Raw genomic sequence first — 230,686 nt, forward strand, 5'->3', positions numbered from 1 at the left:
TCAAGTTCGGTAAAGGTCTCATCAATCGTTGCCGACATTCTGTTAAGTGAATGAGACAGCTGACTGAGCTCATCGTGAGAGGTGTCGATGATCTGGGTTTTATAATCGCCCCTTGATATCTGCTCGGCAAGCGTCACCATTTTTATGATACGCTTCGTGATGATCTGCGTCATGTAGTAGGCCCAACCCAGGCCAAGTATAACGGATAGCATCGTAAGTAAAGTAGAAACATGGCGAGTAGTGTCTATACTTTGATTCAGGCGCTGCCTTCGGTCTTCACGCACTTTGTATTCGTAAGCATTAAACTCCCGGAAAGCTGTCCGTATCGAGTCAATCACAATTTTTTCACCAATTACCAGCTTGTCCACTTTACCGCCAATGTAAACATCATCTGTTATTGTATCGCTCCGAACCATCATGATAAGCGGTTCGGCATACTTCTCCTGAAAGATTTGCTGTAGACGCATGATCTCATCTATGTTCTTTACCTGGTCCGGGGAGTTGGCTACGAAGCTTTTAGTTTCTTTGAACAAATTGCCTAATTGGTCTTTGGCCAGAAGATAAGGTTGCAGAAATGTTTCGTTACCATTTAGCAGATATCCGCGCAAGCCGGTTTCCATGTCAATGATATTACGCTGCAGGGCGGCAGAATTACGCACCACTATCTGAGAACGCGAAACCCATTGTGAGTTCTGGATCACATCCTCCGAGAGCTGGAAGTTTACGATAGCAACGGCAGTAAAAAGCACCGAGATCAGAACGAACCCGACAAATAATTTAACTGATAATTTCATGAATGCATTATACCTATCACATCAGACAATAAACTACTACACAGCAGGTAGCAGCCGAGACAGCAAATGTAGGGCTTATATACTTCCATATCAGTAGAAACAGAAGCAGGGAAAGCTACTACAGTAAGGCAAAACAGTAAAAGCTGCTCAGGCTAAATGGGAGGTATAAGTACAGGTAAATGGAGAGATTTATACGATGGCATGGTAAGTTTGGCTAAATAATCACTACTAACATACGCTGGTAATTGCACAAAGGTTATATACATATTCTTGAATGTTTATGCATTATTAAATGAATATTCCACTTTTCAGGCATTTGGGTTTAAAAGTGGAAAAAGGCAGGATAGGTGTGATTATAAAATTTCTAAAGCGGGTTTATTTTACTTATTTTTGCCCCTCAACCACTTGAACAGCTTACTAAAATGGAACTTAAGAAAATTGCTTTGAATGACGTGCATGTGGCACTTGGCGCTAAAATGGTACCTTTTGCCGGCTATAACATGCCTGTGCGCTATTCATCTGATATAGAAGAACACAACACAGTACGTAATGCAGTTGGTATTTTTGATGTGTCGCATATGGGTGAGTTCATGCTGCGCGGCCCAGGAGCACTGGACCTGATCCAGCGCATCACGTCTAACGATGCCTCAAAGCTAACAGATGGCAAGGTGCAATATTCTTGTTTTCCGAATGAAGAAGGTGGTATTGTAGATGACCTGCTTGTATACCGCTTCAGCGAAGAAGAATATATGTTGGTTGTAAATGCCTCTAACATAGAGAAAGACTGGGCCTGGGTGAACAAGTATAACACCAATGGCGTGGAGTTGGAGAATATTTCTGATGAAATGTCTTTGTTTGCAGTGCAGGGCCCTAAAGCTGTGGAGGCGTTACAGTCGCTTACAAAAATTGACCTGGCCAGCATGGTTTACTATACCTTTGAAAAAGGTGAGTTTGCCGGAGCACAGGATGTTATTGTTTCAGCTACTGGCTACACAGGTGCTGGCGGTTTTGAGATCTATGTGAAGAATGAGGATGCTGTTAAAGTGTTTGAAGCGATCATGGAGGCAGGCAAGGAGTATGGCATCAAGCCAATTGGCTTGGGTGCCCGTGATACACTTCGCCTGGAAATGGGCTTCTGCCTTTACGGGAATGACATTAACGATACGACCTCTCCGCTGGAAGCCGGCCTGGGCTGGATCACGAAGTTTGATAAGGATTTTACGAACGCAGATAACCTGAAAGCACAGAAAGAGGCTGGTGTTACGCGCAAGCTGGTAGGCTTTGAAATGATGGAGAAAGCGATTCCAAGAGCGCATTACGAACTAGTGAACGCAGAAGGTGAGCAGATAGGAGAAGTAACCTCCGGCACCATGTCGCCATCAATGGGCAAGGGTATTGGCCTGGGCTATGTTACAAAAGACTATAGCAAAACAGGCACAGAGATATTTGTCCGTGTGCGTAACAAGGATATGAAAGCGCAGATTGTAAAGCTGCCAATTTATAAGAAGTAAACCTAAGGATATAAGACACAGGACATGAACTGTTTTATATTTTGTTTTCTGTGTCTCTGATCTTAAGTCTTAATTATGCCAAGTATAGATGTATGCTTCAGCCCGGAGCTGTTGCATTTGTATGATTTGAAGGGAAAGGCTGTTGTAGCAGTAGATATTCTGCGTGCCACATCAACAATGGTAACTGCTTTTGCACATGGAGCAGCAGATATTTTTCCGGTGATGCAACTGGAGGAATGCCGCGCTTATGCAGAAAAAGGTTGTCTTACGGCTGCTGAGCGTGATGGTGTAAAAGCGGAGGGCTTTGACCTGGGTAATTCTCCTTTTGGCTATATGTCTGGGAAGGTTAAAGACAGGTCTGTGGCTATCACAACCACCAATGGTACACGGGCAATCCGCATGTCTGAAGCAGCCGATGAGGTTGTGGTTGGCTCGTTCCTGAACCTGCAAGCTGTAGCAGACCATTTAGAAAGTTTACAGCTGGATGTTCTGGTAGTTTGTGCCGGATGGAAAGGCAAATTTAACCTGGAGGACACGCTGTATGCTGGTGCTTTAGTGGAACGCTTACAGGACACGTTTACTTCTGAGAACGATGCGACGCTTGCCTCTCTGTACTTATACCAGGCAGCCAGGCATGATCTGACTGCTTTTTTAAGGCAGTCATCGCATGTGCGCCGCCTTGAAAATCTGGAGATCAATAAAGACATTGAATTTTGTCTGCAGCACGATACATTTAAAGTGCTTCCGGTGTGGCGGCAGGACAGGCTAATTGACCTGAATGCAAAGCGCGAATTGGTTTAGCGCTGTTTCCACCTAAAAAATAAGGGCCGCTCACAGGAGAGCGGCCCTTATTTTTTAGGTGGAAACTTACTGCAGCTTCTCGTTTTGCTTGTGCCGCTCACTGTCTCGATTTGTCTTTTTGTCAAGGTTCTGTTTCAGAGCTTCCGTCAAGTCAATACCTGTCTGGTTTGCCAGGCAGATCAGAACGAAAAGAACATCAGCCAGTTCATCGGAAAGCTGCTTGCCTTCGTCGCTTTTCTTAAACGACTGCTCCCCGTACTGCCGGGAAATGATGCGGGCCACTTCACCAACTTCTTCGGTAAGTATGGCCATGTTGGTGAGTTCATTAAAATAACGCACCCCGTTTTCCTTGATCCATTTATCAACTAGGGCTTGAGCTTCGGTTATGGTCATGTCAGAAAAGGTCTTTATTTTTTGTATCCATCACAATTGTTACCGGTCCATCGTTCAGCAGCGAAACTTTCATATCTGCACCGAACTCGCCGGTTTGTATCTGCTTACCCAGGGCATCCTGTATCAGGCCGATAAAACGCTCATACAGCGGAATAGCTATAGCAGGCGGGGCAGCATTAATGTAGGAAGGGCGATTTCCTTTTTTGGTATTAGCATAGAGCGTAAACTGGCTGATCAGCAATACATCCCCCTGCACATCCAGAACGCTCAGGTTCATTTTGCCCTGGTCGTCATTAAAAATGCGAAGCTGTGCGACTTTACCGGCCATCCATTTCAGGTCTTCTTCGGTATCATCGGGCGTAAAGCCGGCTAAAAGGAGTAGCCCATTTCCGATCTGGCCTTTAATCTGGTTGTCAATTTCTACAGATGCCTGCGTTACCCGCTGAATCACAATACGCATGTGTTGCTATACTTTGGTCCGGGGCAAAGATAGGGAATTGTTTAATCTACGTACCCTTCGTAACGGATACGGTTTACTTTGCCGCTTTTAAGGTAGAAGTGAAGCGAAATGGGAGCGCCATCGCGGTTATATGCTACTATTTCAGTAGGAGTCTGGTTTATAACAACTTCATGGCCCAGGCTTTTCAGTTTGCCCATAAGTTCAGCCTGCGTCATGCCTACCCGCATGTTGTGGCGTAGCACTACATCGTTGCTCTGTATATCGGCTACCTGCAGCAGTAGCTCTCCTGACTGCGTAGGGGCATAAAACTCGATCATCGATTTACCGAAACGAATGGTATATACCGTATCCGTTACCTGTGACTTATGGCGGTTTTCGATGGGGTCAGCGTCCAGGGTAAAGTCAGCATTAATTCTATCGAAATAGGATTCCAGGTGATTGCTTTTGCTGCGGTTTTCTACAAAGGGGTTGCTGAGCACACTAAAGGTAGCAGACGCAATCGAGTTGCGGCGCGTGGAGGTCGTATCAGGCTCAAGTGCAGTCTCATGCTCTTCAGGAACATCATTCTGTTCCTCGGAGGCAGAATCAGAAGTACAGGCAGCAGCAAAGGAATTTACAAGTAACAACAACACCAGCAAACGTACAGCCAGGCTATACCTGCAGCGGTGAATGATGTGACGCGGAATGGGCATGCTAAACGTTTAAGTAAAAGGGGGATTGAATTATACCATACATACGAGAGCTGCCCGCTTAAAAGTTTTAACTAAAAGTATTTTGATAACTGGTTTCTACGTCAGTAAAAGTATAATATTGCGGCAAATATGGTACAATTATGAATATCCAACAAGTAGCACTTATAACTTATCAGAATACAGGCAGTTTTAGCGGAATTTCGGATGAGGAGAATGATAATTTATTCCGGTACTTAACAGAAAAAGGCCTGCCGGTTTCATACCAGATATGGGATGATCCTGCCGTGGACTGGTCGCAGTTTGATTTGGTCCTGCTCAAGTCTCCCTGGGATTATTTTGATAAGATCGATGCTTTCTACGCCTGGCTCGATAAGCTGGAGCAACTGAACTGCCAGGTACTGAACCCTGTAAAAACAGTGCGCTGGAATGCAGATAAAAGATACCTGAAAGATGTGCAGGAAAGAGGACTGAAGATTGTGCCAACAGTTTGGCTGGAGAAGGGGCAGACATTTGACGCTACGGAGGCTTTCGACATACTAGGTACTGAAAAGATCATACTGAAGCCAAGCGTTAGCGGAGGGGCAAAAAACACGTTCGCCCTCACCAGGGAAGACGCAGCGGCCAGTGCGGCAAGTATAAATGCCTTACTGCAGGAAGAGGCTTTTCTGGTGCAGCCTTTTGTTGAGGAGATCAAAACAAAAGGGGAGTGGTCCTTCTTGTTCTTTAACGGGGAGTACAGCCATACCATACTTAAAACAGCCAAGCCCGGAGATTTTAGGGTGCAGCACTTTTTTGGTGGTACCATACATACACCTGAGCCACCTGCCGCGCTACTCGAAACAGCGCACAACATTGTAGATAACTTTGCCTCTGACTGCCTGTATGCCCGGGTAGATGGCGTGGAGATAAACGGAGAGCTATACCTGATGGAGCTGGAGCTGATCGAGCCTTTCCTGTTTATGGCCATGAGCGAAGGGTCGCTGGAGCGCTACTATCAGGCTGTAATGGACCACCTGCAGGTACCCGCACTTTAGTCGCTACTTCTGATCAGCATCGTGGAAAACAAGGAGAGGGACGTTTGCATGTAGCACCAGTTTTTGTGCCAGGCTGGGGTTTAAGATTTTGCCGAACATACTTCGTTCATGCGTGGTTAAGGCCAGTATATCGATGCCCTCTTGTGCAACAAATTTTTGCAGCGCTTCAGCAACGTCGTCGCCTTCGAGCAGGATATATTTAATGCTTTGGTCAATTGCATTCTTTTGCAGTTTTTCACGTAGCTGGCTCAGCTTGTCCTGCTCTTTCAGGTCAGGTGCTCCGTCAGAGATATGAATGCAATAAATAAAGGGTTGATAAGCCTGGAGTAGCTGCTGGAGTTGTATGATGGATCTGCTGTCTGTTTTACTGAAGTCGGTGGCATAAGCTACCTTGCTCAGGGTATTGCCCTGGTAAGCATTCGGAATAGTGAGTACAGGCACTTTCAGCTCCTGCACCACTTTGGTGCTTACGGTTCCGAAAAAAGAGCGTGCGATGTTGGCTTCTCCTTTGGTGCCCATGATCAACAGGTCTGGTTTATACCGTGTAGCTTCCTCCACTATTTTATCCTCGGGTAAGCCATGTATAAAAGCACGTTCAATGTAAACCTGCTTGCCCTGGTCACCAGCTTCACGTTGCAACAGCCGGTACTGCTCTTCAAGCATCTCCTGTGCTTCTGTTTCGTTGCGGTACAGCACGCGTTCTGTAATTTCTTCGGAGGCGGTCATCTGATCAGGTGCCAGCGTGTCTGTATCCGCGTCTGCCAGGTAATCCTGGAAACAGTGCAGCAGGAGCAGTTGCGCATGCTCAGTATTGGCTGCTATGTGAAAGGCGTAAAGGCATGCCTTCTCTGATTCTTCACTAAAGTCTACAGGTACTAAGATCTTAAACATAGATTTCATATGGTTTGGCCTCCTTATACGTATGCCTGTTCTGTAATTGTTATTGCTGCATGGGTGAACTTAATTTTACTGGCATGTTAACATCCTGTTGCATATTTGCAACTGTCAGGATTCAAAAAATTAGGTTAAGTTTGTAATCCGAAAACGCTTGCCATGCCAAAACGCATCGTATTCTTCTTCATTGGGTTTGTTGTACTCGCTTCATTAGCCTACTATGGGTTTAACCGCTGGAAAGATTCCAGGGAGAAGGTAGACCTGTGGGCTTTGGTGCCGGAGAGTGCCGCCTTCGTTGTGGAGACCAATAACCACCTGGCCCTGGTGGAGCACCTGCACGAAACAGGCTTGTGGGAAAGCTTTACAACCTTAGCAGCCGCCAGGCAGCTGGAGGAGAACATGGCTTATTTAGATAGTGTAGCCCCGGGCAGCCAAAGACTGGCGCGTTTCCTGAACCAGAAAAATATACTCACCTCTATTCATGTTATTGGTAAAACAGACCTGGAGTTTGTGTACTATGTGCCTGTAAATACCGTTGGAGAACACCGCTTTATACGCACCCTTACCGAGAACATCAATAAAAGTGAGGTATACGAAGAAGAATCCAGGGAATACCAGGGAGTGCTGCTGACCGACATTAAAAATACACGGCTCGGTACCACCTTAACTTATTTCACTTACCACAACAACGTTATAATTAGCCCCTCACCGGTACTGATTGAAGAAATTGTGCGCCGGATTAACAGGGGCAACCTGGTTTCTGTTGCTGCTGATTTTAAAAGCACCAACTACCTCGAACAGCCGGATGTATACGCTAATGTTTTCATAAATTACCGTGCATTGCCTGATGTACTGGGCCTGTTTTTAGAAGATGAGCTGATGCCACAGGTACGTTACCTCTCCAGTCTTTGCCGTGCAGGTATGCTGGAGCTAAAGCTGCAGAACGATAAGGTATTTCTGAACGGTTTTTCGGAGCCGGAAACTTTAAAGCGCTCTTTTCACAGCAATATCAGTCCTGTTAAACCACAGCCTCTTGGTGTAAAAGAATACCTCCCGAACCGTACAGCTTTTATGATGCACTTCGGGCTGCAGGAAGTCGCGCGTTTGCGCAGGCAGTACCTGGATAAAGAGGCCGCCGGATCTGCGTATGGCGCACAGGTAGACAGCCTGGCCAAAACGTTCAGCAAAGAAGTGGCGTTGGCTTACATGGAGTCAACGTCGATGAGCGTGAGTCCGGAAAAGGTGGTATATGCCCATATTGGCAACACCAGCCAGGCAGAACGCCTCCTGAGCAGGCTGAACCAGCGGGTGAACGATGCCCGGAAAAAGAAACCTTATACTGAGCGCTACGGCAGCTATACTATTCAACTGATTGATGTGCCAGAGTTGCCGGCAAAACTGTTCGGGACGCTCTTTTCAGGCTTTAAGCAGAGTTATGTGGTGGAGGTTGATAATTACCTGATCTTTTCAGACAACATGAGCTCTCTGCGCAACCTGCTGGATGATATCTCAGCAGAAGATGTATGGGGCAAATCGGTGGCACAGAAGGCCTTTATCGACGAAACACTACAGGAGGCAAACTTCAGCCTGTACATTAACACTGTAAACGCCTGGTATATGCTTAGCCGCTACATGACGAATGAGAGCCGGGAGGACCTGTTACAGAATGCTTCCCTGATAAAGCGGTACAACCAGGTAAGCCTTCAGTTCTCCAGTGTCGACAAGCAGTACTATACCAGTTTCGTTTTCAGGAAGCAGGAGCGAGGCCCGGCAGCCGGGGAAGAGAACTTTGTTACAGAGCTTGTGCTACCCTTCGATTCGCGCCTCTCCACACGCCCTTACCCCATACAGAATGCCGTTGACAGAAGCAAAGAAGTAGTAGTACAGGACTCAGCGGATGTACTGATCAATATTGCGGCAACCGGTAAGCGTGGCTGGACGGACACAGTGGGAACATCGATCAGGGGTGGAGTAAAGCAGATCGAGTTCGGGCCCGATAACAAGCTGCGCTACCTTTTTGCTACAGCTAACCGCATTCATGCCATCACAAACCAAGGCCAGAATCTTGATAATTTCCCTTTTAACCTGGGAGACTCAGTAAACATACAGCACCTGACTGTTTTTGATTATGAGAAGAATGGTGATTACCGTTTGCTGGTAGATGATTACTTAGGTAACTTATACATGTACGACATGCGGGGGGATGCTGTGGGAGGCTGGCAGCCGCGCCGAATGGATTACAGACTGGCTGCGGAGCCACAACACATTCGCGTTGGTGGCCGTGATGTGGTGCTGGTACTACTGGAGAACGGATATGTGTATGCCCTTAACCGATCCGGAGATGCTTATCCTGGTTTCCCGATCAGCCTAAAGTCTCCTTTAACCTCTGGGGCTGTAGTTAAGTCCGGCACAGATCTGCGAAGTACAGAAGTTACAGCAGTTACCAAGTATGGCAAAGTGATCACTTTCAACCTGCAGGGGAAAGTGCTGAAAAGGGAACAGCTGCTACGGCCAAGCAAAAGTGCCTTCTTTGACCTGGTGCAGGAAGGTAGCAATGGAAGGTCGTATGTAATCGTGCGCCAGGATCAGGGGAAAGTGGCGCTGTTTGACCAGGACCTGAACCAGATATTTGAGAAACGGTACGTAACTTCCGCCCCCAAAATTGTACAGTATTTCCATTTTGGAGGAGACAACAAGATATTTGCCGTTACAGAAACCGGCCCTCAGAAAACATTTCTGTATAATGCCAAAGGCAAGTTAATAGGCAACACCACTTTTGAGAATAACCAGCCTGTAACGATCTACTATAATGAGATCGCCAATAACTACAGCCTGTACAAGGTATTCCGCAACGAGTTGAAGAAAGTCACCTTCAAGTTGCCAGGCTAAGCCCCTTTACATCTCTAAAAGCTCCTGAACCAGCCTTTCCGGTAAAAGAAGTAGATCTGCAACAGGATCAGGATCGACATAAGGCCAAGCAGGATGGGATAAGAGTAGGGCTGGTATAGCTCTGGCATACTAAACCGGAAAACTTTCCCGGAAGCAGGGTCTTGATGTGAGAAATTCATACCGTACAGGCCTACAATAAAGCTAAGCGGAATAAAGATACTCGAGATGATGGTCAGTACTTTCATGATCTCGTTCATACGATTGCTTACCGTAGACATATAAAGTTCAACCAGGCTTGAGGACATCTCCCGGTGGTTTTCGATCAGGTCTATCAGCTGTACGGCATGGTCGTAAGCATCCCGGAAGTATACTTTTAAACTATCAGGGATCGTGGTTTCATCCAGCCGCAATAACTCAGTCATGATGTCGCGCTGTGGCCAGGTGATACGTCGTAGCTTTATCAGCTCACTTTTAAGGTCCAGCACCTCGGATAAAGTGTTTTTGGAGGGCTCACGCAACACCTGTTGCTCCAGGTCTTCCATGTAAGTGCCGATGTCCGCCATTACCGGGAAATAGTAGTCCAGCACAACATCGAGCATCGCATATGCCATATACAGGGTTGGTCGCTGGCGTATCACACCTTTCCCTATCCTGATTCGCTCACGCAGAGGATCCAGGCAATCACCGTAGTCGCTTTGTAGGGTAAGCACATAATTAGCACCCGTGAACAGTGATAGCTGCACATCGTCCAAAGACTTAAATTCAGGAGACCAGCGAAGCATGCGTGTGATGATGAAAAGGCGGTTATCCCCAAATTCTTCAACTTTTGGCCGTTGGTAGTCATTCAGCACGTCTTCTATCTGCAGCGGGTGCAGGCTAAAATCCACAAGCAGTCGCTCCAGCACAGCCTGGTCGCTGTAACCCCGAATATCGATCCAGTGCCTGGCTTCAGGCTTGGCCTTTACATGCTTTATAAGTTCGTCATACGAGGGCAGCTCCTGCTCATCCAGAAAAGTTTCTGTGAAGGACATCAGGAAGAACCGTGGCTTATAAGCCTCTGAAGGTACTGCAATAGATCCCGGTCTTGTTCCAGCCTTGCGTTCAAGGATCCTTTCGCGGGAGCGTTTCTTTTTGTGTTTGGCCATGAGGCAATATATTAAGTTAGCGGCTCAGAATGTAATAAATTTATGCTTTCCGCTACTCCAGCACGTGCACAGTCACCTCTTCCATATCCTGTAGCTTTGTTTTGATCTCCTCTTCCAGCTTTTTTCTTACTTCCACTGTTAAGCGGCAATCAAGCTCAAACTGCTGGTCGCGTACCTGCAGGTCATACTCTTTCACCAGGCTCATTACGTCATTCATCTGTGGGTAGGCATAGTGCGCCTGTAACAAAACAGTCTCGTGTTTTTCTATCACAACGGCATGCTCCAGGGCATCGGCGGTGGCTGTTTTATAGGCATGTATCAGGCCGCTCACACCAAGTTTGGTGCCGCCAAAGTACCGGATTACTACTACAAGTATATTGCTGAGATCAGCTGAGCGGATCTGGCCGAGTATAGGATCGCCGGCAGAGTGATTGGGCTCACCATCATCGTTTGCGCGGTAGCGGCTTTTATCGGCGCCCAAACTGTAAGCATAACAGTGGTGGCGGGCATCAAAATACTTTTTGCGCAGCTCAGCCAGAACCTCCTTCACCTCCTCCTCTGTATAAACAGGATAAGCAAGCGCGATAAATTTACTCCCTTTCTCCTTGTATAATCCTTCGGAGGGTTCCTCTATCGTTCTGTAAGTATCTTCTGTTACCATAAGTTAGTTAAGATAAGCAATAATTTCCTGATAAGAGATAAGCAGCAGGGCAAGTATGGCCACACCTATACCTAACAGGTTGAGCCTGCTTAGCTTCTCATGGAAGAAAATAACAGCGCCCAGCGCTCCCACGAGTATGATACCGATGTTATTGACCGGATAAAGAAAAGCACCATCGTTACCAAAAGCGGAAAGCGCCAGTATCAGGAAAAAGATGGAGAAATAATTGGGAACGCCCAGCACGATGCCTGCTAGAATACTGCGTCTGGAGAAAGCAGACCTAAGTATCACCAGCTGGTAAAGTAATACCAAACCGCCCACTCCAGCCGATGTCGCAAAGGTGAGCATGGTAAACTGACCTGCCTCATCGGGCTGCAGGTGGTGCTGGTTGGTATAGTTGATCAGGGAGTCGGCAATACCGCTGTTCAGGAAAATGATGAGGGGCAGCAGCAGGGCGACTGCAGTGGATGTTTTTACCTGGCTGTTTTTACGGGGCCGGATAGAGGTCATGACAATAGCCGCAAGTGCCGCCACCATGCCTACATAGTTTACCAGGGTATATTCCTTGAGGCTTGTTTTTAATACCAACAGACTAAAAAGTACAGGTATTACAAGTGATATTTTAGCTGCAACAGAAGTTGCTGTGACTCCTACTTTTTGGGTAGTAAGCGCCATCAGGTAAAAGGTGAGAATAAAAATAGTACCCAGTGCCATAGCAAAATAAGCCCAGGTGCGGGTGAAAATCTCTGGTTGCAACACATCAGCGCCTCCCGGAAAACACAGCCCCACTACCACGCAAACCATGTAGTTAATAACAATGGCCTGGAAGGTATGAATGTTAAACTTCTGGAAAAGCTTAAAGATAAAAATAAGGGAAGCGCTTACTAAAACGCTGAGGATAAGGTAAAGCATAGATCAGTTTGCTACAGGTAAAGTGCCTGCACAGCACGTAAATTTAGATTATCTGGCATCAAGGGCAAAATGAGCAGGCAAAAGTATGGCTACTTTAAGTATATTCGTTTTTATTTCCATAGCAATTAACCCTTTAACTTGCCTGATACTCCATACCTGATATCGTTCCATCGCAGCGGGAAACCGCAGGAGGGATATATTTCGAGCACCCAGTATGCCGATATGGTGCCATTTGCCATAAAACGTGTTTTCTGGACCTATGATACCCCAACAGAAATAGTGCGGGGCAGGCATGCACACAAGGCTACACAACAGGTTTTAGTGGCTTTGGCCGGGAGAATTAAAGTAGAGCTTGATGCTGGCAAAGGCAGCAAGGAAATGTATGAGCTCTGTGATCCGGTTACAGGCCTGTTCCTTCCGCAAATGCATTGGGCCAACATCCATTTCTCAGCAGGAGCTATACTGCTAAGCATGGCTTCCTCTGATTTTGAAGAGCTTGATTATATCCGTGATTACGAGGCGTTTCTAGAAGCTGTGAAGCAGAGCAAATCTTCGCAGACTTAAGCATACCATGAACCATCACATCCCTTTTATACAGTTCAGAGACTACATCCCGGGTTTGCAGCAGCAAATTGAGGAGGCTGTCTTGCGTGTGGTGCAGAGCAAACATTTTATACTTGGGCAGGAGGTGCAGCGCTTCGAAAATGAATTTGCAACCTTCCTTTCCCGAGAGGTAAACGTGGTGGGTACAGGTAACGGGTTTGATGCGCTCGTGATTGCTCTGAAAGCAGTAGGAGTAGGCGCCTCAGATGAGGTGATCATACCTTCAAACAGTTACATGGCCACGGTAAATGCGGTGCTGCATATAGGAGCCAGGCCCGTGTTTGCTGAGCCCGATGTCTATACTTATAACTTAACTGCCGGTGCCGCAGAAGCAATGGTGACTTCTCAAACAAAAGCTATACTGCCTGTGCACCTTTACGGCCAGACCTGCGACATGGCTCCTATTAAGCAATTGGCAGCCAAGCATCATCTGAAAGTGATTGAAGATGCTGCCCAGGCGCATGGGGCACAGTACCGCGGAATGCAGGCAGGCACGCTGGGCGACGCGGCTGCTTTCAGCTTTTACCCAACCAAAAACTTAGGAGCCCTGGGAGATGGTGGTGCCGTGGTGTCCGGTTTGCCAGCAGTAGCTGATTTTGCCAGGAAATACCGGAACTATGGGCAGCAGCAGAAATATGTAGGGGAGATAGTTGGGGTAAACTCAAGATTAGATGAAATGCAGGCGGCCGTGCTGCGTGCAAAGCTGGAGCACCTGGACGAGTGCAATACAGAGCGGCAAAGATTAGCCAGTGTGTACCTGCAGGAGTTACGACATATAGGGGACCTCATACTTCCTTATACCGCCCCTGGTTGCGGACATGTATACCATATCTTTAACATCCGAACAAAGCACCGGGATGCACTGCAGCAGTGGCTTGCTGAGCACGGGATTGAGACAGACATACATTACCCTGTGCCTGTGCACCTGCAGCCGGCATACAGGTTCTTGCAGTATACAAAAGGAGATTTTCCTGTAGCAGAGGAACTTGCTCAAACCAGTCTCAGCATTCCGCTGTATCCGGGCTTAACAGCGCAGGAACAGGAGCGGGTGATAGCAGCAATAAGCAAATTCTACAGGAAGTTATAAGCAGGGAAGGCCTCATATCTGAAAACTCTGATAAAAACCCTTATTTTGCAGCTTCAGGTTTCATAGATGCTGCGACTTTTCAAATCATCCTTCTGGTCTTTTTTATCGGTTCTGGTTCGGGCTGTCTCCAGCATTGCGGTCAATAAACTGTTCGCTACGTTTTATGGACCCAACGGAATCACCCTGTATGCGCATTTTCAGAACCTGATCTCAATCGTGACAACCGTGCCGGATGGGGGCACAAACATCGGCATCATAAAATTTCTTGCTTCAGGGTCTACGGGTACTATGCCGTACCGGCAATATTTTTGGGCTGGGGCGCTGTTAAACCTGCTCTGCGTTGTTGCTGCCCTGGGGCTGATCTTTAGCTTTCCGCAATATTACCTGGATGTTTTTTTAACAGGCCTGGCAGGATATGAAGTATGGCTGTGGTGCTTATACTTTGGCCTTGGAAGCTTACTGCTTACCTTAAACCTGCAATTGCTGGCTGTAATTCTTGCAAAAAGAGAGCTAAGGTGGCACGTTTTCAGTACTACAGTGATGACCGTGGGCGGCATGGCGGCTGTTTACTTTACGCGTGGTGAGCTGCCACTTGCGCAGGTGCTGTTGCTGGTATTGGGCGCGCAGGCCGCATCCTTTTTTCTGATGCTGGGCGTGCTTTTCTCAAAACAGCTGATCCCCTCTTTCAGGCATGTCCCATTATCAAAAGTCATTTACCGCGATCTCTGGAAATATATTTTGATGGCACTAAGCGCGGTGGTGTGCCTGAAATTAACCAACTTCTATGTCCGGGATTTTGTCATCAGCCGATATGAACTATACCAGACGGGGCTCTGGCAGGCAGTTGTAAAAGTCTCTGAAAATTACAGCAGCGTATATACAGCCGTGTTAGGAATGCTATACTATCCGCGTTTAGCAACCATTGTGAATGAGGAGGATGTCCTGCGGAAGTTTGTCCGGAGTACGTTTTACCTGGTGCTGCCTCTGTTAGTGGTGGCCCTGCTGCTGGTATATGTTCTCCGGGACTGGGTGCTTTTGCTCCTGTTTAATAAGGACTTTGTACAGGCAGATTACTTGTTTGATTACCAACTGCTGGGCGATTTTTTCAGGATGTGGAGTATCGTACTCACAAATCTGATCGTGGTGCGGGCACATGTAAAGCTTTACATTGGCTGGCAGATAGCTTCTGCCTTGCTGTACATCACCCTTGTCAGTGTTCTGACAGGCCCATTCGGGTTGGAGGGGATAACCATGGCCCATGCCCTGCGCTATGCCGCTACCCTTGCTTTTGCAATGTTGTATTACAACAAGTACATTCGCCCATGATCCAGTTGCCGCTAGTTACTGTTATCTGTTTGTGCTATAACCACGAACGCTTTTTAATAGAGGCCCTTGACTCGGTGCTACACCAGACCTACCCACACCTGGAGATCATCGTTGTGGATGATATGAGTATCGATGGAAGCGCAGCCATAATATCGGAGTATGTGCAGCAGCACCCTGAAATAAAGTATATCCGCACAGGCCGAAACATGGGCAATTGCGCTGCTTTTAACATGGGGTGGCGCACCAGTAAGGGAGCCTTTGTGCTGGATTTCGCGACGGATGACGTGCTGCTTCCCGACAGGGTAGCGCAACAGGTAAAGGCATTTTCCCAGCTTGGTAATAGCTATGGCGTTATTTATACTGATGCCGAATATATTACCGATAATGGTACCTATTTATATACCCACAGCCAGAAATATAAACCGGCTAAGGACGGGTACATTTTTGCGGAGCTACTGGAGAGGTATTTTATTTGTCCGCCAACCATGCTGATACGGCGTGAGGTGCTGGAAGAACTGAACGGCTACGATGCCACGCTGGCTTATGAAGATTTTGATTTTTGGATAAGGTCTTCCAGGACTTTTAAGTACAGCTACCTAAACAAGGTAACTACTAAAAGGCGGATACACGATAAGGCACTTTCGGCTGGTTTATACAAAAAAGGAAACAGGTTGCTGGCCTCTACAGTACAGGTTTGTATGAAAGCTGCAGACCTGGTACGCACTCCAAGAGAGCGTGCTGCCCTGTGCCGGCGGCTGCGCTACGAAGCCAGGCAGGCCTATCTTACCGGCAACTTTACGGAGGCCGGGCAGCTGCTGGACCTCCTAAAGGCCAAGTGCGGTTTATCGTTTTTGTACCGTATTCTGCAGCTGCTGAACGAGCAAAAAATTGATATGGGTTTCCTGCGGGATGTGTATCTTAAGTTAAGATAAGTGTATAGGTTTTATTTTTATTGCACTCTTTTACTGTAACTTATGTTTTAAAGTCACACGCTATGTAAAGTTTCAGGTAAGTTTTACGTAAGTATAAGTCCCTGAGTATTTTCAATGCGGTTTCTTACGATTAAAACAGTAAAATCTTATCAGTTGGAGCTGCAATATTGGCATAAATAAGTATATTTGACCTTTCATATAATAATAACAGAATGATTACAGCAGTATCCGCCTCTCGTGCAGAAGTAATAAAATGGATGGAAGATTTCGTTAACGAAAAGATGTCCGAGTTTCTGAAAACGGTTGAGGAAAGCTGGCAGCCTGCAGACCTACTTCCTGATGCAACCTTAGAAACCTTTTTTGAGGAGCTAAAGGATTTACGTGAGCGTGCCCGTGATCTTAGCTATGATTTACTGGCTGTACTGGTTGGTGACACCATAACAGAAGAAGCACTTCCTACTTACGAAAGCTGGCTGATGACCATTGATGGTCTGCCACAAGACCCGAACGGGCCCTGGATGCGCTGGAACCGTGCGTGGACGGCTGAGGAGAATCGCCATGGTGATGCTCTAAACCGTTACCTGTATCTGAGCGGCCGCGTTAATATGCGTGAAATGGAAGCTTCTACACAATACCTGATCGCTGACGGTTTTGACCTGCAAACGGATAATGACCCTTACCGTTCATTTGTTTATACTAGCTTTCAGGAGACAGCTACCAACATATCGCACCGCCGTGTAGCGCAGATCGCTAAAAAACAAGGTGACAACATGCTGGCCAAGTTATGCGGACACGTAGCTGCTGATGAGGCGCGCCATGCTAAAGCGTACAAATCTTTTGTAGGTAAAATATTTGAGGCAGACCCAAATGAGATGATGCTGGCCTTTGAAGACATGATGCGCAAGAAGATCGTAATGCCTGCGCACTACATGAGAGAACTAGGTGTTGATCTGGGTAAGACCTTTGGCCATTTTACAGATGCTGCACAGCGCATTAATGTATACACCTCTTCAGATTATACTGATATTCTGGATGGCCTGATCACAGAGTGGAAAATAGATGCTTTAACAGGTTTGAATGAAGCCGGTGAGCGTGCCCGTGATTATGTAATGGCTTTGCCTGCTCGTTTAAAGCGAGTGGCAGATAGAATGAAAGTGCCATCACTGGAATATAAATTCCGTTGGATCGACTAATAAGTATAGTAGCATATAAGAAGAAGGCTGGCGTTTGTCAGCCTTTTTTATTTACTGCCTCACCCTTCCAAGCGCGCTATAACTTTTGTACTGCTTGCTGCCTGTTTGTCTGCCCCATTAATAGATTATACTTGCTGCTGTATGCATCTTTCTTAAGATCCAGCGATATATAGCTTCCTTTCCGAGTTTATAGTTTATTAAATTAGGCAATCACTGATCCTGCTCAAGTAGCTTTCATGCTGTTGCCTGGCTAACAGCAGGCCTAAGTCAAACTGATAGATAACGCCATGGCTTTTATTGCCGTTTATATAAGACTGTGATAACAATTAGCGCTTGCAGCAACATTAAGCAGTAGATGCTTGTTATACCTCTAATTAACACCTTTTACCATGGCTTTAGGTTACCGCTTTACAGATTACATACCTCCACAAGATGATAAACCCGGATTTGAGTCGCTGTTGAAGATATTCATGCAGCTGGTCACGATCACGTCCGGAGATGTAGGAGAAGCACTTAACTGGCTCAGTTCCCTTGATAAGCAGTATAACCTGACAGGGGATGAGTACGGTATCGGTGATTTTATAGAAGACCTCAAAAAGAAAGGCTACCTTGATGAGAATCCGCAGCAGCAGGGGGCATTTCAGCTTACTGCCAAAAGTGAGCAGGGCATTCGGAAGAGTGCACTGGAAGAGATATTTGGTAAGCTGAAGAAAGGCGGCAAAGGCAGCCATGCCTCTCCGCATACCGGTGTTGGCGACGAAGCAAGCACTGATCGGCGGGAATATCGCTTTGGAGATGCCCTGGAACAGATCTCCATGACTGATTCTATTCGTAATGCCCAGATCAACCATGGCATCGGCGACCTCAGGCTCACCGAGCAAGACCTGGAAGTTACCGAAACAGAACACAAAACACAGGCTGCTACCGTGTTGATGATCGATATTTCGCACTCCATGATATTGTATGGTGAGGATCGTATAACGCCCGCTAAAAAAGTAGCGATGGCTTTAGCGGAGCTGATCAAGCAAAAATATCCTAAAGATACACTGGATATACTTGTTTTCGGAAATGATGCCTGGCAAATTGAAGTAAAGGACCTGCCGTACCTGGAAGTTGGCCCTTACCACACCAATACAGTAGCTGGTCTTGAGTTGGCCATGGATATCCTGCGCAAACGGAAAACACCAAATAAGCAGATATTTATGATCACAGACGGGAAGCCAACCTGTCTGAAAGAAGGATTACGCTACTATAAAAACAGCTTTGGCCTGGATCGTAAGGTGGTGAACAAAACGTTGAACCTGGCGGCGCAGTGCCGTCGGCTGAAGATACCGATCACTACTTTTATGATCGCATCGGACCCCTATCTGCAGGCTTTTGTAGATGAATTCACCAAAGTTAACAATGGCCAGGCATATTACAGTAGCTTAAAAGGACTAGGGCATCTCGTTTTCAGGGACTATGGTCGCAACCGCAAAAAGAACTTTTAATGCAATACTCTTAAAACTTAATCTTGCTGCTGGTTCTTGTTTAAAACCATCACTCTTCTAGCTATAAACTGAAGCAGGAGTGCCAATGCCAGCAGCAGGTAAAAGAGGCTGCTGCTAATTACATGAGAAACTCTTAAGATGAGTGACACAAGGGAAACAAGCACCGAAGCACTTATTAAGAGAGTATAAAGAGAAGCTTTTTTCATGAATCGCCAGTACTTCGTTCATATAACGTACCGTAATTTTACTCAAAATAATTTTATAAAAGGGATTTATAGATGCAATATAAAGACATTCCAGCTGAAAGCTTATTACAGATAAAGACACTAGGCCAGCTAAAAGCGGCAGGTTATGAACCGCAGTCAGTGCGGCAGGAACTTCGTGAGAACCTGATCAGGAAACTCAAGCGGAAAGAAGATGTATTCCCGGGAATCTGGGGCTATGAGGAAACGGTTATTCCGGATATGCAACGGGCCATCCTTTCGATGCACCACATAAACTTGCTGGGCTTGCGCGGACAAGCAAAAACACGTATTGCACGCCAGATGATAGACTTATTGCATGAATATATACCTGTGGTACATGGCTCTGAGTTGAACGATGACCCGCTCCAGCCGCTGTCGCGGTATGCCAAGGACCTGGTGCATGACCACGGGGACGACACCCCTGTTGACTGGTTGCACAGGTCTGAGCGCTATACCGAAAAACTGGCAACCCCTGACGTTTCAGTCGCTGACCTGATTGGTGACGCGGACCCTATCAAAGCTGCTACCCTCAAGCTGCCTTACTCTGATGAACGTGTGATCCATTTTGGCCTTATTCCCCGTTCTCATCGGGGTATTTTTGTGATCAATGAGTTGCCCGACCTGCAGGCACGAATACAGGTAGCTTTGTTTAATATTCTGCAGGAAGGCGATATTCAGATACGTGGTTTTAAAGTGCGCCTGCCCTTAGATATTCAGTTTGTGTTCACGGCAAACCCGGAAGATTATACGAACCGTGGTTCTATTGTAACGCCACTGAAAGACCGGATTGATTCTCAGATCATCACTCATTACCCGAAAACGATTGAGACTGGTAAAAAGATTACCCGCCAGGAAGCCCGTATGAAGCAGGGGCAGGGAGAACTGGTACAAACCAACGATATCATCGGCGACCTAATCGAGCAGGTGGCATTTGAGGCACGTGAAAGCGAATACGTAGATGCAAAAAGTGGTGTATCGGCACGCTTAACGATATCGGCTTATGAGAACTTGCTTAGTGCCGCTGAACGACGTGCATTAATGAACGGTGAAACTTCTACATATGTGCGCGTATCGGATTTCCTGAATACTATTCCTGCAGTTACTGGTAAAGTAGAGCTGGTATATGAAGGAGAGCAGGAAGGTGCCGGGCATGTGGCGCAAGTGCTGATGGGCAAAGCCATCCGAACGCAGTTTCTGAATTATTTTACCGATCCTGATAAAGCCAAAAAGTCAAAAGAAGGCAGTCCGTATAAGGCAATAACAGACTGGTTTGGCGATGGCAACACCTTGGATATTCTGAGCGATGCATCGGACGAAGCTTATAAAAAAGGACTGCAGAAAGTGCCTGGGCTACAAAAGCTCGTTGAAAAGTTCTGCCCTGAAGCAAAAGGGGATGAGAAGTACTTTATGATGGAGTTTGCCCTGCACGGACTGGCCGAACACAGCCAGCTCAGCAAAAACCGCCTCAGCACAGGTCTTCAGTTTAAAGACCTGCTCAGCGGTATGTTTACTATGCCGAGTTTCGGTGATGAGGACGACGAGGATGAGGATCAGTTTTAAGTATAAATTGTAGCTAAAAGAAAAGGCAGAAGCGTTAAACTTTTGCCTTTTCTTTTATACTTCTTCAAGCATTTCGGTTACCATACTTTCCCACTCTTCTTCAAATGGTTGCTGTGGTCTTTTTCTTCCGGCCTTGCTGTACCAATAGTCAGCGTTCCAGGTGTCGCCCTCTTTGCGGTGCAGGTACGCATGAATCCAGGCCGCACTTTTATCGGTCAGTTCCTGTATCAGGCCATGGGCCTCATCCCAATTTCCTTTTGCTTCGTGCCACAGTGCCCGCAGGTATACGGATGCATCCGGAGGTGGAGCGTCAGCGTGCAGGGTGTTTCTGAAGGTGGCAAGGTCCATACTCAGGGCTTTATCTCTATGTCCAGTTGGTTGCCGCTTTCAAGAGCCTTTTTATCCATTGAAGTACCTATAGCAACTCCTATTGCCAGACCTATCGGTAGACCTATTCCTAAAAATCCCATATTCCCCAGGCTTACTCCGAACATTACTCCAAACGGGATACCGAAGGCTGCCATTCCAACTGCCATCCACATGTTCTGGTAATGTTTTTTGGGCACGAGCTTGAGTTCTTTTTCAACCAGTTTCAGAATGCTTGTCTGAGATTGATTCAACTTTTTCAGCAGTTCTTTGTCTGAGCCTGAAAAGGCGTTGAGTTGCTCAACTTCATTGTTGATCGAGCGCGTGATGTCAGCAGGTAATTCCCGTTTTCTCAACTCATCAAGCAGCATCTCAAACTGAGAATATTTTTTTGTCAGCTTTTCGTTCTGCTCAACACTTGGGCGCCTAACTGTTTCAATAATTTGCATTCCTTGGCTTTGTAATTAGTTAGTTCTGATCAGTTATAGTATAAACGGAGCACTTCTGTTTTACTCCATTATAATAAGATTATCTTAAACCTATAAAATTCTACGCTACAGCCAACTCACTCTGTGGGGTTACCTTTCTCTTCCAGGCCAGCACAATTGCCAGAATTACCACTATGCGTACAGCTGTGAAAATAAGCTCTCCCATCGGCTCCAGGTCAGTTGGGTAAGACATATTGGCCATAAGGTGTAGCAGGATAGCGGCAAGTATACTTCGGTTGGTGTTATTGTAAACCCAGGTGAAGATGATGGAAATAGCGATCAGTTGGAAAGACCATGACCAAAACTGCACACCAAAACCTTTTGCGTTTTGAGATGTGCCTTCAATGAAGAACAGCGGTAGGTGCCACAGTATCCAAATGATACCCAGCACAACGCTCCCCATCACAGATCCATACTTCTTCTGTAGCGGGTCAAGCACATATCCACGCCAGCCAAGTTCCTCAGCAACCGGACCACCCAGCAGCATGATCAGGGCAAATACCAGGAAATCAGCAGGAGTTTCAAGGCCGCTGAACAAACTCTCTACCGGTGGCTGCACACCTCCGAAAAACGAGTAAATGTAATAGCCAAGCAGGTAAATAGCCGGAAAGATCAGGAAGATGACCAGGTACCAGGCCCAGCCGATGCGCCTTACACTTATTACCCTATTCCAAAATTCGTGTTTTGCTTCTGAACTGTAATAGCGCTGCACCAGGAAAATGGCTGCGAAAGTAGGGCCAAAGGCGCCAAAGATTATTAAAGGAAGTAACAGTTCATCGGGAAACGGAAATGCAAGTACTGCTCCCCAAACCAGCCAGGAAAAGGCAAAACTTAAAGTAAAGAAGCCTGCAATTCCGGCAAGCTTTGACTGTGGTTTAACATGCTCCATCGTCAATCGTTTTAATGGTCAATTGTTTTTTACTCTTATTAGGAAGTATAACTAAGAAAACCCTTCCCAACTCTTAGTATCTAAATTAACATATATTTGCCTGTTTTACATAGAAAAATGTGCAAATTAATGCAGAAAATCAGCTGGTTAGCTAAAATTACCTGCCAGCCTGCGCCAGAATTACAGCCCTCTCTGTTAATGCCTTAAACAACTTGTATCCAAAAAAGAGAGTAGTTGTAGCCTATGGAGCAACATGTGTCTATCTGGCCGGTTCTTGTGCTGGCAATCATACATTTCTTTGGTACCAGGCTTCGGTTTCTGGCAGGGGTGCCCCGTAGCGTGTGGTTATCAATGGCAGGGGGTGTTTCTGTGGCTTATGTTTTTCTGCACCTGTTCCCGGAGTTAAGCGAGGGGCAGCAGCATGTGGAGCGGGCATTTGTTGGAGAGGGCTTTCTGCGGCATCACGTCTATATTATGGCGCTGATAGGACTTAGCGTGTTTTATGGACTTGAGCGTAAAATAGTAGCTGCCAAAGAAGAGCAACAGGAGAAGAAAGGGGAAAATAAGCCGCCTCCGGGCATGTTCTGGCTGCACATAGCTTCTTTCTCAGTGTATAACGCGTTGATTGGTTATATTCTGTTTACCCGTGAGGAAGGTTCGATGCAGCAGTTGATCCTGTTTTCTGTAGCCATGGCGCTGCACTTTATTGTAAACGATTTCGGTTTGCAGGAGCACCACCACGAACGGTATAGGAAATATGGGCGGTGGGTATTAGTGCTGGCACTGGTGGTAGGCTGGGGCACAGGTTACCTGCTCGAACTTTCGCATACGCTGGTTGTGCTGGTGCTTTCTTTTGTAGGTGGGGGAGTTATTCTGAATGTGCTGAAGGAGGAGTTGCCCGAGCAGCGCAAAAGCCGCTACTGGGCCTTTGCACTGGGAGCATTTTTATACGCTATACTACTGTTGTCTCTTTAACAGGCGGATGTAACTGGCCCTCAGTTCGGGCCACCATCATAGCTACTGTGGCATCGCCGGTTACATTTACCGTAGTGCGAAGCATGTCCAGTATGCGGTCAGGGGCTAGTATAAGGGCAATACCTTCTACCGGTATGCCGGCCTGTTGCAATACGATCACAAGCATTACAGTTCCGGCCCCGGGTACAGCGGCTGCACCAATCGAGGCAAGCGTTGCGGTCATCACGATTCCTATCTGTGCCATAATATCCAGATCGATACCATAGGCCTGTGCAATAAATACGGCAGCTACAGCTTGGTAAAGGCTGGTGCCGTCCATGTTGATGGTGGCTCCAAGCGGCAGCACAAAGCTGGTTATTTCTTTGTTGATACCTAGGTTCTGCTCACATCTTTCCATGGTAACAGGCAGAGTGGCAGCACTCGATGACGTAGAGAAAGCAAGCATTTGAGCAGGAAATATCCCTTCGAAAAAAGTTTTATAGGGTGTCTTACCAATGGTTGTCACCAGGATAGGATACACGATAAAGATCATCAGAGCCAGGCCTGCAATCACTACAAGGCAATAATAGCCAAGCACCAAAAGTAACTCAAAAGCTGATCCGGGGTCGTCGCCGGCAAACTCTACAACGAGTCCTGCTAACAAGGCGAACACACCGTATGGAGCAGTTTTCATGATGATATCCACTATCTTGAGGATGACCAGGTTTACTCCTTCAAAAAAGTCGTTAACAGGGGCTGCTTTATCAGGTGGTATCATGATCAGGGCAATGCCGAAGAGCAGGGCAAAAAATATTACCTGTAGCATGGCTCCGTTGTTGGTCAGAGAGCCAAAAATATTACTTGGTACAATATCGATGAGTGGCTGTAAGGGCCCTTGCTGTTCAACTGCGGCTGCGTCTGTTGATTTCTGTGAAGTAGTAGAGGCAAACTCTTCCTTAAACTCATCCCGTTTCTCTGCTGAGAAAGCTTTTCCGGGTTCAAATGTGTTAACCAGGAATAAACCCAGAATGACGGCCAGTACGGTCGTCAGCAGATAAATGCCAATTGTTTTAGAACCGATGCGGGAGAGCCTGCTGATGTCGCTAAGACTGGAAACACCTGTTATCAGGGATACCAGTACCAGCGGCACGGCAATAAGTTTTAGCAGGTTGATAAAAATGGTTCCGAAGGGTTTCACCCAGTCGATCGTAAACTCAACCAGGCCAAGGGTGCTGGCAAGGATTCCCCAAAGCACGCCAAGTGTCATGCCTATCAGAATCTGCCAGTGTAAAGCAAGTTTTTTCATATAGTACCAGCGAGGAGTGCGGCCAGAGGCAGGCACCCGAATTTAGTAAAGTATAAGTATGATATACAGAGCCTGGTACCATCTAAAGCCGGGGTGGGCAAAGGAATTCCCCTGTGGGTACCGATTAGCTTTAAAGTAAAGCTACGCATAAATACTTATTTTGAGGGGCAAATGTTAGAAAGATGCCCTTATAACCGCGAATAGTACCGTATGAAATACGGCTATTATGTAAAAAAGCCGCTCCAAGAGCGGCTTTTAAAATTCAGCTAGTACTGGAAACAGGTCTATTCCTCTGTTACCACTATCTTTTCGATCTTATCATCTGCTCTGATCTGATCAATTACATCCAGGCCTTCCACCACTTTGCCAAAGCAAGTATGGTTACGGTCGAGGTGAGCAGTGTTTTTACGGCTATGGCAGATAAAGAACTGCGAACCACCAGTATTACGGCCAGCATGAGCCATGCTTAATACGCCACGGTCATGGTACTGATTCTCACCAGTTAATTCGCAATCGATCTTGTAGCCCGGGCCGCCGGTTCCTGGCACTCCTTTAGCGCCTTCGCGTGAGTTAGGGCAACCTCCCTGTATCACAAAATCAGGAAGTACACGATGGAACGTAAGGCCATCGTAAAAGCCTTTTTTTGCCAGATCTATAAAGTTTTGTACTGTTTTAGGAGCGTCCTTTTCATAGAACTCAACTTTCATGACACCCTTGCCAGTATGGATTTCTGCGGTTTTCATAAATTTTATCTGTTAATCTGTAAAACAAAGTATTACAACAAAAGTACACATTTTATAGTTTAAGAAGTCTAAAAGACATCGAAACGGTGTCAACTGAAACTTAAGAACCAACATACCAACTATGAAAGGAACGAAATTATTTGCACTGGGTATTTCCATGTTGTGCAGCACGATGCTCTTTAGCTGTGGGAATAATGAGGAAAGGATGGAAAATCCTATACAAGAGGAAACAAAACCTAATCCGGGTGCGCAGGAGGAAGCAAAGATGACCAACCCGAATACTCCCGGCCGTATAGCAGGAGGGGGTAAGGCTGAGGGTGGCACCAAAGAAGTAGACCTGACCATGACCGACCCTGATGTAGGTGGCCATGAAATGATGCCTTCTCAAAAACTCGTAGAAAATATTACTTCGGCACCAACACTAACGACGCTGGCTTCGGCTCTCAGAAAAGCTGACCTGGTAAGAACCTTGAATGCAACCGGACCTTATACGGTATTTGCACCAACAAACGAGGCTTTTGATGCATTGCCCGATGATGTTATCGAAGACCTGATGCGGCCAGAGAACAAACAGCAACTGGTAGAAATACTTAACAACCATGTTGTGGCTGGCAGACTTACGGCAGATAATCTGCAAGACGGGGCAATGCTTAAAACTGTGGGTGGCGAACAACTCAAAGTGACCAAGCGCAATAATAAAATAATGATCAATGGAGCGGAGGTTATTATTGCCAATGCGCAAAGCGATAACGGTGTGATCCATGTGATAAACAAAGTGCTGATGCCGGCCGAGAAGTAAACTATACATTGTATTATAAAGACATAAAAAAGCGCCGCAGCTACATTAGTAGCTGCGGCGCTTTTTTATGTCTTGCCCTTAGAACGGATTTGTTGCCCACACGGCCAGTTCTGGAATAAACCCACGATTATCCATCTCCAAAGCACTTTTAATAGCCCAGGCTATTTCTTCGCCCCTTAATTTGTTAGGCTCTGTATCACGTTCCTCCCTGTCAGGGTTGCCAAATGCCGTGGTTACTTCGCTCGGGTTTATCAGCATAACGCGCACATTGTGCTTGCGGAGCTCCTTTTGCCAGCTTTGGGTCATGCTTCTGATGGCGGCTTTTGAAGAGGCATAAACGGAACCCCCTTCGTATCCGTTAGTGGCTGCCGTAGAGCCAATATTAATAATGTTGCCGTAGTTCTGTTTTTGGAAAATTTTGGCTGCCTGTGCCGCCATCATTGCAGCGCCAAAAACATTTACGCGGTATACTTTCTCAAAGTCCTCTACAGTAAGTTCATCCACTTTTTTTGATGCACCGATACCGGCATTGTTGATGAGTACATCCAGTCGGCCGTACTCCTCCATAAACTCTTTGAATGTTCGCTTAACATCTTCAGGATTGGCTACATCAGCCGTTATTGGCTTGGCTCCAATAGCCCGGGCCATTTTAAGGGTTCGTTTTTCATCACGACCTGTAATAGCCACGTTTGCTCCGTGTTCGATCAATAACCTGGCTGTGGCATGGCCTATCCCTAAAGTGCCACCAGTAATTAAAATATTCGCGTTGTTAAGTTTCATAGCCTAAAATGTGTTACATGTACGCTTAAACTAACGGGGAGCAGGCATAATTGTTAGCAGGCAGTGCGTGCATTGAGTCCAGTGCCTGGGTTTTGATTTTTTAGCAACCATACTAGGTGTTCACCCAACATTATTTCCGGTTATCAGCGCCTTGAAGCATGCTTAGGTAGCTTTCGTAGCGGGTAAGTGAAATTTCGTTATGGCGAACAGCCTCTATAATGGCGCAGCCGGGTTCGTTATAGTGCGTGCAGTTATTAAAACGGCACTGGTTCAGGCGTTTGCGCATCTCCGGGAAATAATGCCCCAGTTCAGCCGCAGGAATATCTACTATACCGAGTTCCTTGATACCGGGCGTGTCTATGATGTAGGTATCTTTGTTTACCTCAAACATTTCGGCGAAGGTAGTGGTATGCACGCCTTTGTCAGAAAAATCTGAGATCTCAGAAGTCTTTAATTCGAGGTCTGGTACGATCAAGTTAATGAGCGTGGATTTGCCCACACCGGAATGGCCGGAAAGCAAAGTAGTTTTGCCTTGAAGCAGTTCCTGCAGGGCATCCATCCCTTCGTTGGTCTTAGCTGAAACAGCCAGGCTGTTATACCCGATCTGCTCATACATATGACTGATCTGCCGTTGGTAATGCTGCATTTCCTCATCATACATGTCAGTTTTATTATACACAATGGTTGTAGGAATGTCGTATGCCTCAGCAGTTACCAAAAAACGATCGATAAAACCGAATGATGTACGTGGCGAAGCCAGTGTGGCAATCAGCAGTGCCTGGTCCAGGTTGGCAGCAATAATATGCGAATAAGCTGTTTTATGTGTTGACTGGCGGATAATGTAATTTTCACGATCCACTATCTTGTGAATCACGGCAGTTGCTTCTTCGATATCTTCGAGGTCAAACTCCACATTGTCGCCAACGGCAAGCGGGTTGCTCACCTTCATCCCTTTTAGTTTAAATTTACCACGCAGGCGGGCACGGTGCAATTTACCTTCTGCGTCGCGCACCAGGTACCACGAACCCGTCGATTTTACTACAACTCCTTTCATTTATTCTGTCTAAACAAGCTCTTAATGTCCGCCATGATTCTGGCAGTGGCGCCTGCCTGCTCTTTTACGTAAGTTATTTCTTTGTCAGCTATGCTTTGGTGCCTGCCCGGCACTTTAAATACCTGCTCAAATTTTTGTAGCAGTTCGTCAGCATCTTTTACTGGGAAAGCGCAACCCAGTGTTACCAGGTCCTTTGCCTCCTGAAATTTATCATACTTAGGTCCGAAGAACAGCGGCAATCCAAATACTGCTGCTTCGAGGGTGTTGTGCAGCCCTTTTCCAAAAGCCCCGCCAACATAAGCGTAGGTGCCGTAGCTGTAAAGCGAGGAGAGCATACCAATGTTATCTATCACAAGCACCTTATAGTCAGCCACAAGGGCCTCGGATGCTTGTGAGAAACGAATAGTATCTTTCTTATCAAGGCGCTGCATCAGCGTTTGTATGCTAGCCTCATTTACTTCGTGAGGTGCAATAATGAATTTAAGGTCTGAACTGTGTTGCCGCAAAAGTGGAAGCAGGACCTCCATATCAGCGGGCCAGCTGCTGCCAACCATAAATACGTCTTTACCTGCTGCAAAAGCCTCTACTAAAGGTATGGCCTTTACAGAGGCGGCAGTTTGCAGCACCCGGTCAAAACGTGTGTCACCGGCTATACTGGCATTGTTGATATTTATCGTGTGCAGTAACTCCAGCGAACTGGTATTCTGGGTATAAATATGTGTAAAACGGCGCAGGATGCTACGGTAAAAATCGCCATAGCTTTTAAAGAAAACCTGATCCTTTCTGAAAATGGCCGATACCGAAAGCACCGGTATATTGCGCAGCTCCAGCTCCAGCAAGTAATAATGCCAGAACTCATACTTGACAAATAGTGCTATTTTCGGCTTGGTAATATCCAGAAAGCGTTTGGCATTGGCGGCACTATCCAGGGGCAGGTAAAAAATATAATCTGCACCGGTATAGTTTTTACGGACTTCGTAACCGGAAGGGGAGAAGAATGTCAGCAGTATCTTATGATCAGGGAATTCCGTTTTGTATGCTTCCATTACCGGACGCCCTTGCTCAAACTCACCCAGGGAGGCACAATGAAACCATGCTACTTGCGCCTGGTTAGCTTCAAAAGCCTGTTTTAGCTTCTCGAACTGCCGCTCACGTCCCTGTTGCATCAGCTTTGCCTTTTCATTAAAAGGTGCTGCAAGTGCAATGGCTGCTCCGTAAGCTTTCAGTCCGATATCGTAAAGTAACTTCAATTTTTACACTTTATAGTTTTGCCAGACTTTACTTGCTGTTCAATGCTTGTCTGGGCTGCATCCTGTGTGATCAACTCTTGCAGTTCTAAATGCAAATATAGGGGATTGTGAAAGGATAGTCTCAAAAGGCACTGTACTTTATAGGAGAAGCAGAGTTTAGGACAGCAGGGATGTAGTAGTTGTTATCGGTAATCGTTGCGTTTTAACACATTGCTTTCAGATTTTCTGTTAGGCTGTAGTTTAAAAAGGAGGGTTGCAGGCTGAATGTCGGAAAGATAAAATAAAGCCAGTGTTTGCGCTTGACAGGGGGAATAAGCTAAATTAGCCTTGCCATCAATATCATTTATACTACTAAGGTGATAGGATCAGGTCAATTAAATGAAGCCTGATGCCAAAGGCTCTGTTGCAAGAAAAGGTAGTAGAGCAGACCCCGGGTAGTACTTTTCAAAAATAGCATGGACATAACCATAAGGCCAGTTGAAGAAAAAGATAACGAAGCGCTGGCAACGCTGATAAGAACTGTTTTCAGAGAATTCAGGATAGATAAGCCAGGTACTGTCTACACAGACCCTACGACAGATGCTTTGTACCAACTGTTCCGGCACTCCGGCAGCGCTTACCTGGTAGCAGAAGAAAGTGGTGTGCTGGTAGGAGGCTGCGGCGTGTACCCAACAGAAGGCTTGCCGGATGGTTGTGCCGAACTGGTGAAGTTTTACCTGTCGGCAACTGCCAGGGGTAAAGGGATTGGTAACAGGCTGCTGCAGCAAAGTATAAAGCTGGCCAAAGCGCTAGGGTATAAGCAGCTCTACCTCGAATCTTTTCCGGAACTGGCCAAAGCCGTAAGTATGTATGAAAAAGCCGGATTTAAGCCTTTGCCTCACGCGCTGGGTAACTCAGGCCATTTTGCCTGTAATATCTGGATGTTGAAAGAACTGGATGATCAGAGCAGCAGCGGTATTAACTTAAATGCATTCAAAGATGAGCATTGAACAAGCCTATGACAGCTGGGCATCTCAATACGACACCAACCAAAACAAGACACGGGACCTGGAAGGAGTAGCTTTGCGTGCTGCCTTAGCCGAAATTGAATTTGACACATGCCTTGAAATTGGTTGTGGCACAGGTAAAAATACGGAGTGGCTGGTGCAACAGGCAAGGCATGTTACGGCTGTAGACCTGTCTGGGGAAATGCTGGCTAAGGCAAGAGAAAAAGTAAGATCAGACAAGGTTTCCTTTGTTCAGGCTGATATACTAGCGGACTGGTCATTTAAAAAAGAGACTACCTATGATCTCGTTAGCTTCAGTCTGGTGCTGGAGCACATCGAGAATCTTGACCCTATATTTGAAAAGACTTCTGACGCACTACTGCAAGGCGGCTATGTTTATATTGGAGAGCTACACCCGTTCAAGCAGTATTCCGGCTCTAAAGCCCGGTTCGATACGGATGAGGGCATACAGGTGGTAACGTGCTTTACCCATCATTTGTCAGACTTTGTGCAGGCAGCCAAAAAGTATGGACTACGATTGTGGGATGTGAATGAATATTTTGATGATAATATCCGAACAGGTTTACCCCGTATTCTAGCTGTTGTACTGCAAAAAGTATAAGAGGCGTACCACAGGCTCAGTTAACTGAAGATACTTTTGCTAATGTATAGGTGCAGGCAAGCTATAGTATAAAGTGGACTTTGGAAGTGGAAATTGAAGTAAAAAAAACGCCCCGACCTAGGCCGGGGCGTTTTCACTTATTAATATGTTTTCACGTATTAATTCAGCATTGCTAAATAGTTTGAAACGCCTTCTTTAGTCGCTTGCATTCCCTCTTTGCCTTCTGACCAGTTTGCTGGGCAAACTTCGCCTTTTTCTTCAAAGTACTGCAGCGCGTCAATCATACGAAGCGCTTCATCAACAGAGCGGCCAAGTGGCATGTCGTTAACAACCTGATGACGTACTACGCCTTCTTTATCGATTAGGAAAAGACCACGGTAAGCTACTGGCTCACCTACAAAAGTCATTTCTCCTTCTTCGTTGTACTCATAGTGACCTGCAAGCACATCGTAGTTCGTAGCGATTGTTTTAGTAGCATCAGCTACTAAAGGATAATTTACACCGGCTATACCACCTTGTTCTTTAGGAGTGTTTAACCATGCAAAGTGAGAGAAATGTGTGTCAGTAGAACAACCTACTACGGCTACGTTCTTACGCTCAAACTCCTCCATTCTGTCCTGGAATGCAATGATCTCAGTAGGACATACAAAAGTGAAATCCATAGGATAGAAGTAGAATAATACATACTTCTTGCCCAGGTACTGCTCTAATGAAAAATCTTCAACAAATTCACCGTTTTCTACGGCTGTTGCTTTAAAAGAAGGTGCTTTTTTACCAACTAATACTGCCATTTGATATATAGTTTTTAAAGTTTGACAATTTTATTTATTAACCTGTTTTATAATGATCTTTTTGTCTGCCTCCACCTTTTTACCTGTTAAATGCACCGAAAAGCTTTTGATCTCAAAATTCTCAACATGCTGCTTTTTAAAGTAATCGGATAACAGCTGCACCAGCTCCGGATCATCAAAATCAATGATCTCGCGTGTATTGCTGCAATAAATGTGGCTATGCGCTATTGTATTGGCATCATACCGTTTACCGCCCTCCTCGGTCAGCACTCTTTTAATAAGATCGGCTTCTACAAAGCTATCCAGGGTTTTATAGACCGTACCCAGTGATATGCTTGGATTTGCAGGCTTCAGGTATTGGTAAAGGTCTTCGGCGGTGGGGTGGAGATCATGCTGCTGCACCAGTGCTTCATACACTACAATGCGCTGATGGGTGGCTTTAAGACCACTTTTCAAAATTCGCTCTCGTAATGTATTTCTTTCCAGTTGCTGCACTCCTTTAAATGAGAAAAATTCCTATTTAGGAATTTGTGTTGCAAAGGTAAGGCATACTTTCTGCGGGTGCAAGTCTGATTTGTTATTAATAGAACAAAGTGTGTTTACAGGTTGTATCCATGCTTTTTTGGGAAAGCAGTTAAAAGGTGGAGGCATCCTGCTGGCAATGCCTCCACCTTTTTTAGGTATTCATTTTATCTGCCTTTAAACGTTGGTTTACGTTTCTCTATAAAGGCATTCATGCCTTCTGTCTGGTCTTCAGAGGCAAAGCATAAGTAAAAGTTCTTGCGCTCAAAGTGCAGTCCTTCGTCAAGTTGTGTTTCAAAAGCTCGGTTAACTGACTCTTTAGCCAGTTTTGCTGCCACCGGTGACATTTGAGCTATCTCGCCAGCCAGTTTAAAAGCCTCATCCAGGTACAGTTCTACAGGCACCACACGATTGATCAAGCCATGTTTTTCAGCTTCATCGGCAGTCATAAATTTACCTGTGAGTACCATTTCCATGGCTTTCGCTTTACCAATGGCTTTTGTAAGGCGTTGCGTACCACCTGCTCCGGGCATTACACCAATTTTTATCTCTGGCTGCCCGAACATAGCTGTTTCAGATGCCACGATCATATCGCAGGTCATTGCCAGTTCGCAGCCTCCGCCTAAAGCAAAACCGGATACAGCTGCTATAATAGGTTTCTTTGTTTTGCGGATCTGATCCCAGGTCGAAAACTGATCGACGTTTAACATGTCGATAGCTGTCTTGCCTGCCATTTGCTTGATATCTGCTCCGGCTGCAAAAGCACGGGCATTCCCTGTGATGATAATTGCGCGAACCTCCTGGTTTTCGTCAAGTTCTTTCAGGGCATCGCGCAGTTCGCCCATCAGTTGCAGGTTAAGCGCATTCAGTTCTTTTGGCCTGTTAAGTTGGATTAGCGCTACGTGTGGCTGCGCCTGGGGAGTAACAAGTATAAATTCCATAGGTTTATTGGGTCTTCTGATAATGAAGCCTCAAGTTACGGTTTTTGAACAAGCATAAAAAAAGCCCTGCGGAGGTAGGGCTGGTATTAAATAGAGGCGGAATTAGCAAGTTGGTCTTTTACTACCTTATAGTATGGGTGTTGCAGCTGTAAAGTATCATGGGTCCGATCATCAGAAACCGGTACCATCTGGTTCGTAATGTTTTGGGCAGCTGAAGCCTGAGGAACTTTTGAGTTCTTAAGAACTACTCCAACAATAAGTAGTACTGATAAAGCAGCCAATTTGAAGGCAAATGTCGGGGTGAGTTTTTCGGCCGGTTGCATATCAGGTAAAGGTGATGGTAAATGACAATTGATTTACTACATGCAAAATAGATATTTTATTTTAAAAATATACAAATATTTATAGGAATATTTTTTAATTAAAAAGAGGAATTACCTATCAAAATTTATTCCGCGATCTACCTGCTTACAAACTGAAAAGTATTCCGCGTCCGTTGTTCCAGCAGCACTTCTTTATCAACCAGAATAGTGTTTAAACTGTCTGTATCATAGTTTTTGACAGTAAAAAGCCGAAGATCCGTGTTATAGTAAATCACAAACTGGTCGTGCAGTGTCTGGATTAGCCGCTGCACACGCTCCTGCTGAAAATCAGTGCAGATGGAAAAGGAAATAGCCGAATTCTGCATCATATTGATCTTTATCCGTAGCTGTGACAGCGCATTAAAAATAGTGCCCAAAGACTTTTCAGAAATAAAGGCGAAGTCTTTCACACTGAAGGAGATAAGGCACTGGTTTTCTTTGATGATATAAGCAGGGGCAATTTTATCAAACCGGCAATCGCAGATCCTGGTGCCTTCCGCAGCCGGGTTCAGGAAAGATTTTACGTAGAGCGGTATTTTTCTGTTTGCCAGTGGTTTGATCGTTTTAGGATGTATAACAGAAGCTCCGTAATAAGCCATTTCCACAGTCTCCTGGTAAGAAATTTCCGGGTACCTGATTGTTTCTTTAAAATACTTCGGATCGGCGTTCAGCAGTCCTTCCACATCTTTCCAGATGTACATGTCGCTGGCATTGAGGCAATAAGCGAAAATTGCAGCGCTAAAATCAGATCCTTCGCGCCCCAGTGTGGTTGTAAACCCATCAATGGTGCCGCCTAAAAAGCCTTGCGTTACTACTAACTGCTTGTCCAGTATGGCAGGCAGGTCTCGTTTCATCAGCCGTTCCGACCATTCCCAGTCTACTTTGGCTTCACGCCAGTTGTCATCTGTTTGTATATACTTCCGGCTATCAATCCATTGGTTAGGGAGCGCTACGGTTTGTAAAAAGTAATGAAGTATAGTAGACGAAAACATTTCTCCGAAACTTACGACCTGATCGTACATTTTATCGTAGTTAGCTCCAGGAGAAGTTTTTTGCAGCTGTTGCTGAAGTTGTGAGAAAAGTTGTTCTAACCGCTCATGCACAGGGTTGTCTCTTTCTGGAATTAGCTCCTGTGTCACCTCCCGATGATATGTGATACATTGATCATAAGCTGACTCAAAATCCTGCTGGTGGTATGCCAGCTCAAAAAGGTGCTCCAGGGCGTTTGTTGTTTTGCCCATCGCTGAAACAACGAGCAATAGCTGCTTTGTGCCTCCGTAGTTTTTAACGATGTGTGCAATATTTCTAAATGCTGCCGCGCTCTTTACTGAGGCGCCTCCAAATTTGTAAACTTTCATCCTCTCGTTGCTCATGTACCGTAAAAATATATAGACTTAGTAATATTGCCTAAAATTGATATTTTTGTAGACTGATTAATATTTAATTTATGAATGACAAGCTAGCCTTACCTGTTGGAACCACCCTGGACAGGTTCATTATGAGAAAACAAGAAGACTTTCCATATGCAACAGGAGAGTTATCACAGTTGCTTCGCGACATTGCCCTGGCCGCAAAGATCGTAAACCGGGAGATCAACCGTGCAGGATTACTTGATGTTACCGGGGCATACGGTAACCAGAACATACAAGGCGAAGACCAGCAGAAGCTGGATGTGATTGCCAATATCAGGTTTATCAGGGCTTTGCGCAACGGGGGAGAAGTTTGTGCCATCATTTCGGAAGAAGAAGAAAATATTATCCAGACTGGAAACATCAAAGGTAAATATGTTGTGGCCATGGATCCTTTGGATGGGTCTTCAAATATTGATGTGAACGTTTCGATCGGAACAATTTTTTCAGTTTACAGAAGAACATCCGATACCGGGAATGAAGGTACCCTGGAGGACTGCCTGCAAAATGGTACGCGCCAGGTGGCGGCAGGTTATGTGATTTACGGATCCTCAACCATGCTTGTTTATACAACGGGCCATGGCGTAAACGGATTTACCTATGATCCGTCTTTAGGAGAGTTTTTCCTGTCTCACCCAAATATTGTTACACCACGCACAGGTACTGTATACTCCTGCAATGAAGGATGTGTTAACAGTTTCCCGGAGGGTGTTAAGAACTACCTGGCATATTGTAAAGAGTCAAGCTACTCTGCGCGTTATATTGGGTCGTTGGTAGCCGACTTCCATCGTAACTTATTAAAAGGAGGTATTTATATATATCCTTCAACAGCCAAATCGCCTAACGGAAAGCTGCGCCTGATGTATGAATGTAACTCACTTGCCTTTATTGTAGAACAGGCAGGGGGCAAGGCCACTAACGGCTCGCAGCGCATTATGGAGCTAGAGCCTAAGGAACTTCACGAGCGTTGTCCGTTAATTATCGGTTCTACTGATATGGTGGATAAGGTAGAGGAGTTCTTGAAAGCAGAGGTGACGGTATAGTAGCGGCCTTATCTGCTGCTGTACTGTTGTCTTATTTCCGCTTTTTGGAGTTCGCGTTTAATTACGAGTCGTGCGATGCGCTCTGCAATAATCTCAGTGTCATCGGCAATCATGGCCTCTTTTACCAGGCGCTCCTCCACATCAACGCGGTAGAGTATGTGCAGCAGGCGGCTTAGGTCAGAGATGAGCAGGTGCTGCACGACGCGTGCTAATTTAAAATGAAGGGCCTCGAGGTTAGTAGCAGGCAGGTTTTCAACAGAAAACAACTTCTGCAAATGGCTGGTCGTGCTGGAGATAATGGCTGGCTTGTGTTGCATACTTCAAGTATAAGGCAGGTTTCATACTTTTACAAAAAAAGAACGCCCTCCGTTGCCGGAAGGCGTTCTTTTTTAATGGGGTATTTTACTTCTTTTTCTTAGCAGGCTTGGCTTCCGGCTTTTCTGTTTCAGCCTCGGCAGTCTCTGCTTCTTTTTCCGCTGCGGCAAAGCCTACGTACTTGTTCAGGATAAGGTACCATGCTGCCAGCTTCTTCATATCAGACACGTAAACACGGTCATCATCGTAAGTAGGAAGCACTTCGCTCATGAACTCTTTATACTCCTCGTTGCTTGGCTTTTCGCTTAGCGGGAGGTTATCGCCATACTTCTCGTGTACGCGTTCAAAAACCTCAGCCAAAGGCACAGTGCCTTCTTCGTCGGTTGTATAGATAGAGATCTCATCCAGCAGCGACATACGATGGCGTGCCTGCGCAACCATGGTTTTAGGGTTTTCCTCATAGCTCTCCACGATAACACCTGTACGTGTTGGCTTTACAATCTTGTAAAGACCTCCAAAGCCAGAAATGGCGGCAACTTGTCTTAAATCAATAGGCATAATAAAGTATAAACTGTTTTGTTATAGTTTAAACAAGATCGGGATGCTGCCATTCAGGCTATAACCCGGAGACTTGAATTTTAGTAGCTTAGCCACGCGTAGCGCCTCTTCTCCTGTACCAGCGCCTACATTACGGAGCACTTTAAAATCAGAGGTTGAGCCATCTTCATTAATCGTAAAACCGATAATGCATTCGCCCTGAACACGGTTACGCTTAGCAAGGGCAGGATAAGTCAGTTCCTTATAAATAGCCTTATACATTGCCTCCAGGCCGCCTTCATAATGTTCGGCTAATGGAGGTGTTTTTTCAGGCGTCCATACTTTCGCTTCCTGTGCTTCTTCTTTCTTAGCCTCACCTGATTGGGCAGAGACGGAAAGGGCTGCAAAGGCAAATAAAATAAACAAAAATGAGAATTTGATTTTCATAGGGATAAACAATTAAAAAATTTCTGGTTCACGTTTAAGGTACAAGAAATAACCTGTTGTAAATCAGCGGTGCAGCTATTGTTGCTGCATCTGGCTATTAATTCCTTCAATAAATTCTAAAATATCCTCACGACCGATCTTCTTTTCAGCCGAAGTTTTAAACATGCGGGGCAATTCGTCCCAGGTTTCCCGCAATTTACGCGTATATGCGCCTATGGTTGAGTCAGTCTTGATAGACGATTGCTTATCAAGCTTTGTAAACACGATCACAAACGGCACCCCCATGTTTCCGAGGTAATTTATAAAATCCAGGTCAACTTTCATGGGTTCGTGCCGGGCATCGATCAAAACAAAAACACAGGTAAGGTTTTCGCGCTTCTGAAAATAATAGTTAATCATTTTCTTCCACTCATCTCTCGAGCTCCTGCTTACCTTGGCATAACCGTATCCTGGCAAATCGACAAGGTACCAGTTATCGTTGATAAGAAAATGGTTGATAAGCTGAGTTTTACCAGGCGAAGAAGATGTTTTGGCTAAACCCTTCTGCTCTGTAAGCATGTTAATCAACGACGATTTTCCAACATTTGAGCGACCAATAAAAGCATATTCCGGCTTATCAGGTGCCGGGCACAACTCCACTTTGGTATTACTCATCAAAAACTTTGCCTCTTTAATTATCATGCTTTGTATTGGTATTGTTAATCTTCACACATCCCAACTGTTAACTTCACAAATAACCATGTAGAGCCATTTGTGCGCGCTGTGTTAAGGCATCAAAGTTACGCTTATTTTTTCAAACCCTATTTACCTGGGCGGCGGCTAAAGCATTTATAACAACGGACATTGAGTTAAAAGATTATAATCATAATTGCACTGCTTTATAGGCATAAGTTAGTTACTAATGCCTACAGTAGTTGTTGCGGCAAGTAAAAACGAGCTCATTTAGCTTTTAAATTTGAAAAAATATTTCAATTTAAAGGCAATTTTTCTACAAACATTAATTACTATTTAAATTCGCTTTAAACTATTTAAACATAATTCTTAATTTGATAATTTATATTTATAGCTGATCAAATCGTGAAGTGTTTTTGGGTGAAATAGTTTGTTTGTTGTTAAATATCAAACGCTTAGATGGGATTTAGTATAGTTGTTTCACAGTTTTCATATCTTTGCAGCCAATTACAATCATCTTGTCGCAGCTAAGCATGAACAATCTCAACAGAATGTTTCCACGCATACTACTTTTCCTGCCCTTTTTCTGGTTCTTCACGCAAGTGGTATTAGCACAAAGTACGGGAAGCCAGTTAAGAGCCGGTAAAAAACTTTTTGAGAAAGAAAATTATCGCGAAGCAATTCCATATTTCGAAAGAGTGCTGGCCAATGACCCTGATAATGTAAAGGTACTTTATAAGGCAGGCATTAGCTATATGGCTTTTGATAAAGAGAAGTCGATTGATTACCTGGATCGGGCCCAGGAGCTAAACCCGAAAATAGATCGTGAACTTCAGTTCTGGTTAGGCAAGGTTTATCACATTAACTATCGCTTTGATGAAGCTATTGAATACTTCAAAAGTTATCAGGCCAAGCTCACTAAACGAGAGGAAGACCGGAGTAAGGAAGTTGACCAACTGATACAGCACGCGCTGAACGCTAAGAAGGAGGTAGCCAGCCCGAAAGATGTATTTGTCAAGAACCTTGGTGGTACTATTAACACGGCTTATTCAGAGCACAGCCCTGTAATCTCATCAGATTATAACTACCTGCTATTTACCTCGCGCGGTGAAAAAGCTACGGGCAAGGAGGCAATAGACGGGGAGTTTTATGAAGATATCTTTGAAACCAGGAGAATCTCAGGTGATGAATGGGAGCAGACCCGTGTCGTTTCCGGATCTTTAAACAGTACCGGGCACGATGCCTCCATTCAGCTTTTTGACCACGATACAAAAATGTTGCTGTACAGATCCGATAAAAAGAACAACAGTGACATTATGGTTTCGGAGCGGCAGCCGGATGGCACTTGGGGAGCCCCTGAAAGTATCAGCGATAAAGTGAATACCCATGATTTTGAGTCTGATGCTTTTATCACCCCGGATGGTAAAACCCTGTATTACTCCACCAATCATTATTCTGCAAAGGGCGACCTGGATATATACATGGTGCAGCGAAACAAGAACGGTACATGGGGAGAGCCAAAAAGCCTCGGGCAAGTAATCAATACTCCTTATGACGATGATAGTCCGTTCCTGGCACAGGATGGCACCTTGTTCTTTTCATCTAAAGGGCACAACACCATGGGCGGGTTCGATATTTTTTCATCAAAATATGATTCAGTAGCCAGGCGCTGGAGTACGCCTGAAAACATGGGCACCCCGATCAATACGCCTGATGATGATACTTATTACCGCTTAAGCCCAGATGGAAGTTATGCCTATCTGTCATCTTACCGCATAGGAGGTTACGGAGAAAAGGATATCTATACGATTAACTATATCAGGAAAGTAGAAGTGAAGGGGCAGCTCTTTACCGAGGGTAGTAATGTGCCGGTGCAGGGCATGGAGCTGGTATTTAAATCGGAGCAGGCTGACAGGAAATTGCTGAAGTACCAGGATTTTACCAGCCTGGATTCTGCCCGCTTTAACGTTAGCTTACTTTCCGGGCGAACTTATGAAGTGGAAGTACGCAAAGAAGGTGAAGTAGTGGCAACACTGGAGCTGGACGTACCCATGGTACTGAATACCAATACGAGCCTTGTTCACAACTTCTACCTGCCACAGACCGAGATCCTGATGGCTACATTAGATACAGATACAGTTTCTTCATCTCCGGAGGTATTGACAGATCTGCAAAAAGCAGAAGCATTTGTATTTGAGAACCTGCTGTTCAACACTGATTCTTTTATGTTAAGGCCGGAGTCTAAGGATAAACTGGATGAGGTGGCGCGTATACTCATGTTAAAACCGGAGCTGAAAATAAGCTTAGAGGGACACACAGATTCCAGGGCGAGTAGTGATTACAACAATGCCCTCAGCAGAAATCGTGTGAAGGCCGCTTATAATTACCTGATAAAGCAGGGAGTGGCTCCGGAACGGATGCAAAAAGTAAGCTTTGGAAAAGATAAGCCAAGCGTTCCGAATGCATCTGCTAGCAACATGCAGCTTAACAGGAGGGTAGAGATAAGGGTGATACACGCAGACGAATCTGACCTGGCAGACCACGCAGCACTGAATACAGAGGAGATCAGCCAATAAAGTGACTTAAACAGGAATGCTAAGAACTGGCTGCACAGGTGTGCGCAGCCAGTTTTTTTATATTTCAGAACATATTCCGCGGATTATAGTTTTAGGAACAGTATTTTTGCCCTCATAAAATTTTGAATAATCCATGGCGGTAGTACCATATAAAGACCAGAACGGAGACAAAAAATCACAGGTGGCAACTATGTTCAATAACATAGCTGGCAAGTATGATTTTCTGAACCACTTCCTGAGTGCTGGCATTGACATTATCTGGCGCAAAAAAGCTGTCAGCTTACTCGCTCCTGAGAAACCAAAATTTGTACTGGATATTGCGACCGGCACTGCCGACTTCGCAATTGAGACACTACGCCTGAACCCGGATAAAATTGTAGGGGTAGACATCTCTGAGGGCATGTTAGCCGTAGGACGTGAGAAGTTGTCGAAAAAAGGACTGACAAATAAAATTGAATTAAAGTACGGAGACTCCGAGAACCTGCCCTTTGAAGACAATACCTTCGATGCAATTACTGTGGCCTTTGGAGTACGTAATTTCGAGAACCTGAAAAAAGGCCTATCGGAGATGAACCGAGTGCTGAAGCCAGGGGGGACTGCCGTTGTACTGGAATTCTCAAAGCCACGCAGCTTTCCGATGAAACAGCTTTATCAATTTTATTTTAAGAATATACTACCGGTGGTAGGTAAACTCGTTTCAAAAGACAACGCCGCTTATACTTATCTTCCGGAGTCAGTTCAGGCATTTCCGGATGGTGAGGATTTTTTAAGCATATTTAAGGAAGTTGGATTTAAAAGCACGAAATGGCATTCACTCACATTCGGGATCAGTTCTATCTACACAGGCAAAAAATAAAGTTTTTGGGCTTTGTGCTACTATTGCTGCTTGGCAGCAATTCAGTAATGGCTCAAAAGAAAATATCGGGACTAAACAAGCCTGGCTACGACGATAAAGTGGTGCACTACGGCTTTTACCTCTCTGTACCGATCACCAAGTATAACATAACACATTCGCAGGAATATGCTGATCAGGTAGCGGCTGACCCCGCTGGAGAAGGCACCATGGCTGTTAATGCGAAGGTATCACCGGGTTTCTATACCGGCCTTGTTTTGGACGTGCGTATTTTTGAGTACCTGAATGCGCGTTTTGTGCCCGGGGTAGGCTTTTATGGCCGCTCTATAGAATATACCAATGCACCTCAGAGCTCTGGCGAACGCCAGGATGTGATCAAGACGATCAGTTCTACCATGATCGAGCTACCCGTGTTGCTGAAGTATAAAGCCAAACGCCGGGATAACAACATGAGAATGTACCTGGTGGGAGGTGTAAAGCCAGGTATAGACCTCGGCAACACCCGGAGCGGCGACGATGCAGAAAATGAGTTGTTGGTAAACAATTTTGACCTGGCTATAGAATACGGTTTTGGGGTGGATATTTTTTATCCCTTCTTTAAGTTCGCCCCTGAAATCCGTTTCTCACACGGCTTGTTAAATCAGAATGTTTCTAACGAAAGCATCTACAACAACAGCCTCAAGAAGCTGACCAATCACAATGTTTCTTTAATACTTCATTTCGAGTAAAATATGGCAAAAATAGCATTTGTTACAGGTGCCACGTCTGGTATTGGCCGGGCTACTGCAATAGAGCTGGCAAATAAAGGGTATCAGATAATTGCCACAGGCCGCAGAACTGAGCGTCTGGAAGAACTGAAGCAGGTAATTACTGAAGTTCCTGTTTACACTCTGGCTTTTGATGTTCGCGATAAGGAAGCTGTGCAGGAAGCTGTAAACTCGCTGCCGGAAGAGTGGAAACGAGTGGAAGTGCTGGTAAACAATGCTGGAAATGCGCATGGGCTGGCTCCTTTTCAAGGCGGTTCCCTGGAGGACTGGGATGCTATGATCGACATCAACGTGAAGGGGCTTCTATACGTTAGCCATGCGGTACTGCCCCTGATGCTTAAGCATAAAAAAGGCCATATTGTGAATATAGGCTCTATTGCCGGTAAAGAAGTATACCCGAACGGTAACGTGTACTGTGCATCCAAACATGCCGTAGACGCCATCTCTAAGTCCATGCGCATTGACCTGGTGCAAGAAGGTATAAAAGTATCTGAAGTAAACCCTGGCCTTGTTGAGACAGAATTCTCTGAGGTACGATTTAAAGGAGATTCTGAGCGGGCTACCACAGTGTATCAGGGCTATGAGGCTTTACAGGCGCAGGATATTGCCGAACTGATCAGCTTTATAGTTAGCAGGCCTGCACATGTTAACTTAGCCGAAGTATTGGTTCTGCCTACGGCGCAGGCTTCCTCCACTATCGTTGTAAAAGAGTAAACAAAATGCCCCTTTACCTGCATATAAGATAAAGGGGCATTTTATTTACTCTTGAAAGAATAGGACTAAATTAGTTAGTCGAGATAGTAGCGCAGCAGCCAGCCTTCGGCATTAAAGTCTTTTGCCAGCAAGTTGTCATCTATATCCACTGAAACGTTTTTGTTTACATGATATACGTTTCTGTACTTTGAGTCCACAATGTGTACTCGTTTCCCAAACTCACCAAAATCTGCCAGGGACTCATAAACATCATCTCCGGCACCACCCCAGATACTAATTTTAATGTTAGGCTTTGCATGGCCTTTCAACACGAACCTGTCTTCGCCGCCTAAGCCATATATTTTTATCTCTTTAGTGGTGCTTGCATCAAATACGCGCTCAAAAAGCAGTTTTTTGACTTCACCCTCTTTTGTCATCTTAAACATTTTTACCTGCACCTTTCCAGGTGTGAGCGCTTCCACTTCAAATAATTCATACTTGTCGGTACCAACCAGCTGCGCCTCTTTCGCCAGAACATTAAAATACTGGCGTGCAGCTTCGGGTAGTTGTGCCCGGCGGCTTTTTAGCTTCGTAAGTATGTCGGGTCCGGTTAACTGGTAAATTGGCTCTGGCATGGCGTGGACAGCTTCTGCCAGCACTTGATCCGTAAGGGCGGCTTGTACACTGTCAGCTATTTCTATCCAATCGCTAAGCTCTAACTCCGCCAGGATAAGCTCATCCAGGTTCCGCCCGCTCCGGTTCAGCTTTTCTATGTTTTTCAGGTTCTTCCGGAAGGTCTGGAAATGCGGTTTCAGGCCTAAACGCATAAAAAGCCATGGAATGGGCGCATCTTCCAGCTTGTAGTACACATTATCCCTATCTCTTGGTATGGCTTTGTAAGTGCTGCCCTTGCCATCATGTTCAAACTCTGCCCATCGCCAGTTATCTTCGTGTCTGCTCCAGTCTCCGATCAGCATGTCCAGCATGCGTGCCCGCAGGTAAAAGCGTGCGTCAAAGCGGGTGTCGTTGTCGGTGAGGCGCTCAGTTAATGCCGATTGCGTGCTTTCAACGTTTGGAGAATTGCCCATGAGCGCATTATTAGACTGGTCTCCGTCCGGCCTCCTTTCCAGTAGAGCCAGTGTGCCCCCAATCTTATTCATAAAATCACCAAGCCTGGGGTCATGGGGTATAAAGACCAACTCCGGATCTGTGTGGTAAATATGCAAGGCAGCTGCCATGGGCGGAATAGTTAGGGCACCATAAGGGTTTGTGGCAGATGTGGCATCCCGTACAATATTGGCCAGGTAACTTTGTTGTAGTTTTTCTGACAGAATGCTGGCAGGCTCCTTGTCTAAAGACCTGAGCACGTACTCTGTGCCTTGCGGGTCTTTCAGGCGGAGGTTAATGGTTTGCCGGCTCCCACCCATTTCTATCGGCCGGAGGCCACCTTTCGCCTTGCCAATGTCTAATACATCAACTTGTACCGGGGTGGTCCATACGTCACGGTAGTGTTTGCCATAAAAAAATGTATGCAACCAACTACGGCCATAGTGCTTGCCGGCAGCAACTGTTATTGTGCTATCAGTATAATCGGGAACAATGGCAGACACGCTGGCAGGTTTGGGCACTTGTTGAACAGAATGCCTGAAGCGGTCGCTGCATCCGCTGGCACCAAGCAGCAGTAAGCTTATGAAATACATTAGTACCGGAGTGGAAAAGCGCAAACGACCACTGCCGGCGAGTTCGTGGCATTGTACGATTTGTCCGTTATTATATTTAAAATTTAACTTCATAGTTCTATTTAAAGTGTGCGCACCCTTTGAGTTAGAAAGGGTAGTCTATCGGTAATGCATTTCCTTTCTCAAAAGCCTTCACGGTCAAATGCATGTATGCGCACATCATTTGTTCTTTTGTCCTTGGTGGTTGGGCCGCCATTCAGAACAGTTCCACGCTTGGTATCATAAACCCACGTTTTATTCTTCCAGCCTTTCACATCCGAAGTATCTGTTATCTCGTCTTCGCCCCGTCCGCCAAAAATGTTTACCTTGATCCCTTTACCAACTTTGCCATTAACAAAAAACTTATCGTCCTCGGCCAGTCCATGTAAGGTAATGGACTCTGTTTCAGAGCGTAAAAATATACGATGGTATACTACTTTTTTATCTGATCCCCGTTTTACGATCACCTCCGTTCGCTCATTATCCAAGCGGTTCACTTCAAAGATTTCTTCCTGATCAGTACCTACCACCAATGCGTCTTTGGCCAGTATCTCATAAAACTTGTTTGCAGCTTTGTCCAGCTTGTCCCTTCTGCTTATCAGGTCTTCTTTTATACTTTCGCCTACCAGTTTATACACTGAATCCGGGAAACGGTGTACGGCTTCTGAGATGACGCTATCAGTAACGGCTGATTGCAGCTCATGGGCCAGGGAATCAAACTGCTGGCGATTGAGGCCAGCTAATGCCCTTTGATCTATAAACTTAGAATTTATAGCGAGTGCGTATACATCATTAAAGTCTTCGTCAAAGGATTCAAATTTGCGGATGCCCCAGTTGCGGCTGAACAACCAAGGAAATATGCCATCCTGGAAGCGAAAGAAAACGTTGTCCCGGTCTTTAGGGATAGGTCTATAGTAATGTTCTCCGTTTTTATCATACTCGGCCCATTCCCACTGCCCTTCATGCCTGTCCCAGTCATTCACGAGTATGTCCAGTAAGCGTGCTTTTGCAAAGGAAACCTGATCTATGAAGTGGTCATTATCCTCAAAACGGTTATTCAGCATATTGCCGGAACTAACTATATCTTCGGCGTTGCCAAGCGAGGGAGGAATATTGCCATCATCGTCAAATTTTTCTTCGATCATAAAAAGCCGGTTACTGAACCTGTCTTTGTTCTCGCCAAAACTGTTATCGTTAGGGCGTACATATACAAGCTTCGGATTTGAGTGGGGTATGCCGGCAGCGTTGGCCAAAGGCGGTATTGCAAATGCACCATAGGGGTTTGCGGCTGATGTCTGGTCTCGGAGGATGTTTAAAACAAAAGTGTCGCGCCATATTTTGGGCAGCACCTTCTGTGGGTCCTTATCAATTGACCTGAGTGCGTACAGGTTGCCCTCCTCATCTTTAAGGGTCATACTGGTAGTCTGGTACCCCCCGCCAAGTTTTACAAACGATAAGCCACCCTTTGTAGAATCCATATCAAAGACCGGCACAGTAACAGGTGCATCCCAGACAGGCCGGTAATGCTTGCCCCAGAATAGGTTATGTACAAAACTCCGGTCATAGTGCTTGCCAGCCTTCACTGTAACACTATCCACGTCCAGGGGCGCAGTTTTCAGCTTCTCATATACTGTTTGGTCCACAAGGGGTGTTTCAGCAAAGAAGTTTTTCCGTACACAGCCAGTTGAAAGGGTGAGGAGCAGTATAAGGGTAATTTGCCAAAGGCGAATATTCATATTATAGTAATAAGTCTGTTGAATCAGCTCTATCTAACGTAAAAAATGTATAATGTTTTCATGTGAACGGGGGTTGAAGTTTAGGTAACAGGATATATAGCCATGTGGAAGGTATGAGCCATTGCCGAAGGATAGGCTTAGCTAACAGTGTATTAAAGGATTGTACAGACGCAAAAAAGCCCGTGGTCGCAGTTAACTCAAACTGTGACCACGGGCTTTATACTTTTCAATGGATTTACTTTACCTTATTGCCCTTGCTACAGCTACCTGCCCTTTCTTATCAGCGTTAAAATTGTTTAACCGGCTATACCAGATAACAAAACCTGATATGGAAAGGATGCCTGGCATCAGACCAAAAAAGCAGTACAGCAGCTGCACGAACAAACCGGCATAATCACCAAAGTGGATTGGGTGCAGTACAGTAAGAAGCCTGTCCAGCCAAGGTTTTTCACGCAAAAAATCAGCAGTTTCGATACTACCTGTCCGGTAATTTACCTGAACACTGCTATATATCCGGCCATAGTAGGAGGGGTCTTCTTTAAGGTGGCCCAGGAACTGCAGTTTGCCCTCCTCATTCTTTGGGAAACGGACATACATTACCTCAAAGTCTGGATAAGTACTTTTGATAGTTACCAGGGCAGCGTCTATCGAAGTGGGTATCGCAGGTGTGCTGATGGAACTGGTGCTGCTTCCTTTTAGTGCGCTATTCACTACCGTTATAGCAAGTGAAATTCCGGTAATGCACATCAGAAGGTTAAAAACCAGCGCCCATACTCCAACAACACGGTGCAAGCCGGAGTAAAAGCTGCGCCGGCTTTTGGTGGATATCTTTTGTTTGAATGTTAGTACTTTGATGATCGACCTCCGGTAAAGTATAAAGCCGGTAACTGTAAGCAGCAGCAGGACAATGCCTACAAGCAGTACAGCAAACTTGCCTGGGGTGTCCGACAGCAGGTTATAGTGCAGGTTTAATAAGAAGTATGTGAAACGGTTGTGTGCCTGTGCAACTGTTGCTTGTTCCTGACCGGTTTCGGGGTGTACAAATATCCACCTGCGCTTCTGGCCCTGCCGGAGTTCGTAATGCAGTGCGTCGTGCGGTGTGGCAGGAAGAGATGGGATCCGGATCTCCCAACCCGGATTCTGTTGCCTTACCCACTCATAGGAGTTATCTATCTGAAGTTTTTGCGCAGGTGACTCCAGTGTTGATTCCCTGGCAAAGGTAGCTTCATCTATTTGGTCATCGAAAACAAGTATAGAACCGGAAAGGCTGATAACCAGGATGAAGATCCCGGCTATCAGGCCACACCAATGATGTATGGAAAAGGAACGTTTAATACGCTTTTTCAAATTTTTACCACTTATAGGAAGCCCCTAACTGCACACGGGCACCGTTTGCTCTTGTAAAATTATCGTCGCGGCCATACCAGTATGCCTGTGGCAGGTAATAAGCCTGATCCAACAGGTTTTCTATACCCAGACTAAGGTTCAGCTTCTGGGACACCTGGTAAGAACCTGCAAGGTTAAAGATGTTAAAGGCCTGTACCGGACCCTCGCCAGAGTTGTACCCACCTTTCGAATTACGTGCAAATTTATCTCTTTCGCCGGAGTAGATCCACTGTAGGTTCAGGTTTAGTTTTGCAGTTGGTTTAAAGTTAACATAAGCAGTAGATTTAAAAGGAGGGATGCGCGTGCCATTCAGGTAACTGTCTTCCACATCGTTGAACTTATCGTTATTGTTAAGGTCTACTTTCCCTTCGCTATAAGCAGCATTAGCGCCTATCGTTAACTTATCGGATACAAAGAAGTCGGCTACTGCTTCAAAGCCCTCTACGTGCTCTGGAGCTCGCTCAATGGAATAAGTGCCTTCTTCGTTAGCTTTTAGATTTGCGCCAAGCTCAGAAGTACTGATGAAGTAGGCACCGCTGAAAGAGAACTTACCTAGCTGGCTGTGGAAACCCGCTTCATAGTTGTTCACGATCACTGGCTCCAGGTTCATCTGTGACAGGTAATCTTCTTTTGCCCCGCGTACATAGCGGCCAACATCAATCATGGAGAAACCCTGTGACATACTAACAAAAGGCTTGAACGCTTTAAGACCTGCATAGCGCAAACCTGCATTAAAGGTAAAGGCTCCGAATTCCAGTTGCCCACCCTGCACAAAGTTGCCACCTGCTCCGCTGGCCAATACCAACTGCTGGAAATCATCAACATGAATGTTTACATTATCGTAGCGGAAGCCTGATTTGAAGATAAAATCGTTGAAAAGGTTAACCTGTAGTTGCGCATAAGGAGCGATATTCTTCAGGTCCATTTCTGGTACCCAGGTGCGTCCGTCAACCAATGGCTGCGAGGTAACATCATTCATGTAGTCCACGCCGTAAGTAATGCCCGGCTGCAGGTAGCTGGTGAGCTCAAAGGGAGTATAAAAGTTAAGTCTGAGTCCTTTTTTGTTCGAAAGTATAGTTGACTGACCGCCGTTCTCGAAGTATGGGGTCCAGCCGTATACAGTTGAGAAGCTTTGCAGGTAAGCGCTTACGTCAACATCCGTGTTCAGGAATAATTTTTTGCCCGTATAGCGAAGCTGAGCATTGTGGTTGTAGCGGGTACCTTCAGCTTCACCTTGCGTTTCACCTTTTACACCTATACTTGGCGTCTCGGCATATTTACCTACCTGCAGCACATAATCGGAGTTCTGGCGGCTGCCAAAGTAGTTATACATGGCCTCAATCCGGTGCTTCGGATTAAAATTGAAACCAGCTTTCGCAAAACCATTGTACATTTTTGTTTCGCCCAAGCCGTAAACCGGGTTGATCACCTCGCCTTCGCCATCCCGGAAAACCCCTGTCTTCTCAAAAGTACCGCTGGCAACATAGTCGAATTTTTTCACTGTGCCCGAGAACTGCTGCGATACGCGTCCTCCAAAAGTTTCATCGCTGTGGAAAGGCATGCCTGTACCTGTTACCGAAGTATAAGCACTGAATGGGGATTTTGTATTTGGCTGCTTGGTGATGTAATTGATCAAGCCGCCATCAGCACCATTGCCATACACGGCTGTGGCACCTTTAACGATTTCAACACGCTCAATTGCTTCCGGGTCAATGGTGCGCACATCGCGGCTGCCGTTTCTTAGCGGGGTAGATTGCGGAATGCCATCCACCATGATCAGTACGTTACGGCCGCGAAGTGTCTGGCCCACATTGCTGGTGGTGTTACTGTTCAGGGCCAGGCCTGGTACTGTGTTGGCAAGTATGTTAGACAAATTAGGGCTGATCTGCGACTGCAGCTGTAAGGTGCGGGAATCCAGCACATGCACAGAGGCTGGTGTCTCGTCCAGTGATTCTACTTTTCTGCTGGCCGACACTATTACCTCGCCAAGGGCTTTGCTTGCTGTTGCGATCGTAAAGTCGATGTTTAGGTTTTGCCCGGTACTCAGCGTTATTGGTTTTTGGATAGTGCCATAACCAACACCGCCTACACGTAAAGTATAGTTGCCCGGCTGAATGTTCTCTAACCTGTATTTTCCATTCGCATCTGTATAAGTACCCAGAACAGATCCTTCCAAAGCAACGGTGACCATTTGGGCCGGTTTACCCAGTTCGTTTTTAACAGTACCCTGCACAGTGGCTGTCAGGTTCTGCGCTTGTGAAGCAGCAGCTGTTAAAAGTATGATCAGGCAAAGTAGAAGCTTTCGCATATAGTTTTTTATTTAGACTAATTCTAATGTGGTGCAAAAGTATATTCTAAACTAAATGTATGCAAGTGTTATTTAAACTAATTCTAAATAGTGATGTTTGTCATCTTTAGGAGAAGCGAATGTATACTGCTATAAGTGCGGGCTTCTTTCTTAAATTGGGAGTAGCAGATGCTGGTAAACGCACTTCAGTTCACATACTTCCTTCTGGGGCTGCTCAAATCTGTAGGGATAGTAAAATTAGCTTTTAACAAGGGAATTTTCAATCCGTTTACACCTGACCGCCAGGTTAACTGCTTTGCAAGCCCTGGTAGAGGCGTAGCTTTTAAACCCGGATTATTTAGTAGGGGCTGAAGGTTGCGAAGCCGAGCAGCCCGATGATATTAATTGAAGAATAGAAACTCTATAAAACGAAAAAGGCCAGCCGTATTTCTGCGGCTGGCCTTTCTAACTTATCATTTTAGCTGTTACACGTCTGCTCTGGACATACGGTTACGCTCATTCTCGTCAAGATAAATCTTACGCATACGGATGCTTTTTGGTGTTACCTCCAGAAGTTCATCTTTCTGGATGTATTCCATTGCTTCTTCAAGAGAGAACTTCTTGGCAGGAGCGATCTTCACGTTGTTATCAGAACCGGAAGCACGCATGTTTGTGAGCTTCTTTCCTTTCTGAATGTTTACCGTGATATCGTTCTGGCGGCTATGCTCTCCGATTACCTGACCCATGTATACTTCTACACCCGGATCAACGAAGAACACACCTCTATCCTGAAGTTTGTCGATAGAATAAGCTGTACCGGCACCAGTCTCCATAGAGATGATAGAACCGTTGTTACGGCTAGGTATGTTACCTTTGAATGGCTCATACGCCTGGAAACGGTGGTTCATGATGGCTTCACCGGCTGTGGCAGTTAATACGTTATTACGTAAGCCTATCAGACCACGCGCAGGAATATTGAATTCCAGGTGCTGCAAGTCGCCTTTCGGCTCCATGATCGTCAGTTCACCTTTACGCTGCGTTACCAACTCGATAACTTTACCGGCAGTCTCTTCCGGAACGTCTACCACCATGTGCTCGATTGGCTCGTGGCGTACACCGTCAATTTCTTTAAAGATAACCTGTGGCTGACCAACCTGAAGCTCATACCCCTCGCGGCGCATTGTTTCGATCAGTACAGACAAGTGCAGGATACCGCGGCCAAATACCAGGAAGGTATCTTCACGATCAGTTTCCTGTACGCGCAGGGCAAGGTTTTTCTCAGTTTCCTTGAACAGGCGGTCACGGAGGTGGCGTGATGTCACGAACTTACCCTCTTTACCGAAGAAAGGAGAGTTGTTGATCGTGAACAACATGTTCATAGTTGGTTCGTCGATAGAGATACGCTGCAGTGGCTCCGGGTTCTCCGCATCAGCGATCGTATCACCGATGTCAAAACCTTCGATACCGGTCACAGCACAGATCTCACCGGCTGATACTTCCTGAACGGCTTTTTTACCAAGGCCTTCAAAAACCTGAAGCTCAGCGATCTTACCTTTTTTGATAGTGCCATCTGCTTTGCAAAGCGAAATAGGCATGCCTTCTTTTAATGTTCCACGGTGAACGCGACCAATCGCGATACGACCTACGAAAGAAGAATAGTCCAGAGAAGTGATCTGCATCTGTGGTGTGCCCTGGTTTGTAGGGGCAGCCGGGATCACGTCAATGATAGCATCCAGCAATGGCGTGATGTTATCAGTTGGCTGCATCCAGTCTGTGCTCATCCAGCCCTGCTTAGAAGAACCGTAAAGCGTTACGAAGTCAAGCTGGTCTTCTGTCGCATCAAGGTTAAACATCAGGTCGAATACCTGCTCGTGCACCTCATCAGGACGGCAGTTCTCTTTGTCTACTTTGTTTACTACCACGATCGGCTTCAGGCCAAGCTGAATAGCTTTACCAAGTACGAAACGTGTCTGTGGCATGGCGCCTTCAAAAGCATCCACCAGAAGTAAAACACCGTCAGCCATTTTAAGAACACGCTCTACCTCACCGCCAAAGTCAGCGTGACCAGGAGTGTCGATGATGTTGATCTTAACGTCTTTATAACGAACCGACACGTTCTTAGAAACGATCGTGATGCCACGCTCGCGCTCCAGGTCGTTGTTGTCCAGAATAAGGTCGTCAAACTGCTGGTGCTCTGCGAATAGCTTAGAAGCATGGATGATCTTGTCCACGAGCGTTGTCTTGCCGTGGTCTACGTGTGCGATGATCGCAATATTTCGAATATTTTGCATTGAATTGGTTTTTCGAGCCGCAAAAGTACTAAAAAGGGTTCATACTTTCACTAGTTCGCTCGAAATAAACAGGTTATGATACGAATAATTTATTTCAGGCCAGTATTTTACGGGTTATGATCCAAACACAAGCGCCTTAAAGTTTGTTTCCTAAGTAGTTAGATAATTTTAAATCTGTTAAAGCCGGATCGGTCTCGGGTTCGTAAGTATGCGTATGAAAGCATTATTTTATTTGACGCTCTTAACTGCGTTTAGCCTTAATTCCTGCACACAGCAGGACAATACAACCGATCTTGCCTATACTACTGCCACCTCCGGTCAGGAGCCACTACCGGACTATGTAAGAAAGGCGCTAAACAGCGAATCGCTGGAAGATACCGTGGTGCATACGGAGGAGGAGTGGCGTAAGCTGCTGACGAAGGAGGAGTATTTTGTAATGCGGGAGGAGGGAACCGAACCTGCATTTAAAAACGAATACAATGACAATAAAGAAGAAGGAATCTACTACTGTGCAGCCTGCCATAATCCGATGTTTACCTCTTATACTAAGTTTGACTCAGGCACAGGATGGCCAAGTTTTTATGCGCCGATCTCCAAAAAAAGAGTGAAGGAAGTAGAGGATAGAACCATGGGTATGGTAAGGACCGAAGTAGAATGCGCCCGTTGTGGCTCCCATATCGGCCATGTTTTCCCGGATGGACCGGAGCCTACAGGTCTGCGCTATTGCCTTAATTCTGCAGCCCTCGATTTCGAGAAAAAAGAATAAATGACATTTTAGTGTTCTTGATTGTAGCTTTGCTGTTGCCAAATTGCTGAAAGGTTCTTTGGCAACAGTTTTTTTGCATAATATTTAAAACATGAATCATCGGATTGAGGCGCTGCAAGAGGCGCTAAAGGAGCATCGGCAACGTTTGCTGCAGCACAATGTTTACCAGAGCCTGGAAACACTCGACAACCTGAAAGTCTTTATGCAGCACCATGTTTTTGCGGTGTGGGATTTTATGAGCCTGTTAAAAGGATTGCAACGCGACCTTACCTGTGTTACCCTTCCCTGGATACCGACTGGCAACCCATCAACCCGCCGTTTAATAAATGAGATTGTGCTGGAAGAGGAGACGGATGTAGACCAGCAGGGGCATCCAGTAAGCCATTTTGAGCTATACCTTCGGGCAATGGATGAGTGCGGCGCTGATAAAAGCCAGATCCAGCAGCTCATAAAAAATATTCAGCAAGGCAGTAGTATGGCTGGTGCTTTAGACCAGGTACAGGTTCATTCGTCTGTTAAAGCATTCGTTCATAACACCTTTCGTATCATTAACCTGGAGGGTACACACGCTATGGCGGCCGCATTCACATTTGGCCGTGAAGACCTGATCCCGGATATGTTCCGCAGCCTGATCGCTGACCTGAACAATCGTTACCCGGGCAAGCTGAACACTTTCATTTATTACCTTGATCGGCATGTTCAGCTGGATGAAGAAGTGCATACTCCGCTTGCAATGCAAATGGTGAGTGAGTTATGCGGAGACAATGATAAGAAATGGCAGGAAGCACTGGAAGTGTCCAAAGTGTGTATAGAGCAGCGCATGGAGCTATGGAACGGCATCCGTAGTCAGATAGGCGCAGAAGTTATTTAAGGACAGCACGCAATTGCTCTGCTATTCATAAGCGATTCTTAAGGCTTATCTTTCCGGTATACCAGCATTAGCATTTATCTTTTAACAATCTGTAGAAACCTGCCGTACCTTATCCTAAACTAAAAGATAAAACTATGGAAGAGTTACACTCCGATGCAGACAATATAGAAAATACCGCTCAATGTATCATGGATGCTTTTAAAGCGTTTGATATCCGGGAAGGTGAAGTATTACACTACCAGCAACTATACCCTTTTCTGCAGGATCGGTACCCGCATTACAAGGATGTGCAAAAGGAGGCTGAGCATCACATAACCAAAGAAGGGTATGTAAATCCGGCTCCTGATGGACTAATGCTGACACAAGTGGGCAGCGAGCATGTATGGGGTAATAAAGGCTGATGCAATACTAAACGCCTTTAATTGTTGGGTAATGTTTTAGAAGGCCTGGTAAGCGTTACGACCTCTTCTGCGTATATAAAAGTAGTGCTCCTCTCAATTGGGGCAGCTTTATTTTACTGAAGAGGCACATGAAAGCATATATAAAGATCATTTTAGGTACAAGTATTTTAGCCGTAGCTGGCTGTACTTCCCTTTCAGAAGGGCAGGAGAATCTTCCGCCTGGTCCGGCAGTGGAACAACGGGTACGCTACAGAGGCAATGCACAGGCAGACTTGCGTGAACGAATGGACCAGGAGGCCAGCGAGATCAACCGTAAACGGAACATTGAGCAGTTCGATAGAAATAAAGCGGCTATGACGCCACCAGATCTCCGGCCACAACAGCTGCCCTTTTCTCCCATAGATTCTACCAGGCATAACATTTACTGGCCAATACGCCCGGTTATCAGGCCGATACAGGTTAAGCAGGATTAAAACAAAAAGCGCCAACCATTACATGTGGTTGGCGCTTTTTGTGAAGGGGGAAGATTATTTCTTCTTTTTCTTCTCCTCTTTTACTTTTGTAGGCTTTTCATCACCCACGTGCAGTTCATCCGGTTCGAGGTCAACATACACTTCATTTTCTTTGGGTGTCATTTCTGATTCTTTGTCAACTTTTTCAGGCGCCGGCTTATTCTGAATTTTTTCGTCTTTGCCTTTCTCGCCCAGGCTGTCTCCTTCGTGTTTGGTGGTTCGGAAGTTATCTTTTTGCTTCATCTCAAAGTATAGATTAGGTGATGCTCTGTCTTACGGAAATCCGAAGGATAAGTCAGGGCTTGAAACGGTATTTTGACACTTTAGGAGTTGAGGGAGGTGCAATCCGTTCGCTATTTGTATATTTGCTTTTTAAATACGAGACATGACAACTACACCAAAACGCTATACTGTAACAGCAGCACTTCCTTATGCCAACGGCCCGGTTCACATCGGTCACCTGGCGGGGGTATACTTGCCTGCTGATATTTATGTGCGCTACCTGCGTTTGCAGAACCGCGACGTGAAATTTATCTGTGGATCGGATGAGCATGGTGTGCCAATCACAATACGTGCTAAAAAAGAAGGCATTACGCCTCAGCAGGCCGTTGATAAGTACCACGAACTGATCAAGAAGTCTTTCGAGGATTTCAATGTATCGTTTGATGTGTATGACCGCACTTCCTCTGCCATCCACCATGAAACTGCCTCTGAGTTTTTTAAGAAGCTGTATGAAGAAGGCAAGTTCATTGAACAGACCACGCAGCAGTATTACGATGAAACTGCACAGCAATTCCTGGCTGACCGCTACATAGTAGGTACCTGCCCCAAGTGCGGCAACGAGAACGCTTACGGCGATCAGTGCGAAAGCTGCGGAACATCGTTAAACGCTACTGACCTTATAAATCCAAAAAGTACTCTGAGCGGCGCAGTGCCGGTAATGCGCGAAACAAAGCATTGGTACCTGCCCCTGAATGAGTATGAGCCCTGGCTGCGCGAGTGGATCGTTGAAGGCCATAAAGGTGATTGGAAGCCAAATGTATACGGGCAGTGCAAAAGCTGGATAGACCAGGGCTTGCAGCCACGCGCCGTTACCCGCGACCTGGACTGGGGAGTGCCTGTGCCTGTAGAAGGGGCAGAAGGGAAAGTGCTTTATGTGTGGTTCGATGCGCCAATCGGTTATATTTCTGCTACCAAAGCACTTACACCGGACTGGGAGAAATACTGGAAAGACGAGGAAACAAAGCTGGTGCACTTCATCGGTAAGGACAACATTGTATTCCATTGTATCATCTTCCCGAGTATGTTAAAAGCACACGGCGATTTTATACTTCCGGATAACGTACCAGCCAACGAGTTTCTGAACCTGGAAGGGGATAAGATCTCTACCTCCCGGAACTGGGCTGTGTGGCTGCACGAATACCTGCAGGACTTTGATGGCAAGAGTGATGTGCTGCGCTATGTTCTTTGCGCTAACGCCCCTGAAACCAAAGACAACGACTTTACCTGGAAAGACTACCAGGCCCGCAACAATAATGAGCTGTTGGCTATTCTGGGCAACTTTATAAACCGCGCAGTGGTGCTTACACAAAAGTACTACGACGGCACAGTGCCTGCCACCAACAACCTGCACGACTACGATAAAGAAGTTCTGGAGGTGCTGAACGGAATGCCAATGGTGATTGCTACCTATATTGAGCGTTACCGTTTCAGAGATGCTTTAAGCGAGTTAATGAACCTGGCTCGCCTGGGTAATAAGTATCTGGCCGATACAGAGCCCTGGAAACTGATCAAAACTGACGAAGAGCGGGTAAAGACCATCATGAATATTGCCTTGCAGATATCAGCGAGCCTGGCTATCCTGATGGAGCCGTTCCTGCCAACCTCAGCAGCCAAACTGCGCGATATGCTAAACATGAACCCGGGTATGTGGGCAGATGCTGGATCATCGGAGCTGCTGCCAGCCGGACATGTGATTGGTAAGCCGGAGTTGTTGTTTGAGAGAGTAGAAGATGCTGCTGTAGATGCCCAGGTGCAGAAACTTTTAGATACAAAAAAGGCTAACGAAATAGCTAATGCCGTAGCAGAACCTGCTAAGGAGAACATTACTTTTGAGGATTTTTCTAAAATAGACATCCGCATCGGCACTATTCTGGAAGCTGAAAAAGTAGCTAAGACGAAGAAGCTCCTGAAACTGAAGATTGATACCGGTATTGATCAGCGCACGGTAGTAAGTGGTATTGCTGAATTCTTTAACCCGGAAGATATCATTGGGCAACAAGTAAGTATTTTAGTCAACCTTGCGCCGCGCGAGATCAAAGGCATTACCAGCCAGGGGATGATCCTGATGGCGGAGAATGCGGACGGATCCCTTGCTTTTGTACAGCCAAGCAAGCAGGTAGTGAATGGCGGAGGCGTAAGCTAGAAGTATAAAAATTCATAAGAAGATAGTTCAGAAAAAAGCCTCACTTACCTTTTTGGTAGGTGAGGCTTTTTTTAGTAGCCCTTATCCTGAAACCATGCTTCCGCCTGCAGCCACAATAGGTTTTAGTGTACGTTTGTTCGGTTCTATTTTTCCTATAACCCAGTAAAAGCCAATAGCAGTGACCAATGCCAATGCCCCCGTTGACCACCACAGCGTAGTAAAACCGTAAGCAGCAATAATAGTAGTACCCAGGAAAGGGGCTATTACATGCGCAACAGAGTAGGAGATGGTGTAGAGCCCTATATATGCGCCCCTATTGCTCGGTGATGATCGTTCAACCGCGATTGTGTTCATAAATGGCATCGCCAGTATTTCTGCAATACTGAGCAGCAGCATTGAAACGTAAAGTATAGCCAGGTGCTGCACCAGGTTGAGGAGCATGAATGAAACTCCCAGAATCAGGACGCCTGCCGCTATCAGAATTGACTTTTTGATTTTCTCACCGACCAGGTATACAATGATCATTTCCATTAAAAATACGATCAGCCCGTTTAGGGCCATTAGTGCACCTATACTGCTTTCAGACAAGACGTAGGCCTGTCTGTAATACAGCGGTAAAGTAGTAAACAGCTGGAAAAAGATAATGGCAAAGCAGCTGCACAGGATGGCAAAGAGAATATAGTAACCGTCTCTGTAAGGAGATCGCACGGCAGGGGCGTCAGAAATTTCCTGCCTGGATTTGCTTTCCGGACGATGCCCTTGCTGGTTACGGAAGTATAAAAAGAAAAAGATACCAGCCGCAATACACGTTGCACCATCTGCCACAAACAGCCAACGGTATGAAATAGCCGCCAGAAATCCGCCAACTGCCGGACCAACCGAGAAGCCCAGGTTAATAGCCATCCGGTTCAGTGAAAAGGCCCGCGTCATGTTTTCAGGGCGCGCATAGTGGGCTATAGAAGCTGAGTTGGCTGGGCGTAAGGTGTCGTTTACCAAGCTAAGTATAAAAACACCCATTGCCAGGTACTCGAACTGTTTTAAGTTGAGGAGCAGGAAATATAGTAAACCGCCAAGGGTTAAGGCCACGAACTGCACCCGGAAATGCCCGATCCTGTCCGTGAGCCAGCCACCTAAAAAAGAGCCACAAACAGAGCCCATCCCATAGATGCTTAATATGATGCCTGCCTCCTTCAAACTGTACCCTAACATATCTGTTACATACAGGCTCAGGAAGGGTGTAACCATTGAGCCGCTGCGGTTTATCAGCATCACCAGCGACATCATCCAGGCGGGTTTTGAGAGGCCGCCAAAGGCATTACGGTAGAGTAGGAGGACTTTTTTCATAGTTAGATCGGAGAGTGTAGCAAAAAAGCAAATGTAACTGATTCTTTAGAAGTTGTGGGGCAGCTTATGCTAAAAAAGAAGCCTCACCCAAATTAAATTGAGTGAGGCTTCTTTTTTAGATGGCGTTCTTACTTCGTATTAAACTGGTTCATGGTGCGTTCTAAGCCAATAGTTCCGAAAGCGAGAATAGCGTCAGCTGCTTTTTCTATTAATGTTTGCAGCTCTATCTGTTCATCCTCACTAAACTTATTAAGCACATAATCCACCTGTTTGCCTTTATGGAAGTTGTCGCCAACTCCAAATCGCAGGCGAGGGTAGTTATTGTGGCTTAGCGTCTGTTCAATGTGTTTCAAGCCATTATGACCACCGGCACTACCTTTTGCCCGGATACGGATCTTACCGAACGGCAAGGCAATATCGTCTGTTACGACCATCATCTGTTCGGCAGGCAATTTCAAGGAGTTTAGCCAATGACCAACTGCTTTGCCGCTCAGGTTCATGTAAGTGGTTGGCTTTACCAGAACAAATGTGCGTCCTTTCGTTTTTATTTCGGTTACAAAAGCGTGTCGGCCGGTATCAAACGAAGCATCAAATTTTTTGGCCAGGTAGTCCAGCACCATAAATCCGATGTTGTGGCGTGTTTCAGCATATTCCGGGCCTATGTTACCAAGACCCACAATCAGGTATTTCATACTTGTATCTTCGGGGGTGGCAAGCGTTTTTGATGTAAACCCCAGCCACTGTTTAAATATATTCAGCATCTATACAGGACAAAAGACACAGGGTAGGGCTCAAGTTAAATGCAACTGATCCTGAATCCCTAAAAGCACTGTTCGGTTATACTTTTAGAGTATAAATGTGCTGTGGTTTGCCACTTTTATCTTAAGTCTTAAAAATAATTTAAACAAAAAATCCTGCCCCGCTTGTAGGCAGGACAGGACTTGATGTGTTAAAGCAGTGATTTGCTTATTTCTTGCCACCACGAGCTTCTTCCATCTGAGCACTCTTAAGCGCACGAGGAATAGTAACTGTAGCAACAGGAGCAAGCGCATTTGTCAAGATCTCATAATCGCCACCTTTGATCTTGTTAACTTTGATAGACTTACCAAGTTCAAGATCAGAAATATCAACTTCGATATAATCTGGCAGGTTAGCAGGAAGCGCTTTGATCTTAAGCTTACGCAGCTTAGTTACAAGCTTACCACCAAGCATTACACCTGGAGAGTTACCTACCATTTTAACCGGGATCTCAATTTTAACTGGCTTGTCATCCTGAAGTTCAAGGAAGTCAACGTGCAGAAGCATTTCGTTTACAGGGTGGAACTGTACATCCTGCATGATCGCTCTGTAGTGCGTGCCTTCGATGTTCAAATCTACTTCGTATACTTCTGGAGAATAAACTAAGTCTCTGAACAGGATAGCTGGTGCATAGAAGTGAACTTGCTCTGAACCGCCATAAAGTACACCTGGTACAAAAGACTCATTGCGCAGGTCTTTCGACTGCTGCTTGCCGAGATTTGCTCTTTTAAACCCTATAATCTCTAAAGTTTTCATAAAAATGAATTTGTTATAAATATTTATCGCTACAAAAGTATAGCCTCGTTAAATAAACAGCGAGCTGATCGATTCGTGTGTAACCACATTGTTGATCGCTCTGGCAAACAGGTCCGAGAATGAGAGTACCTTTATTTTAGAACACTCGTGCTTCAGCGGAATTGTATCCGAAACAACTAGTTCTTCCAGTACTGAGTTCTCGATGCGCTCATAGGCAGGGCCGGAAAGTACCGGATGCGTTGCTATGGCACGAACTGTTTTTGCGCCTTTCTCTTTTAAAAGAGCTGCTGCTTTTGTGATGGTACCTGCAGTATCCACCATGTCATCTACCAGCACCACGTCCATGCCTTCTACATCACCGATCACCTGCATAGAGGCGATTTCGTTAGCACGTTTACGATGTTTGTCGCAGACAACCATTTCCGCACCAAAATTCTTTGCAAATGCCCTGGTTCTCACTACGCCCCCTACGTCAGGTGAAGCGAAGAGGAGGTCATTACCAAGATTCAGACTGCGAAGGTAAGGCACAAAAATGGCGGAACCATCTAAATGATCTACCGGTATGTCAAAAAATCCCTGTATCTGTCCAGCGTGCAGGTCGCAGGTCATCAGGCGGTCTGTGCCAACGGACTGAATAGCGTTCGCTACTACCTTCGATCCGATCGAAACACGTGGTTTGTCTTTTCTGTCCTGGCGGGCATAACCATAGTATGGCATTACCACAATTACCTTGTGTGCCGAAGCGCGCTTGGCGGCATCTACCAGCAACATAAGTTCCATCAGGTTATCAGCCGGAGGAAACGTAGACTGCACAATAAAAACCTCTGCACCTCGCACTGACTCATTAAAGTGCACCCCGATCTCGCCATCGCTGAAACGAGAAATTGTCAAGTCACCGAGTTTGGTGCCATAAGCGGCAGCAATCTTTTCGGCTAAATAGCTGGATGCAGTACCAGAAAATATCTTTACCTGTGGCATAAGGATGCTAAATGCTAAAGTGTTGACGATTTAGGTTTAGTTTATTATGCCTGCAAAGCTACCAAAAATACTGATACGTGACACGATATATTTCTGATATTTAATTACTTACACCTGCTGTATAAGCAAAAAAGAACAACACCCGTTGCGGATGTTGTTCTTTTTAAGTTGTCCGACCAGAACTAACTTTCAAAGAACACTACCACAGCAGGGTTACATTAATTTTTAATATGTTGTCTAAAGCTACGCAATGGCACATCTCGTGCTATTGATTGGTTTCATTTATTTCAGTAAGTTTACATTAAATGTTTCACATGTTGTTTATCGTGTCATTGTTTCACACGATGTAGCACGAACAAGCAGAAGTTTGGTGCTGTGAAACATCGAAAATTCTATTTCGGATGCAAAAGTAAATGAAGTTATGAAAGAAGCCAAAATTAAAGCACGAGTAAATGGTAAAAATACGCATGTTACAATCTACATAAGTTGTAGCGTTGGGCGTAAGGTCATTCGGGAGAATACTGGCGTGTACATACCATGTGAGAACTGGAGTGATGCTATCAAACGAGTAGTACCAAATGGTAAAATCACAAAAGAGAAAGCAAACGAATATAACCAGATTATCGGTGATTTATACCTTGAAATTTCGACCAAATTGGATCAGCTTTCGGATAGCGATACAAGAGATGACCTTATGAGGTTGTTGCGTAACGAGATGCAAAACGAAGCTACAGCTGAGGTTAAACAGGTGTATAGCTTACTGGATGTATGTCAACTTGTAATTGATCATTCCTCTGGTGATAATCCAAGAAGATACACGCACAAAGGTGGTGCGATATCAGCGAAGACTATAAAGCAGTACAACAATACGTTGAACACCCTGAAAGATTTTGAAGTATCGCAGGGTAAAAGCCTCTCGGATTGGAATTACATCGGTGGGGACTTCTATGTAGATCTGAAAAATTATCTCTACGCAAAAATGCAAGTTGATTCTTCGATCGACAAGTTGATAAAGAACCTAAAATCGTTTCTCCTGTACATTTATGACGAAGAAGTCATAGATATCCCCAGACTAAACCTAAAGAAGTGGAAGCGGATAAACGTTACTGGTCAAACAGTAGTCTACCTTCTTAACGATGAATACAACATCCTACAACAGATGCCAATCTCTGAACCGCACTTAGACCGAACGAGAGATCTATTTTGCTTTCAAACAGATAATTGCTTGCGAGTTGGTGACTTAATGAAGGTTAGGAGGTATCACTTTAACCATGATTACACCAAAATGGACATCACGCATGAGAAAACTAACACCGACACCAAGCATATTCAAACGGCATTTTCTCTTTCCGTTATCAAAAAGTATAAAGGAATGTTGGCTAACGGACGTGTCATTCCAAATGATATAACAGAGCAGGTATATAATCGTCAATTAAAAGAAGTGATTAAGCTTTTGGCAACGTACATCGAGAAGCTTCGAGAAGGAGGGGTGTTAGAGAAGATTTCTCCAGTACTTGAAAACTGCGACAAGTTACTTGTTCGAGATCTCACAGTTAAAGTACCGTTCATCTCCACCATAAGACAAAAGAAAAAGGTGGAGTATGACTACCTATATAACAGATTTTCCAGCCACGATGCCCGATCCACCTTTATCACGTGTATGCTTATCGCTGGTGAGAACCAAGAAATGATCAAAAAGAAGTCTGGGCATGCTGCTAACTCACCTGCTTTTAAGAGATATTTTGACATCTCAAGCGAAGTAATGAACCAGTTCGTTGTGAAGAAACAGGATAAGATGTTTAAGAAAATAGATTCGCAATATTTCGCATCTTTGTCTGCATGAAAATTGAAGATAAGAATGCGTTGTACCTAAGTCATCTCAAGCTTCTGTATGAATTATCCGTGCAGAAGCAAGATGATGTGGACATTAATTACGTTGTAAAAAGTTTCCTTCAGAGGAAATCAATGGATCTAAAAGTGTCGCAGTCTGAGTTAATTGGTCGCTTAACGGTAGCTACAACAGTGGCGAAACGTAAGATTGTAACTACGTTGTTGATGATCGAGGAAGAAATCGAAAAGGAGATGCTTGAGCAGGGTATTAACTTAGATTCTACTAACCAGTATCGGTATAGCCTTGCAAACATCCAAGTGTTCTATGATAAATTTGCCAATAGAAAGATATCACGGCAGGCACTGAACAAGCAAAAGAATAGCATCCTACCACTAAAGCAACTACCGAATGAATATGCATCGGTCTTAGAAAATGAATTGCTTGAATATTTTTATTTGCAGACAGGTGTAAAACTGGACGTTGATTTGATAAGACCGATGGCATATAAGAAACCACTACAAGACAGCCACAAATTATAAGGTTGATTACCTCGCCAGCTTCAGGATCCTGAGTGTACTTCTGATAACGATCACGAACTTATAACACTTAAACTAAGTCTGGTATTGCTGAATAAGTGCGCAGCACGAAAAAAATAGCGAATGCTACGCCTCAGTCAATGCAGTTTAGCGTGAAGATTATGTTAGTGAACCATTGGTGGTTGCCGAATTTGGTAGTATTTCCTTTTCAATTAGTAGCTTTTACCTGTGAATTTTATTTTCCGTGTTTTTACCAATTTTAATTATTGTATGCGTTAAGTTTGTAGATACAAAACATAAACCTTAGAGAAAGTGAGCGCACTAATTGAGTTTTTAAAGAAGATTGAGTCAAACGACTGCGATTTGATTGTACTCACCTCCATAGGTGGTGAACGGCTCTACTGTCGTTTCTTTAAGGGCGGATTGTACAAAGACCGAATGTTTGTCAATGAAGAGAACATCATGGCAACCCTATTGGCAGTTTGCGGAGAAGGAGAAGAAATCGATGCAAGTGGAGTAAGCAGACTACGGAAAATGTTTACGCCAGCTTAGGCGGTCTATTCTACATCAGAGAATCTTAACTACAATAAATTACATGAAACGAATACCTTTCTTAATGGTGCTGCTGCTGTCTATCGTATCGCTTAGTAGCTGTGACAAGTGCGATGGCGAAAAGCCGAGAGCGAGAATAATCAATAACGGCACGGACGATGCGAGCGTGCAGATCAAAACATCAGGTGGAAGCACTGAGAACCTGAACAATGTCCCGACTGGCTCAACCTCGGATTTCAGAGGCTACGATGCAGGTTTGATCACTTTTACCGTTACGGTTGACAAAGTTGAGTACGTGGAAAGTGTGCAAATGAGCGAGTGCTATGAATACGATATTACCATCGATCCAAACAACAACATTTCAACAACACCAAGAGATAGGAATGATTAAGCAGTTCTTCACATAAAGAAACCCTAAAAGGCTGCTGTTAAAAGGTGGTTGGTGATCTTAATGTCTCCCGACCACCTTTTTCTTTTACCCTGTTCCTTTTCGTGAACACAGATTGATAGTTCTTTGCAAAATTGTTTTTGCTGCCATTAACCAGCGCAGCAACTCATTTTCTTCACGTCTTTGGTAAAGGACATCGCTGCCAGCTTCACGCCTTCTGCCAAGGTCAGGTACGGGTGCAGTGCCGAGGCGAGTTCTTTTACTGTGATGCCGTACTTGATGGCAAGGCTCAGTTCCATGGTCAGTTCGCTCCCTTCTGGTGCGACAATCCTTGCCCCCAGTAACTGATCTGTATCGGGATTGCGGATTACCCTGTTCTGCTGCCTCTCGCTCGTCCATGCCCACGCCAGCAAATTGTCGTGGTACACTCTCTGAAAAACTGTGTTCACTATAAATTCTTATTCGTTTAGTGTGTCTGTAGTATACGCTTTATGCTTTCGCTCTCGATCGGTTTTTGAAAATAACCCGAAACTATAGGGTACTCTTTTGCCCTTCGCTCGTCAGTGGGGGCTACGGATGAAGATAAGATGTATACGTTGCATGAAGCTGGAATCCTTGAGCCATATCCTGCCAACGCATCCAGAAATTCCCAACCACTCATAACAGGCATATTCAAGTCCAGTAAGATGACATCTGGCAGATGGATAAAATCATCGTCTTCCAATGCTTGCAATGCGCTTTTGGCATTGAGAAAAGATCTAACTTCGAGTGCTGCTTCTTCCAACTCAAGCAAAGTCTGAGTTAAAAAAAGGCACAGATCATCATCGTCTATTATAAAAATTTTCAATTTAGACATTCGGGAAGTGTACATTGAACGTTGTGCCTACTCCAACATAGCTGTTAACATCCACGGTGCCACCCATTGCATCAACGTGCGCCTTTACCAGATATAAGCCTATACCATTGCCTTTTTGGTCTGTGTGGAAACGCTTGTAAAGCTTGAACACATTATCACCAGCCTTTTCCATATCGAAACCAGATCCGTTATCAGAAAATTCGACATTGACACCATGCACAGCGTTGGCGCATCCTCTAACTCGAACTTGGAGAACACGCTCTTCTGACCTGTACTTGATAGCGTTTGAAAGCAGATTCTGTAAGATGCTGTAAAGGTAGGCTTTGTTAGCATTCACAAGTAAACCTTCCTGTAAGAGATCAACGAACTCACCCCCACACTCACTTATCTGGTCTTGGAAAGAGTGCAGCACTTGTTGCATGATAAGCTTAACGTCCACCTGTTCCCGCTCTAAAGTGATCTTGCTGTCTCTAATGTTTAGTATGGTGTTCATGTCTCTCACGACATTATCAAGCCTAAGTACGCTCTCTTGAAGGTTGTTCAATGATTTACTAAACAAAGGAGAGGCTTTACCAACCTTATCTAATAGACCTGCAAGCCCAAGAATGTTCGCCACGGGTGCCCTGAGATTATGGGAGACGATGTAGGTGAACTGCTGCAAGTCCTTGTTTTGCCTGTACAGATCCTGTGCCAGCCTCGACAGCTCAAGCTCCTTCTCCTTAAGAGCTGTGATGTCTGTGTGTACTTCGATGAACTGTTCCAGTTTGTTGTTCTTGTCAAAGGTAGAGGTTATGTCAACTTTAACCCAAACTTCTTCTTGGTCTTTTGTGACATTAATGACTTCAAAGCTGATGGGCTTGCCACTAAGCAGTTCTGCCTCCAAAGCCTCGTAGGCGGTTCTGTCCGTGTTGTGGTTATGCAGAAACTCTGATGGTCGTTTGCCGACCGCCTCCTGCATCGTATAGCCCATAAGCTTCGTGAAGCCATCGTTCACCCACTCAATCTTCCAGTCCTTGTCGGCAATGATCACGCTGTTGTTGGTCTTGCTTGCCACCAGCGAAAGCTTTTGCAGCTCCTTGCGTGTCTTCACCCTCTCTGTGATGTCAGACTGGATAGCTACATACTGGACAGTCTCTCCGTTTTCATCTTGAACAGGAACGTTCTCTATCGATAGCCACAGTTCTTCTCCGCACTTTGTGCGGTTTAGCACCTCATAAAATACAGGCTTTCTATCAAGTAGCTGCTCCCTCACAGAATCCAGAGCAGCCAAATCTGTCTGTTCGTGCGCCAGAAACTCAATTGGTCTTTTCCCGATCGCTTCTTCAAGGGTGTACCCCGTGAGCCTTGTGAAGCCCTCGTTCACCCACTCAATCCTGCGTTCATTGTTCATAATCACCACTCCGTTGGTTGACTTGCTGGCAACCAAGGAAAGCTTCTCAAGTTCCTGCTTGGTTTTCCTCTGCTCTGTTACATCGATAAAGTAAACTGACACTCCCTTTTCAGAGGGATAAATGCTGAACTCATAGGTCAGTCCAGTGTGGGGGAAATATTCCTCAAAGTGAGCAGGTGCACCACTGGCTGCGACTTCATGACATTTCCTATGGAACAAGGAAGAGACGATTCTCGGGAACACCTCCCAAATACACCTGCCGATCATCTCATGCTTCTTATAGCCTTCGTGCTTGGCGAATACGGAGTTAACATACGTAAACCTCGATTCGCTGTCGAGTGCGATAAAAGCATCCGTGATGCTCTCTAAGATGGTATTCAGTTCATGTGCCTGTTGCTGTATGGTAGTGTAGGAGCGGACGATGGGTGTGATATCCTTTGCGATCGTCTGAACCCTGACGATTTCGTTGTCTACTACGATCGGGTGTTTCTCTACGTCAAATACTCTTGTCTCTCCATGCTGCTCCAACTCAAGGTCGAATCTCGTGGCTTTGCCTAACAGCGTTTGCTTTAAACTGATCTCATTGACGAAAGCCATCTCAGGGAGAAGAACACGGGAAACGTGAGAGCCGATAATCTGCTGATCACTCACACCGAAGGCAGCACGGAATCGTTGGTTAACCTTCGTAATAACACCATTCCTGTCCTCGACAAACATTATGTCAGGACTGTTGTCAAACAAAGCTCGGTAGTATTGCTCGCTCTGCTGCAAGCGTGTCTGCTGGATCTTTTGCGCTGTGATGTCACGCCCGATGCAGTGGAGTGTGTGCTGGTCTTCTGACCAGATGCCCGACCAGTGAACGGTGACTATATGTCCATCTCTGTGAGCAAAGCGGTTCTCAAAGGATACTTTCCTGCTGGTTTCAAAGGCTTCCTCCACGGCTGCGATAGTGTGCATGTGGTCATCAGGGTGAACGAAGTCAAGGTAGTTTCTGCCTATGAGTTCTGTGCTGGTGTATCCTGTGATGCCCTTACAGGCTTCGTTGACGAAGATGATTATTCCTTCCCGATCAACACACCCAAAAATATCTGGGGCGTGCGCTAACATCTTTGCAAAATCGAGAGGACTTTGATAAAAGGTCACTATGGGTAAAATTAAGTTTTGTTCTCAAGCACAGGAAGCTGTGCCAACCTTTGCTCTGCTAATTAATATGGAGTGACAAATATAGGACTTTTTTGTTGAGTACTCATGCTATTTGCTTGAATCTGATAGTATTAGTGAAAGTCATATGTAGAGGGTAATGCCAGTCAGTTGTAGTTTTCATTCACTGGTGATTTGTAGTGGTACTTTCTGATTTTTGCTGGATCAATCTTCTTGCCTGAAACATTATAGAAGTACTCTATCAAATCTGATTCCAACACGCTGTTATATTCATGAGGAAGTGAAATCTTCTTCAGTTTGCTAAAGCCGTGCTGGTCAGGTGTCATGTGGTCGTTGATAGTTTTGCGATGTACCTTTTTGCTTAATACATCTCTGTAAACCTTCACGATGCCTTGCACAGAGTAACGATATTCCGTTAGATGTTTGGGTAAATCAGCTTCCTCGATGCGTGTTTGCTCTAACTGAATTTTGAGTAACGCAGAGAACCACTTCTTTCTAAAGGCTTCAAAATTTGTCTGGAAAGTGTTTAATATGTCGGTTTCCAATGCGTTCTTCTTGGATGCGTTACGTCTTACGTGCATGTTCAACATCATCATGATGTCGTCTTCGTGCACGAGTGCATCGTCATAATTTGAAACAAGATTTATAGTATCTTGAATGTCTACCTGTATCATATTGGGTAATGTGTAATGTTGTTATGCTGCGAGTGCTACGGTCGGTGTTGAACCTGAATTCTGATGCTAAACTGCTCGGTTGTCTATAAAGGACACCTAAAATGCACCATATGGGCATTTAAATGCATTTTTGTTTCAGTATGTGAAACATTTTGAGAAACTAAGCCTGATTTTCGCAGTTTTCGGGTGTTTTATCGGTTCTTGTAGAGGCTTACCTGGTTGCCCCACCCAAGCGTTCATAGCATTGTCGGCACGAGCAAAAGCCATATCATAACAACATTTCTCCTTCTCGATCTCGATAAATTTCTGGAAGTTGCTACTTCCATGAACGGTATTGTGCCAAATCACCTTGGTTAGTAAACGTTTCAATCAGGTGCTGACAAGTACTTGATGTTGGGTTGTATTACTGGCTTATTATCCATCGGTAGGTTTTTAAATTATTGCATGTTCGTGGTTTTAAACGGACAAGTAAATGAAATGTTCATTGTAAAAATCACATTCCTTGTAGTGTTCAATTTGCTGTTGTGAAATTTGGTGTGCAATAGCGTGAAGCAACCAAAATAAGCATTTTTAGATACAAAAATCGCTATTATGTCTGTCTATGAAACTTGGTTTCGATGGTATGACAAATATATTATACGATTTTAATTATATTGTATTAGTGCAATTTTGGTTTTTGTTAGATTTGCATCTAAAATCTTTGTGTCTGGTACGATATCAAATAAGCGTTACTATGATATGCGTGGAATCGTCTGGTGGAGTGGTAGCGTTTACCAGACGATACCACGTTTGATCGAAGCTTTTCTTTCACTTACCCTATAATCGATTTCGGGCTGTTTGGGGGCTATCGAATCTTGGTAGGATGCTGAATTAAACCATGCATCGAAGTGCTGCCTAAGCTCGTCTAATGGCGTAGTATCGGGTAGTTCGTCCATGCTGGCGTTCGCTGGTGCAACCTTTACAACGTTTACATTCTCCGCATGCTTCAGGTGAGGTGTAATGCCAACGACTGTAGTATAGTATTGGAGCATCAGCCCACGTACTTCGGCTTCATAATCGGAGGGGATCAGCATCGCATCGTGAATGCTATTCGCCCATACCATACCCCCGTATTTGTTCATCAGGTGTGTTAGCACCCCATCAACCACAGCTTTCGTTTCTACTCGCTGCATTTCAATACTTAACTGCTTATAGATATCCTTTCTTACTATTAACAGTTTGTCGGTATACTTCTTCTCAGCGATGATGATCTGGTAGACTGTCGGAAAGAATCTTAAAAACGTGGTGGCTTCGGGTGTATAAAGGCTCTTTTCAGTTTCGCAGTAGAATACCTTTGAAAACATTTCGGTTTTGAAAGATGCGATATCCTCTGGATCGGTGATGCCCAACTCTTGGCACATAAAATAGTACAGCTTACCTGTGCGAACAAGGTCGATATAATGGTGTACATCATCGGGCATTTCGTTAGAGCCTTTGAAGTATTCCAGTATGATTTTAACCAGCGTAAAAGGCTGGCTGTTGGAGCAATCTATCGAAACAATCTGCGTGTCGTGAGCAGTCTTTAAATAAAGGAACTGACGTAGTTCTTTCCACATGTTGGTTAAACAGGTATGTATTCTACGCCCTTTGCCATCCCGTACTGGCAGCCAAAGCATTTCATCTATCGCCCGTATTTGGTAGAGGTAATTATCTCGCATGATGTCGAGCATCTCGTAGTAAGTGAACGGTGGGTATTGAGTTACAATACCTTTTTTGGCTGCTTTGCTTTCTGCCCTTCTGCGCTTTTGATTTTTCTTTTTCAGGCGTTTCAGCAACTTTGGATTCATGACCAGATAGTTTTGCTGATACCACTGTTCCACGTATTGCTCGGCATCAGCTCGGTATATACCCAGATTATTCAAATGAAAGTAGGTATATCTTGTAACATCATCCATACTGGATACTGCTTTCACTTTGGATGCTTTCAGTTTCTGAATGAATACAGTATTGCTGTCAGCCAGTATTCTGTAGTGGCGCACCTGATAGGCTGAAGTTAGTCTGTACCCGTAGCTTTTAATGCCGATAGTGCTATCACGGTCTGTTTCGATGATGCCATGTTTTAAGAGATATCGTTTCACATCCTCCGAATAACGTGATCCCAGAATTTTGTTCATGTACTGGCTATTCATCGGTATGAAATCACCGAGATCATTCTTCTTGTTAAGTATGCTTCGCAGGTATAAAGCATTCAAAAACCAGTGGTATTTATCGACTTGTTTCTGTAAGTACGTAACTGATTTCTTCTCTTTTTTTAGTATTTCTTTTACGTCTACATTGGTTGGTATATAAAATTCTATTTCTTGTGATTTCATCCGATTTATTGTATTTAAATTATATATCTACACGGTGTATGCCTCCACGTAATGTTTATACATTTAAATTTTAGGATGTTTTAAATCTGATATAACTATATTTTATATGTGTTTTGGATGTAAATTCAAATAATCAAGTAAGATGGTAGAAATAGTTAAAACACTCTCTTATGCTACTACACTAATAGGATTTTATATAGGTATATAAAGTAAGTTATACTATATCATTATGTTGTATATTTTTCGATGCTCTGGTATTGCTATAGGAAGCCGATGTTTCTGGATATATACTTTTAAACAAGAAAGAATATGGTTGATGACACAAGCACAGAAAGCATCGGTACGCTCGTAGACGAGTACTATGAAGCACAAGTCTTAACGGGCACGGAGAGTATCCTGAAAAGGGTTGTAGTGAAGCAGGCGATGAAGGATGATACCAGCGAATGGGCGAAGAATAATGTATGGGTGCAAGAAGATATCGCAGCAATTACAGCCTTCAAAATATCACAGGACAGAAAGAATAAGTTGACTGATATATTAAAGTAAGTCCGAGCTTTAGTATGCCATAAAAGAAAAATGGAAGCAGTTTGTGCTTCCATTTTTTGTTGCAGTTTCTTGTTAATGCGATGTAAACATCGCCCTACTAAACTCGTTGGTAGCTGATTAATTCATCGAATCCTTCCCTAACCGAAAGGTGCTTTAGCGTGGAGATAAATCGTTCGATTTCTCTGCTTAGGATAGCTTCGTAATCTGCGCTCATGATGTTAAAGTCTGATGGCAACAGATTGGAGATTGCGTAGTTAATACCAGACAGGATTGTCGGAAAGTCTATAAAATACAGGATGTTATCCTTTATCTCTGCTTCTATGCTGATGTTCCGTGGTCTTCCAGCGTAATTAAAAGTCAGCTCTTTGGTGTTGTAATTACGCTTCAGGCGTTCATACTGCAGATTCAAATCATTGTGGATTTTTTTTGGTATGATGACCTTTATACTATACTGTGTATACTTTACGCCATCTACCTCTAAACCATTATTCTCGATCAGGTATCGGCACGTGGGCTTTATCAAATTTTCAAAATAGACCGAAGCCAGTGTGGATGAAGGAAAGAAATTTATATCCCCATCTACTTGGTGTCTGAAGAATTCCCCAACTTGTTCGATCGCAGCGACAAAGCTATCGTTATCGCCTTCTGAAAACCGAGCTAAACTTATGCCTGTTATGTCCGACAGGATTTTGAGTTCTTTGTCTACCACGAAGGCACACTTGTTTAGACCTAACCTGCCCATGAACAAGCCTAACTCGAAAAGCACGTTATCTCTGGGCTGGAGTACTTCGTTGCCACGATACGTAACCTTATCGTCCTTCGTGCCGAGCAGTAAACCGAAATCAAACCGAAGTGAAGCTTTCAGCAGGTCATTCAAAAAATTCTGGTTGATTTTGAAGACCGCAGTATCCCAAACGTTATCATTCCAGATCACTACATCAAAATCTTTCTCAAGTATAGTCTTTGCGGTTTCTGCTAATCCAGCTTCCTCGGAAGAAGAACCGATGAAAATACGTTTTCTTCTCATAACTTCACGTTGTTCACCAAGTCTAAAAATACTCGCTCCAATTCCACCAGCAATACCTTTAACTCCGTTAGCTTTTCAGGATGGTATCTAAAAATATATTCTCTGCCATCAACGGAGATAACATTATCTGAGTGGTTTTTGTCGGTGCAGATGCTTTTGATCTGGTGATACAGTATAGGTACAAGTTGGTAGAAGGTCTGATTCTGATATTTTTTAACGTCTATATCATAGCATATCGCAGTTATATCGAAGCTGGATAGTTCGATGTCCGTATCAGAACTTGCCTTAAGGTTCTTCAAAAACCGTATCATCTTCTTTAATCGCCCGTTGGTCAGCGCACCTCTCTCGTTGATCCTATTGATGCTTAGGAAAGGGTAATTCTGCGGACCCTGAACGTGTTCCACTTTGTTGTAAACTTGGATGCCACGAAAATCTCCTTTGTCGTTGATAATGGACATGGCATCATCATACCAGTTTGCGACAACCACATCGACCTCTCTGTTAAGGTTTTTGTTTGTGATCTTTATTGCTTTCGGCTTCCCAGTATCGCAGATGCTGTACTGCCCTGATAATGTGTTTTCGCAGTCCAACCGTATGGTTCTCAAATCTTCCAACGTATTGCCACTGTAAGAACTGTTACTAACTTCCTGTTCAAGCTTTTTGATGGAAGTATCTTTGAAACCGTTCCTGCGCTCGGGTGTATTGAGAATGTCGTTAATTTCAGCATAACCGTATTGGTAGAACTTATCGCTGATCGTAAGCAAGTCAATATCGCTATGTCCTCTGATGTGGGTGTTGGTCATCACTGATCCTTGGTAGCGGTATGTTACGTTACGAAGAACACCGCTAAGATGTCTTTTAACAGCTTCTCCTGCATCTTTGCTCTTCTGGGTATATTCGGGTTCTACGCCTTTCATGGCAGTTCTGATGTATACCAAAACATCGCTGTATGATACCGTTGAGATATCGCTTCTGTATGAATATCCGAAAGGAACTTTATCAGGATTAATTCTCCCTTTTATACTTTCGGTAAGCTGGATGTAATTTCTGCTCATAGGATGATGATTGTTGGTGATTGGTTACGGTGCGATAGCAGCTTGAGAACTTATGCGGTGGTTTCTTCAGTAGAGTTAACAGAAAACACTTCGTCTATCTCCTGCATCAGCTTATCGGTTTCGGTAAGCGCAACGATGATCTTCTGGTAGTGTAGAATATCTTCGAAATTTAATTCTCTGCCTTTGCGGTCCTTTAACCATTTCTGCGCTGGCTGGTATCCACCAATATAGAATTCCCATGCGGTCTGTGGCACGTCAGCGAAATACTGCGTGTCGTTGATGTAGACGTTACCGTTTTCATATCGTGGAACGATGGTAGAAATAAGCGTTTGAAGGTCGCTACGGTAGCTGTGTTCTCTGGAGTATCCAGTTTTATATCTGGTGTTGACTATATCAACGTAGGATTGCAAATTCATCTGTTTTCGGAAAGCTATAACTGGAAAACCCTGATTTCACCAATTACAGGGTTTATTATATTAATTACCCGTAATATAATAAGAATTAATGGTAGCAGTTAACCTACGGATATGCGTATGATGAAAAAAGCTAATACTTCTTTCAAAATATCAGCTTCAAATTATAGTTGGGAATTACGCAAATGCTCCCACATTAAATCTTCAATTTTACTCATGTGGTAAGTATCCAATTCTTCTATGACATCCTTCATACCATCGTCATCACCGAATTTCATCTCCAATTCATTGCTCACCTGTAGCAACAGGGCGGATGCGTACCTTACACGCTTTCGGAGATCCTTGATGCGTTGTTCACTGACACCTGAATTATGCTCATGTAGCTTATCGCTGCGCCAATCGAAATCATCTTTGTGTAATATAAACTCTGTCGCTTGGTGGTTTATAGCTTTGAAACCTGCAGCTTCTGCCACCTTTCTGGAGCTTCGGTAATTTTTCTCGCCAGAAGCATTTTGGTTGATAGTGATTCGTTGTTCATCCTTCATTTGAAAGATAAAAGGCAATACAGCTTCTTGTAAAGCAGTGGATAAATAGCCTTTCCCCCGATGTTTGCTTGCTACGTACCAGTGCAGATCAGATCCCATGTTCAGTATCGCAGCGACATATTTCCCTTCTTGGTTTTGAATAAAAAAGAATTCATAAGGAAGCATATGATGATCATCATTCATCATCGGTTTCCGCTCCCAAACCTTCGCTAAATAAACATTTGATGCGATCTGTCTGGTGGAGATACGATCGCAGTTTTTACCATTATTTAGCCAAGAAATGTACTTTGCAATTACTCTGTCGGTCATATTACGATTCAACTTCAAATGCTGAAGCAAATGCTTCAACAAGAAGTTTTAAATCTACTACAAATTGGTAAAGATTAACCTGGTTTAACTGTTTCTCGAAAGTAACCGATCTGGGTATATTATCCCAAAAAATGTACTCGCTGTAAATGTGTTGGATGGCTTTCAGAGAAGGTATAGTTAGCAAATTCCCCAAAACTCTATGGTCAGTCTGGTATCGGTGCGTATTAACCAACTGCATGAAATATACGATGCGCTGGATCGTGTCTTTGTTTAATCCGTGGTTGGTAATCCGTATTATTAGGCTATTTAAATCGAAAACATCCGTTGGTTCAATTACAAGTTTTAACGCTTCTGTAGCCCACGATAAGGTGTCACCTCGGTTCGGTACTTGTAGCGTATCATCACCAATTAATCTGTAGAAGTATTTCGCTGGATCGTGTGATCCTGCAATCAAACCAGTTTTGGTTAGTATGAACTTATCAATATCATCTTCTTTCTCCAGTGCGCATATAGCATAAATGGCTTCGCTACTAAATATAAATTTCAGTAAGCTGATATTATATTCTTCGCAAAGCCATTCAAAATTAGAACTCGCATTCGGTGCTGACATGGGTACAATATAGATAAATGGAATAAACGCTGAAAGTTATTCTTCAGCAGAAACTACTACCGTAACGACATGACTGGTGAGAAGCAAGCAAGCACTGTCATTCAGTGTGTTTATAATGCAAACAACCAGAAAGAGTGTTTCGTCACGAACTGGCTCAGCCCAAGTATCTATAGTGTGTTCTACATGCCATTCTAACCTATATGCGTCCCACACAAAATCATATTCAGTTGAGGGCGAAAGTGGTAGATCGATCAGTTCGATCTTATATGTGTTTTCTTTATTGCGGTAGGTAAAAGCACTTGGTAATTGTCGTTCCGTTCTTATTGGTTGTTTCATTCATCGTATCTTCTTTTTTGTATGTTATTCTTGTTTCCAGAAACAGTTGATTCAAACAACACATATTGTTTTGTTTGAATTTAGCTGAAGTTGTTAAAGCTTTTTACTACCCTCTTGCGCTCGTATACATCGAAAAACGGAAGCTGAATTGTATCGTCTAACTGCGGAATTTCTGTAAAAAGTATTTCTGCTAATTCCACCTTAACGGTATAACTGGTCAGATAAAAGATTTTTCCAAAAAAATCTTTAACTTCATAAGCACAAAGGGTTAGGTCAAGTATATCACATTGATCTGGGCTGACAATCGCATCTATCTCCTCCGAAATTGCTCCTGCAACTTGATCAACATGGCAGAGAATTTCATACTTAGTGCTTATCTCTTCTTCCGATACGAATGTTAAATTGTATCTGGCGATAGCATTCTCGTACTCATATGTTTCATTTACAGCGATAGGTTCGCTTCCAAATATTTTAGTTGTTTTCATCTTTCTTCGGGGTTAATTTTTCCAACATGCTACATAAGTTATTTAAACAATATTGTAGCGTTTGGCTGCGGTTGAGGTAAATCGAATGTTCTTGTTCAAGTAATGATTTGATATACAGTAACTTATGATATGATGCCTCTCTCAGTTTCACACTTTTGTACTTCATAGGTATCTGTGTCTGTTTATTTTTATATATCCAAAACATGGCACTCCCTTGGCACAAAAGCAGAGCTTTTTTATATATAAATGAAAAAAATATGATGATGAAAGTGCTAAAGTACAGCTACTTGCACAGTAGTAAAATGTTGGTGAAGCTGGAAATGGGAGGGAAATACGGGATTTACAACTTACTTGATAATCAGGTGGTGTTGGGTGCGGAGTTTGATTATTTAGAATACCGTGAAGACGATCGGCTGGTAGCAAAAAAAGATGGCGTATACTTCGAGGTGGATAACACTGGCAAAAGGTTAAACCATATAGTTGTACCAGATACCGAATGGATGTTCATCGATAAAAGAGATACATGCATTGGTTGCGGTGGCACTGGCTGTGATGAATGTTATGGTACGGGGGTAGAGTGGAATGATACGCCTTTCGATCTGGATTGAATCCAAATGAAAATTATGAATTCTTTTTTCATTGTTACAATACCAAATATTGTAACACAGTTTCCGAAATGTTGCACATATTGTTTCCCGTAGAAAACAAAAAAGCCCTTAGAATTGCTCTAAGGGCTTTTTAAGTTGTCCGACCAGGGCTCGAACCTGGACTCTTCTGAACCAAAATCAGACGTGTTGCCAGTTACACCATCGGACAATCTTCCTACTAAACGTTGTTGCCGTAGCCCCTTCGTCGTTTGGTGATGCAAAGATAGAGAGACGATTTTAAACTGCAAACAATTGCTCTAAAATTTTTTAGTTTTTTTAATCTAAAATCTGCTCTAGCGCTGTATCGTAGTGCTTTTTAGCACCTTAATGCCTTCCAAAATATTGCCATCTAAGTGCCAGTAGTGGGCCGTTGTTTTACCTAATTGTGTGAAATTCACTCCTTTATTTTGCAAAGCTTTCTCAAAGTCTGCCTGCTGTTCTCTTTCTACCGATACCATTACACCTTTCTGGTAAAAGCCAGAAAGGTAAAAGAGGAACATTAAATTTGATCAATTTAAATGCCCATCCCTTTAAGTTTTCTCTTATTTTCTTATCCAAAAGACCAGGGAGTAGGTTAGTTTGTATTTGCTGTTGCAGGCGGTTGTTACAGTTGGTCTGGCATTTTAAACATAATCAAAAAGTAATCTCTTATGTATGACAAGAGTGCAGCAGAACCATACTCTATAAATGTTCGCAGCTAATGTGCTGCTTTTATATAGAAAATCTCAGGAAATTAATTCATTTTTTATGCACACCTAATGTCACTTGTAGGTATAATGTGCGTAAAGGAAATGGCAATAGTTTTATAATCCGATATATGCCTACCATTATAACTAACCCTGACGTAATTACCACTACGTGTGGTAAACAACTCGATCTTAGTACTACTGAACTCGTGATCGAACGCTCAAACAGCCTCTTTAGCTATAATATACATAAGCTAAAGTCAGGGGAGTATGTGATCTGTGAGAAATTTTACGCTAATCCGTTTAACAACAGGTATATCCTGTTGAATGACGATCAGATAGAGTTGCTCAAAAGTCTATAAGAAGAACAGCCACCCCTCAGAAGGTCTTTTTTAATAGGAGAGGGTGTTTAGCTGCTCACTTTTGCTTTATGCCTGCGCTGGACTTTACTATTTAAAACAACCGGATACCTTCAATAGGAAGATGACAGGTGTGTTCTGTTGAAAGAGGGTAAAACTTTTTGGTGTCTTGTATGGATATAAGAGATTTATCTATTAGTTTTGCACCCTGAAATAACTCCGTAACACTAGTTAATCAATATAATAAAGTCAGATGGCGAATATTGGCAGAATTACCCAGGTTATCGGTCCAGTAGTGGACGTTAGCTTTGCTGGTGAAAACTCTAAGCTACCAAATATCTTGGATGCCCTTCAAGTGACGAAAGACAATGGCCAGGTAGTAATACTGGAGTGTCAGCAGCACCTTGGAGAGGACCGCGTACGTACCATTGCGATGGACTCAACTGAGGGTCTTAGCCGTGGTGTTGATGTAATTGACCTGGAAGGCCCTATTAAAATGCCAACAGGAGAAGGCATTAAAGGTCGTCTTTTCAACGTAATCGGTGAAGCCATTGACGGTATTCCGCAGCCAGTGAGCACTGGTGGTTTGCCAATCCACAGATCTGCTCCTCGTTTTGAGGACCTTGCTACTTCTTCTGAAGTGCTTTATACAGGTATCAAAGTAATTGACCTTATCGAGCCTTATTCTAAAGGCGGTAAGATCGGATTGTTCGGTGGTGCCGGTGTAGGTAAAACCGTATTGATCCAGGAACTGATCAACAACATCGCGAAAGCACACGGTGGTCTTTCTGTATTTGCCGGTGTAGGTGAGCGTACTCGTGAGGGTAACGACTTACTTCGTGAAATGATCGAGGCTGGTATCGTGCGCTATGGTGAGGCTTTCCTTGAGTCTCTGGAGCACGGTGGCTGGGATCTTTCTAAAGTAGACCTGGAAGAACTGAAGGAGTCTAAAGCAACCTTCGTGTTCGGACAGATGAACGAGCCTCCTGGGGCGCGTGCACGTGTGGCGCTTTCTGGTCTTACAATGGCGGAGTACTACCGCGATGGTGAGCCTGGCTCAAGCGATGCTGGTCGTGATATCCTTTTCTTCGTTGATAACATTTTCCGTTTCACTCAGGCAGGTTCTGAGGTGTCGGCCCTTCTTGGTCGTATGCCTTCTGCGGTGGGTTACCAGCCTACGCTGGCAACAGAAATGGGTGCAATGCAGGAGCGTATTACTTCTACAAAGCGTGGTTCAATTACGTCAGTACAGGCTGTTTACGTACCTGCGGATGACTTAACTGACCCTGCTCCAGCGACAACTTTCGCTCACCTGGATGCTACTACAGTACTTTCCCGTAAAATCTCTGAGCTTGGTATCTACCCTGCGGTAGACCCTCTGGATTCTACGTCACGTATCCTTACTCCAGATGTTGTAGGTGATGAGCATTACAATACTGCACAGCGTGTAAAAGAAATTCTGCAGCGTTACAAAGAACTTCAGGATATTATCGCCATCCTTGGTATGGACGAACTTTCTGATGAAGATAAGCTGGTAGTACACAGAGCACGTCGTGTACAGCGTTTCTTGTCTCAGCCGTTCCACGTAGCAGAGCAGTTTACAGGCCTTAAAGGTGTACTTGTTGATATCAAGGACACTATCAAAGGCTTTAACGAGATCATGGACGGTAAGTATGACCACCTTCCTGAAGCAGCCTTCAACCTTGTAGGTACTATCGAAGACGCTGTTGCGAAAGGTGAGAAAATGCTTGCTGAAGCAAAATAGATTTAAATTAGTTTAGAGTTAAGAGTTTAGAGTTGAAAACAGGGTATACCTGCGTTCAACTTTAAACTTTTAACTTTTAACTCTTATCTAAAAGAAATGTATTTAGAGATAATCACACCTGATAAAAAGGTTTTTGCCGGAGAGGTAGTTGCTGCACAGTTCCCGGGAGCCAACGGCTCTTTCGAGGTTCTTGACTCGCACGCCCCGCTTATCAGCACCTTAGATAGAGGCCAGATCCGTGTCACTACCAACAAAGGCCAGGAGTTCTATACTGTTGACGGTGGTGTGGTAGAAGTGCTAAACAACAAGATCATTGTACTTGCAGAGTCTGTGATTGTGTAGTTAATATAAAAACATCAAAAACGCCTTCTGTTCTTAAAAGAGCAGAAGGCGTTTTTGTTTATAACAAGTTAACAGGCCGGGAAAAGGAGGTACTTACATGGCTACCTGCATATCCTGCTCTAAGATATTGAGCTTGTTTAGTATTTCATCTGTTGTCATTACTGTCGCGAACTCTTTGTGCAGACTGGCTAAAGCAGCTGTTACTTTATAAAGTTTGCTTGCTACAAATTATTAGGGTGGAGTAACTTACTAATAAATGAAGATTTTTAGTTTACCCGGTTCTCGAAAGCCAATCTGTTTTCAGAGCTCAACATAATAGTTAACTTAGAGCAAATTTAGAACAGTGCCTTATGTCAAACATCCATCCTAAAACATCGCCGATTTACCAAACCTCTGTGTTCGCTTTCGAAGACCTGAATGCACTGGAGACATACTTTAGTGAGCCTGGGCAGAGCTACATGTACACACGTTACGGTAATCCGAACACTGATGAGCTTGCTGGTAAGATAAATGCACTGGAGCAGGGTGTGGGGGCTGTGGTTACTTCTTCCGGAATGTCGGCTATACTGGCAGCAGCTCTGGCCATTTGTAAAGCCGGGGACCATATACTTTGTGCCGAAGAGATCTATGGTGGTTCATCGGCTTTGCTTAGCCAGGAACTAACGCGCATCGGGATTGAAGTAACGTATGTACCGATGGAAGAGATCTATGATTTAAGGCAGCATGTGCGCCCTGAGACAAAGATGCTTTTAGCTGAAACGATGAGCAACCCACTGATTCAGGTGCTGGATGTGGAGCGATTGGCAAATGCGGCAAAGCAACAAGGTATAAAGCTGGTAATCGATAACACTTTTGCTACTCCCGTACTTACTCAGCCTTTGTTACTGGGCGCTGATTTGGTGATCCACAGCATTACAAAATACATTTCGGGGCATAGCGATGTGACTGCAGGTGTGGTGGTGTGTAGTACAGAGAGCGATTTGCAACGTGTTCTTAAAGTGATGATGACCTATGGCCTTAACCTAAGTCCGTTTGAAGGATGGCTGGCAGCACGCGGGCTGAAGACCCTGCGCCTGCGTATGAAGCAGCACAGCAGCAATGCCCTCACGATCGCAAACTACCTGCAACAGCATCCGAAAGTGGAGAAAGTATGGTATCCGGGTTTGGAGGAGCACCCGCAGCATGAACTGGCAAAGACACAGGGGCGTGGGGCTTTTGGTGGAATGTTAAGTTTTAGAATCAAGGATGAGGCTGAGGCTGTAAATCGTTTCATGAGAGCACTTAAGAACATTCCATTTGCTCCGTCGTTAGCCGGCGTTGACTCTTCGATATCATATCCTGCTGGTACTTCCCATCGATCTTTAAGTAATGAGCTGCGAGAGAAACAAGGTATAACTGCAGGAGTTATCCGGTTCTCTGTAGGCATAGAAGAGGCCGAAGAACTGATCGCTGACCTGGAGCAGGCTTTGGCAGAAGTATAAATTCTTTACGAAAATGAAAATTTACAGGATATTGTTAAACTTCTTCCAAGAGGCTTTTTAACTGCTTCACTACTTTCTCCTGATCTTCTTCTGATAAACTACTGCTACTAGGCAGGCAGAGACCACGATTAAATAATCGCTCGCTTAATCCATCACCGTAGTATAAACTACCGGCAAAAAGTGGTTGCAGATGCATTGGTTTCCAAAGAGGGCGCGTTTCGATGTTTTCTTCTTCTAAGGCAACCCGTACACTTTCAGGCGTATGACCTTCAGGTAAAAGTATGGTGGTAAGCCAGCGGTTAGAAAAGCATTTAGCGGGTTCAGTTAAAAACTCTAATCCTTCGATGTGCCCTAAATGGTTTGTGTAATAGTTAAAAACTTCTCGTCGTTGTTTAACGCGTGTTTCTAATACTTCTATTTGTCCACGACCAATGCCTGCGCTGATATTACTGAGGCGGTAATTATAACCCATTTGGGAATGTTGGTAATATGGGGCGGGCTCTTTGGCAAGGTTGGAAAAGAATCGGGCCTGTTCGGCCAGCGCTGCATCCTCTGTTATTACTGCACCACCGCCAGAAGTGGTAACGATCTTGTTGCCGTTAAATGAGAAAACACCTATGCGTCCAAACGTGCCTACCTGGTGGCCGCTGTACCTGGAGCCCAGTGCTTCTGCAGCATCCTCTACCACTGGTATGTTATACTCATTGGCAATGGCCATGATCTTTTTAAGTTTGGCAGGCATGCCGTATAAGTGCACCAGCAGGATAGCTGCAGGTCTTTTCCCCAGCTTCAGGCGTTCCTCAATTGTTTCCTGCAGGGTATCCGGGCACATATTCCAGGTGTCGGCCTCACTTTCGATAAACACGGGGGTTGCCCCAAGGTACAGGATAGGGTTGGCAGTGGCAACAAAGGTAAAGGTAGAGCAAAGTACTTCGTCTCCGGGGCCAACACCTAATACTCGAAGCGCCAGGTGAATAGCAGCTGTTCCGGAGCTCAGAGCAACTGCATGACGTGCATTGGTGTGCTGGCAGATGTCGTGCTCAAAACCGGGCAGGTTAGGGCCAAAGGTAGATACCCAGTTGTCTTCGATCGCTTTCTGCACATAGTTCTTCTCATGCCCACCCATTTGCGGTACCGATAGGAAAATTCGTCCTGGCCTGTAAATCATGCTATTTTCATTTTTGCTGTCGTACCCCATTTGGTGCAGCTATCCGATATGTTCTCAGTTTAACGGAAGCATTGCCTGTTTGGTACCTGCCTTTTCTGCTTAATTATTATTAACGCTGCCGTTAAAGCTCAATTTACTTAAATTGCTTTTACTTTAATAGCCGTAGCACGTACAAATTTCAGATTTAGTTGCAGCGGTTTAAAGTTTATGATCAATTTTATAGCTTGCAGCTTTAAACTGTCCTACAATACAACATGCTGGATTTCCCTAACGCAAAAATTAACCTGGGCCTCTTTGTAACTGCTAAAAGACCAGATGGCTTTCACGACCTGCAATCCTGCTTTTACCCTGTGCAGTGGACAGACGCCCTTGAAATACTTCCGGCAGAAGCAGACAGTTTCGAAACATCAGGCCTGGCTGTACCAGGTGATCCGGGTTCTAATTTATGTGTAAAAGCATATGAACTTCTGCAAAAGGATTTTGGGCTACCACCCATACAAATGCATTTACATAAGGTGATCCCGATGGGAGCAGGGTTGGGTGGAGGCTCTGCTGATGCTGCTTTTACCCTGCGTATTCTCAATAAGCTGTTTGAGCTTAATTTAAGAGCTGACGCTTTAGAGGACTATGCACGCATTTTGGGCAGTGACTGTGCTTTTTTTGTTCGCAACAAGCCGGTTATTGCAACAGAGCGGGGGGATGTGTTCACTGACGCCGACGTCAATCTGAGGGGTTATACCTGTGTTATTGTGTATCCCGGTATTCATATTACAACAGCTGAAGCCTATTCCAGTATTACCCCAACGCTACCCGATTGCAGCATGGAAATGCTGTTGAAGCAGGATGTAAAAGTTTGGAAATCGGTTCTTAAAAATGATTTTGAGGACGCTTTGTTTCCAAAGTACCCCGAGTTACCACAGATTAAAGAAAAGCTCTATAACGAAGGGGCAGTATATGCTTCTATGACAGGATCAGGCTCTGCCGTGTATGGCTTGTTTAAAGAGGAGCCCGGCGAACTATTCTTCCCCGATCATTACCTTGTCTGGAAAGGCCTGCTTTAACTTCTGGCGGCGCTTATCATAAGCATCCAATACGGGATAAATAAACACGCTTAAAAGGATAATTCCTGCACCTAGATAAAATCCCAAAGACATACGCTCATCTTCTTTGAAGATCAGAAGAGCCAGCAGGATACCATAGATTGGCTCCATGTTTACCGTCAGGTTCATGGTATAAGCCGAAATACGCTGCATCAGGCGAACTGAGGCTGTGTAGGCATATACTGTGCACGCCAGGGCGAGGATAAGCAGGTACACCCAATCCATCGTTGATAAGTTGAAATTCAGCGAGCCGCCTTTTGCAAAATAAATAATGTAGACAGGGAAGAATAAAACCGTTCCCATGCATGCACCTGCCATTTCGTAAGCGGTAATGGTGGTAGAATGGATGCGCTTTGTAAGTTTTGCATTGATAATGGTAAAGATAGAACCCAATAATGCAGAACCAATTGCCATACTTATTCCCAGTACACTATCGAAGCTGGTTTCATTCTGGAATATAATGTACAGACCGAAAATAACCAGTAGCGCGAGTAATATCTCGTGAGGCTTAACCTTTGTTTTGCTAAATAGCGGGTCCAGTAAAGCCGTCCAGAGGCTGCATGTAGCAATGCCCACCAGGCAGATAGATACGGAAGATACCCGTGCGGCAGCAAAGAACAGCATCCAGTGCGCCGCGATAATTACACCTACACCCAACAGCTTTAAAGCCTGCGCTCTACCCATCCAGAAAGGGGTACCTTTTTTGTAGATAATGGCACCGATAGCAACGGCTGTGATGGCCGTGCGCAGAGTAACCAGTTCCACAGCAGGAATGGAGATCAGCTTGCCCAGGATAGCTGTGAAGCCCCACAGGAATACAACGAAATGGAGCTCTATAAAATCTTTAAGACGAGGCATTGTTAACGGGGAACGAAACGGTAAAGCAGGAAACCTATACCCGTGAAAACAAGCGTTGGGATCCAGGCGGCAAATTTGGGATCAATGTCGCCAACCTGTGCCAGGCTCCTGCTGGTGATCACGAAAATTATAAATACAAATGCCAGAAAGAAGCCCAGCGCGATCTGTATGCCCACGCCACCCCGTGCCTTTCTCGCACTTACAATAACACCGATCACGGTAAGGATAATAATGGCAAAAGGGTAGCTGAAGCGCTCATACTTCTCAATAAGGTATGTTTCGGTGTCATCTGCGCCACGGGACACCTTTTCATTAATATACCTGTTCAGTTCGGTAAGTGTTAATGTCTGCTCCAGCTTATAAGTACTCTCAAAATCTTTTGGCGTCAGGTTGAGCGTTGTATCCAGAGCGCTTCCTTTAAAAAGCGTTTCTTTCTCCCCATTAAATGTGCGCAGGGTATAGTTGTCCATGTGCCATTTCTCCTTCTCAGCATCCCAGCGAACGTTGCTGGAGGTAAGTTTGCTTTTCAGGTCTGTTTCGTCAATGGATTCTAAGGCAAAATTATAACCGATGTTGGCTGTATTATTATAGCTCTCCATGTACACGTAAGTTTCCGGGGCCACTTTTACATGGATATTGCGGCTGTCATACGTAAAGGGGTTCTTGGTATATTTTACCTGGAAAGCTACGCTCTTTTTATTGGCATTAGGAATAACCCAGCCAATCAGGCCAAAAATAACGGCACCAATCAGCGTGGAGCCTATCAGGTAGGGCACCAGCAGCCTTCTGAAACTAACCCCGCTACTCAGTATAGCCACAATCTCAGTGTGCGATGCCAGTTTAGCTGTAACAAATACCGTGGCAATAAACACTGTAATAGGGCTAAGCATGTTGGCATAGTAAGGGATCAGGTTCAGGTAATAATCGAACAGAATCTCTCCTATAGCAACGTTGTGCTTGATAAAGTCATCATTCTTTTCAGTAAAGTCGATCACCAGGATAACGGCAACCAGGATCAGCACCGTGAACACGAAAGTGGTCAGGAACTTCTTAAGTATATACTTGTCGAGTAGCTTCAATTTAAATCAGGTATAAATTCAAAATTAGAAGTTAGAAATGAATTGCATATAAGAGAAAATATGTAGCCAATAGCACCGCATAATTTCTAATTATTGAATTATGATTATAACCGCGTCATTAATTTCTTAACCATCACATCTTTCCAGTCCCTAAAAGTTCCGTTTATAATTTGCTGGCGTGCCTGTTTTACCAACCAAAGGTAGAAAGTAAGGTTATGCACGCTGGCAATCTGGCCGGCAAGGTACTCACCGCTATGGATCAGGTGGCGCAGGTATGCTTTGCTATAGAAGGTGCTCACGTAGCCGCCTAACTCGGCGTCGATAGGGCTGAAGTCATCGGCCCATTTTTTATTACGGATATTCACAATACCCTGCGTGGTAAACAGCATGCCATTCCGTGCATTCCGTGTCGGAAGCACACAATCAAACATATCCACTCCCAGGGCAATGTTTTCCAGTATGTTGGCCGGGGTTCCCACCCCCATCAGGTAGCGTGGCTTGTCGGCCGGAAGTATGTCGCAAACCAGTTCGGTCATTTCATACATCATTTCGGCTGGCTCACCTACTGATAAACCACCGATGGCATTCCCTTCACGTCCGAAGCTGGCAATGGTCTCCGCCGACTGAATTCGCAGATCCTTGTAGGTGCTGCCTTGCACAATCGGGAAAAGTGTTTGGTTATAGCCATACTTAGGTTCAGTGCTATCGAAGCGGTTTACGCAGCGTTGTAGCCAGCGATGGGTGCGCTCCATAGAGTACTTGGCATAAGTATGGTCGCAAGGGTAGGGGGTACACTCGTCGAAGGCCATGATAATGTCAGCGCCGATAGTACGCTGTGTATCCATTACATTCTCTGGTGTAAAGTCTAATGCTGACCCATCGATGTGAGATTTAAATTTTACGCCCTCTTCTTTGATCTTACGGGTGCCGGCCAGCGAGAAAACCTGGTAGCCGCCGCTGTCTGTAAGGATGGGCCTGTCCCAGCCGTTGAACTTATGAAGTCCGCCTGCCTGCTCCAGCACACTTAAACCTGGGCGCAGGTATAAGTGATACGTGTTGCCAAGTATGATCTGGGCATTAATATCATTCTTCAGTTCGCGCTGGTGTACTGCTTTAACAGTGCCAGCGGTGCCTACCGGCATAAAAATAGGCGTTTCGATGGCACCGTGATCGGTCTGAACCACCCCGGCACGTGCTTTGGATTGCGCGTCTTTAGCTATTAATGAAAATTGCATAGTTATGGTTGTGGGCGCCTGCCATTTGTGAGGGCGACGCCTGCTGCTGCGGCTGTTAACAAGCTAACCCGCAGCCTGAATTATACTTATGAAAGAACCGGCAAAGATACAAAGAGATGCAGCACAAACCATACTATTTTATTAAATAGGAGTAAGGTTCGGAAATGGCTATTTAATAGCTAATTTTGAGGAGGTAATAGGGCATTGTTTGGTTGCGGAGTAGCTGGCTGACTTGCCTGGCCTGGCAATTTTATATGCCCCTGTAAAACAGATTCGCAATTTAATTACTTATACTTTTGATAATAACTTTACTGTTTGTGCTGCTGGGGCTATGTGTGCTGGTACAGCTTTATTTTGCCCTTTTCTATTTTCTGCCGTTGTCGAAACACACTGATCCGGAAACAGATGTGCAACGACCCGTATCAGTGATCGTTGCGGCTCATGATGAGCAGGATAACCTTTACGAACTGCTTCCGATGCTTTTGGATCAGGATTACCCTGAATTTGAAATATTAGTGGTAAATGATCGTTCTGAAGATGACACCGAGTTTTACCTGCACGAACTGGAAAAGCAGTTTCCGCACTTCAGGGTGGTAACCATTAAGCGGACCCCGGATTACCTGAATTCTAAAAAGTACGCGCTCGCCCTGGGTATCAGGGCGGCAAAGCACGAGCACATGATCTTTACAGATGCTGACTGCAGACCATGCAGCGCTAGTTGGATACAAAAAATCCAAAGTGGTTACAGCAGCGGTGCAGAAGTAGTACTTGGCTACTCTCCTTATGCACAATTAAAAGGTTTTTTAAATCACTTGATCCGATATGAAACCTTGCTCACCGGAATTCAGTATTTGTCTCATGCATACCAAGGTCAGGCTTATATGGGGGTTGGCCGAAACTTATCTTATACCAAAGCGTGTTTCTTTAAGAACAAAGGGTTTGCGTCTCACATTAAAACGATGGGAGGCGACGACGATCTTTTTGTTCGTGATGCCGCTAACAATAGTGAAGTAAGTATTGTTATCAACAAGGAGGCGCAGACCACAAGCATTCCCAAAAAGACGTTTAGGGAGTGGATCATACAAAAACGTAGGCATATGTCCGTCGGAGGACGATATAAAGCGGCAGACAGAAGAAGGATAGGAGCATTTGTAGCATCAAACGTTTTTTTCTACATACTTTTAATAATTCTTCTTGTACTACATAGCCATTTAGCTATATTAGGTGCACTTATAGGAGTAAGATACCTTGTTGTGCTACCGGTATATGTGCTGGCTGCTCGAAGACTCGACGAAAAAGTATCTCTGCCATTGTTGCCTGTGCTCGATATAGTTTACTTTTTTAACTATGTTTTCCTTGGGGTATCTGTATTAATGTATAAACAACTCAGATGGAAGTAAACAAACAATTCTCTGCGAAAGCAAAGCATGATTTTAAACTTATTCAGGCGGCTGTAGAAGAAAACGATGAGAAAGCGTATGCCGAGCTGATGAGCATCTATAAAAAACCTGTTTATCACGTGGTTCTTAAAATGGTGCGTAATGCTGACGATGCAGAGGACTTAACGATAGAGGCTTTTGCCAAAGCATTCCGTAACCTGCATAAGTTTAATCCGGAGTACGCTTTCAGTACCTGGTTATTCCGTATTGCTACTAACAATTGCATCGACTTTATTCGCAAGAACAGGATCAAAACAATGTCGATCGACTCAGCCATCAAAATTGATAATGGCGATGAGATCACAATAGATTTTAAAGATAAGAACCTGAATCCGCAGGAAGAGGCGATTAAGAACCAGAAGATCGAGATCATGCAGTATGTGGTTGCCAAGTTGCCGGAGAAGTACCAGCGTCTTGTAACGTTGCGCTATTTCAATGAGCTTAGCTACGAAGAAATTGCTACAGAACTTAATGCTCCGCTTGGTACTGTAAAAGCCCAGTTACACCGTGCACGCGAATTGCTTTATGATATGGTAAAGAATAAGAAACACCTTATTTAGTAACTTAGAATTTTGATTACGTTTTAAAGCCCTTGTTGCCTTCGTGCAGCAGGGGCTTTTTACTTTTACGCTATATCACAATCAAATTTCATACTTTTGTAAAAGCACTATTAATCTAAGGCATTTGCAATGGGTGGATCTATACTTTCTGTTTTAGGGAGGGCCTACATGTACCTCCGTTACAGAGATGAACGCAAAGTGCAGCATGAACTAGTCCGGAAGTACGAAGGGCAGTTCAGAAATGCCGGGACTGTACTGTTAGCTGATATCTTTATGGCTGTGGCCGTAGTAGCTGTAGTAAGCATGCTTGCCGCGCTGTTATACTGGATACTGGCATAACTTTCTAAATTTCATATTCATACTTTATTTTCATAAAACACATGGCTCATTCAACGGTTATCCGCACCTTACTTTCCGGTTATTTTCCGGAGTTAACCGATGATCAACTTCAGAAGTACGAGCGGATGGCAGAACTTTACCAGGAGTGGAACCAGAAGATAAACGTTATCTCGCGCAAGGATATGGATATGATCGGGGTGCATCATATTTTACATTCTCTGGGCATTGCCAAAGTGGTACAGTTTCCGGATCATACTTCGGTAATGGATGTTGGAACCGGGGGAGGCTTGCCGGGCTTGCCGCTGGCTGTTATGTTTCCGGAGGTTAAATTTCATCTCGTGGACTCCATTGGCAAGAAGATACATGTAGTTAATGAGATAGCCAGGGAACTGCACCTGCAAAATGTTACCGCCAGCCACACCCGTGCCGAGCAGGTACGCGACAAGTATGATTTTATTGTAAGCCGCGCAGTAACCCGGCTCGCTAATTTCTGGCCCTGGGTCATGAACAGCTTCAAAAAAACAGGCTTGGCCACCGAAGGCTTGTACTACTTAAAAGGAGGGGAATTGTCTGAGGAGATTGCAGAATCCGGGCTGATCACAAAAACGTACGACCTGGCCAGTTATTTTAATGAAGACTTCTTTGAAACAAAGAAGGTCGTGTACGTGCCATTAAAGTAAAACAAGCCTTAATTACCCCCTAGCAGAAACCTTACAGCACGGGCTTCGGAGTAGTAGTTGTCTTTACGGAAATCTTCTGTAAAGCCCACATGGCCGCCATCATCCGGCATTTCAAGGTAAAAGTATGGGTTCTGCTTTGCCTCCAGCACAGGGTAGCACATTTTGCCCAGGAACGGGTCATTCTTGGCGTTCACAAGCAGCGTTGGCACTTGTATGCTCTTCAGGAACTGCTTAGAGCTGACACGGGCATAGTAGTCATCTGCGTTCTTGAACCCGTGCAGTGGTGCTGTGTAGCGGTCGTCAAACTGCGGAAACGACCATAGAACACTATAATCTGTAAGGTCAACAGCTTCCGGGTACATCTGCCTTTTCTGCTCCAGTTTCTCGCCCAGGCTTTTAAGAAACCGTTGCGTATAGATCTTCGAGATTTGCTTGGCAGAAGATTTTATGTCGACAGGCACAGAGAACACTGTTGCTCTTTTTACCTCCTTAGGAACCAGCTCAGGAGTTTCTCCCAGGTATTTCAGACTTATATTGCCGCCAGCGCTAAAGCCTACCAGGTAGACGCTATCGTAGTGACCGGTTTTCAGTGCATGCCGCACTACAAGGTCCAGGTCGTCTGAAGCGCCCAGGTGGTAAGACCGGAGTAGTTTATTGGGCTCACCGCTGCAACTGCGGTAGTTCCATGCCAGGGCGTCAATTCCGTGGCTATTAAAAACTTTTACCATGCCTTGTATATAAGGCCGGCCCGAATCGCCTTCCAGGCCATGGGAGAGAACAATAAGTTCATTGGAACCTACCCGTGACCAATCTAAGTCTATGAAATCATCGTCGGGTGTAAACAAGCGCTCACGCTCATATAAGACTCCCTCTACCGTTCTGAACAGCCCTGGTACTATTGTTTGCAGATGGCCATTAAAAAGGTAAAAAGGTGCTTTGTGTTTTGAAGAAACAACAGGCATTTTTTGTAAGTTATACAGCTACTGTTATATGTTGTTTTATACGTAATCCGTTCTAAATTTAGCCATTCTACCCGGCTTATATATCAATATTTGTTTTTTTACGTACTCACACCAATAACTAATCATTTATATAACTATGAAAATTCAATCAAAGTTTAAAACTATAGGTCTGGCTCTGGCAGTTGGTTTTTTCAGCTACGGATGCTCGCAGGAAGCACAGAATGAGACAAATGAAGTAGTAGATGAAACGCAGGCAGAACTTAGTGACGCAAATGTAGAAGCAAACCGCGAATTTGACGATTTTGCATTGTGGGTAAACACCAACACAGAACGTGCAGAAACTGTTACAGCTGATGAATACCGCGAAATGCGTGCTGAATACAATCGCAGAGAAGCTGAGCTTGAAGCCGAGAGTAGTACCTGGGACGACGAAACTAAAAGAGAGTGGGAAGAAACGAAATCAGAGTGGAACGACTTCGAGAATAAAGTACAGCAGAGACTCGGAAACATTGATGATGTTGATGTGGACGTTGATGTAGAGAAGAACAACCAGTAAAAAATTACATTCTTATAAAAAAGGCCGCTTCGGGTTAACCCGAAGCGGCCTTTTTATGCTCTTCTGATCCGCTTGCAGCTTAGAATTGGGGCATACTAAAATTATGTGCAAGTAAATTATAGGATTAAATAGCATCATTACGCCGTAATTAGTATGTTTGTATTTCTAAGGCAAAAGTTTTTTAGAGTGGTGCTTTGGAATTTAATAGTAAAGGGTATACCTTTGCAAACCCATTTAACAACGGATTAAAGGAATTAATTATCATAAAATAATATGGCTAACCACAAGTCGGCATTAAAGAGAATCAGAGCGAATAACGCTAAACGTCTTCGTAACAGATATCAAGCAAAAACTACTCGTACTTTCATCAAGAAATTGGAGAATACAACTGATCAAGCCGAGGCGCAAGAGCTTTACAAGACAGTTTCTTCTATGCTTGACCGTCTGGCTAAGAAAAATATCATCCACAAAAACAAAGCAGCTAACAACAAGTCAAGACTGGCTAAGTTTGTTAACGGTTTAGCAGCGTAATTTGCTGGAAAAATTTGCTTAGAGCCTTACACCCTCCGTGTAAGGCTTTTTGTGCTTATATGCGGTTCTGATTGCTTATGGTGCATGTGGTGGAAATAATGTAAAATATAAAAGGTGAGCCCCGCACAAGTAAATCTTGTGCGGGGCTCACCTTTTATTAAACGTATCGCTTTGCAGCTGGCTTTTAGAGCCTAGGCAACGCTGATCTTTATCATGTTGGTACGCTTTTGCTCGTACATTGGCATACTGGCGGTGTTAATGAACACATCACCCTTCTGGATGTAATCGCCTTTCAGTAGCTCATCTTTGATGTCTGCAATAGTGGCATCCGTTGACTCAAACTTATTATAATGGAAGCCTCTAACACCCCAAACCAGGTTAAGTGTAGTAAGCAGGTTTTCGTTTTCAGTGAAAATAAAGATATCTGACTTTGGTCGATGCTTTGCTAACTGGAAAGCAGTATAACCTGATTTAGTCATACCTATGATAGCCTTCGCGTTTGTGTCTCTGGCCAGGTTGCAGGCATTTGCCACAAGGCTGTCGCTGAAAAATGTTTCAGAGTGCGGGTTCAGGATATAAGACTTATTGAAAATATCAGAGTGCGTTTCAACCGTTTTAATAGTAAGGCTCATGCTTCGGATAGTTTCGATAGGATAAGCACCTACGGCAGTCTCAGCACTTAGCATCAGGCAGTCGGCACCATCGATCACGGCATTGGCAATGTCATTTGTCTCGGCACGTGTAGGGCGCGGATTTTCAATCATGCTTTCCATCATCTGGGTGGCGATGATCACAGGTTTAGCTGCTTTGTTTGCTTTTTCAACCAGCATCTTCTGGATCATAGGCACTTTTTCCATGCCTACTTCAACACCAAGGTCACCGCGGGCAACCATTAGGGCATCGGCAGCCTGAATGATTTCATCAATGTTTTTGATGGCCTCAGGCTTTTCTATTTTGGCGATAACACGTGTGTCTTTGCCACGTTCTTTAATAATGCGCTGTACTTCCTGTATGTCTTCCACGCGACGCACAAAAGATAGCGCTACCCACTCTACATCATTATCTAATCCGAACTGCAGGTCGCGCAGATCCTTTTCAGTTAAAGAAGGTGCTGAAACAGGGGTGTCAGGAAGGTTAATGCCTTTACGCGGCTTTACAACACCACCATACTTTACTCTTGCTTCAATGGCACAGTCTTTATCAGTAGATACTACTATTAGCTCCAGCTTGCCATCGTCAAGCAGAATTGAATCTCCGATGTTAACATCTTTCGCCAGTTCTGTATAGCTTGTTGCAAGGTGATCGGAGTTACTTATTGATCCGTCACAAAGTAGCTTTACAATCTGTCCCTCTTTTATTTCTACACCACCATTTTCCACTTCACCCACTCTGATCTTAGGTCCTTGCAAATCCTGTACAAGGCAAACGGAGGTGCCGTGCTGGCGATTTAATTCACGCACATGGTTAATAACTTCCTTGTGTGCTGCGTATTCGCCGTGCGAGAAGTTCAATCTGAAGGCATCTACTCCTTCTTCTACCAATGCCAGTAATCTATCGTATGAATTGCTGGCTGGGCCAACGGTGGCAAGAATTTTAGTTTTATTGAAAGAAATGTTCATAATCAGAAAATCAGATTTTCTTTAAATTTAAGTGTAAGTGGATCAAACTGTTTTATGTACTGCACCAGAGAAGTAGCAAGCAATGTGCTGATAAAACTCGGAGGGTACAATAGCTGCATTTCACCGGATATCTGCAGCACATAATCATATTCCTTTATGTCGGGCAACAAAAAAGGTTTTTTCAGGGTTGATGGCCCCAAAGCTTTGTTTTTGAATAGCCGGATTATACTATGGTCTGTAATGTACTGATAATTTGAAATAATCAAACAATCTTTACCCAGTAAATCGTAATAAAGATCCTGTTGCTTAGCCAGGCGCATGTCAAACAGCCTGTTAAGGGCCCAGGCCAATTTGTACTCTTTAACAGGAGAAACTAACCCGAACAGGTTGAACGTATAATCATATTCAATGTCAAGGCGCAGTGTTCTCATAAAGTAATAGCAATTACACAAATTTAAGAAGACTGGCTTCCAAAACAGCAGAATTTGTGTAAAACTTTTATAAGAGGTCAAATAGAGTAATTTTTTTTGACATTGTCTGCCTAATTATATTTCTTTGCACAGTGTTTTAATAAACTATAAGAAAAATGTCAGAAATCGCAGAAAAAGTAAAAGCTATCATTATTGATAAGCTTGGTGTTGAAGAGTCAGAGGTTACTCCAGAGGCTAGCTTCACAAATGACCTTGGCGCTGATTCATTAGATACTGTTGAGTTGATCATGGAATTTGAAAAGGAATTTAACGTTTCTATTCCAGATGATCAGGCTGAAAACATCTCTACTGTAGGTCAGGCTGTTAGCTACCTTGAAGAGCACGCAAAGTAATATCCTTCATTTAGTATAAATTTCTACTATCTATCCTCTACTAGCAGCTTATGGAGCTTAAGAGAGTTGTAGTTACTGGGCTAGGCGCACTCACGCCAGTTGGTAATACTGTTTCAGAGTACTGGGATGGTCTGATCAATGGCGTGAGTGGTGCTGCGCCTATTACACGTTTCGACGCGAGTAAGTTTAAAACTCAGTTTGCCTGTGAAGTAAAAGGGTACGACGCAGAAAAATACTTTGATCGAAAAGAAGCCCGCAAAATGGACTTGTTTTCGCAGTTCGCCATGGTTGTAGCCGATGAGGCCGTAACCGATGCGAACCTTGTCGAAGGAAACTATGATCCTGATCGCGTTGGTGTGATCTGGGGTTCAGGTATTGGCGGTTTACGCACATTCCAGGAAGAGTGTGTGAATTTTGCCAACGGAGACGGGACACCCCGCTTCAACCCTTTCTTTATTCCTAAAATGATTGCCGATATCAGTGCTGGCCATATTTCTATTAAGTATGGTTTCAGAGGCCCTAACTTTGTTACGGTTTCTGCCTGTGCATCTGCTACAAATGCCATCCTTGACTCATACAACTATATCCGTTTAGGAATGGCTGATGTGATTGTGACGGGTGGTTCTGAAGCGGCTGTAACAGAGGCTGGTATAGGTGGTTTCAATGCTCTGAAAGCCCTTTCAGAGCGTAACGACTCTCCGGAAACAGCTTCGCGACCTTTTGACAAAGACCGTGACGGATTTGTGCTGGGCGAGGGAGCCGGTGCCCTGATCCTGGAAGAGTATGAACATGCAAAAGCCCGTGGTGCAAAAATATACGCCGAAGTTATCGGAGGCGGTATGTCAGCGGATGCTTACCACATCACTGCCCCACATCCGGAAGGACTAGGTGCCCTGAACGTGATGAAAAACGTGCTTCGGGATGCCAATATCAAGCCAGAAGATGTTGATTATATCAACGTACACGGTACTTCCACACCACTTGGTGATGTTAGTGAGGTGAAGGCAATCCAGACAGTGTTCGGTGAGCATGCTTATGATCTTAACATAAGCTCCACTAAGTCTATGACTGGCCACTTGTTAGGTGCTGCTGGCGCAATAGAGGCTATAGCCTCTATTCTTGCTATCAAGAATAACATCGTTCCGCCAACAATTAACCACTTCACAGACGACGAAGCTTTTGACTCTAAGCTGAACTTTACTTTTAACAAAGCGCAGGAGCGTGAAGTAAAGATTGCTTTGAGCAACACCTTTGGCTTTGGTGGACATAATACTTCTGTTCTATTCCGTCAATTTGAAGATTAGTGTTTGGGCCTATAAAACCAGTTCGACGCGTATATCATAAGTTATTTACCCGAGACAAAGAACTTGTACGTGCGATAGCAGGTATTATTGGCAGCACACCGGATAACATTCGGCTGTATAAACTCGCGCTTACGCATACGTCTTTCGCACGGCAGAACGCTGCAGGAAAGCACGAAACAAATGAGCGACTGGAGTTTTTAGGCGATGCCATACTTGGTGCTGTTGTAGCTGAACATCTCTTTAATAAATTTCCTTACGAAGACGAAGGCTTTCTGACAGAGATACGTTCACGCATTGTGAACCGTGAGTCGCTGAACCAGATCGCTCTGAAGATTGGTTTGAATCTGCTGGTGAAAGTAGACAGTTCAAGTCATGCCATGCGGCACAAGTCTGTTAATGGAAATGCACTGGAGGCTTTAGTGGGTGCGGTGTACCTGGACAAAGGCTATGTAATGACCCGCCAGTTTATCTTCAAAAAGTTATTGCGCCCGCACGTGGATGTACATAACCTGGTAAACACAACAGCTAATTTCAAAAGCAAATTGATCGAGTGGGCACAGAGCCAGAACCTCGACATTCGATTTGAGATCGTAAAACGAAAGCAGCAGGGCAATACAACCGAATTTACTTCAGAAGTATACATTGATGACAAACCGATTGCCATTGGAGTAGGCCTGTCTAAAAAGAAGGCAGATCAGGCAGCGGCAGAAAAAGGCATCGAATTCCTTAAAATTTCCTAAAGCTCTTTCCGTAGCAGCCTGGTTTTCTACAACTATGCTGCTGTTCAATCACCCGTTGCTGGCTATACTTTATCCGTTGTGCCCTTGAACAATTGCGTCCATTTCAAGTGCATTTTTTAACCCTTCTCCATAAACAGGGGCTGCTTGCTGCTTACACCTGATATAACTACAATCTTACGGTTAAAACATGTGCCCTTGAGCCCTTGTTATATAGCAGTCTTTCTGGGTTTGCTAGAACGGATTAATGAGGCAAAATTGCTTTACATCTCTTAACTTGCCTGTATATAGTTGCGTTATAAAATTTGATGGAAGAGACAAGACTAATGCTGGCAGCTGCCGCACTTAACCAGACTCCTATGGACTGGGATGGCAACCTGCAGAATATAAAAGATGCCATTACAGAGGCTATAACTAATAAAATTCAGTTACTGCTGTTACCTGAGCTTTGCATAACCGGTTATGGTTGCGAGGATATGTTTCTTAGTCCTTGGCTATCGGAAATTGCATTCCAAAAGCTTCTGAAGATAAAAGACTGGTGCGAGAACATTACAGTAGCGGTCGGCCTTCCGGTTCTTTTGAATAAAAGTGTGTACAATACTGCGTGTGTTATCAGGAATAAAGAAATCCTTGGTTTTACGGCCAAGCAGTTTCTGGCAAACGATGGTGTGCATTATGAGCCCCGATGGTTTACGCCCTGGCCTGCCAACGAGGTGCAAGAGTTTGAGGTTGACGGGCAGAAGTACCAGATCGGTGACATAATATATGAGGAGCAAGGGGTAAAGTATGCCTTTGAAATTTGCGAAGATGCCTGGCGCCCAAATCGTCCGGCGGAGCGCCATATGCCAAAGGGTGTCCAGTTGATACTAAACCCCAGTGCCAGCCATTTTGCCCTGAGTAAAACCGACGTCAGATACAGGCTTGTCGTAGATGCTTCAAAAAAATACCAGTGCGCGTACATGTATGCCAACCTGTTAGGGAATGAGTCTGGCAGGATGATCTATGACGGAGAGGTGTTGATTGCGCAAAATGGTAAGCTGATTCGCAGAAATGAGTTACTGTGCTTCAAAGATGTGGACATGGAGTGCGCAGAAGTTTGTTTTTCAGATAATCCTGAGATAGCTGAGGTAATAGAATATCTCCCGCCGATTGATGAGAATAAAGAACTGATCGCTGCGCTTAGTCTAGCCTTGTTTGACTATATGCGTAAGAGTCACAGCAGAGGCTTTGTGCTTTCCTTAAGCGGTGGTGCCGACTCTTCGTTGTGTGCCGTGGCGGTAGCCGAAATGGTGCGTAGAGGGATCAGTAGCCTGGGGGTATTGGGTTTTGTGGCGAAAGCCAGGATGTTCTCTATCCGGGATACCGCTACGTTCGATACCATGACAAAAGAGCATGTGCAGAAGGCATTGGTAAAAAAGCTGCTGACTTGTGCATACCAGGGTACAGTAAACTCTTCTGACGATACTTATAACTCAGCAAAGGGATTGGCTGATTCTATCGGGGCAACCTTTTATAGCTGGACGATAGATGACGAAGTGCGTGGATACGTTTCCAAGATTGAGAAGGCCTTAGAACGCCCGCTCACATGGGAGCAGGATGATATCACTTTGCAGAATATTCAGGCAAGGGTGCGTGCACCTGGCATCTGGATGCTGGCCAATATTAATAATGCCCTTTTGATGGCTACCTCTAACCGCTCTGAGGCCTCAGTGGGGTATGCCACCATGGATGGTGATACCTCGGGCAGCATTTCCCCGATCGCCGGTATTGACAAAGCTTTTATCCGGCAGTTTCTTATCTGGGCACAACAAGAGCTGGGATATGAGGGATTGCAGTACGTGAACAACCTGCAGCCAAGTGCTGAGTTACGACCAGCAAAAGAAGAACAGACCGATGAAAAAGACCTGATGCCATATGAGGTGCTGAACCAGATTGAGCGGCTTGCCTTTCATGACCGATACGCACCGATAGAGGTATTTAAAATATTAAATGAGAAGAAACTAGCAGATCCGGAAGTGCTCCAAAGCTGGATAACAAAGTTTTACAGCCTGTGGGCACGTAACCAATGGAAGCGCGAACGCTATGCGCCATCCTTTCATCTGGATGATTATAATGTGGACCCACGTAGCTGGCTTCGTTTCCCGATCTTAAGTGGTGGCTTTCGGGAAGAGTTGCTGCAGATGCAACAGATGATCAGATAAGTATAAAGGCGCAACAGCATCTGTTGCGCCTTTATACTTTTACCATTTGCCAAACTTACGCTTCAGGTGTTCATTTGTCAGGTAGATGCTGAGCATGAAAAAAATGATCATTATGCCGATAGGTAAAAGAAGGCTGATCAGCAAGGGGAGCAATCTATAGCAAATTAAACTGATCAATGCGGAGACCAAACCAATAAGCAAAAGTAGTTTAGCGTAGTAGCGGTTTCCTTCCTGCCAGTTTTCAATATCCCGCATAGAGTAGTGCGTCCTGAACCCCCAGAGCCAGTTTATGTGCCTTGGTGGCCACTTATAAAGTATAAACCCGATTACCAATACCAGTATGCCGGGTAACAGGTGTAGGAATAGCATTTCAATAGATTAGCTAAAATTCATCATCCATGTGATTTCAAGTATATCAGGAACAAGCATTTTTTTCCATTCCTTAAATATTGTAACTTTGGCTAGACTAGTATCGCCCTTATGAATTTATTGAATTATATTACCTGGAATGTAGATCCGGAGATTTTTCATCTAGGACCCTTAAGTATACGCTGGTATGGTTTGCTGTTTGCCATGGCTTTCATTTTTGGTCAGCGCATACTTACCAAGATATATGTAGCAGAAGGCCGCACCGAAGGAGATGTAGATGTGATCACGTTATACATGATCATTGGCACTGTTGTAGGAGCCAGATTAGGGCACACGCTCTTTTATGCACCTGACTATTACCTAAGCAACCCTATTGAGATACTGAAGATTTGGGAAGGAGGCTTAGCCAGCCATGGAGCAACCATTGGTATCCTTTTCGCGCTGTGGTTATTCAGCCGCAAACAGAAGTTTGACTACATGTGGGTACTGGATCGCATTGTGATCGTAGTAGCGCTTGGTGGTGCGTTTATACGACTGGGTAACCTGATGAACTCTGAAATTATCGGCCATGCATCTACAGTACCTTGGGCTTTCATTTTCGAGCGTCTGAACGAGAATCCGCCGGTGCCACGCCATCCAACACAATTATATGAATCGCTGAGTGTGTTTATGTTGTTTGTGCTGCTATACTGGCTATGGAGCAAATACAAAGCAGCATTACCAAAAGGTCTGCTGTTCGGTATTTTTGTAACGGCACTGTTCACTTTCCGTTTCCTGGTCGAATTCCTGAAAGAAAACCAGGAGGCTTTTGAAGATAACCTTGCACTAAATATGGGTCAGATCCTGAGTATCCCTCTGATATTGGTTGGCTTGTTCATCTTATTCAGAGTATGGCAGAACCCGAAACCTGCTTTGCCTGGCGGCAGACTCAAAGAGCAGGAGGTAAGCAAACAGACCAAGAATAAAGTATAATATATAAAAACAGCAGCGGCGCCTTTTATCTGAAAGGCGCCGCTGCTGTTTTAGTCTTATAGCTTATACCTGTACAGGTTGCCACCTTCACTCGTTATAACTAAGGTTTCGTCATCTTCAAAAGCAACACCTTCGGTCTGGCCAGCGCCCTTAAGTTTTACCTCTTCGTACTTCCCTTTATAAAAAGCAGCCGGACTGCTGTAATCGGTAAATAGGTGTAGTTTTTCTTCACTGAGTAAAGCTACTGTTTCACCATCCGGACTTATGGCGGCCCCGGTAACTAATGCTTTTAGGTGTCGGCTCCCAACCAATTTTGCTTTATACTGCCCACCTGTGTCAGGCAAGCGGTAAACCTTTGCTATTTCGCCTCTCCCCCTGTCCTTAGAAATGAGGTACAGATAGCCGTCAGCCCAGAAAATAGCTTCAGAATCAAAATTGCGGTTTTTTTTGGATGGCGGATATTCCTTTTGATCCTCATAAGTATAACGGATAGCCTGAATCTGGGAAGGAGTATTGAGGTTTACCTTATAAACAGCCAGCTCTCTACGGTTGTTGTTATTGTTGCCGCTATCTGCAATGTAAATGTTCCCATCCTTATCTATTGTCAGGTCTTCCCAGTCAACGTTAGGGAGCTTCAGTTTTATAGTTTCTACAATATTGCCACTATAATCCAGCTTATACAGGTAGGGCTTGTTACCGGCATCGTTGTGCGTAACTAACTGGTGCTGCCCGAATAACGCCACTACACCAGAGCTTTCACTTATCTCTCCGGGTAGCGAGGCGATTTTTACAAAGGATTTACTACCTCCTGTATCATCTGTTTCGTCGTCACCTGAAATTATATCACGAAAAGAAAATATCATTAATGCGGTTGCTGCCAGAAAAGCAGCTAAAACTTTTAACATAAGTTTCATATAAAATTTAAAGTATACATCAGGAGTAAAGGGTAGTTAGATAAACGAGAAGTATTAACAGACGTTAAGGCAATAAAGATGATTATATGTATTAATAACTTTATCAGCACTCCTAAAACCTGAAATCTACATGCTATGAACGTTAAAAAAATAAAAGAAACCTGCCTCTACGTCACGGACTTGTCACGTTCAAAAGCCTTTTATAACGGACGACTTGGCTTTGAAGTAATCGGGGAAGTAAAGGACCGGCATGTTTTTTTTAGAGTGGGAGAGAGTGTTTTACTCTGTTTTATTTCAGAAGCATCAAAACAAGGTGGCACACTACCTCCTCATTTTGGCTCAGGACAGCTACACCTGGCTTTTGAAGTTGCGAAAGATCAGTATCAGGACTGGAAGGAAAAGATCAGCCAGCAGCTGGGGATCAAGATTGAACAGGAGTATGACTGGGGTAGAGGTTTCCTGTCATTCTATTTCCGGGACCCTGATGAACACCTGTTGGAGGTAGTAATGGAGGGGATGTGGGAGAGGTAATAACTAATTTATAATTCCTGACCCACCTTTTGTAAGGTTTCGGAGTGTATGGTATGCCCACCATCAAAAGTATAAACAGCTGGTTCAATTCCAAGCTGCTGCATCAATTGCTTTTTCCGCTCTAAGGCCTCAGAAGTAATAAATTCGTCCTGTGTGCCATATACCAGTGCTACCGGTATCTCTGCAAAAGCAGCCTGGCTGGTTGTAAAGTTAATATCTTCGGGGAAGGAAGCAGCCCAAAGTATAAGTCTGTGCACAGGTGGTTTTTCCGTGGCTATCCAACGGCTAACCGTAGCCCCACCCTGCGAGAAACCCAAGATCGTCACACGCACATCTTTCGGAAGGGACTTCAGGTGTTCTTGCAGTAACTGGTTAAGGTACCCTGCCTGGTCTTCTATCTCGGAGAGCCGGTCCTCTTTGGTCATCCAGGTGGCGCCAACCCTGCCCGAAAAGCCATCCAGGTAAAACCGCGACAGTGCCTCAGGCGCCACTACAAGCGTTTGCCCGTTATCAAGCCCCTGAAAATGCCTTAGAAAATAGCGTGCTAACTGGCCATACCCATGGCATACAACCCACAGGTCTTTTACTCGGGCAGATGGAGAACCTATCGTATAATAGCGTGCAGTGCGGGGTACTATAAGTTTATGCTCGTTCATGTATCTTGCTCAGGAATATTCCTGATTTTAAAATGTCCTGCCTTAAAGCATATCCCGGCACTGCTTTCTATAAATGCTCTTTGGTAAACTGGAACGGAAGCAGGTCTGCTACAGACCTGAAGCGGTAAAACTTACCGTCCTGCGCCTGTAAAAGAACCGGAATAGCCTCCTGTTGCTTATACTCATACTCTGCCATTACCTGGCGGCAGGCACCACAAGGCATAGCCGGTAAAAACTGTTCGTCGCTACGGCGGCGGGCAGTTACGGCCATCATTGTTATCTTTTTATTCGGGTGATTAGCGCTAAGTGCAAACAAAGCAGTTCGCTCTGCGCAAAGCCCCGAAGGATATGCTGCATTTTCCTGGTTGCTGCCTTTAAACATGGTACCGTCTTCCAGTACTAAAGCTGCTCCGACCAAAAAGTTAGAGTAAGGGGCATAAGCATCTTTTGCAGCCTCCTGTGCCAGCTGCATCGCTTTACGCTCCTGCTCATTCAGTTCTTCAGGATCCAGCACGTCGATGCTGATGTTTATATTCAGTTCACTTGCCATTTCATCACGAATAGTACTAAAAATTAGAAAAGGGCTATAAATTTAAACTAAATATCTGACAAAACCATATATAAGGTTTGCCTTGCATGGCTTATTGCTTAAATTCAGGCTAAACCATACCGCTACTATGAAAAGAATTTTGTTGCTCGGCGCAGGCCGCTCTGCGTCTTCACTTATAAAGTACCTCTTCGATCATGCTACAGCAGAGGGTTGGTTCATTACTATTGGTGACATTACCGTTTCGCACCTCCGGCCTTTGATAGAACCTATCTCCTTTGCCGATGTCATTACCTTTGATGTGCATAACGAAGAACAACGTGCAACAGAGGTAGCAAAGGCCGATCTGGTAATCTCGCTCTTACCTGCCGTTTTTCACATTGAAGTAGCAAAAGAATGCCTGGTACAGGAAAAGAACCTGATCACGGCCAGTTATGTTTCCCCTGCTTTTCTGGAGCTTCACCACGAAGCACAGGAAAAGAACCTTACCATATTGATGGAATCCGGGCTCGATCCGGGCATCGACCACATGTCGGCTATGGCTGTGATCAGGCGCATACAGGCTAACGGCGGTAAGCTGACCTCCTTTAAATCGTTTACCGGAGGATTGGTAGCACCGGAGTATGACAACAACCCATGGCACTACAAATTTACCTGGAACCCGAGAAATGTTGTATTGGCAGGCCAGGGCACAGCAAAGTATATCAAGAAAGGCGAGTACAAGTACATCCCTTACCACAAGCTGTTTAAGCGCACCGATTCTTTTCACGTGGATGGTTACGGGCATTTTGAAGGGTACGCCAACCGTGACTCCCTGAGCTACAGAGAACCTTATGGCTTACTGGATATTCCGACGATGCTGCGCGGAACGCTAAGAAGACCAGGTTACTGTGAGGCCTGGGATGTATTTGTGCAATTGGGCATAACTGACGATAGCTATGTGCTGGATAACTCTGAAAGCTTGACTTACCGGGGTTTCTTAGAGGCTTTTCTGCCTCCAGCTAAAGCCTCAGGGCAAAGTATGGCAGAACGAATCGGGGAGTACCTGAATATACCTGCTCAGGGAGATGTGCTGCAAAAACTGGAGTGGCTGGGGTTGTTCGACGAAACACCTGTGGAACTTGCCGGTGCCACACCTGCCCAGGTGCTGGAGAAAATACTGAAGGAGAAATGGACCCTGGCACCAGGGGATAAAGACATGATCGTTATGCAGCACTTGTTTGAGTATGAGCAGGAAGGCAGAAAGCATGAAGTGACCTCGTCGCTGGTTGTTACCGGTGATGACGAAGTACAGACAGCCATGGCAAAAACTGTAGGATTGCCAGTTGGCATCCTCGCCAGGTTAATGCTTCAGGGTAAGATCACACACAGAGGTGTTGTTATCCCGATTTACCCAGCGCTTTATGAGCCAGTACTGGAAGAACTGAAAGGATATGGTATCGACTTTGTAGAAAAGGAGAAGGTGATCAGGTAGGAGTCCTGGTAGTTGTAAGCGCTCCGGCACTCCTTTAGATCACCTGAACGGATTTTCTAAAAGTTCAGGTAATAGTCCCTGAGGAGTTCTGAAAACTGCGCCGTGTAGGTGGTTTTGTCTTCTTCTTTAATGTAGAACTCTTTAACAGCAGGGGCAGATACTGCGCTGGAAGTATACGTTTGGATATGGCGGATACACTTACCACCATGATAGGTAAAAACCTGCAACACTTCTGCCAGGTGTAAGTGAGAACTGCTGGCTAATCTGGAAAATATTGTAGCCTCAGCCGGAGGTAACAAGAGATACAGCCTTCCGTTTTGTGCCAGGTGTTGCTGAGCAAAAGCCAGAATTTCCTGGAAGAACAGCGCCTCGGCATGCCGCGAAGCATTTTTGGCGGCATCCGATGATTTTAAAGAAGACAGGAAGAAAGGTGGGTTAGAAAGTATAATGTCGTACTGCTTTTGATTATACTTTGCATATTCCTGTAAGCTCACAGGGTGCAGCTGTAAACGGTCAGGCCACGGGCTGATGGCAAAATTTTCTTTTGTCTGCGCCTGCGCCTCCGGGTTAATCTCTACAGCTTCCACAAGTCCAGCGCTCCGTTGTGCTGCCATAAGCGATAATAATCCCGTGCCTGCACCAATATCCAGTATAAGCCGCGCGTCTGCCACCTGCACATATGCCCCGAATAAGCAGGAGTCTGTGCAGACTTTCATCGCGCACTTGTCCTGTTCTACTCTGAAGTGCTTAAACTGGAAGTAGGAGTTGCGCATACAGATTATCCCGGATTGTTTATGCCTGACTCAAAGCCTTCGTCAATAAGTAAGTGCGGTGAGAGGGCGCTGGCAACAGCAAGTTCATCACAGCGTTCGTTTTCAGGGTGGCCGGCGTGACCTTTAACCCAAACAAATTTAACGTTATGTTTGGCATATATCCGCAGAAACCGCGACCACAGATCAGCATTGGCTTTGCCTTTAAAACCTTTTTTTTGCCAACCAAATACCCATCTTTTTTCAACTGCGTCTACAACATATTTAGAGTCTGAGAATACTGTAATAGGAATGCCCGGCTTCGTAACAGCCTCTAGGCCCACGATCACAGCTAATAATTCCATCCGGTTGTTAGTTGTTTTTCGGTAACCGGCTGTTATTTCTTTTACGTGGTGTTTCCAACGCAGAATGGTCCCATAGCCGCCAGGCCCCGGGTTTCCACGTGAAGCACCATCGGTATAGAGTTCTATCATAAAAAAGCAGGAATGAATGGCGCACAGAGAGCGAATGTTTTTAAGGTACATCCTCCTATACTCTCATGTACTTATTCAAATTTAAAGGTTAGTCTTAAAAAGTTTGATAGCGATGGCCAACAGTATGATACCAAACACTTTTCGGAGTACGTTGGCACCGTCTTTCCCAAGTTTACGCTCAATCCAGGAGGAGGCTTTCAGTACAATGTATACAAACACCAGGTTTATCACAATGCCTACAAGTACGTTTGGCAGTGAGTAAGCTGCCCGTAAAGACAGAAGTGTTGTCATGGTACCGGCCCCAACTATCAGCGGAAAAGCCAAGGGTACAATGGAGCCGCTTTTTGATTCTGGATCAGCATGAAAAAAGTCTTTGCCAAGGATCATCTCCAAACCTATCAGGAAGATGATAATAGCACCTGCCATGGCGAAAGATTCAAAATCGAGGCCAAAAAGTTTAAGAATGGACTGGCCTAAGAAAAGGAATACGATCATCAGAACACCGGATACAATTGTCGCTTTCTCCGATTCTATTTTCCCTTCGCGTTTGCGAAGGTCAATAATGATGGGAATAGAGCCTATAATATCAATTACGGCAAAAAGAATAAGCGTAACAGAGGCTATCTCTTTTAAGCTGAACATTAGAATACGTTAAAAAATATTGATTATAAAATTAGAGCGTCGCCCAAAGTTAGATAAATTGTATCAATTGAGAATGCAATGCGGTGTTGCAGCGCATACTTTAAGCTCCTGTCTCAAATTTATAGCTCAGCTACAGTAGTGGAACAGGCTAATGAACAAATAGGCAGACTTTGGGGCTAGGCTCAGGCGTAGTAGTGCAGGAAAAAGCGCTTTAGCTCTTCATACTCTTCGTCGAGGATGGCAGGGAAGTTGGCAATGCGGAATGTGTTGCGCGCCCAGGGGCCATAGCCATTGCCCAGGCGAATGTTGTGGTACAAAGCCCGCTTCTTCATGTCGTCAACCAGGCGCTCAGAGGCTTCGATGGCAATAACTGTTTTAGAACGGACTTCTTCATTCTCCACCAAAAGTTTCATATCAGAGAACTGCTCAAAAAAAGTATACAGCTCCTGTGCGCGGTCTGTCAGCTTCTGATCAATGGTTTTGATAAAAGGCCGGTCTTCCAGCATCCGTTTCAGGAGGTAAATATTGAGTACGTTTGGTGTGTGTGTGGTCTGGTAATTAAGCATCTTCTCATACATGGAAACCATGCTGTTGTAGTGGCCACGCTCATTTATTTGTTTTGCTCTGAAGATAGCCCTCGGAGAACAGGCCATAATACCCAGTCCGGCAGGCAAACCAAAACATTTTTGCACAGAAGCATACCATATATCCGCTTTGATAAGCTTTAGATTAAGGCCAGCCATCGATGATGTCGTGTCTACGGCAATTAGGGTGTCGCGAAAGCGGTTATGCAGGTTAAGTATGGTTGTTGCGTTAACCTGGGTGCCATTGGAGGTCTCGTTCTGAGTAAAGCAGATCAATTCCGTATCTGAACTGATCTGAAGACTTTCCACAGGCATTGGCTCGTTTACGTCGAACTTAAAGCCTTCGGAATTAGGTCGGAGCTGTTTTGCATACTGGAACCACTTCTCGCCAAAAGACCCGTTGTAGATATGATAACTCTTGTGCTTGGTAAGGCTCTGTATCAGTATTTCCCAGCATTCAGTGGCTGAAGAAGTAAAAAATATATAATAATCCTGTGGTATGTTAAGTTTGCGTTTGATAGAACCTACCACAGCCCGTGACAGCTGTACGAATTGTTCTCCTCTATGTGGTGTACTCAGGATATCCTCGTCATACGCATCTTGCAGATAGCTACGTACTTCAGGGTAAACTTTAGAAGGACCAGGGAAGAAGTTCAGCATAAGGAAATATAGTTAGAATATAGCAGTTGTACTATATTTTAGAGCAAAAGTTTCAGCTAAGTTTAGATAACGTAGTTTACCTGATCTTCTTACACATTAAAGCCGATCTGTTTTGGTTTCAGGCGTTCAAAATACTGTAGGGCAAGGCGGTAACTTTCGAGCCCGAAGCCTACAATACTGCCGGTGCAGTACGGTGCGATCATGCTCTTGTGGCGGAAGGCCTCTCTTTTATACACATTAGAAATATGCACTTCAACTACCGGAGCGTCAATAGCCTTTATGGCATCCGGTATTGCCACTGAAGTGTGCGTATAAGCTCCGGCGTTTAATACAATGCCTTTATAGCTGAAACCCAGTTCATGCAACTTGTCAATGATAACTCCTTCTGTGTTAGACTGAAAATAGGTGAGTTCCAGGGCCGGAAACGCCTCCTTCAGTTCTTCAAAATAATCCTCAAAAGAGCGGTTTCCATAAACTGCTTTTTCGCGCACGCCCAGGAGGTTAAGGTTAGGGCCATTCAGGATAAGTATTTTCATGTAAGGAGGTCTTGTTAAGCTTACAAATTTCCGATAGCACAAAGGTAAGGATTAACTATCTTTGCTTATAAATATAATTGTTGATTGTTGGATAGTTAAGCTGCTCTACGAATAATTTTATTTATTTGGATACTTCGTCACTTTCATTTTTAGCTTACACCTAAAAAAGCCTGAAAGCATTGTGTCTTATAAGATCCTTAAACCCCCAAACCTCACAAAATGAACTGGCCCATCTGTATTAAGCAATTTGAAGAGTACCTGAAGTTGGAAAAGTCGCTATCGAAGCACTCTGTAGAAGCTTACCTGCGTGATATCAGTAAATTAACGGATTTCCTGAAGCTGAGGAACTTGCAGGTAGCACCTGAGCATATTACAGCAGCTGTTCTGCGCGAGTTTCTGGAGTGGATAACTGAATTGGGAATGACGCCGCACTCGCAGGCCCGTACCTTATCCGGTATCCGTGCTTTTTACAAGTTCCTGATCATGGAAGACATGCTGCTGGTTGATCCGACAGATACTATTGAAGCGCCAAAACTGGATCGGAAGCTGCCCGATACACTTGACTTTCATGAGATAGAGCAGATACTGGCGGCCATTGATCTTTCTACTCCCGAGGGCACCCGCAATCGTGCCATGCTGGAAACGCTTTACAGCTCGGGCCTGCGCGTAACTGAGTTGCTGGATCTGCGCCTGAGTAACCTGTACGAAGACATGGGTTTCCTGAAAGTGGCAGGTAAGGGAGATAAAGAGCGGCTTGTCCCAATTGGGCGCGATGCCTTAAAACATATTAAACTGTACCGGGAAGGGGTGCGTTGCCACCTAAAAATCAAAAAAGGGCATGAAGATATTATCTTCCTGAACCGCCGGGGGGCACAAATGACACGCGTCATGGTGTTTACTATCATCAAAGACCTGACAGCCAAGGCAGGCATCCAGAAAACAGTTAGCCCGCATACTTTCCGCCATTCATTTGCCACACACCTGATAGAAGGAGGGGCCGACCTGCGCGCCGTGCAGGAGATGCTGGGCCACGAGTCCATTACTACCACCGAAATTTACACGCACCTGGACAGGGATTACCTGAAGCAGGTGATCAAAGACTACCATCCACGTAGCTGATTTGCACTTATCATGTTGCTGCGCAGTTTTCTGACTGCAAAAAAAGCTTCTGTTCATAAAATGATTTATAGTATACTTTTACCTGATCATGATTTTAAGACATCTGCCCGTCCTGTTTAGCCTTTTCCTTTTTGTTGCTGTACCTACCACTGCACAAACAGTAGAAGATATAACTCCAAAGCCTGTAGAAGTAAGAAAGCTGGGCCAGGGATATGTTACGGTTAATAAAAAAACACAGATTGTATTTGATAATGAGTTTGCTAACCAAGCGGCTTACCTAAAGGAGGTACTGGCTGCGCAAGTCAAACTTGATCTGCAAGTACAGCCTAAAGGCCAGACCCAAGGCCAGGCAAATAGCCGCATTTACCTTGTTTTTGATGCTAAATCGATCAGCAAAGATGAGATGTATACCCTGGCTGTAGAAGGTAAGGATGTAACGATCAGGGCAAAAGATACTGGCGGTGTTGTTTACGGTATTCAGACACTGCTGCAGTTGCTCCCACTCCGAAAGATGGAGGAGGTGAAGATACCAACAGTAATGGTAACGGACTACCCGCGTTTCTCATACCGAGGAATGCACCTGGATGTGGTGCGGCATATGTTTCCCGTATCTTTCATCAAGAAATACATTGATTACCTGGCTTTTCATAAGTTCAATACCTTTCACTGGCACCTGACTGACGATCAGGGCTGGCGCATTGAGATCGAATCTTACCCGAAACTCAACTCCGTAGGTTCCTGGCGAAATGCCACTCTGATCGGACATTTTAAGGATACCCCGGCGCGGTATGACAGCACGCGCTACGGTGGCTTTTATACTAAAGATGAGGTGCGTGAAGTGATAAAGTATGCTGCAGTGCGTGGTATAAGTATAATTCCGGAAATTGACATACCCGGCCATAGCAGGGCCACAATTGCCGCTTACCCTGAATTTAGTACCCGCCCCGACACTACTTGGAATGTAGCTACTACCTGGGGTATGTATAACCGCCAGAACAATGTGTTACAGCCAAATCCAGCTACTTTCAAATTTCTGAAGACAGTGTTTGGCGAGGTGGCCGACCTTTTTCCTGCTACCTATTTCCACTTAGGAGGTGATGAGTGCAGCAAAATGTGGTGGAAAGCGGATCCTGTCTCACAGAAGTTTATCAAAGATCATAATCTGAAAGATGAAAAAGGCTTACAGACATACTTTATTGAGCAAGTAGCCAGTTACCTGAAGACAAAAGGCAAGACGGTGATCGGGTGGCATGAAATATTGGAAGGTGATCTGGATAAGTCGGCGGTTGTAATGAACTGGGGAGGCGAAAAGGAAGGGATCTCTGCCGCAAGCCGCAAGCACAGGGTAATTATGACACCAGGCAAACCATTGTACTTTGACCATTACCAGTCCAAGGACCCCAATGACAGCCTTTCGATAAGTGGTTACAATCCGTTAGATGCCGTTTATAACTTTGAACCAGTGCCAGATTTGCTACGCCAGCAGAACCTGGACCAGTACATTATCGGGGCTCAGGCCAATGTTTGGACTGAGTATATGGGCAGCCCTGCTAAAGTGGAGTACATGATATTCCCGAGGATGACGGCGTTGAGCGAAGTGCTCTGGTCAGCTCGCGAGAACAAAGATTACGAAGATTTTAAGCGAAGACTTAAAACGGCTGTTATCCCGAGGTACAACTACTGGAAGAGCGGCTACTTTAAAGGCTTTGACAAATGGACCTCAGATAAACAACAGTAGCTAATAGTTAGTAGCTAGCTGGTATACTTGTAATTAATAGCCTTTCAGGTCGATGTCCGCTGGGGTAATCAGTTCCACTTGTTTGCCCATCTTCTTTTGTATGATCTTAAAGTGGTGCTGGTCCTCCGGGGTGATAAGAGAAATAGCTTTTCCCGAAGCACCTGCCCGCCCTGTTCTGCCGATACGGTGTACATAGTCTTTCGGAGACCGTGGCAGATCATAATTGATCACGTAAGGCAGAAACTGAATGTCAATGCCTCTGGAGGCAAGGTCAGTAGCGACAAGTACAGGTGTTTTACCTGATTTAAATTTGCTTAAAGCCTCTGTTCGGGCTCCCTGGCTTTTCTTGCTGTGCATTGCCGCTGCCGGAATGCCGTTTTTTACAAGCTTACCTACCACATTGTCTGCCGTTCTGGTAGAAGAAACAAATACCAATACCTGCTGCATGTTCTCCGACTTTATGAGGTACCGTAGAAATGGGCCTTTCTGTTCGGGGCTAACAGCATAAGCAACCTGAGAGATTAGATCAGGCGTCAAACCCTCTTCTGCTTTTATCTCTATCATCACCGGATCACGGAGCAGGTTTTCGCGGATGTCCTCTATCTTATTGCTCAGTGTTGCCGAAAAAAGTATGTTCTGGCGTTGAGAAGGTAAGAGCGCAAAGATCTTGTTCATCTCCTCTTCAAAACCTAAGTTCAGCATTTTATCAGCCTCATCCAGCACAAGCGTTTCCACTTCCGACAGGTGCACTGCTTTCGAAGAGATCAGGTCCAGCAAGCGCCCGGGTGTTGCCACAAGAACCTCGGTGCCTTGCAATTGCATCATCTGTGGGTTAATGGAAACGCCGCCATAAACGGCCAGGGTTTTTACTTTTCTAGGAAGTTGGCTGCCAAATGATTTAAAAACCTCGCTTACCTGTACTGCCAATTCACGCGTAGGCACAAGCACCAGGGTTTTTACACGCCTGCTTTTTGAAACCGCTTTACCCTGGAACTGCTGTAGTATTGGCAGTACAAAGCTAGCTGTTTTACCGGAGCCGGTTTGCGCGATACCCAGTATATCCCTGCCTTTTAAGATAGCTGGTATTGCCTCTTGCTGCACAGGGTAAGGGTGTGGGTACTGCTGAGCTGCTACTGCCTGAAGCAAGGACTCTGAAAGACCTAAAGATGAAAAGGACATAAGACGATTTTAATACAGTTCTCCTGAACCTGTAACAAATGTAACAGTTTGTTCAGGAATTATAGAAAGACCAGCTTAAATGACCTCGTATGTTTGCAGATAACATCAAGTATTATCTTTTTTATCTTCAGAAGACTCTTCTTTTCTTTCTTCAGGTGGCGTGTCAGTTATGACACCATTTTCATCCACATAGGCGATCATCTCGGCAAGGCTGCCCCCTGTTGAATTCTCCTGGCGCTCCTGTTTGCGCAGTTCTTTCTCTTTTTTCTTTTTTTGTTTCTTCTGCTGGAGTTGCTTCTTCATGAAGCTGTTTTGAGATCTACCCATAGTATGTATGTTAGTAGTTAAAGCCACTCCCGATTTTCGGAACTAGCGTGTGCCTTCATTCTTATTAACGACAATTGGATAAGAAGGGGGAATTTTGATAAAAGACTGTAGCCGTTCAACGCAACCATCGTTTAATATTTGAGCCAGAGCCAAGAAGATGCCTGCCAGCGCACCTTTATTTGGCCAATATGCCTGCTGGCTTTAAGATAATTGAGTGACCAGCGGGTATTTATGTTTAGGTTTCTATCTTTGTAAGCAGCATAACCAATCAACCATAGCCGCTGTGTATAAAAGTATCCTTCGCCCACTGCTGTTCCAGCTAGATCCTGAAAGAGTGCATTACCTTACTGCCGATGCTGTAAAGATTGCAAACAAGTTGCCCTTTGTAAAAGGGGTAAGCCAACAGATGTTTCAGGTGCAGGACCCGGCGCTGGAGCGGGAGCTGTTCGGGCTTAAATTCCCTAATCCTGTGGGGTTGGCTGCAGGCTTTGATAAGGATGCAAAGCTGATAGATGAGTTCGCCAACTTCGGGTTTGGCTTTATCGAAATAGGTACACTTACTCCAAAGCCCCAGGCAGGAAACGAAAAACCACGGCTATTCCGCTTACCTCAGGATCAAGCGATCATCAACCGTATGGGCTTCAACAACGAAGGGGTAGATGCCGCAGTAAGGAGGCTGGCCAAGCGCAAGAGCAACATTATTGTTGGCGGGAACATTGGCAAGAATAAATCAACCCCTAATGAAGAAGCTATACGTGACTACCTCTACAGCTTTAAGGCTTTGTTTGATGTGGTAGATTATTTTGTAGTGAATGTGAGTTCACCAAATACCCCGGACCTGCGTGCTTTACAGGATAAAGAGCCTCTTAAAAAATTGCTGCTTACTCTGCAGGAGGAGAACAATAGTCATGTGAAACCGAAACCACTCCTGCTCAAAATAGCTCCGGACCTTAACCTGAACCAGCTCAACGATATCATTGAGATTGCCATTGAAGCCAGGTTGAGCGGGATAATTGCCACAAACACCACCGTAAGCCGTGCCGGGCTGCATACGTCACCAGATAAAATCTCTGCTATGGGAGCTGGCGGCCTTAGCGGCAAGCCCTTAACCGAGCATGCCACACAAATTGTCAGGCACCTTCGCACCTTCCTGCCTCAGGAGATCCGTGTAATAGGTGTGGGTGGGATCATGACGCCGGAGGATGCTGTTGAGAAGCTGCAGGCCGGTGCCGATCTTATTCAGTTGTACACTGGCTTTATCTATGAAGGCCCTTCTCTTATCAGCCGCATCAACAAAAAGATATTAACTAAATAATTTAAATTGCCTGCCTTTTTGCTAAGCTCTTCATCCAAAAAAATGTAAATTTGGAATCTTTAATTAGTCAAAGGTATGGCCAAGAACACTTACAGAAACGATACGCTGGTAGGGCGGAAGAATGAGGTGCGTGGTAAGAACGAGCCACGACGAGCAAATGTGCCGAAGAGTGAGATGCAGCAGAAACAGGCGAAGAAGAAGTTCTCTTTTAAACTTCCTTCTATGCCAACGTTCCGCCTGGGTTTTCTGGGAGACAAGCGTCTGAAGCTGGCAATTGGCTTTACATTCCTGCTCTTTTCATTTTGCCTGACAATTGCTTTTGTATCTTACCTATTCACAGGTAACGCTGATCAGAGTGTAGTGGAGTCAGTGAGTGGCACCGGGCTCAAGGAATCAGGGCAGGAGGCGGAGAACTGGTTGGGTTTATTTGGAGCATGGCTGGCTCATTTCTTTATTTATGACCTGGTAGGCATTGGTGCCTTCTTTATAATCCCTATCCTTTTTGTAGCTGGTTTACGCATTGTTTTCAAACGCGTAACAACTTCAATGACCTATATTCTTGGGCTTTGCAGCTTTAGCATGCTCTGGTTGTGCCTGATGATGGGGTACATAGTGTTTGCCCTGGATGCTGTCGGGCCACTTGGCTTTTTAGGAGGTGGAATAGGTATTGAGGCAGCCACCTGGATGCACAGTTTGATTGGCTGGGGCTCCTGGCTGTTCCTGGGTTTCCTGCTTTTAGTTTTCCTGGTAGGTTTCTTTAACATTACAAGTATAAACTGGGGTAGCAAACCGGATGAAGTGCTAACGGAAAGCGGAGCGCCTGAAAGAAACCATGCCTCCTCTTTGGGAGATGTACTGGGTAATTCTGCAAGAAGTGTTAACCACAACGCCGACCCAACTGCATCGCTGGAATATGAAGAAGAAGAGGAAGATGTGCCTTTTGATGATGAAGACGATGAAATAAACCGTGCGCTGGAGATGGAGCTGAGTACCATTACTCCGAAAGATGAGCCTACGCCAAAGCCGTCAAGCCTGGCATTGGAACTGGATATTGAGGAGGATGATGCTGTCGTACTGGATGGTTTCGATAACCCGGAAGAACCGGAGATGGAACTACAGATAGAGCAAACCCCCGAAGAGGAGGAAGCGCGCGTTTTAGCCGGTGAAAATTATGATCCGACCCTTGACCTGGCCCGGTACCAATACCCACACATTGACCTGCTGACAGACTATGGCAGTAGCAAAATTCAGGTGAGTAAGGAGGAGCTGGAGGCCAATAAAGACAAGATCGTCGATACGCTTGGCCATTACAATATCAGCATAGCCAGCATTAAAGCTACTATCGGGCCCACTGTAACACTATATGAAATAGTGCCGGATGCCGGCGTGCGTATCTCCAAGATCAAAAATCTGGAAGATGATATAGCCCTGAGCTTAGCTGCACTGGGTATCCGTATCATCGCACCGATTCCGGGTAAAGGTACTATTGGTATCGAAGTGCCGAACACCAAGAAAGAGATGGTATCTATCAAATCCATTCTTTCGACGGAGAAATTTATGAAAAGCGACATGGATCTGCCAATCGCTTTTGGTAAAACGATTACCAACGAAGTGTTCATCACTGACCTTGCCAAAATGCCCCACCTGCTTATGGCGGGTGCCACGGGGCAGGGTAAGTCTGTTGGCCTGAACGCTATCCTGACCTCCTTGCTTTACAAGCGCCACCCGTCGCAGCTCAAGTTTGTGCTCGTTGACCCAAAGAAGGTGGAACTATCGCTGTTCAATAAAATTGAGCGCCACTTTTTAGCGAAATTACCTGATAGCGAGGAAGCTATTATCACAGACACAAAAAAAGTAGTGAACACGCTCAACTCCCTTTGTATGGAGATGGACATGCGCTACGATTTGCTGAAGGATGCTGGCTGCCGTAACCTGAAGGAATATAACCGCAAATTTGTGGAGCGCAGACTGAACCCGCAGAAAGGCCATCGGTTTATGCCATACATCGTGCTGGTGATAGATGAGTTGGCCGACCTGATGATGACTGCCGGTAAAGAGGTGGAAACACCGATTGCACGTCTGGCGCAGTTGGCAAGAGCCATTGGTATACACCTGGTAGTTGCTACGCAGCGTCCGTCGGTAAACGTGATCACGGGTATCATTAAAGCAAACTTCCCGGCACGTATCTCCTTTAAAGTGACCTCCAAAATCGACTCCCGTACTATTCTGGATGCCGGTGGAGCCGATCAGTTGATAGGTCAGGGGGATATGCTGTTCTCTATCGGTTCGGACATGGTGCGTATACAGTGTGCTTTTGTGGATACACCGGAAGTAGACAGGATCTGTGAGTTTATCGGAGAGCAGCAGGGCTATAGCGATGCTTACCTGTTACCGGAGTTCGTGGGGGATGAAAGCGGTAATGATAAAGCCGATTTTGATCCAAGCTCTAAAGATTCGTTGTTCGAAGAGGCTGCGCGCATTATTGTACAGCACCAGCAGGGAAGCACTTCTTTGTTACAACGCCGCCTGAAGCTGGGTTACAACCGCGCAGGACGCTTGATTGACCAGTTAGAATCAGCTGGAGTGGTTGGGCCGTTCGAGGGAAGCAAGGCACGTGAAGTTTTAATTCCGGATGAGTACAGTTTGGAACAGTTATTGAATACGATGGGGTAGAAATACCTAACAAGTAAATTATAAACATGAAAAGATTACTCTCTTTATTGCTGGCAGTGATGCTATTTGTAAACCTGGCACAAGCACAGCAAGATCCGAAGGCAGGTAAAATACTGAACGCCATGAGCCAGAAGTATAAAACAATGAAAGCCTTTAAAGCCAACTTTAGCCAGACACTGGAAAACCCGTCGGCCAAAGTAAAAGAAACAATGAACGGCGATATCTTGGTAAGTGGAAATAAGTATCGATTGGGTGTGAGTGGGCAAGAGGTTATCAGCGATGGTAAGCTTATGTGGACCTACCTGAAGGATGCCAATGAAGTAACCATCACAGAAACTGACGATGAGGCTGAAAGCATGTCGCCGAGCAAGATATTTGACATGTATAAGAAAGGATACAAATATGCTTATGCAGGTGCAGAGACAATTGAAGGTGCAAAGTATGATGTGATCGAATTATCTCCGGAAGACCGTACAAACCCAATATTTAAGGTTCGTCTCTTCATCAACCAAAAAGACAAGACTTTAAAGAGCTGGCAGATGTTCCGTAACAACGGTAACCGCTATACTTATACTATCAAGAATTTTCAGTCTAACCCAACGCTTGCTTCCGATGCCTTTTCATTTAATAAGGCAAAGTATAAAGGGGTAAACGTGGTTGACCTTAGATAATACAACCATTTTATGATCTGGAAAAGGCTGCTCCGTTTGGGGCAGCCTTTTCTGCTTTAATTCCCTTATTTATGATTTTGTTTTACCTCTTCGTATAAGATGATACTTTTGTATAAACCTTAGCAAAGAACCATCGCCATGACCAGAGAACATCTCTTCGAACAGATCCTGCTAAAAAAGTCTTACCTGTGTGTGGGGTTGGATACAGATCCCAAAAAATTGCCTGAACACCTCCTTGATACTGAGGACCCGGTATTGGAATTTAACAGGCAGATAATTGAAGCAACTGCCGACCTCTGCGTAGCCTACAAACCTAACATTGCCTTTTATGAGGCACAAGGGCCAAAGGGATGGGTTAGCCTGGAAAAAACGCTGCAGTACATTCCCAAAGAGATATTTACGATTGCTGATGCCAAGCGGGGCGACATCGGGAACACTTCAGAACTATACGCACGCGCGTTTTTCGAGACTTTTAAATTCGACTCAGTTACGGTTGCTCCTTACATGGGGGCAGATTCTGTGAAACCTTTCCTTGTGCAGGGTGGCAAATGGGTAATACTATTAGCGCTTACTTCAAACGCAGGCAGCCAGGACTTCCAGATGCTGAAGCTGGCAGATGGTAGTGAAGAGTATTTGTTTGAGCAGGTGCTGCGGGAAAGTTCCACGTGGGCCACAGCCGGACAAATGATGTATGTGGTTGGTGCCACGCAGGCAGACTATGTTGCGCGCGTGAGAAAGATTGTGCCAAACCATTTCCTGCTTGTTCCGGGCGTTGGCGCACAAGGCGGTAGCCTGGAAGAGATCTCCCGATCAGGTATGAATCAGCAGTGCGGTTTGCTGGTGAACTCTTCCCGCGGAATCATATACGCCTCCTCTGGGCGTGATTTTGCAGAGAAAGCACGAGAAGCAGCACTAAAGGTTCAGCAGGAGATGGCAATATACCTGGAGCAGTTCGTGCAGCATTTGTAGGTTTATTTTAAGCGGGTAAAATGAAGATCGTTGTTATAGGAGCAGGTGGAGTAGGGGGGTATTTTGGCGGGAAACTGGCTAAAGCTGGTTTCGATGTTACTTTTTTGGCCAGAGGGGCACATCTAGAAGCCATGAAAGTAAATGGCTTAACTGTAAAAAGTTTACAGGGCGATTTTCATGTTGACCAGGTGCAAGCCACTGATAGCATAAGCGGAATAGGACAGGCAGATCTGATCATACTTGGTGTAAAGGCTTGGCAGATTAAAGAGATAGCAAAGGATTTAAAACCAATCTTACATGCTGACACACTTGTACTGCCCTTGCAAAATGGCGTGTTAGCTATTGATGAACTAAAAGAATACATTCCGGGGCATAATATACTTGGGGGCCTCTGCCGGATTATCAGTAAAATAGATGCTCCGGGCGTAATCAACCATTTCGGAGTAGTACCGACAATCGTTTTCGGGGAAACCGATAAGTCACGCTCCGAACGAACGCAACAAGTAAAAACTATATTTGATAAAGCTGGAATAGAGTCGCAGCTATCTGATGATATTTATGCGGATCTTTGGAAAAAATTTACTTCGATCTGTATAAGCGGCCTTTTGGCTGTGTCCCGGACTACTTACGGAGAGCTAAGGGAGTTAAAAGAAACCAGGCAACTGATGGTCGAATTATTACGCGAGATCCATCAGCTGTCTCAAAAAGTGGGCATTGACATCCAGCCCGATTTTCCTGATAAAGTTGTAGCCTTTATAGATACCTTGCCCTATGATTCAACTGCATCATTAACCAGGGACGTGCTACAAGGAAAGCCTTCAGAAATCGAGTATCAGAATGGTACAGTAGTTAGACTTGGTGAAATATATGGCGTGGATACACCGGTAAACAGGTTTATTTACAGCTCAATTTTACCAATGGAAATAAAAGCGAGGAAGGTTAAAGTTTAAACGGCAAAACATACGCGGGCACTTTCATAAACCGGGAGCCACATAAAAGAGATAATCAATATGAACAACAACGACATAATACGCAGGCTCCGTTATACTTTCGATTTTAGTGACGCTAAGATGATAGAGGTGTTTGGATTGGCAAACAAAGAGGTAACACGTGCACAGGTGAGCGACTGGCTTAAAAAAGAGGAAGATCCAGAGTATAAGGAACTGGACGATGAAAACCTGGCAATTTTTCTGAACGGACTGATCATAGACATGCGTGGTAAGAAAGAAGGTCCGCAACCGATACCGGAAAAGCAGCTGAACAATAACATCATCCTCCGTAAGCTCAAGATAGCTCTCAATCTAAAAGATGATGACATGCTGGATATACTTGAACTGGTCAATTTCAGGCTGAGCAAGCACGAACTGAGCGCCTTTTTCCGTAACCCCAGCCAAAGCCAGTACAGGCCTTTAAAAGACCAGATACTGCGTAATTTCCTACACGGTATGCAGCTAAGATACCATGACAACCAAGCTATTTAGTTTACTATTTTGTGGTAAAGCTTAGCGAATCATTTTAAAACCGGCAACGTGAAAGAAGATTTCCTGCACTACATCTGGCGGCATCAATACTTTGTTAAAACAAACTTAGCAACTACTGATGGAGAGCTGCTGCAAGTATTGCGGGTTGGTTATTACAATACCGATACCGGGCCAGACTTTAAGGAAACCATCCTGAAGATCGGAGATGTAGAGTGGTCAGGAAGTGCTGAAGTCCATATCAGAGCATCGGACTGGTACCGGCATCAGCATCAGACGGATGCAAAGTATGACCAGGTTGTGCTGCATGTGGTATGGGAGGCCGATAAAGCAGTACACCGCCAGGATGGCAGCCAGGTGCCTGTACTTGAACTGAAGAACAGGGTAGACCTGAAGTTGCTTCACACCTATGAGCAGTTGCAACAGGCCCGGTCTACGATTCCATGCGCTGCCTTTTGGCCCGCAGTACCCGAAGTAACCAAGCTAAGTATGATGGAGCGCTCCCTGATAGAGCGGCTTGAATTGAAAGGAGAGGAGGGGCTGCAGATAGCCAGGGCTTATGGGAATGATTGGGAGCAGACAGCTTACCATATTTTACTACGTGCTTTGGGATTTAAAACAAATCAGCTGGCTTTTGAACAATTAGCGAAAGCAGTGCCCCAAAAAGTGGTGAGGCAGCATCAGGCATCGCAGTTCCAGTTGGAAGCGCTGCTCTTTGGCCAGGCTGGTTTCCTGAATGAAGCACAGGATGATTACACCTTGATATTGCAAAAGGAACATGCTTTTCTGAGCCACAAGTATAAGTTGCAGCCACTGGCCATGCAGCTGCACCAATGGAATTTCCTGAGAATGCGCCCTGGTAATTTCCCGACGATGCGGATAGCCCAGTTGGCAGCTCTGCTACACCACGAGGCAGGTATTTTTTCTAATCTGCTGGAGTCAAGCGATATGAAAGCTGTAGTATCCTGGTTCAGGTCGGAGGTTTCGGAGTATTGGCAGCAGCATTACATGTTTGGCAGAAAATCGAAGGCTTCCCAGGCTGCTATGGGCAAGAGCAGTGCCCAAAATCTGTTCATTAATGCCGTCGTGCCGCTGCTGGCAGCCTATGGCAGCTATAGCGGTAACAGGCGGCTTTTAGACAAAGCCATTGACGTGCTGGAACAGCTGCGGGAAGAAAGCAATCAGTATACCCGGAAATACGAAGACCTGGGTTGGAGAGCGAAGTCAGCCGCTGATAACCAGGCTGCATTAGGGCTTTATAAGTTATACTGTGCGCCAGTAAACTGCATGCATTGCGGGGTAGGAAATAAAATAATGAAGCAAAATAGCCCTGCTGCATGAATTCAGTAATTTTTGTCCTGAATATAGGGTTGCTGTCTTTACTGGTCTGGGCACTTTGGAAGCGACCTGTTTTAAATGAAATTAGGCCATTTGTATTACCAGGGTTATTCTTGAAACTTGCCTGTGGTATAGCGTTAGGACTTCTTTACCACCATTACTATCAGGAAGGCGATACGCTTACTTTTAAAAATGCATCTCTGCACCTCTCAGCATATGCAAAGGAAAACCCGGTAGCCTATATCCGTTTGCTACTTTTTAATGAGTTTAGTAGCGACAGCTTAAGGGCCTCGCTGCCTTTTACACGTTTCCCAAACTTTTCAAATTCATTCTTCTTTCTGAAATTACTCAGTGCCCTGAACCTGCTTACCAATAACAGTTACTACTTAAATTCACTCTACCTGTCCTTGTTCAGTTTTTGGGGCACAGCAATGCTGGTTGCTACGCTTGTAAGGCTGGAGCCTACGCATAAACAAGCCTCTGTCATTGCTTTTTTCTTCTTCCCTACGGTAGTGTTCTGGAGCTCAGGGGTGCTGAAAGATCCATTGGTTTTCGGGAGTATGTGCTGGCTAGTTGCGATAGCTTTACAGCTTGCAGCCGGCAAGTCTTTAAGTAAAATAAACTGGCTTTTACTGCCCCTGATGCTCTATTTGTTTATAAGGATCAAGTTTTTCCTTGCCCTGCTTCTGCTGCCGCTGCTGTTACTTTACGGGTTAGTAAAAATTATAGCTAGGCAAACAAGCTACCTTAACTCAATGGTTTCACAGCTGCTGGCTATGCTGCTGCTGGCAGTTGCATTTGGATTACTGGGGGCAACTCTTGTAGCAGAATACGACAATGCATTCTTCTACCACAATCTTGTCTACACCTACCAGGAGATGCTAGAACTGTCGGTTGGGCAGCCGCACATCGTATTCCGGCAACTGGACCCGAACCTGACCAGCATGCTGGCGAATGCACCAGAAGCATTATTTGGGGCTATTTTCAGGCCATTTGTCTGGGAGGCAATAAACCCGCTGCATCTACTTATGGGCCTGGAGAATTTGATATTAATGGCTTTGACAGCGCTTTTTGTATCGTCGTTGTTTACAGGCAGGTTAAAACTACCTACTATGATGCAACTGTTGTTCATCCTGGTAGTGGTAGCTTTCGGAGTCATCATTGGCCTCACTACGCCTAACTTTGGTACGCTTAGCCGCTACAGAATTGCGTTCCTGCCTTTTTTAGTTTATCTGCTGTTGCAAAATCGTTATGCTAAGCGTCTGCTGCTACCAATCCGGAAATAGGCATATTTTAAAACTCCCGAGCTTCTTTGTACCTTTGCGCTTTATTTAAGAAACTTATGCAAAATCCTGTAATCATATTAGGCGCCCAGAAACTGGGAACTGCTGCCCTGGACATTTTCAATAGTAATAATGTAGTAGTGTATTGTTTTCTGGATGATAACCAGAAGCTACAGCAGCAGGAAGTGAACAATATTGCTGTAATGGGCAGCACAGAAGATAATGAGTTTCTGAAACTTGTAGGCAAAACATGCGATGTGTTTGTGGCTCTGGAAGATGTTGCTGCGCGCAAAGGCCTGATAAAAATGCTGAAAGAAGACCATAAGGTAGTGCCTGTAAACGCCATCCACCGTTTTAGCGCTGTTTCTGAATTTGCCTGGTTAGGGCACGGGAACATGGTTGCCGCCGGAGCCGTGATAAACAACAATGCAAAGATCGGAAACCACAATCTGGTGCATTCCAACGCTGTTGTAGATGCCTATGCTGAACTGGGAGATTTTATACAGGTGGGTGCCGGTGCAGTGATCAATGCGGAGGTAGTTGTTGGAGATGGCGCATTTATCGGTACAGGCGCAGTTATAGTGTCCGGTGTGAAAATTGGTAAAAATGCCCGTATCGGTGCTGGTGCTGTAGTGGTAGCTGACGTGCCTGCCAAAGCAACTGTTTTCGGCAATCCTGCTGCTCCTATCAAATAAACTTTTATACTTGTTCCTGCTGTTAAAAAGCTAAACTGATGAAAATCATTTTTTAAGCACGAAAGCAGTTTCTAAATTTGTACCTGTATCAGTTGATACTCTAGCAAAAATAGAGTCAGAACATAGCTCTGAAAGAGCGCATTTTTAAAAACACTAAGCTGAAACTTAGCAGTTATGAACAAACCCTATAGCATTTTACTTTACTACTGCTACGCGCAGATAGACAATGCGGAGGAGTATCGTGATGAGCATCACCTCCTGTGCCTGAATTTAAACCTGCTGGGCCGTATTATTGTGTCAGATGAAGGACTGAACGGTACTGTTTCCGGTTTAAAAGAAGATTGCGAAAAGTATATGGCCGCCCTTAAGGCTGATCCGCGTTTCGCTAAAACCGATTTCAAAATTGATGAATCGGATGAACACGCCTTTACAAAGTTGCATGTGCGCTATAAGTCAGAAATTGTGCACTCTGGCTTAAGGCACATTGACCCAAACAAACGTACAGGCGTGCACCTTACACCGCAGGAATTTAAAGCCCTCAAAGACCAGGAAGATGTTGTGGTGCTGGATGTTCGCTCAGACTACGAACACAGCGTTGGGCGATTCAAGAATGCGGTAACACTTGATATTGAAAATTTCCGTGAGTTCCCGGATAAGGTGAACGAACTGAAAGAGAAGTATAAAGACAAGAAAGTACTGACCTACTGCACAGGCGGTATCAAGTGCGAGAAAGCAAGTGCTTTTTTGCTTGATCAGGGCTTTGAGAATGTTTACCAGCTCCATGGCGGTATCATCAAGTATGGAATGGAAGCCGGAGGCGAAGACTTTGAAGGGAAGTGCTACGTTTTCGACAACCGTGTGGCTGTGGATGTTAATAAAGTGAACCCAACAGTAGTTTCAGAATGCTATGTGTGCGGCACGAAAGATGACCGCATGGTAAACTGCGCGAACCCGGTTTGCAACCTGCATGTGCCGATCTGCGAAAAGTGCGGATGGGAAATGGAAGGAGCCTGCTCGGATGCGTGTAAGGAGCATCCTGAAAAACGTGCATACGATGGAACAGGCTATTACCAGAAAGAAATGAATGGCTATAATCCTTTAAAAGGATTCAACCGAAAGAAGAAAACTGACGTACATATATAAGTATTCTCTAAAGCTCAAGAAAAGCGTGACCACAAGTGGTCACGCTTTTCGTTTTTTATATCTTTACAGGTCCCTCTCCTGAGGCCACTTACAAAAAGAAACACAAATAAAATGGCTGCAATTCCAGAATCAGAACTCATAATTAACGAAAATGGTACTATCTACCATTTAAACCTGCTACCAGAGCACATATCTGACACTATCATTACTGTCGGGGATCCGGACCGCGTAGCTAAGGTTAGCAGGCACTTCGACAATATAGAGGTAGAAATAGCAAAGCGAGAGTTTGTGACCCATACCGGGTATTATAAAGGCAAACGACTGACAGTTATCTCTACAGGCATGGGTACCGATAATATCGATATCCTGATGAATGAGCTGGATGCACTGGTAAATATTGACTTCGTAAGCAGGGAACCCAACGAAGAGAAGATAAAACTTAAGATCGTACGCGTTGGTACCTCCGGGTCCCTTCAGGAAGATGTGCCATTGGGTAGCCATTTGGCGTCTCGTAGTGCCGTTGGCCTGGATACCCTGATGGAGTTTTACCCGCTGGAACAGAACGAGGAAGAACAAAGCATCGGATCGGCGTTGCAGAAAGAATTGGGCATCAGCTTCAGGCCATACTGCGTAAGTGCGTCGGAGGAGCTGTTTCAGAAAATTGCTTTCGATATGCTACCTGGCAATACGCTTACTTGTCCCGGGTTCTACGCTCCACAAGGACGTGTGCTACGCGCTGGTTTAAAGAACAAACAGTTGCTGGACAAGTACAACACATTCAGGCACAATGAATTCCTGCTTACAAATTTTGAAATGGAGACAGCGGGTTACTACAGTATGGGGCGTTTGCTTGGGCATGAGGTATTATCGCTGAATGCAATTGTCGCTAACCGCATCACACAGAAATTTGCCGACAACGCAGAAGAAGTTATCGATAACCTGATCATAAAAGTTCTGGACCGTATCTAATTCAGAAGAGACCCACATGAAACACAAAAGGCAGCCACTGTATGGCTGCCTTTTGTGTTTCATGTGGTTTAAATTTAAAAAAATTCTATTCCAATAATCGAGGCGATAGGTATGGCACAGCCTGCTTTCAGGGTCATGTACATATCATCCACCGCCCACACAGTAGTGTCTACTCGTTTCAGAAGCCCTTCCAGTGTCTTGAACGTGATCTCTACTTTTCCACGATATGCGTTCCCTAACATGGAGGCCCTGTTCAGATCCCACATCCGCTTTTTTCTTGCCTCTGGATCTTTTAAAACATCATCTTTCCCAAAATGAAAAGATGGGATCTCCTCTTTTTCTACGAGGGGAGCAGCTTGGTTAACTGGCGTGTTCATAACAGCATTTATATAAGTAAATAACTGCCTAATGTAGTTATTTACTATACGAAAGCTAATATCAAACAAGATATATTTTTAGCTAAAGTTTCTGCATGAATTCCAGTGTGTCTACGCCATCAGCATAGTCCCAAAGCATTGGGCGCTGTGCCTCTCCAAACGGGATACTGCCCTCCAGCCAACCATGTGCTGACACGATGCACTGCGTCTTATCTTTTACGTTCTCCAGCTTGGAGCGCAGGTCTGCCAGCGATGTAAAGGTTTCGTAGAAAAGCACCGAAATAGGTGATACAAGGTTGCTGCTTTCCTGTACCAGTAAAAAGCCATTGTCGAAGTGAGGTACGCGGTTTACCAGAAGTATTGACTTGTTGTAATCGTAGTTGTTCCGATACTTATGGTGATCCAGAACATGCTCTCTGGCGGCATTGGCTTCAAAAAATTTATCAAATTTATAGCCTGCAGGCACAAAAACTTTTGAAACGTTGCGGCAGCCCAGTCCGAAATACCTAAAAATATCTTCTCCTAGATCCTGCAGATCATCCTGCTCTTCATGGCCTGTTAATATACCAATGCTGCTCCTGTTCTTACGGATAATATGCGGACGCTTGGCAAAGTAGTATTCAAAATAGCGCGCCGTGTTATCTGAACCAGTGGCAATTATAGCATCAGCATCTTTTAACATTGGCACAAACTCAATGCTGGTAGCAAAAGCGGGCTCGATAGCAATCAGCATGTCAGCAAGCTTCTTCATCAGTACCTCATCATCCGAACTAAGCTTAGCCAACAGGTAATGCCCGCTTATCAGCACAGCAAGAAAATCGTGGAAACCAACCATCGGAATGTTGCCCGCCATGACCACTCCAACTTTTTTTGGTGTAACCTCTTTGAGGTGGTAAGGGTAAAGCCATTCACGCAGGTATTGCTCCTGTAACATGGTGCCAATACCATTTATGGCGCACGTAACGTTCTCCTCAGTGAACCACGGATTGCGCGAAGCTGCCAAACGGGCCCATGTTGCATGGTCTTCCGGAGTAAGGCTTTGAATCTGTTTTCCTAGCTCAATAAAGGCTTCTATCCTGTTCTCTAAGGTCATGGCGATGTGCGTAAGGTAAAAATTATTTGATAAGGATACTTATTGTTCCTAATTTTGTTTGTTAAACAAAGTAGAATACAAAAGTATAAAAAATATACAGGAGATACGACTATGGCGATAATGATAACCGATGAGTGTATAAACTGCGGAGCCTGCGAACCAGAATGCCCTAATACTGCTATTTATGAAGGCGGTATGGAATGGACCTGGGGGGGTGGTACCGATCTGAAGGAGGTAGAGATTGATGGCGGAGAGATCATCCCGGGTGATGCTGCGCAAACACCTATTTCAGATGAGTTTTACTATATCGTTTCAGATAAGTGTACGGAGTGCATGGGCTTCCATGAAGAGCCGCAGTGTGCTGCCGTTTGCCCTGTGGACTGCTGCGTAGACGACCCCGACTACCGCGAGACAGAGGAAGAGTTATTGGCTAAGAAAGACTGGCTGCATCAGGCCAGCTAAATTCATTTTACCTAAAGCCTTAAAGCCTGCCTCTCCGGCAGGCTTTTGTTTTTATTACCCTTTATTAAGAGGCTGTCCGGTTTAGGAAATAATCTAGGCCTATTTATTTTAGAAAATTCCCTAATTTTACTTTTTAGCACATTACGCCGAAAATAACAGTATAAGATGTCGATTGCAACGAAATATAATCCCAGGGACGTAGAGAAAAAGTGGTACGATAGCTGGATGCAGCACGGATTCTTCCACTCTGAGCCCAACCCAAATAAAGAGCCATATACTATCGTGATCCCGCCGCCTAACGTAACGGGCGTACTGCACATGGGGCACATGCTTAACAATACCATTCAGGATGTACTGATCCGCCGTGCACGTATGCAGGGCAAAGAGGCATGCTGGGTGCCCGGCACTGACCACGCCTCCATTGCTACTGAGGCAAAAGTTGTGGCTTTGCTAAAGGAGCGTGGCATCAATAAAAAGGACCTGACACGGGATGAATTCTTAACCTACGCCTGGGAATGGAAAGAGAAGTATGGCGGGATCATCCTGGAGCAGCTGAAAAAGCTGGGTGCATCCTGCGACTGGGAGCGTACCCGTTTTACGATGGAAGAAGATCTGTCTGCAGCCGTTGTTGATGTGTTTGTAGACCTTTACCGCAAAGGCCGTATTTACCGTGGTGTACGCATGGTAAACTGGGACCCTCAAGGCGGAACTGCCCTTTCAGATGAAGAGGTGCTTCCGAAAGACACCATGGCTAAAATGTACTACCTGCAGTATGAAGTAGTATCAGACAGCGCCACAACGGAGCCAACCTTTATTACTGTAGCTACTTCCCGCCCTGAAACGATCATGGCCGACGTTGCCGTGGCAGTTAACCCGAACGATGAGCGTTACACGCACCTGCATGGCAAGTCAGTTCGTATTCCGCTGCTTGGGAAGGAAATACCGGTAATTCTGGATGAGTATGTTACCATCGATTTCGGTACAGGTGCCCTAAAAGTAACACCAGCCCACGACCTGAATGACTATGAACTGGGGCAGAAGCACAAGCTGCCTACAATCGATATCCTGAACAACGATGGTACCCTTAACGAGCAGGCCCAGCTTTATGTAGGGCAGGATCGTTTTGCGGCGCGCCGAAATATTGTAAAAGACCTTCAGGAGGCTGGCTTACTGGTGAAGATCGAAGAATATGCCAGCGTACTGCAGACTTCGGAACGTACCGGGGCTGTAATTGAGCCGCGTTTGTCTATGCAGTGGTTCTGCAAGATGGATGACCTGGCGCAGCCTGCGCTGGAAGCAGTGATGAACGATGACATTCGCCTGCATCCACCAAAATTCAAGAACATGTACCGCTCCTGGATGGAGAACATCCGCGACTGGTGCATTTCACGCCAGTTATGGTGGGGGCAGCGTATTCCTGCTTATTACCTGCCAGATGGCACATTTGTGGTCGCTTCGTCTGCTGAAGAAGCCCTGGACTTAGCGCATAAGCAAAATGGCAACGAGAATCTGCAACTGTCTGACCTGCGCCAGGATGAAGACGTGCTGGATACCTGGTTCTCCTCATGGCTATGGCCTATCTCCGTTTTTGATGGCTTTAAGGACCCTGATAACAAGGATATTTTATACTACTACCCAACCAACGACCTGGTAACAGCACCTGAGATCCTTTTCTTCTGGGTAGCACGTATGATCATGGCCGGTTACGAATTCCGTAACGAGATGCCTTTCAAGAACGTGTACCTGACAGGTATCGTGCGTGATGCGCAAGGGCGTAAAATGTCTAAATCACTGGGTAACTCACCTGATCCGCTGGACCTGATCGAACAGTATGGTGCCGATGGCGTGCGTGCAGGTATGTTGTTTAGTTCACCTGCCGGTAACGACCTGTTGTTTGATGAGAAATTGGTGGAGCAGGGGCGTAACTTCAGCAACAAGATCTGGAATGCATTCAGGTTGATTAAAGGATGGGAAGTAGATGAAAGTCTGCCATTCCCGAATGAAACTGCTACAAAATGGTTTGATTCACGCTTTAACGAGGCATTTGTACAGATTGAAGATCACTTCAGCAAATTCCGTATCTCGGATGCCTTACTTACTGTGTATAAGCTGGTGTGGGATGATTTCTGCTCGAATTACCTCGAGATGATCAAGCCGGCCTACCAGCAGCCAATTGATAAGCAGACAATTGACACGACTGTTGGCTTCCTGGAAAAGGTGCTGAAGGTGCTGCATCCATTTATGCCGTTCATTACTGAGGAGATCTGGCATGAACTAAAAGAGCGCAAAGCGAAGGAGTACCTGATCGTGTCAGAGTGGCCTAAGAGAGATAAATTTGATAAGAAGCTGATCGAGCAGATGGAGAGTGTGCTGAACGTGGTTGGTTCTATCCGTAACATTCGCAACTCTAAAAATATTGCCAGCTCCAAACAGCTTGACCTGTTCATCAAAGAACTGAGCCACGATCATTATGATCCGTATATCGGTGTTATGCGAAAGCTCGCTAACCTGAATGAGGTGAAGTTTGTTAAAGAAAATGTGGAAGGCGCAATAAGCTTCATCGTATCCGGAGATGAGTTTTTCATACCGATGGAAGGCAACATTGACGTTGAAGCAGAGCGTGAGCGTTTGCAGAAGGAACTGGAGTATACGAAGGGCTTCCTGGTGGCAGTAGATAAAAAGCTTAGCAATGAGCGTTTCGTAAGTGGTGCCCCAGAGGCAGTGATTGCCAACGAACGCAAGAAAAAAGCTGATGCCGAAGCCAAGATCAACGCGATACAGCAAAGCCTGGCTTCTTTGTAAGCTTACTGAAATTTATACATTCAGAAAAGCCACTTCCATAATGGGAGTGGCTTTTTGTTTTATTAAGCGAGAAACAGCTGATTTCAATCATACCGCCAGTTTGAGCGCAGCGGTAACTGGTGGTTTTACATCATGCCAGTTTGTAACTGGCGGAAGTATAGTCAACTGTTTGGTGCCAGTTACAAACTGGCTTCATAAAAAGCTACAAGTTACGCTGACGCTAAACTTGCAGCATGAGCAGCATAAGCGTAGACACTGGCCCAAGGAATAAATTAGTTGGAGGAGCTACTGTGATCTGCCAGGAGTTTCCGAACCTCCTCTTTATACTTTGGTAGCAGGTCATTTAACCCTCTTTTCCCGGAAGTATAGCTTACCTGTACCTGCTTGTCTCCGAGTTTATAAGCTAATAACCCCTGGTCTGTTTCTGTTAAGTAAAATAACTTGGCAGGATCGGCAGTGGTGGCTACCTGATACGACCGGAAAGTGAAGTCGTTTGTAATGCGGTGCTGGGAGGGAGGCCTGTTTTCGAGGTACCGCTGCGTAATAACAGTATCCAGGTGAATTATGCTCTCTATCTGGGTAATGCTACTGATCTCACCCTTGTCAAACGCCCACCTCTGGATCTGGTGTGGCCCGTACTGCTGCTCACTATAAGCTGTATTGCTAAGATCCATGCCGGCAACCAGGTTAAATAACTGCAGGTCATTTACTATACTTTGCAAAGATGCGGTTTCGGAAGTATTATCGCTGATAAAATAGCTGTTCTTCTGTTGTAGCCTGGCAGCATCTTTCTGAATGTCCTGCTGCAGCATCAATTCTCCTGACCCGGCAAGTAAAAATGAAAGCAGAAGGGGAAGTAGGGTGTTTAGTACCATCATGTTACTGTTTTATACTTTATACTTCTCCTTCTCAAATGTTGTGCTAGAAATTAAAGCGTAGAATTGTCAATTACGGTCCATTTGATGTTGCCGTTGTTAACCTCATACTTCAGAAGCATATAACCACCATTATGGCCATCTTCATAATATGCCAGCGCATAGCGGTCATTCAGTATACGGCTGTCACGGATGGCCATGGTACCGCCCAAAACGCCTTCTGTAGGAATAAGCTTGCTTTGCTTGCGGTTCAGGTCATTCATCAGGTCCGACTCCGGGTTCTTCAACCCTTTTCTCTGAAGTCGTTTTATGTCGCTTTCGCTCAGCGAGCCTAACTCATCCACAAATGCAGCTCCACCCGGAGGTGTCATGGTCATGGTATCGGCCGGGAGTAAAAAGTTTTCTGCAGTGTCTGTCTCCGCTTTTTCCTCATCAAGCTCTCTGTCTATTTCTGCTACTGCATTATCTGCAATCTGAAGCCTGCTTTCGGCCTCATTTTTTTGCCAGTAAAAATATAGCGCCAAAAATAAAAGGATAGCGACAAATATCCAGGGTAAAAGACTTTTCATAGAATTTAGGTTAGTGGTAGCTGCTCTTATTGGAGCAACACTGGTTTATACTTCTAATATTAAAAAAAAGATATGTGTAAAGCTACGCATGACAAGGAAAGCAATCATAAAAAGAGAGCCTGCTACAATTGCTGTAACAGGCTCTTATTCTAAATCTGAAGATTATTTATTAGATCGTCTGGTTAACATCAAAGTTCTCCAGGTAATCAGCCACACGTCGTACAAACATGCCACCCAGTGAGCCATCTACAACGCGGTGGTCGTAAGAGTGCGACAGGTACATGAAGTGACGAATACCGATCAGGTCGCCTTCCGGTGTCTCGATCACAGCAGGCTTTTTCTTGATAGCACCAACGGCCATGATAGCCACCTGCGGCTGCATGATGATTGGCGTACCCATTACGTTTCCGAAAGAACCTACGTTAGAAACAGTGTAAGTGCCACCGGCAAGATCGTCTGGCGTAAGTTTATTATTACGTCCGCGGTTTGCCAGGTCATTTACTTTCTTGGTAAGGCCATTCAGGTTTAGCTGGTCCGCATTCTTGATATTTGGAACGATGAGGTTGCCGCTTGGCAGGGCTACTGCCATGCCTATGTTGATGTCTTTGTGACGAATGATTGTACCCCCGTCTACCGACACGTTGATCATAGGGTAATCTTTGATCGCCTTAGCAATGGCATCGATGAAGATAGGAGTAAAGGTCAGGTTCTCACCTTCGCGCTTCTTATACTCATTCTTCCACTTATTTCTCCAGTTAACAAGGTTGGTAACGTCTGCTTCTACAAAAGAGGTAACGTGCGGAGAAATGCGCTTGCTGTCCACCATGCGGTCAGCGATCATTTTGCGCATACGGTCCATCTCGATCAGTTCTACGTTGCCACCATAAGAGGCAGCAGGTTTTACCTGAGGCGCAGCTGCTGGTTGTGCGGCCGGAGCCTGTACCTGTGGCTGAGCCTGCGGTTGTGCAGCAGTCTGTGGAGCGGCGGCAGCTTGCTGCGGCGCATTACCACGACTCTGTAGGTATGCCATAATGTCTTTCTTAGACACACGACCTTCACTGCCAGTGCCAGGCACATATTCCAGTTCCTGCATCGAAATTCCTTCTTCGCGGGCAATATTAAGTACCAACGGAGAGTAGAAGCGGCCGGAAGCTGGCTGATCTAATTTAGAAACAGATGATTCACTTGTAGCGGATGCAGCAACCGTTTGCTGCGGGGCAGCCTGCGGAACGGCAGCGGCAGGAGTTTCAGTAGCAGCAGGAGCAGCTGATCCGGTGTCTTCTCCGTTTGTGGAGATAATGGCAATAGGAGCTCCAACAGCTACCACATCACCTTCGTTTACCAGGATCTCCTTTAGCACACCGCCTTGGATAGCAGGTACTTCCGTGTCCACTTTATCTGTAGCAACTTCCAGTACCGACTCATCCTGCTCAATGGTGTCACCCACGCTCTTAAGCCATTTCAGAACGGTACCTTCCATGATACTCTCACCCATTTTGGGCATAACCATTTCTACAAGTGCCATATTTTTTAGTTGATCGTTTTTTTCAAGACGAATGATGTTAGACATAAGTCACAAGAGAGCCTGAAAACGCAAGGTTTAAGGAAGGAAAACAATCTCCTGCACCTTGTGTCTTGCTGCTTGTGTACCCAATTTGCAAACAAAGTTAAGCAATTTAGCCTATTCCTCAAGAGTTGAGATTAAACTTTGGCGCACCAGGTTCAGCACAGCCATCGCAGTATACTCAATGTTCAGGAGCCTGTCTTTGTTAAAGTTGAGTAGCTTGGCTTCGGTTTTGTCTTTGTCAGCATACGCGATCCAGATAGTGCCGACTGGTTTATCGGGCGTGCCGCCATCCGGACCGGCAATGCCACTTGTGGCTACGCCTATATCGGTCCTGAATTTCTGACGCACATTCTCGGCCATCTCTCGAACAGTTGCCTCACTTACGGCTCCATGCTGCTGCAGGGTTTCAGGTTTTACATCAAGCTCCCGGATCTTTACCTCGTTGTGGTAGGCAATTATGCTGCCCTGGTAATAAGCAGAACTCCCGCTTATACTTGTGATTTTATGGGCTAGGTAGCCTCCAGTGCAGCTTTCGGCAGTAGCAATTGTCAGGCCGCGCTCTTTAAGCAGCTGTCCGATCGCCTCTTCTAATTTAATATCTCCCAAAGCGAAAATATACTTCGGAATGATAGGTAGCAGCTTTTCGACCTCTGCCTGTAACTGCTGCTCCAGCAGAGCTGCGTCGTCGCTCTGCCCGGTCAGACGGAGGCGTACCCCGCCCAGGTGCGGCAGGTAGGCCAGTTTGATGTGCGCAGGCAGGTTTGTTTCCCAATTTTCCAGTTTATCGGCCAGTATAGATTCCGGTATGCCTACTGTCTGTACAACTTTATGAATGATATGCGGTGTTTTAAAATGAGCTTTCAGCTGAGGAAGTACAATGTCAGTCATCATACGCTTCATTTCAAAGGGCACACCGGGCATAGAGACATATACCTTTTCATCCTTCTCAAACCACATACCCGGTGCAGTGCCGAGTACATTTCGTACAGGCGTACAGGCTTCAGGTAAAAATGCCTGCTGGCGGTTCAGTTCGGTTACCTTACGGCCGCGGGCTTTAAATATCTCTGTTACATCGGCCAGAGAGGGCTCATGAAGCTTTAGGGTAGTATGAAAGTAGCCGGTTAATACGGTTTTGGTAAGGTCATCTTTCGTAGGCCCAAGTCCACCTGTCATTAATATAATGTCTGCCCTGGTACTGGCATCATCCAGTGCTTTGATAATGTGCTCTGCGCTGTCAGAAATAGAGGTGATCTGGTTAACCCGAATGCCGATCCGTGTCAGTTCCGTACCCATCCAGGCAGAGTTCGTATCAACGATCTGGCCATAAAGAATTTCATCTCCAATGGTGATTATTTCAGCAATAACAGCTTTCATATATATTTTGGTCTGATTTATGCGTAGGTCATTTAAACTGATTCAAGTTAAAGATGTTCTTAACGATATGAAAAAACTACTTTACACTTCTTTTATAGCTGTAGCTCTCGGAGCTTCTGCCTGCACGGCAACCGATATTCAGCGTACTGTGGATGGTGTGCTGGCCGGTACTGGTACTCCTGTAACCCGCGACGAAGTTGCTATGGGCCTGAAACAGGCGCTGGAAGTTGGGATTAAAAACGGTTCCTCCCAAGCCTCGCAGACAGATGGATTTTATAAAAACTCTCTGATCCGGATCCCGTTCCCGGAGGATGTGAAGCGTGTGGAAAATACGCTTCGTCAGGTGGGACTGGGAAACGAGGTTGATAAATTTGTGCTTACCCTGAACCGTGGTGCCGAAGATGCGGCTAAAAGTGCCGTGCCGATTTTTGTGAGTGCCATCAAGCAAATGACCATTGCAGATGCATGGGCTATACTAAGGGGAGATAAAGATGCTGCCACGCAGTATCTGAAGCGCACTACATCACAGCAACTCTACAATGCTTTTAATCCAGTTATGGTAAAATCGTTGGAAAAGACGAATGCCACAAAATATTATGCTGATATCGTAAACCAATACAATAAAATTCCGCTTACGCAGAAAGTAAACCCTGACCTGGATGACTATGCAACGCAAAAGGCCATCGAAGGGCTTTTTACTTTAGTTGCACAGGAAGAAGCAAACATTCGTGAAAATCCGTTTGCCCGTACAACGGAACTGCTGCGACGTGTGTTCACGAAAGAAAACCAGTCTTAGACTAAAAGCCTCTCTACTTATTGTGGCACCCGCTTTACTTATGTAGTAAGGCGGGTGCTTTTTTTTGTGGAACATAAAGGCTTGAATAAAAGTACAATACACCAAATCGTACAATTCCCCAGGATTAATGTGTGGGGTATGCACTACTGTAACTGACACTGCTATGGAAAACAAACCTTTTAAGTATAGCCCGATCACAAAAGAGAAAGACCTGGATGTGCTGATCGAAGAGATTGGGGATGCACGTGTAGTGATGTTGGGCGAGGCCTCGCACGGAACATCAGAATATTATACCTGGCGAACGGCTATCTCCAGGCGTCTGATACAGGAAAAGGGGTTTAAATTTATAGCCGTAGAAGGTGACTGGCCGGAATGCTATGCTGTGAACCGGTTTATTAAAGGATACCAGAACTCCGGAAGTAAAATTGCCGATGTGTTACAGGTATTCAGACGCTGGCCAACCTGGATGTGGGCTAACTGGGAGGTAGCTGCTCTCATAGAATGGATGCGTGATTACAATCATTTACAGAATATTGATGCAAAAGCCGGGTTCTATGGCCTGGATGTGTATAGCCTTTGGGAGTCGTTGGAACAGATCGTTAAATTTTTAGAGAACAACGACGGCCAGGCAATAGAGGCGGCAAAAATAGCGATCAATTGTTTTGAGCCGTTTAACCGTGACCCCCAGACTTATGCGCAGGCTACTGCTTTTGTGCCTACCGATTGTGAGAACGAAGTGGTGGAAATGCTGCAGCGGATACAGCAGCACCGTACCTTTACCGATGATCCGGAGCATGACTTTAACACGAGGCAGAACGCTTTAGTGGCCGTTAATGCGGAGAAATATTACCGGGCAATGGTGCGGGGCGGGGGTAGCTCCTGGAACGTACGCGACAGCCACATGATGGAAACCCTGGACAGGTTGATGGAGTTACACGGGCCAGAAGCGAAAGGAATAGTTTGGGAACATAATACCCACATCGGAGATGCCAGCTATACAGATATGGCAAGGGACGGGATGTTTAACATCGGGCAGTTGGGCCGGGAGAAGTATGGCCGTGAGCAGGTAATGCTGGTTGGTTTTGGTACTTATCAGGGCAGCGTGATAGCTGGAAAGGCCTGGGGGGCACCTATGCAGAAAATGGATGTGCCGCCGGCTGTGCATGGCAGCTGGGAAAGCATGCTGCATGAGATGAACTCTGATGATAAGATTATCTTCTCAAAAGACCTGAAAGAGGTGCCAGAACTGAAAAAGCAGATAGGGCACCGGGCTATTGGTGTGGTATACGATCCGAAGTATGAAATGTATGGCAACTACGTTCCTACTGTTATTCCGGAGCGCTATGATGCTTTTATCTACTTTGATGAGACTGAAGCGGTGCACCCGCTGCACATGAAAATCCGAGGTGGAAAAGAACCGGAGTTATACCCCTGGAACTACTAACAGGTTTGTGCTGAAGGCAAACACGGGCATTTTTTAGTAACAATGGTCAGACAGTAAAAATGCGCACACTCAAAGAGGATGCGCATTTTTACTGTCTGACCATTGCTGAATCAGATCTCACTCACTTCAAACATAAAGTACTTTTATAAAGAGTCGGATTTCAGTAAAGTAAAGGAAGCCTCCTGCACATCGCGTGAGTTAGGGCCCACAAATACTTTAAAGTCTCCTGGCTCCCAACCATAAGTCAGGTCGGCACCCCAGAAAGCCAGATCGGCTGGGGCCAACGTAAAGGTTACTGTCTTTTTTTCACCTGGGTTAAAGGCCAGTTTCTGAAATTTCTTTAACTCTTTTACTGGTCTTGTAATGCTTCCCACCAAATCGCGGGTATAAAGTTGTACTACTTCCTCAGCAGCATAATTACCAGTATTTGTTACATCAATACTTACCTGCAACTGCTCGCCGGCAGCAAGTTTGTCATTGCTGATTTTCAGATTATCATACTTAAACGTAGTGTAGCTTAAGCCATAACCAAAAGGGTAAAGTGCTGTATTGGGTACATCCCTGTACCTGGATTTATAAACACGCTCAGAGCCCGGTTCAGAATGATCTCCTTCATAAGCCCGGCCTGTTTGTTTGTGGTTGTAGTATAAAGGAAGCTGACCAACTGCTCTCGGGAAAGAAACCGGAAGCTTACCAGATGGCACATATTCGCCAAACAGCACACTTGCTGCTGCATTTCCTGCTTCGGAGCCTAAAGACCAGGTTGCCAGGATAGCCGGAATATTTTCGTCCAGCCAGGTAAGTTCTAATGCACGACCACTACTTACCAATGCAATGATCGGCTTTCCGGTTGCGTGAATGGCTTTTACCAGTTCAAGCTGGTTACCTGGCAGTGTTATGTTTGCTCTTGAGGCACCCTCACCGTTCATCACAGCACTTTCGCCGATAGCCATAATTACTACGTCAGCTTTTTTAGCTGTGGCAACTGCCTCATCAAATTTCGCTTTAGAGTCGCTGTAGAGCTCGCAACCTTGTGCGTAACTAACTTCAGCGCCTTTTGCATATTTCTTTATACCCTCCAGAAAAGTAACAGGGTGCTGTGCTTCCCCGAAGAAAGACCAGGTGCCATTCATGTCTTCTTTGTTATCTGCCAAAGGACCTATCACGGCAATTTTCTTAGCTGTTGAAGCCTGGAGGGGGAGTAGGTTGTTCTCATTTTTCAGGAGTACGATAGATCGCTGGGCCATTTCAAAGGCTGCCTGCAGATTTTCCTTGGACCGGACCTGTTTCTTCTCAGTCTTAGGATTGCTGTATAAGTATGGATTGTCGAACAGACCCAGTTTAAACTTTAACCAAAGCACCCTGCGTACTGCGTCATCCAGGTACTTCTGATCAACTTTACCGGATTTTACAAGTTTTGGAAGTTCCTTCAGGTAAATTTCTGCCATCATGTCCATATCTGTACCTGCTTTAATAGCAAGTTCACCGGCATGTGCGCTGTCTTTTGCGTAGCCATGTGCGGTCATCTCCAGGATGTTCTGCCAATCAGAAATAACAACGCCTTTAAAGCCCCACTCATCGCGTAGTATCTGGCGCATTACTTTATTGTTAGCTGTGGCAGGTATGCCATTCAATTCATTAAACGAACTCATCAGCGTAGCTGAGCCTGCATCGAGTGCAGCTTTGAAAGGGGGCAGGTATGTGTTGCGTAGCTCGTACTCAGAGATATCCACGGTGTTGTAGTCGCGGCCAGCCTCAGCCGCTCCGTAAGCCACAAAATGCTTTACGCAGGCTGCAATGGTCAGCGGGTCAGACAAATCTTTGCCCTGGAAGCCTTTAACGCGGGCAGCTGTTACTAAAGACACCAGGTAAGGGTCTTCGCCTGCGCCTTCCGCTGTTCGGCCCCAACGGGCATCACGGGCAACATCGGCCATAGGTGCAAAAGTTAAACTTATACCGGAGGCTGCAGACTCTTTGGCTGCAATGCTGGCGCTTCTTTCTATGGCTGCCAAGTCCCAGCTTGCAGTTTCGCCCAGAGGTATAGGGAATACCGTTTTGAAGCCGTGTATAACATCAGCGCCTATTAATAATGGAATACCTAACCGTGATTTTTCAACTGCAATTTTTTGCAGTTTACCTGTATATGCAGCACCATGTATGTTAAAGATGCCGGTTATTTCTCCTTTGCGAATGGCTTCGTTAAAAATATCAGACTCAGACGTTCGTACTGTAGGCCCTGTGTTAAACAGGTCTCCAACCACAAAATTTAACTGACCAACTTTTTCCTCCAGCGTCATTTTTGCCAGTAGTTTTTCTACGCGTTGGTCTATGGAATCTTTTTTTTCACCTCGCTTAAAGGAGGAAAAAAGCATCGTTGTTCCGAGCACTGCCAGGAGCAGGAGTGGTATAAAGGTCTTTTTCATGATCTTTAGGTATAGTTTAAGCGCCCTATAACCAAATTGTGGCCAAGGTTATAAGGTAGCGGTACAATTTTATATCAGTTAATCAAAACTTTTTTAATGATAATGCCACTCGGAGTGTACAGGTGGCAGAAGTATAAGCCGGGTGTGGCAGCTGTTCTCACTTCTATGGCATCGGGTACTTTTTGTGAGAAAATAGCACCTGTTTCTTTGCCTAAAGCATCGAACAAATAGGTTTCATTCACTTTTATACCTGGTTTTAGCTGAACCTGAAATTCTCCTGAACATGGGTTAGGGTAAATGGTGACCAGGTCGTCGGAAAGCTTGCCTTTTATACTTAGTAAATTGTCGGAGCTTGCAACAAGGTTAGAGAATCCTGAAGTCCCGTCGCCGTTTACTGCTTGTACTTTATACACATAGCCACCTTCCGGCGAAACCGGATCTGTGTATTCGCGGGTGTTGGCTGACACAGTCATTAATTCTTCAAAAGGCCCGTTCTGGGAGCGGGCGCGGTAGATCTTAAAGTTGGTTTCATTGGCAGCATTGTCCTGCCAGTTAAGTTTTACTGTGGTAGTAGTTTTTGTGAGGCTGAGGTGTGAGGGGCGGTTAGGAGTTGTGGGTAATCGTTTAAGCACAAAGAATTGATCAATCCAAAATGAGTCTGAGCCTGGTGAGCCAAAGATGCCATAATCAACCAGTAGCCGGATCTGCTTTACCTTGGTTCCGTCAATTTGTCCTGAGCCTGTTCCAAAAAGTGTACTGTAGTCGAAAAAGTATGTATAAAACTCGCCATCATCGATGAGAGGAGTAAGGGTAAATACTTTACTGGTTCCTGTTGTATTTCCGGCGGCATCCTTTAAATCAAATCTTAAAATAACAGTGCCACTTTCATTCTTTGTCTTGATGGTTGCAGCAAAAACAGGATAGCCGCTCATATTGAGCGGCTCTGTTAAAGTGTATACTATCTGTGGTAGTGCATTTGGGTTAGTAATCTGGTAATCAACTTTAAGGGCACCGTTGGCTTCGTTTAACACAAAGTTTCCTCCACTGCTTGAGAGTTTTGCCGTTGATCCAGAGCTAAAGTCTTCTATCAGAAAGACTTCACCCTCGGGTGTTTGGGTCACATTAACGTTAAGCGTCTGTTGGTACACCTGGCCATTCAGTTCCATATGTACCCGGACTGCTCCTTCCTTTTGTCCCCATTTAACTTTTATTTCAGAACTGCCAGCACCACTGGTAACAGTTGCACCCTCAGGAACCTCCCAGGTATAAGTAGCACCTGTCACCTGGCTGGCCTTGAAGATGAGGTTTTGAGCGTCAGGTGTAACCGTTGTTGGGCCACTTAATTTAAATTCTTTGAAGCCTTGGTATACGCGCACATAATCTACTTCAAACCGGGCTGTGGTAAGCGCAGGATCTATTCCATTTTTCTGTCCATTTGTCTCATACCTTGGGTCGCTGCCAAAGCCGCCACCCATTGCCAGATTTATAATAATAAACTGCGGATCGTTAAATGGCCATGTAGCAGCGTCTTTATTGACAGGGGTATAGGTATAAAACAGGTTGTTATCTACAAAGAACTTTATAGCCTCTGGTGTCCATTCAGCGGCATACACATGGAAGTTGTCAGCGTAATCGCTTACCAGGGTTGAGTTGGTATTTACTGTGTTACCATAGCTGGAAGGGGTGTGCAATGTTGCGTGTATCTTACCCGGGTCACGTGCTACATGCTCCATTACATCTATTTCACCACAAGCAGGCCAGCCCTTTGTATTTATACTTTCACCTAACATCCACAAAGCAGGCCAGGTACCCGATCCTTTCGGCAACTTGGCCCTGTACTCAATGCGGCCATAAGTGAAGTTATACTTGCCTTGTGTTTTTATGCGGGCTGATGTCCAGGCTCCGTTGATCTTGTTTGCCTCTATTACCAGTAGCCCGTTGCTACGACGCACGTTGCTGCTTTGGCTTGTATAAGACTGTACTTCGTTATTTCCCCATCCACCTTGGCCAGTACCCAGGTCATAGCTCCAGTAAGCAGGGTTGGGAGCGCCTTCACCCTCAAATTCATCGTTCCAAACCAACTCGTTAAAGCTTGTGCTTTGCGAAAAAGCAGGCAAAGCGCAATTGAGCAGGATGAAAGCGGATATGGCTTTGTATAAAATATGCATATTCAGAAATTTAAGCAGCGGCTCACTTGCTGTATGCACATAAGCCGCTGCTTTTTAAACTAATTAAGGGAGGAGCTGAACATCGTCAATATAGAAGATACCAGGTATGAAATTACCCTCGCCACCGATCTGGATCACAATGCGGTCCAGGTCTTTACGGGCAGCAGCACTACTGAAGTCGAATGTTAATTCTACCCATTTGTCAAGCTGGTTTACCTGCTGTTTCACTTCTACCTGACTTACCCATGGCTGTCCGTCTTCTGAATTTTGCAACTTTACAGATACCTGCTTTAACAGGTTCTTATTTGCCCAATCAAAACCTGCCTGCGTAACATAATCATTATAATTAGGCATAAATACCTTTAATTTGATTTTGTTTTTAGTCGTCAGATCCATTTTGTGATCCAGTGTTAAAAAGAGGTTTGCAAAAGCAAAAGCCTCACCTTCCTTCTTTATATACTGGCCAACTTTTGCAGACGTATTGCCCGCCAATGGTGCAGGGTTGTCGTATGTATCGCTAAACGTAAGTTGGTCTGTTTGCCAAACGATATTACCCGGTGCATCAAAGTCATCTTTTAAGTCAATTGCTTCTTTGTATGGCTTAACCGGTTTTGGTACTGTATATCCCTTTGGCACCAGGCGCTGATACCAGGCAAGGTCTCCGTTCTTAGAGTCAAGCTGACGTATATAAAGCTCATTCTCGCTTAATGCCAGTATTTCGTATTTCGATACGCCCGTGTAGTAGCCTAAGAAACCTCCGTTCGAGATCATCAAAAACTTCTTGTCCCCTTCTTCTACAATAGACCAGGTCAGGCCGGTTTTAGGTTGATAAGATACTTTTTGATCTCCATTGGCAGGGTCACCACCTAATGTAGCGGCATGTGCACCGTTCACGAAGGTATCTCCGTTGTTCTTGTAGGTATATGATAAACCGTTCAGGTTGAACGTCATTTCATCATCGTATAAGCCCAAACCAGCTTTCTCGTTAGCAGCGGCTTTATACCACTCCGGGTTATCTCCTGCTACAGGGCCAACACCTAAGTGTCCGGCTCCTTCTTTGTCAATCACCCAGGTTTTGCCTTCCAGCGCATTGGCTCCGCCAGTCAGGAAATTATAATCCGGACGATCAAGCATTAGCGGGTTTGTATTGGCGATGGTAACCTTTTTACTGTTAGCGGCAGAGCCACCACTGGTATACATGGTCAGGGTAACGGTGTAGTCGCCTTTTAGCGGGTATTTACCTGTTACCTCCATGCCTGTAGCTGTTTCGCCATTGCCTAAGTCCCATACGGCTTTAAAGCCAGGCGCATCTGCCTTAAAATGGATAATATTAGGGTTATTGGCATCAGGCTGCGTGCTGAACTGTACTTGTTCGGAAACTGGTGCCGGGCCAAGGCTTCCGTCTTCTTCCTCGCAACTGCTTAGTGCAAGAGTGAAAAGCAAGAGGCTTGCGATGTATGATAGATATCTTTTCATGATAAGAATGTCTTAAATGAATAATTAATAACCTGCGTTTTGCTTCAACAGTCCGTTGGAGATAGCGATCTCACTCTGTGGAATAGGGAAGAAACCTTTAGTAGCAGGTTTAAACGTGATGTTAAAATCAACCTGATCACCGGTATAAAGTGGACCACGCTTACCAGTAACAGATATTTTTTGATCTGCTACCGTCACGCCCTGGCGCAACAGGTCCCAATAGCGCAGGCCTTCTAATGCAAGCTCCACACGACGCTCTTTCAGAATATTATCTAAAGTGGCAGGTACCAGAGGTAAGCTAACGCGGTTACGAACCATATCCAGGTACTGCTTTGCATCTCCTCCTCCTGTCTTTACACTTAGTTCAGCAGCCATCAGGAGCACATCACTGTATCGGATAGAGCGATAGTTGTTACCCCAGTTTAGTTCTGGCTGACCGGCGGCAGGAGCATAGTCTTTGGAAGTAGTATATTTCTGGCTGAAATACCCTGTATGCTGATAACCTTTGTCCAGTGCGCCATTAAACTCTGTTTCAATTAACAGGGTAGCATCACGCCGGGGGTCGTTAGCTTCGAAAGCATCATAAAGCGATTGGGTGGCAGGAGCAAAACTCCAGCCCCGCTCATAGCTTTCCAGTGCCGGGCTAACAACACGTGGACCCTGCATCTGTGGCTGAATGTTACCTTCACCACCCTGAATGTATCCCCAATCGTACCACGGGTTCAGGTCAGAATAAGCGATTTCCCAAACTGACTCCTGGCTGTACTCACCGCTTTTCTTAAAGTTATCCGCATAATTTGGTAACAACGAGTGACCACTGTTAGTGATAATATCCTTGAGGTGGTTTAAAGCACGCTGCGCATCGACAGTTGTTGGACCAGCTTGTAATTCTGCTTTATATACCCCATTGTAAAACAAGTAAGTACGGGCAAGTAAAGCTTTAGCAGCCCACTTCGTTACACGGCCCTGGTTTGCTCTGAGGGTACCTTCCGGAAGGTTCGGAATGGCTTCTTCCAGGTCCTTGGCAATTTGGTTGTAAACAGCTTTAGGCTCTGCCTGCGGTTGGTTGTACTCCCCAGGGTTAACCAGGGTGTTTAGTACAAGTGGTACATTTTCGTAGGTACGAACAAGATCAAGATAGAAATGTGCCCGCAGGAACTTTGCTTCAGCTATAATTCTATCTTTTACCTCCTTGCTTGCCTCTATGCCTTCTATTTTTTCAAGAAGCAGGTTCGCACGGTAAATACCAATGTAATGCTTCTTCCAGAGTCCATGATTTTCCGGGTTAGATGTGCGGATATTGTGCATATCCACTTCTATGATATTCGGAGCATCTGTACGGCTGGAGCCTCCTGCAAAAGCATCATCAGAGGCTATATCCATTAGCATAGGAGTAGGGTGGAAGCCTGTAACTGTGTTCCACTGCAATACATCGTAAATACTAACCAATGCCTCCATAGCATCAGCTTCCGTTTTATAAAAGTTAGATTCTACTCTGGCATCCTTCGGCTGCAGGTCCAGAAAATCATCACAGCTGGCAGTTCCAAGTGCCAGGGCAGCGACAAATGCAATTCTTGCGCTATTTTTAAGTATATTCTTCATGTGTAATGTCATTAGAAAGTTGCGTTTAAACCAACTCTGAAAATGCGGGCCTGTGGGTAAATGCCTCTGTCCACACCTATGTCAAGTGTTGAGCGGGCGCCTATTTCAGGGTCAAATCCGGTGTATTTGGTTAAGGTCAACAGGTTGTCGCCGGAAACGTAAACACGTACTTTTGTCAGGTGAATTTTGGAGAGAACGTCGTTTGAGAAATTATATCCTAACTGTAGTGTTTTCAGTCGTACATAATCACCATCCTCCACGTAGATATCAGAAATTCTGGTATAGTTACCGTTTGTGTCGCTCCAGGTAAAGCGAGGATATTTGTCTGATGTGCCCTCACCGGTCCAGCGGTTCAAAAACTTGGTCTGCATGTTTGAAGTTATCAGATCGTGGCGACGTGTGCCGTTAAAGATCTGCTGACCGAATGCGCCGCTGAAGAATGCGCTGAGGTCGAAGTTTTTATACTTCAGATCCAGGTTATAACCCATTACTACTTTAGGAGTTGGGTTACCTATGTTTGTCCTGTCTTCGTCGTTGATAATGCCGTCTCCGTTAAGGTCTTTAAAGCGAATATCACCGGGCTGGGCATTAGGCTGAAGCAAAGCACCTTCTGAATTTTTATATGAGGCTACTTCTTCCTGGTTCTGGAAGATACCATCAGTTTTATATCCCCAGAAATAGCCGAAAGGCTGACCAGGTATACTTCTGGAAACAATTCCATAGGTCGCAAAGCTTGATCCGATCAGTACTTCCTCAGCATTGTTGATGCTCAACACTTCGTTCTTGTTGAAGCTTCCGTTAAGAGAGGTGCTGTAGCTGAAGTCATTTAATTCGCCCGAATATGTCAGACTAAGCTCAAGTCCTCTATTCCTAACTTCACCGCCATTTACTGTTGGAGCATTGTTACCAACAGTTCCCGGGATAGGAGCATCCACTAGAAGTCCTTTTGTGGTTTTGATGTAATAATCTGCTTCCAGCGCCAGTCTGCTGTTAAAGAAGTATAGATCTAAACCGAAATCTGTCTGTTCCGAAGTCTCCCACTCCAAGTATGGGTTTGCAACTTTAACAGGTGAGGCTCCACTAGTGTAGCCTTCTTCGCCTGGGAAGAAGGTGTACCCACGGCCTACACCAATAACAGATGCCCAGGTATAGTTACCGATGTTTTCGTTACCGTTCTGTCCCCATGAAGCACGAAGCTTGGCAAAGTTTAACAGGTTCTGCTCAGGGAAGAAGTCTTCTTCAGAGATTACCCATCCAGCTGAAACTGAAGGGAACGTGGCAAATTGTCTTTCACGTCCGAAACGTGATGAACCATCTCTTCGCAGTATACCTGAAAGCAGGTATTTTCCGTCGAAATTATAATTAGCACGACCAAAGAAGGATAATAGTGCATTATTGCCGTAGTAGCCACCAACCTGTGCACCGTTAGCATCTGTAGCAAGGTTTAGGTAAGCCATATCTGGATTGTTGGTAACTAAGCCTGTCTTTGAGGCGAAAACGTTGTCCGCTTCGCTCTTTAAAGCTGTTGTTCCCAATGTCAGGCCGATGTTATGTCTGTCAAACGTCTTGTTGTAATTCAACACATTCTCAGCTTGCCAAGTGTAATATTTGATCGTCTCCTTGGATACCAGTGAGTTAGCGTTCTTCTGAGCTGAGTTAAGGTAAAACCTAGGTACGAAATTATCATTCGTTACATAAGCCAGGTCAATACCAAAGGTAGATCTATAAGTTAAACCGTTTGTTATTGTAATATCAGCATAAGCATTAGCTACCAACTTATCTACCTCGGTGTTGCCATTAAGTATTGCTAATCTTGCAAGCGGATTAACAACTTCCTGAGCCACATAAGGGGATATGCCATAAACGTTTCCATTGGCATCTCTTATAATGTTAGGAGAAGCATATAATGAGGAGGCAAGCCTGTCAGCATCAGTTTCGAAAACTGGTGTGATAGGATCCAGGTTGATTGCGTTGCTGAGTAAGCCTCCAAACTCCTGGTTCGGGTCAATGGCTTTGCGGTTGATATTGGTGTATGCCAGGTTCGTTCCTACTTTAAGGAACTTGCTTACCTCATTATCAGCGTTCAAACGCAATGTATAGCGCTTAAAGTTAGACTTGTCGCCACCCACAATACCATTCTGGTCAAAATAAGAGAAGTTAGTATAATAGGCTGTTTTATCGTTGTTGCCGCTTACGGCAATCTGGTGGTTCATGATCTTCTCATTCTTGCCGAAAAGTGCATCCTGCCAGTCTGTTCCATTAGTATACTGGTTCACATCCTGGAATAAAGGAGTTACGCCTGCGTTTGCGGCACCTTCATTCATCATGATCGCATATTCGCGTGCATTCAGCAGATCCAGCTTCTTCCATGGGTTTTGTATACCTACATACCCGTCGTAAGAAACGTGCATTTTACCATCCTTAGATCCACTTTTAGTTTTAATAAGTACAACACCATTCGCGGCACGTGCACCATATATTGCTGCTGAAGCGGCATCTTTAAGAACCTCCATAGACTCAATGTCATTCGGGTTAAGGTAGTCTATGCCACCAACCGGGAATCCATCTACTATATAGAGTGGTGCTGCACTACCAGATGTACCGATACCCCTGATCCGCACTGTGGGAGCATCCCCAGGCTGACCGGAAACGTTTGCAACCTGTACACCTGTTACACGACCTTGTAACGCCTGCTCAACACGTAGTACCGGAGTCTCTGTGATCTTTTCCGGTGATACAGAACTTATGGCGCCAGTGAGTTCACTGCGTTTTTGTGTACCATAACCGATTACTACAACTTCCTCCAGCTTCTTTGTGTCTTCAGCCAGTTTAATGTCTATCACTGCCCTGTTATTTATAGGAGCATCCTGTGTTATAAAGCCTATAAAAGAGAAGCGCAGGGTGTTTCCCTCTTCAGGTACTTTTAAGGAATATTGCCCTTGTGCATCAGTAGTAGTTCCTACCGACATGCCTTTAACTATAACACTTACGCCTGGTAGGGGTATGCCTTCTTTGGCGGTAGTAACCCGCCCTGTTACGGTGGTTTGTGCATAAGCTACTCCACATATATGAAATAGCAACAGCAGTATAATTTTCCTCATAATGAAAGATTGTAGGTGAGTGATCAGTTATCTGGTGTTCAATTACCTCTTTTTGGTTTGTAATAACTAAGAAACAGGTACATCATGAATACATCAAGACTTATAAAGATATACAACAAGAATACATCAAAACAGTTGAAATGCTTTTTATTTTGCTATAAAGGCGGTTTTTGAATTTAAAGGGTTAAGTTTTTATTATAAATTGAATACATCAACCGGATTTTATTTAGCTTTATGTTCTAAGTTAGTGAATTATGAGATTTTCTTTACTACAGGGGTTAAATGCTATAGTTTTCATACTTCTCTTGCCTATAGTGTCGGTTCAGGGACAATCCCGCTATTGGGGTAATCCATTTATAAAAAATTATAGTACCGAAGATTTTAAAGGAGGTATCCAAAGCTGGGGTATTGCACAAGATGCGCGCGAGGTTATTTATGTTGCAAATAATTTTGGCTTGCTTGAGTTTGATGGAGCCGAATGGAGCAAATTCGCGGTAAATAACGGCACTAAAGTAAGGTCACTTTATACATCTAACCTGCAAGGCAGAATTTATGTGGGTAGCCAGGCTGATTTTGGTTATTATGAGCCGGATAAATTAGGTAACCTGCAATACGCTTCTCTAAAGGCACTGATACCGGCAGAACACCGGAACTTTGATGAGGTCTGGCGCATCTACGACATAGAAGGGACCATATACTTTGCCACCTTCAAGAATATCTACATCTACAAACCGGGCAAAAAAGTAAAGGTTATAGCACCCGCTAACCCGCTGGAGCTCTCATTTAAAGTAAGAAACAGGCTATACACAATGGAATGGGGTGTTGGGCTGTCGCAGCTGGAAGGTGATAAGCTAAGGCTGCTGCCAGGCGGTGAGAAATTTTCCCAAACCCGTATTGCCTCCATACTTCCTCTCGATCAGACGAACCTGCTTATTTTTACGGTGCAGGAAGGTATTTACCTTTATAATGGCCACAAACCTGTATTGATCGATTTAGTAGATGCTCCCATCTTGCAGCACCTGGTAATTAATCAGGCTGTGCTTTTGAAAGACGGTAGCTACGCTATCGGAACGCAGAATGATGGTTTGTATATCATGAACAAGCAGGGAGAACTGTTGTTGCACTTAACAAAAGCAGACGGCTTATTCGATAACACCATACATACGCTGTACCAGGATGTGCATCAAAACTTATGGCTTGGGCTTAATAATGGGCTCTCTCTGGTTGAACTCAGTTCCCCTTTCAGCAGGATAGATGGTTCTAAAGGTGTGTCCGGGGCTGGTTACGCAGCACTACGGTTAAACAATAATTTATACCTGGGTACTACCAGCAGCCTGTTCGTTGCAGATCCGGCCAGTAATGAAAAATATCAGGCTGTTACAAACTCTACGGGGCAGGTATACAAACTACGTACTTATCAGGATAAGATTCTGATGGGGCATCACACCGGGCCATATGTGGTTGAGAATGGCCGCGCCTCTAAAATAGCGACTGGTAACGGGTCCTGGGATTATATACAAGTACCAGGTAAGCAGGATCTGTTTATACTTGGTTCCTACGACGGCATAAGTTTACTAAAATATGAAGGTGGCACCTTTAAATTGGTACGAAAGTTCAAAGGGTTTGAAGAGTCCTCGCGTGTCATGGATTTTGATGACCGAGGTAACCTTTGGATAGCCCATGGTTATAAAGGTGTTTTCAGGGTAAGGTTTGAGCCAGATTTTAGTGCGATCAGGAAAGTGTGGTTCTATAACTCCAAGAATGGATTTCCTTCAGACCAACTCGTTAACCTGGAGCGGTTGCAGGGTAAACTCTATTTTCCTGCCCTGACTGGTATCTACCGTTTTGATTACAACAAAGATGTATTTGTAAAGGACAGCATCTTTTCTTCTTATTTTATGCCGGATGAGCACCTGGTAGAAATGGAGGAAGATGTACAGGGCAACATTTACTTTATTTCTGATAAACGGGTCGGCAAGCTTAGCTTGAATAAGTTTGGTGAGCCTAAAATAGAAAGTAAGCAGTTTAGTAATATCAGTGATCGCTTGAATGATGACTTGCCTTACATTAAGATATTAGACATTGACAACGTGTTATTCGGCGCTAAAGATGGATTCATTCACTTTGATGCCGCAAAGGTTAAGAACCTTTATCCATTTAACACGCACATCACAAAAGTTATAAATACTTCCTTAGATAAGGATTCTCTGTTGCTATCGGACAGGGCTTTTCCGGATGCCGACAAAGTAGAATTGCCTTATAACCTTAATTCCCTCAGGTTTACTTATTCCAGCTCATTTTATGAACGCCCAGAAAAGACAAATTACCAGTACTACCTGGAGAATTTCGATGAAGCCTGGTCTGGCTGGACAACTAAAACAGAAAAGGAATACACTAATTTACCGGAAGGGGAGTACGTGTTTCATGTAAAGGCCCGTAACATACATGGCAATATAAGTGAAGCGAAGAGTTTTGCATTTGCCGTTGATCCTCCATTTTACAGGAGTAAGGTAGCCTTCATTTTTTATATTATATCTGGCTTATTTATGCTGGGTACTGTTTTTCATTATTTTGAGAAGAAGTTCAAGCGTGAAAAGCTATTGATCTTAGAAGATAAAGAGCGGCTTCTGAGCGAAAAGGAAACAGAAGTGCAGGAAGCTGCGAAGCAAAGTGAAGAGCAGATCATGTTGCTAAAGCATGAAAAACAGCAGTCTGAAATTGAGCACATGAACCGGGAACTGGCTTCGTCTACCTTTCACCTGCTAAACAAGAATGAGCTACTCAATAATGTGAAGCTGGAGTTACAGTCTATTGTGAAGCAGGGTGAGTTGCAGCAACATAGTGAGGAGGTAAAGCGGATCATCAAAAACATTGAACACAACGTGACAAGCGACGCAGACTGGAAACAGTTTGAGCTGCACTTTAACTATGTGCATGGAGATTTCACAAAGCGCCTGCAGGATAAATACCCGGATATGACACCACAGGAAATCAAGTTAAGCACTTACCTCCGGCTAAACCTAACTACCAAAGAGATTGCGCAGCTTTTGAGTATATCCGTACGCGGGGTTGAAATTAGCCGATACCGTTTACGCAAACGCCTTGACCTTGACAGGAGTGAGAACTTAACGGATTTTATACTCAGGTTTTAACGCTACCCCCTAATGATAAGGTAAGTGATGTAGGCGAAGTAAATAAGCAGGAAAATAGTGCCGTTGAATCTGTCTATAGTGTTTTTTCTGCCAATAGGCATGGCCAGAATAAGAAGTGTGCTGGCAAAGATCATCATAACGATATCTGAATTGTTGATGAGGTCAAATGGCAACGGCCTTATCACAGCGCTTACCCCCAATATCCAGAGCAGGTTAAATATATTGGAGCCAACTACATTGCCCACGGCAATATCTATGTTTCGGCGATAGGCGGCTGTAGCAGAAGTAATGAGCTCCGGCAGCGACGTACCGATTGCAACTACGGTTAAGCCAATAAAAGATTCACTTAAGCCCAGCGACTCACCCATGTAAATAGCCCCGTCAACAACCCATTTACCACCCAGGAATAAGCCAGTTGCGCCAAGCAAAATGTACAACACTGACTTTTGTACAGGCATGATGGCATGGTTTGCATCATCAGCCACCTCGTCTTTGTTTGTTTTGGTGATGTTGTAAATGTATGCCATAAATAAAACGAAGAAGAAAAGTAGTATCCCTCCGTCTACGCGGCTGATGTACAGGTCCGTTTTTTGTCCGAAGACAGTTGCATTTGCCAGGAAGCCAACAAGAAGTGTGGCTATAAGTGAGAATGGGATCTCTGTAAGGATTGTGTTTCTTCTGATTGGTAAAGGACATATCAGGGCAGTAACCCCTAGTATTAGCAGCAAGTTTGCCACATTGCTGCCAAACACGTTGCCAATGGCTAATTCTGATTGCCCATTTATACTTGACAGGATGTTAATGACCAGTTCAGGTAAGGAAGTGCCAAATGAAACGATGGTCAGGCCTACCACCATATCTGAGATGCCGTAGCGTTTAGCTATTGAGGAAGAACCACTTACAAGAAGATCAGCTCCTTTGATCAGGAAAACAAAGCCAACTACAAACAGGATGTATAAAAGCATGTTGGGTACAGTGGGGTGATAAAAAAAGGCTGCCCAATGTCTCACTGAGCAGCCATACGTATGTGTATACTTAAAACATTAAGCCATGTTATGGTACACAGCCTGCACATCGTCATCCTCTTCCAAACGCTCTATGAGGTTCATTACTTCCTCTTCCTGCTCCTCTGTCAATTCTGTTCGGGTAGTTGGGATGCGCTGTACTTCTGAACTGATCACATTCAGGCCTTTGTCTTCCAGACCTTTTTGCATTGTTCCAAAGTCGGTAAAAGCAGTTTCAATGATGATTTCATCTTCATGCTCATAAATATCCTGTGCACCAAAGTCAATCAGCTCAAGTTCCAGTTCCTCCAGGTCAGTTCCTTCGGCAGGAATCTTGAAAATACCTTTCCGTTCGAACATAAAATCCAGGGAACCTGTTTTGCCTAGCGAACCACCGCCTTTTGAAAAGTGCATACGCACGTTTGCAACAGTTCTGTTCAGGTTATCTGTAGCACACTCGGCTACCACTGCAATCCCGTGTGGTGCATAACCTTCGTATACTACTTCTTCATAATCCTTTTCTTCTTTGGATGATGCTCTTTTTATGGCCGCCTCAATGCGGTCTTTAGGCATGTTTACACCTTTGGCGTTTTGTATAGCTGTACGTAAACGCGAGTTTGTGTCAGGGCTTGGGCCACCTTCTTTAACGGCCATTACTATTTCTTTGCCCAGGCGAGTGAAGGCCTTCGACATTTTATCCCAGCGTTTAAACTTTCGGGCTTTTCTAAATTCAAATGCGCGTCCCATAGTATGATTTATGTGTAATACAAAGTTAGGCAGAGTAGGTGTAAAATGGTAATTTTTAGGTGCTGAATTGTTGAAGGGGGATTTTATGTTGTGAACACCAATGATTGTTTTTCGGAGTTCCTGCTCCAGGCATGTCTCCATTCCGTTTTTTCTGAACTGTTGCCATTCCTTTCTTTTGTCATTTCGACGTGAGATAGATCTTTACAGACCTTTTGAAGTTCCTGCTATCCTTATTAGCTGCGGCTGCATCCTCAGTCTTAGGTTTGTCCTTTTCCATCTCATGCATTGGTGCGCTCTTGCCCGCGAGGGCACGTCCTCGGGCATCGCACTGTGTGCCTGAAGCTGCCTCCGCGCTGCTCCGGCTGCCCTGCGGGCACCGCAACATGCACAAGGCGCTCAACCCAAGGACTGGAATCTTTTCGATAGCCAAAGCCTCTGCTTTAGGATTGGCTAATGAAGAAAATGAAAAATTAATGAAAGAGTCCCCTTTGGTGGGGGAGGAGGATAATTATATCTGCAGTTTTCCCCCCCCTCGGAGGGGCTAGGGGTGGGTTCACTCCAACCGCAAAGGCAATAGCGCTACTACCTGAACCACAGCAGTAGCAGACTAGGCTTCCAGACGCGGAAATACTATTAATCCACCAATCCTACAAATCCTGAGTCTGGCAAAAGAGTGGCTAGAGGCTTGGCAATATATTGTGACGAGCTCTTGCTCCTTACACCTTACAAATAACAAACAGCTAGGGAATTACTTCCGTGGTGTGGTGTGATAATCTGAAATACGGAGGTGATGTTCGCAGAAAGCGTATTCGTGTTCGATGTTGGATCCTACAATAACTAGACGACCTGTTTTATTTTGGTCAACATGCTCCTGGTACCATGCAACACCTTCCTGATCCAGGTTAGTGGTAGGTTCATCAAGTAATAAAAGAGGAGTATCGGAATAGATAGCAAGACCAAGCTTCAGACGCTGTTTCATACCGGAAGAGAAGTCTTTCACATACTTGTTTCTGGAGCGCTGTAAACCCATCCTTTCAATTAAATCCGAATTAGGCAAATTGTTCCGCAGCGGTTTGAAGCGTGTATGGAAATCAATCATTTCCAGTAGCGTGAACTCTTCCACCAATTCCAAATAGGGTGCCGTCAGGGAGAGGTAGCGGTAAGCTTCATCCGGGGCGATTGTTTTATTGTCCTCCGTATAAAGAATCTCTCCTTCGCTGTAAAGGTTATGGCCAGCTACGATCGTAAGAAGAGTGGATTTCCCGGATCCATTATGCCCTAAAACAGCATATGAAGTGCCTGACTCAAAAGTATAGGTCAGGTTCCGGAAAATCCACTCGTAATTATAGCGTTTACCTAAATTACTTAGGTTAATTTGCATCCTTAGAAAAATAGCTCCTGATAATACCTCGCCCTGAATTACGAAGGAAATTAACTATTTCGTCGCGTTCCTTGCTAGGAGGCAGTTCCAGTTCGATCTTGTCCAGGGCCTGTGTATTGTTCAGGCCGCTCATGAACATGATGCGGTATATCTGCTGAATTTCGTTTATCTGGTCGCTGGTAAAGCCTCTGCGGCGTAAACCAATAGAGTTAATGCCAGCATAAGAAAGAGGTTCGCGTCCGGCTTTTACAAATGGAGGAACATCTTTTAATATTAAAGATCCGCCTGAAACCATCGTATGTACTCCGACTTTCGCAAACTGGTGCACTAAACTGGCAGCGCTGATAATGGCAAAATCACCAACTTCTACGTGTCCGGCCATCTGTACAGCATTTCCAATAATGCAGTTGTCGCCAACAACACAGTCATGCGCCACATGGGCATAGGCCATGATAAGGCAATTGCTGCCGATCACGGTTTTCATTTTATCAATTGTGCCGCGGCTAATGGTTACGCATTCTCTCACAACGGTATTATCTCCGATGTGGGTAGTGGTAACTTCGCCGGCAAATTTCAGGTCCTGAGGTACCGATGAAACAACTGCTCCAGGGAAGATCTTGCAGTTCTTGCCAATACGGGCACCTTCCATGATCACGGCATTGGGGCCGATCCAGGTACCTTCGCCAATTTCAACATTCTTATGAATGCTGGCAAATGGTTCTACAACAACGTTTTGCGCGATCTTTGCCTCTGGGTGGATGTATGCTAATGGCTGGTTCATGCGTCTTTTTTTACAATGCTTGCCGACATTTCAGCTTCCATTACCAGTTGGCCGGCTACGAAAGCCTGACCGCTCATTTTGGCAATTCCACGTTTGATAGGAGCCAGCAGTTCACACTTGAAAATAATTGTGTCCCCAGGAATGACTTTACGTTTAAAGCGACATTTATCTATGCCCAGGAAATAAGTCCAGTAATCGTCCGGATTTTCTACTGTGTTTAACACAAGTATACCACCAGTCTGAGCCATTGCTTCGATCTGAATCACGCCTGGCAGCACGGGGTTGCCCGGAAAATGACCCTGGAAGAAAGGCTCGTTCATGGTTATGTTCTTAACGCCTGTAACCGTGGTTTCGTCTAAATGTATGATCTTATCGATTAACAGGAACGGGTAGCGGTGCGGTAAAGTAGCCGATATCTGGTTGATATCCATTACCGGCTTCTTTTTAGGATCGTAAGTAGGAACGCTCTTAATAGAAGCCTCATAGATCATTTTCTTCACCTTTCTGGCGAAGGCAATGTTTGCCGCATGTCCGGGGCGCGCAGCAAGTATCTGTCCTTTAATCGGACGGCCAATAAGTGCCAGGTCGCCTATCAGGTCAAGCAATTTATGGCGAGCAGGCTCGTTTTTGAACCTAAGCTCTGTATTATTCAGGATACCCTCTTCTTTAACTTCTACTTTTGGCTTCTGTAGCAAGTCAGATAGATGGTTGAGCTCTTCGTCCTGCACCACGCGGTCCACGATCACGATAGCGTTATCCAGGTCACCCCCTTTAATAAGGTTCTGCTTGTAAAGCGCTTCCAGTTCGTGTAAGAAAACAAACGTACGGCAAGGGGCTATTTCGCTCACAAACTGGTCAAAGCTAGTAAGAGAAGCATGCTGGCTGCCAAGGATAGGGGAGTTGTAATCAACCATCGCTGTCAGACGGTAATCGTCCAATGGCAATCCTGCAATCTCTACGCCACGGCTTTCATCTTTATAACTGAGCCCTTTAGATATCTCAAAATAGTTGCGCAGCGCATTTTGCTCATCCAGGCCAACTTCCATCAATGGTTTTACAAACTCGATGGAAGAGCCATCCATGATGGGAGGCTCAGGCCCGTCCAGCTCAATTAGAACGTTGTCTATCTGTAAACCTACCAATGCGGCCAGTGTATGCTCAACGGTATGCACCTTAGCGCCATTTTGTTCTAGCGTAGTACCTCTGGACAGGTCAACTACATTGTCAACATCAGCGTTTACAATAGGCTGTCCGGGTAAATCAATTCGCTTAAACTTATACCCATGATTTATGGGTGCAGGCCTAAACGTCATGTTGGATACTACACCTGTATGCAATCCTATGCCGGATACAGTAACCGGAGCCTTGATAGTATGCTGTTTATCGTTCATTCACGTATTAATAGTCGTGTATTGTATTTGCTGGCTATAAGTAAGCAGCTTAGCAGTTGCGCTTTACCGCTGCAAACTTAAGATATTCTTAACGGCCTTGCCAATTTAATTTCTGGGAGCGATATAATTGCAGTTAGCTTAGGCTAAACGCGCTCTTTCAACATTTCCAGTTCGCGCTGCAACTCTGGTAGCTTTCTGAAGACAGTCATGGCACGTAAGTTCTGCTTGTAATCAAATGCCGGTGAGCCTTGTATGATAGTGCCCTTCTCTTTCACAGATTTAGAAACACCTGACTGTGCACCCACTGTTGTATTGTCAGCAATCGAGATGTGCCCCACGATGCCTACCTGCCCAGCAATCACACAATTGTTACCGATCTTGGAAGAGCCTGAAATGCCAGACTGTGAAGCCACAACTGTGTGCATGCCAATCTCTACATTATGAGCGATTTGTACCAGGTTGTCGATTTTAGAGCCTTTGCGGATGATCGTAGAACCCATGGTGGCACAGTCAATGGTTGTATTGGCGCCAATAGAAATATCATCCTCCAGCACAACATTGCCAATTTGTGGGACAGCTTTATAAGTGCCGTCTGGCTGAGGAGCCCAGCCAAAGCCATCGCTGCCTAATACTGCACCACTGTGAATGGTGCAGTTACTGCCTACAACTGTGTTGGTATAGAGTTTTACCCCGGCAAAGATGGTCGTATTGTCGCCGATGGTTACATTATCACCAATGAATACCTGCGGGAAAATACGTACGTTCTCACCGATCTTACAATTTGCTCCGATATAAGAAAAAGCTCCCCTGTAGTGGTTATCTCCGATATGGCTGCCCTGCCCAATAAAACAAGGGTCTTCAACGCCAGTTTTAGAAGCGATTAAAGCAGTCTGGTAATACTGGAGTAAGGTGGAAAAGCTTGAATAGGGGTCTTCTACGCGAATAAGTGCTGCCGCAACAGGCTTTTTCAGCTCTAAGCTGTTAGCCACTATAACTGCACTTGCACCTGTAGAGTATAAAAATGGTTCGTATTTAAGATTTGATAAAAAAGCAAGGGCACCAGTTTTGGCTTCCTCAATTTTGGCTAATGTGCTGACCTTGACTGTGTTGTCTCCTTCTACCGTGCCCTGCAGCAAGTCAGCTATCTGTTGAACAGTAAATTCCATTTTGTAAAATTATAGCAAAAACTTAAAAGTGCTAATGCTTTGGGGATGCAAACTTAACAAAAAAGTATTTTACCTCCTTTTGAGTTTTTCATTTAAGGGAGATTTCTATTTATAAAATTTTACCTGATTGCTGCTAAATGGCTTTCTCTTTCGTGATTGTTTATAGAGGGGTCTCTAGCCCATTTAAGTTTTATTTGCTTGCTATAGTTTCTGATATCTCAGTAGCTAGAGTTTTTATTATCTATTTTGTCATCTATACTTTAGGAGAGATCTAATCTGAACTTTTGATGATCCTGCTATCCTTTCTAACTGCCTTTTATTCTCGGTCTTTCATGATAACCTGTTTCATCTCAAGCTTTGGTGCGCTCTAGCCCGCGAGGGCTCCCCGAAATTCTTCGGGGTAAACTATCTCGGGTATCGCGCTGTGTTCCCTTCCTTTGCTACCCTTCGGTCGCAATGCCGCTTAGGCGGCACCGGAATCTCACAAGGCGCTCTTTATACGAGGGCCCCTACCCCCACCCAAGGACTGGGATCAGGTTCGATAGCTGCTGCCTCTGCAATAGAACAATTATGATCCCCTCCTCGGAGGGGCAAGGGGGCATGCAAACTGATGACAGAGCTTATGTAGTACTCTCTCCTGTTATTAGGAGGGGCAAGGGGTGAGGTAAAGCTCCCCTCCTTAGTTAAGGAGGGGTAGGGGTGGTTGGACCAGGTGCTGTAGCCGGCATCTACAAAAGTCCTGTCTACACATTCATCCTGTAAATCCTGATTCTGAGATAACTAATGCGCCGCTTCCTTCGGATAACACACGTAATACTTCTCCACTTTATAACTCAAAGCCCTGATGTTGGGTAGGTCTGAGGCCTCTGCAACGTCTATTACATAGCCGGATTTGGTGAGCATATCTATGGTTTGGCCCTCTACATCATAAGCGTTGTTGCCAATATTGCCGGAGATCATCAGGTACTTAATGTCTTCCTCAGATACTTTGAATTTATCCTGCACCAGTTCATGTATGCCTAGCAGCAGCTCCTCATCGATGGGTTTGTTAGAAATGACAACTTTGAATAGTTTACGGTTCAGGATACTGTTTGCCAGAAAGGAAAGGATCTTATCAGAATGAGATGCCCATAATTTGATTCCGCCCCATACGTCGTGGTCGTCCAGGCTTACAAAGCGCTCCAGAATAGTACTGTCCTGCTGAAAATCCTGCATAGTAAGGTCCGTAGTCAGAAAAAACTTGAGGCAAGGGCTTGCCGGAACATCAATTCCTTGCTGTACCAGCTGCCGGGCACGCTGCACAACACGTAGGACCATGTTTTCGGCGCTGATCACCGTTTTATGCAGGTATACCTGCCAGTACATCAGCCGGCGACTTACCAGGAAATTTTCTATGCTATAGATACCTTTTTCTTCTACAACCAGCTTGTCGTTGGCCACATCAAGCATTTTAATGATGCGATCAGCGCCAATCTTACCCTCGTACACGCCTGTGTAAAAGCTATCACGGTTCAGGTAGTCAAGGCGGTCTACGTCTAATTGACTGGAAACTAGCTGGTGGAAAAACTTACGCTCGTAGTTATCTGTAAATATATCTATGGCTAAACTCAATCTGCCATCGAATTGTTCGTTAAGCAGGTGCATGATATGGAGCGAGAGGTGTTCGTGGTGCACATTCTTGAAAATGGCGGTCTCAAGGGCATGCGAAAATGGCCCATGACCAATATCGTGCAATAGGATGGCAATTAGAGAAGCCTGAAATTCGTTATCAGAAATTTCGTTATTTTTACTTTTTAGCGTATTTAAAGCCGTATTCATCAGGTGCATCGCACCCAATGCATGATGAAAGCGCGTATGCAAAGCACCAGGGTAAACCATTTCCGTGAGGCCAAGTTGCTTTATCCGACGCAATCGCTGAAAATACGGGTGATCGATTATATCAAAAATAAGATCGGTAGGGACGGTGATAAAGCCGTAAACAGGGTCGTTGAATATTTTTTTCTTGTTCATTAGAACCAGAGATTTAGGTTTGATGGTTTTATTGTTGTACAGTTAATAATCTCCTATGGCGCGAGCGTCCTCGTTCGTGACGTACTTTAGCGGGGCCTCCGGCCCTCTGTACGTAAGAAGAATGATTTCTGTACCTGAGTGCATGTCTAGTTCCTCCGGGAATGAAGACTTTACATTAAATTAAGCCGGGCCAGAGGCCCAAACTATAACAGACACGAGCGAGGACGCCCCGAAATGCTTCGGGATCTGCGACTCGCGCCAATTAGTATTTAAACTAGCAACAAAATACATTCAGATAAAACTATGCAAAGATATAATATTTTATGGGCTGATGACGAGATCGATCTTCTCAAGCCACACATTCTGTTTCTGGAAGATCGCGGCTACGATATTACGCCCGTAAACAGTGGAACAGACGCTATTGAAGAGTTTAAGGAGAAGAGTTTCGATATCGTATTCCTTGATGAGAATATGCCAGGGATCAGCGGCCTGGAAACACTGAATGAGTTGAAATCCATGCGCCCTTCTGTACCTGTGATCATGATCACAAAGAGCGAAGAAGAGCATATTATGGAGGAAGCTATAGGCTCCAAAATTTCAGATTACCTTATCAAGCCGCTCAACCCGAACCAGATATTGCTTTCAGTTAAAAAGACGCTGGAGAACAAGCGCCTGGTGTCTGAAAAGACCAACATGAGCTACCAGCGCGATTTCAGACAGCTGGGAATGGCTTTTGGAGAACGCCTGAGCCAGCAGGAGTGGGCCGATATATATAAAAAGCTTGTTTTCTGGGAACTGGAGATAGACGAGACGGAAAACAAAAGTATGGCTGACGTGATCAACATGCAGAAGGATGAGGCAAACTCAAACTTCGCTAAGTTTATCATGGACAATTATGAGGACTGGATCAACAAAGAGAGTGACGATGCGCCGCTGATGTCGCACCAGTTGTTCAAGGAGCGGGTGTTCCCGATCATGAAGGAAACAGAACGGCCTGTATACTTTGTATTGATCGACAATTTACGTTACGACCAGTGGAAGGTGCTGGAGCCGCTGATCTCTGAGTATTTCACAGTAGATTCGGAAGAAATGTTCTACTCCATACTTCCTACAACCACGGCCTATGCCCGTAACGCTATATTCTCGGGTATGCTGCCAACCGAAATTGCGAAAAAGTACCCGAATATGTGGGTGTATGATGATGAGGACGAAGGAAAGAACCTGCATGAATCGGATTTCCTGGATATTCAGTTTCAGCAAAATAGGGTAACAGATAAACACAGCTATCATAAAATCACAAACGTGCAGGCGGGGCGCGACCTGCTGAACAAGTTTAGTAACCTGGATAACAACAAACTAAACGTGATCGTCTATAACTTTGTGGACATGCTGTCCCATGCCCGAACCGATAGTAATATGGTGCGCGAACTGGCTCCTGACGAGTCGGCTTACCGCTCCATTACCAAATCGTGGTTCCTGCACTCGCCGCTTTTCGATACCCTGAAAGCGATCGCTGATAAGAAGGGGAAGCTGATCATTACCACCGATCACGGTACTATTCGCGTGAAAAGGCCTTTTAAAATTATCGGCGATAGGAATACGAACACAAACCTGCGCTATAAGCACGGTAAAAATCTGGGCTACACCGACAAAGATGTATTTACAGTGAGGAAGCCGGAACGATTTTTCTTGCCAAAAGCCAATGTTTCTACTACGTTTGTATTTGCAATTGAGGATTACTTTTTTGCATATCCCAACAACTATAATTACTATGTTAATTATTACAAAGACACTTTCCAGCATGGGGGTGTCTCGTTGGAGGAGGTTATTATACCGTTTATAACGCTTACACCTAAAAATGCATAGTATAGGAGTAGAAAGAGCACAAATTACGATGTCGTCGTTGGCTGATCTGCCAGCGGCGGCTTCTGTGCTTATAGAGGAGGCTAAAAATGAGCCCATCATACTTTTTGAGGGGCCAATGGGTGCTGGTAAAACGACTTTAATAAAAGAGGTTTGCCGGCAGCTGGGGGTGAAGGAGAATGTGAGCAGCCCGACCTTTTCGCTTGTGAACGAGTACGAAGGGGCAGATGGGAAACTAATTTACCATTTTGACTTTTATAGAATAAATAATGAGCGCGAAGCATTGGATATAGGAGCATTGGAGTATTTTGATTCAGGCAAGCTGTGCCTGATCGAGTGGCCTTCTATGATACCAAATCTGCTTCCAGAGCATTATTTGCTTATAACGTTGCAACCTGATGCCGAAGGCGGAGTGCGCACCATGACCATTAACCAGTTATAGTATGGCGGAAAAAATTGCTCTTGATCTGGGGAAACTGGCTACCAGTCCCGCTCTCTACCCGAAAGAGTCGATGATGACTGTGGAAGAGCGCCGCCGAAGCCTTTCTATTGGTATTCCGAAGGAGTCGTCGTTCCAGGAAAACAGGATCGGTCTGACTCCGGACGCAGTCAAGCAACTCACCGATCATGGTCACCGCATCCGCATCGAGGCAGGGGCCGGTAGTCCGTCCAAGTATTCCGACAATGAATATTCTGAGGCCGGTGCCAAAATTGTTTACTCTACTGAAGAAGTATACGAGGCTGACATCATACTTAAAATAGCACCTCCTACCTACGACGAGATAGAATACCTGCGTCCGGGGCAAACCCTGATCTCTGCCCTTCACTTTGGTAACCTGACAGCAGATTATATCAATGCATTGCTTCGTAAGAAGATAAACGCCATGTCGTTTGAATTGCTCCGTGATAAATCCGATGCAAAGCCTGTGGTAAGAGCCATGAGCGAAATTGCGGGCAGCACCGTTATGCTGATCGCGGCAGAGTACCTGAGCAGCAGCAGTGATGGCAAAGGGGTAATATTAGGGGGAATTACCGGTGTACCGCCCAGCAAAGTGGTTATACTTGGAGCAGGCACCGTGGCGGAGTATGCCGCCCGGGCCGCCCTTGGCCTGGGTGCCGAGGTGAAGGTGTTCGACAACCACATTTACAAGCTTCGCAGGCTAAAGCATAACATCGGCTCCCAGATCTTTACCTCCACCCTTGACAAAGCCGTGCTGTACCCGGAGATCAAGCAGGCCGACGTGGTGATTGGCGCGCTGGTTTCCGACGAAGGCCAGATGCCCTGTATGGTGGAGGAGGGCGTGGTGGCCCAGATGAACCCCGGCTCCATCATCATCGACGTCTGCATAGACCAGGGGGGCTGCTTTGAGACCTCCGAGACCACCTCGCACTCACGCCCCATCTACCGCAAGTACGACATCATCCATTACTGCGTGCCCAACATCGCCTCCCGCGTGCCCCGCACCGCTACCCAGGCATTAAGTAATATCTTCATGCCCATCTTTAATGAGTTCTCAAAGTATGGAGGCATCAATGAAGTCCTTTTCATGAATGAGCACTACCGCAGTGGCGTATACATTTACAAAGGCAGCCTTACGAATTCACATGTTGCCAAAAAGTTTGGGATGCGCTATAAGGAGTTGGGGTTGATGATTGCAGTGCGGAATTAATTTCTGATCTCACAGGGTCTTTATGACCTGTGAGTGTCTTGAATACTTGAAATTGCCTTTTGCTATCTATACTAGAATTCTTTCATCCTCAGTCTTACTTGCTGTTTTGTATCATTTCTGACTTTGGTGCGCTCTAGCCCGCGAGGGCTCGTCCTCGGGCATCGCGCTGTACCGCCTTCCTTTGCTCGCTTGCGCTTTGCAATGCTGCTATCGCAGCACCGGAACCCGCTAAGGCGCTCAACCCAAGGACTGGGATAAGGTTTGATAGCCACAGACTTTGCTATGGACCAGCAAGTCCCCCTTTGAAGGGGGTAGGGGGATGATTACACCTGCGAGCAAGTCCAGTGGCTGTGACTTTTAAGTCTTGGATCCCGAACTTGTATCGGGGGACGGGTTTGGTGGGCTCGCTGCAATTTTCATCATCTTTCCTACCTCATAACCATCACCTAACCATCACCTAACAACCTATTTTTGCCTCCCACAGTGATTTTATTGTATCCGAACCGTTTGTTCAAACATTTTTTAGTAATTTTGAAAAATGTATGCAGCTGGCTTAAGCCGCTGCGGCATTTTATCACCTTGATTAACATGAAACTAAAAGCTCAATACCTGCTGGGTATTATACTTCTTCTCTCCTCCTGTGCTTCTCTTAAACCAAGGGACATAGTCTACTTTAGCAATTTACCGCAAGAGCAGTTGCTTACCGAGCAGGTTGCCGACATGGGTGAGCCAGTGATTAAGACCGGGGATTTACTAACTATAACAGTGATGAGCCTGGATCAAAAATCGAACATGCTCTTTAACCAGGGAGTGATTATGACTGGCGAGGGGAGTAGTATGCAGAGGCAGAGCTCTGGTGACACAAATGAAGGGTACCTGGTAGATAAAGAAGGTTTTATTGAATTTCCGGTGCTGGGCAAAATAAAACTTGCTGGTCTCACCAAGGAGCAGGCCATGCAGCAGATAAAAGCAGACTTGAATACGTACGTCGAGAATCCCATCGTGAAAGTACGGCAGGCAAACTTTCGGTTTACAGTGCTTGGAGAAGTAAATGGGCCTTCCGTTATAACCGTGCCTACCGATAAAGAAAGCGTTACGATACTGGAAGCAATGGGTATGGTGGGCGATATGACCATTTATGGCAAAAGGGAAAATGTGTTGGTAATACGCCATGTGGATGGTGTGAGAACGATGGCACGACTTAACCTGAATAACAGGGAGGTGTTCAGCTCACCCTATTTTTACCTGAAGCAAAACGATGTGGTGTATGTTGAGCCGGATAAGGCGAAAATAGCCGGAACCAGTTTAATCCGCAGGAACTGGGGCTTTGCCGTTGGGTTAGTGTCAACGGCCTTCTTCGTGTATTCTCTTTTTAAATAATATTTCACTCTCAGGAGAAAACATACATGTCAGAGTTAGATTTTCAGGATTCCGAGTCGGAATCAATTGATATAAAAGGTGTTCTAGCAAAATACCTGCGCTACTGGTACTTGTTTGTGTTGGGTGTGGTGCTTAGTTTGGCGATTGCCTACCTGTACCTCCGCTATGCTACCCCATTGTATAGTGTCAGCAGTACTTTGCTGGTGAAGGATGACCAGCAGGGTGCTAATGTGCTGTTTAGTGATCTTGCATTGCTCCAGAATAGCAAGAGTATGGAGAATGAAATTATCGTTCTCAAATCCAGTACCCTTATGCAACGGGTATTGACTGAACTTTCGCTTAATACAAGGTATTTTGTTGACGGCCGTGTTAAATCCATTGAACTGTATGGAGAGAATAGGCCGATAAAGGTAATCGCCAGTAATTTGGATTCTGCAGCACTCAGAAAAACGTTTACCATACATGTAAAAGATAAAAACATTTTCGAACTGGAAGATGAGGCTGGCTCAGCAACATACCAGTTTGGCAAGCAGATTAATAAGCCATACGGTAGCTTTACAGTGTTAACGGTGCCCGGAAAAGTTGTAGCGGGTAAAACAATCACAGTTTTATTCCAGGATATCAGGAAAAGGGCCGAATACTATAATCAAGCACTCGCAATAGCACCGTATAATAAAAGCGCTAGTGTTCTGGTATTAAGCTTAGTGGATGCTGTGCCGGAAAAAGCAGAAGATATTATTAATAAGTTAACAGAGGTATACATAGCGGGAGGCGTTGAAGACAAGAAGAGACTGGCTACCAGCACGATTCAGTTTATCGACGAAAGATTAAAGTACCTGACAGAGGAGCTAACAGCCGTAGAGAAGGATGTAGAGCAGTATAAAAAGGAGAATGAGTTAGTAGATGTGAGCACAGCGGCTAACCTGGCCTTGTCTAATACGGAAGCATACCGAAAGCAGTTAGCTGATCTGGCCATCCAGATCGATATCCTGGAGTCAATTGAATCTTACATCACAAAAGAGGAAAAACCGGTTGACCTGATTCCAACCAGCCTGAGTATCAGCGACCCTACCTTAGGTGGGCTTATAGCTAACTTTAACCAGTTGCAGTTAGAACGTCAGCGCCTGTTACAGACTGCAAAGCCGGAGAGCCCGTTGGTAAAAAATATAAACGTGCAGTTGGCGAACCTGCAGGAAAATATTTTAGAGAATCTTCGAAATGTTCGAAGAGGATTAACCATTTCCCGCAATAATTTACAGGCAAGCGCTTCTCAGTTCAGATCAAAAGTACAGCAGGCGCCTACCCTGGAACGGGAAATGCAGGTAATTGGAAGGCAGCAAGGCATTAAATCAGAACTTTACTTATATCTTTTACAGAAGCGGGAAGAAGCTGCTATATCTCTGGCAGCTACAGTTTCCAACTCCCGGGTAATTGATCCGGCTACGAAAGGTGATATGCCGGTAGACCCAAAACCACAAATGGTTTACCTGATTGCTTTACTGGTGGGTCTGGCTGTGCCTTTTGCTGGCATTACAGTAGCCGACCTGTTAAACGATAAAGTTCAATTGGTAAAAGATGTAGAGAAAAAAACAGCGACCCCTATTCTGGGTGAACTGAACCACAGCGATACATTTGAAACTGTTATCGTGAAAAAAGACAGCAGAACTCCTGTCGCTGAACAGTTCCGCCTGATCAGATCTAACCTCCAATTCGCTACCATAGGGAAAGAGAATAAAGTCATATTAATAACATCAAGCATGACCGGAGAAGGAAAAACCTTCTTTAGCATCAACCTGGCAGCCAGCCTGATGCTCACCGGAAAAAAAGTAGTTATCATTGGTTTCGATCTTCGGAAGCCAAAACTTACACAAGGCCTAAACCTTCCGAATGACATGGGTATTACGAATTACCTGATTTCTGATCAGGTAGGTATTGAAGATATTGTACAGAAAGTACCGGAACATCCGAATTTGTATGTGATCGGTGTAGGACCAATTCCTCCGAATCCGGGTGAATTAATGATGCTACCTAAAATTGGGGTTTTGATTGAGCAATTAAAAGAGGTGTTCGATCATGTAGTGATTGATACTGCCCCGGTAGGCCAGGTAGCAGATGCATTTGCCTTAGCACCTTACATCGACTCCAGCATTTACCTGGTGCGCTATAACTATACCAGCAAATCGCAGTTGGCTATCATAGATGACATTTACCGTAGCAAGAAGCTAAAGCACCCGATGATCGTGCTAAACGATGCTAAAAAAGGGAATAGCCATGGCTATGGCTATGGCTACGGCTATGGCTACGGAGATGATGAAAAGCAAGGTTGGCGGAAGAGCTTGAAAAAGCGTGTGAATGCTTAAAGAGTATTAAACATTGCCCTACTTCAAGTTTTAATCATTGACAGGTTACGGGATGTTTATAGCTTGAGGTATAGTAGCAGGGGAATTATAGCACAAGTGAAATTCCCCTCCTCGGAGGGGTTAGGGGTGGGTTTCACCTATATCAAACCACAAAAATAAACTTAAATTTAAGTACTAAGTGTCTTTTCATTTAAGAAGAATATTTTAAAGAAGTAGTTACAAAACGATTAATATAAATAAACACCACATGTCAATAACAGCCGAATTGAAGGAAGCAAAAATTGCCGTAATTGGTCTAGGCTACGTAGGTCTTCCCCTTGCCGTTGAATTTGCTAAAAAGTATAAAACCTTCGGCTTTGATATTAACGCGCAGCGGGTAAGTGAGTTAAACGAGGGGCAGGACTTTACACTGGAAGTTGACGAAGAGAATTTGAAAGCAGTACTGACTAGTGACTGTACAAGTACAACAGGGCTGTTCTGCACCAATGAGCTTCAAAAAATACAGGAATGTAATTTCTTTATTGTAACAGTTCCAACCCCTGTAGATAAATACAACCGACCTGACTTAACCCCACTTTACAAAGCCAGCGAAACAGTGGGCAAAGTGCTAAAAGCAGGAGACATCGTAGTTTATGAATCTACTGTATACCCTGGTGTTACAGAGGAGGAATGCGTACCTGTACTTGAAAAAGTATCTGGACTTAAATTTAACAAAGATTTCTTTGCAGGCTATTCACCGGAGCGTATCAACCCAGGTGATAAGGAACATACGGTAGCAAAAATTCTCAAAATTACCTCGGGATCTACCCCAGAAGCGGCTGAGAAAGTAGATCAGCTATATAATTCGGTGATCACTGCTGGTACACATAAAGCCACGAGTATAAAAGTAGCGGAGGCAGCCAAAGTAATCGAAAATGCACAGCGGGATATCAATATTGCCTTTGTAAATGAACTGGCTAAAATATTCAATCGGCTGGGTATTGATACAGATGAAGTATTACAAGCGGCTGGTACCAAATGGAACTTCCTGAACTTTAAGCCCGGGCTTGTTGGAGGACATTGTATTGGAGTAGACCCGTACTACCTGGCGCAAAAAGCGCAGGAAGTCGGCTACCATCCGGAAATTATACTTGCAGGTCGCCGTTTAAATGATGGTATGGGTGAGTATGTAGCGCATGAGGTAGTGAAACTGATGGTAAAGAAAGAGATTCCTGTTAAAGGTGCACAAATCCTGGTTCTGGGGATAACCTTCAAAGAGAACTGTCCTGATGTACGGAACACCAAAGTTGTAGATATCCTCTACACCCTTAAAGACTACAGTACCGACATCACAATATATGATCCTTGGGCAAAGCCAGCAGAAGTCAAACATGAGTATGACTGGAACTCTGTAACAGAACTAAATTCTGAAAAAACTTTTGACGCCATCATCCTGGCCGTATCTCATAATGAGTTTAAAAAACTTGACCTAAATAGGCTCTGCAAACAGAATGCAGTAATCTACGACGTAAAAGGAGTGCTCCCCAAAGAACTCTCCGACGCACGTCTTTAGTCATATTGCGATAAATCCCCTCTTGGGAGGGGTAGGGGTGGGTTAAAATCACTCTTTTCACTTAAACTAAGTACAACAAGTGTACGAAACAAAATATCATACAGAAGACCTCAGCCAGTTTAGCTTCCTCATTACAGGTGGTGCTGGTTTTATAGGCTCCAACATAGTAGAATACCTTCTTAAATATGGAGCTAAAAAAGTAAGGGTACTAGATAATTTCTCCACTGGCTCACATGCAAATATCATTGAATTCAAATACAACCCTGCATTTGAATTGCTGGAAGGTGACATCAGGGACCTGGAAACCTGCAGAAAAGCATTAGAAGAAATTGATTATGTCTCTCATCAGGCTGCACTAGGTTCGGTGCCGCGCTCTATAAATGACCCTATTACCAGCAATGATGTCAACATAAGTGGTTTCCTAAATATGTTAGTAGCTGCTCGAGATGCAGGAGTAACGCGTATGGTATACGCCGCCAGCTCAAGTACCTATGGTGATCATCCGGATTTGCCCAAAGTGGAGGATAAAATAGGTAATCCATTATCCCCATATGCAGTCACAAAGTATGTGAACGAGCTTTATGCAAGCGTTTTTTCAAAGATTTACGATTTTCATACAGTTGGTCTGCGTTACTTTAACGTGTTTGGCCCGAAACAAAATCCTCAAGGACCTTATGCTGCAGTAATTCCTTTATTTATAGAGGCAGCTCTTCAAAATCAGGCTCCTTATATCAATGGTGATGGGGAAGCAAGTAGAGACTTTACTTTTGTGGAAAATGCAGTCCAGGCCAATGTAAAAGCTATGCTAGCTCCTGGAGTTGATAAGCATGAGGTGCTGAATGTAGCATTTGGTGAAAGAACTACGCTTAACCAGTTGTGGAATAGCATAACAGAAATTGCAGGAATAAAGCTAGCTCCTAAATCCAGGGAAGAACGCAAAGGAGACGTACGACATAGCTTAGCTGATATTAGCAAAGCGAATAAAATTATTGGATATGCTCCAAAAGTCTCTGTGTTAGAAGGGCTATTTAAAGCTTTTTTATGGTACAGGAACTCAACTAGATGATTAAATAAATATAAGGGAGTTCAATATAATTAGATTAGCTTGATGAATTCTCCTTGTTGGGGCACTAAGAGAGTTATTATCAAAGAATCTATTATCATACCTTTTTTTATTGTGCATTAGGCACAGGTAGTGCATGAGGCAGTGTAGCTGATGGTAAAGGAACATGCAGTAGAAGATGCATATCTCGTCTAGGTATTTATTGTATCTGCCCCAATGTGAATTGTAGTGGAGATAAAAGTCTCTATACTTTTAAAGCCTGTCAACTTGATATCTCAATATTATTAATGGGCTTGCAGAGGTAAAGAATTAATATCATTAGGCATGTACTTTAATTCTAAATTATGAAATACAGCAGATGTATTATTTAAGTAGAGTCAAATGTGTTTGAGCTTTAAAATTTATTTAAAAACAAAAGCACAATTTTGTATGAAAAATGTGAAAATAGTAATGTTGAAAGAGTTGCTGATACTAAGTAATATAAAATAAATTAATAAAAAATTTAAATAAGCAATTAGAGAAATACAAAATGGATGATGTGCTTAAAGTTAGCAAAACTGTATTACAAGGAACAGTTAAAGTAAGTGGAGCTAAGAATAGTGCTTTGAAGCTTATTGCTGCTTCCCTGCTTACAGATGAGCCGGTAGAACTCTACAACTTTCCCAACAACCTTCTAGATGTAGAAATTCACCTTCAGATGCTAAAGCATCTTGGGAAGAGTTATAATATTAAAAATGATTATGTTATAATAAAAGAGAACGATAATCAATTATTAACAGAATTAATCTGGGACGAAAGATCTATCAGGAATACATTGTTAATTCTTGGAGCTCTTACTACGCGCCTAGGTTTTGGTAAAGTACCTTTACCTGGTGGATGTAAATTAGGTGACCGAAAGTTTGATTTACATGTAATGGTGTTAGAGCAACTTGGCGCAAAAGTATGGGAGGAAGATGGCTATATATGTGCAAGATCCGAAGGGAGGTTGATAGGGAATAATATTTACTTACCACTAAGATCTACGGGTGCGACTGAAAATGGTATTATTATAGGAACATTATCAAAAGGTACTACAATAATATGGAACCCTCACATAAGACCTGAAATATTAGACCTAATTGGGATGCTTAATAAAATGGGAGCTAAAATCAAGGTGTATGGGCAGAAGTGTATTGAAATACAAGGAGTGGAAAAGCTGAAAGGAGTTAAACATGAGGTAATACCAGATAGTGTTGAGGCATTAACTTGGGCTATTGGCTCAGTAGTAACAAATGGTGATGTAGAGATTTTGAATTTCCCATTTGAGCACTTAGAGGTGCCATTAGCATTCTTGAGGGAGAGTGGGATGAAATACTATAGAGGAGGTGATTCTATAATAGTAAGAGGTGGCGTGCCGTACCCTATAGAAATAAGTACTGGACCCTATCCTGGTATAAACTCTGATATGCAACCTCTTTTTGCAATATATGGTGCATGTTCACAAGGTGAATCAAAAATAGTAGATCTAAGGTTTCCAGGTAGGTATGGATATGCTAATGAACTTAATAAAATGGGTGTTCAGTACAAAGTAGATGGAGACATGTTAGTGATAAACGGTGGTGCGGAATTGAAAAGTGCGGCAGTAAAAGCATTAGATTTAAGAGCAGGAGTTGCATTATTACTTGCAGGTATGTTAACAGAAGGAGTCACAACAATTGAAAATGCTTGGCAGATTAGAAGAGGTTATGAAAACATCGAAACGAAACTAGCAGGTCTTAACTGTAAGATAGAATATCTGTAGTACTTGGGAAAAGAATGACTATGCAAATGCTTATAGAAAGAGTATTTTACTGTAAAATATACTATAGCTAGCTTGACATATTCTGATGCAAAATAAAAACTAGAGATGTATTAATTGTAGAGATGAATAAGTTTGTTAACGACCTAGCGAGCGTATTATTTAGCAAAATTGGAGTAATATTATTTAGTCTAATAAGGGGTGCTATAGTTGCTAGATGGTTAGGCCCCGAGGGTAATGGAGTGGTTGCCGCATTAGCTGTTTACCCAGCTCTTTTTATGACAATAGGTTCTTTGGGAGTGAGACAAGCGACTACATTGTTTGTTGGACAAAAAATGTTTCCTTTAGAAAATATAAAAAGGGCTATCACACAGCTATGGGTACTTTCATCTTTCATAAGTTTAATTGTTTCTTATATTCTAATTAAGAAATTTAGTAATGCTGGAGATGAAGAATACCTTGTGATTTTAGCTGTAGTTCCAATTCCATTTGAATTATTCAATACTTATAATTCAGGTATTTTTATTGGTTCTAATCAAATAAAAGCATTCAATAGAATTAACTGGGTACCTTCTTTAATTACTTTAACCTTTACATTGATATTTGTTATCATTTTAGGACAGGGCATAGAAGGTGTAATGCAAGCATCTATAATTGGAGTGTTTTTCATGTTTGTTTTTTTACTATTTAAGTACAACTTTATTAAAAGCTTTTCTTTAAAAATTGAATTTTCTGTTGTAAAAAAACTCTTGACACTTGGGATAGTATATGCAGTATCTCTATTAGTAATTAATCTAAATTATCGGCTAGATATTATTTTATTAGACAAATTGTCTTCTAAACATGAATTAGGTATTTATTCGAAAGGTGCCGCATTAATAGAATATATGTGGCAGATACCAATGCTCCTAAGTACAATAATATTCGCAAGAAGCGCTTCAGCAAAGGATTCAAGAGCATTTTCTTTTAAAACAGCTCAATTACTAAGAATCTCTTTTATTGCTGTTAGTGTGGCTGCTTTAACAATTGCGCTGTTGTCACAATGGATTATTACATTATTATATGGTAAAAGCTTTCTCCCTAGTTCAGAAGTGTTAGTCATTTTACTTCCAGGGGTAATTATTCTTACTCTATACAAAGTTTTGAATATGGATTTAGCAGGTAGAGGCAAGCCTTGGGTCTCAATGAAAGCAATGTTTCCAGCACTTGTATTGAATGTAATCATGAATATTTACTATATACCTAGATACGGTGCGAATGGTGCAGCGTTTTCTTCTACATTGAGTTATACAATTGCAGGCCTATTATTTATATATTTTTATTCAAAAGAAGTTAAGATTCCTATAAGGGAATTATTAAGATACTCCAAATCTGACTTTGCGCAACTCAAGGTTCTCATTTCAAATAGAGTAAAGCAGTTACAAAAGATATGAAAATTTATACAGATTTTGATTTATCACAATTTAATTCTTACAGAATAAAAGCCTCATGCCGTATGGCAATGTTTCCAGAAACAGAAGATGATATTAGAGAGATATTTTTGGATGGGAAAGGAGCAAAGAAAATACTGTTAGGGAGTGGTCATAATATTATATTGTCCAAGGAGTATTATGAAGAGGAGTTTATTATCTTCTCTAATACCTACGATAATGTAGTTGTGAACGATAATTGCTTAGAGGCTGAAGCGGGAGTAACAATGTTAGAACTTAGTAAACTTGCACTGTTAAACTCGCTTTCAGGGCTTGAGGTTTTTTATGATATTCCAAGCTCTTTAGGGGGGGCTGTGGTAATGAATGCGGGTGCTAGCGGAGAAGAAATAAAGGATTTAGTGATAGATGTTAGATGCTATGATCCTATTAGTGATAAATTTTTTTCCTTAAAACAAAATGAAATCAAGTTTGGGTATCGAACGAGCCTTTTTCAAGAAAGCCCGAATTTAATTGTTACCAAGGCTACACTTGAATTAAAAAAAGGTATTAAAGATTCGATACAAAAGAAGATGCAAGAAGTAAAAACAGCGCGTTGGTCAAAGCAGCCAAAAGAATTCCCGAATGCTGGAAGCGTATTCAAACGCCCAGAAGGTTATTATGTTGGTACACTGATAGATGAGTTAAATTTGAAGGGTTTTTCTATCGGAGGAGCGCAAATTTCAGAAAAACATGGAGGCTTTATAATTAATATTAATAAAGCGACAGGCAATGATATATTGAATTTGATAGATGAAGTTAAAAAGAGAGTTAGAAATAAATATAAGATAGAACTAGAAGTAGAACAGCGAATAATATGATGACTGTTTTCTACTTAATTTCTAATCGTCAACAACACAATTCCGGTAGAGGTGGGAGCTACTTTAGCTCTGCTAGTGTAGCAAAAGTAATGTCGGAAAATCTCAAAGTATACTATTTCAATATTGGCGATCATGACTCGCCTGTTGCGAAAGAAATATTAGGGAATAAATATATAAATTTGAAGATGGGAGGATTAAACAATTTTTACTCTATCTTTAAATATATATATATGACATTTAAATATAGACCTGATGTTGTCCACATATATGATTTAGTCGTTGTCTTTTTTGCATATTTTTCACAACTCTTCTCTAGCTCTAAGATAGTGTTGACCCAACCAGGGGGGGCAAACAGAGCAGTTCCGTCAAAGTATACCCCTAAAAATGTTATAACATGCAGTGTAGAAAACTTCAATTTTTACAAAGAATTAAAAGAATGTAAGCATGTTGTTAATATATCAAATAGAGTTATACCCTTTAGCACAAATGAAAAATCTGTTGGTAAATTAAAAGAATTGATTAATTATAAACCAACAGACTTAATAGTGATGAAAGTTGGTCGTTTAGATAATTATTATGGACTAGGGATACAACAGGCCTATGATTTTTATAAGGAGCTAAAAGAAAATCATGTTTCAGTTAAATTAATTTATCTAGGTCACCATGAGAATGGTTTCATGCCTAATCCAGAAGCATTATGTGACCCTGATGTTTTTTTTGTTCAAGACCAACATTTTACAAAAGATGCCAAAACTGTTATTGATATAGCTAACTATATTGTTGCTAATGGTAGAAGCGCTATGGAAGCTTGTTTTTTAGGGAAAAGGCTTCTAGTTCCATCAAAGAAACATGGATTAATATCAATCAATAGGGAAAACTATATCGAAGCTATTAATTATAATTTTTCTGAAAGAATAGTGGTAAATGATTCAGAGAGTATAAGTTGCACAGAATCAAGTTTCTTCTACAAAAGTTTATTTGAAGACTATTTTAATATTAAAAATGCTTCCAAAAAGTATGAACAGTTTTACGTAAAGTCAGTTAAGGATTCTCCAAAATTGATCTACTTATTAAAATCATTTACTTCTTTGTTTTTTAATTTTAGATGAAATGCAAAGAAGAAAATGATTTTATTTCTTCTTTATTGGCTTCTTAAACAAAGGTGTTTATGTTGGTTCTTAAAAAGTAAAACTTACTAATTAAGAAGTTAAAAGACCAAAGGCAAAATTTGTGTAACTAGTGGAAAATTTAAATCCAAAAAAAAGTAAATCGGGAGTTATTTTTATTATGCCAAGGAGCAGTAGCGCATGGAACGGTGCCGAGGCTCTTTGGATAACTGTAGCTGGGTGGGCTGCGGCTGTAGAGCAGCGGTATGGCAAAGCTTGGATTGCTACAACAGATAAAGTTGCATCTACCCAGGAAGTTTTACATTATCCATTGGTTTCTAAGGGGTCGCAAAATGTACAGTCTATAAAACAAAAGTGGTATTCTAAAATATTCCCTTCTGTATTAAAAACAGCTATTAAAGATTGGTTGCTATACAGTAAACAGCCTGTAAAATGGCCGCTGGATTTTGATGGAGAATGGAATAAACCTGAAATGAAAATTAAGTTTGTGTGGGAACAGCATGATCTTTTTCCCGGTCCGGGTTTTCGAATTGCAAAAAAGCTTAATGTTCCATATGTCATCTATGTACATGCTCCAGTTGTTTGGGAATTAGCAAAGTGGGGTGTGAAAAGACCAATATGGGGTAAATATTTAGAGCAGCATGTTGAAGCAGGATCCCTGAAAAAAGCAGATTTAGTTGCTTGTGTGTCTGAGGAAGTTCGCTCCAAAGTAATTGAAATGGGGGTTGATCCTGAAAGAGCTTTCATTTCGCCTATGGCTGCTGATAGTTTGCTCTTCTCTCCAAAGGAAAAGAACAAAGAGTTAGTTACTAGATACGAGTTAGATGGGAGTTTGGTAATTGGGTGGACCGGTAGCTTTCGCTCCTTTCATGGTTTGGATGTAGTAGTAAAAGCATTTTCAAAACTACAGCAAAAGGTTAAACATGTAAAGCTCCTGTTGGTTGGAGAGGGATCCGAGAAACCTAGAATAGAAGTGCTTGTTGACGAACTGTCACTACAGGACTCTGTAGTTTTTGCTGGTAAACAGGCCTTTACTGACATTCCAGATTATGTTTCTGTTTTTGATGTGGCTTTAGTTAGCGCTAAATCAGCTGAAGGGTTTCACTACTCTCCTCTAAAACTACGGGAGTATTTAGCTGCTGGTAAAGCAACAATAGCTCCTAATGCGGGTGAAATACCTGTTAAGTATCAAGATGAGGAGCATTTGCTATTATATCAAGCAGGTAATGTGGATGACTTATATGATAAGATGTATATGCTTACCAGTGATGAGAATTTCAGACGTAAACTTGAGGTAGCAGCAAGTATCAAAAGCCAGGAATCCGGTACGTGGATTCATGAACTTGATAGAACAATGAGTAAAATTGAAGCACTATAAAAACTGAACTTTTGAAAGTCATTCAACTGGTACAAAAGCCTCAATTCAGAGGTGCAGAAATATTTGCTTCACAACTTTCAAATCACTTACGAAATTTAGGTGTAGATGTACATCTGATTTCTGTATTTAGTGGTACTTCAGAACTCCCCTTCAGCGGTAAAACCAGTCACTTAAAAAGACCTCTAAACAAACGCTTGTGGGATTTTAAGGCCTGGAAAGATTTCGCAGATTTAATAAAGAGCGAAAAGCCGGATTTAATTCAGGCTAATGCTGGAGATACTTTGAAGTTCGCCATATTAAGTAAACTGGTTTATAAATGGGATACCCCTGTTGTATTTAGAAACGCCAACAAAATGGGAGATTTCATAAATACAAGACCAAAGTATTTGCTAAACCGGTTTTTTGTGAATCAAGTGAAGGCTGTCGTTTCGGTGAGTCAGCTTTGTGAAAAGGACTTTATCCATACATTCAGTTTCCCGGCTTCAAGGATCAAGACGATTCCAATTGGTGTGGAAGAGCAGGAAATATCCTCCGAACCACCAGCTGATCTGCAATCAATCTATAAAGAATACAGAGTTCTGGTACATATCGGAAGCCTGGTGCCTGAGAAGAATCATGAGGCATTACTTAATATCTTTGATACTGTAGCCCAGAATGATCCATCTGTATTCTTGATTATTATTGGTGACGGTCGGATGCGGGCAGAATTGGAGAACCAAGTTGCCGGCTTATCCTGTAAGGATCGGGTTTTATTTGCTGGTTATCGTAATGATGTACTGCAGGTATTAAAACATGCTACCGCTTTTCTGATGCCGAGTTTAATTGAAGGATTACCGGGTGTTATATTAGAGGCAATGTATTGTCAGACGCCGGTGGTTGCAAACAATGTAGGAGGGATAAGCGAAGTGGTTAATGATACAACAGGGTGGTTAATTGAGAAGGAAGATATAACTGGTTTCATCAAGGCAGTTAATGAAGTGTTGGTTGGTGGACAGAATGTAGATCAGAAAGTAGCAAATGCTCATCATTTAGTTATCGGTAAATATATGAATTCTCGAATAGCGACAAGGTTCAAGGAAGCCTATGAGCAAGTCATTTCTGGTAAAGATTTTCATAGTTAATAACCCACCCCTTACCCCTCCGAGGAGGGGGAGTCTCAAGAGTAATAAAAAAATAATTCGTGTTAAATCATAAAATTAAGGTCCTGCACCTGATCAAATCCTTAGGGAGAGGTGGCGCTGAAATGCTGTTGCCGGAAACCTTAAAAGTGCATGATCGAGAGCAATTTGATTTCCATTTTGCCTACTTCCTTCCCTGGAAAGACCAGATGGTGCCTGCCATTGAAGCTTTGGGGGCCAGGGCAGTCTGCTTTAAGGCGAATAACAACCTGCAGATGTTTCAGCGAGTAGGGGAAATCAGCCGTTATGTGCAGGAACACCAGGTAGATGTGATCCATAGCCACCTGCCCTGGGCTGGCGTGATTGCCAGGCTGGTAGGAAAGAAGACAGGGATACCCGTCGTCTATACTGAGCATAACAAATGGGAGCGGTACAATAAGATCACGTATTGGCTGAATAAACTCAGCTTTGGTTGGCAGGATGCTGCCGTGGCGGTGTCAGATGACGTGCAGCAGTCTATTCGCAAGAATAGCGTAACCAACTTCAGGGAGCTTGTTTTGCCGGCTGTGAGAGAAGATAAAATCAATGGAAAAGCAAAGATACCCTACCTGCTCAACATTCTCAATGGGGTGAATACGGCACATTTTGTGCGGGATGAGCAGGTGGGTCTACAAATACGGCAGGAACTAGGTATACCGGCTAACGCCCCTGTAATTGGTACCGTGTCTGTATTCCGTTTTCAGAAGCGCCTGGATGTATGGATGGAGATTGCTGCAGAGATTTTGAAAAAAATGCCCGAAGCGCATTTCATTATTGTTGGAGATGGACCGCTTAAAGAAGAACTGCTGGCGAAAAGAAAGACACTGGGCATAGAGGAGCGCTTGCACATGCCAGGCCTCAAAACAGATGTAAAGCCCTACTTCAGCGCCATGGACATCTACATGATGTCCTCCATTTTCGAGGGTCTCCCAATCGCTTTACTGGAAGCCATGAGTTGTGGGTGCGCTGTGATCAGTACGAAGGCTGGCGGTGTAGGGGAAGTAGTAGAAGAAGGTAAAAGTGGCTTACTGTGCGAAGTAGATGAATACAAGAAACTGGCTGAATTGGGCGTAGGTTTGTTGAATGAACCCGAACGGCTTAAGAATTTAGCAGAATGTGCCAGAAACAGGGTTGTGCAGGATTTCAGTATAAATAAGATGGCAAGCCAATTGGAAGCTTTATATTTGTTTTTGAAAGAGGAAAAAGGGTAAGCTGGGTCCAACCACCCCTAACCCCTCCTTAGCTAAGGCGGGGAATCTTTTCTTACTGTAATACTGTACTAGTTTTGAATGTTTGCCTATCGTTTACACTTGTATTAACTTAACTATTATCGAGAAAATAGCTCAGAGTAATTAAAACTCCCCGCCTTAGACAAGGAGGGGTTAGGGGTGGTTGGATTACATAAATACCATGCAGATAAGAAAAGGAACTGAAGAAGATATACCAGCTATTGTTGATTTACTGAAGACATCTTTGGGAGAAGGGTTGATAGAGAAGTCTGAGCATTTATGGAAGTGGAAGCATGTGCAGAATCCGCATGGAGCTTCTCCTGTATTGGTTGCTGAAGATGAAGGTAAGTTGGTAGGGGTGAGGGCTTTTTTACAATGGCAGTGGCAGTATAATGGGAAAATGATCAAAGCTGTTCGTGCGGTAGATACAGCTACTCATCCGGACTTTCAAGGTAAAGGCATCTTTAAAAGACTCACCTTACAAGGGCTTGAAGATGCAAAAGCAGCGGGTACAAGTATTGTGTATAATACTCCTAATCAAAGCAGTATGCCAGGATACTTGAAAATGGGATGGGTTGAGCAAGGCAGGATGCCTCTAAAGCTTAAACTTAACCCATTTGCATACAAAAGTACCGTTAAACATACTATACCTGATCAGGATTGGACTAAACTCCTGAGTTTCCTGCCCCTTGTGGTTAATCCCATATCAAAATCAAAAAGTTTACATACGGTTTTAACTCCAGCCTATATTTCCTGGCGTTACCAGAATAACCCTTTATTTGATTACTACTACCTGTCTGATTATAAATCTTACGTTTTATTTTATAGACTTAAAGCACATTCATTTGGTACAGAGTTACGTGTAGTAGATCTGTTTGTAAATGAGAGTGCCTTTAACAAATTGTCGCGAAAGCAATTGAGGCAGTCATTTAAAGAGGCATCAAGATCCTCGTTTCTTGTGTCAGCTTCCGGCAGGCATTTCAATTTAGCTTCTAACTTTTATCCTGGTATGGGTTTTATCCCGGTTGTGGATAAAGGACCAATTGTTACGCTTCGAAACCTTTTGTTACCAGAGGATGATTTTGAGGCCTTAGTGAAGCAACAGAACTGGGGCTATTCATTAGGCGATATGGAATTATTTTAAACAAATGTTAGGTGCACTCATTTTACTGGTAGTATTATACCTGGTCAACCAGCCTATCCTGAGGCGCTTTAAAAAAGCACATCCTTATTTGTCTGTCAGTTTGATGAATAAGTTGTACTTCTTTCATGTACTGTTCTGGTTGATCTATTATCTCTATGCTACCTTTAATGCATCGGATTCAAAAGCTTATTATGAACGTACTACTGAGGGTGATGATTCATGGTTAGGAATTTACCAGACAGGTACCAAATTCATTGATTTTGTTGCCTACCCCTTTACGCATTCCTTAGGCTTTTCATATGAAGCCTCCATGCTTTTGTTTGCCTGGTTTGGATACCTGGGCTTCTTATACTTTTACCTGTTCTTCAAAGAAAACATCAAAACAAAGTTGAAGCTATGGAATATTGAGATCATCACACTTTTAATATTCCTGCCTAACATGCATTTCTGGACGGCATCTCTGGGTAAAGGCTCACTTATTTTTCTGGGTATTGGGATGTTTACCTATGCCATGCGCATACCTCAGAAAAGGATTTTAACTTTATTAGCAGGAGCCTTGATCGTGTTCAATATCCGGCCACACATGTTTCTTTTTTTAGGCTTTGGAGCTGTATTAGGTTATTTTACTGGAAAAGAAAAGGTACCCATGTATCAGAAGATATTGGTCTATGTAGCTTTTATTGGAGCAATCGCTCTTTTCTATGATCAGATTCTAGCGGTTGCAAACATTAATGAGCAGGAGGTATTCAGTAGCTTTGATGAGTTTGCAACAAATCGTGCTGCGAGTTTAAGTGAGTCCGGTTCGGGAGTAGACATGAACAGCTACCCACTACCTTTAAAACTCTTTACTTTCTGGTACAGACCACTTTTTATCGATGCTCCGGGTGCATTAGGTCTTTACATTTCGCTGGAAAACTTATTCTATCTCTTTCTTACTCTTAAGCTGTGGGACAAGGATTTCTTTAAGTTCCTGAAAACTTCTACTTCACTTGTGAAGATGAGCTTGGTTATCTTTTTAACTTCCTCAGTTGCTCTATCTTTTGTTATGTCTAACCTGGGAATTGCCACCAGGCAGAAGAGTATGGTCATGTACTTCCTCTTCTTTGTGATCATTTCTTTCCTGGATTTTAAAAAGCGTAAGTTACTCTTTAAGCGACAGAAACTAATAGAGCAGCAGCAAGCACTAAGTATGCAGCAACAATAGGATGAAAGACTTACCTGTATTTACCATCTCTCTGGACTTCGAGCTCTATTGGGGTATTTTTGATAAAGTACGACTGCATGAGAGGCAGACTTATTTTCAAAATACACGTCATGTGATTCCGGAAATGCTCGGTGTGTTTGCGAAGCAGGGTGTTCATGTAACCTGGGCTACAGTGGGAATGCTTTTTACTGAAAACTGGGACGAATGGGAGCAGTATATACCGAACAAACAACCTGGATATTCTAATATTAATTTATCTGCTTATAAGCTGAAGGAAAGGTTTTCGGGTATAGTAGCCAATAATCCTTTCTTTTTTGCCCCGGAGTTGATAGGGCAGATTAAAAACACTCCCTACCAGGAGTTAGGAACACATACCTTCAGCCATTACTATTGCCAGGAAGCCGGACAAACGATAGAGCAGTTCAGGAGTGATCTGCAAGCTGCTAAAAAAATAGCGGCAAAACATGGTACTGTTTTACGTTCACTGGTATTCCCCCGGAATCAATATAATGAATCGTATCTGAAAGTTTGTTTTGAAGAAGGTATTAGAACAGTACGATCTAACCCGAAAGACTGGTTTTGGGAGCAGACGGTGGTAGATAAGCTATCAAAAAAAATATTCCGTACCGGCGATGGTTATATGCCATTGGGTAAAAGAACATCATATAAACTATCTTCTTTAGAAATGAAAGATGGTATGCCACTGTCTTTGCCGGCGAGCCGCTTGCTAAGACCAGTGCACGCGGATAACAAATTCTTAAATGAACTGCGGTTAAGTAGAGTGTTAAAGGAAATGTCCGTTGCTGCCAAGAAGGGGGAATGTTATCACCTGTGGTGGCATCCGCACAATTTTGGAGATCATCCAGTTCAAAGTATGGTAGATTTGACTAAAATCCTGACGTATTTTAAGATGCTGGAAAGAAAGTATGGTATGGTTAGTATGAGTATGGGAGAAATTTACGAACACTTGAAGAATAGCGAGGCATAATGGCAGTTCTTTTCCGTATGACAACCGTTCCTATTTCCCTGCAAAAATTAATAACAGGCCAGTTGCCTTTTATGAAACAGAATGGTTTTGAGCCACTTATGATTTCTGCCGAAGGAGAACTGGTAGAACAGGTAGTGGTTGAGCAGGAGTGCGCCCACGTTCCTTTAGCCATGACACGCAAGATCACGCCGCTGGCTGATCTCAAAGCTTTATGGGATTTCTACAAACTTTGTAAAAAGTATCGACCAGACATTATCCATTCGCATACTCCAAAAGCAGGTATTATTGGTATGCTAGGGGGAAAATTGGCCGGTGTCCCGGTTCGGTTACATACTGTGGCCGGTCTGCCCTTAATGGAAGCGACAGGTTCGAAAAGAAGCGTTTTAAATGCAGTTGAAAAGCTAACATATGCCTGTGCAACTAAAGTATACCCCAATTCTACGGTGCTCAAAGAATTTATTCTGGAGAGCAGGTTCTGTAAACCGGATAAAGTGAAAGTGATCGGAAACGGTAGTAGTAACGGTATCAATACGAGTTATTTCAGCATAGATGCAGTCGATCTGGAAGCTGTGCAACAGCTAAAACACGAGCTTGGTATAAATGAAAAGGATTTCCTGTTTATTTTCATTGGCAGGATAGTTAAAGATAAAGGGATACAGGAATTAGTAAGTGCTTTTACTGCTTTGCAAAAGCAGTACGCTTTTATAAAGCTACTTTTGGTGGGGCCCCTGGAGCAGGACCTGGATCCATTAGACCACCATACTTTACAGGAGATTGAGCAGAACCCTGCTATACTATCCGTTGGCTACCAGAACGAGGTGCGTCCTTACCTGGCAATTAGTAATGCTCTGGCCTTTCCCTCTTACCGCGAAGGTTTTCCAAATGTGCCCATGCAAGCAGGTTGCTTCGATCTTCCGAGTATTGTAACAGATATTAATGGCTGTAATGAGATTGTGGTAGATGGCGAGAATGGTTTGATAATTCCTCCTAAGTCTGTGGATGCTTTACAGGAGGCTATGGAACGGTTGCTTGTAGATAAGGAGCTATATGCACATCTGCAATCTAATGCCCGACGGATGATCGTAGAGCGGTATGAGCAGAAGTATTTTTGGAGTTTGTTGTTGGAGGAGTATAAAGAAGCTTTGAGAAGTAAAAGGTTATCTTCATAATGATCAGTGGCTACGATGACCTCACTGCGTTTGGAAAACCTGTGAGCGTCTGGGGATAGCAAGACACTCGGAGGTTTTTCAAACGCTGTGAGGTCAGGTACAATGTACTCGGGTAAATTTGAAATCATCTATAAACTAATTAGTATTTTGTACAGAAACTTTTTCAAACGTTTTATTGATCTGGTATGTGGTATAACAGGTTTCATCATCCTGTTACCAGTTTTTCTGTGCTGCACGGCTCTGCTTGCTATAGCAAACCAGGGGAAGCCCTTTTTCTTCCAACTTCGCCCGGGCTTGCACGGTCGCATCTTCCGGATCATCAAGTTTAAAACGATGAATGACAGGAGGGATGCTAATGGGAATTTGCTTCCTGATGCAGAACGTTTGACTGCTGTTGGTAGTTTTGTGCGGAAAACTTCTCTGGATGAGATACCACAACTTTTAAATGTGATCAAAGGCGATATGAGCCTGATAGGTCCGCGCCCTTTGTTGACAGAGTATTTGCCTTTGTACTCTCCGCACCAGGCAAGGCGGCATGAGGTAAGACCGGGGATAACAGGCTGGGCACAAGTAAATGGACGAAATGCTATTTCTTGGGAGCAGAAGTTCAGTTATGATGTGTGGTATGTGGAGCATCTGAGCTTTAAACTGGACCTGAAGATACTGATGCTAACCTTTGCTAAGGTGTTTAAAAGTGAGGGGATTTCGCAGGAAGGAAACGTGACGATGCCGAAGTTTACTGGGACGAAGGCAAACCACCCCTGCCCCTCCTTAACCAAGGAGGGGAGTTTCAAGCAAGAGTAAATAAGATAAAGACATGATCATTTACGGTGCCAGCGGACACGGAAAAGTAATCGCAGAAATCCTGGAAAGGAACGGAGTCACAGATCTAGTGTTTGTAGATGACAAGCCTGGTGGGGAGACTTTCCTTGGATACCCGCTGCATCATACTTCAATGCTACCGGAATTGGGTGATCAGGAGGTGATCATTGCTGTTGGGAATAACCGTACCCGCAAGAAAATAGCTGATTCTCTTGAGAAAGCTTATAGGATTGCTATGCATCCTTCCGCACAAATTAGTCCGCGTTGCAAACCAGGAGCCGGTACAGTAGTGATGGCGGGAGTAGTAGTAAATGCAGACAGCAGAATAGGAGAGCACGTGATATTGAATACCAATTGCTCAATAGATCATGATTGTGTTCTGGAGGATTATGTGCATATTTCACCAAATGTTGCCCTGGCGGGTAATGTAACAGTAGGAGAGGGCACACAAGTAGGAATTGGTAGCAGTGTAATTCAGGGAATAAAAATTGGCAACTATGCTACGATTGGAGCAGGAGCTGCGATCATTGAAGATGTACCGGACTTTGCAGTAGTTGTAGGAGTGCCTGGCAAGGTAATTAAATATACTAATCCATTAGATTAAGTAAGGCAATGCAAGATAAAATATGGCTATCGTCCCCACACATGGGCGAAAATGAGTTTGCGTATGTAAAAGAGGCTTTTGATACCAATTGGATCGCTCCGCTTGGCCCTCATGTAGATGGTTTCGAATCAGATATAGCAAATTATCTGGGAGGTGGCGTACATGTGGCAGCACTCAGTTCTGGTACAGCGGCCTTGCATTTAGCTTTGATCATACTTGGTGTGCAGGCGGGGGATGAGGTTATCTGTCAATCCATGACGTTCTCGGCTTCTGCCAATCCTATAGCTTATCAGGGAGCTACGCCGGTATTTGTTGATAGCGAAAGCCGTACCTGGAATATGTCTCCTGATTTATTAGAAGAGGCAATTAAAGATCGAATTAGTAAGGGCAGGAAGCCTAAAGCTATCATTGTAGTGCATCTTTATGGTATGCCTGCCGAGATGGATAAGATCATGGCAATAGCAGATAAATATACTATACCCGTGGTAGAAGATGCAGCTGAAGCCCTGGGCTCATCTTACAAAGGCCAGCCTTTAGGTACCTTTGGAGCCATGAGCATTTTATCTTTTAACGGTAATAAGATAATCACAACATCAGGCGGTGGAGCCCTTGTGTCATCAAATGATACTTGGATAAAAGAGGCCCGCTTTCTGGCTACACAAGCACGTGATGCAGCGCCTCACTACCAGCATTCTAAGATTGGCTATAATTACCGTATGAGTAACATCTGTGCCGGTATTGGCCGTGGGCAGATGGAAGTATTACCGAGCCGAGTGGAGAAGCGCAGAGCTAATTATAAATTTTATAAGCAGACATTTGCTGATTATAAGCAGCTTCAGTTTGATGTAGAACCAAACTCAGATTTCTACTCTAACCGTTGGTTGAGCACTATACTTGTAAATAATGAAACAGAAAACGGGATCAGTAGGGAAGACATCAGGCATGCTCTGGAGAAACAAAATATTGAATCTCGGCCGCTGTGGAAGCCAATGCACTTGCAACCTGTATTTGCAAATGCCCCTTTTTATGGTGATGGTACAAGTGAACGCTTATTTGAGAAAGGCCTTTGTCTCCCATCAGGGTCTAATCTAACAAATTCTGATCTGGAGAGGGTTGTTGAAGCAATAGAGGCTTGCCTGAAGGTAAAGCAGGAGGTATAGGTGATCGTAAGTTTGCTTAGTAGATAGTTTAATCTTAGATATAATCAAAGAGGGTAGCCTGTTATATATAGCTTTGAACAAGAAAGTGGTTTCATTGTATAAACACTCTTGTTGATGTCATAGAGCTACCTTTTAACCCACCCCTGCCCCTCCCAAGAGGGGAATTGTGTTTTTGCCATAAAACTAATTCCAAAATTGGGTGGGGATATGGGTTTACATATAGAACGCCTTGTAGGATTACCTTACCAGATTAGACTATAGGCATTACAAAGGAAGAGTAGCAATGGGATACGTCACTTTGAGAATAGCCTAAATAGTTTTCTTACAGAGTTTGAATGAAAAGGAAGATGAAATTTACTTCTCTTACTCATAAACAGGGCAATCGATCTTGCCTTTTCGCCCTTTGCCTTTTTTAAAGCTGCCGCCACCTCTTCTGCCGTTTCTTTCTCCGAAACTGTAAGATAAGCCCGCAGAGAAAGTATAGTAAGAATCATTCTTGCTTGGGTCTCCGGATTCACTAAACCCATCTAAATAATCTGTAGAGGTAAAGCGGTACATGAATTCTGCATTTACAGCTAATTTCTCGGTTAAATAGCGACGTACTCCTAGTCCCGCCATAGCAACAGGTATCCGACTTGGAGGTGTTTCAGCAATGTCCTTTTCCAGGCCTATAGTATAAGGGTGAGTCGGGCCATATTCATTCTGAGAGTAATCTCTCCGTATGTCCAGAAACGAATAGCCAATTCCGCCCATCACATATGGGAAAATGTTTGGGGGAATATCTATTGCTCCCCTGCCTAACACATCCCACACCAGCAAACCTGAAACTTCAGTAATAGGTGTATCAAAGTTGAAGCCCCTTGTATATATTGGATTTGGGTATCTTTTGTCATCCCCTTTCAACTTACCTCTTGCTATATTAGCACGCAAAGACAAAGACTCGTTAAACCTAAGGGCACCAAAGACACCAAAACCATAAGCAGCTGTTTTGCGGGAACCAAACTTATAGGTTGTTAGGTCGCCATGATATATAAAAGTACTTACCTGTGCTCCAACCTCATACCGAGGTGTTGGTGACTGAGCAACAGCTATCTGGCTCATTCCCAATATCAATGCAAATAAGTGTAATTTCTTTTTAATAAATAACTTCATTGTTTTATTAGTCATAAAATCAAGGCAAGACATTTTTGAAGTTATGCCACTATAATTGGTTGTACGATTTTGTAACGCAAAAAATCTAATCTCATTATGTAAAAAGTTTTTACAATACTCAAAGCAAGGTGTAATGGTTACCAACGATTAGTAATGTCAGATAATCGACATGTTGCTTCAGTAAATATTAATAGTTATGATAGGTAAAGGAGGATGTGAGATAAATAATGTGCTCTTTAAAATACAATTAACTGGCTTTTCTGTTTTTAGAAATTTATTAAAATAATCAGCAGCTTCTTTTTCGTAAAAGGTAACAGTGTTGGGAGTTCTTGTGCCTTAAGCTATATATTTCTGCATTATATATGTATTTTATATCTTTTCCCTAAAAATTTATCATCTTATTGAGTACTTTTGCATATATGCCGTATAGCTAGATTACTTTAAATCTTGTACGGAATAATTTGCTAAATGGTGTGGCATTAGAACGGCTTCTGTCTTAACCTGACTCTATGTATGAAAGTATTTTTACTGAATAAATCATTGCCAAAGTGGATCATACTTTTGATCGATCAGGTAATAACCAGTTGGTCTTTTGCCTTTGCTTTTTTCTTAATAAAGCAATTCGAATTCACCACAATACTTAGAGGGCATTTCTTTATATACTTAGGTATATATTGTGTTGTTTCTCTTATCTCCTTCTACTATATGCGTTTACATACCGGCCTTATCCGGTATTCAAGCACGCAGGACATCTACCGGATTTTTACTGCTGTTTTAATTTGTAGTCTTGCCTATGGGCTTGTTATGAGTGCGGTAATTGTACCTGTTTATAATATACATTCTGTAAATATTTACCTGGTTCTTCTCGTAAATTTCTTCGTTTCTTCTGGCTTGCTCATCATACTCAGGTTGGGTGCCAAAGGCTTATTTTATTTCATAAAAAGAAGCACGACCGGTAAAAAAGTGACTTTCCTTATTTATGGATCAGACGGTAATGCCATTCTTGTAAAAGATGCTTTGGAAACAAGCGGGATGGGCAAGTTTATTGTAGCAGGATTTATAGATGATAATCCTAATAAGGTAAACAAGCACATTCATCAGAAGAAAGTATACCATGTAGATGAACTTGAAAAGCTGCAGCAGAAGGTAAAGGTTGACAAACTCGTTGTGATGAGTGAGGACCTGAAATCAGAAGCCAGGAAGAGGACGATAGAGTCATGTGTGGAGCTTGGTATAAAAGTTCTGACTGTTCCTCCAACATCACAATGGATGTCGGGCTATCTGCACATGAACCAGATGCAGGATCTTAAAATTGAAGACCTGCTACAGCGGCCTCCAATTGTGATCGAAAATGATAAATTGTCGGCAGACCTGGCAGGCAAGCGAGTTTTGGTAACAGGAGGAGCCGGTTCGATAGGCTCTGAAATAGTAAGGCAGGTATTGAGCTATGGCCCGGAAATGATCATCATTTGTGATCAGGCAGAAACACCTTTACACGACTTGCAATTAGAAATAGAAGAGACTCACCCGGAAGCAAATCTTCAGATCTGCATGGGAGACATTTCTAATTTCAACAGGATGTATACTATATTTAATGAGTATGCTCCCCAGGTTGTATATCACGCTGCGGCGTATAAGCATGTGCCTATGATAGAGAGCAATCCTTCGGAGGCTATAATGACAAATATACTGGGTACTAAAAACCTGGCGGACCTTTCTCTCACTTTTGATGTAGAAAAATTTGTAATGGTTTCTACTGATAAGGCTGTGAATCCTACTAATATTATGGGTGCCTCTAAGCGGATTGCCGAGATCTATATACAATCTCTTAATAGTATCAATCCTGTAAAAAGTGATTATTATGATACTGATGAAAGAGAAATACCACAGACTAAGTTTATAACAACCCGGTTTGGAAATGTGCTGGGCTCCAATGGCTCGGTTATTCCACGCTTTAGATCGCAGATTGAAAAAGGTGGCCCGATTACAGTAACCCACCCGGATATTACCCGCTACTTCATGACCATACCTGAGGCAGTTCAGTTAGTGTTAGAGGCAGGAACAATGGGTAATGGCGGTGAGATCTTCATTTTTGATATGGGGCAGCCTGTACGAATTGTTGACCTGGCCAGAAAAATGATAAAGTTAGCAGGCAGGGTTCCTGAGCAGGATATAAAAATAGTTTTTACAGGCCTGAGACCAGGAGAAAAGTTATTTGAAGAGTTATTGAGTGTGGAGGAAAAGACCATTCCAACGCACCATCACAAGATAAAAATATCTAAAGTTAGAAAGTACACCTACGATAAAGTAGTTCTTGATATTAAAGAGCTTTTGATGCTAAACAAAGAAAGCACTGATGTTGAAGTTGTGAGAAAGATGAAAGGAATGGTGCCTGAATTCAAAAGTAAAAACTCTAAATACGAGGAGCTAGATCTGGCCAATTAATAGTATAAAATAATATCTAAAGTCAAAGGCCCCAGAATAATTATTCTGGGGCCTTTGACTTTAGCCTGAGGAGGTAAAATTTTAGCTTTGAAGGAATTAACATCGAGACAGCTTATATCATCCTTCCCCCAAGTAACAGAACCTTCCAGGCTTCTTCTACTTTGTTATCTTCCAGAAGCTTTTTTCCAAGCAATTCTAGTTCCTGGCTAAGTCTGGCAGGATCATCTTTATACTTGTTTATAATGTAGGCAACTATAGGATCAGCTTTAAAAGCTTGTACTTCCTCCTCTGTTGGTATAGTTTCTGTGTTGCCTAACCGGCCAAGGTTATTGCCGCTCAAAATGTTGCTGTTACGGATGAATGCAGGCAGCTGATCAACGCCTATCCCTTTATTACGAACAGGTTTAGCTAATTCAAAAATGCAATCGCCGTTTGCACGGAGGTAATAATCGCCACCCATACGGGCAACCCCATCTAACTTAAACGGACTAATCTTTCCATTCTCATCCAGGATGCTTTCGTTGATGTGCATAAGTAGCACCTCACAGATCACCAGGTTGCCAGCACCTCCTTCAGGACCTAAACTGATCACCTCGTTTACCTTGCATTCAAAAGCTACAGGAGCTTCGAGAACACGCGGAGGGCCTACCAACACAGAAGCTTCAGGGGTTAGGCCAGCTTTTACAAATTCATTTATGCCTTGGTCATATTCAGTGCTTGCCAAAGACATCTGTTCTACGATGTCATAGTTTGCGATATTTATCACGACCTCTTTTGTAGCGATAACATTCTCCAACGTATGTTTACTGGTATTGTCCCGCACACGACGGGCAGGGGAGAAGACAAGTATAGGTGGCTTTGCGCTGAAGACATTAAAGAAACTGAAAGGGCTCAGGTTCACATTTCCATCTACATCGTTGGTGCTGGCAAAGGCTATTGGCCTGGGCGCTATTGCCCCTAAAAGTAAAGCATGAAACTCTGCCGTTTTGACATCTTGGGGATCTATGGTTTTAAAGGACATGACTTTACTCAAATTATGTTGGTATTAGTTATACGTTAGATTGTATGGTCATCTACGTTGGTGACTACTACAGTTAGTGCTCTGATGCAGTTGAGTTACAAGTTTAACATCAAGTTATGACTCAAGTTTTAAGCTTGAGTCATAATGTCTAATATCTGTAGATATTATTATTGAAGAAAATTCTCTGTGATCCTTTGAAAGTAGTTCGTTGGTAATAGCACTCCTGCTATTCTCATAAGTCTATTCTCATAATTAGCGAAATATATGAGTGTAGTGTTATAACCCACCCCTAACCCCTCCCAAGATGGGAATCTTGCACGTAAGTATAGTTCCCCTCTTGGGAGGGGTAGGGGTGGGTTGCACTATGAGTTATATAGCTAAGCCTATACCCCTCATGTTAAGTGATAAATACCTAAACTGCTGGCAATATCTTACCATTTACTTCACCGAAACCTATACGGATTCCATTCTTTTCGCCATACCCTCTCATAATAACGGTGTCGTTGTCGTTGATGAATTTACGCTCAGTGCCGTCAGATAATTTGATAGGGTTAGCGCCACGCCAGGTTAATTCCAGCATAGAACCATAAGAATCTTTTTCGGAGCCGCTGATAGTACCTGATGCGTACATATCGCCTACCTGCAGATTACAGCCATTGCTGCTCTGGTGCGCCAGTTGCTGATTCATGTTCCAGTACATGTACTTGTAGTTAGACCGGCAGATGCTATTTTCAGTGCCTCCTTCTGGTTGTATCAGTACCTCCAGGTTAATGTCGTAGTTATGGTTGCCATGAAAGATCAAATACGGGAGGGGAGCAGGATCTTGTACAGGACCTTTTACTTTAAATGGCTCTAAGGCATCTAAAGTTACAACCCAAGGAGAAACTGATGAGCCAAAGCTTTTTGCCAGGAAAGGCCCCAAAGGCACATATTCCCATGTTTGCATATCCCTGGCTGACCAGTCGTTGAACAGGACAAGCCCGAAGATATAGTCATTCGCTTCATCAGGGGTGATGCTCTCGCCCAGTTTTGTTTCTTTACCGGTGATAAAAGCAACTTCTAACTCAAAGTCTAAAAGTTTTGTAGGCCCGAATGTCGGCGCGTCAGCATCAGGAGCTTTGGTCTGGCCTTTAGGACGGTGAAGTGCTGTACCTGAAACTACAATGGATGAAGCGCGACCATGATAGCCTATCGGAATATGTTTCCAGTTTGGTAAAAGGGCGTTTTTTTGATCACGGAACATCGTGCCAACATTCGTGGCATGTTCAATGCTGCTATAAAAATCAGTATAGTTTGGCACTTTTACAGGCATTAGCATTTCAGCCTCATCCTGCCGCACCAGGCACTCGCGAATCATTGTGCTGTCGCCACTAATTTCTGTGTTGTCATTGCGTAAGAGGTCTGATACACGGTTTCTTACTGCCCGCCAGACAGGTTTGCCATAGGCGATAAAGTCGTTCAGGTGAGAACGGTGGAACACATTCGGGTCCAGGTCGATAAGTTCGAAAAAATTATACTGCCCAACCACACACAGGTCCAGGATATATTCACCAATTGCCACGCCTACACGTGGATCTCTGGTGTCTGTTTTAAAGACTCCGAAGGGCAAATTTTGTATCGGGAAATCGCTGTTTGGCGCTATTTCTATCCAGGAATGAAGAGAAGGGTCGTTCGCTTTGATCATTTTGCTTGATTAAAGTTATAGAGACAAATATAGCCTTTTTGCTGTGGATGCTAAAGAATTAAGGAAATTAGCCTCGTTTTGTTGCTAACGGAAAAAGAGCAGAAGCTGTTTAGGAGGAGACGTATGTGGCCTGTGTAAAATAAAAAAGCGGGTACGGCTATTTACATAACCATACCCGCTCTTACAGGATGTATATTTTTCTAACCGATCGGAGCTACGTTCACAGCTTCAACGGCTTTGATCTCAGGCACCGCTTTTAGTACTGACTGCTCTACTCCGGCTTTCAATGTCATGGTAGACATCGGGCATGTACCACATGCACCTAGTAGTTCCAGTTTAAGCACCATATCATCTGTCACCTCCAGTACCTTTACATTACCGCCGTCAGCTTCCAGGTAGGGCCTGATCTGATCGAGGGCACTTTCGATACGGAGCATGAAATCTTGATCAATGTTTACGACTGCCATGTATATTTAACTTTTAATTTCTACTGGTTTCGTTTTAGCGATGGTGGCGTTACGTACGGACACCTGCTGCGCCACAGATTGAGCCAACTCTTTGAAAACACCTGCGGCCGGGGAATCGTTCTGCATGATCACAGGAGTTCCGGAATCACCGCTTTCGCGGATGCTTTGCACAATAGGCACCTGGCCCAGAAGTGGCACATCATACTTATCTGCCAGCTCTTTGCCGCCGCCTTCACCAAAGATGTAATATTTGTTCTCCGGCAGCTCAGCAGGAGTGAAGTATGCCATATTTTCAACCACACCCAAAACAGGGACGTTGATCTGTGGCTGACGGAACATCTGCAAGCCTCTCACAGCATCTGCCATGGCAACTTTCTGTGGTGTCGTCACGATCACGGCGCCCGTTACAGGCAATGCCTGAACCATGGTTAGGTGAATGTCAGAAGTGCCCGGAGGTAAGTCCAGAAGGAGGTAATCCAGTTCACCCCACTCAACATCAGAAATGAACTGACGCAGGGCAGAGCTTGCCATCGGGCCACGCCACACTACAGCGCCATCGGCAGGTGTCAGGAAGCCGATAGACATCATTTTGATGCCATACTTCTCTACAGGCACTATGTAATTCTTGCCATGGTCGCCCTGGATCATTCGTGGCTTTTCCTGCTCTACACCAAACATAGTCGGGATAGAAGGACCGGAAATATCCGCATCGATCAGGCCAACCCTGGCCCCGGACTGTGCCAGGCCAATTGCCAGGTTAGTAGTAACCGTAGATTTACCTACGCCCCCTTTACCAGAAGCTACTGCAATGATATTCTTTACGCCTTTAAGTACTTCAGAAGTATCGCCCCGGCCAGAAGTAACACGTGATGTCATGTTTACGGTAACATCGGCCTCTTTATCCACCATTGTATGAATAGCGGTGATACAGGCATTTCGGATCAGGTCTTTAAGGGGGCAGGCTGGCGTGGTAAGGATAACCGTGAAGCTCACGTTTTTGCCTTCCACCTGTACATCTTCAATCATGTTAAGAGTAACCAGGTCTTTCCCTAAGTCTGGTTCCTCTACATAGCTAAGTGCTTTTAATATATCTTCTTTTGTGATAGCCATAATATAAGCTGCTTTTTTATCGCTCTGCAAAGATACGAACAAATTTTGCCAATCGCATGCAATGCCTGTATCTTGAACAGGTAGAAAGGAGATTAGTTTTTACTGCAATTATGCTACAAAAATCAGAGGGGTGCGTAGGTTTCTAAAACACATATATTGCACCTGATTGTGTATCAGTTATCAAACAAATCAAACATATAAACTATGGGAATTGCAAAAATAGATGTTATAAAAGGTGACATTACAAAGCAAGAGGTAGATGCTATTGTGAATGCTGCCAATAGCAGCCTGTTAGGCGGTGGCGGTGTAGATGGCGCTATTCATAGAGCAGGCGGCCCTGCTATTTTAGAAGAGTGCAAGCAAATAAGGGCAAAGCAGGGAGGGTGCCCAACGGGTGAGGCTGTGATAACTACAGGTGGAAAATTACCCGCTAAGTATGTTATCCATACGGTAGGGCCTGTCTGGCACGGAGGCAACCAGAGAGAGCCCGAACTTTTAGCAAACTGTTACAGAAACAGCCTGCAACTGGCAAATGAAAATGATGTGCAAAGTATCGCTTTCCCCAATATCAGTACAGGTGTGTACGGGTACCCAAAAGATAAAGCAGCAAATGTTGCAGTTCAGGCCGTGCAGGATTATTTACAGCAGCACCAGCAGTCCGGTATAAAAAATGTAAGGTTTGTTTGTTTTGATGATGAGAATTATGCGCTTTATAAAAGTATATTGAATGAATAATGAGGTGGATGTACCAAATATATTGTGAACTATATACTTCTCTTCCAATCTAAACTTATTTAGGCATACCCATAATCACTCATTTAAAATTGTTCATAAGTCTTATCTTTGTCATCCGCATATATTTTTACGCATGTCCCTAATTCCTAAAGAAACCGTTGACCAGATTATTGCCCAAGCTGATATTACAGAGGTGGTAGGCGATTTTGTGTCGTTGAAGAAGAAGGGGCAGAACATGTGGGCCTGTTGCCCTTTCCACCACGAAAAGTCACCTTCTTTCTCTGTTTCGCCGGCTAAGGGCATTTACAAATGCTTTGGTTGTGGCAAAGCGGGCAATTCAGTGCAGTTTATCATGGATGTGGAAGGCACCTCTTTCCCGGAGGCGTTAAAATACCTCGCTAAAAAATATGGGATAGAGGTTCCTGAAGATAACCCTGATCCGGAGTATGCCAGGGAGCAAAGTGAGCGCGATAGCCTTTTTATTGTATCAGACTTTGCCAGCAAGCATTTTCAGCACAACCTGCATCAGCATGATCAGGGAGGTATCGGGCAGTCGTACCTGAAACAACGGGGGCTTTCCGGTAATACGATCCGCAAGTTTGAACTAGGCTATAGCTTAGATGAATGGCAGGATTTAACGGATGCAGCTGTCAAGGCAGGTTACCAGCAGAAATACCTGGAGGCTGTGGGCCTTACCATAGCCCGGGAAGATGGCAAGACATACGACCGCTTCCGTGGCCGGGTAATGTTCCCGATACACAATGTTTCGGGTAGGGTAGTGGGTTTTGGTGCCCGAACACTGAAGTCTAACGATAAGAAGAGCCCCAAATACCTTAACTCACCAGAGTCGGAAATTTACCATAAAAGCAATGTGCTTTACGGTTTGTTTCAGGCGAAGCAGGCATTGCGCATGCAGGACATGTGCTACATGGTGGAAGGCTACCTGGATGTGCTCTCCCTGCACCAGGGAGGTATAGAGAACGTGGTGGCTTCGTCGGGAACATCGCTGACGGAGGGGCAGATCAAGCTGATTGCGCGCTATACACAAAATATTACAGTGTTGTATGATGGCGATGCGGCGGGCATAAAGGCCTCCTTGCGCGGCATCGACCTAATCCTGGAAAATGGGTTGAATGTAGACGTGGTTACTTTCCCGGAAGGAGAAGACCCGGATTCATATATTCAAAAGGTTGGCGATACAGCCTTTAAGGCTTACCTGAAAGAACACTCCCAGGATTTTATCTCTTTTAAAACAAGCTTGTACGCTGCTGAGGCGAAAGGAAATCCGGTCAAAAAAGCAGAGGCCATCAAAGAGATCGTTGCCTCTATCTCCAAAATTCCGGACTCCATCAAGCGCACGGTATTTTTTCGGAGCTGCAGCCTTATCTTCGATATTGATGAGCAGGTACTTATTTCAGAGTACAACAAAATACATCTCCAGGACCGCCAGCAGCAGCATAAATCTGGTAGTCCATCTCAAGATTATATACCTGCGGCGGTACAGGCTGAGCCAGAGAAGCCTGTTTCTGATGCAGATGTGCTGGTAAGGTATGAGCGTGAGATCGTACGGATGCTGTTGAATTACCCGAATAGTTTGCTGGAAGAAGGCATGACCACCTGCCAATACATGCTGGAGCAGCTGGAAGACGTAGAATTCCGCACCCCGCTTTATGCCCGGTTAATGGAGCTGATCAAAGAAAAGCTTTGTGACGGAGCCGTGCCTTCTGCTGAAGATTTTATAAATTATCCTGACCAGGAAATACGAACCGAGGCCACCAATTTGCTATCCGACCCCTATGAGTTGAGCCATAACTGGGAAACCCACAGCATTTTTGTGCCAACGGAGCAGGACCTGTTGCCCTACGGGGCTGAACGAGCTGTGCTGCGACTAAAGTGGCGCAATGTAGAGCTGCTGCTAAAGACAGAGATGGAAAAGCTTCGTATCGTAACAGACCCACAGGAGCAGGACCGCCAACTTAATAATATCCTCCTGCTTAAAACCCTTCATAGCCAGTTAGGCGATATGCTGGGTATTGTCGTGAACAGGTAATTATTTCCGCCCTGATTCACCTGGCCAGTACCTTTGCTAGGTGAGTGCGTTCTGCTACTGCTGTTGCTCAGGTAGTAGCGCTGTTGACTAAGGCATTGGAGTGTACCCACCCCTAGCCCCTCCGAGGAGGGGAATTAAACTTGTTTCATAGCAAAGGCTGCAGCGACCGAACTGATCCCAGTCTTGGCGTTGAGCGCCTCGAGAGTTTCCGGTGACGAGCGGGAGCGAGGCAGCCCGAGGCACGAGGGCAGGAAATGAAAGCTGCGCGATGCGGCAAGACGAGGCCTCCCGGCCAGGAGGGCACCAAAGCTGGAAATGAAAAAGGACAAACGTAAGACTGCGGATCAGCAACAACTAGAAAGAATAGCAGGGTTTTCAATAATTATATGAAAACTGCTCCTTATGTCAAGATAATTGTCTGGCAAGTGAGACATGAACAGTAGCTATTTTAAAAAAGATAAAGGATAGAACCCTATAATCCTATCTTCATTACTAAATCAACTAAAACTACTTCAAAAGTGTTATCCAAATAAAAACGGGATTGCGGTTTAAACTTTTTACTTTTGTACCGCTTTACTAAAAGATAACAGCCTGCATGGCATTGGTGCACAGCAGGCACAAACCAAATAGTATGGAAACCAATAATAGTGGTGAAATCAGACCATTGGATTCAATAGAGTCTGCTATTGAAGATATACGTCAGGGAAAGGTTGTTATTGTCGTGGATGACGATGACCGTGAGAACGAAGGCGACTTTGTATGCGCTGCAGAAATGATCACCCCGGAGATCGTAAACTTTATGGCGACGCATGGCCGCGGACTAATTTGTGCGCCGCTTACTGAGGAGCGCTGCGATGAACTGGGCCTTGAGCTGATGGTAGGGCGAAACACCGCCTTGCATGCGACACCTTTTACTGTGTCAGTGGACTTGATTGGTCACGGATGCACAACAGGTATTTCGGCTTCAGATCGTGCCAAAACGATCAAAGCACTGGTCGATCCGGAAACAGATCCTCATTCGCTTGGTAAACCAGGACACATTTTCCCGCTTAAAGCTAAAAAAGAAGGTGTTCTTCGTCGTGCTGGACACACAGAGGCTGTGGTGGATCTTGCCCGTTTGGCTGGCCTGGCACCTGCCGGCGTGTTAGTCGAGATCATGAACGAAGACGGTACTATGGCCCGGCTCCCGGATCTGGTAAAGGTAGCGGAGCGTTTTGATCTTAAACTTATCTCTATAAAAGACCTGATCGCTTACCGACTTAAGAAGGAAAGCCTGATCGAGCGGGAGATAGCAGTGCAACTGCCAACAGATTTCGGTGATTTTGACCTTTACGCCTTTACACAGCGTAGCAATGGTGCCAAGCATTTAGCCTTAGTGAAAGGAACCTGGCAGGAAGATGAACCTGTAATGGTGCGGGTACACTCCTCCTGCGTGACAGGTGATATCTTCGGATCCTGCCGCTGCGACTGTGGTCCGCAATTGCATGAAGCAATGCGCATGATCGAGAAAGAAGGTAAGGGCGTTGTAGTATACATGAACCAGGAAGGCCGTGGCATCGGGCTAGTAAACAAGTTGAAAGCGTATAAGCTGCAGGAGCAAGGGCTGGATACAGTTGAAGCAAACCTGGAACTTGGTTTTGGTATGGATGATCGTGACTATGGTGTTGGAGCACAAATTCTACGGGATCTGGGTGTGACAAAAATGAAGCTGATCTCTAATAACCCTAAAAAGCGTACCGGCCTGATCGGGTATGGCCTTGAGGTTGTAGAACAGGTCCCTATCGAGATCAAACCAAACGAGCATAATCAAAAGTACCTGACTACGAAACGCGATAAGTTGGGGCACGAAATCTTAAAAAGTGCTACAATAGATAAGTAAAAAGTATTATCAAAATTGTGCAATTAAAAAACCCATCTATTGGGCCTTCTAGGCACTACAGATGGGTTTTTTAGTATACCCCTGATTAGTATGAGGCAATCGGACAACTTTTTACTCTAAAAACCAATACAAAAGTATATAACTACTTGTAAGATAGAGGTTTTAAATGGGAGGAAGGTGTAAGAGTGATTGGATAAACCATTAAACAGATAAATACTATGAAGAAGAAGCTTACGAACCTGACGATTGGATTACTAACGATGATATGTGCAGGGTTCTGGCCAAGTATAACTATAGCACAATACAGACCAGCAATTGATATCCAGGAATGGCCAAAAGGTAAAGTCGTATTGACCTCCGGAGACACCATATATGGAGCACTCACCTACCACAGAACCCAGGAGATCATAAATGTGCAGCACAGCGATGGCTCAATCAGTTCGCTCTCACCGGTTAATGTAGAATATTTTGTAGCCCAGGAAATGCCTAGCGGCCGCTCCCATATTTTTAGAACCCTGCGTTGGGACATGGGTCGTGAATACACCGAGTTTAAAAAACCTACTTTTTTCGAAGAGTTGAATAGGGGGCCACTTACCCTGGTAATGCGGGAAACGTACATCAGGCGCGATGCGAATAACAGCAGAGGACTGGCAGGGAATTATTTATACGACCCATCTTTCTACAATACCAACAGCCAGTGGATGGAACAGGTAAAAGAGTTATACTATGTCCTTTTGCCCGATGGTAATGTGATATCACTGCGAAATGTAAGGAAAGACCTGCACATACTTTTCGGGAACAGGTCAAAAGAAGTAAAGTCTTATGTAAGGCAGAAAAAGCTGGATTATGACAAACCGCATGAGTTAGTGGCAATCGTAAATTACTTTAACACCTTATCCCTGGCTACAAGTCGCGCATTTTAAGCGTGAGGTAAGAAAGCATTCCTAAAATTCCGATGTAGACCAGTGCAAGCAATGCCGCCCACTGTGGCGTTAACAGTTCAGTTGGGGTGGTGAGTTGATCCAGTAGCTCCTGGCCCGGCATAGGGGTCAGGCTTTTAAAAACTTTTATGGGCATGTACTTATCCACCTCATCCGGAAGGCGGAAGTGGATAAGTGGCTCAATGATCTGCGCATAAGCAATAAAGGCAATAATGGCTAAGCCGCTTTTACGGATCAGGAAGGCAAAAAGCATGGCTAATACCATATAGCCTACTGCCTGTACAAAGTAGTACGACAAGAAGTCAATTTTGCCAAAAACAGCTTCTGTAGAGTGATCAGGACTGTAGATCAAGCCAAAGTATAAACCAAGCGCAAGTAAGAAGAGAGTACCCAAGGTGGCCAGGGCCAGGATCACGTAAAACTTAGCCAATACTAGCTGCGCTCTCGATAAACCATCTATTACTTGTTGCCGGAATGTGCGGAAAGTGTACTCATCCGTTATCAACACAATGATCAGGATACCAAACAGCAGGTTGAAAAAACTAGCGATGTAAGCTAAGGATTGCCAGAAGTTGGGCAACTTGTACATCTCATTCCCCATTTCGCGGCCATTGATCGTTACGTTGCTGCTGGCAAAGAGTATGAGCAGCATGAGTGCAGCGAAAATGGCAAGTATGATCCAAACCGTTTTATAAGGCAGGATCTTATGTAGTTCCAGGCGGAGTAGGTTCATTATGCTTCGCTTTTTATAATTTCAAGAAACTGAGCTTCCAGCGTTTTACGGCGCACCACCAGTTGCGACAGCACAATGCCTGCCTCAAACATAGCTCTGTTCACATCGGCGCCTTCATACCCCTCTTGTAGCGTTAAATGTATTGTATCGCGCTCTGGCTGAAAAGACTCTACAAAAGGCAGCTGCTGCAATAGCTGGAGGGCTTCAGTGTTTTGCCTGGTGCTGATGATCACCTGGTCTTTTGCTGAAAGTATAGTGTCAACGCGTCCTTCGGCACGCAGGAGGCCGCGTTGTAGCACAGCCACATGCGTGCAAACCTTTTCAACCTCATCTAATAAATGGCTTGCCAGTATGATGGTTTTACCGTCAGCGGCTATTTTAAGAATCAGTTCCCGCACTTCGGCTATACCCTGCGGGTCCAGGCCATTAGTAGGCTCATCCAGCACCAGTACCTCGGGGTTGTGCAACATGGCAGCCGCAATTGCCAGTCTTTGCTTCATCCCTAAAGAAAAGCCTTTGAAAGTAGTATGTTTCCGGTGGTCTAACCCAACCAGGTGTAACACGTGCCCGATATCCTTTTGATCAGCTCCTTTAATGTCAGCGGTTATCTGAAGATTTTTCCGAGCCGTAAGGTATGGGTAGAAATTCGGGGTCTCAAGCAAAGCACCTATGCGGCGCTTGGTCTCGTGGGTAATGGACTGGCCAAACCAGGAGAAAGTTCCGGAAGAAGGTTTTACCACGTCCAGCACCATTCCAAGCGTAGTAGTTTTTCCACTGCCATTGGGGCCAAGTATTCCGTAAATACTTCCTTGTTCCACGCGTAAGGACAATCTATCTACAGCCTGAATGTTGCCGTAGCGCTTGGAGAGGTTATTTATTTCCAGGATTTCTGCCACAGATAATGTTTTAGAGAGGAACAATTACTGATCTGTATAAACAAATATAGGATTTTGTACTTGTATAACAAGCACTAAGCTTATAGCTGAAGAAGGTTTAGCCGGAGCAACAAATACTTTTTATGTTAACGGTTAATGGGTAATTTGCAGGAGTTAATGGAGGAACGCGATTTAGAATTATTGCCTGGCAAGTACCACAGAGTTGAACGTACCATGAGTGCTGCGCGGGCTAATGTGTGTGCGCTTTCCTTTATGCTTCCACTTCTGCTGCTTTACATCCCGCTTTATATCCTCATCTGGCCAGACCAGTTTAGCCTGTACCATCTGAAGCAGATGCTTGCTGCTTATAAAGTATGGATTTTTATATCGCCAGTCCTGCTGCTCATTGTTTTTATATTCGGCGCTATGCTACACGAAATGCTGCATGGTTTTACATGGGCATTGTTCTGCAAAAATGGGCTTAAGTCGATCAAGTATGGCGTGTATTGGTCATTGCTAACACCTTACTGCCACTGCAAAGAGGTGCTGCCTTTATGGGCGTATGCTTTGGGTGGCATTATGCCGGGGCTAGTAATGGGACTTTTGCCTGCATTGATAGGTTTGCTGTTGGGTAAAATACTGATCTTTCTTTTTGGGGTGTTCTTTTCGATGGCAGCCAGCGGCGACCTGTTGGTGCTCTGGATGCTGCGCCATCAGAAAAAAGATGACTTGGTGCAGGATCATCCGGAGAAGATTGGTTGTTATGTGCTTGTGAAAAACTGATAATGAAAGATAAATTCGATAGTATAATATTTGATCTTGACGGTACCCTCTGGGATTCTACCGCCACTATTGCTACTGCCTGGCAAGCCGCCATCAATCAGCTTGATTTTGTTCACAGAACGATTACAGCAGAAGATGTCAGGGCAATTGCCGGCATGCAGTATGATGCCATCTACCACAAACTTTTCCCGGAGCTTGCAGGCGAGGAACGGGAGCAGTTGCAACGCCTTTGTGCAAAGCTAGAACTGGAGATGCTGCACGAGAAGGGTGGTGAGTTATATCCTGAGCTTGCAGAAACTCTGGAATACCTGCAGGAGCGGTATACATTAGCTATAGTCAGCAACTGCCAGAGCGGTTACATCGAAGCATTTCTGGAACACTACAGTTTGCGATCCTATTTCGCAGACCATGAATGCTATGGCAGCAGAGGCTTTCCAAAGGCAGATAACATCCTGGAGGTTGTCAAGCGCAATCAGATGAAAACCCCTGTTTACATTGGTGATACAACTGGTGATTATGAGTCAAGCCAAAAAGCAGAAGTGCCCTTTATACTTGCAGCTTATGGCTTTGGTACTGTTGCTGCAGACGTTACTAGGATAGCTAAACTCTCCGACCTCACAGATTTGTTATAAACCCCTGCAAAGCATCTGTTATAGCTTTCCCGTTTATTTGCCTTCACTTGCTGTTGTGTTTTCAAGAGCTTGGGAAGAGGATCCCTGTAGAGGAAGTTTATCCTTGCGCTACTACCTTATTCTATAATATATATTATTCAAGATACTAAAGCGCTAATTATCCAGTTATACCATTACCTCTTTATAATGTAATTTTTAATACTTATAATTTAATTGTATGACTAGGTTCTGGCTAATAATAATATGTTTAGGGTTTACCATTTCAGCTGCCTACTCACAGGCTAAGGCGTTAGATAACATTACTTTAAAAGCGGGTGTTGGTCCGATCCTACTTATTGCTAATGAAAATACATGGCGGCAAAATGTAATGGTTGGGGCTGTAGAAGGGGAGTTGACCAAAACGCTTCATCGTGTTATTAGTGTTTCAGGAGTGCTTGATCTGGGCCATGGAAAAAGGACCAGTATGGTGAGCAGCGATGTAGACTACCATGCATTTATGACTCAAATAAGCGGAAATGTGTTTGTTTCTCCGTTTGGTAATGACAGGCGCTATAACTTAAAGATTGGTACCGGGGCAGCCTTAATGTTTATGGCAGACAAATTTACCGGTGAAAACCTGGAGAACAGAGATGCAAATAAAATACTTACACCTGGTGTAAATCTTATTTTGGCTAATGAATTTGCAGTAAGTGAAAGGTCTTTAATTGGACTCAAGACAATAGTACAAGGGTTTTCGAGTGGAGATTTCACTGGAGGGGTGCTGTTTACATATGGCATTCGCCTTTAGCCAGGTATCAAGCCGGATCAATTCCAATGCTGCATCAAAGGACCACCTGACCCAAAAACAGGATCTGCAGCAGGTAAGGGGACACGTTCTATGTTCTTCTGCTTATCTATCATACGGTCAGTTTCAGTGCAAATGTCATAGTTCTCCTGCCCTGCAGGGTATGCACCTACCACACTAAAATCCTGACTGGCACTTTTACGGCAATGTCCAGTGCCTGCAGGTAGCACCAGCATATCTCCAGCCTGTACTTTCACCACTTCACCTCCTGGTCCACCCAGTGCGAGTTCAGCTTCTCCTGAGGCTACACCTAATACCTCATGCGATCTGCTGTGGTAGTGATGGTAATTAAATACGCCGTTCACCCAACTGCCGCCCCAGTCATTCTGCTTAAAAGATGATTTAAACTGGTTCTCTAAATTACTTTTATCAGAAAAAACCTCCTTGTAGAGCAGCACAGGCAATCTTTTGTTATTGGGAATATTGCCATGAGGCTGTAAACGGATAGGAGTGACGTCTGGTAGTTCCATGTTTTTTCTTGTATCCGTTTTTATACAGGAGGAGGGAGGTATTGGTTTAGCTGCCCTTCAGGATCAATGTTAAATAAGTACAGAATACATAGAAGTTAACCTATACTGCTTTTGTTCCTCATAAAGTAAACTTAACTTGTGTGGCTAAACTATACAGATACACTTAACTCTATGAAAAAATACCTGCTGCTTATGCTTGTGGTTTCCTGCTGCTGGGCCTGCACTTCTACCAAAACAGAGGATACAGCGCAAGCAAATGCCTCCATGAATGAACTGGCTGAACGATATGTGAAAACACTACTGAAACTTGGCCAGTACGATAGCGACATTGTGGACGCTTATTACGGACCCGAAGAGTGGAAGCCTGTTGCACCTGCCGAAGACACCCTGCCAGCTGAAGAATTTCTGAAGGAGTTTATGCAGATACAGCAGCAGTTGATGGCGCAGAATCCCGAAAGTATGACAGCGGATGAGCAGCGTAGACGACTAATGTTCCGGAAGCAAGTGTTGGCTGCTATTACCAAAGTAGAGATGATGCAAGGCAAGAAGCTGGATTTTGATGAGGAAGCAAAGCTGCTTTATGATGCCGAGCCGCCACATTTTGAACTGGCTCATTTTGATTCTATCCTGAGTGCTATCGATCAGCAATTGCCAGGCAAGGGAAGTATAGCAGAACGTTGGGATACATACCGTGAAAAATTTGAGATACCAAAAGCAAAACTTGACACGGTGTTTAAAGCGGCCATTGCTGAGGCGCGTAAAAGGACAAAGGCGCACTATAAGCTGCCGGAGCAGGAGAACTTTAAGATGGAGTTCGTGACCGATAAAGCATGGTCTGGTTACAACTATTACAAAGGGAATGGCTACAGCCTTATCCAGATTAATACAGATTTTCCTATTTACATTGAGCGTGCCATAGACCTGGCCTCACATGAGGGGTACCCGGGGCACCATGTATTTAACGCTTTACTAGAGCAAAACCTCGTTAATAAGAAAGGTTGGAAGGAGTATTCCATCTATCCTCTTTTCAGTCCGCAATCCTTAATAGCCGAAGGAAGCGCAAACTATGGCATCGACGTCGCCTTTCCGGCAGGTGAACGGCTTGCATTTGAGAAAAGCGTTTTATTCCCGCTTGCCGGGTTAGATACGTCGGAGGCGGAACGGTATGACGCTATACTTAAGAAGATCGGGCAGCTTGATTTTGCAGGAAATGAAATTGCACGCCTGTACCTGAACGGTGAGATCAGCAGAGAAAAAGCAGCTGATATGCTTGTAAAGTATAACCTGTACAAAAAAGACAAAGCCTTACAGCGTACCCGCTTTATGGATAAGTACCGTAGCTACGTGATCAACTATAACCTGGGTAAAGACCTGGTAAAGCACTATGTAGAAGCGAACGGTGGTACCGATGATCATCCGGAAAAGCGCTGGGAGGTATTCAGAGACTTACTTTCCAATCCTAACACGGCTTCGATGCTGAAGTAACAGTTTTAAAAAATTAACCGGGATATTATGAAGAAAATAAAACTATACCAGGTAGATGCTTTTACAGCAAAAGTGTTTGGCGGAAATCCTGCCGCCGTTTGCGTGCTCGAAGATTGGCTGGAGGATAAAACGATGCAGCAAATAGCGGCCGAAAACAACCTGGCTGAAACAGCTTTTGTGGTAAGTAAGGGCTCGGACTATGAGCTGAGGTGGTTTACACCAACTGTGGAAGTAGACCTGTGTGGCCATGCTACGCTTGCTGCTGCCCACGTGCTTTTTCATCACTATAACCATCCTGAAAAAAAGATAAACTTCCATTCACCAAGAAGCGGTTTACTGACTGTTGAGCAAGCAGAAAGCGAATTAACGCTTAACTTTCCGGTGGATACAATAACGAGAACAGAGACCCCGCCAGCGCTGGTAAAGGCCTTTGGTAAAGCCCCTTTAGAAGCTTACAAAGGTAAAACAGACTACCTTCTGCTCTACGATTCACAGCAAGAGATCGAATCATTTGACCCTGACATCAACCTGGTAAACTCAGTTGAGGCCAGGGGAGTGATCGTTTCGGCAAAAGGCAAAGAGGTCGACTTTGTGTCCAGGTTCTTCGCTCCACAGGTTGGTATAACAGAAGACCCCGTAACAGGCTCTGCGCATACTACGCTAACCCCTGTCTGGGCCGAAAAGCTGGGCAAAAAAGTACTGACAGCAAAGCAACTTTCGGAACGTGAAGGCGACCTGAAATGTGAACTGGCTGGTGAAAGAGTAAAGATCACGGGGAAAGCCGTAACATACCTGACCGGAGAGATTCAGGTATAAAAAAAGAGGGGCCACTTTAAAAGTTGGCCCCTCTTTTTTTACTTTCCTATTGCTTTAAACACTAGGTCAGTCAGAAACTCTTCCAGGTGATTCTCCTGGCCATTGTTAATATTGGTGAGCGATGGCAGGTGCTTAGAAAAGAAGATCTGGTAATGTGCGCTTTCAGCTATTGTAGACACAAGTGAATCCGGGTAACTATATTCTGGGTTGATCTCCTGGATGATGTTAGAAATCCGTTTGCACAGGCGCTTGTAACTGAAAAAGAACCCCTCCTTATTATCAGCGTCCACTTCTTTGGTCAGGTAAGCCTTGGCTGATTCAGCCACCACAATACGCTGTAGTACCACTTCACTGATATGAGCAAAATCCATGTCGTTCTCAACTTTGCCAGATAAAATCTTAATAGCAATTTTCAAACGATCCTCAGCTGAACTGATATTACTGGTAGCAAAGACCAGGCGGTACTCCAGCCAGTTCCAATACCACGAGATGAGGTAGACAAGTAACATGTGCTTGCTCTCGAAATACCTGTAGATAGTAGCTTCAGTGGTGCCAACTTTATCGGCAAGTTTTTTAAAAGTAAACGACTCCAGGCCCAGTTCATCTATCAGAAGAATGCTGTTTTCAATTATCTGCTGGCCTTTTTTTGAACTTTCAGGGTCTTTTAAGTATACTCTTTCATCAACTGTGATCTTAATGTTTGCCAGCAAGTTCTTCATTTATATTTCTTTTCAATTGATTGGGGTGTTCATAAAACTCTACTGCTCCAGTTTCGACGTTATACATACCTCCAATTATACCAATTTCACCGTTTTTGATCATGTCACTTATAATGGTGCTCTCTTCCTGAATTTCATCCATCATCCTGTGGACATTCTTTTCAGCTACCATTTCCACAAACTCACTGTTTACTGAGCTTTTGTCTCCGGTGTAGTGTACTGCTTCAACAGCCGGACTTATCTTTTTCACAAGACCCGTCAGGTTACCCATTTCAACGTGATCACAGGCCCCTTTGATGGCGCCACAATTGGAGTGGCCAAGTACAACAATTAGCTTTGAGCCGGCAATTTTACAGGCAAACTCCATACTTCCCAGTATATCGGGGTTTACAATATTTCCAGCAATCCGGGCGCTAAAGATATCTCCAAGACCTTGGTCAAAGATCAGTTCGGCGGATGTTCTGGAGTCTATGCAGCTAAGTATGATCGCGAATGGATGTTGGCTTTCAGAGGTCTCATTAACCTGCTGAAGCAGGTTACGGTTAGCTTTCAGGTTGTTCACAAACCTTTTATTACCTTCCATCAAGATCTCCTTCGCTTTTTGAGGTGTAAGTTGAGCCTGTGTTTCTTTGGTGTGGGTTCTCATAATTTTTACTCTTAATATCTTTCAGAAAACAAACGTTGCAGTACTATAATAGCATACAAAGCTAGTAATTATAATGTAAAACAATAGCAATACTATTATTATATGCAGTAACGCTTGAATTTTGTTTTTTGTTCACATCCTGATGCTGTCAGGTTTTAGGCTTTCTGTCAAGGTCAATCGTCAGGGCAATAAAAGACGAGGGTTAGTCCTGCCTGCTTATATGTTGAGAGACAGATCAGTAAGGTGCTTTTAAATAAACGTACCTGGCGCTCTCTATGAAATTAGATAACAATAAGCCTTAGCCAACTGTAATAATAGGAGGCGGTTAATGAAACAGGAGAAGACTAACCGCGGCTAAACAATTTGTTTCACCTAAAAAAACAACATAATGGCAAAAAACTTAATAGGCATTGATACAGAAAAAGCAGCGGAACTTGCTGATAAATTAAACCTGCTACTTTCCAACTACCAGCTATTTTACATTAACGCCAGAGGTTTTCACTGGAATATAGCCGGTGAGAAATTTTTTGAGCTACATGTAAAGTTTGAAGAGTTGTATAACGATGCCTTTTTGAAGATAGATGAGATAGCTGAACGCATCCTGACGCTGGGCCAAAGGCCTTTCCACACATACACCACTTATCTGGAGCATGCTACTATCAAAGAGATCTCAGATGTTTCTGAAGGTAGAAAAGCAATCGAGGAAGTTTTAAAAGGTTTCAGCGTGCTGATAACTGCAGAACGGGAATTGCTTGAACTGGCGGCAGAGGCTAACGATGAGGGTACCAATGCGCTGATGAGTGATTATATTAGAGAGCAGGAAAAGCTGGTTTGGATGTACTCTGCTTACCTGAACCGATAAACTGGATGGATTTAAAAAGGGAAAAGCCACCAGTCAGGTGGCTTTTCCCTTTTTAAATTAAAGTGGCAGCTTTATTTTTTGCACTAGTCTACCTACTGGGTACATGTTATGTGTGAACTCGTAGTGCGGTGAATTTCGGTATACAAAGTCAAGTTGAGCCCTGGCACTTTTGGCAAAATCAGGATCCTGCTTCTTTTTTTCTTCCAGGCGCTTTCTCAGTTCGGGGTCTTTCTTTAGATATTCTGCGGCCAGATCTTCAAATACGTAGCTGGAAAAATATTCTTTTTGCATAAGTATAGAGTCAAAGAAGTTCCAGGCAAAATAGGAGTCAACTGCCTGTGGCTCCAGTGTCTCTACTATAAACCGGTTGGCTGGCTGGTTCAGGTATACCACATAATCTCCTTTAAGGAACCGGCGGTCCATCGTGCGCTTTTCCACCTTTACATCAGAATGCAGGTAGTGCCCTTCATACGGACGCGGAGCTGTTTTGTAATCAGTGATGTAGTAGGTTTCTACTGTTAGCGTTGTGTCCTTTTTCAACTGCTGCATTTCTACTTTATCTGTTTTCAGTCGCTCTATTACCTCACGCCAGGCAAACGGAATGATATACGCTAGAGGCTTTTGTACAGAGGTAGTAGGGGTAAACTCGTTATAGTAGTTTATTTTGGTGCTGTAAGGCGACTTACGGTCATAATACAAACGTTCCAGGCCGCTTACTTCACTTGGCTTATACTTAGCCGCAAAACCCAGAAAAGGTATCTGCTCTACCCTGGAGGTATCTAGTTTCCAGTCCAGCGGAAAGTTTTGCTGCTGCAGTGTTTCCTGCTTTGCCTGAGCGCGCAGTTTTCCTATCTCATCTGCATCGCGATGTACCGTCTCGATCATGTTCTCCATCAACTTGTAGGTTGCTTTTACCCGCTGGTCAAAAGGCTTTAGCATGTGTGTTTCCGGCACAAAGCCAATGGTATTGTAAAGCGTTGTATAACCTGTTGCATAGCGTGGCGACTCCATAAAACCAATTATACCTTTTTCCGGTGTTTCGTCCACGGTGTTCATGTAAGGCACCATCGGAAACTTGTCGTGCTTCATGCCCTCATATAAAGTGGGCAACATTTTCTGCTGCAGGTAACCAGCCAGGGTCGGGTTAAGCTTATTGTGCTGGGTTGGTATCAGCGTCATCACGTGCTGGTAATCGGCTCCGTTAGAAGTATGGTTATCCATAAAAACATCCGGGTCCCAGTCGCGGAAGATGGAATGGAAGGCCTCTGCGTTGCGCGAGTCCATTTTAATGAAATCACGGTTCAGGTCCAGGTTGCGCGCATTCCCTCTGAAGCCGTAGCTTTCGGGGCCGTTCTGGTTAGTGCGGGTGTGGCTGTTACGGTTCAGGGCACCGCCAATGTTGTAAACTGGTACAATAATCAGCACTGTATTATCTAATTGCTTGCGCTTCTTCTTGTCCTGCAAGTAATCCCGGACAAGCATCATTGTTGCATCAATCCCTTCTGGCTCGCCAGGGTGAATTCCGTTCTGAATAAACAGGATCCGCTTATTTTTACTTCGGATAGAAGCCGGGTCAAAGTCCTTATCCGTGGATACAACAACCAGGTGCAATGGCCGTCCGGAATCGGTATAGCCATAAGGCATCATTTTCACCTCCTCGTAAGCATTGTCAAGTCTGGTGTACCAGTCAATTACCTGGTCGTAGGTGGCGGTTGTGTTGCCGTTCCCTTTTTCGTAAGGAGTTGTCAGGTCAGGCTTTTGCGGGGCTGGTGCGCCGGTAACCAGGAGGGTAGCCAGTAGTATGGTGGTTAACATCGTAATATTTTGCTGATTCTGGTGTGAAGTGTAATGTTAGCCATTTCTCTATTAAAATAAAAAAGCCCTGACCGGGAGGGGCAGAGCTTTTTATACTATATGTTTAGAATAATCTATCTGTAGATACCTCTTTCTCTTTTATCCGGAAATATTTTCCTGTCGAGGCTATACTTGCCGGGGCCTACTAATAAGAGGGAGAAAAAGAGTATGGCAGCTTCCAGGGCATGTGAATATCCTCCGAAGCCATCGCCACCAAGTACATGCTTTAGTGTCGCGATTACCATTGTGAGGAGCAGGAGCAGGCAGGCAGGCCTGAAGAACAAGCCAAGTATGATAAGTGCACCTCCTACAGCTTCTGCGAAACCAGCCATAAAACCCCAAAAAGCCGGCACATAGTCAATGCCGATCAAGGATATATTCTGGCCAATTTTCTCCCAGGCCTCCGGCCCTCCAGCCAACTTTGGCCAGCCATGCAGTATGAACATTGTGCCGATACCGATGCGCAATAGCAGCAGTCCGAGGTTTCTGTATTTGTAGCGGGTACGTAAAATTGCCATAGGAGCAATAATACAGATAAGCCAGTAGTATTACAACTTTCTAATATATTAAAATGCTCTTGACGAGGGTATTGGCCGGGAGGTTTTCGGGGGTAAAGCTGGCCAGGCGTTCGCGGGGCAGCTGAGACTGGTCAAGCACGAACGAGATACCACCTTCTTTGGCTACAGCCACAAAACCACCATCAGCCAGGGTAACGGTCGAGATAGGGTAAAGCCTTTGTATTTCGCCATACTTTGAGCCTATGCCAACACCTTTGGGGGTTTTATAAGCCGGACTTTTAACATTTATGCGCCACACAAAGCACTCTTTGTCACAGTTTTGCTCGATCAGAATACCTTTATCCTGGTCTTTTGGGTGTAACAGGTAAGCTGTGTATTGCATACCTTCCTGAGTAAGTGTTGTGTCGGCTATAGTGTAGCCAACAGGTACCTGCTGACGCATTTGTTCAATAGGCATCCCAATCGTCACGCTTCCGACACGCTCTTTTGAGATCACAAAGTTTGATGGGTCCGGAGCTGTGTTCTCCGGTATGTTTGTTTCACTTGTATCTAAAAATGCGGCGTCAGGTGCTTCGGCTGTTGATTGGTCTTCCTCTTTGTTCTGTTGTGACAGGCATGCTGCCATGCCAACTCCTAATAAAATTGCGTAAATAATATTCTTGATCATCCGGCCTCTACCATTGTGCTTTATTTTATTGTTAAACCTTGAACAGCAGCTTCAGGTTGTTGTATATTAGCATCAAAACGAAATTCGTTTCTTTTGTTATACATTTACTAAAAATAATAAAATGGCTAAACCATTAATCTTAGTCTCAAACGACGATGGCATTACGGCTCCGGGTATCCGCACACTGGTGGAGGTAGCCTGTAAAATTGGAGAAGTAGTGGTGGTGGCACCGGACGGACCACAGTCGGGAATGGGGCATGCCATTACCATTGGTAATACGTTGCGTTTAGATAGATCCATTGCCTTTGATGACCTGGATCTTGTTGCTTATGAGTGCTCAGGTACTCCTGCTGACTGTGTGAAACTGGCAAAGCACCATGTGCTGAAAGATCGTAAGCCGGATCTGGTTGTCAGTGGCATCAACCATGGCTCCAACTCCAGTATCAGTGTATTATACTCAGGCACCATGTCTGCAGCCATTGAGGCAGCTATTGAAGGCTTGCCCTCTATTGGTTTCTCCTTATGCGATTATGGGCATGAGGCAGATTTCTCGCATACCCGGGAGTTTGTCGAGCAGATCATCCGACAGGCCCTGGAGAACCGCATTCCAGAGAATACAGCCCTGAATGTAAATTTCCCGAAGAAAAGCAATGAACCTATAAAAGGCATAAAAGTGTGCCGTCAGGCACACGCCAAGTGGCAGGAGGAGTTTGATGAGCGCCTGGACCCAAGGAACCGAAAGTATTATTGGATGACAGGTAGTTTCGTGAATTTCGATAAAGGAGAAGATACCGATGAATGGGCGCTAACCAATAACTATGTATCTGTAGTACCTTGCCAGTATGACATGACTGCGCATCATGCCATTGCCATGCTCAATGAAGATTGGAAGTTTTAGGAAGTAACTTTTCACAACCACCAGAACGCCCAAGTCATACCTATGGCTTGGGCGTTCTGGTTAATTTTGATTAATCGTTTACTACCGGTTTATCTTTTACTAAAATTAATAGGCAGCACAAACCTCACTGCTACATTCTTACCATTCTGTGTTCCTGCTGTCCATTTTCCGTTTGTGGCATACACTGCTTTAACACAAGCTTCGTCTAGTGCCGGTTCAAGACTCTTGACCACCTGCACATCATTTATAGATCCATCAGCAGCTACCACAAAACTGATCACCAGCTTGCCTTTCTTCTGTGAACGGGAGTAAGTGATGTTAGAAGTAACATGTTGTATCATTGCATCAAAGCCTCCCTCGTACTGCGGCATCTGTTCTACATAAGCGTATACATGCTTTGAGGTGGTACTATCCGTGCTTTGCTGCGCTGCGCATAAAAAGGGCAGCAAAAGGAAAAGAGGTAAGGAGAGTAGGGTGACTAAGGTAGGTTTCATGTGTAGTTTTTATTTGCTTACAACGACTGTGGCTGATGTAGGTGAAGAGGGTTTGCCCGTTCTGTGTTCCGGAACGAAGTTAATCGTTATAGTGTGCATGGTTGTAACGGGTTGGGTGTTCTTCCTGGCAGGCAGCCAGTTCTTTTCTGTAAGTTTAAACACCCGGGTTATCTCATCGGCAACAGCCTTTTGCGTGTCTGATACACTAGTAATAGGACCAACGAACCTGCCATCCTGGAACACTAAAAAGCTAACTTTCACAATGCCTTCAAAAGAAGTATCCGGGTAGCGAAGGTGCTTTGCCAGGAATTTTTCCAGTGGCATTTCTTTTAGTGTGGGGCTTATATCAACTTCATTTGTTTCATACACAGTTTTCCTGTCGTAAGCATCTGACTGATATGTTAGTAACATGGTATTAAGTTGCTGCTTTGGATCTGTTTGTCCGGAGGCAGAAAGCAACACCGGTAGAGTTACTTCAGCAGCTATTGGCTTACCGTTTCTTAAGCCAGGCTCCCAACTACCACTAGTAGATTTTACAGCTTCGGCAGCGGCTTCGCTAAGCATTGCAAGTATGGCTTTATTTTGTACTTTAAAAGTAGAGGCGTCCATATAATCCATGTTCGTACCAGCGCCTACTGTTTTCTTAATCTTGGTGCCAGCAATAGCGATATTTGAAACACTTCCAGCTACATCGATCGTAAAGTTTACATCCAAAAGGGCACTGATGTTTTCTTGCTGAACTGCTGCAGGTAGATTTAGATGCTCATAAATTGTTCGTACCATAGCCACCTGACCACCTTTAAACTGAGGCATTCGGTGTAATACAGCCGGGTTATTATCAGCATCAAGGCTAAACTTGATCGGCAGGGTATATCTTACCCGTACGGCCTTATTGTTATGCTTACCTATCTTCCATTTACCGCTTGTGAGGCTGACAATACGTTCCGCTTCAGCATCTATACTTGCGGAGATGCATTTCTCAACTTTTATGTCAGATAGTGAACCGTTCGTTTCGACTATAAACGTTGCCACTACTAATCCCTCTGCACCAGCCTCTTTGGCTTCCTGTGGGTATTGAATGTTGCGGGCTATAAAGTTCAGCATCTCAGTGGTACCACCTTCATACTCGGGCATCTCGCTTACAAAAGAATATACTTTTTCGTTTGTTGCAGATGTTTGTGCCAGTGCTATGGAGGAGAAAAGGATGGATGAGTGCAGCAATGCAAAGCCAACAAAATAGCTGAGAGTTTTCCTGTTTTTCATGTATTCCTGAGGTGTAACTTAAAGATACAGAATTCTCTCTTAATGCCGCACCCATCCAAAATTTTAGCAGAATATTATCCTTTCATTCTTAAGAGTTTACCTATACTTCGTGATCACGACATCAGCTGGTAGAGAGGTTGAAGTAGCTTCGGTCTGTTTCTGCCCGTCAATGTTAACAAAACGAAAGGTCAGCATTTGATAAGTGTTTACCGCCTTGCCGTCTTTTTTTCCTGGCTGCCACATGTCTTTGCTTAATTCCAGCACCCGCAGTACTTCGTCTTTCAGCTCCACACCCATACTTTTCCTTACTCCAATCTTACCAATTGTGCCGTCTTCGTATACCAGGAAGTTAATAGATACATCTCCTTCGGCCTCTGTTTTAGGGTAGCGGGTGTTTTTGGCAAAGAATCTCTTGTCTGCGTTTTCACCTTCTTTAAACCTGGGCTTCTCATCTAATTTGTAGAGCGGGACGATCTCGTTGAAGTTGAGCTTCCTGGGCACCTCTGACTTCTGATTTGTAGCTTCCGGGTTACCTGAGGTGGTGGTTGAACTTTCTGCTTCACTGCTAAAAAACTGCACAGGCAGTACAAGCTCTGCTGCTACAGCCTGACCGTTCTTTTTGGCAGGCTCCCACATACCTGAAGTTGCCTTTACGGCTGCTGCAGCGGCTTCTGCGAGTTTCGCAAGTATGGTTTTGTTCTGCAGGTTAAAGGTAGCGGCATCCATGTAGTCCAGTTCGGAATCCGGGCCCACTGTTTTCTTTAGCTTAGTGTGGTCTAGTTTGATGTTGGACACGCTGCCGTCTTTTTCAACCGTAAACCTTACCAGCACCTTCGCATCCAGGTTCTCTTTTTTTGCCTCTTCAGGCATTTTGAGGTTCTGGTTAATTATCTGCATCATCGCTTCCTGGCCCCCCTTGAACTGTGGCTGGCTATCTGTAGCTGATGATGTGTTACCCTTATCCTTCTTTAAGGAATAGCGGATAGGCAGGGTATACTGTACAGCCACTTCTTTGCCGTTTTGTTTACCAGGCTTCCAATTCCCCTCCATTTGTTTGACTACACGCAAGGCTTCTGCATCCAGGCTTTTGGTCAGGCCTTTTAGCACTTTTAAATTTTCCAGTGAGCCATCATTGTCTACCACAAAAGATATTACCAACAAGCCTTCTACGCCGGCTTTCTGCGCGTCCTCCGGATAGTGGATGTTCTGTGCCAGGAACTTCATCATTTCTACTTCTCCGCCTTTAAATTGTGGCATCTGCTCCACATAAGAATATGGCTTTGAAGTTTGAGCCAGTGCTGCCGGTGCAATCACCAGCGTGGCTACGCCAATCAGTGTAGCGGCTGCTAATCGGGTAAGTATGTTGTTCTTTTTCATGAGTTAGTTTGTTAGTTGTTTATGTTTAGAAAAGGCAATAGCTCTCCTGCATCAGCCTTTTTAAGGCTGCGAATTTCATTTTACAAGTATGTTTTGTGTTTTACTTTAGGGCGAACCGGATAGGCATAGTATACTTGACCCGCACTGCTTTACCGTTTTGCAAGCCAGGCGACCAGCTTCCGTTCATGTTCTCTACAACACGCACCGCTTCTGCATCCGTCAATTCATCCAGCGATTTTATCACCTGCACATCATTGAGCGATCCATCAACCTCCACGGTAAAACTGACAACTACCAAACCTTCTATACCCTCTGCTTGTGCATCTTTAGGGTAGCGGATATTTTTTGCCAGGTACTTCATCATCTCTACTTCACCACCTTTGAACCGAGGCATCTGTTCTACAAAGGTATAGGGCCTTTCTGCAGATGAGGGAAGTTCCTCTTCATGGTCCTTTAAAATTGCAGGTAGTGTGGGTTTAGTATCTGGTTTTTCCTGCTCAGATAGTAAGAGCTTGTGCTCTGTCTGGGTTTGTGCGCCAACCTGCTGGAAAGAGAAAACAAATAGTAAACATCCGAGCAAAGGCAGTAACAGTAAAGGGCGGAGCCAACCAGCTTTTTGTCCGTTTTGCTGTAACATGTATAAGCGCTTTAACACCTGCGGCTTCTGGAAGTAACTGCCAATGGGGAGCCCCATTTGCTGCAGTACTTCGCGGGAGAGTAAGGCACTGTATTCCTGGGCCCTGTAGGTATGCAGTACTTTTGCGTCTGCCTGGTATTCGTGTACATCGCGTAGCTCCTGTTTTAGCAGCCACACGATAGGGTTTAGCCAGAGCAGGGCAGTGAGTAGTTCAAAGTATAGCACATCCCAGGTATGGTATAACTGCACATGTGCCAGCTCGTGCGCTAAGATTTTTTCCTGATCAGAGGGCTTTAAATGATTTTGCTCACTTAGAAAAACAGCTTTGCCGAAAGCAAAGGTAGGGTAGTGGCTTGGCAACTGGTATACCTGCACATCTCCGTTAGAGGATTGGTGAGTGGCCACCTGTGCCTTTACCTGTTGCACCTGCCATAGCTGCTTTACAAGTTTCAGGAGAACGAATAAAGCCCCAAGCGCATAAACACTGATAGCTATCGTGCTCAAGGAGAAAAGAGGTGCTGCACTTGGGCGGTAAGCGGTAACAGTCACCTCTGATAATTGGATAGAGCGCAGCACCTCGCTCACCGCAGTTTCAGGAGCCAAGGCTACAGGCCATTGTAGCAAGGGCAGCACCATAGCCATTAGCGGAGCCAGCAGCAAGTATAGCCTGTTAAAGCTGAAATTGTTTTGGTTGCGCAATAGTCCAAAGTAGAACAGGTACAGCAACAGCAGCACAATGGCCGTTTTCAGTAAGTAGCTAATCGTTAGTTCCATTTTGCTTTTCCTCCTCTTCAGGGTTGATGTCTTTACGTACGTGCTGCATCAGCTGGTCCAGTTCGTTTACGTTCAGGTTATTATCCTTAGCAAAGAAGGATACCAGCTTTTCGAAAGAGCCCCCGAAATAGCCTGACATAAAGTTTTTCAGGAAGAAGCTTTTATACTTATCCTGGGCTACGATAGGGTAGTACTGGTGTGATTTGCCAAAGGCTTCGTGGTCCACAAATCCTTTTGTCTCCAGGATGCGCACAATCGTGGATACCGTATTGTAGGCAGGTTTGGGTTCGGGTAGTTCTTCCAGAATGTCACGTACAAAACCTCGCTCCAGTTTCCAGAGTACCTGCATTATTTCTTCTTCTGCCTTTGTTAATTCTTTCATAGTCAGTTGCTAAATCTTCTTAACGAATATATAACTAATTACTTAGTTTACAAACTAAAAGTTTAGGTGGTGGGACTAAAAAATAAAAAAAGCGGCTCCTGAATCTTCAGGAGCCGCTTTTTTATTAAAAAATTATTGGCTTAGTAGCCAGGGTTTTGCTCTAAGTTAGGGTTAACATCTCTTTCGCGTTGTGGAATTGGTAGCACCAGTTTTGGCGAGTTATAAGGTAAAGCGCCAACTGTACGCTGTAATCGCTTCGCCTCATGTAAAGCATTTCCCTCGAAAGCAAGTTCTCTCTTACGCTCCAGCAGAATATCATTAAGTGTTACAGCTAATAGAGGAGTAAGGTCTGCACGAGATCTGATCTTGTTGATATCAGCCAGGGCCTGTATAACATTACCATTTCTGAAAGCAGCCTCAGCTCTGATCAGGTACATTTCTGCCAAACGGATTACAGGAATATTCGCAAACGGGTCAGTGTATTTGCCGTTACGTAAAATACCATCTTCATCCACATAGTAAATCTCTGTACGTTCATCTGTCGCTGAATATGTATTTGCTACAAAGCCAGGGATGATGTCAACGTCACCTCGACCAATACCATTCAGGTTGGCATAAAATGTAGCTAAACCATCGTTAGATGAACCAGCATTACTTTGCGTATTTTGCTGGATTGCAAAAACATACTCTTGGTTATCAGACGAATTGTTGAAAACGTTCTCGTAGTTCTCTATAAGTGAAAACTCACCAGAACTAATTACACGGTCAGCTTCAGCGCCGGCTTTGTCATAGTCTTCGTCAGCATCGTTATTCGGATCTGCCTGAGACAAATAAACACGCGCTAAAAAGGCACTTGCTGCGTAAGTGTCGGCTCTTGTTCCATTGCTTTCAGGAAGCAGAGTCTTTGCACGCGTTAAGTCATCAATAACCTGAGCATAAACAGCCCCAACAGTTGCACGGCTTACATTAGCTTCATCGGTGATTGAGGTAGTTGGCTCAAGCACTAAAGGCACTCCAAGGTTTGAGTCTACATTGCCAGCAGACCAAGGCTGTGCATAGAAGCGCACCAGGTCAAAGTAAACAATACCTCTTATGAATAAAGCCTCACCTAAAATCCTGTCTCTTTCTGCTTCATCTTCAACCACGCCCACATTAGCGATAACGTTGTTCGCAACGTTGATAGCATCATAAGCTCTGATCCAAGTTCTGGTTGCCTCAGAGTTATCTGCTACCATGTTTTTGCTGAATACCTGGCGGTAACCCAGAAAGGTACCAGACCACTGCAGCTCCTGTCCGGAGGCAGCTAGTAGTTCGCTAAGCAAGTTTATGTTAGTGCCATACAACTGGCCACCTTGTAGTCTTTCGTAAGCACCAATTAAGGCAGTCTGTAGTCCTTTTGGTGTTGAAAGTGCCACATCAGAGCCAATAGACTGTTCCGGGTCTATATCTAATTTACTATCGCAGGAAGCAAAAAGCGTTAACGCACTAAGTGCAGTTAAGCCTACTCCTTTGCTAAATATATTTTTCAGTTTCATGTTAAGTTTCTCTTAGGTGTGAATAATTTAGAATCCGAAGTTTACACCTACTGCCAGTGTTTTCGCCTGTGGTGCAGTGTAGAAATCTGTACCGGCACCAACGTTAGATCTTGTCGCTGAAGGGCCTACACCTTGTGTATTTACTTCCGGGTCCCATCCTGGGTAATCAGTAATAGTAAAGAAGTTCTGTGCAGTTACGTAAACACGTACACTTGACATAAACGCTTTGCTAGCAATGTTCTTTGGTAAATTATAACCCAGGGTGATATTCTTGCCACGCAGGTAAGAACCATCATAGATCCAACGAGAAGAAGTAGCTGTACCGTTACCATCCAGGAAGCGCGCCTCTGGCACATCTGTGATGTCACCTGGCTGCTGCCATCTGTTCAACTGGTCAGCAGTCTGGTTGTCCAGGTAGTCCATGTTGGCAGACTGGAAGCGTCCTGCATTGTTGTAGATCTCGTTACCATAAACAAACTGCAACAGGATGCTTAGGTCAAATCCTTTATAAGAGAACGTGTTGATCAGACCACCCTGGAAATCCGGGTTCGGGTTACCTACTACCTGCTCTTCAGCAGCACCATAGTCGTTGGTTGTCTCATCGCTGCCGGCACGCAGGTAATAAAGCGCATCACCAGTTTGTGGGTCTACGCCAGCATATTTTTTAGTATAGAATACACCGATTGGCTCACCTTCTACAGCACGGTTAATAGCACCAGCTCTGATCACCTGGCCCTGAAGGTCAGTGATCTCGTTTCTGTTGCGGGCGTAGTTAAGGGTAGTTGACCAGTTGAAATCACCCACAAAGTTTTGTGAGGTCAGGCTAAGTTCCCAGCCTTTGTTCTCTAATTTACCTACGTTCTTTGTGATGCTGGTAAATCCAGTTGTTGCAGGCACCTGTACATCAAGTAAAAGGTCCTGAGTGTTTTTCTGGTAATAATCTAAAGTACCAGAGATACGATCATTCAGGAAACCAAAGCTGATACCAGCGTCAAACTGTTTTGTTGTTTCCCACTGCAGGTCAGGGTTCTCAACAGAGATTGGAATAATACCTGAAGTACCTGCATAAGAAATACCGCTATACAAACCTCTTGAGGAGAAGTTTCCGATTTCCTGGTTACCAGTGATACCGTAGCTAGTCTTTAACTTCAGGAAGCTTAGGAAGTCGATGCCATCCATAAACGACTCATCAGAAATGATCCAGCCCAAGCCTATTGCCGGGAAAACACCATATTTATTATCTGCACCAAAACGGGAAGAACCATCTACACGTGCGCTCAGAGAGAACAGGTATTTGTTATAAAGCTTATAGTTTGCTCTTGCAAAGTATGATAGCAACGAGTAAGCAGTACCCGTAGAAGAACCAGCAGTAATATCAGATGCACTTGCCAGTTTTTTGAAGTCATCGTTCGGGAAACCCTGGCCAGCTACATAGGTAGTGTTTGTGTTTGATCGCTGGTAGCTCATACCAAGCGTTGCATCCACCACATTGTTCTCATTAATATCCATGTTGTAGCTGAAGAAGTTGTTGGTAGTGTAGTTCGTAACAGTAAGGCTACGTTTCTCACCCTCTCCGGCAGGAGCACCATCTTGCGTCTCACTACCCTGATAAGACTCTTCATCCTGGTTTAACAGGTCAAGTCCAAACTCACTTCTGAAAGAAAGGCGTGGTGTAAAGTTTATAGCACCATACACTTTGCTCAAGTTACGATATACAATTGCATCGCTGAAAGCATCTCTGGCCTCGATCAAACCATTGTAGTAGATGGTGTTTGTGTTCAACTCACCTGTAGCCGGATCAATGATTGGCTGAATAGGAGCAAGCGCCACGATCTGCAGCGGAGTCGCGAAAGCATTATCGTTGGCAACACGGTTATTCTCAGATCTTGCTAAGCTGAAGTTCGCGCCTACAGTAACTTTATCAGTTGCCTTATGGTCAATGCTCAAGCGGCCACTGAAACGCTGAAATGCGTTGTTGATCAAAATACCTTCCTGGTCGTTGTAAGAACCACCAACATAGAAGGTAGTTTTATCGGTACCACCACTAGCAGAAGCGTTAGCTTCACGGTAAGAACCGTTGCTGAACACCTGATCCTGCCAGTTAGAGTTGGCCGGGTCTCTCCATTCCGGGATGAAATAGTCCATGGCATCGTCTATATCAGCAAAGAAGCCAAGCGTGTTTACATAGAAGTCTATTGTCTCAGATCTCTCAAAAGATTCACGTAACAACTCGCTATACTGCGGTCCGTTCAGGAAGTCTACTTTATTGGTTGCTTTGCTAACACCTGTTGCATAGCCAACATTGAATTTAGTTTTACCCTGACGACCTTTTTTAGTCGTGATGATCACAACACCATTTGATGCTCTTGAACCATAGATAGAGGCAGAAGATGCATCTTTCAGAATGTCGATAGATTCAATATCATTCGGGTCAATATCGGCTAGTGGGTTGGTAGGTTCGTTATTTGCGATAGCCTGGTTATCTGATGTGATCGGAATACCATCTACTACATAAAGTGGCTGGTTACTTGCCGTTACGGATGCTGAACCACGTATACGCACTTTTATACCCTGGCCAACTTTACCGCTACCAGACTCGATCTGAACACCGGCAGCTCTACCTTGAATGGCAGACTCAAGACTTGGAGTAGGGATGTTTTCCAGGTCCTCACCAGATACTCTGGAAATGGATCCGGTTACGCTTCTCTTTTCCTGTGTACCATAACCAACTACTACAACCTCTTCCAGTTGCTTCTGGTCAGTCTTAAGCTGAATATCTACAGTAGAGCGTCCGTTAACAGGCACTTCCTGCGTCAACATACCAATAAAACGGAATACAAGTGTAGCATTTGGCTGTACGTTTAGGCGGTACTCACCATTTGCCCCTGTAGTAACACCATTAGAGGTGCCTTTCTCAAGAACTGTAACTCCAGGTAAAGCGGCACCATCTGATGCTGCAGTAACCCGTCCTGAAACAGTTTGAGTTTGTGCCCACGCGCTACCAACCAGCGCAATGACCATCAACAAACTCAACAGTAAATTCTTCTTCATAGGTTTTTTGAAAGGTTAATAAATTTGTTAAAAATAAATAATAAAGAATATCCTTCAGTACTTTCAGACAGTAATTGCCTATTGTAGCAGCGCAATTAGAATACCTTTATTCGAAGAAACTAAAAATCTGTATAGGAAAGAAACTATACTATGTATAATTATATTTTTTGCTAGAAAAATAATTTTTAAAACCTGTTTTTCTATTCTTATCAAATTAAAGATGTTAAACGATCCTAACAAAAAGTATTTAAGTAAGCTGTGATTATAACTATCCGATTTGTAAGATAGCTAACGAGGGGCCGGGCATGCAGTGAATACTTATAACCATAGTAAAATGTCAGTGGATTATTTTATACATTATAGTTATTGTACAGCATTAGATATTGCAGCACGCTGCTTGTTTTAGCTAAAACTGTACATCTGAGCCAAAGAATTATACTTGCGAATGCAATTTAAGTTTGTGTATTATGCTGTTTTTTGTGCAGAAGGTAAATCCTTTAGAATAAAGTAAAGGTAAAATTGTGCAACTAACCAAAGGGTTAATATTGCAGTACCGTAACAGACAAAAATTTGTGCCCTTCATAGTAGGTAGTTTTCCAACCCATTTTCCTTAACTCACGAAGGATAAAATTGTTTAAAAGCCCATGTGCTACCAGAACAGAAGTTTTATTCTGGACGGCATCGGCAGCTAAGGTGCGGGCACACGAACGTGCTCTCTTTCGGGCCTCTCTAAATGTTTCTATCCCCTTGCTATTCAACCCTAAAAACCACAGGATGCGTGCACTCAACAGCCATAACTTAATAGGTAAACGCACAAGCGGCAAAGAGAAGATCCTACGCTCAAATTCCCGAAAAGAATTGTCGATACGAAGGTGAACGTTATCACCAAAAATAGCTTTTGCTGTAAGTTGGGAACGAATCAAGGTGCTGCAGTATACCTTATCAATTTCCTGGTATGGGATAACCTCATGTTGCAGTACAAATTGCTCCACTTTAGCAGTATCGTATGCCGTAATATACTGTCGTGCCGCTTCTGCATCAAACAGCCCGTTGTTGTCTACTTCCGGCCTGGCGTGGCGGATAAGAAAGATTCTGTTTGGCAGATTTTCTTGCTGTGTCGCAGGTTGTTCCAAATTACTTCAGCTATGTTTACAGCCTTTATATACGTGGCTATTATAGCTAATACTTATTCTCAGGGTTTGGATTAGTGTCGGAAGTCCTGAAAGTATACCTGTTTTACCTGCTCCCACTCTGGACAAAGTATGCTATAGTAAATGGTATCGCGCCGGCGGCCATCGTGCATCAAAGTATGGCTTCTTAAGATACCTTCTTCGGTAGCTCCAATTTTAAGCATGGCTTTTCTGGAACGTGTATTTAATACATCTGTCTTTAGCTCTACCCGCTCCATTCCGAGTTTATCAAAAGCATAACTCAAAAGCAGGAACTTACAGTGGCGGTTTAACCCACTTCCCCTAAACTCCTGGCTTAGCCAGGTCCAGCCAATCTCCAACCGTTTATCTGCTAAGGAGATGTTGCCGTAGCTGGTGCTGCCTGCCAGTTGGCCGGTTGCTTTATCTATGATCATGAAAGTATAGCGGGTGCAGGCTGCATAGCCGGTTTCTACTGTCTGCCTCCATTGCTCCAGTTCTTCTCCATTGCTGATCTTGGTAACCATCAGGCGCCAAATGTCCTCATCATTGGCAATAGCTGCAACCGCGTTTAGGTCGGCAGTTTCAAAGCGGCGCAAGAGCACGTGATTATCTTCGAGGGTGATGTTAGAAGTGAAATCCATAGTCGTTATGAGAGATAGCTTTTGCAAAAACATGGAGTATGTAAGGGAATCACTAAAACTTAAGCGATTCAGTACAATGCTTGTGCACGCTTTTGAACCCTTTTACAATGTGAAAACCCTTAAAATGTTCAAATAAACAAAAATTAGCCGGATTTTATATAGTGCAGCAGCAGCATCAACAACCCTATTTAAGTCTCCTACGTTTTACCTACCAGCTTAAACATGTAACAATAAATCTAAGAATTAGGAGTAAATTTTTATCAGTAAGTGCAGCATTTAAAAGGCAAAAAGGCAGTGGTAAGTGGTGGCGGATCTGGTATTGGTCTCGCAATCGTGAACAGGCTTGCAGCCGAACAGATCAAAACCGTCGTAGCTGACCTGCACTTTCCTGATGATATTCCACCCAACTCGCACCCTTTTATTTGCGACGTAACTGCAGCACCCGCAGTTGATGCACTCTATAACGATGTGCATAAAATATTAGGAGCACCCAACATACTTATTTGCAGTGCCGGTCAGGGCATCCATGAGAAACTGACCGAAGGAGACCCAGAGAAGTGGCAACAGGTAATTAATGTAAACCTGATGGGCACACTCAGGATGATCCGTGCGTTTGTGCCAGGCATGCTGGAAGCTGGCCAGGGCGACGTGGTGATAATATCATCGGTGGCAGCTGGTCAGAGTTATGCGTATGGTGGTGTTTATGCCGCTACTAAAACAGCGCTGGAGGTGGTAGCAGATACCTTGCGTAAAGAGGTTTTGCCAGTGGTGCGTGTAACAGTAGTAGCACCGGGTGTAACAGATACTGCATTTTTTAAGAATACGATATCGGGATTTCAAACAGTGGAAGACATTGGCTATGGAGCAATTTCAGCAGATGATGTGGCAGATGCTGTGCTATATGCTTTAAATAAGCCTCACGGAATTTCTGTAAACAATATTACGGTAAGGCCAACAGGGCAGCCGTTTTAGAAACTTTGAACCAAACAGCTTAAGCTATGAAACAAACAGTATTGATAACAGGTGGAGCCGGTTTTATAGGGTCTCACCTGGCGGATGAGCTCTTACAGCACGGGTATGCCGTAAGAGCTTTGGATAATTTAAGTGAACAGGTGCATGGCAAAGATTGCGAAAGGCCGGAGTACCTGCACCCGGATGTAGAGTTGATGGTTGGCGATGTGCGCAATCCGGAAGATGTTGCGCGGGCACTGGATAGTGTTGATTATGTCTATCACTTTGCCGCCATGGTAGGTGTAGGGCAGAGCATGTATGAGATTAAAGAGTACACTGACGTAAACAACATCGGTACTGCTATTTTGCTGGAGGCGCTTATAAAGAAACCGGTGAAAAAACTGGTGGTGGCCAGCAGCATGAGCATTTACGGCGAAGGCCTGTATAAAGCTCCTTCCGGAGAACTGACAACCGTAGAAGAGCGATCACTGGAACAACTTAAAGCAGGGGATTGGGAACTGTACAATGAGCAGGGGGAGAAGTTGCAGCCCGTACCAACACCGGAGTCGAAAACACCTACGCTTTCTTCAGTTTACGCACTATCTAAATATGACCAGGAGCGACTTTGTTTAATGGTTGGCCGCGCCTATAATATTCCTACCGTAGCGATGCGCTTTTTTAACGTGTATGGCACCCGTCAGGCACTTTCAAATCCTTACACCGGAGTGCTGGCTATTTTCGCTTCCCGACTTTTAAATAACAATTCACCCATGATTTTCGAAGACGGATTTCAGCAGCGCGACTTCGTGCATGTGCGTGACGTAGCCTTGGCCTGTCGCCTGTCGATGGAAAAGGAAGAGGCAACAGGTAAGGTGTTTAATGTGGGCAGCGGCAATAACTACACAATACAGGAGATCGCTGAAAGACTGGCTACTGTCATGGATAAACAACACCTGGCACCAGAGGTAACGGGCAAGTATAGGGTAGGCGACATCCGGCATTGTTATGCTGATATTTCGCTGGCCAATGAGGTATTGGGCTTTTATCCGCAGGTAGAGTTTAATGCAGGCCTGGAAGAGCTTGCCAACTGGCTCGAAGGCCAGATCGCTTACGATCGCGTGAGCGAAGCAAGTGCAGAACTGGCAGCACGTGGACTGACCGTGTAAGTGCCGATAAACCAATAGAGGATTTAAGAACTATGAAAACAGATACTGACATGAATAGCAAATCATCGCTCCCCATGGTAGGGTTAGTGGAATGGTTCAGACCTGGTGAGCATGAACATGTGAAGCAGGTACTTTCTGATCTGAAGCAATTAGGAGTAACTGAACTACGCACAGGCGTTTCCTGGGCCGACTATTATACTCCCGAAGGGAAGGAATGGTATAACTGGCTGATCCCGACCTTAGCAAAGGAAGTTAATATTTTACCTTGTTTCCTATATACACCGCCATCCATCGGGGAGAAAAAAAGAACTTCGTCTCCTCCAAAAGATAAAAAAGCCTATGCAGATTTCCTGGATGTGTTCATCACCGACCACGGGGAGCATTTTGAATGGGTAGAGCTTTGGAACGAGCCAAATAACCAGGTAGAGTATGACTTTACCCTGGACTACGGCTGGAACAAATTTGCTGAGATGATAGGAGGTGCCGCTTACTGGTGCAGACAGCGTGGCAAGAAAACCTTATTGGGCGGCATGAGCCCGATAGACCCGAACTGGCTGCAGGTAATGTTTGAACACGGGGTAATGCAGTACATCGACGCAGTAGGTATCCATGGATTCCCGTTTGTGTTCGACCAGATGTGGGACGGCTGGAAAGATAACATCCAGGCAGTGCGTGCAGTGATGGACCAGTACAATTGCAAGGCAGAACTTTGGATAACAGAAGTCGGGTTTTCTACGTGGCAGCATGATGAGTACAAGCAACTGCAGGAGTTTAACAAAGTACTAGAAGCGGATGCTGCCCGTGTGTACTGGTACGGTATGTATGACCTGGATGCAAAGTTCCCTACTGTGGGAGGCTTCCACCTTGATGAACGGGAGTATTACTTTGGGCTGAAACGGTCAGATGGAACGACTAAGCTGCTGTACAGGCTCTGGGCCAAGTATGGCTTTGAGAACCTGGAGAACCTGCCGCATATAAAACGAACACTAACCGAGCGTACAAAGCCTTATACGCTTATAACAGGAGGGGCAGGTTTTGTGGGCACCAACGTTGCTAAACGCCTGCTGGAGCAGGGCAAGCGGGTGATGGTATTTGATAACCTGTGCCGCGAAGGTGTGGAGCAGAACCTGCAGTGGCTCTTCGAAAACTATAGTGATAATTTAGAGATATATGTAGGCGACATCCGTGACCTGCAAACGGTGCGGCACGTGATGAAGCACGCTGAGCAGGTGTTCCATTTCGCTGCGCAGGTAGCTGTTACCACGTCATTAGAACTTCCCTTAAACGATTTTGAAATTAATGCGCGCGGCATCATCAATGTACTTGAAGCAATCCGGGAACAGGAGAATCCGCCGCCGCTGGTATTCACATCCACTAACAAAGTATATGGAGGACTGGAAGACCTGGAGTTTGTCTCCAACGGTTCACGCTATTATCCTGCTGATGCAAAGGTGAAAAAGTATGGTATCTCTGAAGAACGCCACCTGGATTTCCATAGCCCGTACGGCTGCTCCAAAGGAGCCGCCGATCAGTATGTGATAGACTACGCACGCACCTATGATTTGCCAATGGCGGTGTTCAGGATGAGTTGCATCTACGGCCCGCACCAGTATGGTAACGAGGACCAGGGGTGGGTAGCGCATTTTGCCATACGTGCCATAGAAGGTGAAAAGGTAAATATTTATGGCGATGGAAAGCAGGTACGCGACATTCTTTTTGTAGAAGATCTTGTGGATGCCTTCCTGCTGGCCCAGAAGCACATGCCAGCTATAAAGGGACAGGCCTTTAACATTGGAGGTGGCACGGATAATACGGTTAGTTTGCTGGAGCTGTTAAAGACCATTGGCCGTTACCGCGGTGAGGATATCCCGCTTTCGTTTGGCGACTGGCGCCCAGGCGATCAGCATTACTATGTTTCTGACACAAGGAAGTTTAAGCAAGCTACAGGCTGGTGTCCGAAACACAACGTGACAGAAGGCGTTGCCAAACTATACCAGTGGTTGTGTGAGAACAGAGGATATAAAGTGCCCATGATCATCTCCAAGACACTAAAAGAAGAAGAACCCGTTAAAAAAATAGCCGTTGCCTGATATGCAAGATACCCTAACTACTGAAAAACGAACTGTAGCAGATACAAAGGCTACTACCATGAAAGCAGCTGTCATTACAGCACCAAAGAAAATAGAAGTGCAGGAGGTGGCTATGCCCAAGCCTGGTAAAGGGCAGGTGCGGCTGCGGCTGGAGGGTTGCGGCCTTTGCGCATCAAACATTCCGGTTTGGGAAGGACGCGAATGGTTTACCTACCCGATGCCTGCCGGAAACCCGGGTCACGAAGGTTGGGGTGTGGTAGATGCGGTGGGCGAAGGCGTGTCCAATATCCAGATCGGGGAACGTGTAGCTGCACTGTCTTATAACTCCTATGCCGAGTATGATATAGCAGATGCCGATAAAATAGTGAAGCTGCCGGAATCCCTGGCAGGAAAACCGTTCCCGGGAGAGCCGCTGGGTTGTGCTATGAATATTTTTAAACGGAGCATTATTTCGGAAGGGCAGACGGTAGCCATACTTGGAGTTGGGTTTTTAGGAGCATTGCTGGTGCAGCTGGCAAAAAATGCCGGTGCAAGTGTTATCGCGGTGTCGCAGAGGGAGTTCTCTTTAGAGGTTGCCAGGGAGTGCGGTGCCGATGAGGTCATCAAAATGGATGATCACTATAAAATTATCGAAAAAGTGAAGGAACTGACCAACGGAAAGTTCTGTGAACGCGTAATAGAGTGCACCGGAAAAGAATGGCCCCTGAACCTGGCCGGTGAACTTACTGCCGAACGAGGCAGGCTCATCATTGCCGGCTTTCATCAGGATGGCATGCGTCAGGTAAACGTTCAGCTCTGGAACTGGCGTGGTCTGGATGTGATCAACGCCCATGAGCGGGACCCGCAAGAGTATATAAAAGGTATAAAAGTAGCGGTTAAAGCGGTGGAACAGGGTATTATTACCCCGGATAAACTCTACACGCACACTTTCACGCTTGATAACATAGCGCAGGCATTCGAAAACCTGACCAACCGGCCCGACGGATTTGTAAAAGCTCTTATAACATACTAGCATGCAAGAAACTATACTTGATAAAGAGAAAGGTTTATCAGCTTCTTCATCATCTGCTTCTGCTAAACCGAAGCTTGGCTTTCTAGGTGTTGGCTGGATCGGCAGAAACCGCATGGAGGTAATAGCCAAGCATGGAGCCGGGGAGGTGGCCTACATCTCTGACACAGCAGTGCAAAATGCAGAGGAAGCTGCTAAAAGCGCACCCGAAGCAAAACAACTACATTCTCTGGAAGCTATTCTACATCAGCCCGAAGTGGATGGTGTGGTGATCGCAACACCTAGCGCCTTTCATGCCGAACAAAGTAGCCTCTCATTAGAAGCAGGTAAAGCCGTGTTCTGCCAGAAGCCATTAGGGCGTAACGTGGAGGAAACGAAGCGTGTGGTAGAAGCTGCCCGCAAACAAAATAAGCTGCTAGGCGTGGACCTGTCGTATCGTTTTACGAAGGCGATGCAGGAGGTATACAAGGTAGTGCAGAGCGGTGAATTGGGTCATATCTATGCCATCGAGCTGGTTTTTCATAATGCCTATGGGCCAGATAAAGCCTGGTTCTATGAGCAGAAGCTTTCTGGGGGCGGTTGTGTGATAGATCTTGGTGTGCACCTGGTGGACCTGGCTTTATGGTCGATGAACTTTCCGGCGGTAAAGAAGGTGCAGAGCCAGTTGTTTGCCAAGGGTAAACCGATCAGTATGGCAGAAGGCAAGGTAGAAGACTACGCCTCTGCCAGTATAGAACTGGAGCACAATACCCACATGCAACTCAGCTGCTCCTGGAATTTACCTGCCGGTCAGGAGGCAATTATCAGCGCCACATTTTACGGAACAAAAGGAGGGGTAGCCTTTAAAAATGTTAATGGCTCCTTCTACGATTTCGTGGCAGAGCGCTACTACGGCACCAAAACAGAACAGCTTTGCTCTCCTCCTGATGATTGGATGGGACGCGCTGCCGTAGTATGGGCAAACAGACTGGATAAAGGAGAAGGCTTCAACGAAGAAGCCGAAGAGTATATAAAAGTAGCAGAAGTATTAGACAAAATTTACGGGAGATAAAAAACATGGAAGCACATCATCCTTCAAAAATCTTAATGACGGCAGACACGGTTGGCGGAGTCTGGAATTATTCACTGGAGTTGGTACGAGCATTAGCGCCGTTCAAAACAGAAGTAGCTTTGGCTACGATGGGTGCTCCTTTAACCGCAGAACAACGCAGGCAGGCAGATGAAATAGATAACCTGACTGTTTACGAAAGTGAATACAAGCTGGAGTGGATGGAGAACCCATGGGAGGATGTGGAAAAAGCCGGGGAATGGCTCCTGCAGTTGAAAGATGAGGTTGAACCGGACCTGGTGCACCTGAATGGTATGGTACACGGTGCGCTTGACTTCGGAGTGCCTACTGTAGTAGTTGTGCATTCCTGTGTGATGTCGTGGTGGAAAGCCGTGAAGGATGAGGAAGCTCCCAGGGAGTGGGACAAGTATAAAGAGTTGGTAACTAAAGGCCTGCAATCCGCGGACATGGTGGTAGCCCCTACACAGGCCATGATGCACCAGGCGGAAGCCCTTTACGGACCGTTCCAGAATAGCATGGTTATTTATAATGGTCGCGGCCAATATGGTTTCCAGTTCGGTAAAAAGGAGCCGTTCATATTTAGTATGGGCCGCGTGTGGGATGAAGCAAAGAACATTTCGATGCTGGCACACATTGCTTCTGATCTGCAATGGCCGGTTTACATTGCCGGTGATGACAAACACCCGGCTACTGGCAAAGCGGTGGATCTGGAAAACGTGCATTTCCTGGGGCAACTCTCTGAGCAGGAAGTAGCTGAGTGGTTATCCCGCGCATCTATCTATGCACTGCCGGCTAAATACGAGCCGTTTGGTTTAACTATTCTGGAAGCAGCCATGTCGGGTTGTGCGTTGGTAGTTGGTAAAACTGATAGCCAGGCAGAGATCTGGGGCAATGCAGCCAAGTATGTTGACCCGAACAGCGCCGACGAACTGCGTGATACCATTAATAACCTGATAGAGGATGAATTTGGTAGAAATATAATGGCCTGCCGTGCCGTAAAACGCTCCCATGGTTATACTTCCGACCCTATGGGCCAGGACTACGACCATGTTTACCGACAGCTGATGAAGCAGACGGTAACAGTGTAATTCTGAGTTATCGGTGGCTAAATATCCCGATTGATATTGCCGTTCGCCGTTGTTGTGTGTTTTCACCAACAACAGAATGGCAGACTTCATAACGGTTGTTGGTCATAAGACACAACAACGGCAGAGGCTTTGTTTTCAAACAGTTATTCAAAATCACTCATTCAAAATTCAAATATGAACATCACCCTTTTCTACCACTCTATACTCTCTGACTGGAACCATGGCAATGCCCATTTCTTGAGAGGAATTGTGCGAGAACTGAAAAAAAGGGGGCATCAGGTAAAAGTGTATGAACCGGAAAATGGCTGGAGCCTGCAGAACCTGGTGGAGGGTTATGGTAAGGAAAAGCTGGAGGAACTGCAGGAATATTACCCGGGCATCAGCACTAATTTCTATACCTCTGAAACTTTAAACCTGGATGATGTGCTACGCGATGCTGACCTGGTGCTGGTGCACGAATGGAACGAGCACGGACTGGTAAAGCGAATAGGTGAGCACCGGGCCAACGGAGGCAAGTATAAACTACTCTTTCATGATACCCACCACCGCGCTGTAACAGAGCGTGAAAGTATGGCCAGGTATGACCTTACGCATTACGATGGGGTACTGGCTTTCGGGTTGAAAATTCGCGATCTATACTTACAGGAAGGCTGGACACAAAAAGCCTGGACCTGGCACGAAGCCGCTGACACATCAGTGTTTTATCCGCACGAAATAAGTGACTATGAAGGCGACCTGTTGTGGATAGGCAACTGGGGTGATGAGGAAAGAACGGCAGAACTGCACGAGTTCCTGATAAACCCTGTGAAAGAGCTGGGGCTGAAGGCGAAGATCTACGGTGTGCGGTACCCGGAACATGCACGTAAGGCACTGGCAGGCGCCGGTATTGCGTATGGTGGCTGGTTACCCAACTATAAGGCTGCAGAAGAGTTTGCCAGGTATAAAGTAACCGTGCATGTGCCGCGCCGGCCTTATGTAGCCGCGCTGCCGGGTATTCCAACCATTCGCCCGTTTGAGGCAATGGCCTGTGGTATTCCACTGATCTCTTCTCCCTGGGATGATGCAGAAAATCTATTTACGCCCGGTAAAGATTTCCTGGTAGCCCATGACGGAGCGGAAATGAAGCAGCACCTGCAAACGATCATCAACAATCCTGCTAAAGCAAAAGAATTGGCGGCACATGGTTTAGAGACCATCCGAAGCCGCCATACCTGTGCCCATCGTGTAAATGAGCTGGAGGAAGTATGTGAGGAACTGGGCATAGCTAAATCTAAGATCTATCTCACCCAAAAGGAAAGAAGCCTCCATGAAGCATAAGCAACTCGACATCGCCTTTTTTGGATCCAGCCTTGTATCTGCGTACTGGAATGGTGCTGCCACTTATTACAGAGGTATAGTGCGGGCTCTTAA

Annotated in this window: 214 protein-coding genes and 1 tRNA gene (2 of these 215 only partly in view); 108 read left to right on the plus strand and 107 right to left on the minus strand. The window is 44.5% G+C overall.

The genetic code is table 11. From position 1 onward, the window contains the following. Positions 1-794, minus strand: the 5' portion of a protein-coding gene (locus tag ACSX1A_RS00215; RefSeq protein ID WP_439881586.1) for an ATP-binding protein. Its footprint begins 685 nt before the window's first position; only the first 794 of its 1,479 coding nucleotides appear in the window; its start codon is at positions 792-794; the stop codon falls past the left edge of the window. A 422-nt stretch (positions 795-1,216) separates the two neighbouring features. On the opposite strand from ACSX1A_RS00215, the gene gcvT reads away from it, so the two are divergent. Together gcvT and ACSX1A_RS00225 are read left to right on the plus strand one after the other, a co-directional pair. Then, positions 1,217-2,305 carry a glycine cleavage system aminomethyltransferase GcvT gene (gene gcvT, locus ACSX1A_RS00220; protein WP_439881587.1) on the plus strand — a complete coding sequence of 363 codons (1,089 nt, stop codon included), beginning with the start codon at positions 1,217-1,219 and terminating at the stop codon, positions 2,303-2,305. Between the two features lie 75 nt (positions 2,306-2,380). Further along, positions 2,381-3,106 (plus strand): 2-phosphosulfolactate phosphatase, encoded by a 726-nt coding sequence (locus ACSX1A_RS00225; RefSeq protein ID WP_439881588.1) that lies wholly within the window; start codon positions 2,381-2,383, stop codon positions 3,104-3,106. Positions 3,107-3,172: 66 nt separating this feature from the next. Here ACSX1A_RS00225 and ACSX1A_RS00230 read toward each other — a convergent pair whose 3' ends face one another. From ACSX1A_RS00230 to ACSX1A_RS00240, 3 genes are read right to left on the minus strand one after another with little or no spacing between them, the layout of a single operon-like run. After that, positions 3,173-3,499, minus strand: a complete 327-nt coding sequence (locus tag ACSX1A_RS00230; RefSeq protein ID WP_439881589.1) for a nucleotide pyrophosphohydrolase — start codon at positions 3,497-3,499, stop codon at positions 3,173-3,175. Between the two features lies 1 nt (position 3,500). Next, on the minus strand, positions 3,501-3,959 hold the full coding sequence (gene dtd / locus ACSX1A_RS00235; RefSeq protein ID WP_439881590.1) for a D-aminoacyl-tRNA deacylase: 459 nt from the start codon (positions 3,957-3,959) through the stop codon (positions 3,501-3,503). 41 nt (positions 3,960-4,000) lie between these two features. After that, on the minus strand, positions 4,001-4,651 hold the full coding sequence (locus ACSX1A_RS00240; RefSeq protein ID WP_439881591.1) for a hypothetical protein: 651 nt from the start codon (positions 4,649-4,651) through the stop codon (positions 4,001-4,003). 140 nt (positions 4,652-4,791) lie between these two features. Here ACSX1A_RS00240 and ACSX1A_RS00245 point away from each other — a divergent pair, with 140 nt between their 5' ends. Then, on the plus strand, positions 4,792-5,685 hold the full coding sequence (locus ACSX1A_RS00245) for an ATP-grasp domain-containing protein (protein ID WP_439881592.1): 894 nt from the start codon (positions 4,792-4,794) through the stop codon (positions 5,683-5,685). Positions 5,686-5,688: 3 nt separating this feature from the next. Here the strand turns inward: ACSX1A_RS00245 and ACSX1A_RS00250 are convergent, their stop codons facing one another. Next, the gene (locus tag ACSX1A_RS00250; protein WP_439881593.1) at positions 5,689-6,576 is read right to left on the minus strand and encodes a universal stress protein; all 888 of its coding nucleotides are present in this window, start codon (positions 6,574-6,576) and stop codon (positions 5,689-5,691) included. 162 nt (positions 6,577-6,738) lie between these two features. Between ACSX1A_RS00250 and ACSX1A_RS00255 the strand changes: the two genes are divergently transcribed. Beyond that, complete coding sequence (locus ACSX1A_RS00255; RefSeq protein ID WP_439881594.1) at positions 6,739-9,468, plus strand: hypothetical protein; 2,730 nt, start codon at positions 6,739-6,741, stop codon at positions 9,466-9,468. Positions 9,469-9,482: 14 nt separating this feature from the next. Here ACSX1A_RS00255 and corA read toward each other — a convergent pair whose 3' ends face one another. The 3 genes from corA to ACSX1A_RS00270 are packed head-to-tail and all read right to left on the minus strand — an operon-like array spanning position 9,483 to position 12,186. Continuing rightward, positions 9,483-10,613 (minus strand): magnesium/cobalt transporter CorA, encoded by a 1,131-nt coding sequence (corA, locus tag ACSX1A_RS00260; RefSeq protein WP_439881595.1) that lies wholly within the window; start codon positions 10,611-10,613, stop codon positions 9,483-9,485. Positions 10,614-10,665: 52 nt separating this feature from the next. Continuing rightward, entirely contained in the window at positions 10,666-11,274 is a 609-nt protein-coding gene (locus ACSX1A_RS00265) for an IMPACT family protein (protein WP_439881596.1), read from the minus strand. A 3-nt stretch (positions 11,275-11,277) separates the two neighbouring features. Then, positions 11,278-12,186 (minus strand): hypothetical protein, encoded by a 909-nt coding sequence (locus tag ACSX1A_RS00270; protein WP_439881597.1) that lies wholly within the window; start codon positions 12,184-12,186, stop codon positions 11,278-11,280. A gap of 138 nt (positions 12,187-12,324) precedes the next feature. Here ACSX1A_RS00270 and ACSX1A_RS00275 point away from each other — a divergent pair, with 138 nt between their 5' ends. From ACSX1A_RS00275 to ACSX1A_RS00305, 7 genes are all read left to right on the plus strand, one after another. After that, a complete protein-coding gene (locus tag ACSX1A_RS00275; protein WP_439881598.1) occupies positions 12,325-12,750 on the plus strand; it encodes a sugar 3,4-ketoisomerase in 426 nt (141 codons plus the stop codon). A 7-nt stretch (positions 12,751-12,757) separates the two neighbouring features. Continuing rightward, a complete protein-coding gene (locus ACSX1A_RS00280; RefSeq protein WP_439881599.1) occupies positions 12,758-13,876 on the plus strand; it encodes a DegT/DnrJ/EryC1/StrS family aminotransferase in 1,119 nt (372 codons plus the stop codon). 66 nt (positions 13,877-13,942) lie between these two features. Next, positions 13,943-15,202, plus strand: coding sequence for a hypothetical protein (locus ACSX1A_RS00285; protein ID WP_439881600.1), 1,260 nt, complete (start codon positions 13,943-13,945; stop codon positions 15,200-15,202). Continuing rightward, positions 15,199-16,134 (plus strand): glycosyltransferase family 2 protein, encoded by a 936-nt coding sequence (locus tag ACSX1A_RS00290; protein WP_439881601.1) that lies wholly within the window; start codon positions 15,199-15,201, stop codon positions 16,132-16,134. The genes ACSX1A_RS00285 and ACSX1A_RS00290 overlap by 4 nt, the downstream gene beginning before the upstream one ends. Positions 16,135-16,346: 212 nt before the next feature. Further along, complete coding sequence (locus ACSX1A_RS00295) at positions 16,347-17,327, plus strand: acyl-ACP desaturase (RefSeq protein ID WP_439881602.1); 981 nt, start codon at positions 16,347-16,349, stop codon at positions 17,325-17,327. Between the two features lie 389 nt (positions 17,328-17,716). After that, entirely contained in the window at positions 17,717-18,817 is a 1,101-nt protein-coding gene (locus tag ACSX1A_RS00300; protein WP_439881603.1) for a vWA domain-containing protein, read from the plus strand. Positions 18,818-19,095: 278 nt separating this feature from the next. Continuing rightward, entirely contained in the window at positions 19,096-20,622 is a 1,527-nt protein-coding gene (locus ACSX1A_RS00305) for a sigma 54-interacting transcriptional regulator (RefSeq protein WP_439881604.1), read from the plus strand. A 54-nt stretch (positions 20,623-20,676) separates the two neighbouring features. Here ACSX1A_RS00305 and ACSX1A_RS00310 read toward each other — a convergent pair whose 3' ends face one another. The 3 genes from ACSX1A_RS00310 to ACSX1A_RS00320 form a co-directional block, all read right to left on the minus strand. Next, a complete protein-coding gene (locus ACSX1A_RS00310; protein ID WP_439881605.1) occupies positions 20,677-20,970 on the minus strand; it encodes a hypothetical protein in 294 nt (97 codons plus the stop codon). 2 nt (positions 20,971-20,972) lie between these two features. Beyond that, positions 20,973-21,437 (minus strand): hypothetical protein, encoded by a 465-nt coding sequence (locus ACSX1A_RS00315; RefSeq protein WP_439881606.1) that lies wholly within the window; start codon positions 21,435-21,437, stop codon positions 20,973-20,975. Positions 21,438-21,537: 100 nt separating this feature from the next. Beyond that, complete coding sequence (locus ACSX1A_RS00320) at positions 21,538-22,365, minus strand: CPBP family glutamic-type intramembrane protease (protein WP_439881607.1); 828 nt, start codon at positions 22,363-22,365, stop codon at positions 21,538-21,540. A 243-nt stretch (positions 22,366-22,608) separates the two neighbouring features. Here ACSX1A_RS00320 and ACSX1A_RS00325 point away from each other — a divergent pair, with 243 nt between their 5' ends. Next, complete coding sequence (locus ACSX1A_RS00325; RefSeq protein ID WP_439881608.1) at positions 22,609-23,340, plus strand: hypothetical protein; 732 nt, start codon at positions 22,609-22,611, stop codon at positions 23,338-23,340. Here the strand turns inward: ACSX1A_RS00325 and ACSX1A_RS00330 are convergent. Both ACSX1A_RS00330 and ACSX1A_RS00335 read right to left on the minus strand, forming a co-directional pair. Next, positions 23,318-24,625, minus strand: a complete 1,308-nt coding sequence (locus tag ACSX1A_RS00330) for a dicarboxylate/amino acid:cation symporter (protein WP_439881609.1) — start codon at positions 24,623-24,625, stop codon at positions 23,318-23,320. The two genes, ACSX1A_RS00325 and ACSX1A_RS00330, sit on opposite strands and share 23 nt — an antisense overlap. Positions 24,626-24,909: 284 nt before the next feature. Continuing rightward, positions 24,910-25,368 carry a peptidylprolyl isomerase gene (locus ACSX1A_RS00335; protein WP_439881610.1) on the minus strand — a complete coding sequence of 153 codons (459 nt, stop codon included), beginning with the start codon at positions 25,366-25,368 and terminating at the stop codon, positions 24,910-24,912. Between the two features lie 121 nt (positions 25,369-25,489). On the opposite strand from ACSX1A_RS00335, the gene ACSX1A_RS00340 reads away from it, so the two are divergent. Beyond that, the gene (locus ACSX1A_RS00340; RefSeq protein ID WP_439881611.1) at positions 25,490-26,167 is read left to right on the plus strand and encodes a fasciclin domain-containing protein; all 678 of its coding nucleotides are present in this window, start codon (positions 25,490-25,492) and stop codon (positions 26,165-26,167) included. Positions 26,168-26,245: 78 nt separating this feature from the next. Here ACSX1A_RS00340 and ACSX1A_RS00345 read toward each other — a convergent pair whose 3' ends face one another. The 3 genes from ACSX1A_RS00345 to ACSX1A_RS00355 all read right to left on the minus strand — a co-directional run bounded on the left by ACSX1A_RS00345 (position 26,246) and on the right by ACSX1A_RS00355 (position 29,251). After that, on the minus strand, positions 26,246-26,947 hold the full coding sequence (locus ACSX1A_RS00345) for an SDR family oxidoreductase (protein WP_439881612.1): 702 nt from the start codon (positions 26,945-26,947) through the stop codon (positions 26,246-26,248). 130 nt (positions 26,948-27,077) lie between these two features. After that, on the minus strand, positions 27,078-28,001 hold the full coding sequence (rsgA, locus tag ACSX1A_RS00350) for a ribosome small subunit-dependent GTPase A (RefSeq protein ID WP_439881613.1): 924 nt from the start codon (positions 27,999-28,001) through the stop codon (positions 27,078-27,080). Beyond that, the gene (locus tag ACSX1A_RS00355) at positions 27,998-29,251 is read right to left on the minus strand and encodes a 3-deoxy-D-manno-octulosonic acid transferase (RefSeq protein WP_439881614.1); all 1,254 of its coding nucleotides are present in this window, start codon (positions 29,249-29,251) and stop codon (positions 27,998-28,000) included. The genes rsgA and ACSX1A_RS00355 overlap by 4 nt, the downstream gene beginning before the upstream one ends. 455 nt (positions 29,252-29,706) lie before the next feature. On the opposite strand from ACSX1A_RS00355, the gene ACSX1A_RS00360 reads away from it, so the two are divergent. Together ACSX1A_RS00360 and ACSX1A_RS00365 are read left to right on the plus strand one after the other, a co-directional pair. After that, the gene (locus ACSX1A_RS00360) at positions 29,707-30,240 is read left to right on the plus strand and encodes a GNAT family N-acetyltransferase (RefSeq protein ID WP_439881615.1); all 534 of its coding nucleotides are present in this window, start codon (positions 29,707-29,709) and stop codon (positions 30,238-30,240) included. Beyond that, on the plus strand, positions 30,230-30,859 hold the full coding sequence (locus ACSX1A_RS00365; RefSeq protein WP_439881616.1) for a class I SAM-dependent DNA methyltransferase: 630 nt from the start codon (positions 30,230-30,232) through the stop codon (positions 30,857-30,859). The genes ACSX1A_RS00360 and ACSX1A_RS00365 overlap by 11 nt, the downstream gene beginning before the upstream one ends. 158 nt (positions 30,860-31,017) lie before the next feature. Here the strand turns inward: ACSX1A_RS00365 and ACSX1A_RS00370 are convergent, their stop codons facing one another. The 5 genes from ACSX1A_RS00370 to ACSX1A_RS00390 form a co-directional block, all read right to left on the minus strand. After that, positions 31,018-31,650, minus strand: a complete 633-nt coding sequence (locus ACSX1A_RS00370) for a peroxiredoxin (RefSeq protein WP_439881617.1) — start codon at positions 31,648-31,650, stop codon at positions 31,018-31,020. A 30-nt stretch (positions 31,651-31,680) separates the two neighbouring features. Next, positions 31,681-32,145 carry a Fur family transcriptional regulator gene (locus tag ACSX1A_RS00375; RefSeq protein ID WP_439881618.1) on the minus strand — a complete coding sequence of 155 codons (465 nt, stop codon included), beginning with the start codon at positions 32,143-32,145 and terminating at the stop codon, positions 31,681-31,683. Between the two features lie 194 nt (positions 32,146-32,339). Then, positions 32,340-33,113, minus strand: coding sequence for an enoyl-CoA hydratase-related protein (locus ACSX1A_RS00380; RefSeq protein WP_439881619.1), 774 nt, complete (start codon positions 33,111-33,113; stop codon positions 32,340-32,342). Positions 33,114-33,199: 86 nt separating this feature from the next. Next, on the minus strand, positions 33,200-33,436 hold the full coding sequence (locus tag ACSX1A_RS00385) for a hypothetical protein (RefSeq protein ID WP_439881620.1): 237 nt from the start codon (positions 33,434-33,436) through the stop codon (positions 33,200-33,202). Between the two features lie 137 nt (positions 33,437-33,573). Next, entirely contained in the window at positions 33,574-34,833 is a 1,260-nt protein-coding gene (locus ACSX1A_RS00390) for an aspartate kinase (RefSeq protein ID WP_439881621.1), read from the minus strand. 89 nt (positions 34,834-34,922) lie between these two features. On the opposite strand from ACSX1A_RS00390, the gene fbp reads away from it, so the two are divergent. Continuing rightward, positions 34,923-35,927: a class 1 fructose-bisphosphatase gene (gene fbp / locus ACSX1A_RS00395; protein WP_439881622.1), complete on the plus strand. Its 1,005-nt coding sequence runs from the start codon at positions 34,923-34,925 to the stop codon at positions 35,925-35,927. A gap of 8 nt (positions 35,928-35,935) precedes the next feature. On the opposite strand, the gene ACSX1A_RS00400 is transcribed toward fbp, so the two are convergent. From ACSX1A_RS00400 to yihA, 4 genes are all read right to left on the minus strand, one after another. After that, on the minus strand, positions 35,936-36,244 hold the full coding sequence (locus ACSX1A_RS00400; protein WP_439881623.1) for a hypothetical protein: 309 nt from the start codon (positions 36,242-36,244) through the stop codon (positions 35,936-35,938). A gap of 85 nt (positions 36,245-36,329) precedes the next feature. Then, positions 36,330-36,800, minus strand: coding sequence for a DUF5606 family protein (locus ACSX1A_RS00405; protein WP_439881624.1), 471 nt, complete (start codon positions 36,798-36,800; stop codon positions 36,330-36,332). A gap of 21 nt (positions 36,801-36,821) precedes the next feature. Further along, positions 36,822-37,226: an energy transducer TonB gene (locus ACSX1A_RS00410; RefSeq protein WP_439881625.1), complete on the minus strand. Its 405-nt coding sequence runs from the start codon at positions 37,224-37,226 to the stop codon at positions 36,822-36,824. A gap of 75 nt (positions 37,227-37,301) precedes the next feature. Then, positions 37,302-37,907, minus strand: coding sequence for a ribosome biogenesis GTP-binding protein YihA/YsxC (yihA, locus tag ACSX1A_RS00415; RefSeq protein ID WP_439881626.1), 606 nt, complete (start codon positions 37,905-37,907; stop codon positions 37,302-37,304). Positions 37,908-38,431: 524 nt separating this feature from the next. On the opposite strand from yihA, the gene ACSX1A_RS00420 reads away from it, so the two are divergent. The 4 genes from ACSX1A_RS00420 to ACSX1A_RS00435 all read left to right on the plus strand — a co-directional run bounded on the left by ACSX1A_RS00420 (position 38,432) and on the right by ACSX1A_RS00435 (position 42,808). Further along, positions 38,432-40,474: an OmpA family protein gene (locus ACSX1A_RS00420; protein WP_439881627.1), complete on the plus strand. Its 2,043-nt coding sequence runs from the start codon at positions 38,432-38,434 to the stop codon at positions 40,472-40,474. A 133-nt stretch (positions 40,475-40,607) separates the two neighbouring features. After that, positions 40,608-41,330, plus strand: a complete 723-nt coding sequence (gene ubiE, locus ACSX1A_RS00425) for a bifunctional demethylmenaquinone methyltransferase/2-methoxy-6-polyprenyl-1,4-benzoquinol methylase UbiE (RefSeq protein ID WP_439881628.1) — start codon at positions 40,608-40,610, stop codon at positions 41,328-41,330. Positions 41,331-41,377: 47 nt separating this feature from the next. Then, positions 41,378-42,055 carry a porin family protein gene (locus ACSX1A_RS00430; protein ID WP_439881629.1) on the plus strand — a complete coding sequence of 226 codons (678 nt, stop codon included), beginning with the start codon at positions 41,378-41,380 and terminating at the stop codon, positions 42,053-42,055. Between the two features lie 3 nt (positions 42,056-42,058). Beyond that, positions 42,059-42,808, plus strand: a complete 750-nt coding sequence (locus ACSX1A_RS00435) for an SDR family NAD(P)-dependent oxidoreductase (RefSeq protein WP_439881630.1) — start codon at positions 42,059-42,061, stop codon at positions 42,806-42,808. Between the two features lie 74 nt (positions 42,809-42,882). Here ACSX1A_RS00435 and ACSX1A_RS00440 read toward each other — a convergent pair whose 3' ends face one another. The 5 genes from ACSX1A_RS00440 to typA form a co-directional block, all read right to left on the minus strand. Beyond that, positions 42,883-44,580 (minus strand): hypothetical protein, encoded by a 1,698-nt coding sequence (locus ACSX1A_RS00440; protein WP_439881631.1) that lies wholly within the window; start codon positions 44,578-44,580, stop codon positions 42,883-42,885. Between the two features lie 68 nt (positions 44,581-44,648). Further along, positions 44,649-46,241: a hypothetical protein gene (locus ACSX1A_RS00445; RefSeq protein WP_439881632.1), complete on the minus strand. Its 1,593-nt coding sequence runs from the start codon at positions 46,239-46,241 to the stop codon at positions 44,649-44,651. Between the two features lie 240 nt (positions 46,242-46,481). Beyond that, positions 46,482-47,588 (minus strand): PepSY-associated TM helix domain-containing protein, encoded by a 1,107-nt coding sequence (locus ACSX1A_RS00450; RefSeq protein ID WP_439881633.1) that lies wholly within the window; start codon positions 47,586-47,588, stop codon positions 46,482-46,484. Positions 47,589-47,592: 4 nt separating this feature from the next. Continuing rightward, the gene (locus tag ACSX1A_RS00455) at positions 47,593-49,935 is read right to left on the minus strand and encodes a TonB-dependent receptor (protein WP_439881634.1); all 2,343 of its coding nucleotides are present in this window, start codon (positions 49,933-49,935) and stop codon (positions 47,593-47,595) included. 464 nt (positions 49,936-50,399) lie between these two features. Further along, positions 50,400-52,205 (minus strand): translational GTPase TypA, encoded by a 1,806-nt coding sequence (gene typA / locus ACSX1A_RS00460; RefSeq protein ID WP_439881635.1) that lies wholly within the window; start codon positions 52,203-52,205, stop codon positions 50,400-50,402. Positions 52,206-52,419: 214 nt separating this feature from the next. Here typA and msrB point away from each other — a divergent pair, with 214 nt between their 5' ends. The 4 genes from msrB (at position 52,420) to ACSX1A_RS00480 (ending at position 54,716) form a co-directional block, all read left to right on the plus strand. Next, on the plus strand, positions 52,420-52,971 hold the full coding sequence (msrB, locus tag ACSX1A_RS00465; protein ID WP_439881636.1) for a peptide-methionine (R)-S-oxide reductase MsrB: 552 nt from the start codon (positions 52,420-52,422) through the stop codon (positions 52,969-52,971). A 91-nt stretch (positions 52,972-53,062) separates the two neighbouring features. Further along, positions 53,063-53,842 (plus strand): DUF3050 domain-containing protein, encoded by a 780-nt coding sequence (locus ACSX1A_RS00470; RefSeq protein ID WP_439881637.1) that lies wholly within the window; start codon positions 53,063-53,065, stop codon positions 53,840-53,842. 134 nt (positions 53,843-53,976) lie between these two features. Beyond that, positions 53,977-54,243: a hypothetical protein gene (locus tag ACSX1A_RS00475; RefSeq protein ID WP_439881638.1), complete on the plus strand. Its 267-nt coding sequence runs from the start codon at positions 53,977-53,979 to the stop codon at positions 54,241-54,243. A 128-nt stretch (positions 54,244-54,371) separates the two neighbouring features. Continuing rightward, positions 54,372-54,716 (plus strand): hypothetical protein, encoded by a 345-nt coding sequence (locus ACSX1A_RS00480; RefSeq protein ID WP_439881639.1) that lies wholly within the window; start codon positions 54,372-54,374, stop codon positions 54,714-54,716. Between the two features lie 54 nt (positions 54,717-54,770). Here ACSX1A_RS00480 and ACSX1A_RS00485 read toward each other — a convergent pair whose 3' ends face one another. Beyond that, positions 54,771-54,998, minus strand: coding sequence for a hypothetical protein (locus tag ACSX1A_RS00485; RefSeq protein ID WP_439881640.1), 228 nt, complete (start codon positions 54,996-54,998; stop codon positions 54,771-54,773). Between the two features lie 142 nt (positions 54,999-55,140). Here ACSX1A_RS00485 and metG point away from each other — a divergent pair, with 142 nt between their 5' ends. Continuing rightward, positions 55,141-57,180 (plus strand): methionine--tRNA ligase, encoded by a 2,040-nt coding sequence (gene metG, locus ACSX1A_RS00490; protein WP_439881641.1) that lies wholly within the window; start codon positions 55,141-55,143, stop codon positions 57,178-57,180. A gap of 81 nt (positions 57,181-57,261) precedes the next feature. On the opposite strand, the gene ACSX1A_RS00495 is transcribed toward metG, so the two are convergent. The 4 genes from ACSX1A_RS00495 to ACSX1A_RS00510 form a co-directional block, all read right to left on the minus strand. Next, the gene (locus tag ACSX1A_RS00495; protein WP_439881642.1) at positions 57,262-58,524 is read right to left on the minus strand and encodes an MDR family MFS transporter; all 1,263 of its coding nucleotides are present in this window, start codon (positions 58,522-58,524) and stop codon (positions 57,262-57,264) included. Positions 58,525-58,652: 128 nt separating this feature from the next. Next, entirely contained in the window at positions 58,653-59,216 is a 564-nt protein-coding gene (gene pth / locus ACSX1A_RS00500; RefSeq protein ID WP_439883575.1) for an aminoacyl-tRNA hydrolase, read from the minus strand. 274 nt (positions 59,217-59,490) lie between these two features. After that, entirely contained in the window at positions 59,491-60,078 is a 588-nt protein-coding gene (locus ACSX1A_RS00505) for a 50S ribosomal protein L25/general stress protein Ctc (RefSeq protein ID WP_439881643.1), read from the minus strand. Between the two features lie 48 nt (positions 60,079-60,126). Continuing rightward, entirely contained in the window at positions 60,127-61,056 is a 930-nt protein-coding gene (locus ACSX1A_RS00510) for a ribose-phosphate pyrophosphokinase (protein ID WP_439881644.1), read from the minus strand. Between the two features lie 421 nt (positions 61,057-61,477). Here ACSX1A_RS00510 and ACSX1A_RS00515 point away from each other — a divergent pair, with 421 nt between their 5' ends. The 4 genes from ACSX1A_RS00515 (at position 61,478) to ACSX1A_RS00530 (ending at position 64,366) form a co-directional block, all read left to right on the plus strand. Continuing rightward, positions 61,478-62,899 carry a hypothetical protein gene (locus tag ACSX1A_RS00515; protein WP_439881645.1) on the plus strand — a complete coding sequence of 474 codons (1,422 nt, stop codon included), beginning with the start codon at positions 61,478-61,480 and terminating at the stop codon, positions 62,897-62,899. Then, positions 62,896-63,426, plus strand: coding sequence for a hypothetical protein (locus ACSX1A_RS00520; protein ID WP_439881646.1), 531 nt, complete (start codon positions 62,896-62,898; stop codon positions 63,424-63,426). Before ACSX1A_RS00515 ends, ACSX1A_RS00520 begins: the two co-directional genes overlap by 4 nt. Positions 63,427-63,735: 309 nt before the next feature. Next, positions 63,736-63,975: a hypothetical protein gene (locus tag ACSX1A_RS00525; RefSeq protein ID WP_439881647.1), complete on the plus strand. Its 240-nt coding sequence runs from the start codon at positions 63,736-63,738 to the stop codon at positions 63,973-63,975. 43 nt (positions 63,976-64,018) lie between these two features. Continuing rightward, entirely contained in the window at positions 64,019-64,366 is a 348-nt protein-coding gene (locus tag ACSX1A_RS00530) for a hypothetical protein (RefSeq protein WP_439881648.1), read from the plus strand. 146 nt (positions 64,367-64,512) lie between these two features. Here ACSX1A_RS00530 and ACSX1A_RS00535 read toward each other — a convergent pair whose 3' ends face one another. From ACSX1A_RS00535 to ACSX1A_RS00555, 5 genes are all read right to left on the minus strand, one after another. Further along, the gene (locus ACSX1A_RS00535; protein ID WP_439881649.1) at positions 64,513-64,791 is read right to left on the minus strand and encodes a hypothetical protein; all 279 of its coding nucleotides are present in this window, start codon (positions 64,789-64,791) and stop codon (positions 64,513-64,515) included. A gap of 38 nt (positions 64,792-64,829) precedes the next feature. Further along, the gene (locus ACSX1A_RS00540; protein WP_439881650.1) at positions 64,830-65,219 is read right to left on the minus strand and encodes a response regulator; all 390 of its coding nucleotides are present in this window, start codon (positions 65,217-65,219) and stop codon (positions 64,830-64,832) included. After that, entirely contained in the window at positions 65,212-67,716 is a 2,505-nt protein-coding gene (locus tag ACSX1A_RS00545; protein WP_439881651.1) for a PAS domain-containing sensor histidine kinase, read from the minus strand. Before ACSX1A_RS00545 ends, ACSX1A_RS00540 begins: the two co-directional genes overlap by 8 nt. A gap of 200 nt (positions 67,717-67,916) precedes the next feature. Further along, entirely contained in the window at positions 67,917-68,444 is a 528-nt protein-coding gene (locus ACSX1A_RS00550; protein WP_439881652.1) for a hypothetical protein, read from the minus strand. Positions 68,445-69,214: 770 nt separating this feature from the next. Then, positions 69,215-70,795, minus strand: coding sequence for a hypothetical protein (locus ACSX1A_RS00555; RefSeq protein WP_439881653.1), 1,581 nt, complete (start codon positions 70,793-70,795; stop codon positions 69,215-69,217). Between the two features lie 309 nt (positions 70,796-71,104). Between ACSX1A_RS00555 and ACSX1A_RS00560 the strand changes: the two genes are divergently transcribed. Then, positions 71,105-71,341 carry a hypothetical protein gene (locus ACSX1A_RS00560; protein ID WP_439881654.1) on the plus strand — a complete coding sequence of 79 codons (237 nt, stop codon included), beginning with the start codon at positions 71,105-71,107 and terminating at the stop codon, positions 71,339-71,341. A 97-nt stretch (positions 71,342-71,438) separates the two neighbouring features. Here ACSX1A_RS00560 and cap12 read toward each other — a convergent pair whose 3' ends face one another. From cap12 to ACSX1A_RS00595, 7 genes are all read right to left on the minus strand, one after another. Then, positions 71,439-72,368 (minus strand): CBASS system CD-NTase-associated NAD(+) hydrolase Cap12, encoded by a 930-nt coding sequence (cap12, locus tag ACSX1A_RS00565; RefSeq protein ID WP_439881655.1) that lies wholly within the window; start codon positions 72,366-72,368, stop codon positions 71,439-71,441. Then, positions 72,365-73,423: a nucleotidyltransferase domain-containing protein gene (locus ACSX1A_RS00570; RefSeq protein ID WP_439881656.1), complete on the minus strand. Its 1,059-nt coding sequence runs from the start codon at positions 73,421-73,423 to the stop codon at positions 72,365-72,367. Before ACSX1A_RS00570 ends, cap12 begins: the two co-directional genes overlap by 4 nt. A gap of 50 nt (positions 73,424-73,473) precedes the next feature. After that, complete coding sequence (locus ACSX1A_RS00575; protein WP_439881657.1) at positions 73,474-73,839, minus strand: type ISP restriction/modification enzyme; 366 nt, start codon at positions 73,837-73,839, stop codon at positions 73,474-73,476. A gap of 161 nt (positions 73,840-74,000) precedes the next feature. Continuing rightward, on the minus strand, positions 74,001-74,690 hold the full coding sequence (locus ACSX1A_RS00580; protein ID WP_439881658.1) for a GNAT family N-acetyltransferase: 690 nt from the start codon (positions 74,688-74,690) through the stop codon (positions 74,001-74,003). Between the two features lies 1 nt (position 74,691). Further along, positions 74,692-75,300, minus strand: coding sequence for a hypothetical protein (locus ACSX1A_RS00585; RefSeq protein ID WP_439881659.1), 609 nt, complete (start codon positions 75,298-75,300; stop codon positions 74,692-74,694). 36 nt (positions 75,301-75,336) lie between these two features. Then, positions 75,337-75,636, minus strand: a complete 300-nt coding sequence (locus ACSX1A_RS00590) for a hypothetical protein (protein ID WP_439881660.1) — start codon at positions 75,634-75,636, stop codon at positions 75,337-75,339. 80 nt (positions 75,637-75,716) lie between these two features. Further along, entirely contained in the window at positions 75,717-76,121 is a 405-nt protein-coding gene (locus tag ACSX1A_RS00595; RefSeq protein WP_439881661.1) for a hypothetical protein, read from the minus strand. A gap of 287 nt (positions 76,122-76,408) precedes the next feature. On the opposite strand from ACSX1A_RS00595, the gene ACSX1A_RS00600 reads away from it, so the two are divergent. Continuing rightward, positions 76,409-76,729, plus strand: coding sequence for a hypothetical protein (locus ACSX1A_RS00600; protein ID WP_439881662.1), 321 nt, complete (start codon positions 76,409-76,411; stop codon positions 76,727-76,729). Between the two features lie 135 nt (positions 76,730-76,864). On the opposite strand, the gene ACSX1A_RS00605 is transcribed toward ACSX1A_RS00600, so the two are convergent. Continuing rightward, positions 76,865-76,937 (minus strand) — tRNA-Gln (locus ACSX1A_RS00605). Positions 76,938-77,061: 124 nt separating this feature from the next. Further along, complete coding sequence (locus ACSX1A_RS00610; protein WP_439881663.1) at positions 77,062-77,268, minus strand: hypothetical protein; 207 nt, start codon at positions 77,266-77,268, stop codon at positions 77,062-77,064. 317 nt (positions 77,269-77,585) lie between these two features. On the opposite strand from ACSX1A_RS00610, the gene ACSX1A_RS00615 reads away from it, so the two are divergent. The 4 genes from ACSX1A_RS00615 (at position 77,586) to ACSX1A_RS00630 (ending at position 81,401) form a co-directional block, all read left to right on the plus strand. Continuing rightward, complete coding sequence (locus tag ACSX1A_RS00615; protein ID WP_439881664.1) at positions 77,586-77,816, plus strand: hypothetical protein; 231 nt, start codon at positions 77,586-77,588, stop codon at positions 77,814-77,816. 250 nt (positions 77,817-78,066) lie between these two features. Next, entirely contained in the window at positions 78,067-79,578 is a 1,512-nt protein-coding gene (atpD, locus tag ACSX1A_RS00620; RefSeq protein WP_439881665.1) for a F0F1 ATP synthase subunit beta, read from the plus strand. Between the two features lie 96 nt (positions 79,579-79,674). Beyond that, positions 79,675-79,920 carry an ATP synthase F1 subunit epsilon gene (gene atpC / locus ACSX1A_RS00625; protein ID WP_439881666.1) on the plus strand — a complete coding sequence of 82 codons (246 nt, stop codon included), beginning with the start codon at positions 79,675-79,677 and terminating at the stop codon, positions 79,918-79,920. Positions 79,921-80,270: 350 nt separating this feature from the next. Next, complete coding sequence (locus tag ACSX1A_RS00630; protein ID WP_439881667.1) at positions 80,271-81,401, plus strand: trans-sulfuration enzyme family protein; 1,131 nt, start codon at positions 80,271-80,273, stop codon at positions 81,399-81,401. 34 nt (positions 81,402-81,435) lie between these two features. On the opposite strand, the gene ACSX1A_RS00635 is transcribed toward ACSX1A_RS00630, so the two are convergent. Continuing rightward, positions 81,436-82,569 (minus strand): aminotransferase class I/II-fold pyridoxal phosphate-dependent enzyme, encoded by a 1,134-nt coding sequence (locus ACSX1A_RS00635; RefSeq protein ID WP_439881668.1) that lies wholly within the window; start codon positions 82,567-82,569, stop codon positions 81,436-81,438. Between the two features lie 254 nt (positions 82,570-82,823). Here ACSX1A_RS00635 and ispE point away from each other — a divergent pair, with 254 nt between their 5' ends. Continuing rightward, positions 82,824-83,630, plus strand: a complete 807-nt coding sequence (gene ispE, locus ACSX1A_RS00640; RefSeq protein ID WP_439881669.1) for a 4-(cytidine 5'-diphospho)-2-C-methyl-D-erythritol kinase — start codon at positions 82,824-82,826, stop codon at positions 83,628-83,630. Here ispE and ACSX1A_RS00645 read toward each other — a convergent pair. The 3 genes from ACSX1A_RS00645 to tgt form a co-directional block, all read right to left on the minus strand. Continuing rightward, positions 83,586-84,527: a DMT family transporter gene (locus ACSX1A_RS00645; RefSeq protein WP_439881670.1), complete on the minus strand. Its 942-nt coding sequence runs from the start codon at positions 84,525-84,527 to the stop codon at positions 83,586-83,588. The two genes, ispE and ACSX1A_RS00645, sit on opposite strands and share 45 nt — an antisense overlap. A gap of 2 nt (positions 84,528-84,529) precedes the next feature. Beyond that, complete coding sequence (locus ACSX1A_RS00650) at positions 84,530-85,606, minus strand: LptF/LptG family permease (protein WP_439881671.1); 1,077 nt, start codon at positions 85,604-85,606, stop codon at positions 84,530-84,532. Between the two features lie 104 nt (positions 85,607-85,710). Continuing rightward, positions 85,711-86,841: a tRNA guanosine(34) transglycosylase Tgt gene (tgt, locus tag ACSX1A_RS00655; protein ID WP_439881672.1), complete on the minus strand. Its 1,131-nt coding sequence runs from the start codon at positions 86,839-86,841 to the stop codon at positions 85,711-85,713. A 296-nt stretch (positions 86,842-87,137) separates the two neighbouring features. On the opposite strand from tgt, the gene ACSX1A_RS00660 reads away from it, so the two are divergent. From ACSX1A_RS00660 to rsmG, 4 genes are all read left to right on the plus strand, one after another. Then, positions 87,138-88,241, plus strand: coding sequence for a glycosyltransferase (locus ACSX1A_RS00660; protein WP_439881673.1), 1,104 nt, complete (start codon positions 87,138-87,140; stop codon positions 88,239-88,241). Continuing rightward, entirely contained in the window at positions 88,232-88,840 is a 609-nt protein-coding gene (locus ACSX1A_RS00665; RefSeq protein WP_007659731.1) for an RNA polymerase sigma factor, read from the plus strand. Before ACSX1A_RS00660 ends, ACSX1A_RS00665 begins: the two co-directional genes overlap by 10 nt. A 129-nt stretch (positions 88,841-88,969) precedes the next feature. Then, positions 88,970-89,179, plus strand: a complete 210-nt coding sequence (locus ACSX1A_RS00670) for a hypothetical protein (RefSeq protein ID WP_439881674.1) — start codon at positions 88,970-88,972, stop codon at positions 89,177-89,179. A 41-nt stretch (positions 89,180-89,220) separates the two neighbouring features. Next, a complete protein-coding gene (gene rsmG, locus ACSX1A_RS00675; protein ID WP_439881675.1) occupies positions 89,221-89,859 on the plus strand; it encodes a 16S rRNA (guanine(527)-N(7))-methyltransferase RsmG in 639 nt (212 codons plus the stop codon). Positions 89,860-89,867: 8 nt separating this feature from the next. Here rsmG and ACSX1A_RS00680 read toward each other — a convergent pair whose 3' ends face one another. Further along, positions 89,868-90,821 carry a YheT family hydrolase gene (locus tag ACSX1A_RS00680; RefSeq protein ID WP_439881676.1) on the minus strand — a complete coding sequence of 318 codons (954 nt, stop codon included), beginning with the start codon at positions 90,819-90,821 and terminating at the stop codon, positions 89,868-89,870. 136 nt (positions 90,822-90,957) lie between these two features. On the opposite strand from ACSX1A_RS00680, the gene ACSX1A_RS00685 reads away from it, so the two are divergent. Then, positions 90,958-91,377 (plus strand): hypothetical protein, encoded by a 420-nt coding sequence (locus ACSX1A_RS00685; RefSeq protein ID WP_439881677.1) that lies wholly within the window; start codon positions 90,958-90,960, stop codon positions 91,375-91,377. A 273-nt stretch (positions 91,378-91,650) separates the two neighbouring features. Further along, positions 91,651-91,908, plus strand: a complete 258-nt coding sequence (gene rpsT / locus ACSX1A_RS00690) for a 30S ribosomal protein S20 (protein WP_439881678.1) — start codon at positions 91,651-91,653, stop codon at positions 91,906-91,908. A gap of 191 nt (positions 91,909-92,099) precedes the next feature. On the opposite strand, the gene pyk is transcribed toward rpsT, so the two are convergent. Further along, positions 92,100-93,527: a pyruvate kinase gene (pyk, locus tag ACSX1A_RS00695; RefSeq protein ID WP_439881679.1), complete on the minus strand. Its 1,428-nt coding sequence runs from the start codon at positions 93,525-93,527 to the stop codon at positions 92,100-92,102. A gap of 2 nt (positions 93,528-93,529) precedes the next feature. Further along, positions 93,530-93,958 carry an IPExxxVDY family protein gene (locus tag ACSX1A_RS00700; RefSeq protein ID WP_439881680.1) on the minus strand — a complete coding sequence of 143 codons (429 nt, stop codon included), beginning with the start codon at positions 93,956-93,958 and terminating at the stop codon, positions 93,530-93,532. A 155-nt stretch (positions 93,959-94,113) separates the two neighbouring features. On the opposite strand from ACSX1A_RS00700, the gene ACSX1A_RS00705 reads away from it, so the two are divergent. The 4 genes from ACSX1A_RS00705 to nadE all read left to right on the plus strand — a co-directional run bounded on the left by ACSX1A_RS00705 (position 94,114) and on the right by nadE (position 98,592). After that, positions 94,114-94,350, plus strand: coding sequence for an acyl carrier protein (locus ACSX1A_RS00705; protein WP_025609494.1), 237 nt, complete (start codon positions 94,114-94,116; stop codon positions 94,348-94,350). A 50-nt stretch (positions 94,351-94,400) separates the two neighbouring features. Next, positions 94,401-95,654: a beta-ketoacyl-ACP synthase II gene (gene fabF / locus ACSX1A_RS00710; RefSeq protein ID WP_439881681.1), complete on the plus strand. Its 1,254-nt coding sequence runs from the start codon at positions 94,401-94,403 to the stop codon at positions 95,652-95,654. After that, the gene (gene rnc / locus ACSX1A_RS00715; protein ID WP_439881682.1) at positions 95,654-96,394 is read left to right on the plus strand and encodes a ribonuclease III; all 741 of its coding nucleotides are present in this window, start codon (positions 95,654-95,656) and stop codon (positions 96,392-96,394) included. The genes fabF and rnc overlap by 1 nt, the downstream gene beginning before the upstream one ends. Before the next feature lie 305 nt (positions 96,395-96,699). Next, positions 96,700-98,592 (plus strand): NAD(+) synthase, encoded by a 1,893-nt coding sequence (nadE, locus tag ACSX1A_RS00720; protein WP_439881683.1) that lies wholly within the window; start codon positions 96,700-96,702, stop codon positions 98,590-98,592. 39 nt (positions 98,593-98,631) lie between these two features. On the opposite strand, the gene ACSX1A_RS00725 is transcribed toward nadE, so the two are convergent. Beyond that, positions 98,632-98,961 (minus strand): SdpI family protein, encoded by a 330-nt coding sequence (locus ACSX1A_RS00725; protein WP_439881684.1) that lies wholly within the window; start codon positions 98,959-98,961, stop codon positions 98,632-98,634. A 111-nt stretch (positions 98,962-99,072) separates the two neighbouring features. Between ACSX1A_RS00725 and lgt the strand changes: the two genes are divergently transcribed. Further along, positions 99,073-99,933 (plus strand): prolipoprotein diacylglyceryl transferase, encoded by an 861-nt coding sequence (gene lgt, locus ACSX1A_RS00730; protein ID WP_439881685.1) that lies wholly within the window; start codon positions 99,073-99,075, stop codon positions 99,931-99,933. A 56-nt stretch (positions 99,934-99,989) separates the two neighbouring features. Here lgt and ACSX1A_RS00735 read toward each other — a convergent pair whose 3' ends face one another. Further along, on the minus strand, positions 99,990-100,838 hold the full coding sequence (locus ACSX1A_RS00735; protein WP_439881686.1) for an SdiA-regulated domain-containing protein: 849 nt from the start codon (positions 100,836-100,838) through the stop codon (positions 99,990-99,992). Between the two features lie 144 nt (positions 100,839-100,982). On the opposite strand from ACSX1A_RS00735, the gene ACSX1A_RS00740 reads away from it, so the two are divergent. After that, positions 100,983-101,378: a VOC family protein gene (locus ACSX1A_RS00740; protein ID WP_439881687.1), complete on the plus strand. Its 396-nt coding sequence runs from the start codon at positions 100,983-100,985 to the stop codon at positions 101,376-101,378. Positions 101,379-101,386: 8 nt separating this feature from the next. On the opposite strand, the gene ACSX1A_RS00745 is transcribed toward ACSX1A_RS00740, so the two are convergent. Continuing rightward, entirely contained in the window at positions 101,387-102,034 is a 648-nt protein-coding gene (locus ACSX1A_RS00745) for an alpha/beta hydrolase (RefSeq protein ID WP_439881688.1), read from the minus strand. Positions 102,035-102,101: 67 nt separating this feature from the next. Beyond that, complete coding sequence (cdd, locus tag ACSX1A_RS00750; protein ID WP_439881689.1) at positions 102,102-102,584, minus strand: cytidine deaminase; 483 nt, start codon at positions 102,582-102,584, stop codon at positions 102,102-102,104. A gap of 127 nt (positions 102,585-102,711) precedes the next feature. Between cdd and ACSX1A_RS00755 the strand changes: the two genes are divergently transcribed. Further along, positions 102,712-104,055, plus strand: coding sequence for a saccharopine dehydrogenase family protein (locus ACSX1A_RS00755; protein WP_439881690.1), 1,344 nt, complete (start codon positions 102,712-102,714; stop codon positions 104,053-104,055). A 56-nt stretch (positions 104,056-104,111) separates the two neighbouring features. On the opposite strand, the gene ACSX1A_RS00760 is transcribed toward ACSX1A_RS00755, so the two are convergent. From ACSX1A_RS00760 to aroQ, 5 genes are all read right to left on the minus strand, one after another. Beyond that, entirely contained in the window at positions 104,112-104,828 is a 717-nt protein-coding gene (locus tag ACSX1A_RS00760; protein WP_439881691.1) for a tRNA1(Val) (adenine(37)-N6)-methyltransferase, read from the minus strand. A gap of 5 nt (positions 104,829-104,833) precedes the next feature. Next, positions 104,834-105,298, minus strand: a complete 465-nt coding sequence (rnhA, locus tag ACSX1A_RS00765) for a ribonuclease HI (RefSeq protein WP_439881692.1) — start codon at positions 105,296-105,298, stop codon at positions 104,834-104,836. Positions 105,299-105,379: 81 nt separating this feature from the next. Beyond that, on the minus strand, positions 105,380-105,940 hold the full coding sequence (locus ACSX1A_RS00770) for a MarC family protein (protein WP_439881693.1): 561 nt from the start codon (positions 105,938-105,940) through the stop codon (positions 105,380-105,382). Between the two features lie 182 nt (positions 105,941-106,122). After that, positions 106,123-107,184 carry an aminotransferase class V-fold PLP-dependent enzyme gene (locus ACSX1A_RS00775; protein ID WP_439881694.1) on the minus strand — a complete coding sequence of 354 codons (1,062 nt, stop codon included), beginning with the start codon at positions 107,182-107,184 and terminating at the stop codon, positions 106,123-106,125. A gap of 89 nt (positions 107,185-107,273) precedes the next feature. Then, complete coding sequence (gene aroQ, locus ACSX1A_RS00780; protein WP_439881695.1) at positions 107,274-107,720, minus strand: type II 3-dehydroquinate dehydratase; 447 nt, start codon at positions 107,718-107,720, stop codon at positions 107,274-107,276. Between the two features lie 219 nt (positions 107,721-107,939). On the opposite strand from aroQ, the gene xerD reads away from it, so the two are divergent. Next, positions 107,940-108,839, plus strand: coding sequence for a site-specific tyrosine recombinase XerD (gene xerD / locus ACSX1A_RS00785; protein WP_439881696.1), 900 nt, complete (start codon positions 107,940-107,942; stop codon positions 108,837-108,839). Between the two features lie 88 nt (positions 108,840-108,927). Then, positions 108,928-110,577 (plus strand): beta-N-acetylhexosaminidase, encoded by a 1,650-nt coding sequence (locus tag ACSX1A_RS00790; protein ID WP_439881697.1) that lies wholly within the window; start codon positions 108,928-108,930, stop codon positions 110,575-110,577. A 33-nt stretch (positions 110,578-110,610) separates the two neighbouring features. Here ACSX1A_RS00790 and ACSX1A_RS00795 read toward each other — a convergent pair whose 3' ends face one another. Both ACSX1A_RS00795 and ACSX1A_RS00800 read right to left on the minus strand, forming a co-directional pair. Continuing rightward, positions 110,611-111,756, minus strand: a complete 1,146-nt coding sequence (locus ACSX1A_RS00795) for a DEAD/DEAH box helicase (RefSeq protein WP_439881698.1) — start codon at positions 111,754-111,756, stop codon at positions 110,611-110,613. A 105-nt stretch (positions 111,757-111,861) separates the two neighbouring features. Continuing rightward, complete coding sequence (locus ACSX1A_RS00800; RefSeq protein ID WP_439881699.1) at positions 111,862-112,059, minus strand: cold-shock protein; 198 nt, start codon at positions 112,057-112,059, stop codon at positions 111,862-111,864. 307 nt (positions 112,060-112,366) lie between these two features. Between ACSX1A_RS00800 and ACSX1A_RS00805 the strand changes: the two genes are divergently transcribed. From ACSX1A_RS00805 to ACSX1A_RS00855, 11 genes are all read left to right on the plus strand, one after another. Continuing rightward, on the plus strand, positions 112,367-113,398 hold the full coding sequence (locus ACSX1A_RS00805) for a quinone-dependent dihydroorotate dehydrogenase (RefSeq protein WP_439881700.1): 1,032 nt from the start codon (positions 112,367-112,369) through the stop codon (positions 113,396-113,398). Between the two features lie 75 nt (positions 113,399-113,473). Continuing rightward, positions 113,474-116,071, plus strand: coding sequence for a DNA translocase FtsK 4TM domain-containing protein (locus ACSX1A_RS00810; protein ID WP_439881701.1), 2,598 nt, complete (start codon positions 113,474-113,476; stop codon positions 116,069-116,071). 26 nt (positions 116,072-116,097) lie between these two features. Continuing rightward, a complete protein-coding gene (locus ACSX1A_RS00815; RefSeq protein WP_439881702.1) occupies positions 116,098-116,742 on the plus strand; it encodes a LolA family protein in 645 nt (214 codons plus the stop codon). 138 nt (positions 116,743-116,880) lie between these two features. Continuing rightward, a complete protein-coding gene (gene pyrF, locus ACSX1A_RS00820; RefSeq protein WP_439881703.1) occupies positions 116,881-117,711 on the plus strand; it encodes an orotidine-5'-phosphate decarboxylase in 831 nt (276 codons plus the stop codon). A 20-nt stretch (positions 117,712-117,731) separates the two neighbouring features. After that, entirely contained in the window at positions 117,732-118,661 is a 930-nt protein-coding gene (locus ACSX1A_RS00825; protein ID WP_439881704.1) for a ketopantoate reductase family protein, read from the plus strand. A 60-nt stretch (positions 118,662-118,721) separates the two neighbouring features. Then, positions 118,722-119,192: a DUF1456 family protein gene (locus ACSX1A_RS00830; RefSeq protein WP_439881705.1), complete on the plus strand. Its 471-nt coding sequence runs from the start codon at positions 118,722-118,724 to the stop codon at positions 119,190-119,192. Positions 119,193-119,240: 48 nt separating this feature from the next. Beyond that, positions 119,241-120,530 (plus strand): DUF2851 family protein, encoded by a 1,290-nt coding sequence (locus ACSX1A_RS00835; protein ID WP_439881706.1) that lies wholly within the window; start codon positions 119,241-119,243, stop codon positions 120,528-120,530. After that, entirely contained in the window at positions 120,527-121,813 is a 1,287-nt protein-coding gene (locus ACSX1A_RS00840; RefSeq protein ID WP_439881707.1) for a hypothetical protein, read from the plus strand. Before ACSX1A_RS00835 ends, ACSX1A_RS00840 begins: the two co-directional genes overlap by 4 nt. A 56-nt stretch (positions 121,814-121,869) precedes the next feature. After that, entirely contained in the window at positions 121,870-122,505 is a 636-nt protein-coding gene (locus ACSX1A_RS00845) for a NeuD/PglB/VioB family sugar acetyltransferase (RefSeq protein ID WP_439881708.1), read from the plus strand. A 174-nt stretch (positions 122,506-122,679) separates the two neighbouring features. Next, entirely contained in the window at positions 122,680-123,648 is a 969-nt protein-coding gene (gene trhO, locus ACSX1A_RS00850) for an oxygen-dependent tRNA uridine(34) hydroxylase TrhO (RefSeq protein WP_439881709.1), read from the plus strand. Between the two features lie 111 nt (positions 123,649-123,759). Continuing rightward, positions 123,760-124,617, plus strand: coding sequence for a nucleoside phosphorylase (locus ACSX1A_RS00855; RefSeq protein WP_439881710.1), 858 nt, complete (start codon positions 123,760-123,762; stop codon positions 124,615-124,617). Between the two features lie 74 nt (positions 124,618-124,691). On the opposite strand, the gene ACSX1A_RS00860 is transcribed toward ACSX1A_RS00855, so the two are convergent. Together ACSX1A_RS00860 and ACSX1A_RS00865 are read right to left on the minus strand one after the other, a co-directional pair. After that, positions 124,692-124,994, minus strand: coding sequence for a hypothetical protein (locus tag ACSX1A_RS00860; RefSeq protein ID WP_439881711.1), 303 nt, complete (start codon positions 124,992-124,994; stop codon positions 124,692-124,694). Positions 124,995-125,076: 82 nt separating this feature from the next. Beyond that, the gene (locus ACSX1A_RS00865; protein ID WP_439881712.1) at positions 125,077-126,087 is read right to left on the minus strand and encodes an acyl-CoA reductase; all 1,011 of its coding nucleotides are present in this window, start codon (positions 126,085-126,087) and stop codon (positions 125,077-125,079) included. 111 nt (positions 126,088-126,198) lie between these two features. On the opposite strand from ACSX1A_RS00865, the gene ACSX1A_RS00870 reads away from it, so the two are divergent. Then, the gene (locus tag ACSX1A_RS00870) at positions 126,199-126,549 is read left to right on the plus strand and encodes a 4Fe-4S binding protein (protein ID WP_439881713.1); all 351 of its coding nucleotides are present in this window, start codon (positions 126,199-126,201) and stop codon (positions 126,547-126,549) included. 165 nt (positions 126,550-126,714) lie between these two features. Next, entirely contained in the window at positions 126,715-129,351 is a 2,637-nt protein-coding gene (locus ACSX1A_RS00875; RefSeq protein WP_439881714.1) for a valine--tRNA ligase, read from the plus strand. 272 nt (positions 129,352-129,623) lie between these two features. Here ACSX1A_RS00875 and ACSX1A_RS00880 read toward each other — a convergent pair whose 3' ends face one another. The 4 genes from ACSX1A_RS00880 to ACSX1A_RS00895 form a co-directional block, all read right to left on the minus strand. After that, on the minus strand, positions 129,624-130,229 hold the full coding sequence (locus ACSX1A_RS00880) for a hypothetical protein (protein ID WP_439881715.1): 606 nt from the start codon (positions 130,227-130,229) through the stop codon (positions 129,624-129,626). Positions 130,230-130,279: 50 nt separating this feature from the next. Beyond that, positions 130,280-130,795 (minus strand): hypothetical protein, encoded by a 516-nt coding sequence (locus ACSX1A_RS00885; RefSeq protein WP_439881716.1) that lies wholly within the window; start codon positions 130,793-130,795, stop codon positions 130,280-130,282. 169 nt (positions 130,796-130,964) lie between these two features. Further along, positions 130,965-132,320, minus strand: a complete 1,356-nt coding sequence (locus tag ACSX1A_RS00890; protein ID WP_439881717.1) for a dihydrolipoamide acetyltransferase family protein — start codon at positions 132,318-132,320, stop codon at positions 130,965-130,967. A 156-nt stretch (positions 132,321-132,476) separates the two neighbouring features. Then, positions 132,477-133,736 carry a competence/damage-inducible protein A gene (locus ACSX1A_RS00895; RefSeq protein WP_439881718.1) on the minus strand — a complete coding sequence of 420 codons (1,260 nt, stop codon included), beginning with the start codon at positions 133,734-133,736 and terminating at the stop codon, positions 132,477-132,479. Between the two features lie 67 nt (positions 133,737-133,803). Between ACSX1A_RS00895 and ACSX1A_RS00900 the strand changes: the two genes are divergently transcribed. Continuing rightward, a complete protein-coding gene (locus tag ACSX1A_RS00900) occupies positions 133,804-134,532 on the plus strand; it encodes a DUF4197 domain-containing protein (RefSeq protein ID WP_439881719.1) in 729 nt (242 codons plus the stop codon). A 163-nt stretch (positions 134,533-134,695) separates the two neighbouring features. After that, complete coding sequence (locus tag ACSX1A_RS00905) at positions 134,696-135,976, plus strand: erythromycin esterase family protein (protein WP_439881720.1); 1,281 nt, start codon at positions 134,696-134,698, stop codon at positions 135,974-135,976. Between the two features lie 143 nt (positions 135,977-136,119). Here ACSX1A_RS00905 and bglX read toward each other — a convergent pair whose 3' ends face one another. The 5 genes from bglX to ACSX1A_RS00930 all read right to left on the minus strand — a co-directional run bounded on the left by bglX (position 136,120) and on the right by ACSX1A_RS00930 (position 146,746). Then, positions 136,120-138,399 carry a beta-glucosidase BglX gene (bglX, locus tag ACSX1A_RS00910; RefSeq protein WP_439881721.1) on the minus strand — a complete coding sequence of 760 codons (2,280 nt, stop codon included), beginning with the start codon at positions 138,397-138,399 and terminating at the stop codon, positions 136,120-136,122. Positions 138,400-138,473: 74 nt separating this feature from the next. Beyond that, the gene (locus ACSX1A_RS00915; RefSeq protein ID WP_439881722.1) at positions 138,474-140,567 is read right to left on the minus strand and encodes a family 16 glycosylhydrolase; all 2,094 of its coding nucleotides are present in this window, start codon (positions 140,565-140,567) and stop codon (positions 138,474-138,476) included. 63 nt (positions 140,568-140,630) lie between these two features. Continuing rightward, positions 140,631-142,043 carry a PKD domain-containing protein gene (locus ACSX1A_RS00920; protein WP_439881723.1) on the minus strand — a complete coding sequence of 471 codons (1,413 nt, stop codon included), beginning with the start codon at positions 142,041-142,043 and terminating at the stop codon, positions 140,631-140,633. 24 nt (positions 142,044-142,067) lie between these two features. Beyond that, positions 142,068-143,645 carry a RagB/SusD family nutrient uptake outer membrane protein gene (locus tag ACSX1A_RS00925; RefSeq protein ID WP_439881724.1) on the minus strand — a complete coding sequence of 526 codons (1,578 nt, stop codon included), beginning with the start codon at positions 143,643-143,645 and terminating at the stop codon, positions 142,068-142,070. Positions 143,646-143,656: 11 nt separating this feature from the next. Next, positions 143,657-146,746 (minus strand): SusC/RagA family TonB-linked outer membrane protein, encoded by a 3,090-nt coding sequence (locus ACSX1A_RS00930; protein WP_439881725.1) that lies wholly within the window; start codon positions 146,744-146,746, stop codon positions 143,657-143,659. Between the two features lie 254 nt (positions 146,747-147,000). On the opposite strand from ACSX1A_RS00930, the gene ACSX1A_RS00935 reads away from it, so the two are divergent. Further along, positions 147,001-149,898, plus strand: a complete 2,898-nt coding sequence (locus tag ACSX1A_RS00935) for a ligand-binding sensor domain-containing protein (protein ID WP_439881726.1) — start codon at positions 147,001-147,003, stop codon at positions 149,896-149,898. Between the two features lie 2 nt (positions 149,899-149,900). On the opposite strand, the gene ACSX1A_RS00940 is transcribed toward ACSX1A_RS00935, so the two are convergent. From ACSX1A_RS00940 to ACSX1A_RS00970, 7 genes are all read right to left on the minus strand, one after another. Beyond that, positions 149,901-150,863, minus strand: coding sequence for a calcium/sodium antiporter (locus tag ACSX1A_RS00940; protein WP_439881727.1), 963 nt, complete (start codon positions 150,861-150,863; stop codon positions 149,901-149,903). Between the two features lie 78 nt (positions 150,864-150,941). Further along, complete coding sequence (locus ACSX1A_RS00945) at positions 150,942-151,649, minus strand: YebC/PmpR family DNA-binding transcriptional regulator (protein ID WP_439883576.1); 708 nt, start codon at positions 151,647-151,649, stop codon at positions 150,942-150,944. Positions 151,650-152,397: 748 nt separating this feature from the next. Continuing rightward, positions 152,398-153,030 carry an ABC transporter ATP-binding protein gene (locus ACSX1A_RS00950; protein WP_439881728.1) on the minus strand — a complete coding sequence of 211 codons (633 nt, stop codon included), beginning with the start codon at positions 153,028-153,030 and terminating at the stop codon, positions 152,398-152,400. Continuing rightward, the gene (gene lpxA, locus ACSX1A_RS00955) at positions 153,020-153,811 is read right to left on the minus strand and encodes an acyl-ACP--UDP-N-acetylglucosamine O-acyltransferase (RefSeq protein WP_439881729.1); all 792 of its coding nucleotides are present in this window, start codon (positions 153,809-153,811) and stop codon (positions 153,020-153,022) included. The genes ACSX1A_RS00950 and lpxA overlap by 11 nt, the downstream gene beginning before the upstream one ends. Next, the gene (locus ACSX1A_RS00960) at positions 153,808-155,202 is read right to left on the minus strand and encodes a bifunctional UDP-3-O-[3-hydroxymyristoyl] N-acetylglucosamine deacetylase/3-hydroxyacyl-ACP dehydratase (RefSeq protein WP_439881730.1); all 1,395 of its coding nucleotides are present in this window, start codon (positions 155,200-155,202) and stop codon (positions 153,808-153,810) included. Before ACSX1A_RS00960 ends, lpxA begins: the two co-directional genes overlap by 4 nt. Before the next feature lie 143 nt (positions 155,203-155,345). Continuing rightward, positions 155,346-156,368 (minus strand): UDP-3-O-(3-hydroxymyristoyl)glucosamine N-acyltransferase, encoded by a 1,023-nt coding sequence (gene lpxD / locus ACSX1A_RS00965; RefSeq protein ID WP_439881731.1) that lies wholly within the window; start codon positions 156,366-156,368, stop codon positions 155,346-155,348. A gap of 780 nt (positions 156,369-157,148) precedes the next feature. Next, positions 157,149-158,378: an HD domain-containing protein gene (locus ACSX1A_RS00970; RefSeq protein ID WP_439881732.1), complete on the minus strand. Its 1,230-nt coding sequence runs from the start codon at positions 158,376-158,378 to the stop codon at positions 157,149-157,151. Between the two features lie 303 nt (positions 158,379-158,681). On the opposite strand from ACSX1A_RS00970, the gene ACSX1A_RS00975 reads away from it, so the two are divergent. The 21 genes from ACSX1A_RS00975 to ACSX1A_RS01075 all read left to right on the plus strand — a co-directional run bounded on the left by ACSX1A_RS00975 (position 158,682) and on the right by ACSX1A_RS01075 (position 184,312). Then, positions 158,682-160,244 (plus strand): response regulator, encoded by a 1,563-nt coding sequence (locus ACSX1A_RS00975; protein WP_439881733.1) that lies wholly within the window; start codon positions 158,682-158,684, stop codon positions 160,242-160,244. Next, positions 160,237-160,683 (plus strand): tRNA (adenosine(37)-N6)-threonylcarbamoyltransferase complex ATPase subunit type 1 TsaE, encoded by a 447-nt coding sequence (gene tsaE / locus ACSX1A_RS00980; RefSeq protein ID WP_439881734.1) that lies wholly within the window; start codon positions 160,237-160,239, stop codon positions 160,681-160,683. Before ACSX1A_RS00975 ends, tsaE begins: the two co-directional genes overlap by 8 nt. 1 nt (position 160,684) lies before the next feature. Beyond that, positions 160,685-161,911, plus strand: coding sequence for an alanine dehydrogenase (locus tag ACSX1A_RS00985; RefSeq protein WP_439881735.1), 1,227 nt, complete (start codon positions 160,685-160,687; stop codon positions 161,909-161,911). Between the two features lie 588 nt (positions 161,912-162,499). After that, on the plus strand, positions 162,500-163,291 hold the full coding sequence (locus ACSX1A_RS00990; RefSeq protein WP_439881736.1) for a polysaccharide biosynthesis/export family protein: 792 nt from the start codon (positions 162,500-162,502) through the stop codon (positions 163,289-163,291). A gap of 26 nt (positions 163,292-163,317) precedes the next feature. Then, on the plus strand, positions 163,318-165,651 hold the full coding sequence (locus ACSX1A_RS00995; RefSeq protein WP_439881737.1) for a GumC family protein: 2,334 nt from the start codon (positions 163,318-163,320) through the stop codon (positions 165,649-165,651). 247 nt (positions 165,652-165,898) lie between these two features. Beyond that, on the plus strand, positions 165,899-167,203 hold the full coding sequence (gene tviB, locus ACSX1A_RS01000; protein WP_439881738.1) for a Vi polysaccharide biosynthesis UDP-N-acetylglucosamine C-6 dehydrogenase TviB: 1,305 nt from the start codon (positions 165,899-165,901) through the stop codon (positions 167,201-167,203). 79 nt (positions 167,204-167,282) lie between these two features. After that, entirely contained in the window at positions 167,283-168,269 is a 987-nt protein-coding gene (locus ACSX1A_RS01005; RefSeq protein WP_439881739.1) for an SDR family oxidoreductase, read from the plus strand. A 526-nt stretch (positions 168,270-168,795) separates the two neighbouring features. Continuing rightward, positions 168,796-170,046 (plus strand): UDP-N-acetylglucosamine 1-carboxyvinyltransferase, encoded by a 1,251-nt coding sequence (locus ACSX1A_RS01010; protein ID WP_439881740.1) that lies wholly within the window; start codon positions 168,796-168,798, stop codon positions 170,044-170,046. Between the two features lie 122 nt (positions 170,047-170,168). After that, positions 170,169-171,476, plus strand: a complete 1,308-nt coding sequence (locus tag ACSX1A_RS01015; RefSeq protein ID WP_439881741.1) for a flippase — start codon at positions 170,169-170,171, stop codon at positions 171,474-171,476. Then, positions 171,473-172,330: a UDP-N-acetylmuramate dehydrogenase gene (gene murB / locus ACSX1A_RS01020; protein ID WP_439881742.1), complete on the plus strand. Its 858-nt coding sequence runs from the start codon at positions 171,473-171,475 to the stop codon at positions 172,328-172,330. The genes ACSX1A_RS01015 and murB overlap by 4 nt, the downstream gene beginning before the upstream one ends. Then, a complete protein-coding gene (locus ACSX1A_RS01025; protein ID WP_439881743.1) occupies positions 172,327-173,439 on the plus strand; it encodes a hypothetical protein in 1,113 nt (370 codons plus the stop codon). Before murB ends, ACSX1A_RS01025 begins: the two co-directional genes overlap by 4 nt. Before the next feature lie 130 nt (positions 173,440-173,569). Then, positions 173,570-174,835 (plus strand): glycosyltransferase, encoded by a 1,266-nt coding sequence (locus ACSX1A_RS01030; RefSeq protein ID WP_439881744.1) that lies wholly within the window; start codon positions 173,570-173,572, stop codon positions 174,833-174,835. Between the two features lie 11 nt (positions 174,836-174,846). Beyond that, positions 174,847-175,956, plus strand: a complete 1,110-nt coding sequence (locus ACSX1A_RS01035; protein WP_439881745.1) for a glycosyltransferase — start codon at positions 174,847-174,849, stop codon at positions 175,954-175,956. A gap of 59 nt (positions 175,957-176,015) precedes the next feature. Beyond that, the gene (locus tag ACSX1A_RS01040) at positions 176,016-177,203 is read left to right on the plus strand and encodes a glycosyltransferase (RefSeq protein ID WP_439881746.1); all 1,188 of its coding nucleotides are present in this window, start codon (positions 176,016-176,018) and stop codon (positions 177,201-177,203) included. Between the two features lie 199 nt (positions 177,204-177,402). Beyond that, positions 177,403-178,365 carry a GNAT family N-acetyltransferase gene (locus ACSX1A_RS01045; protein WP_439881747.1) on the plus strand — a complete coding sequence of 321 codons (963 nt, stop codon included), beginning with the start codon at positions 177,403-177,405 and terminating at the stop codon, positions 178,363-178,365. 4 nt (positions 178,366-178,369) lie between these two features. Beyond that, the gene (locus ACSX1A_RS01050; protein WP_439881748.1) at positions 178,370-179,569 is read left to right on the plus strand and encodes a hypothetical protein; all 1,200 of its coding nucleotides are present in this window, start codon (positions 178,370-178,372) and stop codon (positions 179,567-179,569) included. 1 nt (position 179,570) lies between these two features. Further along, positions 179,571-180,557 carry a polysaccharide deacetylase family protein gene (locus ACSX1A_RS01055; protein ID WP_439881749.1) on the plus strand — a complete coding sequence of 329 codons (987 nt, stop codon included), beginning with the start codon at positions 179,571-179,573 and terminating at the stop codon, positions 180,555-180,557. Beyond that, positions 180,557-181,726: a glycosyltransferase family 4 protein gene (locus ACSX1A_RS01060; RefSeq protein ID WP_439881750.1), complete on the plus strand. Its 1,170-nt coding sequence runs from the start codon at positions 180,557-180,559 to the stop codon at positions 181,724-181,726. Before ACSX1A_RS01055 ends, ACSX1A_RS01060 begins: the two co-directional genes overlap by 1 nt. A gap of 147 nt (positions 181,727-181,873) precedes the next feature. Then, positions 181,874-182,530, plus strand: a complete 657-nt coding sequence (locus ACSX1A_RS01065; RefSeq protein WP_439881751.1) for a sugar transferase — start codon at positions 181,874-181,876, stop codon at positions 182,528-182,530. 13 nt (positions 182,531-182,543) lie between these two features. Further along, positions 182,544-183,152, plus strand: a complete 609-nt coding sequence (locus ACSX1A_RS01070) for an acetyltransferase (RefSeq protein WP_439881752.1) — start codon at positions 182,544-182,546, stop codon at positions 183,150-183,152. An 8-nt stretch (positions 183,153-183,160) separates the two neighbouring features. Then, entirely contained in the window at positions 183,161-184,312 is a 1,152-nt protein-coding gene (locus ACSX1A_RS01075; RefSeq protein WP_439881753.1) for a DegT/DnrJ/EryC1/StrS family aminotransferase, read from the plus strand. 363 nt (positions 184,313-184,675) lie between these two features. On the opposite strand, the gene ACSX1A_RS01080 is transcribed toward ACSX1A_RS01075, so the two are convergent. Next, positions 184,676-185,464 (minus strand): DUF6089 family protein, encoded by a 789-nt coding sequence (locus ACSX1A_RS01080; protein WP_439881754.1) that lies wholly within the window; start codon positions 185,462-185,464, stop codon positions 184,676-184,678. Positions 185,465-185,977: 513 nt separating this feature from the next. Here ACSX1A_RS01080 and ACSX1A_RS01085 point away from each other — a divergent pair. Beyond that, positions 185,978-187,909, plus strand: a complete 1,932-nt coding sequence (locus tag ACSX1A_RS01085) for a polysaccharide biosynthesis protein (protein ID WP_439881755.1) — start codon at positions 185,978-185,980, stop codon at positions 187,907-187,909. A gap of 112 nt (positions 187,910-188,021) precedes the next feature. On the opposite strand, the gene ACSX1A_RS01090 is transcribed toward ACSX1A_RS01085, so the two are convergent. The 4 genes from ACSX1A_RS01090 to ACSX1A_RS01105 form a co-directional block, all read right to left on the minus strand. Continuing rightward, positions 188,022-188,930 carry a flavin reductase family protein gene (locus tag ACSX1A_RS01090; RefSeq protein WP_439881756.1) on the minus strand — a complete coding sequence of 303 codons (909 nt, stop codon included), beginning with the start codon at positions 188,928-188,930 and terminating at the stop codon, positions 188,022-188,024. A gap of 412 nt (positions 188,931-189,342) precedes the next feature. Next, complete coding sequence (gene fahA, locus ACSX1A_RS01095) at positions 189,343-190,614, minus strand: fumarylacetoacetase (protein ID WP_439881757.1); 1,272 nt, start codon at positions 190,612-190,614, stop codon at positions 189,343-189,345. Positions 190,615-190,814: 200 nt separating this feature from the next. After that, positions 190,815-191,081: a NifU family protein gene (locus ACSX1A_RS01100; RefSeq protein WP_439881758.1), complete on the minus strand. Its 267-nt coding sequence runs from the start codon at positions 191,079-191,081 to the stop codon at positions 190,815-190,817. A 6-nt stretch (positions 191,082-191,087) separates the two neighbouring features. After that, the gene (locus ACSX1A_RS01105) at positions 191,088-192,191 is read right to left on the minus strand and encodes an Mrp/NBP35 family ATP-binding protein (RefSeq protein ID WP_439881759.1); all 1,104 of its coding nucleotides are present in this window, start codon (positions 192,189-192,191) and stop codon (positions 191,088-191,090) included. 204 nt (positions 192,192-192,395) lie between these two features. Between ACSX1A_RS01105 and ACSX1A_RS01110 the strand changes: the two genes are divergently transcribed. The 4 genes from ACSX1A_RS01110 (at position 192,396) to ACSX1A_RS01125 (ending at position 197,778) form a co-directional block, all read left to right on the plus strand. Next, positions 192,396-192,926 (plus strand): O-acetyl-ADP-ribose deacetylase, encoded by a 531-nt coding sequence (locus tag ACSX1A_RS01110; protein ID WP_439881760.1) that lies wholly within the window; start codon positions 192,396-192,398, stop codon positions 192,924-192,926. A 133-nt stretch (positions 192,927-193,059) separates the two neighbouring features. Continuing rightward, positions 193,060-194,976: a DNA primase gene (dnaG, locus tag ACSX1A_RS01115; protein ID WP_439881761.1), complete on the plus strand. Its 1,917-nt coding sequence runs from the start codon at positions 193,060-193,062 to the stop codon at positions 194,974-194,976. Between the two features lie 631 nt (positions 194,977-195,607). Then, entirely contained in the window at positions 195,608-196,855 is a 1,248-nt protein-coding gene (locus ACSX1A_RS01120) for a bifunctional 3,4-dihydroxy-2-butanone-4-phosphate synthase/GTP cyclohydrolase II (protein WP_439881762.1), read from the plus strand. A gap of 218 nt (positions 196,856-197,073) precedes the next feature. Then, positions 197,074-197,778: a hypothetical protein gene (locus ACSX1A_RS01125; RefSeq protein WP_439881763.1), complete on the plus strand. Its 705-nt coding sequence runs from the start codon at positions 197,074-197,076 to the stop codon at positions 197,776-197,778. Here ACSX1A_RS01125 and ACSX1A_RS01130 read toward each other — a convergent pair. Together ACSX1A_RS01130 and ACSX1A_RS01135 are read right to left on the minus strand one after the other, a co-directional pair. Beyond that, positions 197,759-198,529 (minus strand): ABC transporter permease, encoded by a 771-nt coding sequence (locus ACSX1A_RS01130; RefSeq protein ID WP_439881764.1) that lies wholly within the window; start codon positions 198,527-198,529, stop codon positions 197,759-197,761. The two genes, ACSX1A_RS01125 and ACSX1A_RS01130, sit on opposite strands and share 20 nt — an antisense overlap. Further along, positions 198,529-199,425: an ABC transporter ATP-binding protein gene (locus ACSX1A_RS01135; protein ID WP_439881765.1), complete on the minus strand. Its 897-nt coding sequence runs from the start codon at positions 199,423-199,425 to the stop codon at positions 198,529-198,531. The genes ACSX1A_RS01130 and ACSX1A_RS01135 overlap by 1 nt, the downstream gene beginning before the upstream one ends. 135 nt (positions 199,426-199,560) lie before the next feature. On the opposite strand from ACSX1A_RS01135, the gene ACSX1A_RS01140 reads away from it, so the two are divergent. The 3 genes from ACSX1A_RS01140 (at position 199,561) to ACSX1A_RS01150 (ending at position 201,606) form a co-directional block, all read left to right on the plus strand. Beyond that, positions 199,561-200,187, plus strand: coding sequence for a DUF3267 domain-containing protein (locus ACSX1A_RS01140; RefSeq protein WP_439881766.1), 627 nt, complete (start codon positions 199,561-199,563; stop codon positions 200,185-200,187). A gap of 2 nt (positions 200,188-200,189) precedes the next feature. Continuing rightward, positions 200,190-200,819 carry an HAD family hydrolase gene (locus ACSX1A_RS01145; RefSeq protein WP_439881767.1) on the plus strand — a complete coding sequence of 210 codons (630 nt, stop codon included), beginning with the start codon at positions 200,190-200,192 and terminating at the stop codon, positions 200,817-200,819. 217 nt (positions 200,820-201,036) lie between these two features. Further along, complete coding sequence (locus ACSX1A_RS01150; protein ID WP_439881768.1) at positions 201,037-201,606, plus strand: hypothetical protein; 570 nt, start codon at positions 201,037-201,039, stop codon at positions 201,604-201,606. Positions 201,607-201,623: 17 nt separating this feature from the next. On the opposite strand, the gene ACSX1A_RS01155 is transcribed toward ACSX1A_RS01150, so the two are convergent. Next, a complete protein-coding gene (locus ACSX1A_RS01155; protein WP_439881769.1) occupies positions 201,624-202,133 on the minus strand; it encodes a cupin domain-containing protein in 510 nt (169 codons plus the stop codon). Positions 202,134-202,304: 171 nt separating this feature from the next. On the opposite strand from ACSX1A_RS01155, the gene ACSX1A_RS01160 reads away from it, so the two are divergent. Together ACSX1A_RS01160 and ACSX1A_RS01165 are read left to right on the plus strand one after the other, a co-directional pair. Further along, complete coding sequence (locus ACSX1A_RS01160) at positions 202,305-203,618, plus strand: hypothetical protein (protein WP_439881770.1); 1,314 nt, start codon at positions 202,305-202,307, stop codon at positions 203,616-203,618. A 27-nt stretch (positions 203,619-203,645) separates the two neighbouring features. Beyond that, positions 203,646-204,434 (plus strand): PhzF family phenazine biosynthesis protein, encoded by a 789-nt coding sequence (locus ACSX1A_RS01165; protein ID WP_439881771.1) that lies wholly within the window; start codon positions 203,646-203,648, stop codon positions 204,432-204,434. Positions 204,435-204,472: 38 nt separating this feature from the next. Here the strand turns inward: ACSX1A_RS01165 and ACSX1A_RS01170 are convergent, their stop codons facing one another. Both ACSX1A_RS01170 and ACSX1A_RS01175 read right to left on the minus strand, forming a co-directional pair. Continuing rightward, positions 204,473-205,153, minus strand: coding sequence for a TetR/AcrR family transcriptional regulator (locus tag ACSX1A_RS01170; protein ID WP_439881772.1), 681 nt, complete (start codon positions 205,151-205,153; stop codon positions 204,473-204,475). Beyond that, positions 205,128-205,799, minus strand: coding sequence for a carbonic anhydrase family protein (locus ACSX1A_RS01175; protein WP_439881773.1), 672 nt, complete (start codon positions 205,797-205,799; stop codon positions 205,128-205,130). The genes ACSX1A_RS01170 and ACSX1A_RS01175 overlap by 26 nt, the downstream gene beginning before the upstream one ends. Before the next feature lie 388 nt (positions 205,800-206,187). Between ACSX1A_RS01175 and ACSX1A_RS01180 the strand changes: the two genes are divergently transcribed. Further along, on the plus strand, positions 206,188-206,661 hold the full coding sequence (locus ACSX1A_RS01180; RefSeq protein ID WP_439881774.1) for a Dps family protein: 474 nt from the start codon (positions 206,188-206,190) through the stop codon (positions 206,659-206,661). A gap of 57 nt (positions 206,662-206,718) precedes the next feature. On the opposite strand, the gene ACSX1A_RS01185 is transcribed toward ACSX1A_RS01180, so the two are convergent. The 3 genes from ACSX1A_RS01185 to ACSX1A_RS01195 all read right to left on the minus strand — a co-directional run bounded on the left by ACSX1A_RS01185 (position 206,719) and on the right by ACSX1A_RS01195 (position 209,700). Then, positions 206,719-208,476 carry a M14 family metallopeptidase gene (locus ACSX1A_RS01185; RefSeq protein ID WP_439881775.1) on the minus strand — a complete coding sequence of 586 codons (1,758 nt, stop codon included), beginning with the start codon at positions 208,474-208,476 and terminating at the stop codon, positions 206,719-206,721. Positions 208,477-208,589: 113 nt separating this feature from the next. Beyond that, complete coding sequence (locus ACSX1A_RS01190) at positions 208,590-209,033, minus strand: DoxX family protein (protein ID WP_439881776.1); 444 nt, start codon at positions 209,031-209,033, stop codon at positions 208,590-208,592. Between the two features lie 40 nt (positions 209,034-209,073). Next, a complete protein-coding gene (locus ACSX1A_RS01195; protein ID WP_439881777.1) occupies positions 209,074-209,700 on the minus strand; it encodes a mechanosensitive ion channel protein MscS in 627 nt (208 codons plus the stop codon). A gap of 121 nt (positions 209,701-209,821) precedes the next feature. Between ACSX1A_RS01195 and surE the strand changes: the two genes are divergently transcribed. After that, complete coding sequence (gene surE / locus ACSX1A_RS01200; protein WP_439881778.1) at positions 209,822-210,598, plus strand: 5'/3'-nucleotidase SurE; 777 nt, start codon at positions 209,822-209,824, stop codon at positions 210,596-210,598. An 89-nt stretch (positions 210,599-210,687) separates the two neighbouring features. Here the strand turns inward: surE and ACSX1A_RS01205 are convergent, their stop codons facing one another. The 9 genes from ACSX1A_RS01205 to ACSX1A_RS01245 form a co-directional block, all read right to left on the minus strand. Next, entirely contained in the window at positions 210,688-211,092 is a 405-nt protein-coding gene (locus ACSX1A_RS01205; RefSeq protein ID WP_439881779.1) for an energy transducer TonB, read from the minus strand. A gap of 9 nt (positions 211,093-211,101) precedes the next feature. Beyond that, positions 211,102-212,355, minus strand: a complete 1,254-nt coding sequence (locus tag ACSX1A_RS01210) for a TonB family protein (protein ID WP_439881780.1) — start codon at positions 212,353-212,355, stop codon at positions 211,102-211,104. A 96-nt stretch (positions 212,356-212,451) separates the two neighbouring features. Then, entirely contained in the window at positions 212,452-213,732 is a 1,281-nt protein-coding gene (locus ACSX1A_RS01215) for a TonB family protein (RefSeq protein WP_439881781.1), read from the minus strand. A 100-nt stretch (positions 213,733-213,832) separates the two neighbouring features. Beyond that, complete coding sequence (locus ACSX1A_RS01220; RefSeq protein WP_439881782.1) at positions 213,833-215,143, minus strand: TonB family protein; 1,311 nt, start codon at positions 215,141-215,143, stop codon at positions 213,833-213,835. Continuing rightward, positions 215,127-215,525, minus strand: a complete 399-nt coding sequence (locus ACSX1A_RS01225) for a BlaI/MecI/CopY family transcriptional regulator (RefSeq protein WP_439881783.1) — start codon at positions 215,523-215,525, stop codon at positions 215,127-215,129. Before ACSX1A_RS01225 ends, ACSX1A_RS01220 begins: the two co-directional genes overlap by 17 nt. Before the next feature lie 140 nt (positions 215,526-215,665). Beyond that, complete coding sequence (locus ACSX1A_RS01230; protein ID WP_439881784.1) at positions 215,666-217,060, minus strand: RagB/SusD family nutrient uptake outer membrane protein; 1,395 nt, start codon at positions 217,058-217,060, stop codon at positions 215,666-215,668. Between the two features lie 27 nt (positions 217,061-217,087). Next, entirely contained in the window at positions 217,088-220,111 is a 3,024-nt protein-coding gene (locus ACSX1A_RS01235; RefSeq protein WP_439881785.1) for a SusC/RagA family TonB-linked outer membrane protein, read from the minus strand. 539 nt (positions 220,112-220,650) lie between these two features. Continuing rightward, positions 220,651-221,244: a histidine phosphatase family protein gene (locus tag ACSX1A_RS01240; protein ID WP_439881786.1), complete on the minus strand. Its 594-nt coding sequence runs from the start codon at positions 221,242-221,244 to the stop codon at positions 220,651-220,653. Positions 221,245-221,315: 71 nt separating this feature from the next. Beyond that, entirely contained in the window at positions 221,316-221,903 is a 588-nt protein-coding gene (locus ACSX1A_RS01245) for a GNAT family N-acetyltransferase (protein WP_439881787.1), read from the minus strand. Between the two features lie 267 nt (positions 221,904-222,170). On the opposite strand from ACSX1A_RS01245, the gene ACSX1A_RS01250 reads away from it, so the two are divergent. The 8 genes from ACSX1A_RS01250 to ACSX1A_RS01285 all read left to right on the plus strand — a co-directional run. Then, positions 222,171-222,875 carry an SDR family oxidoreductase gene (locus ACSX1A_RS01250; RefSeq protein WP_439881788.1) on the plus strand — a complete coding sequence of 235 codons (705 nt, stop codon included), beginning with the start codon at positions 222,171-222,173 and terminating at the stop codon, positions 222,873-222,875. Positions 222,876-222,901: 26 nt separating this feature from the next. After that, positions 222,902-224,020: an NAD-dependent epimerase/dehydratase family protein gene (locus tag ACSX1A_RS01255; protein WP_439881789.1), complete on the plus strand. Its 1,119-nt coding sequence runs from the start codon at positions 222,902-222,904 to the stop codon at positions 224,018-224,020. A 32-nt stretch (positions 224,021-224,052) separates the two neighbouring features. Beyond that, positions 224,053-226,110 carry a GDP-mannose 4,6-dehydratase gene (locus tag ACSX1A_RS01260; RefSeq protein WP_439881790.1) on the plus strand — a complete coding sequence of 686 codons (2,058 nt, stop codon included), beginning with the start codon at positions 224,053-224,055 and terminating at the stop codon, positions 226,108-226,110. 1 nt (position 226,111) lies between these two features. After that, a complete protein-coding gene (locus ACSX1A_RS01265) occupies positions 226,112-227,122 on the plus strand; it encodes an MDR/zinc-dependent alcohol dehydrogenase-like family protein (protein ID WP_439881791.1) in 1,011 nt (336 codons plus the stop codon). Between the two features lies 1 nt (position 227,123). Further along, positions 227,124-228,170 carry a Gfo/Idh/MocA family protein gene (locus ACSX1A_RS01270; protein ID WP_439881792.1) on the plus strand — a complete coding sequence of 349 codons (1,047 nt, stop codon included), beginning with the start codon at positions 227,124-227,126 and terminating at the stop codon, positions 228,168-228,170. A gap of 5 nt (positions 228,171-228,175) precedes the next feature. Next, a complete protein-coding gene (locus tag ACSX1A_RS01275; RefSeq protein ID WP_439881793.1) occupies positions 228,176-229,276 on the plus strand; it encodes a glycosyltransferase in 1,101 nt (366 codons plus the stop codon). Positions 229,277-229,450: 174 nt separating this feature from the next. After that, positions 229,451-230,593 (plus strand): CgeB family protein, encoded by a 1,143-nt coding sequence (locus ACSX1A_RS01280; protein ID WP_439881794.1) that lies wholly within the window; start codon positions 229,451-229,453, stop codon positions 230,591-230,593. Then, positions 230,583-230,686: the 5' end (the start) of a CgeB family protein gene (locus ACSX1A_RS01285; protein ID WP_439881795.1), read on the plus strand. The gene runs 1,003 nt beyond the window's last position; the window shows 104 of its 1,107 coding nt (coding positions 1-104); the start codon lies at positions 230,583-230,585; the stop codon falls past the right edge of the window. The genes ACSX1A_RS01280 and ACSX1A_RS01285 overlap by 11 nt, the downstream gene beginning before the upstream one ends.

The sequence above is a fragment of the Pontibacter sp. MBLB2868 genome (genome assembly GCF_051904785.1).
Taxonomy (GTDB): domain Bacteria; phylum Bacteroidota; class Bacteroidia; order Cytophagales; family Hymenobacteraceae; genus Pontibacter.

What these genes read in the sequence shown, in the direction of transcription:
- gcvT (WP_439881587.1), top strand. Translation starts at nt 1,217, where the DNA reads ATGGAACTTAAGAAAATTGCTTTGAATGACGTGCATGTGGCACTTGGC.
- ACSX1A_RS00225 (WP_439881588.1), top strand. Translation starts at nt 2,381, where the DNA reads ATGCCAAGTATAGATGTATGCTTCAGCCCGGAGCTGTTGCATTTGTAT.
- ACSX1A_RS00230 (WP_439881589.1), bottom strand. Translation starts at nt 3,499, where the DNA reads ATGACCATAACCGAAGCTCAAGCCCTAGTTGATAAATGGATCAAGGAA.
- dtd (WP_439881590.1), bottom strand. Translation starts at nt 3,959, where the DNA reads ATGCGTATTGTGATTCAGCGGGTAACGCAGGCATCTGTAGAAATTGAC.
- ACSX1A_RS00240 (WP_439881591.1), bottom strand. Translation starts at nt 4,651, where the DNA reads ATGCCCATTCCGCGTCACATCATTCACCGCTGCAGGTATAGCCTGGCT.
- ACSX1A_RS00245 (WP_439881592.1), top strand. Translation starts at nt 4,792, where the DNA reads ATGAATATCCAACAAGTAGCACTTATAACTTATCAGAATACAGGCAGT.
- ACSX1A_RS00250 (WP_439881593.1), bottom strand. Translation starts at nt 6,576, where the DNA reads ATGTTTAAGATCTTAGTACCTGTAGACTTTAGTGAAGAATCAGAGAAG.
- ACSX1A_RS00255 (WP_439881594.1), top strand. Translation starts at nt 6,739, where the DNA reads ATGCCAAAACGCATCGTATTCTTCTTCATTGGGTTTGTTGTACTCGCT.
- corA (WP_439881595.1), bottom strand. Translation starts at nt 10,613, where the DNA reads ATGGCCAAACACAAAAAGAAACGCTCCCGCGAAAGGATCCTTGAACGC.
- ACSX1A_RS00265 (WP_439881596.1), bottom strand. Translation starts at nt 11,274, where the DNA reads ATGGTAACAGAAGATACTTACAGAACGATAGAGGAACCCTCCGAAGGA.
- ACSX1A_RS00270 (WP_439881597.1), bottom strand. Translation starts at nt 12,186, where the DNA reads ATGCTTTACCTTATCCTCAGCGTTTTAGTAAGCGCTTCCCTTATTTTT.
- ACSX1A_RS00280 (WP_439881599.1), top strand. Translation starts at nt 12,758, where the DNA reads ATGAACCATCACATCCCTTTTATACAGTTCAGAGACTACATCCCGGGT.
- ACSX1A_RS00285 (WP_439881600.1), top strand. Translation starts at nt 13,943, where the DNA reads ATGCTGCGACTTTTCAAATCATCCTTCTGGTCTTTTTTATCGGTTCTG.
- ACSX1A_RS00290 (WP_439881601.1), top strand. Translation starts at nt 15,199, where the DNA reads ATGATCCAGTTGCCGCTAGTTACTGTTATCTGTTTGTGCTATAACCAC.
- ACSX1A_RS00295 (WP_439881602.1), top strand. Translation starts at nt 16,347, where the DNA reads ATGATTACAGCAGTATCCGCCTCTCGTGCAGAAGTAATAAAATGGATG.
- ACSX1A_RS00300 (WP_439881603.1), top strand. Translation starts at nt 17,717, where the DNA reads ATGGCTTTAGGTTACCGCTTTACAGATTACATACCTCCACAAGATGAT.
- ACSX1A_RS00305 (WP_439881604.1), top strand. Translation starts at nt 19,096, where the DNA reads ATGCAATATAAAGACATTCCAGCTGAAAGCTTATTACAGATAAAGACA.
- ACSX1A_RS00310 (WP_439881605.1), bottom strand. Translation starts at nt 20,970, where the DNA reads ATGGACCTTGCCACCTTCAGAAACACCCTGCACGCTGACGCTCCACCT.
- ACSX1A_RS00315 (WP_439881606.1), bottom strand. Translation starts at nt 21,437, where the DNA reads ATGCAAATTATTGAAACAGTTAGGCGCCCAAGTGTTGAGCAGAACGAA.
- ACSX1A_RS00320 (WP_439881607.1), bottom strand. Translation starts at nt 22,365, where the DNA reads ATGGAGCATGTTAAACCACAGTCAAAGCTTGCCGGAATTGCAGGCTTC.
- ACSX1A_RS00325 (WP_439881608.1), top strand. Translation starts at nt 22,609, where the DNA reads ATGGAGCAACATGTGTCTATCTGGCCGGTTCTTGTGCTGGCAATCATA.
- ACSX1A_RS00330 (WP_439881609.1), bottom strand. Translation starts at nt 24,625, where the DNA reads ATGAAAAAACTTGCTTTACACTGGCAGATTCTGATAGGCATGACACTT.
- ACSX1A_RS00335 (WP_439881610.1), bottom strand. Translation starts at nt 25,368, where the DNA reads ATGAAAACCGCAGAAATCCATACTGGCAAGGGTGTCATGAAAGTTGAG.
- ACSX1A_RS00340 (WP_439881611.1), top strand. Translation starts at nt 25,490, where the DNA reads ATGAAAGGAACGAAATTATTTGCACTGGGTATTTCCATGTTGTGCAGC.
- ACSX1A_RS00345 (WP_439881612.1), bottom strand. Translation starts at nt 26,947, where the DNA reads ATGAAACTTAACAACGCGAATATTTTAATTACTGGTGGCACTTTAGGG.
- rsgA (WP_439881613.1), bottom strand. Translation starts at nt 28,001, where the DNA reads ATGAAAGGAGTTGTAGTAAAATCGACGGGTTCGTGGTACCTGGTGCGC.
- ACSX1A_RS00360 (WP_439881615.1), top strand. Translation starts at nt 29,707, where the DNA reads ATGGACATAACCATAAGGCCAGTTGAAGAAAAAGATAACGAAGCGCTG.
- ACSX1A_RS00365 (WP_439881616.1), top strand. Translation starts at nt 30,230, where the DNA reads ATGAGCATTGAACAAGCCTATGACAGCTGGGCATCTCAATACGACACC.
- ACSX1A_RS00370 (WP_439881617.1), bottom strand. Translation starts at nt 31,650, where the DNA reads ATGGCAGTATTAGTTGGTAAAAAAGCACCTTCTTTTAAAGCAACAGCC.
- ACSX1A_RS00380 (WP_439881619.1), bottom strand. Translation starts at nt 33,113, where the DNA reads ATGGAATTTATACTTGTTACTCCCCAGGCGCAGCCACACGTAGCGCTA.
- ACSX1A_RS00385 (WP_439881620.1), bottom strand. Translation starts at nt 33,436, where the DNA reads ATGCAACCGGCCGAAAAACTCACCCCGACATTTGCCTTCAAATTGGCT.
- ACSX1A_RS00390 (WP_439881621.1), bottom strand. Translation starts at nt 34,833, where the DNA reads ATGAAAGTTTACAAATTTGGAGGCGCCTCAGTAAAGAGCGCGGCAGCA.
- fbp (WP_439881622.1), top strand. Translation starts at nt 34,923, where the DNA reads ATGAATGACAAGCTAGCCTTACCTGTTGGAACCACCCTGGACAGGTTC.
- ACSX1A_RS00400 (WP_439881623.1), bottom strand. Translation starts at nt 36,244, where the DNA reads ATGCAACACAAGCCAGCCATTATCTCCAGCACGACCAGCCATTTGCAG.
- ACSX1A_RS00405 (WP_439881624.1), bottom strand. Translation starts at nt 36,800, where the DNA reads ATGCCTATTGATTTAAGACAAGTTGCCGCCATTTCTGGCTTTGGAGGT.
- ACSX1A_RS00410 (WP_439881625.1), bottom strand. Translation starts at nt 37,226, where the DNA reads ATGAAAATCAAATTCTCATTTTTGTTTATTTTATTTGCCTTTGCAGCC.
- yihA (WP_439881626.1), bottom strand. Translation starts at nt 37,907, where the DNA reads ATGATAATTAAAGAGGCAAAGTTTTTGATGAGTAATACCAAAGTGGAG.
- ACSX1A_RS00420 (WP_439881627.1), top strand. Translation starts at nt 38,432, where the DNA reads ATGAACAATCTCAACAGAATGTTTCCACGCATACTACTTTTCCTGCCC.
- ubiE (WP_439881628.1), top strand. Translation starts at nt 40,608, where the DNA reads ATGGCGGTAGTACCATATAAAGACCAGAACGGAGACAAAAAATCACAG.
- ACSX1A_RS00430 (WP_439881629.1), top strand. Translation starts at nt 41,378, where the DNA reads ATGGCTCAAAAGAAAATATCGGGACTAAACAAGCCTGGCTACGACGAT.
- ACSX1A_RS00435 (WP_439881630.1), top strand. Translation starts at nt 42,059, where the DNA reads ATGGCAAAAATAGCATTTGTTACAGGTGCCACGTCTGGTATTGGCCGG.
- ACSX1A_RS00440 (WP_439881631.1), bottom strand. Translation starts at nt 44,580, where the DNA reads ATGAAGTTAAATTTTAAATATAATAACGGACAAATCGTACAATGCCAC.
- ACSX1A_RS00445 (WP_439881632.1), bottom strand. Translation starts at nt 46,241, where the DNA reads ATGAATATTCGCCTTTGGCAAATTACCCTTATACTGCTCCTCACCCTT.
- ACSX1A_RS00455 (WP_439881634.1), bottom strand. Translation starts at nt 49,935, where the DNA reads ATGCGAAAGCTTCTACTTTGCCTGATCATACTTTTAACAGCTGCTGCT.
- typA (WP_439881635.1), bottom strand. Translation starts at nt 52,205, where the DNA reads ATGCAAAATATTCGAAATATTGCGATCATCGCACACGTAGACCACGGC.
- msrB (WP_439881636.1), top strand. Translation starts at nt 52,420, where the DNA reads ATGAAAGCATTATTTTATTTGACGCTCTTAACTGCGTTTAGCCTTAAT.
- ACSX1A_RS00470 (WP_439881637.1), top strand. Translation starts at nt 53,063, where the DNA reads ATGAATCATCGGATTGAGGCGCTGCAAGAGGCGCTAAAGGAGCATCGG.
- ACSX1A_RS00475 (WP_439881638.1), top strand. Translation starts at nt 53,977, where the DNA reads ATGGAAGAGTTACACTCCGATGCAGACAATATAGAAAATACCGCTCAA.
- ACSX1A_RS00480 (WP_439881639.1), top strand. Translation starts at nt 54,372, where the DNA reads ATGAAAGCATATATAAAGATCATTTTAGGTACAAGTATTTTAGCCGTA.
- ACSX1A_RS00485 (WP_439881640.1), bottom strand. Translation starts at nt 54,998, where the DNA reads ATGAAGCAAAAAGATAACTTCCGAACCACCAAACACGAAGGAGACAGC.
- metG (WP_439881641.1), top strand. Translation starts at nt 55,141, where the DNA reads ATGACAACTACACCAAAACGCTATACTGTAACAGCAGCACTTCCTTAT.
- ACSX1A_RS00495 (WP_439881642.1), bottom strand. Translation starts at nt 58,524, where the DNA reads ATGAAAAAAGTCCTCCTACTCTACCGTAATGCCTTTGGCGGCCTCTCA.
- pth (WP_439883575.1), bottom strand. Translation starts at nt 59,216, where the DNA reads ATGAAATACCTGATTGTGGGTCTTGGTAACATAGGCCCGGAATATGCT.
- ACSX1A_RS00505 (WP_439881643.1), bottom strand. Translation starts at nt 60,078, where the DNA reads ATGAAAACTTTAGAGATTATAGGGTTTAAAAGAGCAAATCTCGGCAAG.
- ACSX1A_RS00510 (WP_439881644.1), bottom strand. Translation starts at nt 61,056, where the DNA reads ATGCCACAGGTAAAGATATTTTCTGGTACTGCATCCAGCTATTTAGCC.
- ACSX1A_RS00515 (WP_439881645.1), top strand. Translation starts at nt 61,478, where the DNA reads ATGAAAGAAGCCAAAATTAAAGCACGAGTAAATGGTAAAAATACGCAT.
- ACSX1A_RS00520 (WP_439881646.1), top strand. Translation starts at nt 62,896, where the DNA reads ATGAAAATTGAAGATAAGAATGCGTTGTACCTAAGTCATCTCAAGCTT.
- ACSX1A_RS00530 (WP_439881648.1), top strand. Translation starts at nt 64,019, where the DNA reads ATGAAACGAATACCTTTCTTAATGGTGCTGCTGCTGTCTATCGTATCG.
- ACSX1A_RS00540 (WP_439881650.1), bottom strand. Translation starts at nt 65,219, where the DNA reads ATGTCTAAATTGAAAATTTTTATAATAGACGATGATGATCTGTGCCTT.
- ACSX1A_RS00545 (WP_439881651.1), bottom strand. Translation starts at nt 67,716, where the DNA reads ATGTTAGCGCACGCCCCAGATATTTTTGGGTGTGTTGATCGGGAAGGA.
- ACSX1A_RS00550 (WP_439881652.1), bottom strand. Translation starts at nt 68,444, where the DNA reads ATGATACAGGTAGACATTCAAGATACTATAAATCTTGTTTCAAATTAT.
- ACSX1A_RS00555 (WP_439881653.1), bottom strand. Translation starts at nt 70,795, where the DNA reads ATGAAATCACAAGAAATAGAATTTTATATACCAACCAATGTAGACGTA.
- ACSX1A_RS00560 (WP_439881654.1), top strand. Translation starts at nt 71,105, where the DNA reads ATGGTTGATGACACAAGCACAGAAAGCATCGGTACGCTCGTAGACGAG.
- cap12 (WP_439881655.1), bottom strand. Translation starts at nt 72,368, where the DNA reads ATGAGAAGAAAACGTATTTTCATCGGTTCTTCTTCCGAGGAAGCTGGA.
- ACSX1A_RS00570 (WP_439881656.1), bottom strand. Translation starts at nt 73,423, where the DNA reads ATGAGCAGAAATTACATCCAGCTTACCGAAAGTATAAAAGGGAGAATT.
- ACSX1A_RS00575 (WP_439881657.1), bottom strand. Translation starts at nt 73,839, where the DNA reads ATGAATTTGCAATCCTACGTTGATATAGTCAACACCAGATATAAAACT.
- ACSX1A_RS00580 (WP_439881658.1), bottom strand. Translation starts at nt 74,690, where the DNA reads ATGACCGACAGAGTAATTGCAAAGTACATTTCTTGGCTAAATAATGGT.
- ACSX1A_RS00585 (WP_439881659.1), bottom strand. Translation starts at nt 75,300, where the DNA reads ATGTCAGCACCGAATGCGAGTTCTAATTTTGAATGGCTTTGCGAAGAA.
- ACSX1A_RS00590 (WP_439881660.1), bottom strand. Translation starts at nt 75,636, where the DNA reads ATGAAACAACCAATAAGAACGGAACGACAATTACCAAGTGCTTTTACC.
- ACSX1A_RS00595 (WP_439881661.1), bottom strand. Translation starts at nt 76,121, where the DNA reads ATGAAAACAACTAAAATATTTGGAAGCGAACCTATCGCTGTAAATGAA.
- ACSX1A_RS00610 (WP_439881663.1), bottom strand. Translation starts at nt 77,268, where the DNA reads ATGTTCCTCTTTTACCTTTCTGGCTTTTACCAGAAAGGTGTAATGGTA.
- ACSX1A_RS00615 (WP_439881664.1), top strand. Translation starts at nt 77,586, where the DNA reads ATGCCTACCATTATAACTAACCCTGACGTAATTACCACTACGTGTGGT.
- atpD (WP_439881665.1), top strand. Translation starts at nt 78,067, where the DNA reads ATGGCGAATATTGGCAGAATTACCCAGGTTATCGGTCCAGTAGTGGAC.
- atpC (WP_439881666.1), top strand. Translation starts at nt 79,675, where the DNA reads ATGTATTTAGAGATAATCACACCTGATAAAAAGGTTTTTGCCGGAGAG.
- ACSX1A_RS00630 (WP_439881667.1), top strand. Translation starts at nt 80,271, where the DNA reads ATGTCAAACATCCATCCTAAAACATCGCCGATTTACCAAACCTCTGTG.
- ACSX1A_RS00635 (WP_439881668.1), bottom strand. Translation starts at nt 82,569, where the DNA reads ATGATTTACAGGCCAGGACGAATTTTCCTATCGGTACCGCAAATGGGT.
- ispE (WP_439881669.1), top strand. Translation starts at nt 82,824, where the DNA reads ATGCTGGATTTCCCTAACGCAAAAATTAACCTGGGCCTCTTTGTAACT.
- ACSX1A_RS00645 (WP_439881670.1), bottom strand. Translation starts at nt 84,527, where the DNA reads ATGCCTCGTCTTAAAGATTTTATAGAGCTCCATTTCGTTGTATTCCTG.
- tgt (WP_439881672.1), bottom strand. Translation starts at nt 86,841, where the DNA reads ATGCAATTTTCATTAATAGCTAAAGACGCGCAATCCAAAGCACGTGCC.
- ACSX1A_RS00665 (WP_007659731.1), top strand. Translation starts at nt 88,232, where the DNA reads ATGGAAGTAAACAAACAATTCTCTGCGAAAGCAAAGCATGATTTTAAA.
- ACSX1A_RS00670 (WP_439881674.1), top strand. Translation starts at nt 88,970, where the DNA reads ATGGGTGGATCTATACTTTCTGTTTTAGGGAGGGCCTACATGTACCTC.
- rsmG (WP_439881675.1), top strand. Translation starts at nt 89,221, where the DNA reads ATGGCTCATTCAACGGTTATCCGCACCTTACTTTCCGGTTATTTTCCG.
- ACSX1A_RS00680 (WP_439881676.1), bottom strand. Translation starts at nt 90,821, where the DNA reads ATGCCTGTTGTTTCTTCAAAACACAAAGCACCTTTTTACCTTTTTAAT.
- ACSX1A_RS00685 (WP_439881677.1), top strand. Translation starts at nt 90,958, where the DNA reads ATGAAAATTCAATCAAAGTTTAAAACTATAGGTCTGGCTCTGGCAGTT.
- rpsT (WP_439881678.1), top strand. Translation starts at nt 91,651, where the DNA reads ATGGCTAACCACAAGTCGGCATTAAAGAGAATCAGAGCGAATAACGCT.
- pyk (WP_439881679.1), bottom strand. Translation starts at nt 93,527, where the DNA reads ATGAACATTTCTTTCAATAAAACTAAAATTCTTGCCACCGTTGGCCCA.
- ACSX1A_RS00700 (WP_439881680.1), bottom strand. Translation starts at nt 93,958, where the DNA reads ATGAGAACACTGCGCCTTGACATTGAATATGATTATACGTTCAACCTG.
- ACSX1A_RS00705 (WP_025609494.1), top strand. Translation starts at nt 94,114, where the DNA reads ATGTCAGAAATCGCAGAAAAAGTAAAAGCTATCATTATTGATAAGCTT.
- fabF (WP_439881681.1), top strand. Translation starts at nt 94,401, where the DNA reads ATGGAGCTTAAGAGAGTTGTAGTTACTGGGCTAGGCGCACTCACGCCA.
- nadE (WP_439881683.1), top strand. Translation starts at nt 96,700, where the DNA reads ATGGAAGAGACAAGACTAATGCTGGCAGCTGCCGCACTTAACCAGACT.
- ACSX1A_RS00725 (WP_439881684.1), bottom strand. Translation starts at nt 98,961, where the DNA reads ATGCTATTCCTACACCTGTTACCCGGCATACTGGTATTGGTAATCGGG.
- lgt (WP_439881685.1), top strand. Translation starts at nt 99,073, where the DNA reads ATGAATTTATTGAATTATATTACCTGGAATGTAGATCCGGAGATTTTT.
- ACSX1A_RS00735 (WP_439881686.1), bottom strand. Translation starts at nt 100,838, where the DNA reads ATGTTAAAAGTTTTAGCTGCTTTTCTGGCAGCAACCGCATTAATGATA.
- ACSX1A_RS00740 (WP_439881687.1), top strand. Translation starts at nt 100,983, where the DNA reads ATGAACGTTAAAAAAATAAAAGAAACCTGCCTCTACGTCACGGACTTG.
- ACSX1A_RS00745 (WP_439881688.1), bottom strand. Translation starts at nt 102,034, where the DNA reads ATGAACGAGCATAAACTTATAGTACCCCGCACTGCACGCTATTATACG.
- cdd (WP_439881689.1), bottom strand. Translation starts at nt 102,584, where the DNA reads ATGGCAAGTGAACTGAATATAAACATCAGCATCGACGTGCTGGATCCT.
- ACSX1A_RS00755 (WP_439881690.1), top strand. Translation starts at nt 102,712, where the DNA reads ATGAAAAGAATTTTGTTGCTCGGCGCAGGCCGCTCTGCGTCTTCACTT.
- ACSX1A_RS00760 (WP_439881691.1), bottom strand. Translation starts at nt 104,828, where the DNA reads ATGCGCAACTCCTACTTCCAGTTTAAGCACTTCAGAGTAGAACAGGAC.
- rnhA (WP_439881692.1), bottom strand. Translation starts at nt 105,298, where the DNA reads ATGATAGAACTCTATACCGATGGTGCTTCACGTGGAAACCCGGGGCCT.
- ACSX1A_RS00770 (WP_439881693.1), bottom strand. Translation starts at nt 105,940, where the DNA reads ATGTTCAGCTTAAAAGAGATAGCCTCTGTTACGCTTATTCTTTTTGCC.
- ACSX1A_RS00775 (WP_439881694.1), bottom strand. Translation starts at nt 107,184, where the DNA reads ATGCTGAACTTCTTCCCTGGTCCTTCTAAAGTTTACCCTGAAGTACGT.
- aroQ (WP_439881695.1), bottom strand. Translation starts at nt 107,720, where the DNA reads ATGAAAATACTTATCCTGAATGGCCCTAACCTTAACCTCCTGGGCGTG.
- xerD (WP_439881696.1), top strand. Translation starts at nt 107,940, where the DNA reads ATGAACTGGCCCATCTGTATTAAGCAATTTGAAGAGTACCTGAAGTTG.
- ACSX1A_RS00790 (WP_439881697.1), top strand. Translation starts at nt 108,928, where the DNA reads ATGATTTTAAGACATCTGCCCGTCCTGTTTAGCCTTTTCCTTTTTGTT.
- ACSX1A_RS00795 (WP_439881698.1), bottom strand. Translation starts at nt 111,756, where the DNA reads ATGTCCTTTTCATCTTTAGGTCTTTCAGAGTCCTTGCTTCAGGCAGTA.
- ACSX1A_RS00800 (WP_439881699.1), bottom strand. Translation starts at nt 112,059, where the DNA reads ATGAAGAAGCAACTCCAGCAGAAGAAACAAAAAAAGAAAAAAGAGAAA.
- ACSX1A_RS00810 (WP_439881701.1), top strand. Translation starts at nt 113,474, where the DNA reads ATGGCCAAGAACACTTACAGAAACGATACGCTGGTAGGGCGGAAGAAT.
- ACSX1A_RS00815 (WP_439881702.1), top strand. Translation starts at nt 116,098, where the DNA reads ATGAAAAGATTACTCTCTTTATTGCTGGCAGTGATGCTATTTGTAAAC.
- pyrF (WP_439881703.1), top strand. Translation starts at nt 116,881, where the DNA reads ATGACCAGAGAACATCTCTTCGAACAGATCCTGCTAAAAAAGTCTTAC.
- ACSX1A_RS00825 (WP_439881704.1), top strand. Translation starts at nt 117,732, where the DNA reads ATGAAGATCGTTGTTATAGGAGCAGGTGGAGTAGGGGGGTATTTTGGC.
- ACSX1A_RS00830 (WP_439881705.1), top strand. Translation starts at nt 118,722, where the DNA reads ATGAACAACAACGACATAATACGCAGGCTCCGTTATACTTTCGATTTT.
- ACSX1A_RS00840 (WP_439881707.1), top strand. Translation starts at nt 120,527, where the DNA reads ATGAATTCAGTAATTTTTGTCCTGAATATAGGGTTGCTGTCTTTACTG.
- ACSX1A_RS00845 (WP_439881708.1), top strand. Translation starts at nt 121,870, where the DNA reads ATGCAAAATCCTGTAATCATATTAGGCGCCCAGAAACTGGGAACTGCT.
- trhO (WP_439881709.1), top strand. Translation starts at nt 122,680, where the DNA reads ATGAACAAACCCTATAGCATTTTACTTTACTACTGCTACGCGCAGATA.
- ACSX1A_RS00855 (WP_439881710.1), top strand. Translation starts at nt 123,760, where the DNA reads ATGGCTGCAATTCCAGAATCAGAACTCATAATTAACGAAAATGGTACT.
- ACSX1A_RS00860 (WP_439881711.1), bottom strand. Translation starts at nt 124,994, where the DNA reads ATGAACACGCCAGTTAACCAAGCTGCTCCCCTCGTAGAAAAAGAGGAG.
- ACSX1A_RS00865 (WP_439881712.1), bottom strand. Translation starts at nt 126,087, where the DNA reads ATGACCTTAGAGAACAGGATAGAAGCCTTTATTGAGCTAGGAAAACAG.
- ACSX1A_RS00870 (WP_439881713.1), top strand. Translation starts at nt 126,199, where the DNA reads ATGGCGATAATGATAACCGATGAGTGTATAAACTGCGGAGCCTGCGAA.
- ACSX1A_RS00875 (WP_439881714.1), top strand. Translation starts at nt 126,715, where the DNA reads ATGTCGATTGCAACGAAATATAATCCCAGGGACGTAGAGAAAAAGTGG.
- ACSX1A_RS00880 (WP_439881715.1), bottom strand. Translation starts at nt 130,229, where the DNA reads ATGATGGTACTAAACACCCTACTTCCCCTTCTGCTTTCATTTTTACTT.
- ACSX1A_RS00885 (WP_439881716.1), bottom strand. Translation starts at nt 130,795, where the DNA reads ATGAAAAGTCTTTTACCCTGGATATTTGTCGCTATCCTTTTATTTTTG.
- ACSX1A_RS00890 (WP_439881717.1), bottom strand. Translation starts at nt 132,320, where the DNA reads ATGGCACTTGTAGAAATGGTTATGCCCAAAATGGGTGAGAGTATCATG.
- ACSX1A_RS00895 (WP_439881718.1), bottom strand. Translation starts at nt 133,736, where the DNA reads ATGAAAGCTGTTATTGCTGAAATAATCACCATTGGAGATGAAATTCTT.
- ACSX1A_RS00900 (WP_439881719.1), top strand. Translation starts at nt 133,804, where the DNA reads ATGAAAAAACTACTTTACACTTCTTTTATAGCTGTAGCTCTCGGAGCT.
- ACSX1A_RS00905 (WP_439881720.1), top strand. Translation starts at nt 134,696, where the DNA reads ATGGAAAACAAACCTTTTAAGTATAGCCCGATCACAAAAGAGAAAGAC.
- bglX (WP_439881721.1), bottom strand. Translation starts at nt 138,399, where the DNA reads ATGAAAAAGACCTTTATACCACTCCTGCTCCTGGCAGTGCTCGGAACA.
- ACSX1A_RS00915 (WP_439881722.1), bottom strand. Translation starts at nt 140,567, where the DNA reads ATGCATATTTTATACAAAGCCATATCCGCTTTCATCCTGCTCAATTGC.
- ACSX1A_RS00920 (WP_439881723.1), bottom strand. Translation starts at nt 142,043, where the DNA reads ATGAAAAGATATCTATCATACATCGCAAGCCTCTTGCTTTTCACTCTT.
- ACSX1A_RS00925 (WP_439881724.1), bottom strand. Translation starts at nt 143,645, where the DNA reads ATGAAGAATATACTTAAAAATAGCGCAAGAATTGCATTTGTCGCTGCC.
- ACSX1A_RS00930 (WP_439881725.1), bottom strand. Translation starts at nt 146,746, where the DNA reads ATGAGGAAAATTATACTGCTGTTGCTATTTCATATATGTGGAGTAGCT.
- ACSX1A_RS00935 (WP_439881726.1), top strand. Translation starts at nt 147,001, where the DNA reads ATGAGATTTTCTTTACTACAGGGGTTAAATGCTATAGTTTTCATACTT.
- ACSX1A_RS00940 (WP_439881727.1), bottom strand. Translation starts at nt 150,863, where the DNA reads ATGCTTTTATACATCCTGTTTGTAGTTGGCTTTGTTTTCCTGATCAAA.
- ACSX1A_RS00945 (WP_439883576.1), bottom strand. Translation starts at nt 151,649, where the DNA reads ATGGGACGCGCATTTGAATTTAGAAAAGCCCGAAAGTTTAAACGCTGG.
- ACSX1A_RS00950 (WP_439881728.1), bottom strand. Translation starts at nt 153,030, where the DNA reads ATGCAAATTAACCTAAGTAATTTAGGTAAACGCTATAATTACGAGTGG.
- lpxA (WP_439881729.1), bottom strand. Translation starts at nt 153,811, where the DNA reads ATGAACCAGCCATTAGCATACATCCACCCAGAGGCAAAGATCGCGCAA.
- ACSX1A_RS00960 (WP_439881730.1), bottom strand. Translation starts at nt 155,202, where the DNA reads ATGAACGATAAACAGCATACTATCAAGGCTCCGGTTACTGTATCCGGC.
- lpxD (WP_439881731.1), bottom strand. Translation starts at nt 156,368, where the DNA reads ATGGAATTTACTGTTCAACAGATAGCTGACTTGCTGCAGGGCACGGTA.
- ACSX1A_RS00970 (WP_439881732.1), bottom strand. Translation starts at nt 158,378, where the DNA reads ATGAACAAGAAAAAAATATTCAACGACCCTGTTTACGGCTTTATCACC.
- ACSX1A_RS00975 (WP_439881733.1), top strand. Translation starts at nt 158,682, where the DNA reads ATGCAAAGATATAATATTTTATGGGCTGATGACGAGATCGATCTTCTC.
- tsaE (WP_439881734.1), top strand. Translation starts at nt 160,237, where the DNA reads ATGCATAGTATAGGAGTAGAAAGAGCACAAATTACGATGTCGTCGTTG.
- ACSX1A_RS00985 (WP_439881735.1), top strand. Translation starts at nt 160,685, where the DNA reads ATGGCGGAAAAAATTGCTCTTGATCTGGGGAAACTGGCTACCAGTCCC.
- ACSX1A_RS00990 (WP_439881736.1), top strand. Translation starts at nt 162,500, where the DNA reads ATGAAACTAAAAGCTCAATACCTGCTGGGTATTATACTTCTTCTCTCC.
- ACSX1A_RS00995 (WP_439881737.1), top strand. Translation starts at nt 163,318, where the DNA reads ATGTCAGAGTTAGATTTTCAGGATTCCGAGTCGGAATCAATTGATATA.
- tviB (WP_439881738.1), top strand. Translation starts at nt 165,899, where the DNA reads ATGTCAATAACAGCCGAATTGAAGGAAGCAAAAATTGCCGTAATTGGT.
- ACSX1A_RS01010 (WP_439881740.1), top strand. Translation starts at nt 168,796, where the DNA reads ATGGATGATGTGCTTAAAGTTAGCAAAACTGTATTACAAGGAACAGTT.
- ACSX1A_RS01015 (WP_439881741.1), top strand. Translation starts at nt 170,169, where the DNA reads ATGAATAAGTTTGTTAACGACCTAGCGAGCGTATTATTTAGCAAAATT.
- murB (WP_439881742.1), top strand. Translation starts at nt 171,473, where the DNA reads ATGAAAATTTATACAGATTTTGATTTATCACAATTTAATTCTTACAGA.
- ACSX1A_RS01025 (WP_439881743.1), top strand. Translation starts at nt 172,327, where the DNA reads ATGATGACTGTTTTCTACTTAATTTCTAATCGTCAACAACACAATTCC.
- ACSX1A_RS01045 (WP_439881747.1), top strand. Translation starts at nt 177,403, where the DNA reads ATGCAGATAAGAAAAGGAACTGAAGAAGATATACCAGCTATTGTTGAT.
- ACSX1A_RS01050 (WP_439881748.1), top strand. Translation starts at nt 178,370, where the DNA reads ATGTTAGGTGCACTCATTTTACTGGTAGTATTATACCTGGTCAACCAG.
- ACSX1A_RS01055 (WP_439881749.1), top strand. Translation starts at nt 179,571, where the DNA reads ATGAAAGACTTACCTGTATTTACCATCTCTCTGGACTTCGAGCTCTAT.
- ACSX1A_RS01060 (WP_439881750.1), top strand. Translation starts at nt 180,557, where the DNA reads ATGGCAGTTCTTTTCCGTATGACAACCGTTCCTATTTCCCTGCAAAAA.
- ACSX1A_RS01070 (WP_439881752.1), top strand. Translation starts at nt 182,544, where the DNA reads ATGATCATTTACGGTGCCAGCGGACACGGAAAAGTAATCGCAGAAATC.
- ACSX1A_RS01075 (WP_439881753.1), top strand. Translation starts at nt 183,161, where the DNA reads ATGCAAGATAAAATATGGCTATCGTCCCCACACATGGGCGAAAATGAG.
- ACSX1A_RS01080 (WP_439881754.1), bottom strand. Translation starts at nt 185,464, where the DNA reads ATGAAGTTATTTATTAAAAAGAAATTACACTTATTTGCATTGATATTG.
- ACSX1A_RS01085 (WP_439881755.1), top strand. Translation starts at nt 185,978, where the DNA reads ATGAAAGTATTTTTACTGAATAAATCATTGCCAAAGTGGATCATACTT.
- ACSX1A_RS01090 (WP_439881756.1), bottom strand. Translation starts at nt 188,930, where the DNA reads ATGTCCTTTAAAACCATAGATCCCCAAGATGTCAAAACGGCAGAGTTT.
- fahA (WP_439881757.1), bottom strand. Translation starts at nt 190,614, where the DNA reads ATGATCAAAGCGAACGACCCTTCTCTTCATTCCTGGATAGAAATAGCG.
- ACSX1A_RS01100 (WP_439881758.1), bottom strand. Translation starts at nt 191,081, where the DNA reads ATGGCAGTCGTAAACATTGATCAAGATTTCATGCTCCGTATCGAAAGT.
- ACSX1A_RS01105 (WP_439881759.1), bottom strand. Translation starts at nt 192,191, where the DNA reads ATGGCTATCACAAAAGAAGATATATTAAAAGCACTTAGCTATGTAGAG.
- ACSX1A_RS01110 (WP_439881760.1), top strand. Translation starts at nt 192,396, where the DNA reads ATGGGAATTGCAAAAATAGATGTTATAAAAGGTGACATTACAAAGCAA.
- dnaG (WP_439881761.1), top strand. Translation starts at nt 193,060, where the DNA reads ATGTCCCTAATTCCTAAAGAAACCGTTGACCAGATTATTGCCCAAGCT.
- ACSX1A_RS01120 (WP_439881762.1), top strand. Translation starts at nt 195,608, where the DNA reads ATGGAAACCAATAATAGTGGTGAAATCAGACCATTGGATTCAATAGAG.
- ACSX1A_RS01125 (WP_439881763.1), top strand. Translation starts at nt 197,074, where the DNA reads ATGAAGAAGAAGCTTACGAACCTGACGATTGGATTACTAACGATGATA.
- ACSX1A_RS01130 (WP_439881764.1), bottom strand. Translation starts at nt 198,529, where the DNA reads ATGAACCTACTCCGCCTGGAACTACATAAGATCCTGCCTTATAAAACG.
- ACSX1A_RS01140 (WP_439881766.1), top strand. Translation starts at nt 199,561, where the DNA reads ATGGGTAATTTGCAGGAGTTAATGGAGGAACGCGATTTAGAATTATTG.
- ACSX1A_RS01145 (WP_439881767.1), top strand. Translation starts at nt 200,190, where the DNA reads ATGAAAGATAAATTCGATAGTATAATATTTGATCTTGACGGTACCCTC.
- ACSX1A_RS01150 (WP_439881768.1), top strand. Translation starts at nt 201,037, where the DNA reads ATGACTAGGTTCTGGCTAATAATAATATGTTTAGGGTTTACCATTTCA.
- ACSX1A_RS01155 (WP_439881769.1), bottom strand. Translation starts at nt 202,133, where the DNA reads ATGGAACTACCAGACGTCACTCCTATCCGTTTACAGCCTCATGGCAAT.
- ACSX1A_RS01160 (WP_439881770.1), top strand. Translation starts at nt 202,305, where the DNA reads ATGAAAAAATACCTGCTGCTTATGCTTGTGGTTTCCTGCTGCTGGGCC.
- ACSX1A_RS01165 (WP_439881771.1), top strand. Translation starts at nt 203,646, where the DNA reads ATGAAGAAAATAAAACTATACCAGGTAGATGCTTTTACAGCAAAAGTG.
- ACSX1A_RS01170 (WP_439881772.1), bottom strand. Translation starts at nt 205,153, where the DNA reads ATGAAGAACTTGCTGGCAAACATTAAGATCACAGTTGATGAAAGAGTA.
- ACSX1A_RS01175 (WP_439881773.1), bottom strand. Translation starts at nt 205,799, where the DNA reads ATGAGAACCCACACCAAAGAAACACAGGCTCAACTTACACCTCAAAAA.
- ACSX1A_RS01180 (WP_439881774.1), top strand. Translation starts at nt 206,188, where the DNA reads ATGGCAAAAAACTTAATAGGCATTGATACAGAAAAAGCAGCGGAACTT.
- ACSX1A_RS01185 (WP_439881775.1), bottom strand. Translation starts at nt 208,476, where the DNA reads ATGTTAACCACCATACTACTGGCTACCCTCCTGGTTACCGGCGCACCA.
- ACSX1A_RS01190 (WP_439881776.1), bottom strand. Translation starts at nt 209,033, where the DNA reads ATGGCAATTTTACGTACCCGCTACAAATACAGAAACCTCGGACTGCTG.
- ACSX1A_RS01195 (WP_439881777.1), bottom strand. Translation starts at nt 209,700, where the DNA reads ATGATCAAGAATATTATTTACGCAATTTTATTAGGAGTTGGCATGGCA.
- surE (WP_439881778.1), top strand. Translation starts at nt 209,822, where the DNA reads ATGGCTAAACCATTAATCTTAGTCTCAAACGACGATGGCATTACGGCT.
- ACSX1A_RS01205 (WP_439881779.1), bottom strand. Translation starts at nt 211,092, where the DNA reads ATGAAACCTACCTTAGTCACCCTACTCTCCTTACCTCTTTTCCTTTTG.
- ACSX1A_RS01210 (WP_439881780.1), bottom strand. Translation starts at nt 212,355, where the DNA reads ATGAAAAACAGGAAAACTCTCAGCTATTTTGTTGGCTTTGCATTGCTG.
- ACSX1A_RS01215 (WP_439881781.1), bottom strand. Translation starts at nt 213,732, where the DNA reads ATGAAAAAGAACAACATACTTACCCGATTAGCAGCCGCTACACTGATT.
- ACSX1A_RS01220 (WP_439881782.1), bottom strand. Translation starts at nt 215,143, where the DNA reads ATGGAACTAACGATTAGCTACTTACTGAAAACGGCCATTGTGCTGCTG.
- ACSX1A_RS01225 (WP_439881783.1), bottom strand. Translation starts at nt 215,525, where the DNA reads ATGAAAGAATTAACAAAGGCAGAAGAAGAAATAATGCAGGTACTCTGG.
- ACSX1A_RS01230 (WP_439881784.1), bottom strand. Translation starts at nt 217,060, where the DNA reads ATGAAACTGAAAAATATATTTAGCAAAGGAGTAGGCTTAACTGCACTT.
- ACSX1A_RS01235 (WP_439881785.1), bottom strand. Translation starts at nt 220,111, where the DNA reads ATGAAGAAGAATTTACTGTTGAGTTTGTTGATGGTCATTGCGCTGGTT.
- ACSX1A_RS01245 (WP_439881787.1), bottom strand. Translation starts at nt 221,903, where the DNA reads ATGGATTTCACTTCTAACATCACCCTCGAAGATAATCACGTGCTCTTG.
- ACSX1A_RS01255 (WP_439881789.1), top strand. Translation starts at nt 222,902, where the DNA reads ATGAAACAAACAGTATTGATAACAGGTGGAGCCGGTTTTATAGGGTCT.
- ACSX1A_RS01260 (WP_439881790.1), top strand. Translation starts at nt 224,053, where the DNA reads ATGAAAACAGATACTGACATGAATAGCAAATCATCGCTCCCCATGGTA.
- ACSX1A_RS01265 (WP_439881791.1), top strand. Translation starts at nt 226,112, where the DNA reads ATGCAAGATACCCTAACTACTGAAAAACGAACTGTAGCAGATACAAAG.
- ACSX1A_RS01270 (WP_439881792.1), top strand. Translation starts at nt 227,124, where the DNA reads ATGCAAGAAACTATACTTGATAAAGAGAAAGGTTTATCAGCTTCTTCA.
- ACSX1A_RS01275 (WP_439881793.1), top strand. Translation starts at nt 228,176, where the DNA reads ATGGAAGCACATCATCCTTCAAAAATCTTAATGACGGCAGACACGGTT.
- ACSX1A_RS01280 (WP_439881794.1), top strand. Translation starts at nt 229,451, where the DNA reads ATGAACATCACCCTTTTCTACCACTCTATACTCTCTGACTGGAACCAT.